Source organism: Cytobacillus sp. FSL R5-0569, assembly GCF_038007265.1.
Taxonomy (GTDB): domain Bacteria; phylum Bacillota; class Bacilli; order Bacillales; family Cytobacillaceae; genus Cytobacillus; species Cytobacillus kochii.
This window is the reverse complement of the sequence record NZ_JBBOWW010000001.1, coordinates 2,825,900-3,056,585: the sequence shown is the minus strand read 5'-3', so window position 1 is coordinate 3,056,585 and position 230,686 is coordinate 2,825,900. Positions and strand designations below refer to the sequence as shown.

Annotated in this window: 230 protein-coding genes, 1 other RNA gene, 1 pseudogene and 2 riboswitches (1 of these 234 only partly in view); of the genes and pseudogenes, 199 read left to right on the top strand and 33 right to left on the bottom strand. The window is 36.0% G+C overall.

Annotated features, from left to right (window positions below):
* The 13 genes from MKX78_RS15470 to MKX78_RS15410 all read left to right on the top strand — a co-directional run.
* Window positions 1–368 carry the 3' end of a D-alanyl-D-alanine carboxypeptidase family protein gene (locus tag MKX78_RS15470; protein ID WP_307313009.1) on the top strand. Its footprint begins 775 nt before the window's first position, so 368 of the gene's 1,143 nt are visible here — the last part of the coding sequence; its start codon lies beyond the left edge, outside the window; its stop codon occupies window positions 366–368.
* Entirely contained in the window at window positions 361–948 is a 588-nt protein-coding gene (locus MKX78_RS15465; protein ID WP_095372712.1) for a nucleoside recognition domain-containing protein, read from the top strand. The genes MKX78_RS15470 and MKX78_RS15465 overlap by 8 nt, the downstream gene beginning before the upstream one ends.
* 5 nt (window positions 949–953) lie before the next feature.
* Entirely contained in the window at window positions 954–1,484 is a 531-nt protein-coding gene (locus tag MKX78_RS15460) for a spore maturation protein (protein ID WP_095372713.1), read from the top strand.
* A gap of 266 nt (window positions 1,485–1,750) precedes the next feature.
* The gene (gene rluB / locus MKX78_RS15455; protein ID WP_095372714.1) at window positions 1,751–2,482 is read left to right on the top strand and encodes a 23S rRNA pseudouridine(2605) synthase RluB; all 732 of its coding nucleotides are present in this window, start codon (window positions 1,751–1,753) and stop codon (window positions 2,480–2,482) included.
* A 134-nt stretch (window positions 2,483–2,616) separates the two neighbouring features.
* Entirely contained in the window at window positions 2,617–3,141 is a 525-nt protein-coding gene (gene resA / locus MKX78_RS15450) for a thiol-disulfide oxidoreductase ResA (protein ID WP_307313012.1), read from the top strand.
* Between the two features lie 19 nt (window positions 3,142–3,160).
* Window positions 3,161–4,804: a cytochrome c biogenesis protein ResB gene (gene resB, locus MKX78_RS15445; RefSeq protein ID WP_095372715.1), complete on the top strand. Its 1,644-nt coding sequence runs from the start codon at window positions 3,161–3,163 to the stop codon at window positions 4,802–4,804.
* A gap of 2 nt (window positions 4,805–4,806) precedes the next feature.
* A complete protein-coding gene (gene ccsB / locus MKX78_RS15440; protein WP_095372716.1) occupies window positions 4,807–5,994 on the top strand; it encodes a c-type cytochrome biogenesis protein CcsB in 1,188 nt (395 codons plus the stop codon).
* 122 nt (window positions 5,995–6,116) lie between these two features.
* Entirely contained in the window at window positions 6,117–6,833 is a 717-nt protein-coding gene (locus MKX78_RS15435; RefSeq protein ID WP_095372717.1) for a response regulator transcription factor, read from the top strand.
* Window positions 6,830–8,605 carry an ATP-binding protein gene (locus tag MKX78_RS15430; protein ID WP_307313015.1) on the top strand — a complete coding sequence of 592 codons (1,776 nt, stop codon included), beginning with the start codon at window positions 6,830–6,832 and terminating at the stop codon, window positions 8,603–8,605. Before MKX78_RS15435 ends, MKX78_RS15430 begins: the two co-directional genes overlap by 4 nt.
* Window positions 8,606–9,011: 406 nt before the next feature.
* Complete coding sequence (gene sigX / locus MKX78_RS15425) at window positions 9,012–9,563, top strand: RNA polymerase sigma factor SigX (protein WP_095372719.1); 552 nt, start codon at window positions 9,012–9,014, stop codon at window positions 9,561–9,563.
* Window positions 9,538–10,836: a hypothetical protein gene (locus MKX78_RS15420; RefSeq protein ID WP_341051551.1), complete on the top strand. Its 1,299-nt coding sequence runs from the start codon at window positions 9,538–9,540 to the stop codon at window positions 10,834–10,836. Before sigX ends, MKX78_RS15420 begins: the two co-directional genes overlap by 26 nt.
* 297 nt (window positions 10,837–11,133) lie before the next feature.
* The gene (locus MKX78_RS15415; protein WP_370873268.1) at window positions 11,134–11,781 is read left to right on the top strand and encodes a peptidoglycan DD-metalloendopeptidase family protein; all 648 of its coding nucleotides are present in this window, start codon (window positions 11,134–11,136) and stop codon (window positions 11,779–11,781) included.
* A 205-nt stretch (window positions 11,782–11,986) separates the two neighbouring features.
* Window positions 11,987–12,799 (top strand): histidinol-phosphatase, encoded by an 813-nt coding sequence (locus MKX78_RS15410; protein ID WP_095372722.1) that lies wholly within the window; start codon window positions 11,987–11,989, stop codon window positions 12,797–12,799.
* Window positions 12,800–12,949: 150 nt separating this feature from the next.
* On the opposite strand, the gene serA is transcribed toward MKX78_RS15410, so the two are convergent.
* A complete protein-coding gene (gene serA / locus MKX78_RS15405) occupies window positions 12,950–14,524 on the bottom strand; it encodes a phosphoglycerate dehydrogenase (RefSeq protein WP_341051549.1) in 1,575 nt (524 codons plus the stop codon).
* A gap of 262 nt (window positions 14,525–14,786) precedes the next feature.
* Window positions 14,787–14,952, top strand: a riboswitch (FMN riboswitch).
* A gap of 158 nt (window positions 14,953–15,110) precedes the next feature.
* Here serA and MKX78_RS15400 point away from each other — a divergent pair.
* Entirely contained in the window at window positions 15,111–15,695 is a 585-nt protein-coding gene (locus MKX78_RS15400) for an ECF transporter S component (RefSeq protein ID WP_341051548.1), read from the top strand.
* Between the two features lie 302 nt (window positions 15,696–15,997).
* On the opposite strand, the gene MKX78_RS15395 is transcribed toward MKX78_RS15400, so the two are convergent.
* Entirely contained in the window at window positions 15,998–16,246 is a 249-nt protein-coding gene (locus tag MKX78_RS15395) for a ferredoxin (protein WP_095372725.1), read from the bottom strand.
* Window positions 16,247–16,558: 312 nt separating this feature from the next.
* Here MKX78_RS15395 and MKX78_RS15390 point away from each other — a divergent pair, with 312 nt between their 5' ends.
* The 9 genes from MKX78_RS15390 (at window position 16,559) to MKX78_RS15350 (ending at window position 25,417) form a co-directional block, all read left to right on the top strand.
* Window positions 16,559–17,614: a helix-turn-helix domain-containing protein gene (locus tag MKX78_RS15390; protein ID WP_322909562.1), complete on the top strand. Its 1,056-nt coding sequence runs from the start codon at window positions 16,559–16,561 to the stop codon at window positions 17,612–17,614.
* Window positions 17,614–19,116, top strand: coding sequence for a RecQ family ATP-dependent DNA helicase (locus tag MKX78_RS15385; protein ID WP_322909561.1), 1,503 nt, complete (start codon window positions 17,614–17,616; stop codon window positions 19,114–19,116). The genes MKX78_RS15390 and MKX78_RS15385 overlap by 1 nt, the downstream gene beginning before the upstream one ends.
* Complete coding sequence (locus MKX78_RS15380) at window positions 19,106–19,696, top strand: CPBP family intramembrane glutamic endopeptidase (RefSeq protein WP_095372727.1); 591 nt, start codon at window positions 19,106–19,108, stop codon at window positions 19,694–19,696. The genes MKX78_RS15385 and MKX78_RS15380 overlap by 11 nt, the downstream gene beginning before the upstream one ends.
* Window positions 19,693–20,418 (top strand): LysM peptidoglycan-binding domain-containing protein, encoded by a 726-nt coding sequence (locus MKX78_RS15375; RefSeq protein ID WP_095372728.1) that lies wholly within the window; start codon window positions 19,693–19,695, stop codon window positions 20,416–20,418. The genes MKX78_RS15380 and MKX78_RS15375 overlap by 4 nt, the downstream gene beginning before the upstream one ends.
* Window positions 20,419–20,480: 62 nt before the next feature.
* Window positions 20,481–20,939: a YpbF family protein gene (locus tag MKX78_RS15370; protein ID WP_095372729.1), complete on the top strand. Its 459-nt coding sequence runs from the start codon at window positions 20,481–20,483 to the stop codon at window positions 20,937–20,939.
* 312 nt (window positions 20,940–21,251) lie between these two features.
* Window positions 21,252–22,073, top strand: a complete 822-nt coding sequence (locus MKX78_RS15365) for a metallophosphoesterase (protein WP_307313028.1) — start codon at window positions 21,252–21,254, stop codon at window positions 22,071–22,073.
* A 35-nt stretch (window positions 22,074–22,108) separates the two neighbouring features.
* Window positions 22,109–22,687 carry an adaptor protein MecA gene (locus tag MKX78_RS15360; protein ID WP_095372731.1) on the top strand — a complete coding sequence of 193 codons (579 nt, stop codon included), beginning with the start codon at window positions 22,109–22,111 and terminating at the stop codon, window positions 22,685–22,687.
* Window positions 22,688–23,050: 363 nt separating this feature from the next.
* Window positions 23,051–24,328: a Glu/Leu/Phe/Val family dehydrogenase gene (locus MKX78_RS15355; protein ID WP_095373653.1), complete on the top strand. Its 1,278-nt coding sequence runs from the start codon at window positions 23,051–23,053 to the stop codon at window positions 24,326–24,328.
* Between the two features lie 120 nt (window positions 24,329–24,448).
* A complete protein-coding gene (locus MKX78_RS15350; protein ID WP_307313029.1) occupies window positions 24,449–25,417 on the top strand; it encodes a YpdA family putative bacillithiol disulfide reductase in 969 nt (322 codons plus the stop codon).
* A gap of 272 nt (window positions 25,418–25,689) precedes the next feature.
* Here the strand turns inward: MKX78_RS15350 and MKX78_RS15345 are convergent, their stop codons facing one another.
* Window positions 25,690–26,661 carry an asparaginase gene (locus tag MKX78_RS15345; protein WP_095372733.1) on the bottom strand — a complete coding sequence of 324 codons (972 nt, stop codon included), beginning with the start codon at window positions 26,659–26,661 and terminating at the stop codon, window positions 25,690–25,692.
* A gap of 102 nt (window positions 26,662–26,763) precedes the next feature.
* Here MKX78_RS15345 and prsW point away from each other — a divergent pair, with 102 nt between their 5' ends.
* The 9 genes from prsW (at window position 26,764) to fni (ending at window position 35,138) form a co-directional block, all read left to right on the top strand.
* A complete protein-coding gene (gene prsW, locus MKX78_RS15340) occupies window positions 26,764–27,450 on the top strand; it encodes a glutamic-type intramembrane protease PrsW (RefSeq protein ID WP_095372734.1) in 687 nt (228 codons plus the stop codon).
* A 523-nt stretch (window positions 27,451–27,973) separates the two neighbouring features.
* Window positions 27,974–28,750, top strand: a complete 777-nt coding sequence (sleB, locus tag MKX78_RS15335; RefSeq protein ID WP_370873269.1) for a spore cortex-lytic enzyme — start codon at window positions 27,974–27,976, stop codon at window positions 28,748–28,750.
* 13 nt (window positions 28,751–28,763) lie between these two features.
* Complete coding sequence (ypeB, locus tag MKX78_RS15330; RefSeq protein ID WP_322909560.1) at window positions 28,764–30,113, top strand: germination protein YpeB; 1,350 nt, start codon at window positions 28,764–28,766, stop codon at window positions 30,111–30,113.
* 230 nt (window positions 30,114–30,343) lie between these two features.
* Window positions 30,344–30,997 carry a flagellar brake protein gene (locus tag MKX78_RS15325; RefSeq protein ID WP_095372737.1) on the top strand — a complete coding sequence of 218 codons (654 nt, stop codon included), beginning with the start codon at window positions 30,344–30,346 and terminating at the stop codon, window positions 30,995–30,997.
* A gap of 56 nt (window positions 30,998–31,053) precedes the next feature.
* Window positions 31,054–31,239, top strand: a complete 186-nt coding sequence (locus tag MKX78_RS15320) for a DUF5359 family protein (RefSeq protein ID WP_095372738.1) — start codon at window positions 31,054–31,056, stop codon at window positions 31,237–31,239.
* 256 nt (window positions 31,240–31,495) lie between these two features.
* A complete protein-coding gene (cmk, locus tag MKX78_RS15315; RefSeq protein ID WP_095372739.1) occupies window positions 31,496–32,167 on the top strand; it encodes a (d)CMP kinase in 672 nt (223 codons plus the stop codon).
* A 1-nt stretch (window position 32,168) separates the two neighbouring features.
* Window positions 32,169–32,750: a lysophospholipid acyltransferase family protein gene (locus tag MKX78_RS15310; protein ID WP_095372740.1), complete on the top strand. Its 582-nt coding sequence runs from the start codon at window positions 32,169–32,171 to the stop codon at window positions 32,748–32,750.
* A 173-nt stretch (window positions 32,751–32,923) separates the two neighbouring features.
* Entirely contained in the window at window positions 32,924–34,060 is a 1,137-nt protein-coding gene (gene rpsA, locus MKX78_RS15305; RefSeq protein WP_341051541.1) for a 30S ribosomal protein S1, read from the top strand.
* 13 nt (window positions 34,061–34,073) lie between these two features.
* Window positions 34,074–35,138, top strand: a complete 1,065-nt coding sequence (fni, locus tag MKX78_RS15300) for a type 2 isopentenyl-diphosphate Delta-isomerase (RefSeq protein ID WP_307313035.1) — start codon at window positions 34,074–34,076, stop codon at window positions 35,136–35,138.
* Window positions 35,139–35,366: 228 nt separating this feature from the next.
* On the opposite strand, the gene MKX78_RS15295 is transcribed toward fni, so the two are convergent.
* Window positions 35,367–35,504, bottom strand: coding sequence for a YpzI family protein (locus tag MKX78_RS15295; RefSeq protein WP_095372743.1), 138 nt, complete (start codon window positions 35,502–35,504; stop codon window positions 35,367–35,369).
* A 106-nt stretch (window positions 35,505–35,610) separates the two neighbouring features.
* Here MKX78_RS15295 and MKX78_RS15290 point away from each other — a divergent pair, with 106 nt between their 5' ends.
* The 30 genes from MKX78_RS15290 (at window position 35,611) to MKX78_RS15145 (ending at window position 63,124) form a co-directional block, all read left to right on the top strand.
* Entirely contained in the window at window positions 35,611–36,222 is a 612-nt protein-coding gene (locus MKX78_RS15290) for a YphA family membrane protein (protein ID WP_095372744.1), read from the top strand.
* The gene (locus tag MKX78_RS15285; RefSeq protein ID WP_095372745.1) at window positions 36,215–37,093 is read left to right on the top strand and encodes a YIEGIA family protein; all 879 of its coding nucleotides are present in this window, start codon (window positions 36,215–36,217) and stop codon (window positions 37,091–37,093) included. The genes MKX78_RS15290 and MKX78_RS15285 overlap by 8 nt, the downstream gene beginning before the upstream one ends.
* Window positions 37,094–37,109: 16 nt before the next feature.
* Window positions 37,110–37,295: a capping complex subunit for YIEGIA gene (locus tag MKX78_RS15280; protein WP_095372746.1), complete on the top strand. Its 186-nt coding sequence runs from the start codon at window positions 37,110–37,112 to the stop codon at window positions 37,293–37,295.
* Window positions 37,296–37,450: 155 nt separating this feature from the next.
* A complete protein-coding gene (gene der, locus MKX78_RS15275) occupies window positions 37,451–38,761 on the top strand; it encodes a ribosome biogenesis GTPase Der (protein WP_095372747.1) in 1,311 nt (436 codons plus the stop codon).
* A gap of 244 nt (window positions 38,762–39,005) precedes the next feature.
* The gene (locus MKX78_RS15270) at window positions 39,006–40,055 is read left to right on the top strand and encodes an NAD(P)H-dependent glycerol-3-phosphate dehydrogenase (protein WP_307313038.1); all 1,050 of its coding nucleotides are present in this window, start codon (window positions 39,006–39,008) and stop codon (window positions 40,053–40,055) included.
* 370 nt (window positions 40,056–40,425) lie between these two features.
* Window positions 40,426–40,629, top strand: a complete 204-nt coding sequence (locus tag MKX78_RS15265; protein ID WP_095372749.1) for a DUF2768 domain-containing protein — start codon at window positions 40,426–40,428, stop codon at window positions 40,627–40,629.
* Between the two features lie 51 nt (window positions 40,630–40,680).
* Entirely contained in the window at window positions 40,681–41,391 is a 711-nt protein-coding gene (locus tag MKX78_RS15260) for a hypothetical protein (RefSeq protein ID WP_095372750.1), read from the top strand.
* Between the two features lie 223 nt (window positions 41,392–41,614).
* Window positions 41,615–43,093 carry a stage IV sporulation protein A gene (gene spoIVA / locus MKX78_RS15255; RefSeq protein WP_095372751.1) on the top strand — a complete coding sequence of 493 codons (1,479 nt, stop codon included), beginning with the start codon at window positions 41,615–41,617 and terminating at the stop codon, window positions 43,091–43,093.
* A gap of 630 nt (window positions 43,094–43,723) precedes the next feature.
* Window positions 43,724–43,996: a non-specific DNA-binding protein Hbs gene (gene hbs / locus MKX78_RS15250; protein WP_066200607.1), complete on the top strand. Its 273-nt coding sequence runs from the start codon at window positions 43,724–43,726 to the stop codon at window positions 43,994–43,996.
* Between the two features lie 503 nt (window positions 43,997–44,499).
* Window positions 44,500–45,066 carry a GTP cyclohydrolase I FolE gene (folE, locus tag MKX78_RS15245; protein ID WP_095372753.1) on the top strand — a complete coding sequence of 189 codons (567 nt, stop codon included), beginning with the start codon at window positions 44,500–44,502 and terminating at the stop codon, window positions 45,064–45,066.
* 19 nt (window positions 45,067–45,085) lie between these two features.
* On the top strand, window positions 45,086–45,319 hold the full coding sequence (gene mtrB / locus MKX78_RS15240) for a trp RNA-binding attenuation protein MtrB (RefSeq protein ID WP_095372754.1): 234 nt from the start codon (window positions 45,086–45,088) through the stop codon (window positions 45,317–45,319).
* Between the two features lie 311 nt (window positions 45,320–45,630).
* On the top strand, window positions 45,631–46,467 hold the full coding sequence (locus MKX78_RS15235) for a heptaprenyl diphosphate synthase component 1 (RefSeq protein ID WP_095372755.1): 837 nt from the start codon (window positions 45,631–45,633) through the stop codon (window positions 46,465–46,467).
* Window positions 46,468–46,471: 4 nt separating this feature from the next.
* Window positions 46,472–47,173, top strand: coding sequence for a demethylmenaquinone methyltransferase (locus tag MKX78_RS15230; RefSeq protein ID WP_095372756.1), 702 nt, complete (start codon window positions 46,472–46,474; stop codon window positions 47,171–47,173).
* A gap of 77 nt (window positions 47,174–47,250) precedes the next feature.
* On the top strand, window positions 47,251–48,213 hold the full coding sequence (hepT, locus tag MKX78_RS15225) for a heptaprenyl diphosphate synthase component II (protein ID WP_095372757.1): 963 nt from the start codon (window positions 47,251–47,253) through the stop codon (window positions 48,211–48,213).
* Between the two features lie 111 nt (window positions 48,214–48,324).
* The gene (gene ndk, locus MKX78_RS15220; protein WP_095372758.1) at window positions 48,325–48,771 is read left to right on the top strand and encodes a nucleoside-diphosphate kinase; all 447 of its coding nucleotides are present in this window, start codon (window positions 48,325–48,327) and stop codon (window positions 48,769–48,771) included.
* A 433-nt stretch (window positions 48,772–49,204) separates the two neighbouring features.
* Window positions 49,205–50,002: a CheR family methyltransferase gene (locus MKX78_RS15215; protein WP_095372759.1), complete on the top strand. Its 798-nt coding sequence runs from the start codon at window positions 49,205–49,207 to the stop codon at window positions 50,000–50,002.
* 135 nt (window positions 50,003–50,137) lie between these two features.
* Window positions 50,138–51,310 carry a chorismate synthase gene (gene aroC / locus MKX78_RS15210; RefSeq protein ID WP_095372760.1) on the top strand — a complete coding sequence of 391 codons (1,173 nt, stop codon included), beginning with the start codon at window positions 50,138–50,140 and terminating at the stop codon, window positions 51,308–51,310.
* Between the two features lie 2 nt (window positions 51,311–51,312).
* A complete protein-coding gene (gene aroB / locus MKX78_RS15205; RefSeq protein WP_095372761.1) occupies window positions 51,313–52,395 on the top strand; it encodes a 3-dehydroquinate synthase in 1,083 nt (360 codons plus the stop codon).
* Window positions 52,396–52,397: 2 nt separating this feature from the next.
* Entirely contained in the window at window positions 52,398–52,772 is a 375-nt protein-coding gene (gene aroH, locus MKX78_RS15200) for a chorismate mutase (protein ID WP_341051536.1), read from the top strand.
* Window positions 52,773–52,792: 20 nt separating this feature from the next.
* Complete coding sequence (hisC, locus tag MKX78_RS15195; protein WP_322909557.1) at window positions 52,793–53,893, top strand: histidinol-phosphate transaminase; 1,101 nt, start codon at window positions 52,793–52,795, stop codon at window positions 53,891–53,893.
* Window positions 53,894–54,043: 150 nt separating this feature from the next.
* Window positions 54,044–55,150 carry a prephenate dehydrogenase gene (locus tag MKX78_RS15190; RefSeq protein ID WP_095372764.1) on the top strand — a complete coding sequence of 369 codons (1,107 nt, stop codon included), beginning with the start codon at window positions 54,044–54,046 and terminating at the stop codon, window positions 55,148–55,150.
* 28 nt (window positions 55,151–55,178) lie between these two features.
* Complete coding sequence (gene aroA, locus MKX78_RS15185) at window positions 55,179–56,474, top strand: 3-phosphoshikimate 1-carboxyvinyltransferase (protein WP_307313051.1); 1,296 nt, start codon at window positions 55,179–55,181, stop codon at window positions 56,472–56,474.
* A 149-nt stretch (window positions 56,475–56,623) separates the two neighbouring features.
* On the top strand, window positions 56,624–57,523 hold the full coding sequence (locus MKX78_RS15180; protein ID WP_328197590.1) for a hypothetical protein: 900 nt from the start codon (window positions 56,624–56,626) through the stop codon (window positions 57,521–57,523).
* A 21-nt stretch (window positions 57,524–57,544) separates the two neighbouring features.
* Complete coding sequence (locus MKX78_RS15175; RefSeq protein ID WP_095372766.1) at window positions 57,545–58,807, top strand: tetratricopeptide repeat protein; 1,263 nt, start codon at window positions 57,545–57,547, stop codon at window positions 58,805–58,807.
* 75 nt (window positions 58,808–58,882) lie between these two features.
* Entirely contained in the window at window positions 58,883–59,425 is a 543-nt protein-coding gene (locus tag MKX78_RS15170; RefSeq protein ID WP_095372767.1) for a ReoY family proteolytic degradation factor, read from the top strand.
* A 414-nt stretch (window positions 59,426–59,839) separates the two neighbouring features.
* On the top strand, window positions 59,840–60,304 hold the full coding sequence (locus MKX78_RS15165) for a YpiF family protein (RefSeq protein WP_095372768.1): 465 nt from the start codon (window positions 59,840–59,842) through the stop codon (window positions 60,302–60,304).
* Between the two features lie 149 nt (window positions 60,305–60,453).
* The gene (locus MKX78_RS15160) at window positions 60,454–60,951 is read left to right on the top strand and encodes a ubiquinol-cytochrome c reductase iron-sulfur subunit (protein WP_095372769.1); all 498 of its coding nucleotides are present in this window, start codon (window positions 60,454–60,456) and stop codon (window positions 60,949–60,951) included.
* A 13-nt stretch (window positions 60,952–60,964) separates the two neighbouring features.
* The gene (qcrB, locus tag MKX78_RS15155) at window positions 60,965–61,639 is read left to right on the top strand and encodes a menaquinol-cytochrome c reductase cytochrome b subunit (protein WP_095372770.1); all 675 of its coding nucleotides are present in this window, start codon (window positions 60,965–60,967) and stop codon (window positions 61,637–61,639) included.
* A gap of 36 nt (window positions 61,640–61,675) precedes the next feature.
* Window positions 61,676–62,443: a menaquinol-cytochrome c reductase cytochrome b/c subunit gene (locus tag MKX78_RS15150; RefSeq protein WP_095372771.1), complete on the top strand. Its 768-nt coding sequence runs from the start codon at window positions 61,676–61,678 to the stop codon at window positions 62,441–62,443.
* Between the two features lie 75 nt (window positions 62,444–62,518).
* A complete protein-coding gene (locus MKX78_RS15145) occupies window positions 62,519–63,124 on the top strand; it encodes a DUF1405 domain-containing protein (RefSeq protein WP_095372772.1) in 606 nt (201 codons plus the stop codon).
* A gap of 519 nt (window positions 63,125–63,643) precedes the next feature.
* On the opposite strand, the pseudogene MKX78_RS15140 reads toward MKX78_RS15145, so the two are convergent.
* Window positions 63,644–64,154: pseudogene (locus tag MKX78_RS15140) on the bottom strand (IS1595 family transposase); the annotation flags it as partial.
* Window positions 64,155–64,502: 348 nt separating this feature from the next.
* Here MKX78_RS15140 and MKX78_RS15135 point away from each other — a divergent pair.
* The gene (locus MKX78_RS15135; protein ID WP_095372774.1) at window positions 64,503–65,294 is read left to right on the top strand and encodes a sporulation protein YpjB; all 792 of its coding nucleotides are present in this window, start codon (window positions 64,503–64,505) and stop codon (window positions 65,292–65,294) included.
* A 386-nt stretch (window positions 65,295–65,680) separates the two neighbouring features.
* Window positions 65,681–66,358, top strand: coding sequence for a zinc metallopeptidase (locus MKX78_RS15130; protein ID WP_095372775.1), 678 nt, complete (start codon window positions 65,681–65,683; stop codon window positions 66,356–66,358).
* Between the two features lie 66 nt (window positions 66,359–66,424).
* Here MKX78_RS15130 and MKX78_RS15125 read toward each other — a convergent pair whose 3' ends face one another.
* Complete coding sequence (locus MKX78_RS15125; protein WP_095372776.1) at window positions 66,425–67,294, bottom strand: YitT family protein; 870 nt, start codon at window positions 67,292–67,294, stop codon at window positions 66,425–66,427.
* 242 nt (window positions 67,295–67,536) lie between these two features.
* Here MKX78_RS15125 and MKX78_RS15120 point away from each other — a divergent pair, with 242 nt between their 5' ends.
* From MKX78_RS15120 to MKX78_RS15030, 19 genes are all read left to right on the top strand, one after another.
* A complete protein-coding gene (locus tag MKX78_RS15120; RefSeq protein WP_095372777.1) occupies window positions 67,537–67,887 on the top strand; it encodes a nucleotide pyrophosphohydrolase in 351 nt (116 codons plus the stop codon).
* Window positions 67,874–68,674: a 4-hydroxy-tetrahydrodipicolinate reductase gene (gene dapB, locus MKX78_RS15115; protein ID WP_095372778.1), complete on the top strand. Its 801-nt coding sequence runs from the start codon at window positions 67,874–67,876 to the stop codon at window positions 68,672–68,674. Before MKX78_RS15120 ends, dapB begins: the two co-directional genes overlap by 14 nt.
* A gap of 17 nt (window positions 68,675–68,691) precedes the next feature.
* Complete coding sequence (gene mgsA, locus MKX78_RS15110; RefSeq protein WP_224937444.1) at window positions 68,692–69,096, top strand: methylglyoxal synthase; 405 nt, start codon at window positions 68,692–68,694, stop codon at window positions 69,094–69,096.
* A 2-nt stretch (window positions 69,097–69,098) separates the two neighbouring features.
* Window positions 69,099–69,809, top strand: coding sequence for a bacillithiol biosynthesis deacetylase BshB1 (bshB1, locus tag MKX78_RS15105; RefSeq protein WP_095372780.1), 711 nt, complete (start codon window positions 69,099–69,101; stop codon window positions 69,807–69,809).
* Between the two features lie 2 nt (window positions 69,810–69,811).
* The gene (gene bshA, locus MKX78_RS15100) at window positions 69,812–70,951 is read left to right on the top strand and encodes an N-acetyl-alpha-D-glucosaminyl L-malate synthase BshA (RefSeq protein ID WP_095372781.1); all 1,140 of its coding nucleotides are present in this window, start codon (window positions 69,812–69,814) and stop codon (window positions 70,949–70,951) included.
* The gene (locus MKX78_RS15095; RefSeq protein ID WP_095372782.1) at window positions 70,951–72,147 is read left to right on the top strand and encodes a CCA tRNA nucleotidyltransferase; all 1,197 of its coding nucleotides are present in this window, start codon (window positions 70,951–70,953) and stop codon (window positions 72,145–72,147) included. Before bshA ends, MKX78_RS15095 begins: the two co-directional genes overlap by 1 nt.
* The gene (locus MKX78_RS15090; protein ID WP_095372783.1) at window positions 72,132–73,112 is read left to right on the top strand and encodes a biotin--[acetyl-CoA-carboxylase] ligase; all 981 of its coding nucleotides are present in this window, start codon (window positions 72,132–72,134) and stop codon (window positions 73,110–73,112) included. The genes MKX78_RS15095 and MKX78_RS15090 overlap by 16 nt, the downstream gene beginning before the upstream one ends.
* A gap of 253 nt (window positions 73,113–73,365) precedes the next feature.
* Window positions 73,366–74,202, top strand: coding sequence for a 3-methyl-2-oxobutanoate hydroxymethyltransferase (panB, locus tag MKX78_RS15085; RefSeq protein WP_307313060.1), 837 nt, complete (start codon window positions 73,366–73,368; stop codon window positions 74,200–74,202).
* Entirely contained in the window at window positions 74,199–75,044 is an 846-nt protein-coding gene (gene panC, locus MKX78_RS15080) for a pantoate--beta-alanine ligase (RefSeq protein WP_307313061.1), read from the top strand. The genes panB and panC overlap by 4 nt, the downstream gene beginning before the upstream one ends.
* A 21-nt stretch (window positions 75,045–75,065) precedes the next feature.
* Complete coding sequence (gene panD, locus MKX78_RS15075) at window positions 75,066–75,449, top strand: aspartate 1-decarboxylase (protein WP_095372786.1); 384 nt, start codon at window positions 75,066–75,068, stop codon at window positions 75,447–75,449.
* Between the two features lie 256 nt (window positions 75,450–75,705).
* A complete protein-coding gene (locus MKX78_RS15070; RefSeq protein WP_095372787.1) occupies window positions 75,706–77,076 on the top strand; it encodes a vWA domain-containing protein in 1,371 nt (456 codons plus the stop codon).
* A 224-nt stretch (window positions 77,077–77,300) separates the two neighbouring features.
* Window positions 77,301–80,102, top strand: a complete 2,802-nt coding sequence (gene dinG, locus MKX78_RS15065; RefSeq protein WP_341051532.1) for an ATP-dependent DNA helicase DinG — start codon at window positions 77,301–77,303, stop codon at window positions 80,100–80,102.
* A gap of 103 nt (window positions 80,103–80,205) precedes the next feature.
* Complete coding sequence (locus MKX78_RS15060) at window positions 80,206–80,376, top strand: YpmA family protein (RefSeq protein ID WP_095372789.1); 171 nt, start codon at window positions 80,206–80,208, stop codon at window positions 80,374–80,376.
* A 12-nt stretch (window positions 80,377–80,388) separates the two neighbouring features.
* Window positions 80,389–80,868 carry a cell wall elongation regulator TseB-like domain-containing protein gene (locus tag MKX78_RS15055; protein ID WP_341051530.1) on the top strand — a complete coding sequence of 160 codons (480 nt, stop codon included), beginning with the start codon at window positions 80,389–80,391 and terminating at the stop codon, window positions 80,866–80,868.
* 77 nt (window positions 80,869–80,945) lie between these two features.
* The gene (locus MKX78_RS15050; RefSeq protein WP_341051528.1) at window positions 80,946–82,136 is read left to right on the top strand and encodes a pyridoxal phosphate-dependent aminotransferase; all 1,191 of its coding nucleotides are present in this window, start codon (window positions 80,946–80,948) and stop codon (window positions 82,134–82,136) included.
* Between the two features lie 144 nt (window positions 82,137–82,280).
* Complete coding sequence (gene asnS, locus MKX78_RS15045) at window positions 82,281–83,573, top strand: asparagine--tRNA ligase (RefSeq protein ID WP_157734009.1); 1,293 nt, start codon at window positions 82,281–82,283, stop codon at window positions 83,571–83,573.
* A gap of 132 nt (window positions 83,574–83,705) precedes the next feature.
* A complete protein-coding gene (locus MKX78_RS15040; protein ID WP_307313069.1) occupies window positions 83,706–84,413 on the top strand; it encodes a DnaD domain-containing protein in 708 nt (235 codons plus the stop codon).
* A gap of 18 nt (window positions 84,414–84,431) precedes the next feature.
* On the top strand, window positions 84,432–85,085 hold the full coding sequence (gene nth, locus MKX78_RS15035) for an endonuclease III (protein ID WP_095372794.1): 654 nt from the start codon (window positions 84,432–84,434) through the stop codon (window positions 85,083–85,085).
* Between the two features lie 6 nt (window positions 85,086–85,091).
* On the top strand, window positions 85,092–85,571 hold the full coding sequence (locus MKX78_RS15030) for a YpoC family protein (RefSeq protein WP_095372795.1): 480 nt from the start codon (window positions 85,092–85,094) through the stop codon (window positions 85,569–85,571).
* A gap of 124 nt (window positions 85,572–85,695) precedes the next feature.
* Here the strand turns inward: MKX78_RS15030 and MKX78_RS15025 are convergent, their stop codons facing one another.
* Together MKX78_RS15025 and recU are read right to left on the bottom strand one after the other, a co-directional pair.
* On the bottom strand, window positions 85,696–88,332 hold the full coding sequence (locus MKX78_RS15025; RefSeq protein ID WP_341051522.1) for a transglycosylase domain-containing protein: 2,637 nt from the start codon (window positions 88,330–88,332) through the stop codon (window positions 85,696–85,698).
* A gap of 27 nt (window positions 88,333–88,359) precedes the next feature.
* The gene (gene recU, locus MKX78_RS15020) at window positions 88,360–88,980 is read right to left on the bottom strand and encodes a Holliday junction resolvase RecU (RefSeq protein ID WP_095372797.1); all 621 of its coding nucleotides are present in this window, start codon (window positions 88,978–88,980) and stop codon (window positions 88,360–88,362) included.
* 325 nt (window positions 88,981–89,305) lie between these two features.
* On the opposite strand from recU, the gene MKX78_RS15015 reads away from it, so the two are divergent.
* Window positions 89,306–89,560, top strand: coding sequence for a hypothetical protein (locus MKX78_RS15015; protein WP_341051519.1), 255 nt, complete (start codon window positions 89,306–89,308; stop codon window positions 89,558–89,560).
* 81 nt (window positions 89,561–89,641) lie between these two features.
* Complete coding sequence (locus MKX78_RS15010) at window positions 89,642–90,004, top strand: DUF1798 family protein (protein ID WP_322909551.1); 363 nt, start codon at window positions 89,642–89,644, stop codon at window positions 90,002–90,004.
* A gap of 178 nt (window positions 90,005–90,182) precedes the next feature.
* On the opposite strand, the gene MKX78_RS15005 is transcribed toward MKX78_RS15010, so the two are convergent.
* Window positions 90,183–90,395, bottom strand: coding sequence for a YppF family protein (locus MKX78_RS15005; protein ID WP_095372800.1), 213 nt, complete (start codon window positions 90,393–90,395; stop codon window positions 90,183–90,185).
* Window positions 90,396–90,693: 298 nt separating this feature from the next.
* On the opposite strand from MKX78_RS15005, the gene MKX78_RS15000 reads away from it, so the two are divergent.
* From MKX78_RS15000 to MKX78_RS14990, 3 genes are all read left to right on the top strand, one after another.
* Window positions 90,694–91,269, top strand: a complete 576-nt coding sequence (locus tag MKX78_RS15000) for a YppG family protein (RefSeq protein ID WP_233435226.1) — start codon at window positions 90,694–90,696, stop codon at window positions 91,267–91,269.
* Window positions 91,270–91,632: 363 nt separating this feature from the next.
* Window positions 91,633–92,499: an ABC transporter permease subunit gene (locus MKX78_RS14995; RefSeq protein ID WP_307313084.1), complete on the top strand. Its 867-nt coding sequence runs from the start codon at window positions 91,633–91,635 to the stop codon at window positions 92,497–92,499.
* Entirely contained in the window at window positions 92,492–94,810 is a 2,319-nt protein-coding gene (locus MKX78_RS14990; protein ID WP_341051514.1) for an ABC transporter permease, read from the top strand. The genes MKX78_RS14995 and MKX78_RS14990 overlap by 8 nt, the downstream gene beginning before the upstream one ends.
* A gap of 28 nt (window positions 94,811–94,838) precedes the next feature.
* On the opposite strand, the gene MKX78_RS14985 is transcribed toward MKX78_RS14990, so the two are convergent.
* Window positions 94,839–95,285: an Hsp20/alpha crystallin family protein gene (locus tag MKX78_RS14985; protein ID WP_095372803.1), complete on the bottom strand. Its 447-nt coding sequence runs from the start codon at window positions 95,283–95,285 to the stop codon at window positions 94,839–94,841.
* Window positions 95,286–95,458: 173 nt separating this feature from the next.
* On the opposite strand from MKX78_RS14985, the gene MKX78_RS14980 reads away from it, so the two are divergent.
* Together MKX78_RS14980 and MKX78_RS14975 are read left to right on the top strand one after the other, a co-directional pair.
* On the top strand, window positions 95,459–97,723 hold the full coding sequence (locus MKX78_RS14980; protein WP_307313087.1) for a DEAD/DEAH box helicase: 2,265 nt from the start codon (window positions 95,459–95,461) through the stop codon (window positions 97,721–97,723).
* A 16-nt stretch (window positions 97,724–97,739) separates the two neighbouring features.
* Window positions 97,740–98,996 (top strand): ribonuclease H-like domain-containing protein, encoded by a 1,257-nt coding sequence (locus tag MKX78_RS14975; RefSeq protein WP_307313089.1) that lies wholly within the window; start codon window positions 97,740–97,742, stop codon window positions 98,994–98,996.
* Between the two features lie 22 nt (window positions 98,997–99,018).
* Here MKX78_RS14975 and MKX78_RS14970 read toward each other — a convergent pair whose 3' ends face one another.
* Window positions 99,019–99,432 carry a VOC family protein gene (locus MKX78_RS14970; protein ID WP_095372806.1) on the bottom strand — a complete coding sequence of 138 codons (414 nt, stop codon included), beginning with the start codon at window positions 99,430–99,432 and terminating at the stop codon, window positions 99,019–99,021.
* A 443-nt stretch (window positions 99,433–99,875) separates the two neighbouring features.
* Between MKX78_RS14970 and MKX78_RS14965 the strand changes: the two genes are divergently transcribed.
* From MKX78_RS14965 to MKX78_RS14915, 11 genes are all read left to right on the top strand, one after another.
* Window positions 99,876–100,127 (top strand): CotD family spore coat protein, encoded by a 252-nt coding sequence (locus tag MKX78_RS14965; RefSeq protein WP_307313093.1) that lies wholly within the window; start codon window positions 99,876–99,878, stop codon window positions 100,125–100,127.
* A gap of 409 nt (window positions 100,128–100,536) precedes the next feature.
* Entirely contained in the window at window positions 100,537–101,100 is a 564-nt protein-coding gene (locus MKX78_RS14960; protein WP_340975371.1) for a DUF1273 domain-containing protein, read from the top strand.
* 86 nt (window positions 101,101–101,186) lie between these two features.
* On the top strand, window positions 101,187–101,495 hold the full coding sequence (gene gpsB, locus MKX78_RS14955; RefSeq protein ID WP_095372809.1) for a cell division regulator GpsB: 309 nt from the start codon (window positions 101,187–101,189) through the stop codon (window positions 101,493–101,495).
* Between the two features lie 77 nt (window positions 101,496–101,572).
* Window positions 101,573–101,960, top strand: an RNA gene (gene rnpB, locus MKX78_RS14950) — RNase P RNA component class B.
* A gap of 166 nt (window positions 101,961–102,126) precedes the next feature.
* Entirely contained in the window at window positions 102,127–103,275 is a 1,149-nt protein-coding gene (locus MKX78_RS14945; protein WP_285840841.1) for a THUMP domain-containing class I SAM-dependent RNA methyltransferase, read from the top strand.
* A gap of 108 nt (window positions 103,276–103,383) precedes the next feature.
* Window positions 103,384–103,551, top strand: coding sequence for a hypothetical protein (locus tag MKX78_RS14940; RefSeq protein ID WP_157733946.1), 168 nt, complete (start codon window positions 103,384–103,386; stop codon window positions 103,549–103,551).
* Window positions 103,552–103,649: 98 nt separating this feature from the next.
* Window positions 103,650–105,581 carry an ATP-dependent DNA helicase gene (locus MKX78_RS14935; RefSeq protein WP_307313104.1) on the top strand — a complete coding sequence of 644 codons (1,932 nt, stop codon included), beginning with the start codon at window positions 103,650–103,652 and terminating at the stop codon, window positions 105,579–105,581.
* A 218-nt stretch (window positions 105,582–105,799) separates the two neighbouring features.
* Window positions 105,800–107,320, top strand: a complete 1,521-nt coding sequence (locus MKX78_RS14930; RefSeq protein WP_095372811.1) for a carboxypeptidase M32 — start codon at window positions 105,800–105,802, stop codon at window positions 107,318–107,320.
* Window positions 107,321–107,346: 26 nt separating this feature from the next.
* The gene (locus MKX78_RS14925) at window positions 107,347–108,258 is read left to right on the top strand and encodes a DMT family transporter (protein ID WP_307313107.1); all 912 of its coding nucleotides are present in this window, start codon (window positions 107,347–107,349) and stop codon (window positions 108,256–108,258) included.
* A 274-nt stretch (window positions 108,259–108,532) separates the two neighbouring features.
* Window positions 108,533–108,634, top strand: a riboswitch (purine riboswitch).
* 118 nt (window positions 108,635–108,752) lie between these two features.
* Window positions 108,753–109,352: a xanthine phosphoribosyltransferase gene (locus MKX78_RS14920; RefSeq protein WP_095372813.1), complete on the top strand. Its 600-nt coding sequence runs from the start codon at window positions 108,753–108,755 to the stop codon at window positions 109,350–109,352.
* Window positions 109,349–110,659: a nucleobase:cation symporter-2 family protein gene (locus MKX78_RS14915; protein ID WP_307313109.1), complete on the top strand. Its 1,311-nt coding sequence runs from the start codon at window positions 109,349–109,351 to the stop codon at window positions 110,657–110,659. The genes MKX78_RS14920 and MKX78_RS14915 overlap by 4 nt, the downstream gene beginning before the upstream one ends.
* A 323-nt stretch (window positions 110,660–110,982) precedes the next feature.
* Here MKX78_RS14915 and MKX78_RS14910 read toward each other — a convergent pair whose 3' ends face one another.
* From MKX78_RS14910 to fdhF, 5 genes are all read right to left on the bottom strand, one after another.
* Entirely contained in the window at window positions 110,983–111,597 is a 615-nt protein-coding gene (locus MKX78_RS14910; protein ID WP_095372815.1) for a PH domain-containing protein, read from the bottom strand.
* A gap of 373 nt (window positions 111,598–111,970) precedes the next feature.
* Window positions 111,971–113,107, bottom strand: coding sequence for a stage II sporulation protein P (gene spoIIP, locus MKX78_RS14905; protein WP_157733948.1), 1,137 nt, complete (start codon window positions 113,105–113,107; stop codon window positions 111,971–111,973).
* 413 nt (window positions 113,108–113,520) lie between these two features.
* Complete coding sequence (locus MKX78_RS14900; RefSeq protein ID WP_307313114.1) at window positions 113,521–114,000, bottom strand: hypothetical protein; 480 nt, start codon at window positions 113,998–114,000, stop codon at window positions 113,521–113,523.
* Window positions 114,001–114,553: 553 nt separating this feature from the next.
* Window positions 114,554–115,036 carry a DUF1641 domain-containing protein gene (locus MKX78_RS14895; RefSeq protein ID WP_095372818.1) on the bottom strand — a complete coding sequence of 161 codons (483 nt, stop codon included), beginning with the start codon at window positions 115,034–115,036 and terminating at the stop codon, window positions 114,554–114,556.
* 21 nt (window positions 115,037–115,057) lie between these two features.
* Window positions 115,058–117,997: a formate dehydrogenase subunit alpha gene (fdhF, locus tag MKX78_RS14890; protein ID WP_095372819.1), complete on the bottom strand. Its 2,940-nt coding sequence runs from the start codon at window positions 117,995–117,997 to the stop codon at window positions 115,058–115,060.
* 445 nt (window positions 117,998–118,442) lie between these two features.
* Here fdhF and MKX78_RS14885 point away from each other — a divergent pair, with 445 nt between their 5' ends.
* The 13 genes from MKX78_RS14885 (at window position 118,443) to MKX78_RS14825 (ending at window position 130,647) form a co-directional block, all read left to right on the top strand.
* Window positions 118,443–118,793, top strand: coding sequence for a DUF2294 domain-containing protein (locus tag MKX78_RS14885; RefSeq protein ID WP_095372820.1), 351 nt, complete (start codon window positions 118,443–118,445; stop codon window positions 118,791–118,793).
* A gap of 14 nt (window positions 118,794–118,807) precedes the next feature.
* Window positions 118,808–119,599: a formate dehydrogenase accessory sulfurtransferase FdhD gene (gene fdhD, locus MKX78_RS14880; RefSeq protein WP_095372821.1), complete on the top strand. Its 792-nt coding sequence runs from the start codon at window positions 118,808–118,810 to the stop codon at window positions 119,597–119,599.
* 253 nt (window positions 119,600–119,852) lie between these two features.
* The gene (locus MKX78_RS14875) at window positions 119,853–120,653 is read left to right on the top strand and encodes a formate/nitrite transporter family protein (RefSeq protein WP_095372822.1); all 801 of its coding nucleotides are present in this window, start codon (window positions 119,853–119,855) and stop codon (window positions 120,651–120,653) included.
* Between the two features lie 408 nt (window positions 120,654–121,061).
* Window positions 121,062–122,147, top strand: coding sequence for a type III polyketide synthase (locus MKX78_RS14870; RefSeq protein WP_095372823.1), 1,086 nt, complete (start codon window positions 121,062–121,064; stop codon window positions 122,145–122,147).
* Between the two features lie 5 nt (window positions 122,148–122,152).
* Window positions 122,153–122,704, top strand: a complete 552-nt coding sequence (locus tag MKX78_RS14865) for an isoprenylcysteine carboxyl methyltransferase family protein (RefSeq protein ID WP_307313127.1) — start codon at window positions 122,153–122,155, stop codon at window positions 122,702–122,704.
* A gap of 18 nt (window positions 122,705–122,722) precedes the next feature.
* Window positions 122,723–122,896: a hypothetical protein gene (locus MKX78_RS14860; protein ID WP_157733949.1), complete on the top strand. Its 174-nt coding sequence runs from the start codon at window positions 122,723–122,725 to the stop codon at window positions 122,894–122,896.
* Between the two features lie 194 nt (window positions 122,897–123,090).
* Complete coding sequence (locus tag MKX78_RS14855; protein ID WP_307313129.1) at window positions 123,091–126,741, top strand: dynamin family protein; 3,651 nt, start codon at window positions 123,091–123,093, stop codon at window positions 126,739–126,741.
* A 19-nt stretch (window positions 126,742–126,760) separates the two neighbouring features.
* Complete coding sequence (locus tag MKX78_RS14850; protein WP_095372826.1) at window positions 126,761–126,964, top strand: hypothetical protein; 204 nt, start codon at window positions 126,761–126,763, stop codon at window positions 126,962–126,964.
* The gene (locus MKX78_RS14845; protein WP_307313133.1) at window positions 126,948–127,781 is read left to right on the top strand and encodes a sulfurtransferase; all 834 of its coding nucleotides are present in this window, start codon (window positions 126,948–126,950) and stop codon (window positions 127,779–127,781) included. Before MKX78_RS14850 ends, MKX78_RS14845 begins: the two co-directional genes overlap by 17 nt.
* 158 nt (window positions 127,782–127,939) lie before the next feature.
* Window positions 127,940–128,839 carry a 5'-3' exonuclease gene (locus tag MKX78_RS14840; protein ID WP_307313135.1) on the top strand — a complete coding sequence of 300 codons (900 nt, stop codon included), beginning with the start codon at window positions 127,940–127,942 and terminating at the stop codon, window positions 128,837–128,839.
* A 191-nt stretch (window positions 128,840–129,030) separates the two neighbouring features.
* Entirely contained in the window at window positions 129,031–129,279 is a 249-nt protein-coding gene (locus MKX78_RS14835) for a transcriptional regulator SplA domain-containing protein (protein ID WP_095372828.1), read from the top strand.
* A complete protein-coding gene (gene splB / locus MKX78_RS14830) occupies window positions 129,276–130,301 on the top strand; it encodes a spore photoproduct lyase (protein WP_095372829.1) in 1,026 nt (341 codons plus the stop codon). The genes MKX78_RS14835 and splB overlap by 4 nt, the downstream gene beginning before the upstream one ends.
* A gap of 76 nt (window positions 130,302–130,377) precedes the next feature.
* Complete coding sequence (locus MKX78_RS14825) at window positions 130,378–130,647, top strand: DUF6123 family protein (RefSeq protein ID WP_191811007.1); 270 nt, start codon at window positions 130,378–130,380, stop codon at window positions 130,645–130,647.
* Between the two features lie 106 nt (window positions 130,648–130,753).
* On the opposite strand, the gene MKX78_RS14820 is transcribed toward MKX78_RS14825, so the two are convergent.
* Together MKX78_RS14820 and MKX78_RS14815 are read right to left on the bottom strand one after the other, a co-directional pair.
* On the bottom strand, window positions 130,754–131,644 hold the full coding sequence (locus MKX78_RS14820; protein WP_095372831.1) for a DMT family transporter: 891 nt from the start codon (window positions 131,642–131,644) through the stop codon (window positions 130,754–130,756).
* On the bottom strand, window positions 131,644–132,036 hold the full coding sequence (locus MKX78_RS14815; protein ID WP_095372832.1) for a reverse transcriptase-like protein: 393 nt from the start codon (window positions 132,034–132,036) through the stop codon (window positions 131,644–131,646). Before MKX78_RS14815 ends, MKX78_RS14820 begins: the two co-directional genes overlap by 1 nt.
* A gap of 200 nt (window positions 132,037–132,236) precedes the next feature.
* On the opposite strand from MKX78_RS14815, the gene MKX78_RS14810 reads away from it, so the two are divergent.
* Window positions 132,237–132,893, top strand: coding sequence for a reverse transcriptase-like protein (locus MKX78_RS14810; RefSeq protein ID WP_095372833.1), 657 nt, complete (start codon window positions 132,237–132,239; stop codon window positions 132,891–132,893).
* Window positions 132,894–132,908: 15 nt separating this feature from the next.
* The gene (locus MKX78_RS14805; protein ID WP_095372834.1) at window positions 132,909–133,088 is read left to right on the top strand and encodes a zinc-finger domain-containing protein; all 180 of its coding nucleotides are present in this window, start codon (window positions 132,909–132,911) and stop codon (window positions 133,086–133,088) included.
* Between the two features lie 40 nt (window positions 133,089–133,128).
* Here MKX78_RS14805 and cspD read toward each other — a convergent pair whose 3' ends face one another.
* Window positions 133,129–133,329, bottom strand: coding sequence for a cold-shock protein CspD (gene cspD, locus MKX78_RS14800; protein ID WP_053476725.1), 201 nt, complete (start codon window positions 133,327–133,329; stop codon window positions 133,129–133,131).
* Between the two features lie 421 nt (window positions 133,330–133,750).
* On the opposite strand from cspD, the gene MKX78_RS14795 reads away from it, so the two are divergent.
* From MKX78_RS14795 to MKX78_RS14755, 9 genes are all read left to right on the top strand, one after another.
* Window positions 133,751–134,044 (top strand): hypothetical protein, encoded by a 294-nt coding sequence (locus tag MKX78_RS14795; RefSeq protein WP_341051502.1) that lies wholly within the window; start codon window positions 133,751–133,753, stop codon window positions 134,042–134,044.
* 264 nt (window positions 134,045–134,308) lie between these two features.
* Window positions 134,309–135,226 (top strand): metal ABC transporter solute-binding protein, Zn/Mn family, encoded by a 918-nt coding sequence (locus MKX78_RS14790; RefSeq protein ID WP_307313159.1) that lies wholly within the window; start codon window positions 134,309–134,311, stop codon window positions 135,224–135,226.
* 38 nt (window positions 135,227–135,264) lie between these two features.
* Window positions 135,265–136,020, top strand: a complete 756-nt coding sequence (locus MKX78_RS14785) for a metal ABC transporter ATP-binding protein (RefSeq protein WP_370873260.1) — start codon at window positions 135,265–135,267, stop codon at window positions 136,018–136,020.
* An 8-nt stretch (window positions 136,021–136,028) separates the two neighbouring features.
* Window positions 136,029–136,940, top strand: coding sequence for a metal ABC transporter permease (locus MKX78_RS14780; RefSeq protein ID WP_307313741.1), 912 nt, complete (start codon window positions 136,029–136,031; stop codon window positions 136,938–136,940).
* The gene (locus tag MKX78_RS14775) at window positions 136,941–137,831 is read left to right on the top strand and encodes a metal ABC transporter permease (protein WP_095372838.1); all 891 of its coding nucleotides are present in this window, start codon (window positions 136,941–136,943) and stop codon (window positions 137,829–137,831) included.
* A gap of 198 nt (window positions 137,832–138,029) precedes the next feature.
* Entirely contained in the window at window positions 138,030–140,180 is a 2,151-nt protein-coding gene (locus MKX78_RS14770; RefSeq protein ID WP_307313162.1) for a DNA topoisomerase III, read from the top strand.
* Window positions 140,181–140,376: 196 nt separating this feature from the next.
* The gene (gene mntR / locus MKX78_RS14765; RefSeq protein WP_095372840.1) at window positions 140,377–140,799 is read left to right on the top strand and encodes a transcriptional regulator MntR; all 423 of its coding nucleotides are present in this window, start codon (window positions 140,377–140,379) and stop codon (window positions 140,797–140,799) included.
* 118 nt (window positions 140,800–140,917) lie between these two features.
* Window positions 140,918–141,598 carry a class I SAM-dependent methyltransferase gene (locus MKX78_RS14760; protein WP_307313165.1) on the top strand — a complete coding sequence of 227 codons (681 nt, stop codon included), beginning with the start codon at window positions 140,918–140,920 and terminating at the stop codon, window positions 141,596–141,598.
* Between the two features lie 4 nt (window positions 141,599–141,602).
* The gene (locus MKX78_RS14755) at window positions 141,603–142,295 is read left to right on the top strand and encodes an AIM24 family protein (protein WP_095372842.1); all 693 of its coding nucleotides are present in this window, start codon (window positions 141,603–141,605) and stop codon (window positions 142,293–142,295) included.
* Window positions 142,296–142,692: 397 nt separating this feature from the next.
* On the opposite strand, the gene metA is transcribed toward MKX78_RS14755, so the two are convergent.
* Complete coding sequence (gene metA, locus MKX78_RS14750; RefSeq protein WP_307313168.1) at window positions 142,693–143,601, bottom strand: homoserine O-acetyltransferase MetA; 909 nt, start codon at window positions 143,599–143,601, stop codon at window positions 142,693–142,695.
* 188 nt (window positions 143,602–143,789) lie between these two features.
* On the opposite strand from metA, the gene MKX78_RS14745 reads away from it, so the two are divergent.
* The 21 genes from MKX78_RS14745 (at window position 143,790) to MKX78_RS14645 (ending at window position 166,078) form a co-directional block, all read left to right on the top strand.
* Entirely contained in the window at window positions 143,790–145,472 is a 1,683-nt protein-coding gene (locus MKX78_RS14745; protein WP_307313170.1) for a formate--tetrahydrofolate ligase, read from the top strand.
* A 24-nt stretch (window positions 145,473–145,496) separates the two neighbouring features.
* Window positions 145,497–146,003 carry a hypothetical protein gene (locus MKX78_RS14740; RefSeq protein WP_307313172.1) on the top strand — a complete coding sequence of 169 codons (507 nt, stop codon included), beginning with the start codon at window positions 145,497–145,499 and terminating at the stop codon, window positions 146,001–146,003.
* Between the two features lie 238 nt (window positions 146,004–146,241).
* Window positions 146,242–148,125: an ABC-F family ATP-binding cassette domain-containing protein gene (locus tag MKX78_RS14735; protein ID WP_341051496.1), complete on the top strand. Its 1,884-nt coding sequence runs from the start codon at window positions 146,242–146,244 to the stop codon at window positions 148,123–148,125.
* An 83-nt stretch (window positions 148,126–148,208) separates the two neighbouring features.
* The gene (locus MKX78_RS14730) at window positions 148,209–149,333 is read left to right on the top strand and encodes a conserved virulence factor C family protein (protein WP_341051494.1); all 1,125 of its coding nucleotides are present in this window, start codon (window positions 148,209–148,211) and stop codon (window positions 149,331–149,333) included.
* A 278-nt stretch (window positions 149,334–149,611) separates the two neighbouring features.
* Window positions 149,612–149,938: a hypothetical protein gene (locus tag MKX78_RS14725; protein ID WP_341051492.1), complete on the top strand. Its 327-nt coding sequence runs from the start codon at window positions 149,612–149,614 to the stop codon at window positions 149,936–149,938.
* A gap of 30 nt (window positions 149,939–149,968) precedes the next feature.
* A complete protein-coding gene (locus tag MKX78_RS14720) occupies window positions 149,969–150,349 on the top strand; it encodes a hypothetical protein (RefSeq protein ID WP_341051490.1) in 381 nt (126 codons plus the stop codon).
* 672 nt (window positions 150,350–151,021) lie between these two features.
* Window positions 151,022–151,456 (top strand): BrxA/BrxB family bacilliredoxin, encoded by a 435-nt coding sequence (locus tag MKX78_RS14715; RefSeq protein WP_095372850.1) that lies wholly within the window; start codon window positions 151,022–151,024, stop codon window positions 151,454–151,456.
* A gap of 98 nt (window positions 151,457–151,554) precedes the next feature.
* Complete coding sequence (locus MKX78_RS14710; protein ID WP_322909533.1) at window positions 151,555–152,331, top strand: class I SAM-dependent methyltransferase; 777 nt, start codon at window positions 151,555–151,557, stop codon at window positions 152,329–152,331.
* Between the two features lie 267 nt (window positions 152,332–152,598).
* Complete coding sequence (locus MKX78_RS14705; protein WP_341051487.1) at window positions 152,599–153,765, top strand: LL-diaminopimelate aminotransferase; 1,167 nt, start codon at window positions 152,599–152,601, stop codon at window positions 153,763–153,765.
* A gap of 31 nt (window positions 153,766–153,796) precedes the next feature.
* A complete protein-coding gene (locus MKX78_RS14700; RefSeq protein WP_307313193.1) occupies window positions 153,797–154,375 on the top strand; it encodes a YpjP family protein in 579 nt (192 codons plus the stop codon).
* A gap of 90 nt (window positions 154,376–154,465) precedes the next feature.
* Window positions 154,466–155,236 (top strand): TerC family protein, encoded by a 771-nt coding sequence (locus MKX78_RS14695; RefSeq protein ID WP_095372854.1) that lies wholly within the window; start codon window positions 154,466–154,468, stop codon window positions 155,234–155,236.
* Between the two features lie 130 nt (window positions 155,237–155,366).
* On the top strand, window positions 155,367–156,578 hold the full coding sequence (locus tag MKX78_RS14690) for an HpcH/HpaI aldolase/citrate lyase family protein (RefSeq protein ID WP_095372855.1): 1,212 nt from the start codon (window positions 155,367–155,369) through the stop codon (window positions 156,576–156,578).
* Entirely contained in the window at window positions 156,487–157,845 is a 1,359-nt protein-coding gene (locus MKX78_RS14685; protein WP_307313201.1) for a phosphoribosyltransferase family protein, read from the top strand. The genes MKX78_RS14690 and MKX78_RS14685 overlap by 92 nt, the downstream gene beginning before the upstream one ends.
* A 25-nt stretch (window positions 157,846–157,870) precedes the next feature.
* Window positions 157,871–158,956 (top strand): cysteine protease StiP family protein, encoded by a 1,086-nt coding sequence (locus MKX78_RS14680; RefSeq protein ID WP_307313743.1) that lies wholly within the window; start codon window positions 157,871–157,873, stop codon window positions 158,954–158,956.
* Window positions 158,953–159,798 carry an HAD family hydrolase gene (locus MKX78_RS14675; RefSeq protein WP_307313204.1) on the top strand — a complete coding sequence of 282 codons (846 nt, stop codon included), beginning with the start codon at window positions 158,953–158,955 and terminating at the stop codon, window positions 159,796–159,798. Before MKX78_RS14680 ends, MKX78_RS14675 begins: the two co-directional genes overlap by 4 nt.
* A 436-nt stretch (window positions 159,799–160,234) precedes the next feature.
* On the top strand, window positions 160,235–161,866 hold the full coding sequence (locus tag MKX78_RS14670; protein WP_095372859.1) for a YceG family protein: 1,632 nt from the start codon (window positions 160,235–160,237) through the stop codon (window positions 161,864–161,866).
* Window positions 161,867–161,894: 28 nt separating this feature from the next.
* The gene (locus MKX78_RS14665) at window positions 161,895–162,989 is read left to right on the top strand and encodes a toxic anion resistance protein (protein ID WP_370873270.1); all 1,095 of its coding nucleotides are present in this window, start codon (window positions 161,895–161,897) and stop codon (window positions 162,987–162,989) included.
* 22 nt (window positions 162,990–163,011) lie between these two features.
* Window positions 163,012–163,623, top strand: a complete 612-nt coding sequence (locus MKX78_RS14660) for a TerD family protein (protein WP_095372861.1) — start codon at window positions 163,012–163,014, stop codon at window positions 163,621–163,623.
* A 118-nt stretch (window positions 163,624–163,741) separates the two neighbouring features.
* Window positions 163,742–164,452, top strand: coding sequence for an anthrax toxin lethal factor-related metalloendopeptidase (locus MKX78_RS14655; protein ID WP_307313209.1), 711 nt, complete (start codon window positions 163,742–163,744; stop codon window positions 164,450–164,452).
* Window positions 164,453–164,478: 26 nt separating this feature from the next.
* Entirely contained in the window at window positions 164,479–165,459 is a 981-nt protein-coding gene (locus MKX78_RS14650; RefSeq protein WP_307313211.1) for a thymidylate synthase, read from the top strand.
* A gap of 133 nt (window positions 165,460–165,592) precedes the next feature.
* Window positions 165,593–166,078: a dihydrofolate reductase gene (locus tag MKX78_RS14645; protein ID WP_095372864.1), complete on the top strand. Its 486-nt coding sequence runs from the start codon at window positions 165,593–165,595 to the stop codon at window positions 166,076–166,078.
* 229 nt (window positions 166,079–166,307) lie between these two features.
* On the opposite strand, the gene MKX78_RS14640 is transcribed toward MKX78_RS14645, so the two are convergent.
* Window positions 166,308–166,454: a hypothetical protein gene (locus MKX78_RS14640; protein ID WP_341051481.1), complete on the bottom strand. Its 147-nt coding sequence runs from the start codon at window positions 166,452–166,454 to the stop codon at window positions 166,308–166,310.
* Between the two features lie 280 nt (window positions 166,455–166,734).
* Between MKX78_RS14640 and ilvA the strand changes: the two genes are divergently transcribed.
* From ilvA to MKX78_RS14600, 8 genes are all read left to right on the top strand, one after another.
* Complete coding sequence (gene ilvA, locus MKX78_RS14635; protein ID WP_095372865.1) at window positions 166,735–168,003, top strand: threonine ammonia-lyase IlvA; 1,269 nt, start codon at window positions 166,735–166,737, stop codon at window positions 168,001–168,003.
* 85 nt (window positions 168,004–168,088) lie between these two features.
* Entirely contained in the window at window positions 168,089–168,277 is a 189-nt protein-coding gene (locus MKX78_RS14630; RefSeq protein ID WP_095372866.1) for a twin-arginine translocase TatA/TatE family subunit, read from the top strand.
* 200 nt (window positions 168,278–168,477) lie between these two features.
* Complete coding sequence (gene tatC, locus MKX78_RS14625) at window positions 168,478–169,221, top strand: twin-arginine translocase subunit TatC (protein WP_307313215.1); 744 nt, start codon at window positions 168,478–168,480, stop codon at window positions 169,219–169,221.
* An 86-nt stretch (window positions 169,222–169,307) separates the two neighbouring features.
* Window positions 169,308–169,562 carry a DUF2535 family protein gene (locus MKX78_RS14620; protein ID WP_095372867.1) on the top strand — a complete coding sequence of 85 codons (255 nt, stop codon included), beginning with the start codon at window positions 169,308–169,310 and terminating at the stop codon, window positions 169,560–169,562.
* Window positions 169,563–169,871: 309 nt separating this feature from the next.
* The gene (locus MKX78_RS14615) at window positions 169,872–170,717 is read left to right on the top strand and encodes a DegV family protein (protein WP_307313220.1); all 846 of its coding nucleotides are present in this window, start codon (window positions 169,872–169,874) and stop codon (window positions 170,715–170,717) included.
* A 149-nt stretch (window positions 170,718–170,866) separates the two neighbouring features.
* The gene (locus MKX78_RS14610) at window positions 170,867–171,448 is read left to right on the top strand and encodes an SCO family protein (RefSeq protein ID WP_370873261.1); all 582 of its coding nucleotides are present in this window, start codon (window positions 170,867–170,869) and stop codon (window positions 171,446–171,448) included.
* Between the two features lie 309 nt (window positions 171,449–171,757).
* Window positions 171,758–172,573 carry an SGNH/GDSL hydrolase family protein gene (locus tag MKX78_RS14605; RefSeq protein WP_341051479.1) on the top strand — a complete coding sequence of 272 codons (816 nt, stop codon included), beginning with the start codon at window positions 171,758–171,760 and terminating at the stop codon, window positions 172,571–172,573.
* Between the two features lie 12 nt (window positions 172,574–172,585).
* Window positions 172,586–173,167 (top strand): YpmS family protein, encoded by a 582-nt coding sequence (locus tag MKX78_RS14600; protein ID WP_095372869.1) that lies wholly within the window; start codon window positions 172,586–172,588, stop codon window positions 173,165–173,167.
* Between the two features lie 83 nt (window positions 173,168–173,250).
* Here MKX78_RS14600 and MKX78_RS14595 read toward each other — a convergent pair whose 3' ends face one another.
* Window positions 173,251–173,910 (bottom strand): DUF4397 domain-containing protein, encoded by a 660-nt coding sequence (locus MKX78_RS14595; protein WP_307313227.1) that lies wholly within the window; start codon window positions 173,908–173,910, stop codon window positions 173,251–173,253.
* Window positions 173,911–174,118: 208 nt separating this feature from the next.
* Between MKX78_RS14595 and msrA the strand changes: the two genes are divergently transcribed.
* From msrA to MKX78_RS14580, 3 genes are all read left to right on the top strand, one after another.
* Window positions 174,119–174,664: a peptide-methionine (S)-S-oxide reductase MsrA gene (gene msrA, locus MKX78_RS14590; RefSeq protein ID WP_095372871.1), complete on the top strand. Its 546-nt coding sequence runs from the start codon at window positions 174,119–174,121 to the stop codon at window positions 174,662–174,664.
* On the top strand, window positions 174,657–175,094 hold the full coding sequence (gene msrB / locus MKX78_RS14585) for a peptide-methionine (R)-S-oxide reductase MsrB (RefSeq protein WP_341051477.1): 438 nt from the start codon (window positions 174,657–174,659) through the stop codon (window positions 175,092–175,094). The genes msrA and msrB overlap by 8 nt, the downstream gene beginning before the upstream one ends.
* Before the next feature lie 147 nt (window positions 175,095–175,241).
* Window positions 175,242–176,021 carry an IclR family transcriptional regulator gene (locus MKX78_RS14580; protein ID WP_180316955.1) on the top strand — a complete coding sequence of 260 codons (780 nt, stop codon included), beginning with the start codon at window positions 175,242–175,244 and terminating at the stop codon, window positions 176,019–176,021.
* A gap of 11 nt (window positions 176,022–176,032) precedes the next feature.
* Here MKX78_RS14580 and MKX78_RS14575 read toward each other — a convergent pair whose 3' ends face one another.
* Window positions 176,033–177,121, bottom strand: a complete 1,089-nt coding sequence (locus MKX78_RS14575; protein WP_341051476.1) for a DUF3500 domain-containing protein — start codon at window positions 177,119–177,121, stop codon at window positions 176,033–176,035.
* 78 nt (window positions 177,122–177,199) lie between these two features.
* A complete protein-coding gene (locus MKX78_RS14570; RefSeq protein WP_341051474.1) occupies window positions 177,200–178,288 on the bottom strand; it encodes a GDSL-type esterase/lipase family protein in 1,089 nt (362 codons plus the stop codon).
* A gap of 206 nt (window positions 178,289–178,494) precedes the next feature.
* Here MKX78_RS14570 and MKX78_RS14565 point away from each other — a divergent pair, with 206 nt between their 5' ends.
* From MKX78_RS14565 to MKX78_RS14465, 21 genes are all read left to right on the top strand, one after another.
* On the top strand, window positions 178,495–178,668 hold the full coding sequence (locus MKX78_RS14565; RefSeq protein WP_095372875.1) for a YjcZ family sporulation protein: 174 nt from the start codon (window positions 178,495–178,497) through the stop codon (window positions 178,666–178,668).
* 173 nt (window positions 178,669–178,841) lie between these two features.
* Entirely contained in the window at window positions 178,842–179,816 is a 975-nt protein-coding gene (locus MKX78_RS14560) for a S66 peptidase family protein (protein ID WP_341051472.1), read from the top strand.
* Between the two features lie 330 nt (window positions 179,817–180,146).
* The gene (locus tag MKX78_RS14555) at window positions 180,147–181,517 is read left to right on the top strand and encodes an aspartate aminotransferase family protein (protein WP_340975322.1); all 1,371 of its coding nucleotides are present in this window, start codon (window positions 180,147–180,149) and stop codon (window positions 181,515–181,517) included.
* On the top strand, window positions 181,514–182,206 hold the full coding sequence (locus MKX78_RS14550; RefSeq protein ID WP_095372878.1) for a CoA transferase subunit A: 693 nt from the start codon (window positions 181,514–181,516) through the stop codon (window positions 182,204–182,206). Before MKX78_RS14555 ends, MKX78_RS14550 begins: the two co-directional genes overlap by 4 nt.
* Window positions 182,191–182,853, top strand: coding sequence for a 3-oxoacid CoA-transferase subunit B (locus MKX78_RS14545; protein ID WP_095372879.1), 663 nt, complete (start codon window positions 182,191–182,193; stop codon window positions 182,851–182,853). The genes MKX78_RS14550 and MKX78_RS14545 overlap by 16 nt, the downstream gene beginning before the upstream one ends.
* Before the next feature lie 108 nt (window positions 182,854–182,961).
* Window positions 182,962–184,230 (top strand): peptidase, encoded by a 1,269-nt coding sequence (locus tag MKX78_RS14540; RefSeq protein WP_095372880.1) that lies wholly within the window; start codon window positions 182,962–182,964, stop codon window positions 184,228–184,230.
* Window positions 184,231–184,320: 90 nt separating this feature from the next.
* On the top strand, window positions 184,321–185,742 hold the full coding sequence (locus MKX78_RS14535) for an aldehyde dehydrogenase family protein (RefSeq protein ID WP_307313249.1): 1,422 nt from the start codon (window positions 184,321–184,323) through the stop codon (window positions 185,740–185,742).
* Window positions 185,743–185,812: 70 nt separating this feature from the next.
* Window positions 185,813–186,673: a putative beta-lysine N-acetyltransferase gene (ablB, locus tag MKX78_RS14530; protein WP_341051466.1), complete on the top strand. Its 861-nt coding sequence runs from the start codon at window positions 185,813–185,815 to the stop codon at window positions 186,671–186,673.
* A 75-nt stretch (window positions 186,674–186,748) separates the two neighbouring features.
* Complete coding sequence (locus tag MKX78_RS14525) at window positions 186,749–188,164, top strand: sigma-54 interaction domain-containing protein (protein WP_307313254.1); 1,416 nt, start codon at window positions 186,749–186,751, stop codon at window positions 188,162–188,164.
* Window positions 188,165–188,382: 218 nt separating this feature from the next.
* Entirely contained in the window at window positions 188,383–189,798 is a 1,416-nt protein-coding gene (ablA, locus tag MKX78_RS14520; RefSeq protein WP_095372884.1) for a lysine 2,3-aminomutase, read from the top strand.
* 10 nt (window positions 189,799–189,808) lie between these two features.
* Entirely contained in the window at window positions 189,809–190,099 is a 291-nt protein-coding gene (locus MKX78_RS14515) for a YokU family protein (protein ID WP_095372885.1), read from the top strand.
* A gap of 68 nt (window positions 190,100–190,167) precedes the next feature.
* The gene (locus MKX78_RS14510) at window positions 190,168–190,386 is read left to right on the top strand and encodes a YozE family protein (RefSeq protein WP_095372886.1); all 219 of its coding nucleotides are present in this window, start codon (window positions 190,168–190,170) and stop codon (window positions 190,384–190,386) included.
* Window positions 190,387–191,063: 677 nt separating this feature from the next.
* Entirely contained in the window at window positions 191,064–191,870 is an 807-nt protein-coding gene (locus MKX78_RS14505; protein ID WP_180316956.1) for a GntR family transcriptional regulator, read from the top strand.
* 38 nt (window positions 191,871–191,908) lie between these two features.
* Complete coding sequence (locus tag MKX78_RS14500) at window positions 191,909–192,928, top strand: tripartite tricarboxylate transporter substrate binding protein (protein ID WP_307313259.1); 1,020 nt, start codon at window positions 191,909–191,911, stop codon at window positions 192,926–192,928.
* A 45-nt stretch (window positions 192,929–192,973) separates the two neighbouring features.
* Entirely contained in the window at window positions 192,974–193,426 is a 453-nt protein-coding gene (locus MKX78_RS14495) for a tripartite tricarboxylate transporter TctB family protein (protein ID WP_307313261.1), read from the top strand.
* Between the two features lie 28 nt (window positions 193,427–193,454).
* On the top strand, window positions 193,455–194,960 hold the full coding sequence (locus MKX78_RS14490) for a tripartite tricarboxylate transporter permease (RefSeq protein ID WP_095372890.1): 1,506 nt from the start codon (window positions 193,455–193,457) through the stop codon (window positions 194,958–194,960).
* Window positions 194,961–195,038: 78 nt separating this feature from the next.
* Window positions 195,039–196,208, top strand: a complete 1,170-nt coding sequence (locus MKX78_RS14485; protein ID WP_322909521.1) for an acyl-CoA dehydrogenase family protein — start codon at window positions 195,039–195,041, stop codon at window positions 196,206–196,208.
* A 27-nt stretch (window positions 196,209–196,235) separates the two neighbouring features.
* A complete protein-coding gene (locus MKX78_RS14480) occupies window positions 196,236–197,825 on the top strand; it encodes a class I adenylate-forming enzyme family protein (RefSeq protein ID WP_341051462.1) in 1,590 nt (529 codons plus the stop codon).
* 48 nt (window positions 197,826–197,873) lie between these two features.
* On the top strand, window positions 197,874–199,754 hold the full coding sequence (locus MKX78_RS14475; RefSeq protein WP_341051460.1) for an alkyl/aryl-sulfatase: 1,881 nt from the start codon (window positions 197,874–197,876) through the stop codon (window positions 199,752–199,754).
* Window positions 199,755–199,846: 92 nt separating this feature from the next.
* Window positions 199,847–201,562: a SulP family inorganic anion transporter gene (locus MKX78_RS14470; RefSeq protein WP_341051458.1), complete on the top strand. Its 1,716-nt coding sequence runs from the start codon at window positions 199,847–199,849 to the stop codon at window positions 201,560–201,562.
* A gap of 354 nt (window positions 201,563–201,916) precedes the next feature.
* A complete protein-coding gene (locus MKX78_RS14465) occupies window positions 201,917–202,633 on the top strand; it encodes a hypothetical protein (protein WP_341051456.1) in 717 nt (238 codons plus the stop codon).
* Here the strand turns inward: MKX78_RS14465 and MKX78_RS14460 are convergent.
* Window positions 202,608–202,778, bottom strand: coding sequence for a hypothetical protein (locus MKX78_RS14460; RefSeq protein WP_157733954.1), 171 nt, complete (start codon window positions 202,776–202,778; stop codon window positions 202,608–202,610). The genes MKX78_RS14465 and MKX78_RS14460 overlap by 26 nt on opposite strands.
* Window positions 202,779–202,926: 148 nt before the next feature.
* On the opposite strand from MKX78_RS14460, the gene MKX78_RS14455 reads away from it, so the two are divergent.
* A complete protein-coding gene (locus MKX78_RS14455; RefSeq protein WP_095372896.1) occupies window positions 202,927–203,109 on the top strand; it encodes a YozD family protein in 183 nt (60 codons plus the stop codon).
* 74 nt (window positions 203,110–203,183) lie between these two features.
* Here MKX78_RS14455 and MKX78_RS14450 read toward each other — a convergent pair whose 3' ends face one another.
* Entirely contained in the window at window positions 203,184–204,062 is an 879-nt protein-coding gene (locus tag MKX78_RS14450; RefSeq protein WP_341051454.1) for a glycerophosphodiester phosphodiesterase, read from the bottom strand.
* 185 nt (window positions 204,063–204,247) lie between these two features.
* On the opposite strand from MKX78_RS14450, the gene MKX78_RS14445 reads away from it, so the two are divergent.
* From MKX78_RS14445 to MKX78_RS14400, 10 genes are all read left to right on the top strand, one after another.
* Complete coding sequence (locus tag MKX78_RS14445) at window positions 204,248–204,556, top strand: YodL domain-containing protein (protein WP_095372898.1); 309 nt, start codon at window positions 204,248–204,250, stop codon at window positions 204,554–204,556.
* Window positions 204,557–204,687: 131 nt separating this feature from the next.
* Window positions 204,688–205,389, top strand: coding sequence for a purine-nucleoside phosphorylase (gene deoD / locus MKX78_RS14440; RefSeq protein ID WP_095372899.1), 702 nt, complete (start codon window positions 204,688–204,690; stop codon window positions 205,387–205,389).
* Between the two features lie 309 nt (window positions 205,390–205,698).
* Entirely contained in the window at window positions 205,699–206,556 is an 858-nt protein-coding gene (locus tag MKX78_RS14435) for a M15 family metallopeptidase (protein ID WP_224937565.1), read from the top strand.
* 498 nt (window positions 206,557–207,054) lie between these two features.
* A complete protein-coding gene (locus MKX78_RS14430) occupies window positions 207,055–208,548 on the top strand; it encodes a lmo1851 family serine protease (protein WP_341051451.1) in 1,494 nt (497 codons plus the stop codon).
* Window positions 208,549–208,975: 427 nt separating this feature from the next.
* Entirely contained in the window at window positions 208,976–210,211 is a 1,236-nt protein-coding gene (locus tag MKX78_RS14425) for a multidrug effflux MFS transporter (protein ID WP_341051450.1), read from the top strand.
* 5 nt (window positions 210,212–210,216) lie between these two features.
* Complete coding sequence (locus tag MKX78_RS14420; RefSeq protein ID WP_281202380.1) at window positions 210,217–211,422, top strand: MDR family MFS transporter; 1,206 nt, start codon at window positions 210,217–210,219, stop codon at window positions 211,420–211,422.
* Between the two features lie 177 nt (window positions 211,423–211,599).
* Window positions 211,600–212,499, top strand: a complete 900-nt coding sequence (locus MKX78_RS14415) for an LCP family protein (protein ID WP_322909517.1) — start codon at window positions 211,600–211,602, stop codon at window positions 212,497–212,499.
* 56 nt (window positions 212,500–212,555) lie between these two features.
* A complete protein-coding gene (locus MKX78_RS14410; RefSeq protein ID WP_307313291.1) occupies window positions 212,556–212,918 on the top strand; it encodes a hypothetical protein in 363 nt (120 codons plus the stop codon).
* Between the two features lie 22 nt (window positions 212,919–212,940).
* Entirely contained in the window at window positions 212,941–213,861 is a 921-nt protein-coding gene (locus MKX78_RS14405) for a CobW family GTP-binding protein (RefSeq protein ID WP_341051447.1), read from the top strand.
* Window positions 213,862–214,081: 220 nt separating this feature from the next.
* Window positions 214,082–214,900, top strand: coding sequence for a hypothetical protein (locus tag MKX78_RS14400; protein ID WP_322909516.1), 819 nt, complete (start codon window positions 214,082–214,084; stop codon window positions 214,898–214,900).
* 91 nt (window positions 214,901–214,991) lie between these two features.
* Here the strand turns inward: MKX78_RS14400 and MKX78_RS14395 are convergent, their stop codons facing one another.
* Window positions 214,992–215,234 carry a DNA alkylation repair protein gene (locus MKX78_RS14395; protein ID WP_095372909.1) on the bottom strand — a complete coding sequence of 81 codons (243 nt, stop codon included), beginning with the start codon at window positions 215,232–215,234 and terminating at the stop codon, window positions 214,992–214,994.
* Between the two features lie 100 nt (window positions 215,235–215,334).
* On the opposite strand from MKX78_RS14395, the gene MKX78_RS14390 reads away from it, so the two are divergent.
* The 7 genes from MKX78_RS14390 (at window position 215,335) to MKX78_RS14360 (ending at window position 221,945) form a co-directional block, all read left to right on the top strand.
* The gene (locus MKX78_RS14390; RefSeq protein WP_307313298.1) at window positions 215,335–215,598 is read left to right on the top strand and encodes a hypothetical protein; all 264 of its coding nucleotides are present in this window, start codon (window positions 215,335–215,337) and stop codon (window positions 215,596–215,598) included.
* A gap of 75 nt (window positions 215,599–215,673) precedes the next feature.
* Window positions 215,674–216,648, top strand: coding sequence for a YncE family protein (locus MKX78_RS14385; protein ID WP_341051445.1), 975 nt, complete (start codon window positions 215,674–215,676; stop codon window positions 216,646–216,648).
* Window positions 216,645–217,325: a response regulator transcription factor gene (locus tag MKX78_RS14380; protein WP_341051443.1), complete on the top strand. Its 681-nt coding sequence runs from the start codon at window positions 216,645–216,647 to the stop codon at window positions 217,323–217,325. Before MKX78_RS14385 ends, MKX78_RS14380 begins: the two co-directional genes overlap by 4 nt.
* Window positions 217,322–218,725, top strand: coding sequence for a sensor histidine kinase (locus MKX78_RS14375; protein ID WP_095372913.1), 1,404 nt, complete (start codon window positions 217,322–217,324; stop codon window positions 218,723–218,725). The genes MKX78_RS14380 and MKX78_RS14375 overlap by 4 nt, the downstream gene beginning before the upstream one ends.
* A 479-nt stretch (window positions 218,726–219,204) precedes the next feature.
* Window positions 219,205–220,080 (top strand): CAP domain-containing protein, encoded by an 876-nt coding sequence (locus MKX78_RS14370; RefSeq protein ID WP_322909511.1) that lies wholly within the window; start codon window positions 219,205–219,207, stop codon window positions 220,078–220,080.
* 345 nt (window positions 220,081–220,425) lie between these two features.
* Window positions 220,426–221,070, top strand: a complete 645-nt coding sequence (locus MKX78_RS14365) for a GntR family transcriptional regulator (RefSeq protein WP_341051442.1) — start codon at window positions 220,426–220,428, stop codon at window positions 221,068–221,070.
* 104 nt (window positions 221,071–221,174) lie between these two features.
* Window positions 221,175–221,945 (top strand): SDR family NAD(P)-dependent oxidoreductase, encoded by a 771-nt coding sequence (locus tag MKX78_RS14360; protein WP_095372916.1) that lies wholly within the window; start codon window positions 221,175–221,177, stop codon window positions 221,943–221,945.
* 249 nt (window positions 221,946–222,194) lie between these two features.
* On the opposite strand, the gene MKX78_RS14355 is transcribed toward MKX78_RS14360, so the two are convergent.
* Window positions 222,195–223,649, bottom strand: coding sequence for a flavin monoamine oxidase family protein (locus MKX78_RS14355; RefSeq protein ID WP_095372917.1), 1,455 nt, complete (start codon window positions 223,647–223,649; stop codon window positions 222,195–222,197).
* Window positions 223,650–223,665: 16 nt separating this feature from the next.
* A complete protein-coding gene (locus tag MKX78_RS14350; protein WP_307313313.1) occupies window positions 223,666–224,130 on the bottom strand; it encodes an Hsp20/alpha crystallin family protein in 465 nt (154 codons plus the stop codon).
* 189 nt (window positions 224,131–224,319) lie between these two features.
* Here MKX78_RS14350 and MKX78_RS14345 point away from each other — a divergent pair, with 189 nt between their 5' ends.
* Window positions 224,320–225,093, top strand: a complete 774-nt coding sequence (locus MKX78_RS14345) for an SDR family oxidoreductase (protein ID WP_095372919.1) — start codon at window positions 224,320–224,322, stop codon at window positions 225,091–225,093.
* Between the two features lie 56 nt (window positions 225,094–225,149).
* On the top strand, window positions 225,150–225,305 hold the full coding sequence (locus MKX78_RS14340) for a DUF2639 domain-containing protein (RefSeq protein ID WP_095372920.1): 156 nt from the start codon (window positions 225,150–225,152) through the stop codon (window positions 225,303–225,305).
* A 20-nt stretch (window positions 225,306–225,325) separates the two neighbouring features.
* Here the strand turns inward: MKX78_RS14340 and MKX78_RS14335 are convergent, their stop codons facing one another.
* The 3 genes from MKX78_RS14335 to MKX78_RS14325 form a co-directional block, all read right to left on the bottom strand.
* Window positions 225,326–225,886, bottom strand: a complete 561-nt coding sequence (locus MKX78_RS14335) for a GNAT family N-acetyltransferase (RefSeq protein WP_095372921.1) — start codon at window positions 225,884–225,886, stop codon at window positions 225,326–225,328.
* Window positions 225,887–226,379: 493 nt separating this feature from the next.
* On the bottom strand, window positions 226,380–227,507 hold the full coding sequence (locus MKX78_RS14330; protein WP_095372922.1) for an amidohydrolase: 1,128 nt from the start codon (window positions 227,505–227,507) through the stop codon (window positions 226,380–226,382).
* A gap of 101 nt (window positions 227,508–227,608) precedes the next feature.
* Window positions 227,609–228,388: an undecaprenyl-diphosphate phosphatase gene (locus MKX78_RS14325; protein WP_095372923.1), complete on the bottom strand. Its 780-nt coding sequence runs from the start codon at window positions 228,386–228,388 to the stop codon at window positions 227,609–227,611.
* 213 nt (window positions 228,389–228,601) lie between these two features.
* On the opposite strand from MKX78_RS14325, the gene MKX78_RS14320 reads away from it, so the two are divergent.
* Complete coding sequence (locus MKX78_RS14320) at window positions 228,602–228,925, top strand: DUF4870 domain-containing protein (protein WP_095372924.1); 324 nt, start codon at window positions 228,602–228,604, stop codon at window positions 228,923–228,925.
* A 767-nt stretch (window positions 228,926–229,692) separates the two neighbouring features.
* On the opposite strand, the gene MKX78_RS14315 is transcribed toward MKX78_RS14320, so the two are convergent.
* Complete coding sequence (locus MKX78_RS14315; RefSeq protein ID WP_340975298.1) at window positions 229,693–230,403, bottom strand: DUF421 domain-containing protein; 711 nt, start codon at window positions 230,401–230,403, stop codon at window positions 229,693–229,695.
* Between the last annotated feature and the right edge of the window lie 283 nt (window positions 230,404–230,686).

The following is a 230,686-nucleotide window of genomic DNA, read 5'->3' as shown; positions in this document are numbered from 1 at the left end:
TGTATGAGGGTGCATTCGATCAATATGAACAAGTTGAAGTATTGAGTGAAGGGAGAATTAAGGGGGTAGAATATGCTTTCTACAAAGATAAGGTATCACTGCACTCCTCCTTTTCATACCCGGTAACAGAAAAAGAGAAAGAATCTTTTCGGATTAAATATAATTTCATTGAACCGAAAGAGAGTTGGAGAAAAGGTGAAAAATCACCTGAAATAGTAGGAAAAGCCGTTGTTTACTTAAATGATGAAGCAATTAAAACTTTGCCTATTCACTATAATCAGGCTGGAGTTAAAGAAGAAAAAGGAAAATTTTTTGATTACTTCAAACATCTGTTTATAAGGATATTAGGAGTACAACAACATGATTAATGTTATATGGGCAGGGTTAGCGATCATTGGTATCGTTTTTGCCATGATTAATGGAACTATAAGTGATGTAAATGAAGCGATATTTAAAGGGGCAAAAGAAGCAGTCACATTATGTATTGGTTTAATCAGCATATTAGTCTTTTGGCTAGGAATGATGAAAATAGCCGAACATGCAGGTCTATTAGACAAGCTGGCTAAACTATTTAAACCATTTATATCAAGACTTTTTCCGGATGTACCGAAAGATCATCCGGCAATGGGCTATATATTATCGAATATGATGGCCAATTTGTTCGGCTTAGGGAATGCTGCTACACCTCTAGGGATTAAAGCAATGGAACAATTAAAAGCATTAAATGGTGAAAGTACAGAAGCAAGTCGTTCTATGATCACATTTCTTGCCATCAATACATCAAGTATTACATTAATTCCAACAACAATTATCGCCATCCGCATGAATTACGGGTCAGCTAGTCCAACTGACATCGTTGGTCCTACCCTTATAGCGACAATTTGTTCGACCATTTCCGCTATTTTGATTGATAGATACTTTTATTACAGGAGATCACGAAAAGGATGAGATAGATGGAAATAGTATCTTTAATTTCTCTTTGGTTTATTCCCGTACTTATAGGTTTTATATTAGTCTACGCGACGTTTAAAAAAGTACCGACTTATGAGAGTTTTGTAGAAGGTGGGAAAGATGGCATTAAAATTGCTATCTCAATCATTCCTTTCTTAGTAGGTATGATGGTAGCTATTGCTATCTTTCGAGCATCAGGTGCATTAGAATACTTTCTTGATTTCATCAGACCATTATTTGTGGCTATCGGGATTCCAGCAGATGTTGTCCCGCTCGCTATTATTCGTCCAATATCAGGTAATGCTGCCTTAGGAATGACAACTGATTTAATAGCTGAACACGGACCAGATTCATTAATTGGAAGAATGGCATCTGTCATTCAAGGGAGTACAGATACAACCTTTTATGTATTGACTGTTTATTTTGGAGCAGTCGGTATTAAGAAGATGGGTGATGCGTTGAAAGTTGGCCTATTAGCAGACTTAGCAGGTTTTATCGCTGCCATCCTTATTGTATTACTTGTCTTTTCATAATGTAGTCTTTTATTTATAAAAGAGGAAGCTGAACAAATTTGGATCATTTGTTTGGCTTTTTTTTGTGCAGTGTGATAACAGCTTACTACAATGCTTCTTTTATGTTAGAATTGCCTACTAACTGTTCAAATTCAAAGAGAAGGGAATGACTATTGTATACTTAGTTTAAAAATGTACAATTTGGTTAAAAAATGCGCTCTTTGAAAAAACTTGAACTTATGGCATAATTCATATGGACAGTAATAGAGATTTTGAGGTGACTGATAATGGAAAGATTACAGAAAGTCATAGCCCATGCAGGGGTTGCATCTAGGAGAAAAGCGGAGCAACTTATTGTAGATGGCCGTGTAAAGGTTAATGGTAAAATTGTAAAAGAATTAGGGGTGAAAGTGACACCTTCTGATAAAGTCGAAGTTGATGGTATCCCGGTTGAGGGTGAAGAGCCGGTTTATTTTCTTCTATATAAGCCAAGAGGTGTATTATCAAGTGTTGCGGATGACAAAGGTAGAAAAGTGGTAACCGATTACTTTGAACATGTGAAACAAAGAATTTATCCAGTGGGTCGATTAGATTATGATACATCAGGATTATTATTATTGACGAATGATGGTGAATTCGCGAACTTGCTTATGCATCCAAGAAATGAAATTGAAAAAGTATATGTAGCGAAGGTAAAGGGCATTCCTTCTAAAGAAAGTTTAAATCATTTACAAAGAGGTGTCCGCTTGGAAGATGGAAAAACGGCTCCTGCACGAGTAAAAGTGCTTAGTAGTGATAAACAAAAACAAACAGCGATAATCGAATTAACGATTCACGAAGGCAGAAACCGTCAAGTGAGAAGAATGTTTGAGGCTGTTGGTCATCAAGTGCAAAAGCTTAAAAGAGAAAGATACGGATTCCTTCAATTGAACGGACTTTCAGCGGGCGGGGCAAGAGAACTTACAGCACATGAAGTAAAGCAATTTAGGGCATTAGCTAAAAAGAGTACAGGTAAATAAATGAAAAAGTCATAGAGTTGTCACATTTCCTTCACACCGTTTACAAGGACTGTTTTCATACTAGTGATATAATAAATACCAAATTGTTAAAATAATGCTAAAAATTTGTGTCTTAACTTTGGGAGGAATTTTTCATGAAAAAACGACGGCTCGTTATGAGGACAGCGATATTAGTGATTCTATTTGCAGCCGTTGCTTACACGCTATATGCAAACTTTAATAAGGATAATGTGCATAAAGTACAAATAGGTAAAGAAGCTCCTGATTTTGTATTAGTCGATATGGATGGAAAAGAGCATCAATTATCTGACTATAAAGGCCAAGGCGTTTTTTTGAACTTTTGGGGTACTTGGTGTAAGCCTTGCGAAAAAGAAATGCCATTTATCAACAATCAATATGAACAATTTAAAGATCAAGGGGTTCAAACAATCGCAGTAAACATAAGTGAATCGAATCTAGCAGTGAATAAGTTTATTGAAAGACATGGCATGACTTTTCCGGTAGTCATTGATAAAAATGAAGATGTAAAGGCAGCATATGGAATCGGTCCTTTGCCTGCGACTTTTCTCATTAATCCTGAAGGTGAAGTCGTGAAATATCATACGGGGACTTTGACAGAACCAATGGTAAAAGATTTTATGACGCAAATCAAACCGTAATTATTGGGGAGTTTTTATGATGAAACAAGTAAAGTGTGAATGTGGCCATGTAAACCCTCATGGTACAGTCCTATGTGAATCATGCGGTCGTGTGTTAGTAGAAGAAGAGAAAAGTAAAAAGCTCGTTGATATGCGTTATGAGGGCAGTGCGAGAAGGTCACAAACGTACAACAAAACAATTATTGATAAAATATGGAACTTCTTTTCTTCTGTTAAAGTAGGGGTAACTTTAATCATTATTACATTAGCCGCTTCAGCAATTGGTACCATTTTCCCGCAAGAAATGTATATACCGCCTACAGAAAATGCATCCGTTTATTATGAGGATCAATACGGGTTTGCTGGGGAAGTGTATTATACGTTAGGATTTCACAACCTGTATAGCTCATGGTGGTATTTATTGCTCATTGCTTCAATTGGCGTATCTCTGGTTATATGTAGTCTTGATCGTGTCGTACCTCTATACCGTGCCTTGAAAAAACAAAGAGTCGATCGGCATGAAGGGTTTTTAAAACGCCAAAGATTATATAGAGCTACAACCTTGGCTTCTGTAGAAGAGGATTCATTTGAGAAAATCAAGGCGAAACTAAAGGAAAAACGCTACAACATAAGAGAAGAGAATGGGAGTATACTTGCTGAGAAAAATCGATTTTCAAGATGGGGCCCTTATATAAACCATATTGGGTTGATCATTTTTTTAATTGGAGGCATGTTGCGTTTTGTGCCAGGAATGTATGTTGACGAATTGCTATGGATCCGTGAAGGTGAAACAGTCGTTATCCCAGAAACAAAAGGCGAGTATTATCTGGAAAATCACGAATTTATTCTAGAAACTTATGAAAAAGAAAAAGAAAATGAAGCGTTTTCAACAGCGATAGAAAACAATGGTACAGTCGCGAAGAACTTTCAAACAAATGTGAGTCTTTACAAAGAATCTGGAGAAACAATTGCAGGGCAAGACCCAGAACTAGAAAAGGTAGAAGACTATGAATTAAGGGTAAATGAACCTTTAAAGTTTGAACAGTTTGCTCTTTATCAACAAAGCTATAAACTAGGTGAGCTAAGCGAAATGTCGTTTGCTTTAACGAATAAAGAAACAAATGAAGAATTTGGTCAAATGACGATTGATTTACATAACCCACAAGATGAATATACATTTGAAAATGGATACAGTGTTGAGCTAATGAGCTATTTCCCTGATTTTGAATTTGATGAAAATTCAGAGCCAGTCACGAAATCACGCGTGCCGAACAACCCAGCGTTTATCTTTAAAATGTTCTCACCCGAACATCCTGATGGAGAAGTTAGCTTCGTTGCTATACAACAAACGATTGAACCATATGGTGATAATGACTTAAAGATGGCCTTTAAAGGAGTAGACACGCAAAATGTTAGTGCTTTGACCGTAAGAAAAGACTTAACACTTCCTATTCTAGCTATAGGTGGTCTCATCTTCATGATTGGTGTCGTGCAAGGTGCATACTGGAACCATCGCAGAATATGGGTTAGAAGGTTAGGAGATCAAGTTTTAGTTGCGGGTCATACAAATAAAAATTGGCACGGACTTAAGAGAGAGATCACCCATGTATTTGATGGTAGTGGTATTCAAGAACCGATTGACCAATCAGATGAAACAACAAATAAGAAGGGTAAGGAGGAGTAATAATGGTTGCATTAAGTGGAAATTTATTATTTATCGCCTTTTTGCTCTATTTAGTAGGCACGGCTTTTTTTGCCGGTTCGATTAAGGACAAGAAAGCAAGAGAAAAAGATCATGGACCAAATAAGTGGGCAAAAATAGGTGTTACGATAGCGATTGCCGGATTTATATGTCAAGTAGGTTATTTTATTACAAGATGGATAGCAGCTGGACATGCACCAGTAAGTAATTTATTTGAGTTTACAACATTCTTTGGCATGTGTTTAGTTGGGGCGTTTATTGTCATTTATTTTGTTTATAAGCTTCCTGCCCTTGGGTTATTTACATTACCAGTGGCACTTCTCCTTATTGGTTATGCTGCCATGTTCCCAAGGGACATTACACCATTGGTCCCATCTCTTCAAAGTAATTGGCTTCATATCCATGTAACAACAGCAGCGTTAGGACAAGCGATTTTAGCGATTAGCTTTGTTGCTGGCTTAATCTATTTAATCAAAGCAGTGGATCATACGAAAAAAACAAAAGAGGCAATCTGGTTAGAAGTTGTTCTCTTTGGAGTTGTCTGTACACTAGGTTTTATTATCATTTCTTCCGTATTTGGGGCAACAGGCTATAAGTCAGAGTTTCATTGGGTTGATAATAATAATGTAGAAGAAACGTTAGAATATCACTTACCTGCTCTCGTTGGGCCTCATGAAGGTGAACATTTAACGCCGGATAAATTTAGCCCATTGGTGGAGACTCCTGGTATCATTAATGCCAAAAAGTTAAATACTGTTTTATGGTCATTGTTTACAGGAGCAATTCTCTATTTGCTATTTAGGTTATTTGTTAGAAAACGAATGACGCTAGCCTTGCAACCACTAACGAAGAGAGTAAATTTAGATTTAGTCGATGAAGTAGGTTACCGATCTGTCCTAATTGGTTTTCCGGTGTTTACATTAGGAGCGTTAATTTTTGCCATGATATGGGCACAGATCGCTTGGTCGCGATTTTGGGGCTGGGATCCTAAAGAAGTGTGGGCATTAATTACTTGGTTATTCTATGCAGCATACCTCCACCTCAGATTATCAAAAGGTTGGCATGGTAAAAAATCTGCTTGGCTCGGTGTAATTGGGTTTATTATTATCATGTTTAACTTAATTGTTGTCAACTTAGTTATTGCCGGGTTGCATTCCTATGCAGGATCGTGAAAATTTTGCTAAAATAGAATTGAGCATTAAGGTAGTGCTAGATTTTATGCCTTCACTTCACATGTAGTGGAGTGAAGGCTTTTTTCTATGAAAATAATCTTCATTCTAAAGGAGTGCTATAAATGGATAATGAAGTAAAAGTTTTAGTTGTTGATGATGAAGAGAGAATTCGCCGATTATTAAAAATGTATTTAGAGAGAGAAGACTATGTTATTGAAGAAGCAGAAGATGGTGACGAGGCACTAGATAAAGCCCTAACAAATGAATATGATGTCATTCTTTTAGATCTAATGATGCCAGGTAAAGATGGGATAGAAGTTTGTAAAGAAATAAGAGAAAAGAAAACAACACCAATCATTATGCTTACGGCAAAAGGTGAGGAAGTAAATCGCGTCCAAGGATTTGAAGTAGGTACAGATGATTATATCGTCAAGCCCTTTAGTCCTAGAGAAGTGGTTTTAAGAGTGAAGGCATTGCTAAGAAGGTCGTCTAAATCTTCTTACGTCCCACCAGAAACAACTGCTAAAGATATCATTGTCTTTCCTTATTTAACAATAGACAATGATGCTCACCGTGTATTAGCAGATGGTAAAGAAGTCAGCTTGACTCCTAAAGAATATGAGCTGCTTTACTTTTTGGCTAAAGCACCAGATAAAGTATTTGATCGTGAACAGTTACTAAAAGAAGTATGGCATTATGAATTCTTTGGTGACTTGCGTACAGTAGACACACATGTAAAAAGGTTGCGAGAAAAATTAAACAAAGTATCAGAGCAAGCCGCTAGAATGATTGTTACTGTTTGGGGAGTGGGTTATAAGTTTGAGGTTGTAAATGAATGAGGTTATGGCATAGTGTTGTAGGGAAACTATGGGCAACTTTTCTTATACTGGTCTCCTTTGTCTTATTTATTTTAACGGTTATGTTGCTGCAATTCTTTGAGAATTATCATATTGATCAAACAGAAAAGGGATTGAAGGCAACTGCCAATAAAATAGCAATGATCTTGGAAAAACATGATCGTGAAATAGGACTGGAAATTGCTTGGGAGCTAGTGGATGAAGTGACAAAAGTAATTATTATTGCTGATGATCAAGTGTACTATTCTCCCAATGAAAGTCAAACATTCGAGTTGCCACTATCCTATTTACATGGTGACCCAGATTTAAAAGCTGTTTTTACAAAAAATGAATCAGTTACTAAGGTGTCTTCTTATTTAACAAATGGTGGAGAAGGAAATATAGATAATCCTGATATACTGATTAGCGGGGTCCCACTTCCGCCTTCAAATGAAAGTGATGGTGCAGTATTTATATATCAATCTTTGGAGGTTATGCAAGAAACAACAGAGTCAACAACTAAGTTTACTTTATTAGCCGCTGGGGTAGCGATTATTTTAACAACTATTTTTGCCTTCTTCTTGTCAACGAGGATTACTGCACCACTTAGAAAAATGAAAGAAGCCGTCACAGCAGCATCACGAGGGAATTTTGATACAAAAGTACCTTATCTTTCTAAAGATGAAATAGGTGATTTAGCGATTACCTTTAATCGGATGGGCCGGCAGTTGAAATATAATATTGATGCTTTAAGTCAAGAGAAAGAACAATTATCTAGTATTTTAAGCAGTATGGCAGATGGTGTATTCACCTTTAGTAAAGATGGTGAAATTGTGATAACAAATCCACCCGCAGACCGTTTTCTGCGTAATTGGTCCTATGAACGTGAAGATGGTCTCACTAATAGTGTACCTGCTTATGTAATGGAGTTGTTCCAAACAGCTGTAAATACAGAAAGTGAAAGTATAGGTGAAGTAAATATTCAAGGGCGAACGTGGGTAATGATTATTAGTCCTTTATATAATGAAACCTATATTCGGGGTGCTGTTGCAGTTATCCGTGATATGACAGAGGAACGACAACTTGATAAATTACGCAAAGATTTTATCGCCAACGTCTCTCATGAATTACGGACACCAATTGCTTTAATGCAAGGGTATAGTGAAGCAATTGTCGATGACATCGCTGGTACTGAGGATGAAAAGAAAGAAATGGCTAAAGTTATTTATGATGAATCGTTAAGAATGAGTAGACTTGTGAATGAACTACTAGATATCGCAAGGATGGAAGCTGGCCATATTCAGCTTATTCGTGAAGCTGTAGAAGTAAAATCATTTATTCTAAAAGTTACTAGAAAGTTTCAAAGACTGGCGGCTGAAAAGAAAATTATATTAGCTGAGTCATTGGAAGATAAAGGGGTTTGGGCAAGCTTTGATCCTGATCGGATGGAGCAAGTCTTGACCAATCTGATAGATAATGCTATTAGACATACTCCTGAAGGTGGACAAGTCACTGTCGTTCAACGTAGTAACGAAAAAGGGCTAATGATAGAGGTTGTTGATTCTGGATCTGGAATTCCAGAAGAAGATTTGCCATTTGTATTTGAAAGGTTTTATAAAGCAGATAAAGCACGAACAAGAGGAAGATCTGGAACAGGGCTTGGCCTCGCAATTGCCAAAAATATTGTCGATACCCATAAAGGTCAAATCACTGTTCAGAGTAAAATTGGACATGGTACGACATTTTCCATCTTTCTTCCGAAAAGTCATGAATAGTCAGCGCTATTCTTGACGAATTCTCTTGATTCATAAGGAACATTCCAATCATAAAAATGAAATATAGTAACTGCGATTCAAAAAAACCGGACATGAACTCCTAATTAAGAGTGCGTGTTCGGTTTTTTTATTCCTGTTTACGTATGAATGTCAATACCACATGGGATTAATATAAGGCCTTCTTTTGAATTTTATCTCTAACAAGTATAAAAGAGCTGGATATGTGATGATTCAGACAATCGATGTGCATTTGGCAAACCATTCATGTCAGAAAACAGAAGCGAAATAAGCAAAAAGAGATTTCCTAAAGAAACCCTTCCATTTTAATTTCATTAATACTATAGTTAGAGTGTAACTTTTTTAATTCTAATAACGACTATTATTTATGAACGGGGAGGGGAAGTTATTGGACTCCGTTTTCGATGAATTATATACAAAATACCATCAGGATGTATTTCAATTCTTATTCTATATGGTGAGAGATCGAGAGCTGGCAGAAGATCTTATGCAAGAAGTATATATAAGAGTTTTGAAGTCATATGATAAATTCGAAGGCAAGAGTAGTGAAAAAACATGGCTATTCTCAATTGCAAGGAATGTGGCCATTGATTCATTTAGAAAACAAAAAGGCTGGAAACAAAAAATAATTGAAAAATTTGATTGGTCAAAGCAACAGATTAAAGATGAACACCCTATGCCAGAGGAAGTAGTTATGCAGAGTCAGGAAATCCAAATGATATATCGGTGCATGGAGAAGTGTTCAGTGGACCAACGAACGGTTATTATAATGAGATATATTCAAGAACTATCCATTGCTGAGACGGCAGCAACTCTAGGCTGGACGGAAAGTAAAGTGAAAACTACGCAACACAGAGCATTAAAGGCTCTGAAGAAAAACATGTCTGACATGTGGGAAAAGGAGGGGTTAAATAGTGAAAAAACAAGATTGGAAAGATGATCACATCGAAGAACTATTGAAACAACTTCCTAAAATTACTAACCACATAAGTAAGCAAGATATGTATCAACAAATGATGATATTTAAAGAGCAGAAGAAAAGAAAAAGGTGGTTAACCCCATCTGTAGCTTCTGCAGTTGCTGTTTTATTGTTATGTATTCTCGTTCCGACCATGATCAATTTTCAAGATTCAGCCGGAAGTAATATAGATGATAGCGAGCAAGAGAATCAATTGGCATCGAATGCGACTCAACAAAAGGAAGTAAACGATGAGATAACAAATGACGAGAGTAATCATACGCAAGAAAATACGGAAGTCATAGTAAAGGATGAAGAAGTAACTCCGCAAGAAGATATAGATCAGACGGATGAAATTTATGCTCAAAATGACCAGTCAGAAGAGGCCAATGCCAATGATAATAATGAGCAACCAGTGACACAGCAAATTGAACCAACTGCAGTCTATGCGGAAGATATTAAAGATCAAGAGGAAGTTTTAACTTATTCTATACCGGATCATAATGTTCAAAATTTTATTCCCATTAGTGTGATGGTAAATAAAGAAGCAGATCTTTCTAAAATGGAATTATTCATTAATCATATGTCAGATTTAAAAGAAGCTGAATGGGGGTTAGGGGAGCTAAACCCATTTAATGCGGACTTTCATTATGATACTTCAAATCAAGTGCTTGCAGTTGATTTTCCTGCTGCAACAAATATTTCATCAAGCAGTCAATCAGAAGCAATAAAAGAAATATTAACGGATATGATGGCTGATTTTAATATAGAGAAAATCGATTTATTAACAGATGGTGAACAAGGGCTAGAGATGGGAAATGAAGGCTTTACAGAAGAAATAGATCAAGTTGATACGTCTAATAAATCTGCTTACTATTTTTACTATCCTAACGAAGAATGGACAACGCCTTTCCTTGTTCCGTTTAGAGAAAAAATAAACTCAGTGACAGATGCTTTTGCAGCAATGAAAAAAGGGATTGAAACTTATAACCTGAAAGCTTCTATACCTAATGACATAGACTTTGAAACGGAAGTCGTTTCCGATGAACAATTATTAATTACTTTTGAAGATGATGCCGATATAAAGAATGATGAGGAAACTTTATATACGATTGAAGCGATTCTATTAACAGCCAAGGAATTTGAATATAATGAGGTTAAGTTGGAAAATACCGAAATTGATCAAATTGGTCGGTTTGATTTAGAAAAAGAAATTCAAGTGCCGGTAGCACCTAATAAAAGGGATTTACCATAAGAAAGAATAAAGAGTTGGTAATTATGACTGTAAAAGTCTAATATTACCAACTTTTTTTCGTTTTTGACAAAGGTAATATTGAAAAAAGTAAAACACTCATAACTATAATTTTAAAATAAGGTGCTACATTAAAAAAAGAAAAATTTATTTTTATATACATATTTTTAAAAAACTCGTACATAGTAATGGATGTGTTTTTTGGCAGGATTTGTCGTAATCATAGAGTAATTAATTTGTCTATATAATATAACCGCTATAGGAGGCAAAGTTTTGAAGTATAAAGTAAGCCGTTTATTCATGTTCGGAAGTATATGTTTTCTTTTTTTAATATTCAGTAGTGAAAAAAATGCTTTAGCAGACTCTTGGCCAGAAAAAACAAAAAATTGGGTATGGCCAGTAGAAGGGGTCATCACAGATACATATGGAACTAGAGGAGGACATCATAAAGGGATTGATATTGCTGCAGAGATAGGTACACCTATTCACTCAGTGGATAGTGGAGTAGTTACAAGATCATATTACTCTGATACATATGGTAATGTTGTGTTTATACAGCATCATAACGATACAGAAACCATTTATGCTCATTTGAAAAAGCGTTTAGTATTTGAAGGTGAAGTGATTTCAGCAGGCGATACAATAGGAGAGATGGGGAATACCGGTGATTCCTCAGGGGTTCATTTGCATTTTGAAGTTCACGCAAACGAATGGACCTTTTCTAAGGAGAATGCGCTTGATCCTTTTTTAGTATTTAATCACGATGAGGATACGATACTTGTTTCAGGAAAAATGAACGGACCTCATATGGATACGTATGAAGTGAAAACAGGAGATACGTTATGGTCGATTAGTGAAAGGTATAATGTGACGGTAGCAGAATTGGTAAATAAGAATGGATTGCGGACAGAAAACATATATCCTAATCAAATATTACAGGTTCCCTAAATTGAAAGGAATACATACAAGGTACGTACATGTAATATGAAAATAAATGAAAAGGTTGTATTTTTTTAAAAAATCGCATCTTTTTTCAATCAAAATAATTTGACGCCATTTAAGTATTGATTATTCTAAAAAAATAGTTAAATCTCATTGTCCATGCCTCTTTTAAGGCGTATAATTGTTACATACAATTGAGGAGGCAGGCAAAATGTTAACGGATTATCATAATCATTTAGAGAACGGTACACTTACATTAGACTATTTAGAACAATTTACAAACGCGGCTAATAATAAAAATATTGGTTCATTTGGTATTTCTGAACATGCTTATCACTTTTACCAAACGGCAGATATTCTGCAAAATAAATGGGTAAATGAAAGACGATATTATGATATGAAGGATTATGTATCATTATTTCACCAAGCATGGAATAAAGAAATAGATGTAAAAATGTCCATTGAAATGGATTATACACCTGGAAAGCATAAGGAAATGGAGAAATTCATTCAATCATATGATTTTGATTATGTGATTGGCTCTGTCCATTGGGTAGGTGACTTTGGCATAGATTTAGCTGAGTACAAAAAGGAATGGGAACGACGCGATCTTTATGATGTATATCGTAAATATTATGATCAGATAGTTACTTTGGCTCAATCTAATCTATTTGATATTGTCGGCCATATTGACTTAGTGAAGATTTTTAAGTATGTTCCTCAGGATGAAGAGTTTCTATTAGAACAATATGAAAGAGCAACTGATGCTTTAGCACAATCAAAAACATGCGTGGAAATTAGTAGTGCTGGTTTAAGAAAACCTGTGGGTGAGCTATATCCAGATCCAAGATTATTACGAAAATGTTTTGAGAAGAATATACCAATCGTTCTATCGTCTGATGCTCATTTTCCCGAGCATGTTGGTGCAGACTTTGATCAATCGCTTGCATTAGCAAAAGAAATTGGATATTCATCCATCATGACTTTTTCAAAAGGTGAACGTAAAGAATACCCTTTAGGCTAGGAATAATGATGAATAGTGCTCAATTTAAAAAAGTCATTCATAAAATGAACAGGTTCTAATTGGAATCTGTTTGTGTTGTGAATGACTTTTACTTTTATCCTAAATATAAAAAAGAGTGGTCGACTGAGGGCCACTCTCTACAAAAAGGAATTATAAAATAATAGGATTAATAGAAACAATCTCATCTAAGTTGTTCAATAAGGAAAGCTCTTTGTCACTTAGTGGTTTGTCAAAAGCTAGCACCATAATCGCTTCTCCACCTGCTTGTTTACGACCTACTTGCATTGTGGCAATATTAATATGGTGATCGCCAAGGACTTGACCTACGTGGCCAATAACACCAGGTCTGTCCATATGTTGAATATAAAGAAGGTTACCTTCTGGTAAGAAGTCAATATTAAACCCGTTTAAATAGACAATTCTTGGCCCATAATGATCAATAAAGGTTCCTCTAACTGTAAATGCATTTTCTTCTCCTTTTGCTGTGACCGAAATGCAGTTGTCATAGCCAAATGCATCGGTGGAAATCTTTTCTCCAACAGTGATACCACGCTCTTTTGTAGTGAGTAATGCATTAACCTCATTCACGTTAACGTCAATTCTACCTTTGAAGAAACCGGACAGCATTGCTTTTGTTAAGTATGCAGTTTCTAAATCTGTCACTGAACCAGAGTAAGTAATAGAGAGTTCATGTACCCCTTCTTTAACACATTGAGTTAAAATATTTCCGATTTGTTTAGAGATTTGGTAAAAAGGTTGTATTTTTTCATAAATGTCTTTGGAGATAGCTGGTAAGTTAATTGAATTAGATACTGGATTTCCTTCAAAGTAAGTCCGAACTTCTTGAGCAACTTGTGTTGCTACATTTAATTGTGCTTCTTTTGTTGACGCACCTAAATGTGGCGTTACAATGACATTTTCATATTTCAAAAGTGGGTGTTCACCAGGTGGTTCAGTTTCAAATACGTCTAATGCAACTCCTCCAACATGTCCATTAGCCACATATTTAGCTAAATCTTGCTCATCAATGATACCACCACGGGCACAGTTAAGTAAGCGAACGCCTTTTTTTGTTTTTTTCAATGCCTCTTCATTGATAATCCCTCTTGTTTCAGGTGTAAGTGGAGTATGAACCGTAATAATATCAGATCTTTGCAGTATTTCATCTAATGTACTAGATTCTACACCGAGTTTTGCTGCACGTTCTTTCGTTAAAAAGGGATCGAATACTAACACACTCATACCAAATACTTTTGCTCGCTTGGCGATTTCACTCCCGATTCTTCCCATACCAACAATACCAAGACTTTTACCGAATAGTTCAGTACCTACATACTGATTTCTTTTCCATTCCAAATTCTTAACTGAGCTATGTGCTTGAGGAATATTTCTCATAAGGGAGGCCATCATAGCAAAAGTATGCTCTGCCGTAGAAATTGTGTTTCCGTCTGGTGCATTTATGACGATAATGCCTCTTTTAGTTGCTGCTGGAACATCAATATTATCGACACCCACACCTGCTCTTGCAATAATTTTTAACTTTGGCATCTCCGCCATTAATTCATCCGTTACTTTCGTGGCACTCCGTACTAACAAAGCCTCAATAGTTGATAAATCAACCTCGGGATCGTCGGTTTTCTTTTGAATAATTTCAGCATTTGTGTCGTTAAGTAAAGGGTATAAGCCTTCTTCACTAATGGCATCAGCCACTAATATTTGATACATGTATGAACCCTCCTAAGTTGGTTACTTAATTATCTGATTATTTTACAAGACGAATATTATTCTGTCAATTGGATTTATTGTTTGTGTTTAAAATGGAAACGCTTTAATGTAGTAAAATAAAACGATCTTCGTGGAAAGAAAATTTTATCTCCTGAAGACAAATGTGCATAATGAAAGGAATGTTTTTAATTCGAGATATTTACTATTTTAGGCTTCACAAATGAATTATTTTTCAGTATAATGAAGTTGTCAAATAAATATGGTCTATCTTCGGGGCAGGGTGAAATTCCCGACCGGCGGTGATAAGTATTTATACTTTAAGCCCGCGAGCCTAAAAGTGGAGTGCAATTAGCACGAAGCGTTTGTATTGGGCAGGATTTGGTGAGAATCCAAAGCCGACAGTAAAGTCTGGATGGGAGAAGATGGAGGTTCTGCTAACGTTCAAAGTATACACTACAAGAACGTTTATTAAGAATGTCTTTGTTCAATTCTCCCTCAAGTTTACTTGAGGGTTTTGTTATGCAAAGACGCTTATTTGCTGAACCTTTCTTCTATAGGAGAGATAGCCTAAAAGGAGAGAGGAAAATTGAAGAAGTTAAATGTCAAAGCTTTTGTTGCAATCGGTATGTTGAGTAGTATCGCGTATATTCTTATGTTGTTAAACTTTCCATTACCACCGTTTCCGAACTTTTTGATGATTGACTTTAGTGATATCCCTGCTTTAGTGGCTGCGTTAATATTTGGTCCGATTGCGGGAATACTGGTCGAATTGTTTAAAAATGTGTTGGATTATTTTATGACGGGAAGTGCTACTGGTGTACCTGTTGGTCATATTGCTAACTTTGTAGCAGGTTTATTATTTATTTTGCCAACCTATTATGTTTATACAAAGATGAAATCCAAAAAAGGTATGACAATAGGATTAATCATTGGCACAAGTGTAATGGCTGTATCCATGAGTTTGCTTAATTATTTCGTCTTTTTACCTGCCTATACAATGTTTTTAAATATGCCCGCTATGTCAGGAACAGAAATGCGTTCAACTGCAGTCATGTTTATTCTACCTTTTAACTTTATTAAAGGAATTTTAATGGCATCGGTATTTATGCTTGTATTTGCTAAGATGAGTAATTGGATTAATAAACAAAGATCGCTAAATACGATTGCTTAATTTATAAAGGAGGCATCTAACTTTGAAAAGTTAGATGCCTTTTAATATATAATTTTATGCCGCTTAAGTAGAATTGTCACTCTTATCCATCATATTACATCATTCGTAAAAGCACCAATGAACTCATATGCAATCCTCGATAACTACTATTTTAATTCCAACTGGATAATTGATGAAGGGAACGATTTTTATTCGAATGAGTATACGAGTATGTGATTCCCTGTAGCTCATAGAAAAAACGAGCAAATCCCTAAAATAGGATTTACTCGTTTTCTTTTTTTACAATTAGATTTCTTTTTGTTCTATTCGTATTTTAACGGATCACCATCAAAGGCATCGTCTGCGACTTTTATTGAGTCAGTTGGACAGCCTTCAAATGCATCCATCATATCTTCTATAAGAACATCGGGAATTTCAACAATTCCTTCATTATCATCTAGTGTTACAAATGCGATGCCCTCATCATCGTAATCATAAATGTCTGGAGCTGCCGCACCACATGCGCCACAAGCAATACATGTTTCTTTGTCAACAATTGTATACTTCGCCATGGAATAACCTCCTATTTAAAATCTTTTTCATGTTAAAGCACGAAAATATCTGCCGAAACACTTACCACATGTTCTATTGTAAATCTGTCTTGTAAACATTTCAATAAAAATCTACCATCTAGAATAGTCTATGGTGGGACTTTTCATCTTGTTCATGATGAAAAATTGACTGATATTATCACGTATATAACGGTTTCATGATACAATAAAATTCAACAAAAAAAATTAAAATAATGTCGAAAAAGTCTGCAAATTCACCACGGAAATGCTATTCTAAAAACTAATTAGTCAATGAATAAAGGGGAGAGAAATGTGAGCGTTATTCAGAAATTGGTCTTATTTTGTCTAAAATCAATTGAGAATCAGAGAACTGCATATGCCATTTTACATTTGCTTAATGGCAAAAAGTCATCTCAAACAATACAAGATGCTCATTTATTTCACTTGAAGCAATACTTTCATGTGTTACCCCATTTGGCAAGAGAGGAATTTAATCAAATATTAGATCATCTTTTAGAGGAGAAATATGTCACTTGTCTTGGTGAGGGGTCTTATCGAATGACGGAAAAAGGGGATATGTATCTCCAAGAGTTTGCTGAACCAATCATACCTAGCTATCTCAATGGCTGGTCATATAACCGGATGGACAAACTTTTTTGGGAGCGCCTTTCTCTTATGGTTCAAGTAATTTCTAACCTAGTCGCATATAACGGAAGGTATCTCCCTATTCAAAATAATAAACCTGATCTTGATTGGTTAAAGAACTTTATTCAAAGGAATAGAATCAATCGCCATGAGTTGGCAACACAACTGTTTAAGGAGTTACAACAAATTTTAACGAATAAAAAAATTGACCCTCTTATTCTCATTCTAAGGTTAACAGGAAGTAATCGAATTGGCTTAACACAGCAGCAGGCAGCCGAACAGTTGCAAATGTCAATGTTAACCTATCAGTTACATTTTACAAATGTGATTCACATGATATTAACTGAAGTAAAAGAAAATAACACCTCTTATCCGTTACTCGAGCAAATATTAGAGACAAAAGAGACAAATGAGTGGTTACAGCTAACACAATCAACAAGAAAAACAGCTATCTATTTAAATCAAGGATACGATATTGAGGATATTATTAAAATAAGAAAATTAAAACAAGGAACAATTGAAGATCATATTGTGGAATTGGCCATTGTTGATTCGTCTTTTAATATAGATGTATATGTTCCACCAGAAGTACAAAGAAACATTATAAAAACTTCAACGAACGGAATAAAGCAGCTAAAATATATCCGTCAATCAGTTCCTGAAGCAAGCTATTTTCAGATACGGCTTGTACTAGCTAAACATAAAAGTGCGGTGAGCGTATAATGAAACAATTACTGAGAGAAAAATTTGGTTATACGTCTTTTAGAGATGGACAAGAAGAAACAATAAAAGCGGTAGTGGCCGGTAAGCATACGTTAGCCATGCTCCCAACTGGTTCTGGGAAGTCTTTATGTTATCAACTTCCAACATTTATGCTCCCAGGCACAACTTTAATTATTTCTCCACTTCTTTCCTTAATGCAGGATCAGGTAGACCAATTACTATTGATTGGGGAAAAACGGGCTATCGCATTTAATTCTTTTTTAAATTACCAAAAAAAAATGTATGCACTTAAAAATTTGCACCAGTATAAGTTTATTTTTACTTCACCTGAAATGCTGCAATCAAAATTATTCATGGAGAGATTGAGTGAGCTTCATATTACATTACTTGTTGTCGATGAAGCTCATTGTATTTCTCAATGGGGACATGATTTCAGACCGGACTATTTAGCTATTGGCTCTGTAATGAAGGAGTTAGGACATCCGCCTATATTGGCGTTAACGGCTACGGCAACTGATAAGGTGAAACAGGATATTAAACAATCTTTAAACATGCAAAACAGTATTGATATTCTTTATTCAGTTGACCGACCAAATATCTCTTTACATGTTGAGAAAGTTGAAAGCTATCAAGAGAAAATCGATGTGTTAATTAAGAGGGTAAGAGCTTTACATGGTCCAGGTATTATTTATTTTTCTAGTAAAAAAACGGCAGAAGTTTGTGCACAATCATTAAAAGAGAATGGGATAAAAAGAGTGAGCATCTATCATGGCGGATTGAATCATGAAGAAAGAATACTTATTCAGCAACAATACATTCATAACCAACTCGATGTGATATGTGCAACAAGTGCATTTGGCATGGGGATTAATAAAGAAAATATTCGTTATGTTATTCATTTTCATATGCCAATGAATATGGAATCATATTTACAGGAAATTGGTAGAGCTGGGAGAGATGGCAAGCCTAGTCTTGCTTTACTGTTATATGCACCTTTTGATGAACAGCTGCCGATGCAGTTGGTAGAATCAGAACTAATTAATGATAGTCAAATGGAGAATTTAAAACGTTTTTTTTTAACAGATTCCCTAAGGTGGTGGGAGTTAGAAAAATACGAAGAGGATTTAACAGTAATTGCTAATCTTAGTGAAACATCTATGCGAATATTAAAGGATTTTCATCGTAATGCTATCCTTGATCATAAGGAGGCAAGTTCCTTAGATGAACTAAAGGTGATTATGAATAAACAATTCCAGCTTAAATTAGGAGCCATTCAAACTGTTTATCAATATATTCATAGTTCCACATGTAGGCGAGAAAAAATCTTACACTATTTTGGTGAAGAGCCGACATTAAATATAGGAGAATGCTGCGATCATTGTAATGGTAGCAACTACCCTGATCTGCAAACTGAAGAGCTAGGGATAATGCCTTTATATGAAAATTGGGAAGAGATCCTACAAGACATTTTATTAAGTGAGACATCCAAAAATGAAGAGTAAATATGAAGAAACCATTCGTTTGTTATCTGATAAAGAATTAAGATTTCATTTATATTTAACACAAGTGTTATTACTTTTCATTGCATTGGTTATTGGCCTATTTCTCTTTCATTCATGGGATTCTTTTTTTGCGCTATTTCAATGGGATGGACCATCTATTGCGATTGGTATATTATCAGGATTAGTCATTGTCATGCTTGATATAATAGGGATGCGGGTCCTACCTCCCTCCTATTATAATGATGGTGGGGTAAATATAAGGATATTCAGCTCACTATCACCAGCCCATATCGTAGTAATTACGTTAATTATTGCCTTTAGTGAGGAAGTGTTATTTAGAGGTGTGCTGCAAACTCACTTTGGGTTGATAGTGACTAGTTTAATCTTTGCTCTTGTCCATTATCGTTATTTATTTCAATGGTTCTTATTTTTAAATGTCGTTTTATTGAGTTTCTTCATTGGTTGGATATATGAATTAACTGGTAATTTGTTAGCGACAATTATTATGCACTTTATTATTGATTGTTTATTGGGGTTATATATATATAAAAGTCAAAGAGCAGGAAGGGAAGATAGATGAATAGAGAGGCATCATATCGGGAGAAGGCAAAGAGAGATCGCCAAAGATTACAAAAAGTAAATGTTAGTGAAGAGTTGTCAATGGCGGAGATCAGCAGTACTAAAGAAAAACAAACAGTGGATAAAAAGTTGGACTACCCACTCATTCGTTTACTTGCAGCATTTTTTATTATGGTACCAATAGTGGCTTTGTCTGTTTATTATCTTGTTCCTATGCTAGCTGATCAGTCTTCAACTTCAGCAGAAAAAGAAGATTTTGAAACTGTTGGTATATCAAATAGCAGTAATAATGGGTCATCACAAAATGTTGCAGCCGCCCCTGATGATAAGGAAGAAGATAAGGAAGAACAAGAAAAGGAGAAAGCAGCTGAAGAGGCAAAATTAAAAGAACAAGAAGAAGCTGAACGAAAAAAACAAGAGGAAGCAGAGAAGAAAGCAAAAGAAGAAGCAGCCAAAAAAGAAAAGGAAGAGGCTGAAAAGAAAGCACGAGAAGAAGCTGTACAAAAAGAGAAGGAATTAGCAGAACAAAAGGCGAAAGAAGAGGAAGCAAAAAAACAAGCAACAAAAGTTGTTCAGCATACGGTTCAATCACAAGAAACAATGTATAGAATCGCTATGAATTATTATAAGTCACCTGATGGGATTGCAAAAATTAAGGCTGCTAATAATTTGCCATCTGAGGAAATTTACGTTGGCCAAGTATTAAGGATTCCCCTCGACTAGTCATGAATCCACTCCTCCAATCATATAATGTGGGCAAGCATAGCTATGACTGGGGGGATTTTATGGAAACAGCAATTAATCAACTAGATGAAAGAACAGACCAAGCAACGAGACAAATGCTTCAAAAAGTAGTTGAAAGAAAAGCGAAATATGATCACTTGAAAGAGTGGCATTTGGTTATTATGTGGCTAGTTGTATTTCTATCATTTGCTTATGTGATTTTTGTGTATTATCAATTTTATTTACCTTATTCCTATTCATTTGCTTCTGTTTTTTCTGTTTATATTAATCATCCATTCAATTTATACAGTATGGTAACGTTGATTGGCTTTTATGGATATATGGTCCTGTTACAACAGAAGCGTGATAAAGCGGAAAAAGAATATCATGCACTTAGATGCGAGATCATCGATAAGAGTAAGGACTTGTGGAAAAAAGAGGATGAGTGGAAAAATAGACATCATGTCTTTAATATGATGAAAAAAAATTATGATATTAATCTGTTTCATGAGAACAAATAATCATAGTTCAAAGCCATAGGGAGTAAAGACATTTAAACCTATCTCATACGAATGAAGAAGCAGAGAAATGAAGAGGAACTGCTGACTAAAACCTACCCCAGTTTGCGATTGCATGACATGAATCATTTGAAAATCTAAGAACTTACAGAACAACTAACGGTGATTCAAGTCATCATAGCGACAATCGGGCAAGTTCACATGAAATATAAGGTTTGTAGAAGCGAAATAAATGATATTTAGGTTGTTCGTTTATAGAGCATCCTTTTTTTATTGACTAACTTAAATTTTAGTACATATAGATGAGGTGGAGTCATGTATATTATTTTAGCAGGTGCATTACTGTTTATTTCCGTTGGGGTCGTCGTTTATATGTATAAGGAAGCACATAAAGATACAATTGAAGTGAGAAAGGTTGCCATACAAGGTTTCCCAGAGAGTCTTGCAGGATTGAACATTTTTTTTATTTCTGATATCCATCGTAGAGAGCTATCAGGAAAGTTGATTCAAGCTGTTAAAGATAGAAAGGTGGATATCGTTTGCATAGGCGGTGATTTAACAGAAAAGGGAGTACCTTTGGCAAGGACGAAACGGAATATAGAAAACCTTGTTTCTATTGCTCCGACTTATTTTGTATGGGGGAATAATGATTATGAAGTGGATTTTCATGAGCTAGATGCATTGCTATTAGATCTCGGAGTGAAAATTCTTGATAATTCAGCAGTCAGTTTTGAAGGCTCAGATGGTAAACGTATCGTGTTACTTGGAACAGATGATTTTAGTAGGGAAAGAGACCAGATTGATCTTGCAATTGAGGATGCTGGGAATGGCTGTCGTATTCTCATGAGCCATGACCCTGGTATTGTTGACTATTTATTACCAGAATATCAAATTTCGTTTATGATGTCAGGACATACCCATGGTGGGCAAATCCGTATCTTAAACTGGGGACCTTATGAAAAAGGTGGGATGAAATATAAGAACGGTATACCTTATTTTGTAAGTAATGGTTATGGGACAACAGCCTTGCCTTTAAGGCTAGGCGCACCTGCACAAACACATATTCTTTCTTTATATCCAAGTTTAGAAGGAAATGTTAAGGACGACTCACCAACTAAAGTATATACCATACACTAATCACAAGAGTCGGTTCTGGGCAGGGGGCAGAAGAAATGCAATTGGAGCGTTTGAATGATAATAAAATTAAAATTTTGCTTACTTTAGATGATTTGTTTGAGAGAGGCTTGTCAAAGGAAGATATTTGGAAGGACTCTTTAAAATGGCATCAGCTTTTTCAAGATATGCTTGAGGAAGCAAGTGAAGAATTTGACCTTGATATATATGGCACAATCAGTATCGAGATTTTTTCAATGCAAATACAAGGAATGGTTATGATTGTAACGATACAAGAAGAAGTAGAAGAAGAATGGCTTAAGGATGGAATCATTGATTTTCAAGTAGATGTAGACAAACAAGATTATATTTTATATGAATTTCATGATTTTGAGAATATTATTTCATTAAGTCACCGGAAAATATGGAAAGAAGAAGTGGTAAATTCATTATATGTGTATAACGGACTTTATTATGTATTGATTGAAGGCAATAGAAAACAAGCGGAAGAAAAACTGATTTCAATTTTAGCTGAATATGGTACCGTTTCTTTTGTTAGTTTATATATTATTAAAGAATACGGAAAAGAATTAATTAGAGACCATGCATTAGAAAAGATCGAACACTATTTTAAATAATGGTACATTCAAGCAAATAGGATTTAAGTGATCCTATTTGTTTGAATATTCAGGTGCCTTGATGTTTATCGTATTAGTTCTTTGGGAATAGGATGTAATATGGAGCTTATCGATGAGATTAATTCAATTTAACTCGATAAATACATATGAGTATTTTATGAATGAAATCAGCTAATAAAGGCAAAATAAAATAGATGTAAATATTTTTGAAAATAAGGAAAATACGTAATATTATAGCTTTGGTAGCGTTTACATAAAAATAAGAAAAAATTGCTTTTTCTCCTTGCATAAATAGAGTAAAGGTGTATACTATGTCTTGAAAGCGGACAACTAAAGAATGTGAATTTTTCTAGGAGGTTTCAAATAGTGGCCGATAAAGGTACTGATCATACGAATCAAGAAGATAAAATGGATGTTTTGAAGTCAACTCAAATCGTAATCCACAAAGCGTTGGAGAAACTTGGATATCCAGAAGAGGTTTTTGAACTGTTGAAAGAACCAATGCGTTTATTAACAGTGAAAATTCCTGTTAGGATGGATGATGGGACGGTGAAAATTTTTACTGGTTACCGTGCTCAGCATAATGATTCAGTCGGTCCTACAAAAGGGGGAATTCGTTTTCACCCTAATGTAACAGAAAAAGAAGTGAAGGCACTATCTATATGGATGAGCTTAAAATGCGGTATAGTCGATCTACCATATGGCGGAGGTAAAGGCGGTATCGTTTGTGATCCAAGAGATATGTCTTTCCGTGAGCTTGAAAGATTAAGTAGAGGGTATGTTAGAGCGATTAGCCAAATTGTTGGTCCTACAAAAGATATTCCAGCTCCAGATGTATTTACAAATTCACAAATTATGGCCTGGATGATGGATGAATATAGCAGAATGGATGAATTTAATTCCCCGGGATTTATTACTGGTAAACCACTTGTACTTGGTGGTTCTCATGGTAGGGAATCAGCAACAGCTAAAGGGGTTACGATCTGTATTCATGAAGCAGTCAAGAAAAAGGGTATTAATTTAAAGGGTGCTCGCGTGGTTGTACAAGGTTTTGGTAATGCAGGTAGCTTCTTAGCAAAGTTTATGCATGATGAAGGCGCAAAAGTTGTGGGTATTTCTGATGCATACGGTGCCCTTCATGACCCTAATGGTTTAGATATTGATTATTTACTTGATCGCCGTGATAGTTTTGGAACTGTAACAAAGTTATTTAATGAGACGATTTCGAATAAAGAGCTACTCGAGCTCGAATGTGACGTATTGGTTCCTGCAGCAATTGAAAACCAAATTACTGAGGAAAACGCACATAATATTAAAGCAAGTATTGTAGTAGAGGCAGCGAATGGCCCAACAACATTAGAAGCGACACAAATATTAACAGAAAGAGATATTCTTCTTGTGCCTGATGTGCTTGCATCATCCGGTGGTGTAACAGTTTCTTATTTTGAATGGGTGCAGAATAACCAAGGCTACTACTGGTCTGAAGAAGAAGTAGAAGAAAAATTAGAAAAAATTCTAGTGAAATCATTCAATAATATTTATGAAACCGCTCAAACACGTAGAGTAGATATGCGCTTAGCTGCGTATATGGTTGGTGTACGTAAAATGGCTGAAGCATCAAGATTTAGAGGTTGGATTTAATTTTCGCAATTTCTTACATTTGAAAGAAGGTAAAAAATCTCCTATTATATACATTAGGAGATTTTTTTCAATTCTACATATATAAAATATCATACGGGTCAGTCCAAGAGGTGGATCATCATGAATAAAAAAGATGCGATTGTGGTTGGTGGTGGACCATGTGGATTAGCCGCAGCCATTTGTTTAAAAGAGTTAGGGAAAGATGTTTTAGTCATTGAGAAGGGAAACATTGTTAATGCCATTTATCGTTACCCGACTCATCAAACTTTCTTTAGTTCCAGTCAAAAATTAGAAATTGGTAATATACCGTTTGTAACGGTTGAACATAAACCCAATAGAAATCAAGCACTTACCTATTATAGAGAAGTGGTTAAACGGAAAGCAATCAATGTCAATGCATATGAAAAGGTTGAAAGCATCATAAAGAAAAAAGATAATGACTTCTCTGTGCAAACAGATAAAGCGGAATATCAATCCTCTTATGTTATTGTTGCAACTGGGTATTATGATCAACCAAATTATATGGGGGTCCCTGGTGAAGATTTAGATAAAGTCTTTCATTACTTTAAAGAAGCCCATCCGTTTTTTAATAAAGATGTTGTTGTTATTGGTGGGAAAAACTCCAGTGTTGATGCGGCCATTGAATTAGAAAAGGCTGGGGCAAATGTGACGGTTCTCTATCGGGGCGATGAATATTCAAAAAGCGTTAAGCCGTGGATTTTACCGCAGTTTGATTCACTTGTTCGCCATGAGAATATTCAAATGGAATTTAATGCGAATGTCCAGGAAATAAGAGCAACTTCTGTTGTCTATGAGAAAGAAGGGAAAATTAAGGAAATCGCGAATGATTTTGTCTTTGCCATGACTGGTTATCATCCAGATCATCCATTTTTACAATCAATAGGCATTAAAAAAGACGAAGAGACCGGAAAACCTGAACATCATCCTGAAACAATGGAGACCAATGTAGAAGGTATATATATTGCTGGCGTGATTGCTGCGGGTAATAATGCCAATGAAATATTTATCGAGAATGGTAGGCATCATGGAGAAATGATTGCCAAAGCGATTAAAGAGAAAGAACAATAATCAAACAAGTTCAGACGAGAATATGAGCTTAAGTAAACCCGAACTTTATGCAAAACACTCTTTAATGGTGCTTTGCTTTGTTCGGGTTTTCAAATGATGTTGCATCACTTTGTCAATATTTTTTGCCTTTTGTCTAGGATGATTTTTCCATATGTTGAAATTTTGTGGCGTACTATCATTATGATCTTCATAAACTGCCAAAGGAGTGAGCGATCAACTCAGTAGACTTCCCATCTAATAGATGGAATAAAGAAAGTCAGTAAATCAAACATTTATAGTTGAAACATTTCTTCAAGTTTTTCGAAGGGCATCCTGCTTTCCAAAGCGATTAATAGTTTAATACGAGCTTTTTGCCCATTTAATCCATTAGAAAAAATGAGGCCAAGCTCTTTTAATTCTTTGCCCCCTCCAGGATAACCATAAACATCTTGGGCAATGCCATTAAAGCATCTTGATACGATAATAATGGGAATCTTTCTAGCAAGTAAATCTTTTATACCAGGAAGCATGGCTGGAGGAAGGTTTCCTTGTCCAAGCGCTTCAATCACCAATCCATCGCATGTAGTTTGTGCAATTGCTCCTAATAGGGTAGAGTCCATGCCGGCATGAGCTTTAATAAGCATCACTTGTTTATCTGCTTGTTCGATTTCGAAATGTGCATGTTGAACAGGGAGGTGATGAAAAAGTACACCCCTTTTTGTGACTATACCTATGGGTCCATATTGAGGACTTTGAAAGGTCGAGACGTTGCTAGTATGTGTCTTTGTCACATTTTCAGCTGTGTGAATTTCATCATTCAGCACTACTAAAACGCCCTTTCCATCCGCTTCATCGCAAATGGCAACACGAATAGAAGAAATCAGATTATATAACCCATCTGAGCCAATTTCATTACTAGAGCGCATAGCCCCAGTCACAACGATCGGCAAAGAACCCTTTACTGTTAAGTCAAGAAAATAGGCAGTTTCTTCCAATGTATCAGTACCATGTGTAATGACAACACCAGATACCTTATCCTTGTAAGAATGAATTAAGTTTCGTAATATAAGCATTTCCTTTTGCGTAATATGGGGAGAGGGTAATTGAAATGGTTCTTCGACAATCAAGTGCGCAAGCTCATTTAACTCTTTTGTTTGTCTTGTTAATGGGTTTTCTTCATTTGTTAATACTGCACCTGTTTCAACATCCTCACTCATTGAAATGGTCCCACCTGTATGAATTAGGAGTATTTTCTTTTTATCCAACTTGGTACCTCCATTTAATATGTAATTATTTTGGTAAATTTATTTTCAATCTTACCTATACATGATACGATTAAAGAAAAGCTTTGAAAAGAGGAACAGCCCATGCTGGGATTAATATCTGCTGCCATTGCTCCTGGCTTGGCATTATTAAGTTACTTTTATTTAAAAGATCAATATGAGACTGAGCCCTTTTCGATGGTTTTTAGAACCTTTTTATTTGGGGCACTTCTTGTGTTTCCCATAATGTTTATCCAATATGTATTTGAAGTAGAACAAGTGTTTACTTCTCATTTTGTTTCTGCTTTTCTTTCTTCTAGTATGCTTGAGGAATTTTTTAAGTGGTTTATCCTCCTTATTATTATTTACCCCCATGTGCACTTTGATGAACCGTATGACGGCATTGTTTATGGCGCAGCAGTATCACTTGGGTTTGCTACATTGGAGAATATCTTTTATTTATTGACACTCGGAATAGAGCATGCGCTAGGTCGTGCATTATTCCCGGTTTCTAGTCATGCACTTTTTGGTGTAATTATGGGCTATTATTTAGGAAAAGGAAAGTTTTCGAAAAAATCTAGAGGGAAATGGCTATGCTTATCTCTAGCAACTCCTTTCCTTTTGCATGGAACATATGATTATATTTTGTTAACATTAGAAAATTGGCTGCTGTTTATTGTTCCATTTATGATCTTTCTTTGGTGGATGGGGCTAAAGAAAGCCAAACAAGCGAGAATACTAAGTGCTAAATATAATCAATCATTAGAAGATACAAGAACAAATTATGGTTAACATAGGTTAAAAGAGGCTATAAGTAATGAGTTTCAGTTCAGATAAAGTAAGAAGGCGGATTTGAGTAAACTCAAATCCGCCTTCTTTTCTTTTTGTCAAATCACCAAGCTTCCTCCGGCTAACGGATGCCTTCTAAAGGAAAAATAAGTAATCAGAACATCTAACATAGAAGTTGAATTTTTTATAAAAATCGTTAAATTTCAAGCGTACGAGCCTCTATTTGATGGCCACCCTGTAAATGCTATATTTATCCAAATGATTTTCTCATTGAATTTGTATAAAAAGCCAATTGGAACCAAAAAATAGATGTATTGTTAGCTTCCTCGCTGATTAGTAAACGTGAAAAAGAGAGATCGAGGAATAACTGTTACAGCCATCATTTTTTACCTGCAAAACGCCATATTAGGTTACCTGATTGTTTAACAGATGAAAAGATGTATTTTTGGAGGTTAGTACGATGAAACAACTATTGATGTTTACTAAAGTGATGCTAATACTACTGCTTATAGCGACCACTATTCCAATGGCTGAATTGGATAAGTCGGCAAATGCTTTTTCGAATCAAGTGATTAGACAAGGAGCGATAGGCGATGATGTCATTGAGCTACAAGCAAGATTGCAATATTTAGGATTCTATAATGGTAAAATCGATGGGGTCTTCGGTTGGGGCACATATTGGGCATTACGCAATTTTCAATATGAATTTGGCTTGGATATAGATGGGCTTGCTGGTTCTGGTACGAAGGAAAAGTTGGTGAGTGCGTCAAATTATGATGAGCAATATGTGAAGAATCAAATTAATCAAGGGAATTCATTTACACATTATGGCGGAACGGATTTAAGTCAACAAGCACCTGCTAATAATAGTGGATCAAATCAAAATGATGGTAATGCATCAAGTGGTAATTCCGGTGGTACAACTTCGGCAAATGTTCCTAGTGGATTCTCGGAAAACGACATACAAATGATGGCAAATGCGGTGTACGGTGAGGCGCGTGGCGAACCTTATATAGGGCAAGTAGCGGTAGCGGCAGTAATATTGAACCGAGTAGAAAGTGCGTCTTTTCCAGATACGGTTTATGGTGTGATCTTTGAACCAAGAGCATTTACGGCTGTTGCAGATGGGCAAATTTGGCTAACACCTAATGAAACAGCGAGGGAAGCAGTGATAGATGCAATTAATGGCTGGGATCCGAGTGGAGATGCCCTTTATTACTTTAATCCAGATACTGCAACAAGTCCTTGGATTTGGACAAGACCACAAATTAAAAAAATTGGACAACATATTTTCTGTAAATAAGGAGTGAAGTCACGTGTTAAAAGGAATACTCATAACTGTTCTTTCAGTTGGTGTTATCGGAACTGCTGTCTGGGGTTATCAAGAACATCGTGAGAAAAATGCGATATTAATTAACGCAGAAAACAATTATCAACGTGCATTTCATGAACTCACTTATGAAATCGATGTATTACATGATAAAATTGGATCTACTTTGGCAATGAATTCTAGAAGTTCACTGTCTCCTGCGCTTGCGGATGTTTGGAGAATTACCTCTCAAGCACATTCAGATGTAGGTCAGCTGCCACTATCACTTTTACCATTTAATAAGACGGAAGAATTTTTAGCACAAATTGGTGAGTTTAGTTATAAGACAGCGATTAGAGACTTGGATAAAGACCCATTGACTGATGAAGAATATCAGTCTCTACAAGGATTATACAAGCAGGCAGCAGATATTCAATCAGAATTACGGAATGTGCAGCATATGGTCGTCAAAAATGACTTAAGATGGATGGATGTAGAAACAGCGCTTGCTACAAATAATGAAGCAGCAGATAATACAATTATAGACGGCTTTCAAACCGTCGAAAAAACAGTTGAGGGATACGATGAAACGGATTTAGGTCCGGCATTTGTAAATATGCAAAAGAAAGATGAGAACTATCAATACTTAGAAGGAAAAGAAATATCTAAAAAGGAAGCTGTATCAGAAGCGAAGAAATATGCGCAATCCCCTGATGATGTTAAAGCAACCGTGGCAGAAAATGGCGAAGGATCGGATTATGGATTTTTTAGTGTATCACTAAGGTCTCCTAAAGAAAGTATAGAAACCAATTTAGATATTACTAAAAAGGGCGGTTATCCTATTTGGCTTATCACGGCAAGAGATGTAAAACAACAAAAAATTAGTCTGGAAGATGCTCATCAATCAGCAGTGAAATTTTTAAAAGATAATGAATTTGAAGATCTTGATCTATTTGAAAGTGTGCAATATGATCAAATGGGCGTGTTTACATTTGTGTCTAAACAGGACGATGTAAGAATTTACCCAGATTCAATTAAGATGAAAGTAGCATTAGATAATGGGCAAATTTTAGGATTTTCAGCAGAGGATTATTTGAAATCCCATCATAAGCGAGATATTCCTCAAGCTGTGTTAGCAAAAGAGGAAGCAAGAGAAAAAATCAATAGTCAACTAAAAATTATGGATGATCGGTTAGCGATTATATTGAATGATAGTAATGAAGAAGTACTTTGTTATGAATTTACTGGGACATTAGGTGAAGACACGTATCGCATCTATATTAATAGTGAAAATGGAAGAGAAGAAAAAGTAGAAAAATTGCAAAATGCAGAACCAATTTATGAAGATGTGGTATAAGGCAAATAAGGACCCGAAAAGGGTTCTTTTTGTTTTTTTTTATGGAAATCATTGGCTAAATAAAGACATGAAGATGAAATATAAATGTAGAAAAAAATTAGGACTAAATAGAGTAATGTGATTATACCATGATGTTAATAATTCTCATCTCATTCAAATAAAAATATAGTTCTTTTGTAACAGTTAAGTGATAAAATAAGGAAAAGTAGAAAAGATTAGGAGGGAATACATTGTCACCAGGTGATCAATTGTATATAGAACATTATCTATCAAGTGAGGGCAAGTACATATCTAGAATTGCTGAAATTAAAGAGGATATATTACATATTCATTATCCCGTTTGTTTACAAACGAATCGGAAAATGTACTTAGTAGATGGAAGAAGAATTAAGTGTGTTGCTTACAATGCAAATGGGAAAATGTTTTTCTTCTCTGGAAGAGTGGTCGGTCGAATGATGCAGTCCACACCATTATTGAAAATTGCTTATGCAAAAGAATTTACTCATGAGAAGGAACAAATGAGGGAGTATGTTAGAGTTGATTTCAATGAATCTGTTGAAATTCAACCCGTAGGTGAAGGGATGTCTCACTCTATTATAGGGATAAGTAGAAATATAAGTGCAGGGGGAATAGCTGTAGTTGTTAATAATTTTACCTATTTGTATAAACCATCGCCCTATTTATTGCGTTTTACACTTGTGATAGAAGGTAAAAAGCGTTCCTTTGTTTTAGCGTCAGAATATGTAAGGAAAGAGGCATTAGCAGATGGGCGTCTCGTTATATCATTTAGATTTCCACAAATAAATGCAGAAGATAGACAAGCAATGATGAGGTTTTGCTTCGAACAACAGTTACTTCATATGAAGAAAAGTAAACAATCTTAAGCAGAACAGCATAAAATCTCTTTTGTGTCTCCATAATGATTAATGGAGGTGGGAGGATGAAAGTATTCGAACGCACGCTCATACTATTAATCATTTTTCATCTTGGGTTGTTACTATTATTTCAAACCGTTTTTCATTATTTACACCTATTTCCGCATTTTAATGAAGTGACAAGATATGAAGGAGTGAATCATCATTTAGAAAACAATGATGAGGAGGTATTCTACATAAAGAGGCCTTAACTTGATTTTATGATGAAAATCAGGCCAATAGAAATAATAGCTTTACAGACCTTTTGGATTGTTCTTCCTGAGAACATCCTTTTTTAGTGTTTCTTCTTATTTTTTAAAAATTATCGTATTATTTTAACTAATAAAAAGACTCCCTATTAGGGGAGGGGATTATTAATAACACATAATCATTACAACTAATTAAGTGAATTTATGATAGAATATAAAACGTAAAGAATATATTTGTATAGGTATTTCAGGAGGGTTTATGAATAAAATATCAATTGCCATCGATGGACCTGCAGCAGCGGGGAAAAGTACAGTTGCTAAGATTATAGCTGAGAAGCTTCATTATATTTATATAGATACAGGGGCGATGTATCGCGCGTTAACATTTAAAGCGTTGCAGTCAGAAATAGATATAAATGATGAAGAATCATTAATTCCTTTGTTAAAAGAGACAGAGATTGTCTTAAATCCTGGAGAATCAGGCCAACGTATTCTTTTAGATGGGATAGATGTTTCTACGGAAATTAGAACAGCTGAAGTAACTAATTCAGTGTCTACGGTTTCTAAACATAAGCAGGTAAGAGAAGAAATGGTTGCCCGTCAACAACGCTTCGGTCAAGAAGGTGGTGTAGTGATGGATGGCCGTGATATTGGTACACATGTTTTACCTGATGCAGAGGTAAAAGTGTTTCTTTTAGCATCAGTGGATGAACGAGCAGCACGGCGCCATGCTGAAAACTTAGAAAAGGGTTTTCCTTCAGATTTAGCTCTTTTAAAAGAGGAAATTGCTAAAAGAGATAAGTTAGATTCGGAAAGGGAAGTTGCACCACTCAAAAAAGCTGAGGATGCAGTAGAATTGGATACAACATCACTAAGCATTCACGAAGTTGTTGATAGAATTATGAAGTTGGTTGAGGAAAGGATTCAATAATATGAGTGTATATACATTTGCACGCTCTTTAGTATACGGCTTATTAAAGCCCGTTTATCGCATGGATGTTAAAGGTAGGGAGAATGTCCCAGCAGAAGGTGGCGTCCTTTTATGTTGCAATCATATTGATAACCTGGATCCACCAATTGTAGGGATAACAGCGCCAAGAGACATTCACTTTATGGCAAAAGAAGAGTTGTTTAACGTGCCAATTTTAGGGAAGTTATTACCACATCTGAATGCTTTTTCTGTAAAAAGAGGAATGAGTGATCGTGAAGCATTGAGAAAAGGGTTGAAGGTTCTTAAAGAAGGGCATGTTTTAGGTTTATTTCCAGAAGGGACGAGGAGTAAAACCGGAGAAGTTGGTAAAGGTCTTGCCGGTGCAGGGTTCTTTGCTCTTCGTTCTAATGCTGCAGTCGTACCTTGTGCCATCATTGGCCCGTATAAGCCTTTTAAGAAATTAAAAGTCGTCTACGGAAAGCCTATCCCAATGGATGAAATCCGTGCAAACAAAGTCAATGCAGAAGAAACAACGGATATCATTATGAATGAAATCAAAAAATTAATCGAACAGAATCGCTAAACCTTCTTACTTGACAAAAGGTGCTATTTGTAAGAAGTTTATAAAAAGGCATTTTATATTTCAGGATCAAAGTGGTTTTACAACTCTAGTTTATTTAGTGCAATTTACACTTTGTAAGATTGCATTTTATAAGTGGAAAATGAAATTAGCCATTGGATTAAGGAGGAATACATATGTCAGAAGAAATGAATGAAATTGAAGTAGCAAATTTTGAAGTTGGCGATAAAGTAAATGGTAAAGTGACAAAAGTAGAAGAGAAGCAAGTGATTGTCGATATCGAAAATAGCAAATTAGATGGTATTATTCCAATTAGTGAACTATCAAGTCTTCATGTAGAAACAGCTAGCGATGCTGTTGCAGAAGGTGATGAACTACAATTAGAAGTGTTAAAAGTAGAAGAAGAAGCGCTTGTACTATCAAAGCGCAAAGTAGATGCTGAAAAGTCTTGGGAACAACTAGAGCAAAAATTTAATGACGGTGAAGTTTTTGATGCTGAAATCAAAGATGTTGTTAAAGGCGGATTAGTCGTTGACCTTGGAGTTCGCGGATTTGTACCAGCTTCTTTAGTTGAAGCACATTTTGTTGAAGATTTCTCAGATTATAAAGGTCAAACATTAGTTTTTAAAATTGTAGAGTTAGATAAAGATAAAAATCGTTTAATTCTTTCTCATCGTGTAGTTGTTGAAGAGGAGCAAGGAAAACAAAAGAAAGAGTTACTTGGATCGCTTGAAGCTGGAAGCGTGATTGATGGAACTGTACAACGTATTACAGATTTCGGTGCTTTTGTTGATATCGGTGGTGTTGATGGTTTAGTCCATATTTCACAACTTTCTTATGAGCATGTTGCTAAGCCTTCAGATGTTGTTACAGAAGGTCAATCTGTCAAAGTAAAAGTACTAAGTGTAGATAAGGATAATGAACGAATTTCACTATCTATTAAAGATACTTTGCCTGGTCCTTGGGATGGTATTGCTGAAAAAGCTCCTAAAGGTAGTGTGTTAGAAGGCACAGTGAAAAGACTTGTATCTTATGGTGCTTTCGTAGAAGTATTCCCTGGAGTGGAAGGGCTTGTTCATATTTCTCAAATTGCACATAAACATATTGCCACTCCGCACGAAGTATTAAAAGAAGGTCAAGCAGTACAAGTGAAAGTCCTTGATGTGAATGAAGGCGATGAAAGACTTTCTCTAAGTATTAAAGATCTTGTTGAAAAAGAAGAAGAACCAACTGATTATGAACTGCCTGAAGAGTCTAAGGGGTTCCAATTAGGTGAAATGATTGGTGAACAGTTAAAGAAATTAAATAAATAATGGTGGTAGTATAGTGACGAGAGCAAAGAGAAAATGGGATCATATTCAATATGCGCTAACAACTGGTCAAACGAATAACGCTGGATTTGATTGTGTTTCTTTTGTACATCAAAGCTTACCTAACACATCTCTCTCAAAGATTCATTTGGGAACGAAAATAGGCGAACTACAACTCAGTTCGCCTATTTTTATCAATGCAATGACCGGTGGCGGTGGTGCAAAGACACTTGAAATTAATCGCCTGCTCGCGCGGGTGGCTAAAGAGACAGGGGTAGGGATGGCAGTAGGCTCGCAGATGGCAGCAATAAAAAATTCAGAAGAACGCTTTTCGTATGAAATTGTAAGGAAAGAAAATCCAGATGGATTGATATTTGCCAATTTAGGTAGCGAAGCCACGGTAAACCAAGCAAAAGATGCTGTAGAGATGATACAAGCAGACGCATTACAAATTCATGTAAATGTCGTCCAAGAGTTAACGATGCCAGAGGGAGATCGTGATTTTTCGCATGCCCTCATGCGTATCGAAAAGATTGTAAATCACTTAGATGTGCCAATTATCGTTAAAGAAGTAGGATTCGGTATGAGTCGCGAAGCTGTAGAAAAGCTAAAAGGTGTTGGCGTTAATATCGTAGATGTCGGTGGTTATGGTGGCACTAATTTCTCTAAAATCGAAAACGAACGAAGAGAGAGGGTACTGTCATTCTTTGATGGATGGGGGATTCCAACTGCTACTTCAATTGTCGAAGCACAATCACATAATAGTGATATAACGATACTTGCATCTGGTGGAATTCAGACAAGTATGGATATTGCAAAGGCTATTGCGCTTGGTGCTAACGGTGTAGGAATGGCAGGGTACTTCTTGAAGATATTAGTGGATTCTGGTTATGAAGCAGTAGTAAAAGAAGTTACTTCCCTTCATGAAGAATTAAAAATAATTATGACAGCTATAGGTGCAAGCAATCTTAACGAATTACAACTTGCCCCCCTGATTTTTAAGGGAGAAGTACTTGAGTGGCTGCAACAGCGACAAATTAATACACATACATACAGTACAAGAATGATTCATGCAAAATAATCTTTAAAATAAGAGACTGCTTACAAAGGTAGTCTCTTTTATTACGTTAAAAACTATTGATTTTTAAACTATATAATTAATAAAAGTCATAAAAAGAAGAGCGCGACTTTGTTGACTGAATACGAAACAAAAGTCGCGCTAACACGCGAATAGGACAAAAATATTTAAAGTAAAACAGTTAAATAAAGAGTAATCCCGTTACTAAGAGGTTTACACAATTCTTTTAAGTTATTTATTATTATTTAATTTGCGTGCATTGTCTGGACTTTGCATTGTTGTTGCCCCGTCGTACTGAATACTTTGGTCACGATCTGATTCTACTCTCTTACTGCTTTTTAGTTTTTTTTCCTGACGATCTTTTCCCATATCTACACCTCCTAATTATTAAGATAAGAAATCAGACATTTTTTATTCAAATAGATTAAACTACATATTTTCTACCCATAATGGGGATAGTAGGAGGTGTATTTATTTGGAAGGTCTTTTCTTTTATTGGATTGGTTGGTCACTTTGGATTATTGTCACATTTTTCGTAAGTAAAGCAAATACATACCGTTATTTAGCGTCATTCGCACTATTATTGCTTATTATCATTACGCCTTATCATTTTTCAATTGGAACGACAGAAATTGGTGTGAGTTTCTTCCTTCTCTACATTGCCGCTAGTTTTCTCTTTGTAAAATCGCAATGTGGTCATCCTCTCTATTTGGTTACATGTATGCTCATTGTCTCATTTGCTTACTGTGCTTTTCTCTGCTTTGAGATGTTTGATCCAATCTGGGTTGTTTTTAACCGTGACTGGATGTTAGCCGGTATGTTAGCGTGTTTAGTCATACTTCTTCATAAGCAAGCGTTAAGCCGTATTTGTATATTAATATTTGCTGCATTAAACGGGGAGGTAATATTTGCCCTTATTATTCAAAAGTATGGATTTCCTTTCCAAATTGGATCTTTTCGTTTTCTTGATGTCCTAAGTATGGCATTTGTAGTTGTTTCTGGATGGAATATGATTGAATATTTGGCTGCTTACCTAGAAAGAAACTTAAATCCATTAGTAAAGGAGAAGCAAAATTATCATGAATGAATATATCTATCCAGTTGTTTTAGGTGTAATTGTTGGCACATTAACAAGGATTTATATGTTAAGAACAGATTATCGACAGTACCCAACCTATCTACATGGGAAGATTATTCATATTGCTTTAGGTTTTATTGCTGCTGGATTAGGCAGTGTGGCCATCCCGTCGATCATGGAGGAGGATTTTACTGCGATCACCTTCTTAACCGTGGCTGCTTCACAGTTCCGTGAGGTTAGGAATATGGAAAGAAATACGTTAACTGAGTTAGATAGTTATGAAATGGTTCCACGGGGTAGGACTTATATAGAAGGAATTGCTATTGCCTTTGAAAGCAGGAATTATTTAGTCATGTTTACATCTCTTATTACTACATTATTTTACCTCTTATTTAATCTTTGGGTAGCAATTATCGCTGCTGCTATTGCCGTCGTGTTATCAAAAGTAATGATGAGTGGTGGTAAGTTATCAGATATTGTGGAAATCAAATATGTGAAGCCGCATTTCGACGGAGCCGGATTATATGTTGACAACATTTATATTATGAACATTGGACTTCCGGAAAGACAAGAAGAAATTTTAAAGTATGGGATGGGTTTTATTCTGGTTCCGAAAAATTTTAATGTAAATACGACAATTGCAAATTTAGGGCAAAGACAAGCGATATTACATGATGTTTCAACGGCTCTAGGGGTCGTGACGGATTCTGGTGCCCCAGCACTTGTGCCATTAGCTAAACGGGATTTAGATGATGGGCGAGTAGGGGTATTCATCCTTCCACAGGAAAGAACAGTTGAAAAAGCAATTAAAGTAATTGGTGGTGTACCAACCCTGGAAAATGCAATAAAAATGCCAAAAGAAATGCATGTGCCAAAATAATAGGGAGGGATAAATGATGGAAATCAATAAATTTGTACTTGCAGTTATAACAACAAACCCAAAGAAAGTCCCTAGTGGTGCAGCAGTGTTTCATTGTGAGGATAAAAAAGAAATGGAAGTGATTGCTACAAATTTAGAAGCTATTTTAGACGGAATCGCTCATATGCTGACTGAAGAAATGTACGTGATTGTCCGCCATTAATCATGAATATGCAGCTTCTTCTTGTAAGGAAGGTGGCTGTTTGGTAATATATTATAGTTGAACCCTTCATTAGTTGAAGGGTTTCTTTTAAATCAAATTTGCTTACATTAAATTAATATAAGCAAGTATTTTAATGAAATTGAGGGGTGATGTTCGTGACAAAACCAGTACTGGCAATTGTCGGACGTCCAAACGTAGGAAAATCTACTATTTTTAACAGAATTGTTGGTGAACGAATTTCAATCGTTGAAGATATTCCTGGCGTTACAAGAGATCGCATTTATAGTTCTGCAGAATGGTTAACTCATGACTTTAATATTATTGATACAGGTGGCATAGATATTGGGGACGAGCCCTTTTTAGAACAAATTCGTCAACAAGCTGAAATCGCTATCGACGAGGCTGATGTGATCGTTTTCTTAGTAAACGGTCGTGAAGGTGTGACATCTGCGGATGAAGAAGTAGCGAAAATTTTGTATAAAGCAAAAAAGCCTGTTGTTCTTGGGGTCAATAAAATTGATAATCCAGAAATGAGACAAATGATTTATGACTTTTATTCCCTGGGCTTTGGTGAACCGTTTCCAATCTCAGGATCACATGGTTTAGGTTTGGGTGATTTATTAGATGAGGCAGCTAAAAGCTTCCCTAATCATGAGGAAAATCAATACGATGATGATGTCATAAAGTTCTCGCTTATAGGCCGACCAAATGTGGGGAAATCATCTTTAGTAAATGCTATTCTAGGAGAAGATCGCGTTATTGTTTCTAATGTAGCTGGAACGACAAGAGATGCGATTGACTCACAGCTTAAGTATAATGGTGATGAGTATGTCATTATAGATACAGCGGGTATGCGGAAAAAAGGTAAAGTGTACGAAACAACTGAGAAATATAGTGTGTTACGTGCTTTAAGGGCCATTGAACGTTCTGACGTGGTTCTCATTGTACTAGATGGAGAAGAAGGAATCATTGAACAAGATAAGCGAATTGCAGGCTATGCACATGAAGCTGGTAGGGCTGTCATTATTGTTGTGAATAAATGGGATGCTGTTGAAAAAGATGAGAAAACGATGAAGAAGTTCGAACAAAATATTAGGGATCATTTCCAATTCCTTGATTACGCACCGATTGTTTTTCTATCAGCATTGACAAAGAAAAGAATTCATACATTGATTCCAATGGTGAACATTGCTAGTGAAAATCATATGATGCGCGTGGAAACAAATGTTTTAAATGATGTTATAATGGATGCAGTAGCTATGAACCCAACACCAACAGATAAGGGAAGAAGGCTGCGAATATACTATGCTACCCAAGTAGCAATCAAACCGCCGACCTTCGTTGTGTTTGTTAATGATCCTGAGCTTCTACATTTCTCTTATGAAAGATTTCTTGAAAACAGAATTAGAGATGCTTTTGGATTTGAAGGGACGCCAATTAAAATTATTGCAAGAGAACGAAAATAAACTATTCACTATTAGCATAGTAAAAGCGGACAGCTGTATGATTTGATGACTCATCATTTCATAATAAGCTGTCTCTTACATAATTATGTTTCTAGCTTTATGGGACCACCGGTTCTTTAGTATATGCCAATTAGTAAAGGTAAAAAAATGACTATTCATCCGCTCGACTAATGTTTTTCTCAGATTGGCGGTTCCTTTCCTTCTTTTAAATAGGCGAAATGAATTGAAATGAGGTGAATGCAAGATGAGTCAAAAAGATAAAATAGCTGTTATTGGTGCCGGAAGTTGGGGTACAGCCCTTGCGATGGTGCTGGCAGATAATGACCATGAAGTGCGTTTATGGGGTCACAAGGAAAAACAAATCAAAGAAATTAATGAGAACCATACAAATGAAGCATATTTACCTGCGATTACTTTACCAAAAAATATTGTAGGTTATACAAAGCTTGATCAAGTATTAGAAGGTATCGAAACAATCATTTTAGCTGTACCTACGAAAGCGATTAGAGAAGTTTTACAGAGCATAGCTGAAGTGAGAAAAGAACCGTTGACCATCGTCCATGTGAGTAAAGGGATTGAACCAGATACTTCAAAAAGAATTTCCGAAATGATTGAAGAAGTGACACCTACAGCCCTTTTAAAAGATGTGGTTGTACTATCAGGGCCTAGTCATGCAGAAGAAGTTAGTTTGCGCCACCCGACAACTGTAGCTGTCTCCTCTAAAAATATGAAGGCAGCTGAAAAAGTCCAAGATTTATTTATTAATCAAAACTTTAGAGTATACACTAATCCAGATATTGTTGGCGTTGAAATTGGTGGCGCTTTAAAAAATATTATTGCATTAGCAGCTGGCATTTCAGATGGACTTGGTTATGGAGATAATGCTAAAGCTGCGCTAGTAACTAGAGGATTAGCAGAAATCACAAGACTAGGTGTAAAAATGGGCGCAAGTCCGCTAACTTTCTCAGGTCTAGCTGGCATAGGTGATTTAATTGTGACTTGTACAAGTACTCATTCGAGAAACTGGCGTGCAGGGAATCTTCTAGGCAAAGGCAAAAACTTAGACGAAGTATTAGAAAATATGGGTATGGTTGTTGAAGGCGTTCGAACAACAAGAGCAGCCTATCAATTAGCAGAGAAATACGATGTGCAAATGCCCATAACATCTGTTCTATATGACATTTTATTTAATGATATCGATGCTAAAGATGGAGTTGACCGTCTAATGGCACGTACAAAAACAAATGAAATGGAAGATATTGCGGATATTTTTATGGCTCAAAATCAGGATTAACTAATAATTTGGTGCTGTTTATAAAAATATAGGCATATGAGGAGACGGGCGGCTTATCCTCTGCATACAATGCCTTTGAAGCAAACTGGTAAAATGAACAGGGTGAATAGGGTATTTTAGTCATTTGCCGAGGATAAGGAAGCCCCTTCTTATTCCTCGGTTATTTTTTTGTACTTTACTTGCTATGTTACAATTCATTTAATATGGAGAATAAGAAGTCAATTAGGGGATTCCTAAAATGGATATTGAGAATATTAGAGTAGTCCAATAATTGCTTGCCTTTTACTGCAATACATAAAATTATCTGATAATGCTGTCAAAGCGAACGAACTGTATGGTATAATACAATTCGGAAAAAGGAGTGAATGAGATGTCACCTGGTTTAATGAAAATGTGGATTGCCCTTGCTTCAATGGGCTTTATGTTTATTGCTATCTTACTTATTTATTTAAGTCGTTTTAAGTTGAAAAATGGGGTATTGAAAGGGGTAACTGCTCTATTTGCCTATAGTTTTATGGTAGTAAGTGGTCTCATTATTTTTCTAGTCGTATTTAGCGGTCCCGTTTCAGAATAGAACATCGCAAGGGGTTTCTCCCTGAAAATACATAATTAAAGGTTGATGTATATGAAAAAAAAGAGCTATGTAACTAGCTTATTTATACTCATTACCCTTCTTTTATCTGGATGTATGTACCCAGAAGAAGAAAGAGCAAAAAATCAAATTCCTTACGAGGATGAAATTAATCGCGTACAAACAGCCATCAAGCAATATCAAGATGAGACAGGTGGTCTATTACCTATAAAAACGACCGAAGAAGATACACCGCTTTTTCAAAAATATCCAATTGATTTTAAGAAACTTGTACCAAAATACATGGCTGAGTATCCTAGCAATGCATTTGAATCTGGAGGCGTTTTTCAATATGTACTGATTGATGTTGAAGATGATCCGAAAGTGAAATTGTCTGATTTACGTATTGCTGATGAAATAAGAGATATTACTCTCCGAATTCGCATGGAAGGATATCCACCATATAAGGATAATATCGGTGAAAATGTATACTCATTAGATTTCTCTAAAATCGGTTATAATGATGAACCGAAAGCTGTTAGCCCGTTTAGTGGTAACGAACTATCGTATGTGGTGACAACCGACGGAGAAGTATTCGTTGATTATCGTACCGACTTAATGCAATTAATGGAGGCTGGGGATATTAAAGCTGAAAACAATGATATACGCTTCCATTTAGTCGAAGATTCACCTTTTGTACCATCTTATTCATTACCGTATACAATAGATGAAAAAAAGAATGAACCAATATTTTTAGTGAATTAGTCATAACCCTCTCTCTACAAAATATATTGTAGAGGGAGGGTTTTTTTTCTCTTTTAATACAATAATGAAAAGCAACTATTGATTGCATAAAGAAAAAGTGAGAAAGGGGATTTTTTTAAAAAGTTGGCATATTCATATCGGACAACATCATAGATATATAGTGTACAAATATAAATTATTGGATAATATTATCCCACTAACTCATGATTCAGGAGGGGATCACTTGGAAAAGGTAGATATTTTTAAAGATATTGCCGAACGAACAGGCGGTGATATCTATTTTGGAGTAGTAGGTGCAGTCCGTACTGGAAAATCGACATTTATTAAGAAATTCATGGAGCTAGCAGTCCTCCCAAATATGGACAATGAGGCTGATCGAGCACGTACCCAGGATGAGCTCCCTCAAAGTGCAGCAGGAAAAACAATTATGACTACAGAACCGAAGTTTGTGCCGAATCAAGCTGCTAATGTCCATGTGGATGAAGGATTGGAGGTTAATATCCGTCTTGTCGATTGTGTTGGATATACAGTCCCAGGAGCAAAAGGATATGAGGATGAAAATGGTCCAAGAATGATTAATACTCCTTGGTATGAGGAGCCGATTCCATTTCACGAAGCTGCTGAAATCGGTACAAGAAAAGTCATTCAAGAACACTCTACAATTGGTGTCGTCATTACGACCGATGGTACAATTGGAGAAATTCCTCGTGCAAACTACATCGAGGCTGAAGAAAGAGTAATTGAAGAGCTTAAAGAAGTAGGAAAACCATTTATTATGGTCATCAATAGTGTGCAACCACACCATCCGGCAACTGAGGACCTTCGTTTGAAGCTATCAGAGAAATATGATATCCCTGTACTTGCTATGAGTGTAGAAGGAATGAGGGAATCTGATGTATATAGCGTGATGCGAGAAGCGTTGTACGAATTCCCTGTTTTAGAAGTAAATGTAAACTTACCAAGTTGGGTAATGGTCCTTCACGAAGATCATTGGTTACGTGAGAGTTATCAAGAAGCCGTAAAAGAGACTGTCAAAGATATTAAGAGGTTAAGAGATGTTGATCGTGTTGTACATCAGTTTAGTGATTTCGAATTTATTGATCGTGCGGGCTTAGCCGGTATAGAAATGGGTCAAGGGATCGCTGAAATTGATTTATATGCGCCTGATGATTTATATGATGAGGTATTAAAAGAAATTGTCGGTGTTGAAATACGTGGTAAAGATCATCTTCTTGAACTGATGCAAGAATTTGCCCATGCAAAATCAGAATATGATCAAATCTCAGATGCGCTTAGAATGGTGAAACAGACAGGATATGGCATCGCAGCTCCATCACTGTCTGATATGAGTTTAGATGAGCCTGAAATAACAAGGCATGGCTCAAGGTTCGGTGTACGCTTGAAAGCTGTTGCACCGTCGATTCATATGATCAAAGTTGATGTTGAATCTGAATTTTCTCCGATTATCGGAACAGAGAAACAAAGTGAAGAATTAGTTCGTTACTTAATGCAAGACTTTGAAGATGATCCGCTTTCAATTTGGAATTCAGATATCTTTGGTCGATCGCTTAGCTCGATTGTTAGAGAAGGAATCCAAGCAAAGTTATCATTGATGCCTGAGAATGCTAGATATAAACTCAAAGAGACTTTAGAAAGAATTATAAACGAAGGCTCTGGGGGACTCATTGCCATTATTTTGTAGAAATAAAAGGCGACTTTCATTCTATTCGGATGAAAAGTTGTCTTTTTTTTATGGGTAATAAAAGTATAAAACGGATTAGTATACTTTTGTTGATAAATAAAGTATTATCTAAAATGACAGAAGCGTGGAATTTCGGTAGAAGTCTTATTTGAATTACCCTATAAAAAGACCAATCAACCTTTCGTAACATAGAAACGAATAAAAATACAGTATGGTTACTTTGGTTTGTTCTTTATAAAGAATTACACTATGAAAATGAAAGAGCTTACATTTTTTATCTCTACAAATTTGTCAAGCTTTAAGCCTAGATTGACGGGTTTTCTCTCCCCTTATTACAAATTTGTTTCAAATAAGAAAAGATTGCCATCAAATCATGAAATATCCTTGATATGCTCAATTGATTATGATAATCTTTTAAGCAGAATTAACGTTGTAACGGTAAGAACCCTTATGAAATAAGGCTTTTTGCATCAAAAAAGTTGAAATTCTTCTTTTTTTGAGATATGATAAGTTTCTGCTTCAACAAAAATGCGTTACAACGTATAGAATTCAGTAATTTTGTTTACAAATGAATGTAAGGAATCTTTATTTTACTGGGTTTACGATATTTTTTGGGAGGAGGTGAAAGTAATGAACAAAACTGAACTAATTAATGCAGTTGCAGAAGCTAGCGAGCTTTCTAAGAAAGATGCTACTAAAGCAGTTGATGCTGTTTTCGATACAGTGCTTGATGCACTTAAAAATGGTGATAAAGTACAACTAATTGGTTTTGGTAACTTTGAAGTTCGTGAACGTGCAGCACGTAAAGGCCGCAACCCACAAACTGGCGAAGAAATCGAAATCGCTGCAAGCAAAGTTCCTGCTTTCAAACCAGGAAAAGCGCTTAAAGATGCAGTAAAGTAATTAATTACATAATTAATTGCTTAAGGAAAAACCGCGAATTTTTTTCGCGGTTTTTCTTATAAATTTACGATTAATTTCAAACATTGCCTAGTCCCATACAACAGTAGTACAATCCACAAAGGTAAAGGGGCTAAAGACTACGGATTTTTTTCTCTTCGTTAAATGATTAAGAAGACCCCAATAACTGACTTACAACAAAATGAATGATTCTTGATCTTCATTCTCTTTACAAAATCAATGCACATTCCACCATATCAAGTGAATGACCATTTTATGAATGAGTTATAAAAAACTATGTTTTTTACTACTATTTGTACTTAACATATAGATTTCTTTCTCAAAACCATCATAGGAGTTTGACGGTACTTGTGTTCATTTATATAATAGTATCCTAAAAGGAAGAAAGTTTATCCTTTATTTTTCTATAACTTTTTGTCTGTTAGGAAATAATTATGCTAGCATGTAAGATAATAGTTTATAGTTCCGTAATAGGAGGTAGCTGAATGTCAGAAGTAAATCGCGCTCAAATTGAAGAAGCTGTAAGGCTTATATTAGACGCTATTGGAGAAGATCCGAACCGAGAGGGGTTATTAGATACACCAAAAAGAGTAGCAAAAATGTATGAAGAGGTGTTTTCGGGCATACACCAGGACCCTGAAGAATATTTTGAAACCGTTTTTGGTGAAGACCATGAAGAACTTGTCCTTGTAAAAGATATTCCATTCTTTTCAATGTGTGAACATCATCTTGTCCCATTCTTTGGGAAGGCGCATGTTGCTTATATTCCTAGAAATGGTAAGGTGACGGGATTAAGCAAGTTAGCAAGGGCTGTAGAAACTGTTGCAAGAAGACCGCAACTTCAAGAGCGCATTACAGCTACAGTAGCAGATGCAATATTACATAAATTAGATCCTCATGGTGTGATGGTAGTCGTAGAGGCAGAACATATGTGTATGACCATGCGTGGTGTGAAAAAACCTGGTAGTAAAACAGTCACCTCTGCGGTTAGAGGTGTTTTTGCGGAAGATGGAAATACAAGAGCAGAAGTGTTGTCATTTATAAAAGGGTAATAGGATAGAGGTGACTCAAATGGAGAGAACAAATCCTGGCAATGAATATGTCGTCATTAAAGCAAAAGAAGATGGCGTAAATGTGATTGGTTTAACAAGAGGCTCAGACACGAGGTTTCATCATTCGGAGAAATTAGATGAGGGAGAAGTCATGATTGCTCAATTTACAGAGCATACTTCTGCTATTAAAATACGGGGGCATGCGTCCATCGTAACAGCATATGGAGAAGTAGAAAGTGAAAAGAAAGCTTAAAGGTATGATCGATTGACATGAATTTATATGCCTTTCCTTTATATTCCCCTAACAAGTCACTTTGTTTTATGATATAATTGTCACTGGCTTATCATTGAAGTCAAGCGCTCTACCATTCAAGTTAAATAAGCTTTAAAAAAGGAATGGACGCAATGATTTTATAAAAGTGAGAGGCTTTTTTTATGTCTAAGGGAGAACAATTAAGTCACTTTTTGGGCAATGTAAAAGGGAAGTGCTACTATAAATAATCTTTAGTAAATGATTGGTTCATATGTCGATCATAAGGATTGCCCGTATCGGGGGAATATATAATGAATGCAAACAAGAACGCCAAACTACAAGATATGAATACACGATTAATGAACTTAAAGGAAGTTCTTCAGAAAAAAACGCGTCAACCTTATATGTCAAAGATCATTCAACAACCATATATTGACGAAGACAAGCTTCTTTTAATCATGTTTATTGTCGATAACCTGCAAATACCGAAATCTAAAGCAGATAAATATATCATAACGACCATGCTTGTGCAAATCGCCCTTGATACACACGAAAGCGTTCAAAATGAACCTCTTCCATTAGAGCGTCTAAAGGGAAGGCAGCTGACCATTTTAGCAGGAACTTATTATAGTGGATTATACTACCAAATTTTAGCTGAAATAGATGATATTTTTATGATACGTACTTTAGCTGAAGGAATTATGGAAGTAAATGAACATAAAGTTTCTGTTTATAGCCATGCCAGAGTTACTGTAGAATCGTTAATGGAGTCTTTAAAAAAGACGGAGTCCTCTTTATTTGATCGTATTACTCACTTTTACAATAGAGGTGAGCTTGGTGAATTAGCAGCAAATCTTGTTTTTATTAATAGAGTGTTACTCGAGAAAAAGCAATTTTTAGCTGGTAAACCGTCCATTTTATTTGACGCTTTATCTAAATTATTTGAGACAGAGCAAAGTGTACCATTTACTTTGCATAATAATAAACAAAGTCTTATTCATATTTGTGATAAATACGTCTCCTTATCCTTTAAAGAAATTGAGCAATCCATTGATAAATGCGAACATACAGAGCTATTTAGAGAAAAACTAAAATGGATGAAAAGCCAGCAACAAGAAGCTGTTCAATCATTTGTAGAGGAAGGTTAAATACATGGTACAATCGAAAGAAGAACGTGTGCATAAAGTATTTGAAAAAATATATGGTAATTACGATAAGATGAACTCAGTCATTAGTTTTCAACAGCACCTGCGCTGGCGGAAAGATACGATGAAACGAATGGATGTAAAGCCTGGGGCAAAAGCGCTCGATATTTGTTGTGGAACGGGCGATTGGACGATAGCATTATCAGAAGCTGTAGGTGAAAATGGGGAAGTCATTGGTTTAGATTTTAGCAAAAATATGCTTAAGATTGGTGAAGAGAAGGTGAGCAACCACCCAATCAAGAACATAGAATTAGTCCATGGAAACGCGATGGAATTACCATACCCTGATAATAGCTTTGACTATGTAACAATCGGATTCGGCTTACGGAATGTTCCTGATTATATGCAAGTCTTAAAGGAAATGTATCGTGTAGTGAAGCCTGGTGGGATAGCTGTTTGCTTAGAAACTTCTCAACCAACAATGATTGGCTTTAAACAAGGCTACCGTTTTTATTTCCGTTTTATTATGCCGGCATTTGGTAAAATCTTTGCAAAAAGCTATGAGGAATATTCATGGTTACAAGAGTCTGCTAAAGATTTTCCTGGTATAAAAGAATTAGCGGGAATGTTTAAAAAAGCAGGTTTTCGTGATGTTGAGTATAAGCCATATACTGGTGGCGTAGCGGCGGTCCATATTGGACATAAATAATAATTTGTTCTGAAATGTAATTCATCATTGACAAGTATGAATGTGCATGAAGGATTTAAAGCTGGGTGAGTATCGATATGAAATTAAAGATGATCTATTCTTTTTTGAATGCTGACATCAATATTATTGAAAAAGAATTAGAGGACACTATACAGGCTGAATCGCCTTTGCTTCATGAGGCATCCCTTTCATTATTACAGGCTGGTGGAAAAAGATTACGACCAGTATTTGTTTTACTTGGTGGTAAATTTGGCAACTATGATATTAATAACATAAAAAATGTAGCAGTTTCATTAGAACTCATCCATATGGCGTCACTTGTTCATGATGATGTAATTGATGATGCAGATTTGCGTCGCGGACAGCCGACAATTAAATCTAGGTGGGATAACCGGATTGCTATGTATACCGGTGATTATATTTTTGCGAGAGCCCTGGATGTTCTCTCTAACATTAATAAGCCGATTGCGCACCAAATTTTAGCTCATACGCTTGTGGAATTATGTTTAGGTGAAATTGAACAGATTGAGGATAAATTTCAATTTAATCAAAATTTGCGAAAATACTTACGTCGAATTAGAAGAAAAACCGCTATCCTCATTGCAGCGAGCTGTCAATTAGGAGCGATCGCAGCTGATGTAGAGGATGAGTTACATAAAAAGTTATATTTTATAGGTTATTATATTGGAATGAGTTATCAAATTATTGATGATGTGCTTGATTTTGTGGGGACAGAAAAAGAGCTAGGGAAACCTGCTGGTGGTGATTTGAAGCAAGGGAATATTACTTTACCTGTATTACTTGCTATGGAAACACCTGCTATTAAAGACAATTTAGTAAAAATAACTGACCATTCAACAGAAGCAGAAATTGAGCGAGCATTAGAATTGATAAAAAATTCCGATGCGATTGATCGTAGCCTAACATTAAGTGAATTATACCTTGAAAAAGCGCTAAAATTGATTGCTGAGCTTCCACAAAACCGCGCAAAAAATTTACTGCGAGATATTGCGAAAACAATTGGTAAAAGAAAGTTTTAATCGAAACTGTCATTTTATCAATTGGAAGTTGCTAAATTGTCAAAACAATGATAATATTTTTGATGGATTATGGATGATAAATAATACATAGAGCAAGAGGAGTGTTTGAAAATGGAACAAACTTTTTTAATGGTTAAACCAGATGGTGTACAACGTAATTTAATTGGAGAAATCGTTTCTCGTTTTGAAAAGAAAGGCTTCCAACTAAAAGGCGCAAAGTTAATGAGTATTCCTACTGAGCTTGCAGAAGAGCATTATGGAGAGCATAAAGAGCGTCCTTTCTTTGGTGAATTAGTAGACTTCATTACTTCTGGACCCGTTTTTGCAATGGTTTGGGAAGGTGAAAATGTGATTGCCACAGCTCGTCAAATGATGGGTGCAACTAACCCTAAAGATGCTGTACCAGGCTCTATCCGTGGCGATTTCGCAGTAACTGTTGGTAAGAATGTTATTCATGGTTCAGACTCAAAAGAAAGTGCAGAACGTGAAATCGGTCTGTTCTTTAAAGAAGAGCAGATTGTCGAATACAAAAAGTTAATTAACGATTGGTCTAACTAATCTATTCACTCTAAAAACGTCTGGCAATTGCCAGGCGTTTTTTTGCTTAAATAATGGCTCTAATAATTTTGGTGTTTATATACAGTTGAGGAGAAGGGATTAGCGCGTCCATCTGGAGTGAAAAAGAGAAAGATGGCGTAGCAAAATGGTATTACGCATCCGTCTGGATTAAAAAACGAAAAAGATAGCGTGCCAAAGGGAATAACGCATCCATGAAGAGAAAAAAGAAAGCTGAGCAAAGTCGTTAAGGACAATTCATTAAGCTGCTTTATCAAGAGTAGAGAGAAAATGATAAACTCTCCGTTGACCTTTTGTATACTTTTTATAAAGTAGATCGAATTATTTACGGCAATTCAAAAAAATTTCAACATTATTTGCACTTTTGTTTTATACTAGATAGAAAATGTAGCTTTATAAGGGAGGTGTACACCTCATGTACGAACATGAATATGAGCAATTTATTGAAAAGGTTAAACAATATACGGGTATTGATTTGGCTCAATATAAAGAAACACAAATGAAAAGGCGACTCCAAGCTTTCTATGATAAAAAGGGGTATACATCTTTTAACCAGTTATATCTTGCGATGGTTAAAGACAAAAAGCTGTTGGCTGAGTTTTTAGATCGTATGACGATTAATGTCTCTGAGTTTTACCGAAATCGAAAGAGGTGGGAAGTGTTAGAAAAAGAAATACTACCTCCATTGTTACAGAAGAAAGAGCCATTGAAGCTATGGAGTGCTGCCTGTTCAACAGGAGAGGAGCCATACACACTAGCGATGATCTTATCTAAATATTTACCTCTTTCAAAAATCCGAATTTTTGCTACTGATATTGATGAATCTGCACTACTGAGAGCGAAAACAGGCATTTACCATGAACGTTCTCTTCAGGAGATACCTGATGAAATGAAAAAGAAGTATTTTTTTCAAGAAGGAAAACAATATATTCTATCAGATGAGATTAAACAAACAGTAGTCTTCCAAAAGCAAAATTTACTTGCCGATTCTTTTTTAAAAGACTATGACTTAATTATTTGTCGAAATGTCCTTATTTATTTTACCGAAGAAGCAAAAGCAATGATTTATAGCAAATTTAGTAAAGCACTTAAAAATGGTGGTTACTTATTTGTCGGAAGTACGGAACAAATATTTAATCCCTCTCTATATGACTTGAAAAATCAGCAATCTTTTTTTTATAAAAAGACAAGCGGACTGCCGTTAATAAAATAAATAGGCTTTTCAACCTAACTAGTTACATAATTTTTATAGAAATAAAAGATTATTTTTAAATTTATACTATGTTTATAGATGTTCATATGTTATATTGATACATAATCCTTTAAAGCGTTGAAGGGGGAAAGAGTAATGAGATATTTAACTTCTGGGGAATCACATGGACCCCAATTAACAACAATTATTGAAGGCTTGCCTGCAGGGTTGCCATTACTAGAAACAGATATTAATGAGTCACTTGCAAGAAGGCAAAAAGGATATGGTCGTGGCCGTAGAATGCAAATTGAAAAAGATACTGTTCAGATTACATCCGGCGTTAGACATGGATATACATTAGGATCACCGGTTGGCCTTGTCGTTGAGAACGATGATTGGAAGCATTGGACTAAGATTATGGGGCAAGCACCAATTGAACCGGAGGAATTAGAAGAAGTAAAAAGAAAAATAACAAGACCGAGACCTGGTCATGCGGACTTAAATGGTGCTGTAAAATACGGTCATAGAGATATGAGAAATGTATTAGAGCGCTCATCAGCTCGAGAAACAACAGTGAGAGTTGCAGCGGGTGCTGTAGCGAAAAAGTTATTATCATCTTTAGGCATTGAAGTTGTGGGGCATGTTGTGGAGATCGGTGGAATCGTCTCAAATGTGAAAAGTTATTCTTCAATGGAAGAATTAAAAACAATAACTGAAGAGTCTCCAGTTCGTTGTTTAGACAGTGTAGCAGCAGAAGAGATGATGGTAGCGATTGACAATGCCAAGAAGAATGGTGATTCTATTGGTGGTGTCGTTGAAGTAGTTGTAGAAGGTATGCCTTCGGGAGTTGGTAGTTATGTTCATTATGATCGTAAACTAGATGCAAAACTTGCTTATGCGATGTTGAGTATAAATGCCTTTAAAGGTGTTGAATTTGGTATTGGCTTTGAAGCCGCTAGAAAGCCAGGTAGTCAAGTACATGATGAGATTGCTTGGAGTGAGGAGAAAGGTTATTATCGTAAAACGAATAATCTTGGTGGTTTTGAAGGAGGCATGACAACTGGTATGCCGATTGTTGTTAAAGGTGTAATGAAACCTATACCAACACTATATAAACCATTAGAAAGTGTAGATATTGATACGAAAGAGCCTTTTAATGCTAGTATTGAACGTTCAGATAGTTGTGCAGTACCAGCGGCGGCAGTAGTGGCAGAGCATGTAATTGCTTGGGAGTTAGCAAGCGCGATTGTTGAACAATTCTATGCAGATCGCTTTGAGACGTTAAAGGATATAATTGCCGATCAAAAACGGTATGCAAAGGAGTTTTAAAGATGGTGCAGCTGCAAATTTCAACTCAACATCACTCTTATCCAGTCGTTATTGGTAGCGGTGCTATTCATGGTGTACAAGCATTCATTCAAGAAAATATGAAGGAAGTCACCAATATTGGCATCATTATTGATGAAAAGGTAGCGGATATTTATTGGAACGACTTAAAGGCAGCTTTTAGTGAGCTGCCCTTCTCCGTTTACATTGCACCTAGCGGAGAAAATGCCAAGACTTTTGATGTCTATTATGACATTACCGGCTTTTTACTTGAGAAAAAGCTCGATAGAAAATCGCTTATTATTGCAATAGGTGGAGGGGCAATTGGTGACTTGGCAGGGTTTGTTGCTTCTACATTCATGAGAGGTATCCCTTTTATACAGATACCAACTACCATTCTTGCTCACGATAGTGCAGTAGGTGGTAAAGTAGCCATCAATCATCCTTTAGGAAAGAATATGATTGGTTCTTTTCATCAGCCGGAAGCAGTTTTTTATGATTTAGAATTTTTGCAATCACTATCCTTGCAAGAAAAACGCTCAGGGTTCGCTGAAGTAATTAAGCATGGACTCATTCATGATGAAGTGTTTTATGCACAGATGCGTAGTGAACTCCATACGCTAGAAGAACTTTCTCCTACGTTACTTTCATCCTTTTTAACAAGAGGCATAGAAATAAAAGGAGAGTTTGTCGCAGCGGATGAAAAAGAAAAAGGTGTGCGAGCATATTTAAACTTTGGTCATACATTAGGTCATGCGATTGAGGCTGAAATGGGCTACGGCGGTTGGACGCATGGTGAATCGGTCGCAGTTGGAATGATTTTTGCTCTTAAATTAAGTCAGAAAAAATTAAATCTTTCATTTAATGTAGAAGATTTCACACAATGGTTACAGATTTTAGGATATACAACCACGATTCCCGATCATATAAGTCATGAAAAACTATTAAAAAGAATGAAACAAGATAAAAAGAGTGTGGCAGGCCAAGTAAAGTTTGTGTTGTTAACCAGAATCGGGAAACCAGTTTTAGAGGATATTTCCGATGAAATCATACTAGAAGAATTGGCAAGCTTTCATAAGGGGGGATAAAGGTGATACGTGGGGTGAGAGGTGCGGTTACTGTTGAAAAGAATGAAGAAAAAGAAATAGTGGCAGCTACCGAGCAGTTGCTACGGGAAATGATTAAGGAGAATCATATAGACGCACATTCTGTCGTAAGTATATTTATTTCTGTAACAGATGACATCACAGAAGCCTTTCCAGCAAAGGCGCTCCGGGCAATTGAGGGATGGACATATGTGCCAGTCATGTGTATGAGAGAAATTCCTGTTCCAAAAGGTTTAACAAAATGTATTCGGGTAATGATGCATGTGAACACGGAGATTGCTCAAGAAAAAATTTCTCATATTTATTTAGGAAATGCAGTATCATTACGACCGGATTTACAACAAGAATTAAATAGATAAAGAAGAGGAGTATGAGGAAAATGAAGTGGAAGCAGCAAATATTAAATTTGACCCCTTACCAACCTGGAAAATCTATAGATGAAGTAAAAAAACAATATGGCCTAAGTGAAATAACAAAACTTGCTTCTAATGAAAATCCCTTCGGTTGTTCACCAAAAGCGTCAGAGGCAATTCAGCAACCTTCTGCATTTTTTGCTTTATATCCGGACGGCTATGCTACAAATTTGCGTGAAGCCCTAGCTAGTCATCTTGGTGTGAGTCAGGATCAATTAATCTTTGGAAATGGCTCGGATGAGACAATTATGATGCTTTCTCGTGCATTATTAAGTCCTGAAACAAATACTGTTATGGCTACACCAACCTTTCCTCAATATAAACATAATGCAATCATTGAAGGAGCGGAGGTACGTGAGGTACCGCTTAAAGAAGGGCAACATGATCTAGAGAATATGTTAGCGCAAATTGATGAGCAAACAGCAATCGTTTGGGTTTGTAGTCCGAACAACCCAACTGGCACCTATATTCCCAACGATGAACTAGTGGCGTTTATAAGTAAAGTTCCTGAAGATGTATTAGTTGTACTAGATGAAGCGTATTGTGAATATACGACAGCAGAAGATTATCATGATTCCATTAAAATTGTTGAGGCTTTTCCACATGTCATCGCTCTTCGTACTTTCTCTAAGATTTATGGACTTGCTAGCCTACGTATTGGTTACGGGATTGCTCAAGCACCACTCATTCGCGCGTTAGAGCCAGTCAGGGAACCATTCAATGCCAACCGCTTCGGTCAAGAGGTAGCTATACAAGCATTATCTGACGATGTGTTCATTGAAAAATGTAGACAAGAAAATCGAAGTGGATTAGCGCAATTTTATCAATTTTGTGAGGAAAACGGATTAGATTACTACCCATCCCAAGGAAATTTTATTTTGATCGACTTTGCTGTGGAGGGAAATCGCGTGTTTCAATCACTATTAGAAAAGGGCTATATTGTTAGATCGGGTCAAGCCTTAGGGTTTCCTACAGCTGTTCGTGTAACAGTTGGATCAAAGGAACAAAATGACGGTGTTATACAAGCGATGTCTCAATTTCTATCTGAAATCAAGACAGTATCTTAATTAGGAATTTTTTATTTCAGAGGCGAAATTCGTCTCTGAAATTGTTTTACACGGAAAAGTATTTGTAGGGTAGTGGTGTTTTTCTATTTAATAGTTTACCCTCATACCTTCGTCAATCAATGAGTTTTCTAACAAGAGGTGTGTTAAAACATGAATGGACAAGTATTTGTTATTGGTCTAGGATTAATCGGTGGTTCTATTGCACTTTCAATTAAGCATACTCATCTTGAAGCCAAATGTAGCGGTTATGATGTAAATAAAGAACAGTTAAAACTCGGTAAGATGCTGGGTGTAATTGATGAGTCAGTTTCAACTATTCGTGAAGGTGCTGAGAAGGCTGACCTGATTATTATTGCTACACCAGTAAATGAGACAAAAAGAATAGTAGAAGAACTCGCACACATGAATCTTAAAAGAGATGTAATTATAACCGATGCGGGAAGTACGAAGAAAGAAATTATATCATCTGCCAATTATTTAAAACAAAAAGGTTTTACATTCATTGGCGGTCATCCGATGGCCGGTTCACATAAGAGTGGTGTATCTGCAGCCAGACGACTTTTATTTGAGAATGCCTTCTATCTTTTAACACCTGAACCACATATTACGGAAGAGAAAATCGATCGTTTAAAAGAGTGGCTGACAAGTACAAAGGCTAAGTTTATTACAGTGACACCACATGAGCACGATTACTTAACAGGTGTGATTAGTCATTTCCCGCATATTATTGCTGCTTCTCTCGTTCGTCGAGCAGAAGAGAGTAGTCAAACACAAAAGCTCATTCCTCGTCTTGCTGCAGGTGGTTTTAGGGATATCACAAGAATTGCTTCTAGTAGCCCAGCGATGTGGCGTGATATACTCTTGCAAAATAATGAGGTGTTATTAGGTTTATTAGAAGACTGGAAAAAAGAAATGAACTATGTCTATGATATGCTTACTACTGCGGATAATGAAGAGATCTTTCAATATTTTCAATCTGCCAAAACCTTTCGTGATGAAATGCCACAAAAACAAAAAGGAGCCATTCCGGCCTTTTATGACCTATTTGTCGATGTCCCTGATTATCCAGGGGTCATTTCGGAAATTACTGGTTATTTAGCAAAAGAAGAGATTAGTATCACAAATATTAGTATTAGAGAAACGAGAGAAGAAATAACTGGCGTGCTTGTGATTAGCTTTCAAACAGAAGAGGATCGTGATCGTGCAATAGATTGCATAAATAGACAAACATCTTTTGAACATACAATTGGCATGTAACTATGTTAAAAAAAAAGGGTGATTAAGTGTGAGTGTAAAGAATTTGAATTTTACACATAATGGATTATCTGGTGAGATTCATATCCCTGGTGATAAATCGATTTCTCATCGGTCGATTATGTTCGGTTCAATTGCAAAAGGGAAAACAGTCGTTAAGAATTTTTTAGCTGGTGAAGATTGCCTTAGTACAATTGCTTGTTTTAGAAAACTTGGTGTTAAAATAGAGCATGAAGATCAAACAGTTATTATTCATGGTGAAGGTATTGACGCCCTAAAAGAACCAGAAGAAGTGCTTGATGTCGGTAATTCAGGAACAACCATTCGTCTCATTATGGGTATCCTTTCTGGGCGCCCTTTTCATAGTGTTTTAATCGGTGATTCGTCCATTGGTAAACGTCCTATGACAAGAGTGGTTGGACCCTTAAAGGAGATGGGTGCTAAAATAGAGGGACGTCAATCAGGTGAGTTCACTCCCTTATCTGTTACTGGTGGTGAGCTTGAATCAATCACCTACACTTTACCAGTAGCTAGTGCTCAAGTGAAATCTGCCATCATCCTTGCTGGATTACAAGCAAAAGGGACAACAAAGATTATTGAACCTGAAAAAACGAGAGATCATACAGAAAGAATGATTCATGCCTTCAGTGGAAATGTTTCAAATGATAATGGAACGATTTCAGTTGAAGGTGGTCAGTCATTTACAGCAACGAATCTTATTGTACCAGGAGATATTTCCTCAGCTGCCTTTTTCCTAGCAGCAGGAGCTATCGTACCTAATAGTAAAATCGTCCTTAAAAATGTGGGTTTAAATCCAACAAGAACAGGTATCATTGATGTACTAAAAGAAATGGGTGCAAAAATGACGATTGAGCCTTATGAGAGTAACGGTCACGAGGAGCCGGCGGGTGATATCTTTATTGAAACATCTGAACTTAAAGGTGTGACAATTGACGGAGATAAGATTCCGAGATTAATTGATGAAATACCAATTATTGCCCTACTTTCGACACAAGCTACCGGGAAAACGATTATTAAAGATGCGCAAGAATTAAAAGTAAAAGAAACGAATCGTATTGATACAGTTGTGAATGAGTTGAAAAAACTAGGTGCAAATATTGAAGCAACTGATGATGGGATGATTATTGAAGGTCAAACTTCTCTATCGGGAGGAACTGTCGAGAGCTATGGTGATCATCGTATTGGTATGATGCTGTCCATTGCTTCATTAATTTCAGACGGGGATATAGAACTCTATCAGCCAGATGCTATCGCTGTTTCATATCCAAGCTTCTTTGATCATATTGATCATTTATTAGTAAAATAATTCATATCTATTCGCTTGTGGTACATGCCAATGATGACATACGGTATGCACCACAAGTTTTTCTTTTTGTGAGCGAAATGTAAAAACTAATCATATATTCTTGTTTTCATCATAGCTTGTCTAAAAAGATGAGATAAGGATGATGATAAATGGTATATATGATTGAGAACGTTTATCGGCAGAATAAAAGCAAGGGCGCCTATGTTCCTACCTCTTACGTTATCGGTAATGAGAAAATCCTTGCCGTTAGAGAAGCACCCTTTAGGCAATATACGTATATGAAAATAGACGGAGATCCGTACGTGATTTCTCCTCCCCTTGTTAAGTATGTTGAGACAATACCTGACGATATGCCTAACTTCTTTCTTTCTGAGCTGATTTTAAAGGGATGTCTAGTGTTTATGACGAAGGTGGAAATAAGCTATAAACATCAATTAAAGTCAGCTATCCAACTGTTGGATGATAAGCTGAAAATTTCTCCAATTGATTATTTGTTAGGGGTGCAATTGCCATTGGCTTCACTGCAACCAGACATGATAAGATTATTAAGAAAAGAAAAAATTCCTGCTGTTTTTGTGGAAATAACGGGAATCAATGATTTAGACGATATGCCATGGGGATGGGTGAAAGAAGCGTTCTTTCCTTACTTTAGTACCTTAATCCCTATTTTTAAGCATGTTGATAATGAAAAAGACTACCGTTTACTGCAACAAAAGTGGGTGTATTATATGAAAAAGCATCGCCTGCCATATGTGGCTCATCCATTGAGAAATGGTGAATTAATCAATGAGCAAACGCAAGCAACAATCGGTATATACCCTTTTAAAACACAATTACAACCTGGATTAGAAGCGAATTATAATTTTTACAAACGAGGCAGGGAAATCACAAATATTGAAGAATTAGATGTATATCATTATCATAGAGAGAGGCTGGTCATCTCATGCTTACGTGGGAGAGTCTTACGGGCAGGTGATTGGCATCATCCGCTTGAAGGATTTGGTAAGAGAGTCATGATTAAGACACCATCATACTACCAGCTATCATAATAGTATTGAAAGGATATAGATATGGATAAAGTAAAAAAGATTATTGCCTTGTTAGAAAATGGGTTACATGATGAGGCATTAGAAAAATATAAAGAAATACTTTCTCACGGTACACATGAAGAAAGGTTTGTTTTAGCGGAAGAACTGATGCAATATGGGTTTCTAAAGGAGGCACACCAACTAATAGAGAGGCTGTTAGATGCCTACCCTGAGGAAGGCGAACTGCTTGTAATGAAAGCAGAAATCTTCATTGATCTAGGAAATGAAGAAGAAGCAGTGCTCGTATTAGAGCAAGTAAATCAACAAGATGCTAGTTATCCCCAAGCCTTATTATTGTTGGCAGACTTATATCAGATGGAAGGTTTATATGAGGTCAGTGAAAGGAAGTTATTAGATGCGAAAGCGATACTTCCCGATGAGCCAATTATCGATTTTGCCTTAGGTGAGTTGAGTGCAGAGCAAGGAAAATTTTTAGAAGCAGTTAAATTATATGAAAAAGTACTGACAAAAAAGGAGCTTATTGGCGGTGTTAACGTTAACCAAAGAATGGCTGAAAGTTTAAGTGCAGGTGGAGCTTTTGAGGAAGCATTGCCTTATTATGAAAAAGCGCTTGAAGAAAAGTTGGAAATACATACGCTATTTAGCTATGCATTCACAGCTTTACAAGCTGGTTATAATCAAGTAGCCATTGAGAAATTTAATGAACTCAAAGAAATAGATCCAGAATTTCACTCGCTGTATTTGCATCTGGCAAAGGCATATGAACGTGAAGAACAAGTTCAAGAAGCTTTAGCAACAGTAAAACTGGGAATTAAACAAGATGAATATAATAAAGAACTTTATTTTTATGGTGGTAAGCTAGCCTTGAAAATTCCAGATGAACAACTAGCAGTTGACCTCCTAAGAGAAGCGTTAGCGATTGATCCAGAATATATTGATGCTGCTATTGTGATAAATAAAGTTTTTATGAATAACGAGCGTTTCAATGATGTAATTGAAATTGCAGAATTAATGCAAAGCGCAGAAGTGATTGATCCACAACTATTATGGGATGCAGCAAAAAGTTATCAAGAAATAGAAGAATATTCACAGGCATTAAACAAATACAATGAAGCATATACTTATTTTAAACAGCAGCCGGATTTCTTGGCAGACTATGGATATTTTCTAATTGAAGAAGGAAAACGAAAGGAGGCTGCCGAACTTTTTAGTAAGCTTACTCGTTTGGAACCTCACAACGAAGAATATCAGGATATCCTGCAGCGGCTTTCAGATGAGTCGTAGAGGTTTGCATCATCAGAAAGTCTACCTGAAGCTTAAGTAAAAAAAATTAAAGCTGCAGCAGAGGAGGGAATCAAAATGACGGCCCCTGTATCTGTCAATGAAAAGAAAGACTTTATTCGTTGGTTTCTTAATCATTATCAGTTAAAAAGAAGAGAGTGTGTTTGGATTCTTAACTACTTAATGAGTCATGATCAATTAATGGAGAAGGTTCATTTTGTGGAACAGGCTCAGTATTGTCCGAGAGGATTAATTATGTCTACACATTGTGTCGATGAAGCGCCTTTTCGTTTTTACAAAGAGAATGTAATGACAACTGACGCAGAAAAGTCATTTCATGATATCCGCTTAAATAGAGAAGAAGATATATTTATTCAGTTGAACTTCCATGCTGCCAATAAAGCTCATCAATATGCAGCGGTGTTAGAAGAAAATCCTTTTATGCCAAAGACATTAAGAATAAGTGAAAAAGACCGTATGATAGCTGAAAGATTCTTAACAGAGAGCTTAGCGCGTTTTCAAAAGGAAAAATTACTCAAAGAAATTGATGAGGCATTAGATAAACAAGATAAAGAAAGATTTATTCAATTAACAACAAAATTGAATAAACTTCAAACATAGGTTTTTTCTTTATATTTATAGAAAAGTACAGATAAAAAAGATATGCTTCCTGTTTTTCAAGGGAGTCATATCTTTTTTTTTTGATTTCATTATATGTTAAGACGAATAGATGATGAAATGAAAACAGGGGGCATATTATTCTTGTGAAAAGCGAATGCGGAAAGTCCTAATAAAGCACCAAGCTTTTTGAGTTTAATTCTAGAGTTTTAAGGTTTTAATTAAAACAATGGGCATGTAAGAGGCTAATGAATCTTAGGAATATTTATAATCCCTTTTCCATCGTCGTCTAAGTATAAAAAGTATATTTAATTAATTCTGAAATGTTCAAAAAATAGACACTGTTGCCTTTTGATAGAAGGTCATTTCCGTGGTATGATAAATAAGGAATATTAAGGCGTAATTGGAGTGATTAGGATGAAGTGGCATACACAGGATATACAATTGTTTTTGAAAGAAAGAGATTATATTGATACAGTCATACTTCCTCTTTATCCGGTATCTTTTGCAGATGATATAAAGCAAACAGTAGCAATGACCGAATTTATTAACCTCTTATCTGGGCAACTTGAAAAGCAATTTAAAGGCAGAATTCTTATGTTACCAGGAATGAGCTATCTAAAGACAATTTCTGAGGAAAAACGGCTTGCGGATTTAATAGAATGGGAAAAAGAATTAATTTCTCAAGATTTTAAACATATTTTTTACATAACTTCTGATAGTGATTGGAAAACTGTAGAAGAACAGTTAGATGGAGGGTTAATTTGGATGCCTTCAATTCCGCTTGATAACATGGATGATCAGTACAAGCTTTCAATTTTAGAAGATCAGGTAAAACAATTACTGAATGTATTTGTGAAAAAATGGCAGAATAATGATTGAAGAGTCACATAAATCTCATAGTTGTGATGATTCAGTGAAGGATTATATTGACCTTCCATAAAGATTGATATATCATTGGTATGTCCTAGTTTTATATTGTGTTGAACTTTGTCCGTTGGACTTAACTTCATAATAGAGGGGGGAAAAGTATGAGCAAAAATCGTGTGACAAGACGTCAATTCCTTAATTACACACTCACAGGTGTAGGCGGATTCATGGCAGCAGGAATGTTGTTACCTATGGTGCGGTTTGCAGTAGATCCGGTCCTACAAAAGAAAGGTGAAAGCGATTTTATTGCAACAAATCAGAAGGTAGCTGACCTAACAACTGAGCCTACTAGGGTTGACTATTCGTTTGAACAACAAGATGGCTGGTATTCTTCGGAAGAAACTGGAACTGCATGGGTTTACAAAGATGAGAATGATAAAGTTGTCGCATTATCACCTGTATGTAAACATTTAGGTTGTACAGTTAACTGGAATGGAGATAAGGCAAATGAAAATCATTTCTATTGTCCTTGTCACGGAGGTCTTTATACAAAAGATGGTACAAATGTTCCAGGTACACCACCAATTGCAGCACTTGATGTTTTTCCAACAAAAGAAGTAGATGGGTTCTTACACTTAGGTAAGGCAGAACCGCGATAAGGAGGCGTAATCATTGTTCAATAAAATTTATGATTGGATTGATGAACGTTTGGATATTACGCCAATTTGGCGAGATATTGCTGACCACGAAGTACCTGAGCATGTAAACCCAGCGCATCACTTTTCGGCGTTTGTTTACTGCTTCGGAGGTCTAACGTTCTTTGTAACTGTCATTCAAATCTTATCTGGAATGTTCTTAACGATGTACTATGTTCCAGATATCAAAAATGCTTGGGAGTCTGTGTATTATTTACAAAACCATGTAGCATTCGGACAAATTGTTCGTGGCATGCATCACTGGGGAGCTAGCTTAGTTATTGTTATGATGTTTTTACATACTTTACGCGTATTCTTCCAAGGTGCTTACAAAAAACCACGTGAATTAAACTGGCTCGTTGGAGTAGGAATATTCTTTGTAATGTTAGCACTTGGATTAACAGGCTATCTATTACCATGGGATATGAAAGCTTTATTTGCAACAAAAGTTACCATTCAAATTGTCGAATCAACTCCATTTATTGGTGAAATGTTAAAAACACTTATTGCTGGGGATGCATCTATTGTCGGAGCTCAAACGATAACACGATTCTTCGCCATTCACGTTTTCTTCCTACCAGCAGTATTATTTGGCTTAATGGCTGCTCACTTTATTATGATTCGTAAACAAGGTATTTCTGGTCCATTGTAAAATGAAATCTTCTATTAAAAGGAGGGGAATTATTACATGCATCGCGGAAAAGGAATGAAATTCGTAGGTGATTCCCGTATATCTGCTGAACGTAAGACTTTCATTCCGAAAGATTATTCGGAATATCCAGGCAAAACAGAAGCTTTCTGGCCAAACTTCTTACTGAAAGAATGGATGGTAGGAGCCGTTTTCCTAGTAGGTTTCTTATGTTTAACAATTGCGCACGAACCACCGCTTGAAAAAATCGCGGATCCGAGTGATACAGCTTATATTCCGCTACCAGACTGGTATTTCTTATTCTTATATCAATTGCTAAAATACACATATGCATCAGGACCATATAATGTTATTGGTGCATTTATTATTCCAGGATTAGTATTTGGTGCACTTGCATTGGCGCCATTTATCGATCGCGGTCCTGAACGTAGACCTTCAAAACGTCCTTTTGCCACAGGTTTTATGTTACTTGCATTGGCGGGGGTTACCTTCCTTACATGGGAATCAGTTGCTCACCATGACTGGGAGGCTGCAGCAGAACAAGGGAAAATCGTTGCTGATGCTGAAGTCGATACCGAGGCAGAGGGGTATAAGCTCATGGAAGCGAATACTTGTTTAACTTGCCACGGTAATGAATTGCAAGGTGGTGCAGGTGCACCTGCTTTAATCGATGTTGAATTATCACCTGAAGAAATTAAAGATGTGATTCAAAACGGCCGTGGAGCTATGCCAGCAGGTATATTCACAGGTAGTGATGAAGAACTTGATAAAGTGGTCGAATTTATCGACAGTATAGAATCTGAATAAAGTGAAAAAGAAGCTGACCAGCAGTTGTCAGCTTCTTTTCGTATCGTACATAAAAAGTAGTAAGTGAGGTAGTCTATGAAACAAATATATACGATATTGGGTAATCGAAGCTTTTTAATTCTTCTATTAATCATCAATATTGCCGGGACTGTATATGGTTACGATTGGTATATGTGGCAATTAGTTGATACACCAGCAATATTCCTTCCATTTGTTCCTGATAGTCCAACTGCTAGTTTGTTTTTTGTTATTGTTCTTATTGCCTTTTTATTAGGTAGAAATTGGCCTATTTTTGAAGCACTCGCAATTGTTACACTCGTGAAATACGGTATCTGGGCAGTTGTGATGAATTTACTTGTGTTTCAAGTGACTGGTGAAGTGGAGATAACGGCGCTCATGCTTATTATTTCCCATGGTGCTATGGCTGTACAAGGTGTGCTCTATGCCCCTTTTTATCGCATAAAGGCTTGGCATCTTATAATTGCTGCTATCTGGACTTTGCATAATGATGTGATTGACTACGTTTTCTTTATGTTACCGAGATATTCTGTACTTAATGAATATATTCCTCAAATCGGTTATTTTACTTTCTGGCTTAGCATATTTTCTTTAGGCTTGACCTATCTATTATGTATTCGAAAAGGGCGATTTCAGCTGAAAATGCCTTCGATTCATCAATAACCTTTTATCAATAAGCTATGTTAAAAATTAATGTTTATATTTATAGAAAAAAGGAACTTCCGATTTATGGAAGTTCTTTTGCTTAATATTTGCTTCTTCTATTATCGCAATCTTTAATCAAACACTTGTTACCTTGTTAATTCTAAAAAAAATTCATAACGAAAGGGTATAAGTATAGTAAAGTGAGAATAAAAAAAGCAATCAAGCCTATTACGGATATTAAAAACACCCAAACTTTTTTTATCCTTAACTGTACATAAGCAGATACCAACACAAGAAAAATAAAAATACCAATCAATGAACCCCAACCCCAATTATAAATTGGGGCTCGGTGTGGGTCTGGTGCAGCAATGCTAAACATTGGACCTATAACAATAAGAGCTACTAATATGAATATTAATACGTGTACCAAATATACTGCTGACCTAAACAATTAAACCACCTTCACTCTCCAGTCTCGATTATTAGTACAAACAATCCTTTCTCCCTTAAAGGCCGTTTGCCGTATGAAAATAATTTCTATATCGTGAATTTTCTTAACTTTAATGTATCATATATATGCTTCTGTATTTTGTGTAAGGTTCCCTTGGATAATCAAGTCTTTTATAGTAACTACATTGTTCTGATACTGTATGCTTTCTAAGACTTGAAACCAAGAAGTAATTGTCTATCGTGATATCGTTGTATCCAACCTTTTTGCATTCCTTGATAATTGTTTACGTTCTGAATATGATAAAGACCTTTTGTGCGTACTTTTCCATCTGATTTGAGTTGATATATTTCCATTCCCTTTTCATTCGCGTAAACTTTAAAAGCTCTTCAGGCATCAGTACATTATATATTACCTTTTGAAAGCTTATGTCCAATTGCTTTATCTAATTTCCCTTTGGTTATTCTACCCATACCCAATGTACGTGAAATTTATTAATTTATCACGGCCTCTTGCGACTAGAACACATACTTGTTCTTTGCTTATGCCACGTTTCCTTGCAGCATCACACTTACGAGGCTTTCTTCCTTTTATCTCCTTAGATGATGCAGTTGGTTTTTCAATTAGATATTTTCTTAATCGGTGTTTCTCAGCTGGATTTAGTTTATGGATTGCTTTTAAAATATCAGTTACCTTCACATTCATCACCAACCTCGCTATTCATAGCTCGTTTGTTCGATAAAAACAAATATCAACAACAAAGATTAACATAGCCTATCAATAAAAAAATAAAGTTAGAACTTCCTTATAGAAGCCTTCTAGCTTTATTTCCTCATTATTGCCATATTGCTTCTAGTGTTTCGTAGATAAATCTATTGATTAATGGTCTAACCTTGTCCACATTGTCATACAATGCTATTAGCAATCCGATAAGGAGGACAGGTACGTATGAAATGGAGAGTTGTGGCTATTATTTTAGTTATTGCACTCATTTTCCCTTACATGATAGTAGCAGAGACAGAAAATGACGATGGTATGATGAATCAATTGGATCTATTATCAGATGAAGTTCTACACTTGGTTAAAGCGCAAAAATATGAAGATGCTAGTAGAATGTTGAATTATTTCACAGACCAATTTGTATTGGCTACAAGCACATCAACTGCGATGACGAGGGAAAGTTTGAGAACTGTCACATCTGTTCACCAAGAAGTAGTTGAAGAAATAAATAAAGAACAAAGCTCTTATGAGACGAAAGTACAAAAAGCAACAAAACTTCGGATATTAATGGACGCCCTATCTCCTGCGAAAGAACCGATGTGGCATGAAATGAAAGGTCCGATGTTAAGTACACTTGGGGAAGTAAGGGAGTCAATAGAAGCGGGTGATAGCGAGAGCTTTCATACACAGTATAATACCTTTCTCTCTCTTTATGATACGATTTATCCTTCATTAAAATTAGAAGTAGAGCCAGCAACTATTCAACAATTGCATACACGCATTCAATATATTGATCAATATCGTCGAGATGTAATGGTGAAAGAAGAAGGTAAAAGGGAACTAGAATTATTGAATAGTGAGCTAGAAGACATTTTTGATACAATTACGGATGATGAAGCTGATCCATCACTATGGTGGGTAATTATTTCAACTGGAAGTATAATTATCTTAACGCTTTCGTATGTCGGTTTTAAAAAATATAAGGGCGGAAAGAAAAAAGAAAAAAATCCAGAGAGCTAAGGCTAAACGCTTGAATTGTCTTATAAGAAAAAGGTAAAATAAAATCAAAGCATAAACATGATAAGCTTTTCCTTTAGATAAATTAAAGAAGGAAAAGGTAATGGGAGAATGAGATGGCAGGAAAAATGGACTTTCATCTTGAGGCATCTAGAGACGAAGCTACCCATTTTTTTTTGAATTGTTTGTAAGCAAGAATGGACCAATAATCAAGTTTTTTTAGAAACAAGTATCCATGTAAAGTCGTGTTTTCACTATTTACAAGGCCATTCTGTCATACTAAGAGACTAACTAAAAGCTTTAACTTAGTATGTGAATATTTCTTCCAGTGTTTGTCTACATGATGCACATGTAGATGATAAGCTTATACTTTATTAGGAGGTTCACCTATGTCGTTTTTGATTTACTTTATCATTATTATGATTGTCCCGATTGCTATTCAAATGTACTTGAAGAAGACGTATAAGAAACATTTACAAATATCTACTTCTTCAAATATGACTGGAGCAGAAGCGGCTAGAAAAGTTTTAGATGAAAATGGGCTTTATAATGTCTCTATCGAACCAGTAAAGGGGCAACTTTCAGACCATTATGATCCGAGAGATAAGACCGTGAGGTTATCTGAGGATAATTATTATGGATCTTCCATTGCTTCTGTATCAGTGGCGACACACGAAGTGGGTCATGCCATTCAAGATGCTGAAGACTATGCTTTCTTACGCTTTAGACATGCGCTTGTTCCAGTTGCGAACATTGGCTCTAACTTATCCTTCTTTTTCATCTTAGGAGGATTATTGTTTCAATTTACTGGTATGATGTTACTAGGTATCATTTTCTTTGCAGCAGCGGTATTATTCCAGGTAATTACATTACCGGTTGAGTTTAACGCCTCATCAAGAGCACTCAATGTTATGGTAAGCTCTGGTGTGATTAGAAATGATGAAGAGTCTGGCGCTAAAAAAGTATTAAATGCAGCAGCTCTAACTTATGTAGCGGCAACAGTTATCGCTGTTATGGAATTACTGCGTTTTGTTCTTGCTTTTATTGGCATGAACAATGATGATTAATATATTTTAAATGTAAAAGCAACTGCTCACTTGAGGTAGTTGCTTTTTGTTAGTTTTTTAGTAATCTCAGCGTTCTAAAGGTTTTTTGTTTTCATCCAATGTAAATCCTTCTCCTAAGACATCGTGCACTTGTGATACGGTGACAAATGCATTAGGATCAACTGAATGGATAAGGTTCTTCAATTTAGTTAGTTCATTTCGAGCCACTACGCAATATAATACTTCACGATCCAGCTTAGTAAATGACCCTCGACCTTTTAAAACTGTGACACCTCTCTCCATTTCATAGAGAATTTTCGCTGATATCTCTTCATTTTTCTCAGAGATAATCATTGCACCTCTTGCAGAATAAGCTCCTTCTTGGATAAAGTCGATTACTTTCGCGCCAACAAAAACGGCAACTAGAGTATACATTGCCTCATAATATTTGAGGTAAAAAATCAGTGATAATGCAATCACGCAAAAGTCAAATACAAACATCGTTTTACCCATAGAAGTACCGGTATACTTATTAACGAGTCGTGCAATTATATCAACGCCACCCGTTGTTCCACCATATCTGAAAATTATACCGAGACCAACACCGATAAAAACACCTGCGAACAGTGCAGCTAAAGTAAGATCATTCTTTAATGGCATATGTATTTGATATCTTTGGAATATTTCAAGGAAAAGAGAAACGCCTAGCGTACCAATAATCGTATAGATAAAGGCTTTTTTACCAAGTAGTTTCCATCCTATGAAAAATAAAGGAATATTCAAAATCAAATTCGTATAAGATGGATTCCAATCAAATAAGAAATACAATAAGAGCGTGATACCTGTAAAGCCACCTTCTGCTAAGTTGTTTTGCATATTAAAGTGAACAATACCGAAAGAGAATATACTAGCGCCAAACAGAATAAGGATAATATTCTTAATTTTCAATCCAAACATTCACTGTGCCCTCCGAAATAATGACATATATTACTTGCCATCTCATTATATAGATTCAATAGAGGATAAGCAATCACACATTAATAGGGGAGCATGGCAGCCGATTCTCGCATACATATACTATTTTTATGGGACAGAAATAAAGAATTAAACGATAGGAATTGTAAAAATGGTTATGTTTAGCTAACATGGAGAGTGTGAATAAAATGATTTGAAAAGGTATGTATATGAGGTGAGAAACAATGAGTAAGTCGATGGAAGAATTACAGAGGGAAGTAGATACCTATATTGGGCAATTTAAAGAGGGGTATTTTAGTCCACTTGCTATGGTGGCAAGATTAACAGAGGAATTAGGGGAGCTGGCAAGAGAAGTCAATCATACATATGGTGAAAAACCAAAAAAGAGTACAGAAAAAGAAAAAGCAATAGAAGAAGAAATGGGAGACATGCTTTTTGTTTTAATTTGTCTTGCTAATTCTCTAAATATAGATTTAGCAAAAGCGCATGACCAAGTGATGCATAAGTTTCAAACGCGCGATAAAGATAGATGGACACGTATTGAAGAAGGGGGAAAAAATAATGAAGACAATTAAGATCGTGATTGCAGGTCCAAGAGGTAGAATGGGGAGTGAGGCAGTTAAGTTAGTTCAGAAAAAAGATAAATATGAATTAGTAGCTGTTGTAGATCATAAAAATGATGGTGGTAATTTAAGTGATTTTAAAGGCTTTGAGGGAATCGATGTTCCTGTTTATTCTGATATAGAAAAATGTTTTAAAAATGAAGATTGTGATGTTCTTATTGATTTAACCACGCCTGAAGTTGGTATGTATCATACGAAAACAGCGCTTACTTATGGAGTGAGACCAGTTGTTGGTACAACTGGATTTACCAAAGAGAACTTACAAGAACTAGAGGATTTATGTCATGAAACTAATTTAGGTGCGATTATTGCGCCAAACTTTGCAGTTGGTGCTGTGCTTATGATGAAATTTTCACAAATGGCAGCTAAGTACTTTAATGATGTAGAGATTATTGAAATGCACCATGATCAAAAACTAGATGCACCATCTGGCACTGCTGTTAAAACAGCTGAGATGATTCGTGATGTAAGAGAGAGTAAGCAACAAGGACATCCTAATGAAAAGGAAACGCTAGCTGGAGCTCGTGGGGCTGATTTTGATGGAATGCATATCCACTCCGTTAGACTTCCTGGCTTAATTGCACATCAACAAGTAATGTTTGGTTCTAGTGGACAAACACTGCAAATTCGCCATGATTCATACAATCGCGAATCATTCATGAGTGGTGTTGCATTAGCTGTCGATACTGTAGTTAAAATTGATACGTTAGTTTACGGATTAGAAAATATTATCGAGTAAGTATGGAGGTGGTGCCGATGAACATTGCATTAATTGCTCATGACAAAAAGAAGAATGATATTGTGAATTTTTCTAAAGCGTATCAAGTTATTCTTTCACAGCACCAATTATTTGCAACTGGTACGACGGGTTTAAGGTTACAGCAGGAAGCTAATCTAACTGTGCATCGTTTTCAATCTGGACCACTTGGTGGGGATCAGCAAATTGGAAGTATGATTGCGCAAAATAAAATGGATCTCGTCTTGTTTTTTAGAGACCCGCTCACCGCACAACCACATGAACCAGATATTACGGCGTTAATCCGATTATGTGATGTTTACGCTGTACCATTAGCGACAAATATGGGCACAGCGGAAGTCCTAATTAAAGGACTTGAACGAGGAGATTTTTCCTGGAGAGAAATTATAAAAGAGAGTGAATAGAAATGAACGAAATAAAGCTTGATATCCTTGCTTTCGGAGCGCATGCCGATGATGTAGAAATCGGCATGTCAGGAACAATAGCGAAGTATGTGGAAAAAGGTTATAAAGTAGGGATTTGCGATTTAACAGAAGCCGAGCTGTCTTCTAACGGTAATCCTACTCTGAGGAAAACAGAAGCAATTGCAGCAGGGCGAATATTAAATGTGTCTGTAAGAGAAGGACTTCATTTAGGTGATAGACAGTTATTTTTAACAAGTGAGCGTATCAAACAGGTAGTAGAAATGATTAGGAAGTATCAGCCGACAATTGTCTTTGCACCATATGAAATAGATAGGCACCCGGATCATGCGAATGCAACGAAAATTGTTGAAGAAGCAGTCTTCTCTGCAGGTATTCGTAAATATCAAACAAATGAGTATCAAACGGATCATAAAGTGAAAAGCTTTTACTATTATATGATTAATGGTTTTCACCAACCTGATTTTATGATAGATATTACATCAACAATAGACAAAAAGATCGCCAGTTTAAATGCTTACCAAAGTCAATTCACGAAAACGGAGGGAGCTGTCGATACTCCGTTAACAAATGGCTATGTGGAAATGGTTGAAGCTAGAGAACGCCTATTTGGACAGCAAGTTGGTGTCAAATATGCAGAAGGTTTTAAGGTGAAAAAACCTTTGATGATCGAAAACGATTTATTTGGAGTGTAAGAATGAATAGAAAACTTAAAATAGGGATTACTTGCTATCCGACTGTTGGTGGGTCAGGGGTAATTGCCACAGAACTCGGGAAAATGCTGGCAGAAAGAGGACATGAAATTCACTTTATTTCTTCTAGCATTCCTTTTCGTTTAAATAAGATATATCATAATATTTTTTACCATCAAGTAGAGGTTAATCAATACTCTGTTTTTCAATATGCGCCTTATGACATCGCGTTAGCAAGCAAGATGGCAGAAGTCATTAAAAGAGAAAATCTTGACTTACTTCATGTACATTATGCAGTGCCACATGCGATCTGTGCCATATTAGGGAAGCAAATGAGCGGGCGAGATGTTAAAATCGTTACAACTTTGCATGGAACAGATATTACGGTTCTTGGTTATGACTCATCGTTAACTGATGCGATAAAGTTTGGAATTGAACAATCGGATCGTGTTACTGCTGTTTCCAATGCATTAATCGCACAAACTTACGACTTAATCAATCCACAGAAAAAAATTATTCCCGTATACAATTTTATTGATGAGCGTGAATATGTAAAAAAAGATGTAGATTACTTGAAAGAAGAATTTCAAATAGCTGAAGACGAGAAGGTTATTATTCATGTGTCTAACTTTCGTGGTGTAAAAAGAGTAGATGACGTCGTGCGTTCGTTTGCTAAAATTGCCGAACATATAAAAGCAAAGCTCCTACTTGTAGGTGATGGTCCACAGATGAGTGATATTTCAAAATTAGTAGACCAATTATCCTTAAAACACCAAGTTATATTTCTTGGCAAACAAGACAACTTAGCGGAACTTTATTCCATTAGTGACTTGATGCTTTTATTGTCCGAAAAGGAAAGCTTTGGCTTAGTCGCACTTGAAGCAATGGCATGCAATGTACCGTGTATAGGGACTAATGTTGGAGGTATTCCGGAAGTTATCCAAGATGGTGTAAATGGATATATTTGTGAACTGGGTGATATTGAAAGTATTGCAGCAGTCGCATTAGATATTTTACAAGATGAAAAATTACATACAAAATTATCATTACAAGCAAAAGAATCTGTACTGACAAGTTTCCATGCCGATAAGATTGTTTCACAATACGAGCAGCTTTATTTTGATCTATTAAGTGAGGCGAAATGATGAAACCAATATTTCAAAGAGCTATTCCGATTATTGAAAAGCTTGAGGAAGCAGGTTATGAAGCCTATTTTGTCGGTGGTGCAGTGAGGGATCTTCTAATTGGTCGTGAAATAGCAGATGTAGATATCGCTACATCTGCAACACCGATTGAAATGAAAGCGATTTTTTCTAAAACGGTTGATGTAGGTATTGAGCATGGTACCATACTTATTCTTCTAAAAGGTGAAGCATATGAAGTAACAACATATAGGGCAGAGTCAACGTATAGTGACTTTAGAAGACCGGATGAAGTCCGTTTTATCCGTCATTTAAAGGAGGATTTACAAAGAAGAGACTTTACTATGAATAGCATTGCTATGGATAAAAATGGTGAATTAATTGACCCCTTCGCTGGAAGGGAAGCAATCAAAAATAGAGAAATAAAGACCGTTGGTTCAAGTGAAGAACGCTTTAATGAGGATGCCTTAAGAATGATGCGAGCGCTGCGCTTTAAAAGTCAATTAGGTTTCCTGCTCGAAGAAGGAACATATGATGCATTAAAAAAGAAAGTGCATCTACTGCAACATGTGGCAGTTGAAAGGAAGCTCGTTGAATTTAATAAATTATTACAAGGAGACTATCGAGTAGATGCCTTGACGCTTCTGCAAGACTCAAACTTGCATCACTATTTACCAATGCTTTCGCAAAAGGAGAAGGGACTTAATCAGCTCGTCACTTATCCTCTTCAATCATTATCTTTGCTTGAAATATGGGTTCTGCTCTTAAAGGTTTTTCAATTAAATGAGCATGAAGCAAAGATAGGATTAAAAGAATGGAAGATGTCAAGTAAAGACATGAAAGAAATACTCAATCTATATCAATGGTTCCAAAAAAGACTATCAACACCTTTTCAAGCTACTACAATTTACCAAAGTGGTTTATCAGTAGCAGTGAGTGCTGAAAAACTTCATCAAGTTTACAATCATGAAAGAGTAGAATATCCTGATCATTTAGTAGAAATGTATAGCAAATTGGCGATTACTTCAAGAAAACAATTAGCAGTCAATGGCAATGATATTATCACTTGGAGTCAGCAATCAGCTGGTCCTTGGCTAAAGGAATTGTTAGCAAAAGTGGAGGAAGCAATTATACTTGGAGAATTACAAAATAATAAAGAAGATATCAGGGAGTGGCTGTTTCAATGGAATCAGAAATAAGGAAGAAGTTATTAAATGCCTTCACGACTCACCAAGATGATTATTTGTCAGGGCAAGCTATTGCAGATTTACTCGGTTGTTCACGCACAGCAGTGTGGAAACATATAGAGAATCTTCGTAAAGAAGGGTTTGAATTTGAAGCGGTGAGACGAAAAGGATATCGCATCGTTGCTACACCCAAAAAAGTGATTGCTGATGAAATACGTTATGGGTTGAAAACAAATATACTTGGTAGTCATATCCATTATGAAGAATCAGTGGACTCCACACAAAAAGTCGCCCATCAATTAGCAACAGATGGTGCATGTGAAGGTACGATTGTAGTAGCAGAAGAGCAAATTAGCGGTAGAGGGAGAATGGATCGAAAATGGATATCCCCTAAATATACAGGTGTTTGGATGAGTGTCATTCTTAGGCCGCAGCTTCCTCCTCATCGTGCACCGCAATTAACACTTATTGCAGCTGTTGCTGTTGTTCAGGCAATCGAGGAAGTGACCGGTTTAACAGCTGAAATTAAATGGCCTAATGATGTGTTGATTAATGGCAAAAAAGTAACAGGGATATTAACAGAGATGCAAGCAGATGCAGATCGAATCGTTTCTATTATTATGGGGATTGGTATTAATGTGAATCAGAAATTAGAAGACTATCCCGAGGAGATTCAACCTATTGCCACCTCCCTTGCAATTGAAAAGAAAGAAGAAATCTCGCGCGCACAGATTATTCAAACCCTTTTATTCAAGCTCGAAAAACTGTATCAACTGTATTTACAGAATGGTTTTCAACCGATAAGAATTTTATGGGAAAGTTATGCCATTAGTATAGGGAAGAATATAAAAGCGCGTACACTATCTGGTACCATAGTAGGCAAAGCGATAGGAATTACAGATGAAGGCATATTGCTTTTAGAAGATGAGGCTGGTGTGCGACATCAAATTTATTCTGCAGACATTGATTTAGAATAATAGATATTTTTTATAGAAAGTTAACACAATTATTGATATACTTTGTGTGGGCAGTATCGGTAAGAACTGCACCTGTTTGACCATCATTTATACGCGAAATCTGCCTAGATCCATTTAGGACCAGGACAGAGGGATGAGTTTAATAATGAGAACACCCACTATCCTTCTGCACTTTTTTGTAGAAGGTTATTTTTATGTCTTTCTCATTATCAGTAGATCATCACCTCTTCCTATTAAAAAAGGAGGAAGTAGGATGAAACAAACGACTGATTTTTTGAAAATGAAAAGTAAAGGTGAGAAAATAGCCATGCTCACGGCATATGATTTTCCACAGGCTAAATTATCAGAGCAAGCTAATGTCGATATGATTCTTGTCGGCGACTCACTAGGAATGGTTGTATTAGGTTATGATTCAACGATTCCGGTCACAATGGATGATATGATTCACCATGCTAAAGCTGTGAAGCGCGGGGCAAAAGACACTTTTATCGTGGTAGATATGCCGTTTATGAGCTACCATATTTCCATGGAAGACGCGCTCATAAATGCGAGAACCCTGATTCAAGAAACTGGTGCTCATGCAGTTAAGGTTGAGGGTGGAGATGAAGTAATAGATAAAATTACTGCAATGACAAATGCAGGTATACCAGTTGTCGCACATTTAGGTTTAACACCACAATCCGTTGGTGTGTTAGGTGGTTACAAAGTACAGGGTAAAGATGCAAAAGCAGCCCAAAAACTAATCAATGATGCAAGAAAATGTGAACAAGCGGGGGCTTTTGCTCTTGTTCTTGAATGTGTGCCGCAACAGCTATCTAAAGAAGTATCATTAATCTTAAATATCCCGACAATTGGGATTGGTGCGGGTGTGCATACAGATGGCCAAGTACTTGTGTACCATGACATTCTCACATATGGCGTGGAGCGCGTACCAAAGTTTGTTAAGCGCTATTTAAATAGTGGAGAAATGATGGAAGAAGCCATTTCTTCCTATGTAAAAGAGGTTAAGAGTGGACAATTTCCAGAGGATAGCCATTCTTTTAATATGAAAGAAGAAGAACTTTTAAGTCTCTACGGAGGAAAGAAATGAAAAAAGTGACAAGCATCAAAGAAATGCAGAAAATCATCAAAGGCTTCCAACGAGAAGGAAAATCAATTGGGCTTATCCCGACTATGGGTTATTTGCATGAAGGCCACTTAACATTAGCTAAAAAAGCACGTTCACAAAATGATATAGTCGTCATGAGTGTTTTTGTAAATCCGCTACAGTTCGGAGAAAATGAAGATTTAGCCACTTATCCGAGAAATTTAGAAAGAGATATGCAATTAGCAGCAGAAGTGAAGGTAGATTACCTGTTTCATCCAGCAGCAGAAGAAATGTATCCGCAGAAGCAAGCAATAACAATGCATGTTGAAGAAAGAACAGAAAGACTTTGTGGTGCTTCTAGACCTGGACATTTTGACGGTGTTGTCGTGGTTGTTTCTAAATTATTTAATATAATTCAGCCGGAAAGAGCTTACTTCGGTAAAAAAGACGCACAACAACTTGCTGTAATAGATTTGCTTGTGAAAAATTTAAATTTTCCGATTGAACTTATTGCAGTGGATACGGTGAGAGAAAGTGATGGATTGGCAAAGAGCTCAAGAAATGTATTTTTAACAGAAATAGAGCGCAAAGAGGCGGCTGTGCTTTTTGAAAGTTTACAGGCAGCGGAAGCAATCATCACAGAAGGAGAAAAAAATACAGCACGTATCATTGACGTGATGAAAACAATGCTCCATGAGAAGACAAGTGGTGAAGTCGATTATATTGAGGTTCTTTCTTATCCAGAATTACAACCAAGCGATGAAGTTAATGGTGTAATCATTATAGCGTTGGCCGTGAAATTTACCAAGGCCCGCTTAATCGATAATATCATCATCACAGCATGAGGTCATAGAGGAGGGTTTAATATGTACAGAACAATGATGAATGGCAAAATTCATAGAGCAACAGTAACAGAAGCGAACCTAAACTACGTCGGCAGTATTACGATTGATAGTGATATTTTAGATGCTGTTGATATGTTACCAAATGAGAAGGTACAAATCGTTAATAACAATAATGGAGCAAGATTCGAAACGTATATTATTCCTGGTGAAAGAGGGAGTGGTGTTATTTGTGTTAATGGCGCTGCAGCACGTCTCGTTCAACAAGGGGATATTGTGATTATCATTTCATATGCTCAAGTAGCGGAGGAAAAACTCAAAGGTCATCAACCAAAAGTAGCGATTATGGGAGCAGATAATCAAATCATTGATATGCTTCACCAGGAACCAGCTAGTACGATTTTGTAAAATTATAGAACTGTTTGAGAAAAATGCTTGAGTGAATAAGCACGAACAAATTCTGTTTTAAAAAAGGATTTGTTTGTGCTTTTTATTGTGTTTATCGATACAAATAGTTACTAAGCAGATAGGGTTCATTGCAGACTTGTTATATTCATAGTTTCTTTTTGCACAAAATGACAACAGTTTTAGTTAATAATGGTAAAATAATTCGTATGAGTATGAAGGTATAAAGAGAAATAAACCATTGAAGGAGACGGTCAAGGTGAAAAAAACAGCTTTATTATTAGCATTAGCAGTCTTGTCGATATTCATCATTGTTGCGTGTAGTAACGGAGAGACAAAAAAAGAAGAAGTTTTAGATGAGGATGAATCAATTGAGGCTGTAGCAGATAAAGCAAATGATATAAAAGATGAAGAAAATCCAGTTTCTCAAACTTCGTTACCTATTCCCCAATCGTTTAAGGAATCAGTTGACTATGGTTACACAGGGGAATGGGCGATGAAGGAATTTTCCAATGAAGTAAAGTCGGCACTTGATCAGCTACCCTCTATTACGATGGAGGCTACAGAAGAAGAGATTGATGCTTATGAACGTGACATCTTTTCCCTATTTAAAGAGAATTTAAGTATGCCAAATGTACCGATTGATCAATGGCAAGCAATGAAATTTGCAGATCCAACCGTTACAGATGAGGAAAGCCAATTAAAGAAAAATTATAATGTAGCTATATTACTTGATGCTAGTGGTAGTATGGGTGCCCTAGAAAATGGTAAAACAAGAATGGAACTTGCAAAAGAAGCGATTAATCAATTTGTTGATAGTTTGCCAGAAAAAGCGAAAGTTTCATTAACTGTATATGGACATAAAGGAACAGGAGATGAAGCAGATAAAGAAGTTTCATGCAGTACTGTAGAAGAAGTGTATTCTCTTTCAGCCTATGATAGTAAAGAGTTTACAAATGCTCTAGGTAAATTTAATCCAGCTGGATGGACACCAATGACAAAAGCAGTTGAACAAGCAATGGTTAATTTAGAATCACATGATGGTTCAGAGAATACGAATATTATTTATCTTGTGAGTGATGGAATCGAAACTTGTGGAGGAAATCCTGTACAGGCAATGGAAAAACTGAGTGATTCTAACTTAAGTCCAGTCGTTCAAATCATTGGCTATCAAGTTAATAACGATGGCTTAACGCAGTTGAAAGAAATGGCAAGGGCTGCAAATGGGCAGTTTATTAATGTCCAAAATCAAGAGGATTTAAAGGCAGAATTTAAACGAACCACGGAAATGGCTGAAGTATGGTCAGAATGGCATAGAAATAGCAATGATGCCATTAATAATCTTAATAAAACGGTGCAAAAACAATTAAATGACTGGCATCAAAAAGAGCAGGAAAAGATGAATAGAGAGCGTAAAAATCTACAATTGGCTATCAATTATTTAAATGAGGAAAACAAGATAGATACCGATGTTTTCTTACGCTTAGATGAAAACTATCGGGCATACTATTTACAAGTCGATAAAGAAGCACGTAATCTTTATCTTGAACTGGATCAACTGAACAGGGAATCATTTCTTGATAACTGGGAAGAGATTAGTGAGATATTCTTAAAAAACGTGAGTGAATAAGAAGATAGAATGTACAATTTGCAAAAGTGTTCAGAAGAGAAGAAAAGCTCATTTGGTTAGGTGTAAATTGATAGGGTTATGCAAATTTATTAGAATTATTTACTATAAACGAAGGGTATCTTTTTGATGATTAAACTCCTCATTTGCGAAATAAAGAAAGATAACTTTCTCTTTTATCCTTTTTATGATAACGTTTTGTGTGACAGAATGTTCGAGGTGTAACCATGAGTAATAAATATGTTGTCGTAGATTTAGAAACAACAGGAAATTCACCTAAAAAGGGTGATCAAATTATACAATTAGCAGCAGTAGTGATTGAAAATGGACAGATAACTGAACAGTACGCTTCACTTGTACAACCAAGTCACAGTATTCCTCCATTTATAGAAGAACTAACCGGACTAACAGACGAAATGGTGGCCACAGCACCTAAATTTTCAGAGATTGCCAAGAAAGTGGAGCAAATGCTTGAAGGTGCCTACTTCGTTGCACATAATGTCCTTTTTGATTTATCGTTTTTACAGGAAGAGTTTAAAATGGCTGGTTTAGCCGGTTTTTATGGGCCAATTATAGATACAGTTGAACTGGCAAGGATTTTTTTACCAAGTGAGGATAGCTATAAGCTATCTGATTTATCGCTAAACTTAAGTCTCTCTCATGTGAGACCACATCAAGCGGATAGCGATGCTTATGTAACAGCAGAATTACTTTTAATATTAGAACAGAAAATGAAAAGCTTACCATTGCTTACTTTGAAACAATTAAAAGATATTTCCTTTGGCTTAAAAAGTGACTTAGATTTATATTTAGATGATTGGATTCAATGGAAAGAGGAGAGCCATCAATCCCTTCCTAGCAATTTAGAAATTGATCATGGAATCGCTCTTCGTAAAAGTCAAAACAAGCAAGAAGGTAAATTAAACAAATCTGGTATCTTGTATCCTTATACAAAAGAAGAAAAAGAAGCTTATTTGCAAAAAGTGTTCAAACCTTTTGAATCACGAGAGGGACAATATCAGATGATGGATGCAGTTTATAAGGCATTTATTTCCGAACAACATTCACTTATTGAAGCGGGAACTGGTGTAGGTAAATCATTGGCTTATTTACTTCCTTCTATTATTTTTTCTTTGCAGGAAAACGAAAGAATTGTGATTAGTACCTTCACAACTCAACTTCAAGATCAATTGCTTCAGAAAGACTTACCTTTACTAACGCAAATGATACCAATGCCAATAAAGGCAAGTATTCTAAAGGGAAGAAATCATTATATTAGTTTAGCAAAGTTTATTCATACACTTAGAAGTCATGATGATAACTATGATACATGCTTAACGAAGATGCAAATTTTAGTATGGTTAACGGAAACAACAACAGGCGATGTCGACGAACTTAATTTATCTAGTGGCGGTCAATTGTATTGGAATCAAATTAAAAATAACCGCATGTTATTTATTAACGACAAGGACTTTAGAGAAAAAGACTTTTATAATCGTGCAAAGAAGCAAGCTGAGTCAGCACAATTGATTATTACGAATCACAGTATGTTACTTTCTGATACAATCAGTGATTATGATATCTTGCCATCATATCAATATGCAATTATTGATGAGGCTCATCATTTTGTAAAAGCTGCATCTCCTTATTTTGGACGCATGCTAGATTTTATGACTGTTCGGCTCACGATTAATAAATTAGGATTATTCGAACAAAAAGAGTGGATCTTTCAGCTTGAGCAATTGCTAGAAGAAGTCGGTGTTTCAAATGAGGTTATTCATTCATTTGAGGTAAATGAGATGATGGAGAGCTTACATACAGAAATGGATGAGTTCTTTTACTTAATTTCGAAGCTTGTGCAAAAATCTAGTCCTAAGAAGAGTAAATTAGTGCGAGTGAAAATGAATGTCCAAAACCTAATCGCTAAATATGGGCGTCAAATGGATATCCAAGTGGAGAGGTTTTCTTCTATTCTAAAAGAGGTTATTCAAATGTTGACAGCAAGGCTACATGCTATTCAAAATGGACCATCTCCTATTGCGGAAAAGTCACAGCCTCTATTAGAAGATGTCGCATCTGCTGTAAGGGAATTAGAAGGTTATGTCAATTCGTTGGACTTCTTTTTTAAAAACAGCCAAGATTCTCCCTTAGCATCATGGGTAGAAGTTGATTTACGTGCAATTCAGAATGTCACTTCTATTTATGCGGAACCATTAGATGTCTCTGAACGGCTAAGTCAGTCCTTTTTTACCAAGAAAAAAAGTGTTGTTTTAGCCTCTGCTACAATGACCGTAAACCAGTCGTTTCAATATATGGAGAAAGAATTAGGCCTAGAAGGTTTACCTTGTACTAGTCAGCAAATCCCTTCACCATTTCAATATGAAAGACAAGTGAAAATGATTATACCGAAAGACTTACCAGATATTAAAGCGGTGAAAATGGAAGAGTATATTGCCAGTATCGCAGAGCAAATTATTTCCGTTGCTGAAGTAACCAAGGGGCGCATGCTCATTTTATTCACTTCATTTGAAATGCTTAAAGAAACGTATCAACTCATAAAGGAATCGGACTTTCTTAGTGAGTACGCGATCTTTGCTCAAGGAATCTCAGGAGGTAGTCGCTCGCGATTGACGAGAAATTTCCAAAAGTTTGATAAAGCGATATTATTAGGCGCAAGTAGTTTTTGGGAGGGTGTAGATATTCCTGGAGAAGACTTATCATGCTTGATTATCGTTCGCCTACCATTTGCACCGCCTGATGACCCTGTAGCTAGTGCGAAAGCTGCAAAGATGAAAAGAGATGGGGGAAATCCTTTTAAAGAGCTCGCTATACCGGAAGCTGTGATTCGTTTTAAACAAGGGTTTGGCCGCTTAATTCGTTCGAATACCGACAGGGGTGTTGTGATTGTATTTGATAGAAGAATTAAAACTGCAAGTTATGGAAAAGCTTTTCTACAATCGATACCGTCTGTTGAAGCTAAAGAGTGTGATTTGAATGAAACGATTCATATCATTGAAGAATGGTTATAATTTTTAAAAACTAATCGTCTAATATTTATGCAAACCATTTTTACTGGTATACTATTAGACGTAACAGAGAAAATCGGCCTTACTTGTCAAGGAGGAAATACAGATGGAAAGCAAGATTGAGATCTTATCAACAGTAACGATTCAAAATAGTCCAGATTTATACAAAGTTGTTGATAGTTTAAACAGAACATTAAAAGAAAAAGATTTAATGTTCGGCTTAGCATTGGATAAGGATGATGATAGCAAAGCTGTTTTTACAATATATCGTACATAGGTAGTGAAAAGAATGAAAAAAATACTAATCATCGTACTAGCCATTATGGTTGTCATTATCGGTTTTTCGGCAAAAGTTTATATAAAAGCGATGGAGCCGATAAATCAAGCGGAAAAAGTGGCAAAAGAAAAAGCGGAAAATGAGGCGGATCTACAGACCGTAAAAAGAGTAACTCTATATAATGGTAATGAAACGTATTACATTATTGATGGCATTACACAAGAAGATGAAGAGGTGTATGTATGGGTTTCAGCCGATTCTGAGGATGAAGTGATTATAAAAAATAAAGAAGATGGGATTTCAAAAGAAGAAGCAATCGAAAAGGTAAAGAATAAAAAAAATCCCAATGATATTATTTCTGTCAACCTTGGAATGGAAAAATCTATCCCTCTGTGGGAGATTTCCTATAAAACTGGCGAAGGCCTTCTGAATTATTATGTAATAGATTATGAGACAGGTAACGAAGAATTAAAAATATTAGAAAATCTTTAAATAAGTGGTTTGGCTGACTATTCCATGGTCAGCTTATATATATAAAGATAGATTACACATTCTGGAGGATTAGGATAATGAACTTTGAACTAGCACAAAGAGTGCAATCACTGACACCATCTACAACTTTAGCAATTACAGCTAAGGCAAAAGAAATGAAGGCACAAGGAATTGATGTTATTGGTTTAGGTGCGGGTGAACCAGACTTTAATACACCCCAGCATATTATTGATGAAGCTGTTCAATCTATGAATGAAGGATATACGAAGTATACTGCAGCTGCAGGACTTCCTAAACTCAAAGAAGCCATTTCTAACAAGTTTAAACAAGATCAAGGGATTGATATTCCAGCGTCGGATATTATTGTTACAAGTGGTGCTAAGCATGCGTTATACACTTTATTCCAAGTCATCTTGAATAAAGGTGATGAGGTCATTATTCCAACTCCGTATTGGGTAAGTTATCCAGAGCAAGTTAAACTAGCAGGCGGAAAGCCGGTATTTATTGATGGTCTTGAAGAAAATGAATATAAGGTCACGCCTCAGCAGTTAGAGACAGTTATAACAGATCGCACAAAAGCCGTCATCATTAATTCACCTAGTAACCCAACAGGCATGCTTTATAGCAAACCGGAACTAGAAGCGATTGGTGAATTTTGTTTGAAACATAATATCTTAATTATTTCTGATGAAATCTATGAAAAGTTGACTTATGATGGACATCAGCATATTTCGATCGCACAAATCAGTCCAGAATTGAAAGAGCAGACGATTATCATCAATGGAGTTTCAAAGTCTCATTCAATGACAGGGTGGAGAATTGGTTATGCTGCCGGAAATACAGCCATTATAAAAGCAATGACAAACCTTGCAAGTCATAGTACATCTAATCCAACTACTCCTTCTCAATACGGAGCGATTGTAGCTTATAATGGTTCACAGCAACCTGTAGAAGAAATGAAAAATGCGTTTGAAGAACGTTTAAATATTATCTATCAACAATTAGTAGCTATTCCAGGTTTCACATGTATTAAACCACAAGGTGCTTTTTATCTATTCCCTAACGTAGAAGAAGCAGCAAAGCTTACAGGTTATGAAGATGTTGATGCGTTTGTAAAAGGATTATTAGAAGAAGCGAAGGTAGCTGTTATTCCTGGTTCTGGTTTTGGATCTCCGAAAAATATTCGTTTATCGTATGCGACATCACTTGACCTATTAGAAGCAGCTGTTCGTCGAATACATGAATTTGTGAATCAAAAACTGCAGTAATCGTTAAAGGAAGTGGAGCCCTTCACTTCCTTTTCTCATGCTAGAGTTATGTATGATGAAAAGTTGCCTCGAGAATCAGAGAAGGGTATAATAAAGGCGACTTGAATCTAATTGGTAAATGTTTTTGGAAGGGGTATTAAATTGATTAAAACGACAATTGCTGAAACGTATAAATATGTTGATCAAGAAGTAAAAATAGGTGCATGGATTGCAAATAAACGCTCCAGTGGGAAAATTGCCTTTCTACAGCTACGTGATGGGTCTGGCTTTATCCAAGGTGTGGTTGTAAAAGCAGATGTTTCTGAAGAAGTATTTAAAGCAGCAAAATCGGTTACACAAGAATCTAGTGTGTACGTAATAGGGAAAGTACAAAAAGAAGATCGTTCACCTTTAGGTTATGAATTACTCGTTACAGATGTAGAAGTGATTCATGAATCTACTGATTATCCAATTACGCCGAAAAATCATGGAACAGAGTTTTTGATGGATCACCGTCACCTATGGTTACGTTCACGAAAACAACATGCTGTGATGAAAATTCGTAATGAAATCATTCGTGCTACATATGAATTCTTTAATGAAAATGGTTTCTCAAAGGTTGATCCACCGATTCTAACAGGTAGTGCACCTGAAGGAACATCTGAATTATTTGCTACCAAGTATTTCGATGAAGATGCATACTTATCTCAGAGCGGTCAATTATATATGGAAGCTGCGGCGATGGCTTTAGGGAAAGTTTTCTCATTTGGGCCAACATTCCGAGCTGAGAAGTCAAAAACGAGACGCCATCTAATCGAATTTTGGATGATTGAACCGGAAATGGCTTTTTATGAGTTTGAAGACAATCTGAAAGTGCAAGAAGAATATGTCTCCTATATTGTCCAAGCTGTTGTGAAAAACTGCCAAGTTGAATTGAAGACATTAGACCGAGATGTGTCTAAATTGGAGAAAATTCAAGCACCATTCCCAAGAATTTCATATGATGAAGCCATTACATTTTTACAAGAAAAAGGGTTTGATGATATTACATGGGGAGAAGACTTTGGCGCGCCACACGAAACAGCGATTGCCGAGAGCTATGATAAACCCGTTTTTATTACACATTACCCAACAAAAATCAAGCCTTTCTACATGCAGCCAGATGCTGAAAGAGAAGATGTTGTCCTTTGTGCGGATTTAATAGCGCCAGAAGGATATGGAGAAATTATTGGCGGATCAGAGCGTATCCACGATTACGAGCTATTGAAACAAAGATTGGCAGAACATGAATTAGACATGGATGCATACAAATGGTATTTAGAATTAAGACAATACGGTTCAGTTCCTCATTCTGGTTTTGGATTAGGTCTAGAGCGAACAGTTGCTTGGATTAGTGGTGTGGAGCATGTGAGAGAGTCGATTCCATTCCCAAGACTTCTAAACCGTTTATATCCTTAAGCTTTTCACACAATAACAAACGAAAAAGAGTCATTTTGTGGCTCTTTTTCACTTTTTTACACCTTTTATTTGAATACATTTCTATACTTTTCTTAAAAGGGTTCATGATATACTTGTATGGAGGTGTGTATGATGCCAAAGAAGATATTATTAAAATGGTTACAGGAAAAAGACATTACAATTCCTGGAGCTTTATTAACGCAGTACAAAGCAATGAACCTAAAAGAAGAGGAAGTAGTCCTTATCCTCCATTTGATTTCAATTAGTGATAAGGGAAATGACTTCCCGACACCTTTTGAACTTGCAGAAGTAATGACCTATTCAGCAGAGGACTGTGCGGGGATGCTTCGCCGTTTAATACAAAAAGGGTTAATCACTATAAATGAGGGTTATAGTGAAGAGGGTATTCGCTTTGAAAAATACTGTTTAGATAATTTTTGGGAAAAATTAGCAGATGCTTTTTTAATTGCAGATAAAAGAAATGAAGCAAAAGAAAATCAGCAAGACGAAATTGATTTGTATTCAGTGTTTGAAAGTGAATTTGGCAGGCCGCTCTCTCCTTTTGAATGTGAAACTCTAGCGCTTTGGTTAGATGATGACCATCATGAGGTGAAAATCATTAAGGCAGCATTAAAAGAAGCGGTCATATCTGGTAAATTGAATTTCCGCTATATTGATCGTATCTTGTTTGAATGGAAAAAGAATGGTATAAAAACAGTAGAACAAGCAACGAATCAAGGGAAGAAATTTAGACAAAACCAAGTGAAGAGAATGAAAAGTGTAGAGAATAGTGATAAGAGAAATGAGTCGCTACCTTTTTATAATTGGTTAGAACAATAGTATGAATGGTGATGATATATGTTAAATAAGAAAGACATTAGATATTGTTTAGATAAGATGGGAGAAATGTTTCCCGATGCTCACTGCGAGCTCGTTCATAAGAATCCTTTTGAACTTGTAATTGCGGTGGCATTATCAGCGCAGTGTACCGATGTATTAGTGAACAAAGTGACGAGCAAGCTTTTTTTAAAGTACAAAACACCAGAGGATTATTTAAATGTATCCATTGAAGAATTACAACAGGATATCCGCTCGATTGGTTTATATAGAAATAAGGCAAAAAATATTCAAAAACTATGTCGGATGTTAATAGATGACTATGATGGTGTGGTTCCTGCTGATCGGGATGAATTAACAAAGTTACCAGGAGTCGGAAGGAAGACAGCGAATGTGGTTGTATCAGTGGCTTTTAATGTCCCTGCAATAGCTGTTGATACACATGTGGAGAGGGTAAGTAAACGTCTTGGCTTTTGTAGATGGAAGGATTCAGTTCTAGAGGTCGAAAAAGCACTTATGAAGAAAATACCAGAAGAAGAGTGGTCTGTGACCCACCACCGCTTAATTTTCTTTGGGCGCTACCATTGCAAAGCACAAAATCCAAAGTGTCAGGAATGTCCCGTTCTTGATATTTGTAGAGAAGGTAAAAAGAGAATGAAAAGTTTAGGTGCGTAAAATAATATGAATGAGCGGTTAAAAAGGTTACAACATCCTTTTTTTAATAATATACAGGATCAAGTAGGAGAGTTTGTCCCATTTTATTACGAAAGAAAGTTGTATCAAGGAATAGCTTCTGAAAAACCTTGGGAAGAGTCAGAGCGATTCATCGCAATGATTCTTAAAGAATGGGATCAATTAAAGATCAGGCTAAAATCAGCCCATCAACAAAGAAATAAGCAGGAAGCAGAGCAACTCATGGTTTTGGGAGTTGCCCTTTTAGTTCAATATGTTTATTGGTTAAATGAAAAACCAGTATCATTGGATGAACAACAAATAGGTGATGGCTTGGTACATCTCCCATTCAACTTTGCCGATCGATTACAATTTATTATGGGGCAACCTGCACTTCATTTAGCTTTTATTCAATTAATTGAACTCATAAATGAAGTGATTAAATTAGATGCTAAGAATAGGATAAGAAAAAAACACTCGAAGCAATAAAAATGCGAAGAGTGTTTTTTTCTTATGCAGAAACTTAAGTAAATGCCTGCTTGAATATTTTGAAGAAAATCACACAGGTAAGATAAAAGCAGAGAAGATAGCTTCTCTGCTTTTAAAATAACGATTATTCCTCAGGATTTTCATCTGGTGGTGATGGTTCTTCTTCAGGTGATTGATTTTCTTCTTCACTATTATCTTCATTACCATTACCATTACCATTCTCATTACCATTGTTGTTATCGTTGCCCTCACCATTGTTATTTCCATTACCATCGCCATTTTCGCTGTTATTTCCGTCACCATTGCCATTCTCGTTATCATTGCCACCTTCTTCGTCTCCAGGTGGTTGTTGTCCATCACCTGGCGTTTCTTCTTCAGGTGGTTCGACTTCTTCTGGCTCTTCTTCATTGGCCGGTATGTTAACAGATGTTTGGGCAGCATCACTTTCCTTACCATCTTGAACCGCTTTTACAGTGAAGGTATATGTGCTATCAGGTTCAGGATTTTCAATCGTAAGTGATGTTTCAGATGTTGTCGTGAGCTCTTGGGCTCCGCCATCATTAATAGCGCCGGTTACCACAAACTGAGTATTATCTTTGTCTTTATGTTTCCATACGAGTTCGATCGTATTGGCTTCTTTATTATATTTGGCATTGAAACCATTCGGTGCTTCAAGCTTATCGAACTTTTCAGAGACTGTTTTTGGTGCATTTCCTTTGACAGCGTACTCTGTAATAATTTGATCACTTGGTGTATATTCACTTGCTAGTTTTGCAGGGTTGCTACCTTTTTCAATCGCCACTTTTTCAACAGAGTTAGGCATTTTGAAATCAGCTGTTTCTTTCCCTTCTGAAGCATATTGCATAATGTTTTTAAAGAGCATTTGGGCAATCTTCTGATCGTAACCGTTTGATGGTAGGTAAGTCTTCCTACTTTCATATCCGGTCCAAATTGCTGCCGTATAATTCGTTGTATAACCAGCAAACCAGGCATCTGGTGTTGCACCGTTAGGGATATCATACTTTTGTTTTTCTTCTGCTGTATAATTTGTTGTTCCTGTTTTTCCAGCTACAGGTAATCCCTGGATATTTGCTGTTGTACCGGTACCGCTTGAGATAGCTGTCTTCAGCATATCTGTAATCATAAAGGCAGTGTAATCATTCATCACCGCTTCACTTTCAGGTGTGGTGTCAATCTTCGTACCATCACGCATTTCAATGGCTTTGACAGTATGAGGATCTGTATAGAAACCTTCATTGGCAAATGCGCTATAAGCACCTGCCATTTCCATTGGAGAAACGGCCTTTGTACCAAGTACAGATGACTCATAATACTCATCTTTAAAGTTAAAGCCTAGTCGATTAGCAAATTCCATTGATTGCTCAGTGCCCACTTCTTGAATAGCTTTAACAGCAGGTATATTCCGTGACTCTGCCAATGCTTGGCGCATAGTCATCGTCCCTTTAAACGAGTTATCCCAGTTATTTACTTCGGTTCCTTCACTGTATTTATATGGCTCATCAACAAGTGTATGATAAGTGCCCCATTGATTAAATTCAATGGCAGGTGCATATCCGGCGATCGGTTTAAATGTTGAACCTGCTTGACGTTTTTGGTCTGTGGCAAAGTTGAAGCCACGTTTTACTTCTTGATTCCGTCCGCCGCCAATCGCCCGAACTTCACCATTACTTGAATCTAATAAAGTAATCCCTGCTTGGAATTCTTCATCTGGATATTGTATGACATCTTCGCTATTTAAGATATTTGAAACATATTTTTGGATATCTTTGTCTGCTGTTGTATGAATTGTTAAACCATCGGAAAAGATATCGAGGTCAGGGTATTTTTCAGTTACTTCATCAATGACAACATCGACAAATGAATCATATGGTGTATCATCTTCTATTTCTCTTTCACCTTCAGGAACTAACCCTTCAGTGATAGGAATAGATTGTGCTTCAGTCTTTTGCTCTTCGGAAATGAATCCATGTTGGTTCATTAAAGATAAAACAATGTTACGTCGTTTTTCAGCATTTTCTGGATGAGTAAACGGGTTATAGTTGTTTGGACTTTGCGGCATCCCTGCAAGTAATGCGGCTTCATGTAACTCCAGTTCATCCAAATCTTTACCAAAATATAAACGTGATGCTGTTAAAACACCGTGACTATTTTCTGACATGTAAATTTTATTCACATACATTTCAAAGATTTCTTGCTTTGTATATTTTCGTTCCAATTGGAATGAAAGCCAAGCCTCTTGTGCTTTACGGCTAATTGTTTTTTCATTATTTAAGAATGAGTTCTTTACGACCTGTTGTGTAATCGTACTAGCGCCCTCAGAACCAAAACCTTTTGTTACGTTGGCGATAACTGCTCCACCTAATCGAATTAAATCCATGCCATTATGTTCATAAAAGCGAACATCTTCTGTTGCTAGAAAAGCATTTTCAACAAGGTCGGGTATATCTTCATATTCAACATAATCTAAATTTCCAGCACCGACTTCCGTAATTTTTTCTCCATTTATATCGAGAAGTACCGACGGAATAGGGTCCTTTAATAGTGCTGGATCTAGCTCGGGAGCATCCTTAACCATAAAGGCAAATGTAGCTGCGCCTGCAATCATCCCAACAATACCGAGTGCAATTAATGTGAGAAAAATCTTCTTGAATAGCGTTTTCCCTGATTTTTTCTTCTTCGGTTTAGGTGATTGCTGTTGTTGTTTTCGGCGCTCCTCCCTAGATTTATACTGTTCTGACATATAAGTCCTTCCTTTCTATCTCAAACCTTATGTTGAGCTATCAAGCTGATAAATGTTATCTAATATCTTAATATAATCAATTCTTGGTTGAAAGCCAAGTATTATGCGATGCCCTTTTTCTCTCACTTCATCCTTTGTCATCGATTTCCTTCCACCATTTTCCATACGTTCCCAAAAAACGAGTAATTCCTTAGCCTCTAGTAAAAATAACTCGTCAGTTGTCGAAAAGCGTAAAATGACAAAGCAAATGCCCCTTTGTTTAATGATGTTCCTCATATGTTCAATTTGATGTAAATGGAAGTTATTAAAAGGAAATGAAGTAGTGTTTTTAGTTTCCTTTGCTTCGAAATCAATATACTTACCCTTATAAATGCCGTTATAGTCAGTTGTGGATGCCTGTTTAAAGTATGCTTCTTTAATAACGGCTGCACTTCTTGCAGGATAATCCACTTGAACAATCTGTACTGGTGTTGGTTTCTTGTGTATGACCGCGATCCCTCTATCTAAGTAATATTGGTTGCTGTCGTTAATATCGTCCTCCAATGTCATACCTCTTTTACCATATGACGGATTCTTGCGTTTACTTTTTTCTAATGTGCTTTTTTCTGCAGGTACGTATTTCCTCCCGTTCGGGTAATGAAATGCCATAGACTTCACCTCACAAACTATACCTTATCATACCAGAAGCAAGATGTAATCGGGTGGTCAAAAAGCACTAATCCAACAAGGTGTACTTGTTTTGTAATATTTGACGTAATAGAAGGCAAAAATGTTTCATTTTCTTTTCAGTGTTGCCGTTTAGTCATATTTTCAAACGTTTATTCATATGCTGTCGAAAGAAGGTCATTATATAAAAAATCCTTCTTTCTTTGCCGAATCAGTTCTAGTTTTGTCAATCGCAAAGGAGAAAGAAATAGGAAAGCGAATGTACATTATATCAAAGACGCGACCTTAAAGGAGGCATGACTTGTCAATGAAACCCAATATGACAGAAAAACAAGAATTGTTACTCATGCTAGAGGATATCTATAATCAATTGGAGGCTTTAGAGACAGCTGTGCAAAAGAATCTACAACAATTAAAGTTCAATCAACAAGAAGAACAAATAGAAAAAGTAGAAGCGTGTCATGAAAAGTTAGAGGAATTAGAAAAGTTTCCGATGGACGAGCTTCATCAACAAGATACGACGGATTCACATTTTGTGAAATACAAACTTGGTTATCGCTAATCATTTACGAGTAGTATAGTCGTAAGCTACAATAAGGTTAGCTCATCTATGATTTTTACAGAATGACTGGAGATGAACATGATGAACAAGCTAGCCAAACACTCAAAAGAGATGTTAATGCATTTGGATTGGATAGAGAAGCGCTATATAGATGGTAGAAAAGAAAATAAAAAAGCGGATTTTTTCGGCGAAGTTAAGCCGTATGCAGACAAGGTGAAACAAGAGTTGGATGTATGGAAGGAAGAAGCACTTCATTTTTTACAGTCCAAAGCAACAAAGAAGCTGTGGCCGATGCAAATTAATTCCGCCTATGACCAAATTGAAACATGCTCCATTCAAGCCTTTTACCCTGAAACAAGTAAATCGAGATTTACAAATCAATTGCAGTCTGCAAAATATGTTGTTGAGACGTTGTTAAGAATCGTAGAAGAAAGTGAAGTGTGAACAAGCCTAAGACAGAGGATTTAAAGCTCCTAACTTCGGGCGAATGAAATAATTGAGCGACTTTTTCTTACACAGAATGAGTGGAAAGGGAGAGCAAGCTTCAGTATAAATTATAGAAGGAAAAAGGAGTCACTAAAAAAGTGACTCCTTTTTCCTTCTGAGTTATGAATGTTTTTTCCTATTTCATAGTAATTAGGGATCCGTCTTTAAAAAAACTTTCAGGAATGACAGCACCTAATGATTCTAATTCACGAACAAGATTTCGATAATCCAAAATGGAAATTTCATTGTGGATATAAGCTCGTTTAGAGAAATCTAGTAGTTGGTTCGCGTGATCTGGCTTAACTTCCTTCACTTGTTGAAACTTCTGCTTTAGCTCGTGAATATTCATTTGAATCTTCCTCCCCCAAATAATGAAATAATCTTAAAAGGATACTCATCCAATCATGCGATGAAATATGAAGTTTTAAAGAAATGTAGGAAAAAACAAATCTTTAAATTTATAGTAACACGAAATAAATAGATTGTTTATTTTTCAAAAATTTAAACTTCCGACAAAGTTCAACAATTAATGACAGATTGAAAAGTAAGGATATCTTTTCTAAAATGGAAATATTATTGAGGATAATCACCTAATTCGCCTATTCATCATACAGTATAATGATGATGAATAAGGAGGATGTTTGCCCATGTTTGGCCGTAAAAGAAATGAGAAAAGTAAACGAAATATGCCTGTTGCATGGAGCTTTAATCCATATTATGCACCTTACCAATCTAATATGTCCTACCCTGCTGAAATAAGACAACTGCCGGTAATGCAGTCCGTTCCACACCCAATAATGAATGGACAACAACAGCCATTATGGAATCAATCTCAAATGAATTATGCTTACACGAATAATTATCCCTATCAGACAATTCCATATGGGAATATGTATCCACCTCAACATGATGTAAATAATCACCAACCAAACTACCCTTTACAGGATAGTCCGAATTATTTTCACAATCCACTCGAGCCCAATGAACAGCCGGTAAATAAATCTTATAATATGCAAAGCCAATATAACACCATGAACCCTTATCCAAAACAATCTTTTGTTGCGAAACAACCTAGTAATGTTCAATCGATTATGAATAGCTTTAAGTCACAAGATGGTTCACTTGATTTTAATAAGATGATGGATACAGCGGGACAAATGATGAATGCTGTAAACCAAGTGTCATCAATGGTAAAAGGGGTCGGTGGTTTCTTTAAGGTGTAGGGTTTAAATGCTAATAAGATGATCATAAGGTTCATTGATGAATAAGTAAAAGGCAATGTTCTTTAAGGTGGCAATTATTAATTGGATTAATGCAGACATATACTTACTTTGGCCATGTGACCGCAAAAAATCACATGGCTTTTTATGATGACTTGTTTCAGACATGTCATCATAAAAAAGAGGTAATGCACAGTAATATTTGGCCGCCCTTTTTTCTTCCATTTGAAAGGCTATTTAATAAATATAAATCTGAATGAAAGGTCCTGTATTCGGAAATGGGGGAATTATCAAAAAAATATTGACAATAATGTAGGAAAGATGAAAAATAGTTAGCATGACGAAAGAAGCAGAAGGGGGAAAGAAATGGTTCGTTATATCCAGCAAATGATTATCGTCATCTTTCTTATTTTATTTCTAGCAACTTTACCATCAATCGTTTTAGTTAACCCTACTAATGGTACGGTTAGTTTGAATTTTGCTCAATTTCCATCAATGGTAGGAAATTTCTTTAAAGAGTTGAGCACCGGCAGCTTAGGTACATATTATGTAGGGATGGAGCAAAGGTCGATTGCTTCAGAAATTGGAGATAATTTTTTCACTTCCTTTTATATTGTTTTTGTGGGTGTATTACTTTCAATTCTATTAAGTTTATTATTCGGTATTTTCTTAAGTCGATTTTACTTAACAAAAATTTTCCGTGTCATGATGAATATTATCTCAACCATTCCAGATTTTATTTTTATTATTTTTGCTCTACTCTTTGCGGTGAATATTTATAAATGGACGGGCTTTAGAGTCGTCTCCTTTTTACCGAATGGAGGTGCATTGAATATTTGGTTCCCGATGGTTCTTGTTGCGATTGCTCCTTCTATTTATCTATTTAAATTGATTTCTGAGAGGTACTTTTTAATAGCTGGAGAAGATTATATTCGTACAGCTGTAGCAAAAGGCTTGAAAGTTGATCGTATTAATTTTCAGCATGTGTATAAAAATATTGAGCCGTTTCTCGTAGCTGATTTGGTGAAAGTTTTATCCCTTGCCATCGGTAATTTATTTATTGTGGAATATTTGCTCAACGTGTCAGGTCTAACCAAGTTTGTTTTTCAAAGTTTTGGTGATCCTCAGCCTATTGCCATCGGGCTATTTGGCATGCTATTCATTTCTCTACTTGTCTTTGTAGTTATTAGACTTTTACTTTATTTATTTAAACGAGGGTTTATTTATGAATAAGATATATAATCGAAATTACGCATTGTATTTAGGTATAGTTAGTGTAACGATTGTCTTATTTTTTACGGTATTTGGTCCGAAAATAGCACCACACTCCATCTTCATGGCCTTAGAGGTGAAGTATATTGATGGCGATGTCATTTCACCACCATTAAAACCATTTGAATCAATGGCTTACCCTTTAGGGACTGATCGGTGGGGGTACGATTTATTATCAATGATACTTTATGGTTTGCGATATACGGTGTGGATTGCCATTGCAGTTGCTACGATAAAGATGATAATCGGTACAGTACTGGGGATGTTTATTGGTACATGGAAAAAAACACCGTCTTTCATTATCGCTTTTGAAGGAGCTTGGAGTTATGTACCTGCATTTTTAATTTTATATTTCTGCTTGTTGCCTATTAATTTTGGTTCTATATTGGAAACGCCTATTCTTATAGCATATTTCATCGTTATTGCCTCACTTATTGGTACTCCTAGTATCGTATCTTCTGTTCGGCAAAAAACAGCTGAAATTTATAAAAGAGATTTTGTTTTGGCATCAATGACTCTTGGTGCAAAGAGGTGGAGGCTGTTATGGCGTAACGTGTTTCCCCAATTAAAAGAATCTTTACTTGTGATGTTCACAATGGAAATTGTTTATGTGATTACAATCATGGGACAGTTAGCTTTATTAAATATTTTTATCGGTGGAACGATTGTTAGAAATGATCCTGTTATCTATTTATCGGTTACAAAAGAATTATCTGGTCTTGTTGGACAAGCGAGAGAGAATTTGATGGGCAATCAATATATTTTAATGGTGCCACTTATCATTTTGTTAATAACCACGATATCTTTTAGCTTATTAACCGCGGGGTTAAAAAATAAATTCCAAACAGATTATGCTAGAATGCCTTGGATCAAAACTGGAATTAAACCAAAAGGGAGACCAACACGAAAAAGATTAGGAGTAAAGCGATTTTTAAACTTTAGTTTACATAAAGTAGGTTTTGCTATCCTTTTACTATTATTTGTTTTAGGTGGTATATTTGTTAATCAATATAGTGATTCGAAAATTGGTGTAACAAATGAAAATAAAGGAGACTATTCTTTAGAGCTTTCCATGGAAAGTGCAAATGAGTTTACAGTGAAAGAAGAAGTGTCAGTTAAGAACGAATCAGAAGATAAATGGAAAGAGCTCATTTTTTTTGCACCGAGAAATTTAGCTCAATTAGAACTGAATGAAATCATTGTAAACCAGGAAAATCTACCATATGAAATAAAGGATGACGTTTATTACATTACGTTACCTAAAAAATGGCAAGGCGAGAGTCAATTTGATGTGCAATTTAACTATAGAATGAGAGGAATAGAGGATGCTGATATTTTCCAAGACTGGTTTTTTACCTTAGCACCATATAAAAACGGAAGATGGGCAGAAGCGACAAAAGATAATCCATATATTCATCATCATCATGCATTATTGTCTTCATTTAAAGTGAGTTATGACCTTCAACCAGGATATGCATTTATATCTTCTGCTATTGAGAATGACAAGGAAGAGGTTTCCATCGATGATGTGAAGAATTTCTCCTTTTCTATTGTATCTGATAATTGGGAGAAAAGTGAAAGGATTACACAAAAGGATACGCAGGTTAGCTTTTTGCATCAATCTTCATCACGGAAGGACTTAGCTGAAGAAGAGATCATGGCAGTTTTTGATTATTTTGAAGAGGCGATAGCACCTCTACCATTTAAGCAAGCAGATATTTTTATTAGCGATTCCTTGGAAACTGAGAGTGTGCCTGGTATGGTCATGCTGAATCCAGAAGAAGCTCGGAATCCATATATATTAGCTAAAGAGGTGGCTGCTCTCTATTATGCATCGGCTATCAGTCAGGATCCTCAAAATGATAGCTGGATTGGATCGGGTCTATCGCATTTAGCTGCTTATCAATACGGCGTTGATCAAGGTGAGGAAAGTAAGCAACAGGCTTTGGCTTACTTACAAGAAGAATTAGGGACATTAGAAAAGCATGTGAATGGAAGCCAAGTATCCAATACCAATATCAATGAGGTTGAACATGAAGCCATATTAAATGCACAACCTGCTTGGGAAATAATCGAATTAATCGAAGAACATTACGCTTATAGAGGGATTAGTCCCGAAGAAGTAGGTGAGAAATATTTATCTTCCTTTTACGAACAGTTTGCCGGAAGAGAAGTAGATACTGAAATTTTCCTTCAGTTTACACGAGACTACTTCAGTGTACCTTCAGGAGCTTTTAATCAGTGGTTAAATACAGAAGCAAGTAGAAAATAGATTTACTACTTGCTTTACAGTCATTATATTATTGTAAGCTGATCCTTTTACCTTTTGGTTTAGGCACTTTTACGATGAGTAAGCCATTTGTGTGAGAAGCTTGAATGGTGCTTTCATCGATAATAAAAGGTAAAGGGATCGTCCTAGTTGATTGTTGGAATGCCTGTTTTTTTTGATATATTTGTTGTAAGTCATCTTCACTTGTCTCAATATCGAGTCGGTGAATCGTAATTTTAATATAATTATTAATGGCATTCAATTCAATTTGTTCACGGTTTATGCCTGGTAGTTCCGCTTTTATAATATAATCATCGGCGTTTTCATTTACTTCTACATGAAAAGAAGTAGCGAAAGGAAACGGATTTTTAAAAAAGTCGTCCATTGTCTGCATGAAGTTTTTTACAGGTTTATCATGAAAAAACTGATTCATGGATTTCATTAAATCTCCGAACGGCTCCTTTCTTTTTTCACTCATGTAACTCCCTCCCAAATAAATCAAACATTCCTTTTATTCTATGCACTCGATAAAGTTTGGGTGATTTTAAAACTCAAATAGGCTAGATGGAATAATATTCTAATAAATAAATCGTAAAAAAACCTTTTTCTGCGAACGTTTATTCGCTAGAATAAAGTGATGAGGTGAAGAACGTGAAGGTGAAAAAGAATTTACAAGAACTGATTAAAGAGCTCAAGCAATCCGATAAATTTGGAGAACAAATAACGTATTGGCATACATTGGAAGAGAAGGAAGCGCAAGTAGCGGATATGCCGATTGGACTAGATCCTCATTTAATGAGCGCCTTAGAAAAAAGAGGAATATCCCGTCTGTATACTCATCAGCGCTCAAGTTACGATGCCGTTATGGCTCATCAGTCCATTGTTGCTGTTACACCAACAGCGTCGGGAAAGACCTTATGTTACAATTTGCCAGTATTGCAGACTATCATAAATAATCCACAAGCAAGGGCCTTATATTTATTTCCTACAAAAGCACTTGCTCAGGATCAGAAAATGGAAATCAATGAATTGATTGAAGAGTCATCTCTTTCCGTTAATAGCTATACATATGATGGTGACACGCCTTCAAATATTAGACAAAAAGTGAGAAGAGCTGGCCATATTGTTATGACTAATCCGGACATGCTTCATTCAGCAATTCTTCCACATCATACGAAATGGGTATCATTATTTGAAAATCTTCGTTTTATTATTATTGATGAATTACATATTTATCGCGGTGTATTTGGTTCTCATGTAGCCAATGTTCTACGGAGGTTATTAAGAATCTGTGAGTTTTATGGAAGTAAACCCGTTTTTATATGCACTTCTGCGACTATTGCCAATCCCCTTGAACTTGCAGAGGAGCTAACAGAAACAAATATGAAATTAATTGACAATAATGGTGCGCCGAGCGGCCGTAAACATTTTGTGTTTTATAATCCACCGCTTGTCAATAAGCCATTAAATATAAGGAGAAGTGCGACACTCGAGGTAAGAAGGCTAGCAAGTGAAATGCTAATGAACAAAGTACAAACGATTATTTTTGCTAAAAGCCGTGTGAGAGTGGAAGTATTACTTAAGTATTTACAAGAGCTAGTCAAGCATAAGATTGGACCGAAAGCAATCAGAGGTTATCGTGGCGGTTACCTTCCATCTGAGAGAAGATCGATTGAAAAGGGTTTGCGTCATGGAGAGATATATGGAGTTGTCAGTACAAACGCACTCGAACTTGGCGTCGATATTGGTCAGCTGCAAGTTTGTATTATGACTGGTTATCCAGGGACAATTTCTAGTTCTTGGCAGCAAGCTGGTAGAGCTGGGCGTAGACATAGTGAATCACTCGTTATTATGGTTGCTAGCTCAAACCCATTAGATCAATATATCATTGATCATCCTGATTATTTCTTTAAACGAAATCCAGAAACAGCAAGAATCAATCCAGATAACTTAATCATTCTCATTGATCATATTAAATGTGCTGCCTATGAATTGCCTTTTAAGAAAGGAGAGTCATTTGGTCGCTTTGAAACTGAAGAAGTATTAGAATATTTATCTGAAGAACAGGTACTGCACGAAAATCTAGACAAGTATTATTGGATGAATGATTCTTTTCCAGCTCATAATGTCAGTTTACGGTCCGCATCGCAAGAGAATGTTGTCATAATCGATCAATCAGATGTGGCGGATGTGAAGGTGATTGGTGAGATGGACCGTTTTTCTGCGATGACATTGTTACATGATGAAGCCATCTATCTCCACCAAGGTACTCAATTTCAAGTTGAGTATTTAGATTGGGAAGAGAAAAAAGCTTTTGTACGAGAAGTGGCAGTCGATTATTATACAGACGCCAACTTAGCTGTCGAATTAAAAGTATTAGAGGAAGATAAAACAAAGCGAATTGGAAACGAACAGATTGGCTATGGTGATGTGAGTGTAACGGCAATGGCAACGATATTCAAAAAAATTAAATTTGATACGCATGATAACATCGGCTCTGGACCCATTTCTTTACCAGAAGAAGAATTGCATACAAGTGCTACGTGGGTGACCTTTTTTGCAGAAGGATTGATGTTCGGAAAAGAACGACTGGAGCAAGGTTTAATTGGAGCCGCTCATGCCCTTAAAGCAATCGTGCCATTATTCGTTATGTGTGATCAGACGGACGTTCATGTCGTTCCGCAAGTAAAAGCTATTCATAATGAAAAACCAACATTATTTTTCTACGATAAATACCCTGGCGGTGTAGGATTAAGTGAGAAAGTCTACGATGAAATTGATCAACTAATAAGAGAAGCCATCTCAATGATTGAGAGATGTCCTTGTGAAACGGGTTGTCCTTCTTGTATTGGAACAGATCTTTCTTCTGAGACGGCTAAAGGTGATGTGTTAAAGTTATTTCAAACATGGCTATAAGGAGTAGGTGAGAAGTGTGTCATTAAAAAATAAATTGAATCGTTTACAATCACATATGTCTCATACTACCGAAAAAAAAGTAGAAGTAGAGCAGAAGTCCCCATCCGTTTTCCCTTTCCAAGACGTATGGCAACAACACCATGTTTCGCCTTATCATGATATAGAAGGTAGTACTTGTCTCATTAGAGAAATTCATTATCCCCTAGATTATTTACATGGAAATTACCGCTTTCAAGAATTATACAAGGTCATTGAAAAATGGAACGAAACTACCGAGTGTCACCCGTTAACAGCGAGAGGCCATCAAGCAGAGGATTTGTTCTTTTTTGATACTGAAACGACAGGGCTTGGAGGTGGAGTAGGCAATACGATTTTCTTATTAGGGTATGCGAGCGTGAGTCGAAAAGGCGTCACTTTAAAACAACATATATTACCTGACCCTGGAGGAGAAATCGCTTTATATAAAAGCTTCTTAGAATCAATTGATTATACAACCATGGTGACCTATAACGGTAAAGCGTTTGATTGGCCCCAGTTACAAACACGGCATACATTAATTCGAGAACATTTACCCAAACTACCGCCATTCGGTCATTTTGATTTATATCATGCTTCAAGAAGGTTATGGAAACATAAACTTGAGCGGACGAAGTTATCTATTGTTGAAAGAGAAGTATTAGGAGTAAAAAGAGAGGATGATATCCCAGGTTATCTTGCGCCGATGATTTACTTTGATTATTTAGATACTAAAAACCCTGAAGGCATGCTAGGTATAATTAAACATAATGAAATAGACATCCTCTCACTGATCACATTATATATCCACTTGTCTAACCAATTACTAGGGTTAGATAAAGAGCAAACCACAAGAGAAGCCTATGAGACAGCAAGGTGGTTTAGCTCTATTGGTGAAATCAAAAAAGCGCAAGAGGGGTATGAAGAATTAGCACAAATGAATGATGTGGCAGGTATAAAAGCGAAACATCAGCTGGCTTGGCAGTTAAAAAAGAAAAAGCAATGGGGGAAAGCAGCAGAGTTATGGCAGATGGTTTCCTCTGATGGTGATGACCAAGAAAAATTTAGCGCATGTGTTGAGTTGGCAAAAATATATGAACACAGGCTGCCTGATCTCATGAGAGCGATACAATATACAGATAAGGCGTTAAAGCAAATTGAAACGAAAGAGAAATATAAAAAGCATAAAGAGAGTCTGTATAAACGGCGTGAAAGACTCTTAAGGAAATTACAGAAAAGAATCCACCAGGATGAGTAATTGTCCCGGTGGAAAGCTTTGTTTATATACCTGAAGTATTCATTAAAATGACTCCCCAGCCATCAGGGTCTGCAAATGTGAAACCCTTCTCCTCCCAGTACGGGTTCTCTGGTAAAACAGAGTGGTATCCCAAGCTATGCAACCTATTTTTTATTTCTAGGATTTCTGATAATTGAGGAATATAAAAAACTAATAGGTCTTCTTTTGTAGGTGAAGGAACAGGCTGTCCAGATTCGTGTTGGATTATTTCTAAGTGATAACTAGCATTTGGTAAACCAATCATTATACCTTGATATCCACTATGACCTTGGAAAGACCCTATCTTTTGTAACCCTAAACCGCTGCAATAAAACCGTTCTATTTCTGTTAGTTGATTTGTCGGACGTGCGACTCTTACTTGAGCAACAGCTGCGCCGTTTGACCATATCTTTGTCATTGGAAAACCTCCATTTCTTTCTTCAATCCTATTATAGAAAGAGGAAAGGTTCTTTGCCGACAGATTGCTGTCTGAAATTTTATAAGACTTTAGACTTACTTCGTTTGCGGCATTCGGATTTGTATTTGTAAAAAAACACCACTAAAAAGGACAACTTTCTTAGTTGTTTTATAAGATATTTCCTTGTACAATATTCCGTGTATGAAATGAATGCTAATTGCGAGGATGATATTTAAATGTACAGAGCTATTTTATATATTTTCTTTTTTGTCGTTATTATTACAGCCGTGTTTATGACCACGATGAAGGATAGTTTTTATAGTTTACTATTTATATAATGAAATAATTTGGGTGCGATTATAGGTGAATTTCTCAGGGCAGATTTCCTAACTTCTCATAGAATGAAAAAAAGGTTTTTTTATCGATTGAGAGGAGAGATTTTTATGCACCAATTTCCACCTAAACCAAATGACTTGCAACCGATTGTTCATCCAACTAATCATCATGTTAACCATGTTTATGAGACCATCATTATTCCACATTTTCATCCCAGTCATACGACAACAGTGAAACATATTAATTATCAGCATGTACATTTCAATCATCCTTCTTCAGAAGTACCGGCTTTACATGGGCAAGTACCGTATCGCCCTTTGCCAGTTCATCCTTTCAACAAAAGGTTTAGAAGATATTGAACATGAATCACTAAAGGGCTCATAATATTGTATGGGTCCTTTTTTAATTATTCACTAATAGCGTGAGAAAAAGAATATACAACATGTATTTGAAGGGCATATTATGATTGAATTTCGGTTTGCTATCCGAACTTTCTCAATAATGAGCAAAGTGAGGAAAGAAAGCTGAGAAACTTGCTCGTAAATATACGATTAATGTAGGAATAAAAATAAAGCTGGTTTAAAAAGTTCACTTATTAGAAAAGATTGGTTCGACATATAAGGGAAGAGAAACTCTATCATTTCCAGGTATCATCACGTTAAAACTAAAGATATCTTGTCCTCTCTTTATAATCTTTCGATTTAAATAAGGGAATATGTTAAAATTAGGCTAATAAGTATTTGAAATAGACGCAAGGAGAAGTTAAAATTGGTAAAAGTAACCACTGTATCAGGTTATAAGCCTTTCGAATTAGGAATTTTTAAAAAAGATGAACAAGCAGTGACGTATATTAAAAGAGCCATAAAAAAACAATTGCTTTCATTACTTGATGAAGGATTAGAGTGGGTGCTCATTAGTGGACAGCTTGGAACGGAGCTATGGGCTGCAGAGGTCGTGTACGAGTTGCAGGAGGAAGGATTTGAACACTTACAGTTAGGTGTGATTACGCCTTTTTTAAATGTAGAGGGGAATTGGAAAGAAGATAATAAGGAATGGTATGAATCAATTGTAGCAAGTGCTGATTATGTTGATGCAGTTTCGCGTAAGCCTTATGAAAATCCTAATCAATTTAAAATGAAAAACATTTTTCATCTATCGAAGAGTGATTGTCTTATCCTTTTTTATGATACGGAAAAAGAAGGGTCTCCCAAATATTTATTTGAAGAGGCACTTAATTATCAAAATAAAAAAAATTACTCCATACATCAAATCTCGTTTTATGATATACAATTAATAGTAGAAGAAGATCAAATGACCCAAGATGGATTTTAACGCGTGAAACCGATAAATTAAATTGACAAAAGTGTTGTTATTTGAAAAAATAAAGAATACTATTGGCGATACTAGAGGTGAGTATAATGCTATCTGATAAAGTAAAATTAACGAGTAAGGATATATTAGAAAAAGAATTTAAAACCGCCATGAGAGGCTACAAACCTGAAGATGTAGATAAGTTTTTAGATTTAATTATTAAAGATTATGAAACCTTCCACACTGAAATTGAAGAATTACAACATGAAAACTTGAAATTAAGAAAAGAACTTGAGGAGTCTAATAATAAAAGACCTCAAGCAGCTTCTCAACCAGCTGGTACAACAAATTTTGATATCCTTAAAAGGTTATCAAATTTAGAGAAGCATGTATTTGGGAGTAAATTGTACGATTAATTAAACATTAGTGACTTTCAAAAAAGCCCTTGCTATTCATAAGAATATTACATATAATATTCGTTGTATCATTAATAACGTTCGGGTAATCGCTGCAATTTTTTAAATTGTAGAGGAAAGTCCATGCTCACACAGGCTGAGATGCCAGTAGTGTTCGTGCCTGGCGAAGACATAAGCTAGGGCAACTTTAACAGTTGACGGCAGGGAAAATACCTAAGTCTTTTTAAAGATAGGGTATGAATACCTATAAAAGTGCCACAGTGACGAAGTCTTCTCAGAAATGAGAAGAGTGGAACGAGGTAAACCCCGCGAGTGAGAAACCCAAATTATGGTAGGGGCACTTTCCTAAAGGAAATGAACTGATAGGAAGGACAGGCGTATTCGTCTGTAGATAGATGATTACCACTATGTACGAGGCAATACATTGCCGTTTGTAGTACGTAGAACAAAACATGGCTTACAGAACGGAATTAATGTAAAAAAAGAAATTATAGGCTCTCCTATTATAAGGAGAGCTTTTCTTTCAATTAAAGAATAGAAATCAGTTAATTAGGTGTACTTTAATAAACGAAATTATATGCTTAGACTTAATAAACTTTCTGTTAAGCGAGACCGAATAAGAGATAAAAGGATGAACGTTGTGTCTAAATTTCAATTGATTGCCACCTCTGCAATGGGGCTAGAGGCACTTGTAGCCAAGGAAGTTCGTGCGCTTGGCTATGAATGTCAAGTTGATAATGGAAAAATCACTTTTGAAGGTGATGCGCATGCGATTGCACGAAGCAATATGTGGTTAAGAACTGCTGATCGTATCAAAATCAAAGTGGGAGAATTTAAAGCAAAAACTTTTGATGAATTATTTGAGAAAACAAAGGCTTTACCATGGGAAGCATTTCTTCCGGAAAATGCAGAGTTTCCTGTTTCGGGTAAATCCGTTAAGTCCAAACTATTCAGTGTTCCTGATTGTCAAGGAATTGTAAAAAAAGCGATTGTCGAACGATTGAGGCATCATTATAAAACAAATGGTTGGTTAGATGAGAATGGCCCATTGTACAAGATTGAAGTGGCTCTTCTTAAGGATGTAGCAACAATAACAATCGATACGAGTGGAAGTGGATTGCATAAAAGAGGTTATCGAACTGGACAAGGTGAAGCGCCAATTAAGGAAACTTTAGCAGCTTCACTGATCATGCTTACTAATTGGCATCCAGACAAACCATTTGTCGATCCTTTTTGCGGGTCAGGAACGATCCCTATTGAAGCTGCTTTAATAGGTCAGAATATCGCTCCTGGTTTTAACAGAGAATTTGTTTCAGAAGGTTGGGGCATTATCCCTACTAAAGTTTGGGATGAGGTAAGAATGGAAGCGGAAGATCTTGCTAATTATGATCAACCACTAGACATTACTGGAACGGATATCGATCATCGAATGGTGAAAATTGCTGAAGAGAATGCTTTTGAAGCGGGACTTGGCGATCTTGTGCAATTTAAACAGATGCAAGTACGTGATTTTACAACAACAAAGGACTACGGTGTCATTGTAGGAAATCCGCCATATGGTGAGCGGTTAGGTGATAAACCAGCAGTCCAAAGAATGTATAAAGAAATGGGTGAAGCTTTGTCTTTACTTGATACATGGTCTATTTATATCCTTACTTCTGATGAAGAATTTGAACAAGTGTTTGGAAAACCTGCAACAAAGAAAAGAAAACTTTTTAATGGGTTTATTAAAACAGACTACTATCAATATTGGGGCAAGCGACCTCCACGCAATAATTAATGGACTCTCCATGAGATTTATGATTGTATTTCTCTTTTTAAAGCAGGTATATGATGCCATAAAAGTGAATAGAATACATATATCGAATGGTTCATGGAGGTCATGATAATGAAAGATACGCAAATTGATTTTCACAAAATAATGCAAGCAATTGATGGATCTATACAAGCGATATCAACAGATCAAATGAAAGATAGTGATGCACTAAAAAAATTGCAATCTGCCCAACAAGAAATTAGGCATGCATTATCGTATTCATTATCAAAAATAAATTAAAGAGATAGTAATCGCTTATCGAAACCTTGTATGATTGAGGGGTTTCGACTTTTTTTTGCTACAATAGGGTTCATAAAAGAAGAAAACGGGGGAACGTCATGCAACAGAGTCAGATGCCGTTTACGGTTGAAAAAACAGAATCATTCTACGAGAAACTTGGGGATTGGATTGGTGATGTATTCTATGATCTACTTCCAGAGAGTGGATTTGATATACGCGATGAACAAATTTATATGGCCTTCCAATTAGAAAATGCGATGAAAGATCGAAAGGTCGTATTTGCTGAAGCAGGAGTGGGAACAGGAAAAACCATAGTCTATTTATTATATGCCCTTTGTTACGCGCGGTACCGCCACCAGCCTGCGATTATTGCTTGTGCTGATGAAACGTTAATTGAACAGTTAGTAAAGCCAGAAGGAGATATTGCCAAGTTAGAGAAAGCTTTAAATTTAAATATCGATGTTCGTTTAGCTAAATCAAGAGAGCAATATTTATGTTTGAATAAGCTGGATAAACAGCTAGCATCGATTGATAGTGATGATATCTTTATGGATGTACACGAAAGCCTCCCATCTTTTGTTGAGGAAAATGTCTCGATGAAAAAGTTTACTCCTTATGGTGATCGCAAAAGCTATCCGGAGCTGACTGATGATCAATGGGAGCAGATTGGTTGGGACTCTTTGCAAGATTGTTTCACTTGTGAAAAACGTCACCGTTGTGGACAAACACTCCATCGCGATTATTATCGTCAATCAACAGACATCATCATTTGTTCACATGACTTTTATATGGAACATATTTGGACGAAAGAATCAAGGAAGCGAGAAGGGCAGTTACCGCTATTGCCAGAAGCTTCAAGTGTTGTCTTTGATGAAGGACATTTGTTAGAATATGCTGCTCAAAAAGCTTTAACTTATCGACTAACTGAACAAATTTTAGAGTCTTTATTAACGAGATTAATGGCGAACGATGTACGTGAAAAAACATTGCATACAATTGAAGATACAATTTACCAAAGTGAAATGTTCTTTCGCATACTATCACAAACGACTGAGAAAATTACAGGCTCTGAAAAACAAATGATTAAACGAGAGAAAGCTTTAATAGACGAGGCGAAAAAACTATTTGCCCATATTAGTCAGCTAGAAGAAGAACTCGTGTTTGAGAGTGAAATGTATGTCATTAATGAATACGAACTAAAGGTTGTTGAAGAGTATCTTGAGCAGATATCCTATTCTTTATCACTATTTATTAAAGACCAAAGTGGTATCGCCTGGTTTGAAGAAGAAAAAGAAGAAAGAACATTGATCATTATGCCGAGATTGGTAGAAGAAATTATGAGAGAGGAAGTATTCTCTCAGAACATTCCTTTTATCTTTTCATCAGCAACTTTATCTGAAGACCAATCGTTTAACTATATTGCGAAAAGCTTAGGTGTGGATGATTTTCTTTCCTTCACAGTAGAATCACCATTTGATTACGAAAATAATATGACTGCCTTGGCACCATTCTTTGAGACAGGCGACCATCAACAAAAAATGGATTATATGATTGCGCAATTAAATAAAGTGCAAGGTGGTAGTTTACTTCTTTTTTCAAAGAAAGAAGAGTTAGCATTGTTTAAAGACTATGCAGAAGGAAAACTTACCTACCCGATTTATTTTGAAGGTGAAGCAGAAATCAGTACGCTCGTTTCAAAATTCCAAAATGAAGAGCAGTCCATTCTTGCGTCGGTTCATTTATGGGAAGGGCTGGATATTCCTGGTGCATCGCTTGAAAATGTCTTTATCTATTCATTACCTTTTCCACCTAATGACCCAGTGTTCCAATCAAAAAGAGAACAAACAAGTAAGGCTTTTGAAGAGGTGGACATGCCTTATATGTTGTTGCGCATGAGACAAGGAATTGGCCGTCTTATTCGTACAAATGAGGATCATGGTACAGTGCATATATTACTAGAAGATGATCAACCTGGAGATGTGAAAGATAAAGTGTTTAAAATACTTCCTGTGGAAGTGAATATACGGTAAAAATGAAAAAGGAGAGACTTGTCTAGTCTCTCTTTTTTTGATTCTACTGGTTGATTTTTATTATATATGAATAGTTTTTTTCTTAAAATTAAGCGAAAAAACAAATGGTTAATTGAGAATGAAGCGCTGTTAGGCCAATATAGTGATATTAAACAACAAGTTTTATAGAAAGGAATATGCTAAAATAAACCTAGAAATAAGAAGGGGGAAAGACGAAGATGAATGCGACGATGTTAAGCATTGAAAAAGAGTTTTTAGCGTTTGTTAAAAAAATGATGGCTTATAAAGAGGCTGTTTCACTCATGTACTGGGATTTAAGAACCGGTGCGCCGAGAAAAGGTGCCGAGCAACGATCTGAAACGATCAGTATGTTATCTTCTGAATTATTTGCAATGTCAACGAGCGAGGAGATGGCAGCATACATAGGAAAACTAAGTAATAAAGAGGCAAAGGAGAGTCTTTCAGAACGGACAAATAGATTGGTAGAAGAATGTAAGAAAGAGTATGACTTAAACAAGAAAATACCTGCAGATGAATATAAAGAATATGTTACAATTCAAGCACATGCAGAAACGATTTGGGAAGAAGCGCGAGAAAAGTCTGATTTCGCAATGTTTTTACCCTATTTAGAAAAACTTGTGTATTATAATAAACGTTTTATCGGTTACTGGGGATATAAAGAACATAAATACGATACATTATTAGATCAATATGAACCAGGGATGACAGTAAAAACCTTAGATGAAGTGTTTGGTAAGTTACGTCAATCGATTGTTCCATTAGTGAAAGACATCGCTGACTCACTGAATAAACCAAGTACAGATTTCCTTTATGATACTTTCCCGAAGGCAAAACAAAAGGAATTCACACTGCAAATTCTTGATCAAATGGGTTATGATTTTGATGCAGGTCGTCTAGATGATACGGTACATCCATTCGCCACTGGTATTAATCCTGGAGATGTCCGTATTACAACGAGATATGACGAGAATGATTTTCGCATGGCTGTATTTGGTACGATTCATGAAGGTGGACACGCCATATATGAGCAAAATATTTCTAAGGAGTTGGTAGATACACTTCTTTGTGATGGCGCATCAATGGGAATCCATGAATCGCAATCACTGTTTTACGAAAATTTTGTTAGTCGTCATCAAGGGTTCTGGGAACATAATTTTGAACTGCTCAATCAATATGCCCCAGACCAATTTGACCGCATTACCTTAGATGAATTTTATCGTGCAATTAATGAATCTAAGCCATCTTTGATTCGTATTGAGGCGGATGAATTAACCTACCCACTTCATATTATGATTCGCTATGAATTAGAAAAGGCAATATTTAATGATGAAATAGAAGTGAAGGATTTACCACAGCTATGGAATGAAAAATATGAAGAATATTTAGGGGTTACCCCTAAAACTGATGCTGAGGGTGTGTTGCAGGACGTTCATTGGGCAGGCGGAAGCTTTGGATATTTCCCATCTTACGCGTTAGGCTATATGTACGCAGCACAATTAAAACAAAGTATGTTGAAGAGTATACCTGAGTTTGATCAATTGTTAGAAGAGGGCAATCTTACCCCTATTAGAGAGTGGTTAACTGAGAATGTCCATCGCTACGGGCGTATGAAAGAGCCATTAGAAATCATTCAATCGGCAACTGGAGAAGGCTTAAATGTACAATATCTTATTGATTATTTAACAGATAAGTATCGTGCAATTTATCAACTAAACTAGATATCGCTAGAAACGGGGAGTGGAAGATGAAACGTATTCTGCCCTTTATAATGATTGCGGTTGGAGCAAGTTTATGGGGAATTATTGGCTTATTTGTGAAGGGATTAGCTTCTGCTGGTTTCACTTCAATGGAAATCGTAGCGATTCGCGCTATTTTTGCTGTTTTATTTTTATTGCTGATAGGTGTTATCCATTATCGCCAAGAGATGAAGTTACACGCTGTAGGTGATGTACGGTACTTCCTGGGTACAGGCATTTGTAGCATCGTGTTATTCAATTTTTGTTATTTCACGACAATGAGTGAGATGAGTATTTCCATGGCAGTTATATTTCTTTATACAGCACCTGCATTTGTAACGATTCTATCATTTATGTTTTTAAAAGAGAAAATGACAATAAATAAAATTATCGCCGTTATTATGACAATGGCAGGTTGTATATTAATTGCAGGCTTAGCTTTAGGAGAGAGTCAAATAACCATTTTAGGTATAATTACTGGTTTAGGCTCAGGTATTGGTTATGCGCTTTATACAATATTTGGTAAATTTGCGCTCAACCGCTATTCTCCGTTTGCCGTAACATTTTTTACTTTTATTATCGCAGCTGTTGTGCTTATACCAATAACAAGTTTGTGGGAGAAAAGTACACTCTTCATGCAAACTGATGTAATGCTTTTAAGTGTTGGCCTAGGGCTTATACCAACAGTACTTGCTTATATTCTTTATACAAAAGGGTTAGAGAAAACAGACGGAAGTACAGCCGCAGTCATTTCCACAGTTGAACCTGTGGTTGCTACAATAATGGGTGTATTATTATTTAATGAAAGCCTTGTTTGGTTACAAGTAGTGGGGGCCCTGTTTATTGTCAGTTCAGTTGTTGTTGTGAACTTACCGCAAAAGAAAAGGAAGCGCTATACAAGCGATGAAATCACCCAATAATGACGATTATTAAGATATTTAAACATCTGAACCTATTTATTGAAGTAGGCTTAGATGTTTTTTTTGTTAGAAATGATATTGTGTGCAGAAATATCAAGAGTAAAGATGATTTTAAGAGAAGGGAACATAGACGGAGTAACGGAAAATGAGATTTTAGAAAATTACCAATAATATACGAATGATAATTGCATGAAATTCTCTATTGTTCGTTTTTTCTATCATTATCCTATTGAATTTTTGAAGTCACATGATATAATGATAGTAATTCAAATTAAATAACTTAATAGTTGTCATTCATATAATAGCGGAAATATGGTCCGCGAGTTTCTACCGAATAACCGTAAATTATTTGACTATGGGTGAGCAAGTGGAGGAGTAGTCTTTATCTGCTCTTGTTTCCACACCTTTAAAACCTAAAGGTCCTTGCTGCACTCAAGTTGAAAGTGAAGCGGATGACTTTTAGGTTTTTTGTATTATAGCCAAGGGGGATAATTATGGAGCTGCTTAAAGAAAAAATCAAACAAGAAGGAAAAGTACTTTCAGATACTGTTTTGAAGGTAGATTCTTTTCTTAATCACCAAATTGATCCTGAGCTTATGTTAGAAATAGGCAAAGAATTTGCAGCTCGGTTTAAAGAAGAAGGCGTGACGAAGATACTTACATTAGAATCTTCAGGAATTGCTCCAGCTGTCATGACTGGATTATATTTGAATGTACCTGTTGTCTTTGCTAGGAAGAGAAAATCCTTGACATTGGTTAATGATTTGTTAACTGCAGAGGTGTATTCATTTACAAAACAAGAAACCAATGAGATTTCAGTATCGCAAAAATTTATAAGTGAAAATGACCGTCTGTTAATTATTGATGACTTCTTAGCAAATGGGCAGGCAGCTCTAGGCTTAGCGGATATCGTGGACCAAGCGAAAGCATCTATCGCTGGTATGGGCATTGTCATTGAAAAGGGATTCCAAGATGGAGGAAAACAATTACGCGAAAAAGGTTATAAAGTTGAATCTTTAGCAATTGTTCAATCACTTGCGAATAGCAAGGTTACTTTTACACAAGTTGAAGAGATGGAGGAATCCTCAAAATGAATCAAAATCCGTTGAAATTAGCTTCCCTAGGAATACAACATGTGCTGGCCATGTACGCTGGAGCAGTTATTGTCCCATTGATTGTTGGTGGTGCCCTAGGTTTAACAGCAGAGCAATTAACCTATCTTGTATCAATTGATATTATGATGTGTGGGATTGCGACATTATTGCAAGTTTGGAAGAATAAATTTTTTGGTATCGGTTTGCCTGTTGTCCTAGGTTGTACATTTACAGCAGTAGGGCCGATGATTACAATCGGCGGAAACTATGGTATTACATCCATTTATGGTGCCATTCTTGTTTCTGGATTGTTTGTAATATTGGTTGCTACTTTCTTTGGTAAATTGGTTAGATTTTTCCCTCCTGTTGTAACAGGATCAGTTGTGACAATTATCGGATTAACTTTAGTTCCTGTAGCTATGAATAATATGGCTGGCGGGGAAGGTAGCCCAGATTTTGGTTCAACGGAAAATGTTATCTTAGCTTTTACAACGCTTCTTGTTATCTTAGTTTTGTATAAGTTTACAAAAGGCTTTGTACGTGCTATTTCGATTTTAATTGGTATTATTGTCGGAACGATTATTGCTTCTATCATGGGGAAAGTGAATTTTTCAGCGGTTGGCGAGGCGTCATTCTTCCATATGCCACAGCCATTTTATTTCGGAATGCCTACATTTGATTTGATTCCGATTCTTACAATGATTCTCGTGGCAATGGTCAGCCTTGTCGAATCTACGGGTGTATATTTCGCATTAGGTGATATTACAAATAAAAAATTAAAAGATAAAGACTTAGCAAACGGTTATCGTGCAGAAGGATTAGCGATCGTCTTTGGTGGTATTTTTAACGCATTTCCATACACAACTTTTTCGCAAAATGTAGGTTTAATTCAATTATCAGGTGTAAAGACCAAAAATGTTATTTATGTTGCTGGTGCATTTTTAGTCATTTTAGGGTTAGTACCTAAAATCGGTGCCTTAACAACAGTTATCCCATCTTCTGTGCTGGGTGGAGCCATGCTTGCTATGTTTGGTATGGTTATAGCATCAGGAATTAAAATGTTAAGCAAAGTAGACTTTAACTCACAAGAAAACCTACTCATTATCGCTTGTTCTGTTGGGCTAGGTGTAGGGGTTACATTTGTTCCAACGATCTTTGCGAATCTACCAGAAAATATCCGTATAATTACTGAAAGCGGAATTGTGGTTGGGAGTTTAACGGCAATTATTTTAAATATCGTTTTTAATATGCTTGGCAAAAAGAGTGGAGTAAATGAAGAGGAAGTTGAGCAAGCGAAAGCTTCTTAATAGGTAATGGAAAGCAGCTGATATTCAAGTCAGCTGCTTTTCTTTTCTTCAAAAAAAGGCGGTTCAAATCCGATTAATTAAAAGTCGATTTGATTATTCGTCTTTGATATAAAAATGGATGATAGCAGAGGAAAAAAGGATTGCTCGTTCATCGAGAGAGAAATCGTCAAAAGGGATTTGCTCGTACATCTAAAGGAAATGCAAGATATTCGAGCAAAACTCGTTTTATTAGATATGTACTACGAACTGCTGATACATAAGAAAGTATAAACGACATGCCTTTGCCTTTTGTTTCATCTATAATCGGCAAGAATCTTTTCTGTTTAGTTATTAATATATTTTTCGAACACTGAACCGAAGTCTTTTTCATGTAGTTGATTTTTACTTGAGTCAAGCCAATTAAATGAAAATTCCGTGAGTGCTTGGAATTGTTTTGCTAGATCTTGTTCACCGATTCTCGAATTATGTAGAACTTGCACAGCTTTATCAAGGCTATCATTGGCCATTTTTAACATAATTTTGTTTTCATACACTTTTTCAGCAATATATAATAAGGCCTTATATAAATCTTTCAATTCATCTACTTGTTTTTTATCAACATCAATACTGAACGGGATACTACCAAGATTAAATTTAATCTCTACATCTAAATCAATCTTACCAGCTGTTTCTAACTTTACGTCACTGACGTCAAATTGGAAGTAAGGATAACGCTTCATGACTCTTTTTGAAGAGATTGCGTTTTGTCCATCAATATGAATTAAACCTAAGTTAGTAAAGCAATATTCATCACTTTTCGTCATGATAAGAAAATAGATTTTTTCATTATCTTCATGACGTACAAAATCATCTGATTGTGTTTTATCAAAATCCTCCGGTTTTATAATTTTTCCGATATCTGATAAGCCTAATGCATCTGAAGCAATTTTTTTAAACATTCAAATACGCCCCTCTGTAATATAATTAGTCGATTGTTTCCAACTATCATTATAAGGGATATTACATTAGATTTGCATCACAGATTTGTAAAATTTAAAATAAGTATGAAGTCAATTAAGAAGAAAGAATGAAAGAAACTAATTAATGCTTAATAACGATTTACTTAACCAACTTAATTAAAAATTCGAGTTCGTTCCACTTGCACCAATCGGGCCCTGAAACTGATAATCTCCCCAATAATTAAGTTTATATCAACCCTACTATAAATTCTTTGATCTCTTTATCTATATCAATTGTAAGTAGGGTGAAATGTGACAGTTAAATATATCCCCAGTAAAAAGCGACTACTCAAAATGAATAGTCGCTGTTTAATTACTGAGATTCTACTTCTTTTTGCTTCCAGTAATATTCACTAAAAATATCGGCAAAGGCATCTGTACTATTATCAAGTTCTTCACGGTTATTGTCGACACCGCCGACTTCTAGAAGGATGGCGCGATCAGATAAGTCTTGGTTGTAGACACCATTGCCTACTGAGTAATCTTTCTTTAAGACTCCTCTACTTAGACCAGGGTATTTTTCCTCTACAGCTTTATTAAGATCTTCTGCCAGTTTTAAATTCTTTTCGTAATTCTTACTCTCTGCACCGACAACAAAGAAGAGTCGAGCATAACTTTTACCATTAATGTCAATAGTAGTGACATCTTTTCTCTGTGAATCTCGATGAATATCAATAATGTAAGTTAAGTTTTTATTACTAGCCAATGCCTCAGAAACGAAATCTCTTGCCCTTGTATAAGCATCATTATGCTGTAATCCTTGACTATGCAATGCTTCTGTCATATTTGTTCTGTTATGTTCAACGCCGATACCCTCAGCATGTAAATCCTTTTGTAGTTTAGAACCAACTGAGATCACATTATACTTTTCATCATTACTTACAGCGTCGTCTGCTGTTTGTGCTTCTTTTATAAATGGAAGGTAAGATTCATAGCTATGTGAATGATAAATATACACATTTTTTTCTTTAGGTGAAGTTGTTCCTTCCTGCTCGTCATCGTTATTATCATCATCGTTTCCGATAGTCTCTTTGTCTTTTATTAATTTATCCATTGGTACGTTTGTTGACTCAATTGGTAAAGTTGTATAATCTGTTCCTTTTCCAGCGATGTGAATTTTGCCATCGAAAAAGGAGAATAAAGGAAGTTCTCTACCAAGGAATGTTCGTGGATCCTCAGGTGTAATACTTGTTGCAAACTTAAAAGCAAGGTCAGAGATAGCCACTTCTTCAATCGCATCCTCACTAATAAAACTTTGGTTAGCACTTTTTAATAAGTGTAGATAAATGGAATGCGATTGAGGTCCATTGATGACAGAACTAGCAATATCAGAAGACATCTTTATTGTGACGAGTGCGACGGTACTTGCTAAAAAAATGCAAGCAATAGTAATGGAGAGAGCAGTAGTGTTAATAAATAGAAATAACTGATAGCCTTGTGATTTTTGCATATCATCCATCCTTTCTATTAAAATGCTTATGAAGAAAAAGAGAGAGATATGCTAAATTTAAGACTATCAATTTTGCCTTTTATAAAAAAATAACTAATTGTGGATATAAAAATAGTAGAGATAATGGAAGGTTACAAAACTGCTCTTATATCCAAGTAGGGATAAAAAATGGGTGTATCTTTTAAAGTCACTCAAATTAGAAAATAGAGTTGAGCGCCTCGTAAATTGGATTTGGAAGCCAATAATTAGAATCAAGCTGAGCTACTTAAAATGTGAGGGTAAAGTGAGTAGCGTAAATCAATTTAAGCTACTAAAAAAAAGGGCACGAGACAAGATGAGTAGGGTAACTCCAAAATGCGCTACTAAAAAGAGGAGAAGCGACAAGATGAGTAGGGCAAAATCAATATGCGCGACTAAAAGGAGGAGAAGCGACAAGATGAGTAGGGTAAATCAAAATGCGCGACTAAAAAGAGAAGAATCAACAAGATGAGTAGGGTAACCTCAAAATGCGCGACTAAAAAGAGAAGAATCAACAAGATGAGTAGGGTAACCCCAATATGCGCGACTAAAAAGAGAAGAATCAACAAGATGAGTAGGGTAAAATCAAAATGCGCGACTAAAAAGAGAAGAATCAACAAGATAAGTAGGGCAAAATCAAAATGCGCGACTAAAAAGAGAAGAATCAACAAGATAAGTAGGGCAAAATCAAAATGCGCGACTAAAAAGAGAAGAAGCGACAAGATAAGTAGGGCAAAATCAAAATGCGCGACTAAAAAGAGAAGAATCAACAAGATGAGTAGGGTAACCCCAAAATGCGCGACTAAAAAGAGAAGAATCAACAAGATGAGTAGGGTAAAATCAAAATGCGCGACTAAAAAGAGAAGAACCAACAAGATAAGTAGGGCAACCCAATTCCCGCTATAAAAGAGAAGAACCCACAAGATAAATAGCGCAAACCCCGTTTCGTATAAAACCTCCTTTTAGAAGGCCACCATTGCTGTGACGGACCTTGACAAACATTTGAAGGGGATTGATTCCATATGAGAGAATCAGGCTTGAAAGCTTGATAGGGTTAGCCTTTTTTACGGGCTTGTTGAGGTTGCGTGTGGGGGATAACTAACGGTCGTATTTGATTAATGATAGATCATCAAAGCTGTATAAGGTAGATAATCTTAGCAGCATTTAGGAAAAAAACAGAAATGAAGATCGAGCACCAAAATAGACACTCATCTATGAGATTAAGTCATGGTATAAGAATAGCTTTAGGAAGTGAACGATTAACTAGAAAAGAAAGGAGGATGATGAAGTCCTCTATCTCGATAAGTTAGGTTTTATATGTAGCCAGAGGAAGAGGGGGGAGAATCTTTCTTTGTATAACTTTTATATTGCTCAGGGTGAATGATAATGAAAAACCTCCCACAACAATCGAGTGGGAGGTTTACTGCATTATTTATCTTCTTTTAATTCCCTACCCATGCCTTTAAGGAAATGAATACCGAATCCAATAGCGCGATTAATATCAGGGTCATTTAAAACTTTGGCCAATTGCATAATACCAATTTTCTTTTCTTCATGTAAGAAGTTTTTTCCTTCGTCCATGCCTGATACTGCACTTTTAATGAGTTTTGTTGTTTGTTCAGGGTCAGCTTGCATAAGTGCACCAGTTGCACCCATTAATGTGTTAATCAAGTTGGTTACAGGTTCTTTTGTTACTTGACCAAGTGCTACTTTAGCAATTTGTTCTTTCCCTTTTAACATGGAATTGGCTGCATCAAGCATACCTGCTTGTTGTAATTCGCCAATAAGAGCCATGATACTTTGTACTGCTTGATCATTTTCAGTGAGTAATGATTTTAATTCGTTAAGCTTTTGCTCTTGTTCAAGGGCTTCATTTCTCTCACGATGAATTTCAGTAATAGGCGCTGCCATAATGAATCACCTCTCCAATCTTTATTGATCTGTTAAATGAACATAGCCTTCGCGATTCCATTTACGTTGAACTTCCACACCGTTTTGTGGATTGCGTTTTTTATTACGCGGGTTCGTTTTTGGTAATGGTTTGTCGCCGGCTTTGTTATTTAAAATTTCCATACGAACTTTCGTTTGTTTATAAGCCGGTGTACGCGTTCGTTTATCATATAAAGGACCAGTTAAGAAATTGATAGCAGAATCCTTATCAACTGAATTCATTGGTAAGTACAGTTCGTTTTTCTTCACTCGGTCTGTAATTAGAACATTCAATTTAACTGCACCAAATGGAGAGACGAGTCTTACTGTCGAGCCATCTGAAAGTTTTCTTTCTTGTGCTAGTTCTTCTGATACTTCCACAAATACATCTGGTACTTTTGCAGTCAGGCCTCTTGACTTATTGGTCATATTTCCTTCATGGAAGTGTTCAAGCATACGCCCATTATTAATATGGAGGTCATATTCTTCAGGGAAATATGCAGGTTCTGCCCAATCAGATAAGGCGAAACGCGCTTTTTTGTCTGGGAAGTTAAAACCATCTTCATATAACAATGGTGTGCTTGCTCCATCAAGACTTCCCCATAAGAAGCTACCCCAACCTTCTAGTACATCATAGCTTGCTTGAGAGAATAGTGGTGCAAGACTCGCCATTTCAGCAAAGATTTCACTAGGGTGTGTATATGTCCAATTTGCCCCTAGGCGATTAGCTACTTCTTGAATAATCCACCAGTCAGGTTTAGAGTCTCCTAATGTTGGTAACGCTTGGTACAATCTTTGTACACGACGTTCAGTATTTGTAAATGTACCTGTTTTTTCTAGTGATGGTGCGGCAGGTAAAATAACGTCAGCGTATTGAGCTGTGCGAGAGAAGAATATATCCTGAACAACAAAGAAGTCAAGACTAGAAAGTACTTTATCTACATGGTTCGCGTCCGAATCAACAAGTGCCATGTCTTCACCAACAAGGTACATTGCTTTCATTTCATCTTTTTCAATCGCTTGTAACATTTGAATATTATCTAAACCTGGTGTACCTGAGATTTCAACTCCGTAAGCTTTCTCAAACTTCGCACGAGCGATATCATCGGTAATATGTTGATAGCCTGGTAACCAAGTAGGTAAGGTACCCATATCACATGCACCTTGTACATTGTTATGTCCACGCAATGGATAAGCTCCAGCACCTGGGCGACGATAGTTACCTGTTGCTAATAACAGGTTAGAAATAGCAGCTGAAGTATCAGAACCACCAGTATTTTGCGTAACGCCCATACCCCAAAGGACACAAGTACCGTCAGCATCACGAATCATTTCGGCAATTTCGATGATTTGTGATTGTGATAAACCAGTCGTTTCTTCAGCATATGCTAACGTATATTTCTCTAAAACTTCATTAAAATCATCGAAGTAATTGACATTTTCCTTAATAAATTCAGCATCATGCCAACCTTGATCGATCATGTATTTGGTTACAGCCATTAACCAAACTTGGTCTGTTCCTTGTTTCGGACTTATAAATATATCAGAACGTTCAGCCATCTCATTTTTACGCAAGTCTGCGACAATTAACTTTTGACCGTGGTATTTATGGGCTCTTTTTACACGTGTAGCAAGAACAGGGTGACCCTCTGCTGGGTTTGCACCAACAATAATGACAAGACCTGCTTCAGCAATATCTTTAATAGTTCCAGCGTCACCGCCCATACCTACAGTTCTGAATAAGCCATCAGTGGCTGGTGATTGGCAATAACGAGAGCAGTTATCGATATTATTCGTTTCAAATACTTGTCTAGCTAATTTTTGTAATGAATAGCTATCTTCATTTGTAATTTTTGAAGAAGAAATAAAGCCAATTGAATCTTTGCCGAATTCTTCTTTAATACTTCCTAGTTTACTAGCTACAAGGTCTAATGCCTCGTTCCAACTAGCTTCTACAAAGCGACCTTCTTTTCTAATCAATGGTTTTGTAATTCTCTCTTCAGAATTAACAAAATCCCAACCGAATTTACCTTTGACACAAGTGGAAATTGCATTTACTGGTGCATCGTGGCTTGGTTGCACTTTCAAAATTTCACGGTCTTTTGTCCATACTTCAAACGAACAACCTACACCACAGAAAGTACAAACGGTTTTTGTTTTTTCGATTCTTTCTTCACGCATCGCAGCTTCAACTTCTGATACAGCAAAAATCGTGCCATAGTTCGGTTCTACTTCTTTTACAAGGTCAATCATTGGTGTCATGATCTCATCATCAATCTTTGTCATGAAACCTGCATTACCGAGCATTGATTTTTCCATTAAGGCATTACATGGACAAACCGTTACACATTGTCCGCATGAAACACATGACGATTCATCAATGGATACACCTTGGTCCCAAATAACTCTTGGTCTTTCTCTTTCCCAATCAATTGAAAGTGTTTCATTTACTTGTAGACTTTGACAAATCTCAACACATTGTCCACAGGCAATACATTGATTTGGATCATAACGATAGAAAGGATGCGACATATCGACAGCCGATTTATCTTCTTTAGGCGTATAAGGATACTTTTGATGCTCAATCTCTAATAATTCAGCTGTATTATGGACTTTACAGTTGCCGTTATTATTATCACAAACTGTACAATACAGTAAATGGTTTTCTAAAATACGGTCCATTGCTTCTGTTTGTGCCTCTTTGGCACGGTTGGAGCTTAAGCTAACACTCATACCACTTTCTGCTACAGTCGAGCATGAGCGCATAAGTTGACCATTTACTTCTACAATACATGTGTCACATGTTTGTATTGGGTCAACCTCTGGTAAATAACAAATCTGTGGATGTTCAATTTGATTTTGATTAATGATTTGGAGAATGGTTTGCCCCTCATGCCCCTCATAATCCACACCATTAATTGTAATGTTTACATTGGAAGTCAATTTTGTTTCCCCCTTACACTTGATCAAACAATGGTTTAAAGAGAATAAAGTGAGTGTTTCTGCTTAAACCAATAAAAAAACCACCATGTACTATACCGCTTTCAAAAAGCGAGCATAATCCATGGTGGAATAGTTAAATAACAACGCTTGCTATTATACCAATCCATACCATTTTTAGTATGTAGAAAGTACCATTGATAGAGAGACAACATGAAAATATTACCCCTCCAACAATTCCACTAGTTATTATAGCGCTAAAAATTAAATTTAACAATAATGAATTTAATCTTATAACGATTACAGTCCAATAGGGTAATTTTGGTATTGTGAAACAGTGAAGCAATCATCGTGCAATTTTTTTCCTATTTGCAGCCCTTTCATTTTTTTTAAGCATGTACTATGATTATACAATTGAGACAGAATCTTATATAAAGGGGTAAAGAAGATGTCAAAAATGGTGCATGAGTTTAATGATATCATTCGTAAATTAAGAAAAGACTTATTTGGTAAGGGACCGGAGAAAATCCACACAGTGTTTGTAGAGAATATGGCCGTTTCGACTTTATACGGTAATCTCACACCGACAGAACAATTTATTTCTCGTACAGAAGATGGCAAAGAAATGGTGCATTCAGCAAGAACAAAAATGATTCAAGATGTATATGCAGAAGGTACGCCAGAAGGAATGGAAGAATTGGTCGGTGCGACGCTGTTACATTTGTTTTCTGATATTAAAGTGGAAGAGAATATGGCGATATCTGTATTTGTATTCGATAAAAATATCATAGATTCATAGAAAGAGGAGAAAAGATGAAGCAAGTGGAAACGAGTCGTAAAATCATACGAGTGACTGGAAATAAAGTTGAAAAAATGGAAGATACCATTGTTACCGAATATGCAGTAACGGTTAAGCTGAATGGAGAAGAGCTAGTCACAATGGTATGTACACCAGAATATATTGAGGACATGGTGATAGGTTATCTTGCATCAGAAGGTATCATAAGATCTTACAAGCATATTAAAGATATATGGGTACAAGAAAAGGAAGGGTTCGTTCATGTTACAACAGATCGTACAAATCCTTATATACAAAACTTCCAAAATAAAAGATATATTACTTCTTGTTGTGGTATGAGTAGACAAGGCTTTGTTTTTGTTAATGATGCATTAACAGCTAAGAAAATGGAAGATGTTAATATTCGATTAACTGTCAATGAATGTAATCAGTTAATGGAACAATTACAAGCGTCTGCGACTACATTTAAACAAACAGGTGGTGTACATAGCGCTGCGCTTTGTGACAAAAATGGGATATTATTAAGCAGAATGGATATTGGTAGGCATAATGCGCTTGATAAGATATATGGTTATAGTTTAAGAGAGGGCATCAGCATGAAAGGGAAGATTATTGTTTTCACAGGAAGAATCTCCTCAGAAATACTTTTAAAGGTAGCAAAAATTGGTTGTGAAATGATTCTCTCAAAATCTGCACCAACAGAGTTTGCTTTGCGCTCAGCAGAGGAATTAGGAATTACGACTGTTGGATTTATTCGTAATGGCAACATGAATATATATACTTATCCTGAACGAATCCTATTATAAAAAGAAATACTTCGCTACACGAAAAAAATAAAAAATAGTCTAGTAAAATTTTTTGTTTTTTGGTAGCATATAGTTTGCAATGGGTAAATGGAAGTAAGGCAAGCACTGTTTTATTTCTTTTTACAAACAATATAAATATGATGACTGATACTTCTGTAGGGGATTGCAGAAGGGTTAGGCAGCATTCTTTGAAATCCTTTACAAAAGTAAGGGATGTCTGAGTGCTGCCTTTTTTATTTAGGGGGTAGTTAGAATGGGATTTAGTAAACCGCAAGAAATTATGGAACAGACGATTGCAACAGGTGTTGCAAAAACGAAAATACCACTTTTGTCGCTGTTGGTTTTAGGCTTTTTAGGTGGGGCATTTATTGCACTAGGATTTTTATTAGACATTCGTGTTATTGGGAATTTACCGGCAGAGTGGGGAAGTTTCGGATCGTTTTTAGGTGCAGCAGTTTTCCCTTTAGGCCTTGTATTAGTAGTATTGGCTGGGGCTGAATTAATTACAGGTAACATGATGTCAGTTGCGAGTGCTTTGTTCTCAAAGAGAATTAGTCTTGGGCAATTATTGAATAATTGGTTTTGGGTGTTATTATCCAATTTTGTAGGGGCACTGTTTGTTGCTTATTTCTTTGGACATGTCGTTGGATTAACAGAGACAGGTCCATACCTTGATAAAACAGTAGCGATTGCTGGTGCAAAAATTGATGATACATTCTTACAAACATTTGTTTCAGCGATTGGTTGTAACTGGCTCGTATGCCTAGCTGTTTGGTTAGCTTATGGTGCTCATGATTTTGCAGGTAAAATTTTGGCTATTTGGTTCCCGGTTATGGCATTTGTTGCGATTGGATTCCAGCACGTTGTTGCCAACATGTTCGTTATTCCAGCTGCGATTTTTGCAGGTTCGTTTACTTGGGTAGATTTCATTGGCAATATCATACCTGCCTTTTTAGGTAATGTAGTTGGAGGGGCTGTGTTTGTTGGCCTAGCTTACTTTGTCTCTTATAAACCAAAAAATGAAACAAAATCTCAGTTGAAAAAAGCTTCATAATAGAAGCACATTCATCATAGCTTACATAAAATAATCTATTAGAGATATTGGATGTGAGCAAATGCAGCAATATTATTGTGATTATTGTAAAACGCTATATAAAGAACAAGGAGTTTGTCGTGTCTGTGGTCAAATCATTGATAAAACGATTATCATTGATGTGCATAAGCAAGGCAATAAATAAGCAATTATAATTGGTAAAGTTTGCGTAATGCCAAGAGAGCCACTTTAAGATATGATAAAAGGGCACAGCAACTCCTTCAAAACACATCTTTCTGAGCCGAATGAGATAACTCATTCGGCTTTTTTTTATGCAAAAAATGAACGAGAAAGATTAAAAACCAATCAATGCATAAATATCCTTATTAAGGAAAAAATACCCGTACATAGACAGAAAGGGAGTTCCTTATGCCAGCTATTTTATCTATCTCAGAAGTACCCCCATCAAATGAAATTACTCAAAATGAAGTGGTAGCATTTGCACGCCACTTATTTGGGCAATCTTTCAAAGATATCGATCGTTTATTAAAAGTATTCCAAAACGGACAAATTGAAAAACGTCATTTTGCCAAAGAACTAGATTGGTTTAAAGAGGACCATAGCTTTGCTGATAAAAATGATGCCTTCATTGAAACGGGAGTAAAACTTGGGTGTGAGGCGATTGAAAAGTGTTTAACAACGAGGGAGTTTCTAAATCAACCTATTAAGTATCAAGAGATAGATGCGATTTTTACGATTACTAGCTCAGGTTTAGCTACACCATCGCTTGAGGCAAGAATAATGAATCTATTACCCTTTTCTGAGCAAACAAAAAGGATCCCAATATGGGGCTTAGGCTGTGCAGGTGGTGCATCGGGTTTATCAAGGGCTTATGAATATTGCTTAGCTTATCCAAAAGCAAAGGTTTTAGTATTAACAATTGAATTATGCAGTTTAACTTTTCAAAGAAATGATCGCTCTAAGAGTAATCTTGTTGGTACTTCTTTATTTGCTGATGGTGTTGCCTGTGCATTAATCGCTGGTGATGAAAGTGGTTATCAAAAATATCAGAAATTGCCTGCCATCCCCCATATATACGGGACACAATCAACGACAAAAAAGGATTCGCTTGATGTAATGGGTTGGGACGTAAAGGATGATGGTTTATATGTCATATTCTCAAGAGATATTCCCACAATTATTGAAGGCTGGCTGAAGCCAAATGTACAGACATTCTTAAATCAATTCTCATTACAAATAACCGATTTGCAACATTTTATTGCTCATCCAGGTGGAAAAAAAGTGATTGATGCTTATCAAGCGTCTTTACAAATTCCTGCTGAGATGACCGCCACTTCACTTGACGTTCTAAGGGAGTTCGGCAATATGTCATCAAGCACAATATTATATGTTTTGCGAAGGTTTTTTCTCCTTGGAAAAAAGGATGATATAGGTTTGGCAACTGCCTTAGGGCCGGGTTTTAGCTCGGAATTACTTTTATTAAAATGGAGGTGAATTAAATGTTTTTTTATTTTCTTCTATTTGTTATTTCTCAACGGTGTATCGAGTTAATCGTCGCAAGATTCAATGAGGATTGGATGAAAAAAAGAGGTGGCATTGAATTTGGTCAAAGTCATTATCCACTAATCGTTATGGTACATAGTTTGTTTTTTATTGTTTTAACAGTTGAGGTAATTGTGTTCGGTAAAGGATTATCTCCTTATTGGTATTATTTACTGCCGTTATTTATACTCACACAAGTGATAAGAATATGGGCGTTATCTTCCTTAGGGAGGTTCTGGAATACAAAGATTATTGTTTTACCCAAAGCAAAAGTGGTAACTAAAGGACCATACCGTTGGCTAAAGCACCCAAACTATACAGTCGTTGCAATGGAGTTTCTTATTATGCCTCTATTGTTTCAAGCTTACTATACTGCCCTTGTTTTCACTCTGTTAAATTTCTTTATTTTAGCCATTCGTATTCCAGTTGAGGAAGAAGCATTAAAAGCATTAACGAAATATGAAGAAGCGTTTCCTATGAAGAGAGATGAAGAAATAGGAAAAAATTGAAAAAGGTTTATTTTAGTATTGAAAATCATTCTCGATTATGATAAATTATTAATTGAAGATGATACTTATTCTCAATTAATGAAAGGCGTGATACATTTGACAGCTCTTTTTGTGGTTGGCACTATCGCTGTTTATGGTGCAGTAATGAAATATGTGTTGAATGGTGTTACAAAGTCAGAAGCAAAATCTTAAATTAGCGTTTACCCCTTTATTACATATAGGAAGAAGCCTTAGTGAGTGAGGCTTCTTCTTTTTTTTGGTGAAAATACCAATTTTCATAACGAAAGGTTCACTTTACCCCATATTTATAATATATTAATACCTATATAGGAAAAAAGCTTGCGCAATTATAATAGTAGTAAATTGATGTGACAAGGGGATTAATTATGGTTCAAACAGTGGGTAAACAACTTAGTCAAAATGAATTAATTGAAAGAATAGCAGCATTATCATTGTTTTTTGAACAAAATGGAGATAATGTTTCTGCTTCACGAGCAAGAGACCTCGTCTATAAATTACGAGATTCACAATACGCGATTGCATTTTGTGGACATTTCTCTGCGGGTAAATCGAGCATGATCAATAAAATTGTGGGAGAAAACTTACTGCCATCCAGCCCTATCCCAACAAGTGCGAATTTAGTTAAAGTGAAATCTGGAGAGGATTATGCCAAGGTGTATCTTAAGGAAGGGATGCCAAAGCTCTATCCTGCACCTTATGATTATGAAAAAATTAAAAAATATAGTAAAGATGGAGACCTCATTCATACTGTAGAAATTAGCCATTCGGAAACAAATTTGCCAAAAGATACGGTTATTATGGATACACCAGGAATTGATTCAACAGATGATGCGCATAGAATTGCTACTGAGTCGGCTCTACATTTAGCTGATATGGTCTTTTATGTGATGGATTATAATCATGTGCAATCAGAACTCAACTTCTTATTCACTAAAGACTTAACTGCAGCGGGTAAACAAGTATACTTAATTATCAATCAAATAGATAAGCATCGAGAAGAAGAATTAAGTTTTCAACATTTTACTGAAAGTGTAAAGGATTCTTTCGCCTCGTGGGGCGTTCAACCTGAAAGAATCTTCTATACATCGTTGAAGAAACCAGAGTTACCACATAATGATTTTTCTTCTCTTCAGAAGTTCATCTACGAACAAATTGGCCAAAAAGATAGGCTCTTACCACAATCTGTTCTTCACTCATTACAGAAATTAACTGAAGAACATTTTATCTTCTTAGAAGAAAAAGACGCTCATGACATAGCAGCTAATGAGGAAATTTTAGCAGCTCTGCCTGAAGATGAACGAGCGCTCGTATTTGAAAAGATTGAACAATTACAGTCACATAAACAAGCATTGCAGCAAAAAAAATATCAGGCAGAAATTGATTTGAATCATGATATGGAAGATATCTTAAATAATGCTTATTTAATGCCGTTTCAAACGAGAGAATTAGCTGAGAATTATTTAGAATCAATGCAACCTGGCTTTAAAGTGGGCCTATTATTTGCGAAGGCTAAAACTGAACAAGAACGAAGTACAAGGCTAAGTCTTTTATATAACGATTTAAAGGAAAAAGTCCAATCGCAAATTGAATGGCATGTGAAAGAGTTATTCTTAAAAAAATTAAAAGATGATCACATACATCATAATGAGTTACAGTCACAAGCTCAAAACATTAATATCAATATACCAGAAAGCCTGTTAAAGACAGCTATTAAAGAAGGGGCAAGGCTCTCAGGTGATTATGTTTTGCAATATACACGGGATGTGTCTGATGCTGTAAAAAAAGAAACGAAGAAACAAATAATCAACTGGAAAGAGTTGTATTTGAAAGAGTTAGAAGAGTTAGCTAATGAAAAAATTCTCGCAATGAAAGATGAATGGGATGCTTATGCTCGTTTCGGTGAGGCACTTAGTATATTAAAGGAAATTAAAGCAAAACAATCAGAGCAAAAAGCAGAAATTAAGAAACTATTGGCAGGAGAGCTAGACCATAAAAAAGTTTCAGCTTCCGTCCAAGAGTTAATGAGACCAAAGGATGAAGATGTCCAAATTATTCGTGAAGGTGAAGAAGAGTTTGTTGATACTAAACAAGTAGTGAGTACTCATTCAATTGTTGAAAAAGAAATGAACCAAGAAAATAATCATGAAGCTGATATCGAGGCTCTAATTAGTAAGCTCGAGCATACCGCAAAAGAGTTACGAGATATCCCAGGTTTCCACAAAATATCAGCAGAGCTATTAGAGAAAGCTGACCGACTACAATCACGCAGTTTCACTGTTGCTTTGTTTGGTGCCTTTAGTGCTGGAAAATCTTCGTTTGCCAACGCATTAATTGGTGAAAAAATCTTGCCGGTATCGCCAAATCCAACAACTGCTGCCATTAATAAAATTATGCCTGTTACTGCAGAGTACCCTCATGGTACCGTTAAGGTATTTGTAAAAAGTGAAAAAGTCATGTTTGCAGATATTAATCGTTCGCTACAAGTCTTTAATCAACAAGCACAATCATTTACTGAAGCTATAGGGAAGATAGATGTGATTTTAAAAGAGCATCATGATTTTGATGCGCATGAAAAAACGCACTTTGCCTTTCTTGCGGCCTTTGCCAAAGGGTATAATAATTTTCAAGAAAAGCTTGGTAAAGAAGTGATTACAGACCTCACAGAACTAGCAGATTATGTTGCTAAAGAAGAAAAATCATGTTTTGTTGAGATGATTGAAGTATTTTATCAATGTGAATTGACTGACAGAGGCATTACACTCGTTGATACTCCAGGTGCGGATTCCATTAACGCACGTCATACAGGAGTAGCTTTTGACTATATTAAAAACTCAGATGCCATTCTTTTCGTGACGTACTATAATCATGCTTTCTCCAAAGCCGATCGTGAGTTCCTTATACAGTTGGGCCGGGTTAAAGATGCGTTTGAACTTGATAAAATGTTCTTTGTTGTCAACGCTATTGACCTTGCAAGTGATGAAGAAGAGAAAAACGATGTCTTGCAATATGTTCATGATCAGCTCATTCAATACGGCATTAGAAGACCAACCTTACATGGGTTATCGAGTTTACAGGCATTATTCGAAAAACAATCAAGTGAAGAACATTCTTCTGGAATGAAGGATTTTGAAGAAAGTTTCTATCGTTTCATTAATCACGATTTGATGTCACTTTCATTATCTGCTGCTGAACTTGAGTGGAATCGAGTAATGAACCAATTGCGTACATTTATTGAATCTTCTAAAGAAAGTAAAGAAGCAAAGTTAGCAAAAAGAGAACTTCTAACGAATGAACTAGCGATTATTAAAGAGAAGATTGCTAAAGATGATCTTGATTTATTAACTCAAGCATTAAATCAAGAAGCGGACGAACTAGTGTTTTATATCAAACAAAGAGTTTTCTTACGATTTAATGATTTCTTAAAAGAATCTTTTAATCCAGGACAATTAAAAGAGGATGGCCGTGATATGAAAAAAGCGCTCCAAGTAGCTTTAGAGGACTTTTTACAAAGTTTCGGTTTTGACTTTGCCCAAGAATTGCGAGCGACGACCATTCGTCTAGAAGTATTTATAGGAAAGTTATTACAACAAACATACGAGAAACGAAGTAACCAAGTAAACCAATTGAATCGCGATGTAACCTTTAGTCGTCCAGAAAATCCTTCTTTTGAAGGGGTGAATTTTGAGTCTGCTTTCAGTAACGTGGATCGCACTACATTTAAAAAAGCAATGAGTTATTTTAAAAACCCTAAGAACTTCTTTGAGAAGAATGAAAGAAAATTACTAGCAGAAAGTCTTGAGGAAAGCTTGCAAGAACCAACAGATGTATATTTACAAGAATCATCTAAACAACTCAAAGATTATTATGATGAGAAACTTTCAGCCGTTTATCAACAACTACTGTCTGATTTAATTGCTGAATCAGAAGAGTATTATAAAGGGTTGTTAGCAACATTATCTCAAGACTTCCCAATTGAACAGTTAGTTGCAACAGAAGAACGTCTGAGGGCCTATTAAGGCATTGGAGGTGACATGCTTGAAAGATGTAAATACCTTTCATGTATGTGCAACTTGTATAAACTTCTTAGCCGTTAAAAATGAAAATGGAATGAGATATTTTTGTGAACGTTTAGGTTATGAAACGAAGCCTAATTACAAGTTTAATTGCTGGGAGCCTAAGGATCATGTGAAAAGACTCATTGAAAAAAGAAAGGGTGACGGGGATGAACAGCTTAGTTAACGTAGAATGGCTCTTCCAACATCTAAATGATGTGAGAGTAATTGATTGTAGATTTAACCTCGCTAATCCTGAAGAAGGATTTGAGCAGTATCGCACCGGTCATATTCCCGGCGCTGTTTATTTTCACCTAGAACAAGATCTATCATCAAAAGTAGAAAAGCATGGGGGTAGACATCCACTGCCTTTAACAGAGCAATTTGTCGAAAAGGCAGAAGCGGTCGGTTTAACGAATGATACAAAAATTGTCGTTTATGACAACGGGAAAGGGTCATTTGCTGCTCGTTGTTGGTGGGTGTTTCACTATTTTGGTCATGAGAAAGTATATATTTTAGATGGCGGCTTTAAAGAATGGCTAGCTTCAGGTCATCCTACTGAAAGCAAGGTTCAGTCATTTGGACGCGGTGAATTCACAGCAACCATTCAAACGGACATGGTTGCCGATTACAAACAAGTAAAAGAAGCAATTGAGCATCCGAATAATGAAGTGGTGTTAATTGATTCAAGAGAAGAAAAGAGATATCTCGGTTTGATTGAACCGATTGATAAGAAAGCAGGTCATATACCTGGAGCAATGAATAAAGTTTGGATGGACACTCTAAGTGAAGGCAAGTTTAAATCAATTGATGAGCAAAAGCAACGGTTTTCAGAAATTGAGAAAGACAAGCATATTATAGTTTATTGTGGTTCAGGGATTACGGCCTCCCCCAATTATTTAGCATTAAAAGAAGCAGGTTACAAAAATGTAAAGCTCTATCCTGGTAGCTTTAGTGACTGGATTTCTTATGAGGAGCATTCGGTTGCAACGAAAGAGAAATAATTTTATAGGAAAACCGAACTCTTTGTCACCTTAACTGGTTGCGATGACAACGGATTTTCCTCTTTTTTTTGCAGCAATAAATCAGTTACAGAGCGAAAACCATACATTTTTTATATCTATGTTATAATAATGATACTTTAGATGGAGGAGGAACAACTTTGAACGAAAATCAACAACTACAAAACCCGCGATTCCTTCTTGTAGATGGGATGGCTTTATTATTTCGAGCTTATTTTGCAACAGCTGTAACTGGTCAATTTATGTATAACTCTAAAGGAACGCCAACGAATGGCATATATGGATTTATGAAGCATTTCTTAATGGGTGTGAACCATTTTAACCCTAGCCATGTTGCCGTTTGTTGGGATATGGGCAGTAAAACATTCAGAACAGATATGTATAACGGGTATAAATCAAATCGACCGGAAGCACCGATTGAATTGGTCCCACAATTTGAGCTGGCGAAAGATATGGTAGCGAGCTTTGATATTCCAAATATCGGTGTTACAGGTTATGAAGCAGATGATTGTATCGGCACGCTTTCACAGGTTTTAAAAGAAGAAGCAGAGGTTGTGATTCTTACAGGGGATCGTGATATTTTACAGGTATTAGATAAGAATGTATCGGTTGCCCTTTTGAAAAAGGGGATGGGTAATTATGAAGTCCACACACCAGATAGCTTTTATGAAGAGAAAGGGATACAACCAAGGCAGTTAATCGATTTAAAAGCATTTATGGGTGACCCAAGCGATAATTATCCTGGGGTAAAGGGGATTGGTGAGAAGACTGCACTAAAACTCTTACAAACATACGAGCACATAGAAGGCGTATTAGAGAACATTGAAGCACTAACAAAAGGGCAAAAAACTAAAATCGAGCAAGATTTGGACATGCTACATTTAAGCAGACAATTAGCAGAAATTAAATGTGATGTTCCTGTTGAATGTACTTTAGTAGAAGCTGAATGGAAATATAACGTAAATAAAGTTAATCAGAAGCTAGAAGAAATTGAACTAAGAGGTATTGCTAAATTACTGCGTCATCCTGCAGTGATATAACGTTTAAGTCATTGGGAATGGTCATTCCTGATGGCTTTTTTTTGTTATACTAAATTACGTTTTCCCCAACTACACCTTCCAGTTCATCGTATATTGCACTTCCTCTCAATAAATTTACCAAAATTATTATAGCAAGTATTTAGGGAACTAACACAAAATGTATGATAGATCATTCATTAAAAGGAGACGTTATGATGAATTATAATGCTGGAGATATTGTTTATGTATTTTATCGTAATCCGCATACACAAGATGTAGCTAATATTCAGGCTGCTGCTGTCGTCAATAACCCAGAGCGACCAGGTGAGTTAGCATTGTTTTTATATGAAAATTATTATCCATTAACAGAGGAAGTGGCTGTTTTCTCAAATGAAGCAGAAGCATATGAAACATATGGAAACTATTTTGATGATACCCTTCAAGGAGGGATAGACGATTGAAGCCATTCGAGCCAAAACTTGTTTATTTTGAACCGAACGCGCTGGATTATCCACTTGGCCAACAATTAAAGAAGCGGTTTGAAAATACTGATGTAGAAATTAGATATACAACATCCCATAATCAAGTCAGAAATTTACCAGGGGACAATGATTTTCAAAAATATCGTGTTGCTAAATCTACGTTAGTTGTCGGTATAAGGAAAACGTTAAAGTTTGATACATCAAAGCCCTCAGCAGAATATGCGATTCCATTCGCGACTGGATGTATGGGACATTGCCATTATTGTTATCTACAAACAACAATGGGAAGTAAACCTTATATTCGCACATATGTAAATGTAGACGAGATTCTAACTGCTGCTGATGAATATATGGCGGAAAGAGCACCAGAAATAACAAGATTTGAAGCATCTTGTACATCTGATATTGTTGGCATTGACCATATTACTCACACATTAAAAAGAGCGATTGAACATTTTGGGCAATCAGAATATGGTAAATTGCGGTTTGTGACAAAGTTTCATCATGTCGATCATTTATTAGATGCGAACCATAATGGTAAAACACGTTTTCGCTTTAGTGTGAATGCTGATTATGTAATTAAGTTTTTTGAACCTGGAACATCAAGATTGAAAGATCGTATAGCAGCTGCTGGCAAAGTGGCGAGAGCTGGTTATCCACTCGGGTTTATTGTGGCACCTATTTATTTACATGACGGTTGGCAACAAGGATATTATGAAATGTTTGAACGGTTAGAAGCCGAGTTGCCAATTGAAGCAAAAAAAGATTTAACTTTTGAATTTATTCAACATCGTTTTACTAAGCCGGCGAAACGAGTAATTGAAAAAAACTATCCAATGACAAAACTTGAACTAGATGAGGAAAAAAGACGATATAAATGGGGAAAGTATGGAATTGGAAAATATGTTTATAAAAAAGAAGAAGAGGAAGATATAAAGGAGACGCTCTATCAATATATGGTAAAATTCTTTCCTGAAGCAAAGTTAGAATACTTCACTTAATATTGTAGAAACTTGTCGGAAAATAAGCTAAAATATAGGTATTGAGTAGGAGAAAAAGAGGGGACTGGCGCGACCATTGAAATCGTTAGAAGAATATTTATGCCATTTGGAAGGTAAAGGATTTCAGCTTGAAGAAGATAGTATAGGCTTTATATACTTCGGTAAACATTACACAAATGCACCAGATGAATTAGTTAATACAGCAATAGAGATGACATTAAAGGCGCAAAAATCATTTGATGGCAGTTTTTATTTATCACTGTTAGAGCGTTTTATGGGAAATAATATACCGAACCGCAAGGAAGCAATTAACTATATGAAAACGAGTTTGCATATATCTATTTAAAAAATAAAAAATGAACAAGCATGATGTAGAGGCTGAACTGCGCCCCAAATTTTAGACATATGAGCTAACAATTGGAGGTACAGTTCATTTTTTTTCGATTGAATTCTCAGTAAAACGATTTTTTTTGCGGCCACTCAGCTAATATCATACCAAGTAGAATGAATAGGCAACCAAACATGGCGATGATCGATAAACGGTCTCCAGCAAAGATATAGCCTGTCAGTGCAGCGAAAACAGGCTCCATTGCAAATATAACAGCGACTCTTGTTGGAGAGGTGAATTGCTGGAAGTGTGTTTGTGCTAAAAAGGCCAGCCCTGTAGCAAAAATACTTGTAATGAGTAAGGCGAATATAACCTCTTGCCTGAATAATAATTCACTATCGTAAGACCATCCCTCATAGACAAAACCTGATAAAATAGAGAGTAAACCCACAGTTGTTACTTGTATAATAGTTAAAATAATAGCTGAATGAGCCTGTGCAAATAAATTTGTTAATATAATATGGAAAGCAAAGCCTAATGCACAAATGAATACAAAACCATCACCTTTATTAAATGCAGAGATATCTTGTGCTGTTAGTAAGTAAAGTCCTAAGGTAGCGACAAATACGCCAATAAAAGCATTACGAGTAATCTTTATGTTTAATATAAAAATTGATAATATAGGCACAAGAATCACACTCAAACCAGTAATAAAACCTGCTTTACTTGAAGAAGTATAATGAAGCCCAATTGTCTGAAATGTATAGGCGATAAAGAGACATAAACCTAACAAGATACCTGCCATTAGTGTACGTTTAGTTAGTCTTTCCCACTGCTTCCTATAAAAAATAATCGCCATTATTGTTAAGAAAAATGCAGCAATAAGAAAGCGGATACCATTAAATGAAAAGGCGCTAAGAGATTGGAGAGCATTTTGTACAAGAACAAAAGTAGTTCCCCAAATGAACGCGACAAGTAGAAGAGAGAAGTCTGCCGTTTTAGTTGACTGCCACATTATTTTTTATTTCTTCGAATAGCCGCTCTTGCCAATTCGTCCGCAGGTTTATTTTGTATACTTGGTATCCACTTCATAAAGAAAAGGTCGAACTGCTTACTTAATTCAAGTGCTTCATCAAGAAGTGGAGCAAACTTTTTATTACGGGCAAATTCCTTTTCAATACTCGCATTTACCACTTGTGAATCCGTGCGAAAGGAAACGGTTCGATAATTATTTTCTATGCAAATTCTTAATGCTAAAATCAATGCTTGAAACTCCGCTTCATGGTTCTCCATATTTCCAAGTGGAATACTATGCCTCTCTACAATTCCGTTCGCTTTTATAAATATTCCTGCACCACTCGGACCAGGATTACCAGCACTTGCACCGTCTATATATACTTCAATCAATGCAATTCCTCCTTTTGTGATAAAATAGTGGGAGTTCTTTGTAATGCGATGAAGGAGAAATGTTCATAATAATCGTATAACATTAAAGAGATATTTTGCTACAGAAAGACATATGATGAAAAATACAAACTACAAGTAAGTGTAGCATACAAGCACCTTATTTTTGAATCATCATTTTATTAAAAGGCGTGTTAAAATAAATGAAATATCAATTGATTGCAGCTTATAAACTAAAAAATAACGAAAGCTATTTATTTTCTTCCGAATGGTTAGATGGTGAGTCTGCTCTTGATATGGGAGAAGAGTTTTCTCATCATCCTAAATGGACAGAAATAAAGTGTTTGGATGAAAACGGTACATCTTGGACCATAAAAGAATTAAATAAGCTATTAGAAGAAGTAGAGGAAGAACCGCATGATTTAGTGATTTATTTTGATGGTGGCTTTCATGACGAAACGAAGACCTCAGGCTTAGGTGCTGTTATCTACTATCGACAAGGAAAGAAAAAGTATCGTATAAGAGCCAATGAATGTTTTCACGAGTTAGAATCAAATAATGAAGCGGAATATGCTGCCCTTTTCTTTGCTCTTTCACAATTAGAAGAATTAAATGTCAGTCGGCAGAGTTGTGAAATAAGAGGAGATGCAAAAGGACTATTAATGCAATTAGCTGGCGAATGGCCTTGTTATGAGAAAGTATTAAATGATTGGTTAGATCGGATTGAGGAAAAGCTGAGCCTATTATCATTAAATGTAACGTACACTCCTATTGTAAGAAAAGATAATCAGGAAGCACATAAGTTAGCGACACAAAGTTTAAACGGGAAAAGAATCTATAGTAAAATGCAGTTGTTATAGGAAGGAAGGTTTATTGTGGATGAGAAAAAGAAATTAGTAAAAGAGGTTGATCAAGTCATTGATTTTTATTGTGAGGATTGTTTCTTATACAAATATCATCGTAAAGAATATGGACGAAACTTTGCTCACCGATTTTGTATAACCAAATGTACTGTGGGAGAAAAAATCCAAAGTATTGGCAAAAATTTTACATAATAAAAGGCTGGCAATTTTGCCAGCCTTGATTATATACAGATTAAAGTTTTACAACGTTAGCAGCTTGAGGTCCGCGGTTACCTTCAACGATTTCGAAAGAAACTTCTTGACCTTCTTCTAAAGATTTGAAGCCTTCGCCAGTGATAGCTGTGAAATGTACGAATACATCGTCTCCACCTTCAACTTCGATGAAACCGAAACCTTTTTCATTGTTAAACCATTTTACTTTACCGTTTTGCATGTGAACTTTTCCTCCTAAAACTTTGAAGGCTCCAAGCCTTCAGAAAAAATTTTCATCCAACATAAACATACTGCAATATTATCATGGAATATAGGAAATATATTCTGTTAAATGATGTATTAAATATACAATACTAATCGAATTCCGTCAAGAAATCTGAAAGTTTTTTCTTTAAAATATTGTAAAAATTTCAGTTTTTTCTCCAGGGTGTGGAGTGGCGCTACTAAGTTGGGTTATCAAATGGATATTTTGGTGATAGAAGTAGCTTTATTTAGAAGAATATAACCATCCTAAATGATTGGTTCAAAGTAAGAATGACAAGCTTAGATACATGTTTTTCTATTATGGTTATTAGGAAGAAAGTGTCATAATTAATCGCGGCATTCATATGATAGGTAAATCAATCAAAGAAGGTGGCCATATGTATCGTTTTCGCATCAATGAGAGGGAGTGGATTTTGCGTTTTGCTATTAATGTGGATGCTGATGATATAGAAAAGAATATTATTTTTCAATCGATTGTTAAAATGGGACATGAGATTTTACACTATAATCATGGGGATTCCTTTATTTTATTTGACAAAGATATCGGTGCGATCATTTTTTCAATTGAGACGATCCCATCATATATCCTCACCGTTGCTAACATTATAAATGAAGTCGATTGGTTCCAAATAAAAAATAGCATCGTTTCGAGGAAAAAAGATCAGCATTAGTGATTCTTTAGTCTCTTATGAGAAAAAAATGGTTCCTGAAGTTGATAAACGAACCTTAGTTTGATGCAGTTTATAATAGAAATTGAGAAACCCGCTGTTTGCGGGTTTTTTCTGTTTTGTCATGTTTACTTATTGACGGTTTTTTCACCATGAGTTAAAATGTTGCACATAGGAAACTTTTATAGATTTAGTTAAAAAAAGTGTATCGATTAAAAAAGTATGCATATAATCAAATAAGGAATATAAAGGGAGAGAAGGGTAGAGATGAAAAGAATATTAGTTACTATGTTTAGTTTAATGGTGCTTGCCGCTTGTTCAAGTAATGAAGCAGGAAATACCGAAAATGATCAATTGAAAGTAACAACGACTATTGCTCAAATAGCTGATGTTATTGAGCATATCGGTGGTGAACATGTGGAAGTAAATAGTCTGATGGGACCAGGCACAGATCCACATCTATATAAAGCTACGCAAAGTGACATTAGTCTGCTTCAAGATGCGGATTTAATTATGTATAATGGCTTGCACTTAGAAGGCAAGATGCTTGAAGTGTTAGAGAAAATGAGCGAGAAAACTACTGTTGTGGCAGTAGGCGATTCATTAGAAGAATCCAACTTACTAGCTGATAAAGATAATCAAAATGCGGTAGACCCACATATTTGGTTCGATATTGATTTGTGGATAGAGGCATTGACTACAGCAAAGGATGCATTGATTGAAGTTGATCCTGAAAATAAAGATGATTATGAAGCGAATGCAGAAGCCTATTTTACAGAGCTGAGAGAATTAAAAGCATATGCCACAGAACAAATTCATTCAATTCCTGAAGAGAAACGTGTTCTAGTCACTGCTCATGACGCGTTTAATTACTTTGGTAATGCTTATGATATGGAAGTTATGGGTTTACAAGGGTTAAGTACAGACGCTGAATATGGTTTAGGTGATGTGCAACATTTAGTGAATACAATTGCTGATAGAGAAATCAATGCCGTTTTTGTAGAGTCAAGTATATCCGAACGATCAATTAATGCAGTGATTGAAGGAGCGAAGGAAAAGGGCCATACGGTAAGTATAGGTGGAGAATTATACTCTGATGCTATGGGAGAAGAGGGCACTGAACTAGGCACTTATGTTGGTATGTATAAACATAATGTAGATACGATTGTTCAATCATTAAAATAAAGATTGTTTTTATGTAAGTGTATATAGGAGTGATTATAGTGACAAATCCAATAGAAATAAAAAATTTAACTGTAGCCTATGATAAAACGGCAGTACTAAAGGATATTCAATTCTCAATACCAAAAGGCAGTTTAACCGGAATTGTTGGACCAAATGGTGCCGGAAAATCTACTTTGATTAAAGCGATATTGGGCCTAATTCCTAAAGTGTCAGGTGAGATTAAAATATACGGAAAACCTTACAAAGCAAAAGATCGTCTGGTGGGTTATGTGCCCCAACGAGGGTCAGTGGATTGGGATTTTCCAACAAGTGCATTAGATGTTGTCTTAATGGGAAGGTATGGCCATATCGGTTGGTTTAAACGACCAGGTAAAGAGGATACGGCACTCGCAAAAGAAAGTTTGAAGAAAGTGGGAATGGATTCCTACGCCAATAGGCAAATAAGTCAATTATCCGGGGGGCAACAGCAAAGGGTATTCTTAGCAAGAGCGCTCGTTCAAGATGCACAAGTTTACTTTATGGATGAACCCTTTGTCGGTGTGGATGCAGCAACAGAGAAAGCGATTATACAATTATTAACAGACCTTAAAGATCAAGGGAAAACAGTCATTGTTGTTCATCACGACCTACAAACAGTTGAAGAATACTTTGACCATTGTATTTTATTAAATAAAGAAGTCATTGCATCTGGTGTCACTGAAGAGGTTTTTACAGTAGAACAATTACACCAAACATACGGGGGCAAGCTAGCTTTTTTAGATAAAGGAAAAGTAATGGTGGAACAAAAGAGGTGACATGAGTGATGGAACAAATAGGGCAAATGCTACTAGCAGCAAATACGCAGTGGGTGTTAATTGGTACGCTTCTTCTAGGGTTAGCTAGCGGTATTTTAGGGAGTTTTGCCTTACTAAGAAAACAAAGCTTAATCGGAGATGCTGTTGCACATGCTGCATTACCAGGAATATGTATAGGGTTTATGTTAACAGGAGAGCGGTCGCTCATCATCCTTTTAATAGGAGCGACCCTTACAGGTTTACTAGCTGCTTATTGTATTCAATACATTGCCTCCGCGTCTATTTTAAAAGAAGATACGGCCATTTGTTTAATTCTATCCACGTTTTTCGGCGTAGGTATTGTCTTATTAACGAAAGTACAGCAAATGCCTTCTGGCAATAAGAGCGGTCTAGATTCTTTTATCTTTGGTCAGGCAGCAGGAATGGTTAGTAGTGATGTGAAATTAATGGCAGGGGCAGCGGCATTATTACTTATGGTGACCATTATTTTCTTTAAAGAATTTAAACTAATTACTTTTGATGTGGAATTCGCTAAAGGCTTAGGTTTACCGGTTAGCGCGTTAAACTTTTTGTTTATGACCCTTTTAGTAGCTGTTGTTGTAATCGGTATTCAGGCAGTCGGTGTCATTCTGATGGCGGCATTACTTATTACACCTGCGATATCTGCCCGTTATTGGACGAATTCACTTAGTAAAATGGTCATGATTTCTGGCATATTCGGAGCGATATCAGGTGTGATTGGTACTTTGATTAGTTCACTAGATAGAGGGATTCCAACTGGCCCCTTTATCGTAGTAACTGCTACGATTATCTTTTTTATATCCATTCTATTTGCACCTGCCCGTGGTATCATCACACTTAAAATCAAACGGAGAATGACCAATCAAAAGCTTCTTCGTGAACAAGGGCAGGTGAAGTAGATGAGTTATGAAATTTGGATTATTATTGTCGCATCATTAGTGGGCATTACTTGTGGTGTAATCGGCTGTTTCCTCATTTTACGGAAGTTGGCGATGCTTGCTGATGCAATTAGTCATACAGTCTTGTTGGGGATTGTGCTTGCTTTTCTAATCAGTCAATCAATGAATGGAATTTATATGCTCATCGGTGCTGCAATAGTTGGTTTATTTACGGCTATGCTTATCCAATTTCTTAATCATAAGGGCATTCAGGAAGACGCATCAATTGGCGTCGTGTTTACCTTCTTTTTTGCTATTGGCGTGATACTTATCACAGTGTTTGCTGATAGTGTTCATTTAGATGTCGACCATGCTTTAATGGGTGAAATTGCCTTTGTTCCATTCGATATGGTGGAAATCGGTTTTTTACCACCGCTTCCAAAAGCATTCATCATGTTAATGAGTATACTGATATTAAATATTATTTTGATGATGTTATTTTATAAAGAACTAAAAATTACATCTTTTGACCCTGCACTTGCTGCTTCTATCGGTATTCCAGTTATGTTTATTCATTACTTATTGATGGGCATGGTTTCAGTATCAACTGTCGCTTCATTTGATAGTGTCGGTGCCATACTTGTCGTAGCGATGTTAATAGCACCAGGTGCTTCTGCTTATTTATTAACCAATAAACTAAGTCATATGCTGTGTTTAAGTGCATTCTTCGGAGTAATAGCAGCGATTAGTGGTTATTATGTAGCTACCTGGATTGACAGTTCAATCTCTGGTTCAATGGCGATGATGAGTGGGGTTCTATTCGCGCTCGTGTTTATCTTTTCACCAACAAAAGGACTGTTAGGTAAAAAGCTGAATCATAAACGTTTTCGATCAGGAACTACTGCTCCTTAAATCGTGTTCATATGTAATAAAGGCTGTTATTTAAAATAGCAGCCTTTATTCTACTTTTGTTAAATAAAAGTTTACGAATGGGAATGTAGTAAATCATTTATAGTAATCCATCTTAAGATATCGACCTCTTACTTCTTGCTTTCTTCACATTTTTTAGTAAGATAGAAACATAATATTTTGATAGAAAAGAGAGTAAGAATGAAACTAATTATTGCAGAAAAACCAGATCAAGGAGCTACACTCGCTTCTGTTTTCCCCAAAAAGAAACACCAAGGCTATATCGAAATTCTTCCTAATCCTATTTTGACAGATGGTGGCTTTATCACATGGGCTATCGGGCATTTATGTCAACTCTCTCCTCCTGAAGTGTATAATACAACTTGGAAAAAATGGACATTAGATACACTCCCTCTTCTACCTAACCAGTTTCAGCACGAAGTCTCCAAAGATAAAATAAAGCAATTCCAGGTCATTAAAAAGCTCTTATCACATCCAGAGGTGAATGAAGTTATTCATGCGGGAGATGCAGGGAGAGAAGGGGAACTGATAATAAGAAATATATTGCGTCAAGCAAAATCAAATTTGCCAATGAAGAGATTATGGATTTCTTCATTAACGCCGAATGCCATTAAAAAAGGGTTTCAACAGCTATTAGATGAAGAAGATACGAGAAACCTTTTTTTCGAAGCTTATACAAGGTCATGTGCCGATTGGATTGTCGGAATGAATGCTTCTAGACTATATACGTTATTATTACAACAAAAAGGATTCTCAGATGTATTCTCGGTTGGTAGAGTACAAACACCTACATTAGCATTGATTGTAAAAAAGGAGCTTGAAATTGAATCTTTTGTTTCTGAACCTTTTTGGGAAGTAGAAGCAACCTTCAAGATCACCGGGAAAAAATATAAGGGGAAATGGGAAGATAAGGGTAATAGTCGTATTATGGACAGCGCATTAGCTGAGAAAATTGCTTTGTTTTGCCAAGGGAAGGAAGCAACAATAGCAGATATAAAAAAGGAAAAGAAAGAATTCCTACCGCCTCAATTGTATAATTTGTCAGCACTTCAAGCAGAAGCAAATCGGCGTTATAAATTCTCACCTAAGAAAACACTTGATATTGTTCAAAAGTTATACCAAAAAGGGTGGGTTTCTTATCCTCGTTCCGATTCAAGGCATATTACCACGGAGGAGGCCAACACATTGCCACAAATTTTGGCTCGTTATGAAAATATAAAGGATTATGAGGATTTCTTTCCTTTACCGTTTTCCTCCATCATTCAGAATAAGCGCTATGTGGATGAAAAGAAAGTGACTGACCATTATGCCATTATTCCGACTGAGCAAATTCCAGACTTCTCCAAACTTGCTTCTGAGGAGAAAAAACTTTATGACCTAATTGCGAAAAGTGTCATCGCTGCCCACCATAAGAAAGCAATAATCGAGTACTCAACAATTAGAACTCTGGTTGATGAGCGAGCGATGTTCATTTCTAAAGGGAAAGTAATTGTTGATCAAGGCTATCGCCAAGTGATTTCTCCAGTTGAGAAAGATAAAGATGTGAATCTCCCCTTATTAGATAAAGGAGATAAAGGAATAACAGAAAAAACAGAAGTAAAGGAGAGTAAAACACAGCCTCCTAAAAGATACACTGAAGGTCAATTAATAACGTTGATGAAAACAGCAGGAAAACATATCGATGATAAAGAACTTGAACAAGTATTAACACAGACAGAAGGACTTGGAACTGAAGCAACAAGAGCGGGCATTATTACGATGCTAAAAGATCGTGGTTATATTGATGTGAAAAAGAATATAGTCTATGCTACTTCAAAAGCTAAGGTTCTCATTATCGCGGTTGGTAAAGAGATATTAGCATCTCCTGAAATGACTGCGAAATGGGAGCAACGCTTAAAGCAAATCTCTAAAGGAGAGGCATCGCCTAAACAATTTATGGATCAAACAAGTCAAATGGTCCATCATTTAATTGCCGCTACGAAGGAAGTAACGAATGAATGGATATTCTCTGAAGAAGATAAACAACAATTTATCCCAAAAACATTTAAGAAAAAGCGACAATCCCCATTAGGTAATTGTCAATTATGTGATGGTCAAGTGGTAGACAAGGGTAAATTTTTTGGTTGCAGCAACTATCAGAAAAAGAATTGTACATTTACCTTATCTAAGAAAATTCTCGGTAAGTCAATGACACAAAAAATAGTGAAACAACTATTGAAAAGTGGTGAGACTGATGTGCTGGAGGGTTTCCAAGGGAAAGACAAATTGTTTGCAGCAGCATTGGTGTGGGATAAAAAGGAAAATAAAATTAAATTTAAGTTTCCAACCTAAGTCTTTCCGTCTATTCCCATATCTTCCTTGTTTCATGAGGATTCTTATAGTAATATTTTAAGTAGTGGTTTTTCATTTGCGTTATAACAGCTTATGAAACCACTATCATTATGCATTTTTTGATCAAGTAAGCGGCTATACTGTATGTAACAAATATCGTTTATCATAGATGTTAGCCTTTTTTGGGAGGATCCACATGCCAACACCTAGTATGGAAGATTATATAGAACAAATCTATTTATTAATTGAAGAAAAAGGCTATGCACGCGTTTCTGATATCGCAGAAGCACTATCTGTCCACCCTTCTTCAGTCACTAAAATGGTGCAGAAATTAGATAAAGATGAATATCTCGTATATGAAAAATACCGTGGTTTAGTATTAACGACAAAAGGAAAGAAAATAGGCAAACGCCTCGTTTACCGCCATGAGTTATTAGAGCAAATGCTTCGAATTATTGGTGTGAAAGAAGAACATATATATGAAGATGTTGAAGGAATTGAACATCATTTAAGTTGGGATGCTATTGACCGCATTGGTGATTTAGTACAGTTTTTCGAAGAGAATAAAGATAGAGTAGAGTCATTAAGAGTGGTACAACGAAAAAATGAAGAAGAATAAAAGCAGAGTTATGGAGGGTGGATAACTCTGCTTTTTTTACATTAATATAGACAGAAAATTAAATATTTTATATCACATAATGTAAAAATAGGTATAAAGAGGGTTAGGTGAATATTTGATGGCTGAATTTGATTGGAAAAAGGCATCTGCTACAGAATGGGATAAGCGGTCGGATAGTTGGCATGAAAGATCAGAAAGTATGTGGAATGAAGGGAGCCGCAAGGAAATTATCCCTTTCTTCCTTCAGTACCTAAAGGCGAATAATCAGGTATGTGACCTTGGTTGTGGTGATGGAATGGGAGCTTATAAGCTTTCAACACATGCCATCAATGTAGTTGGGGTCGACGTATCTGATGAAATGCTTATAAAAGCAAACCGGGTGAACCAAACGAATGATAACCAATTTATCAAAGGGGATTTATCAGAACTTCCATTTGCTGAGCATCATTTTGACGGGCTGTTGGCAATAAATTCTATGGAATGGACAGAAAATCCGTATAATGCAATGAAAGAGGCTGTGAGAATATTGAAGCCGGGTGGTTATGGGTGTTTTGGGATACTGGGACCAACTGCCGGACCTAGAAACAATAGTTTTCCTAGATTACTAGGAGAAAAGGTCATTTGCAACACGATGATGCCATGGGAGTTTGAACAGCTAATGCAAGGGCTCCCAATGAAAAAAGTGGCAGAGCAAGGTGTTTATAAAAAGGCTGCAGAGTCGTTACCTAAAGGAGGATTACCTCTTCCATTGCAACAAGCACTATCTTTTATGTGGATTTTTATTTTTCAAAAGGAGTGAGCTTATGAGTAGGTACTCATTATCAGAGTTTGTAGAGAAAACAGAGCAAGAAGATAGGGGTCAGGGCCTATTTGAGTTAGAAACGGATCGGTTATTAGAAGTGAACTTACAACAGCAGATTTGGGCAAAAGCTGGTTCCATGATTGCGTATGAAGGTCAAATCAAATTTGTTCGTGAAGGGATTTTAGAACATGGAATTGGGAAAATGTTCAAACGTGCTTTCTCTGGGGAGAGCACAGCTCTTATGAAGGCAACAGGTAGGGGGAAACTCTATTTAGCGGATCAAGGAAAGAAGATTTCCATCATCCGCTTTCATAATGATACATTATGCGTGAGTGCCAATGATTTATTAGCGTTTGAACCAAGTTTGAAGTGGGACGTCAAGCTTATGAGAAAAGTAGCTGGCATCGTTTCAGGTGGACTATTCAATATTCGCTTAGAAGGAGAGGGAATGGCGGCAATAACGACTCATTATGAACCATTAACACTAAAGGTAACTCCTGATAAACCGGTATTAACAGATCCGCATGCAACGGTCGCTTGGTCTGGCCATTTGCAACCGGAATTCGTTGCGGATGTCTCATTCAAAACATTTGTAGGCCGTGGTAGCGGTGACTCAGTGCAAATGAAATTTTCAGGCGAAGGTTTTGTCGTTGTCCAACCGTATGAAGAAGGTGGCTATGTGCAGCAGAATTAGTGTACATGTATTGGTTGTTTGTATAGCAGAATTTAAAAGGGCCTCGAAAGAGAGACGCTGCTCATGGGCGATGAAAGTGACTATAGGGAGTAGTGCAAAAAGGGGGAAAACACCGCTTTTGATTATGGAAACTGACCTGATCATAATGCAATAATGAAACTCAGTTTTTAAAATACTGTTTCCCAAGGAGAGGAATTAAGGAATCTCTCAATAATAGTTCTACTATTGCTCGAAACGGAGTAATCAAAATTATTGCCGAGATTGCTATTGTGACCATTGTTGTCCGAGTAGAATCCTCTTAATTGTCAACTGTCTAGTTCTTCAAAATCAATTCTTATTCACAATGTATGCAAAATAAAAAAATAGCCGATCCGTATATTCTACGGATCGGCTATTTTTAATCCCATTCATAGGGTGTTTGTTGATAAACATAGTAATTTAACCAGTTGGAGAATAAAAGATGGGCGTGCGAACGCCATTTGTTTTTGGGTGTCTTGGTTGGGTCATCATTGGGATAATAGTGATTCGGAATGGCTATGGGCAATCCTTTTGCCCGATCTCGCTCATATTCTTCAGCAAGAGTCGTTGCTTCATATTCAAGGTGACCGGTAATCATAATTTGTTTACCTTCATTGGCGCTCATAATAAAAGCACCCGCTTGAGGTGATGCAGCAAGAACCTTGACCTTACTATGATTCTTTAACTCTTCTAATGATATATCCGTATGCCTTGAATGGGGTGCGACAAAAGAGTCATCAAAACCGCGTAATAAGTTTTCTGACCAATTTTCTACATCATGGTCAAACACGCCGAAACATTTTTCCGGTAGCTCAAACTTATCAATATTGAAATGATGGTAAAGTGCTGCTTGTGCTCCCCAACAAATATGGAGTGTACTCGTGACATTGGTTTTTGTCCAGTCCATTATTTCTTTTAACTCTTCCCAATAATCGACTTCTTCAAAGGAGAGTAATTCAATCGGAGCACCCGTAATAATCATGCCATCAAACTTTTTTTGTTTGATTTCAGAAAATGTTGAATAAAACTGCTCAAGATGGATGTGGCTTGTATTTTTTGATTGATGTGTAACGGTTTTCAACAAGGTAATATTGACTTGAAGCGGTGTATTACCTAATAACCTTAATAAATGTGTTTCTGTTTTTTCTTTTTGCGGCATGAGGTTAAGTATAAGTATGTTTAATGGGCGAATATCTTGCCCCTTAGCGCGACCTTCATCCATAATGAATATTTGCTCTTCCTCGAGAATTTCCCGTGCTGGAAGTCCTTGTGGAATGGTGATTGGCAAGTGATCATCCCCTACTGTGTGAAATTTCAATAAACTTATTATAAAGACGTTTAACTTATTGAGCAACCTGAAAACCTTAAAATTATCATTAATTTGAAAATTTCTCGTCACATATCATTATTTAGATTTAGGAAGTGATACAATAGTAACGCTTGCAATGACAACTGGTATAGAGGAGAGGAAAAGCGATGGGGAAATATGTGAAGTCAGATATTGAAATTGCTCAAGAAACAACGATGAAACCAATTCACCAGATTGGGGAAAAGCTCGGACTTACGGCCGATGATTTAGAGCAATTTGGTAAATATAAAGCGAAACTTACAGCCGAAACACTTAAAAGAGTGGAGAGTAAGGAAAATGGGAAATTAATTCTTGTTACAGCCATTAATCCCACACCTGCAGGCGAAGGGAAATCAACTGTTACTGTAGGTTTAGGTGATGCATTAAATCTGTTAGGGAAAAAGTCGATGATTGCCATGAGAGAACCATCTCTAGGTCCAACAATGGGCATTAAAGGTGGAGCGACAGGAGGGGGATATTCACAAGTCGTACCGATGGAAGATATTAACCTTCATTTTACAGGTGATATTCATGCGATTACTACAGCAAATAATGCCTTATCTGCCTTAATCGATAATCATATCCAACAAGGAAATGATCTTAAAATTGACCAGAGAAGAATTATTTGGAAAAGAGTGATGGATTTAAATGATCGTGCGCTAAGAAATGTCATTGTTGGTCTGGGAGGTCCTGCTCAAGGTATTCCGCGAGAAGATGGTTTTGATATTACAGTGGCCTCTGAAGTAATGGCTGTACTATGTTTAGCGAAAGACCTACATGATTTGAAGAAAAGATTAGGCAAAATGATTATTGCTTATAATATTAACAAACAACCGGTTACGGTGGCTGATTTAGGTGCTGAAGGTGCTTTAACCCTTTTATTAAAAGAGGCAATCAAGCCTAATTTAGTACAAACTTTAGCACATACACCTGCACTTATACACGGTGGACCATTTGCGAATATTGCACATGGTTGTAATAGTGTGATCGCGACAAACACTGCTTTGAAGTTAGCTGATTATGTTGTAACAGAAGCTGGATTTGGCGCCGATTTAGGAGCAGAGAAATTTTTACATATAAAAGCGAGAAATATGGGTGTAAGTCCTGATGCAGTTGTCATTGTGGCGACGATTCGTGCACTTAAGATGCATGGGGGCGTCGCTAAGGAAAATCTCAGCTCAGAGAACACGGCTGCACTAGCAAAAGGATTTTCTAATTTGAAAAAGCATGTTGAAACAGTTCAAAGTTTCGGATTGCCGTTCGTTATTGCACTTAATCGCTTTAATGGTGATTCCGCAGATGAAATTGAGACTTTTAAAGAGTTGTGTGAAGAGCAAAATATACAATGGTCACTAACAGAAGTATGGGCAGAAGGAGGAACAGGTGGCTTACAGTTAGCAGAGAAAGTGTTAGAGCAAATTGCAAAAACAGACCAATCGTTTACGCCACTTTACAATTTACATGACAGCTTAGAAGAGAAAATTGAAACAATTGCTAAAAATGTGTATGGTGCAAGCGGAGTTGAGTTTACATCGAAAGCAAAGAAACAATTAGCCGATTTTGAACGCTTTGGCTGGTCTCAGCTCCCTATATGTATGGCTAAAACCCAATACTCATTATCCGATGATGCAGCAAAATTAGGTCTTCCTTCTGACTTCACAATAACTATAAGAGAATTAAAGCCCTCTGTAGGTGCCGGTTTTATTGTGGCATTAACAGGAGCTGTTATGACAATGCCTGGGTTACCTAAAGTACCCGCAGCGATGCAAATGGATGTGGATCAACAAGGACAAGCGAAAGGATTATTTTAATCAATATAAAGGGGAATTGATACATTGTTTGACCCAATAGCTTTTGATAATATGAAGGTTGTTTTAGAGGGGCATATTTATGATTTTGATTTAACGGGTGAAATGAAGATAATCGATCGAAATGATTGGATGAATCTAGCGAAATTTAGCCGACGCTATGACATCTCATGTACGGATACAACCGTTGCTAACACTTTATCAGCAAAAATTACCTTACAGGCCAATTTGCAACAAATTACGGCGGAATTGCAGCCTACGCACCCATTCACAAATGAAATCGGTGCTCATCTATCCATCTCTTTTATTCTGCAAAAACAGGAAAAAAATAAGTTAGAATCAGCTTACGAGCAAGTCATTAAACAATGGGGGAATCGCCGTACCATTCAACAACGATTAATAAAGGTAGAGAATGAATGGACGCAAGAGATAGTAGTCAATTTTGACAGACTGATAACAGAAGATCAATTAGAAGACTTACTTGATTTAATTGACTACACACAACAAACATTAATAGTATTAGATCAATATTAGAGGTTTGAGACAATAGGTGAGATGGTATTCTTACATGGCAACGCTAAAAAGCGGTGCTCAGTAGAACAATCCAGTTCCTATTGTCTCGACTTTTTTTATAAAAAATTGTATGAGTAAAGTTGATAAGCATGAATATATCACGGATCGCCATTTTTCATGTTACAATTAGCTATTAGAATAGTTAATAGACTAACCGCAATATAGCTGGTTTAGATAGATTAATGAATGGATGGTCGAAATGAAAAATATATCATTAGAAAATATAACAAAAACTTACGGTGAAAAAGAGCTATTTAAGCAAATTAATTTTACTATCGGAGAAAATGACCGCGTTGGCTTAATTGGTGTAAATGGAACAGGAAAGTCATCACTGTTAAAAATCGTCGCTGGTATTGATTTGCCTGATGCTGGAGAGATTATTGCGCCTAAGGATTATTCAGTCTCCTACGCTGAACAAGAACCTAAATTAGACGAACAATTGACTATACTTGAACAAGTATTTGCAGGCGATTCTCCTTTACTCGTGCTTTTAAGAGAGTATGAGCAAGCATTAATCGCTTTGAATGAACATCCAGATCATAGCGAAGTACAGGAGCATCTTTTCCAATTACAAAAAAAATTAGATGCTAATAATGGGTGGGAAGCAAGTACAAATGCCAAAACGATCCTAACAAAACTAGGTATTGTCGACTTTGAAAAAAAAGTTGGTGAATTGTCCGGTGGACAAAAAAAACGGGTAGCGTTAGCACAAACGTTGATACAAGATAGTGATTTATTAATTCTCGACGAGCCAACGAATCATCTTGATCATGAATCGGTTCAATGGCTAGAAGAGTATCTTACCCGATACCGGGGAGCAATTCTGCTTGTGACACATGATCGCTATTTCCTTGATCGTGTGACAAACCGGATGTTTGAACTTGATGCGGCACAATTATACAGTTATAAAGGTAACTATGGAGCATTCCTTGAGGCGAAAGCGGTCCGAGAGGAGAATGAAGCAGCTGTAATCGATAAACAACGGAATTTATATCGTAGAGAGTTAGAGTGGATGAGACGCGGTGCCAAGGCGCGAACAACCAAACAAAAAGCGCGCATAGATCGTTTTGATCAATTAGATGAAAAATTGACAAATGTTACTTCAAGTGAAAAATTAGACATGTCTTTAAGTGGTAGTCGGTTAGGAAAGCAAGTATTTGAGTTGAAATCAGCGACAAAATACTATGGTGATTTAGCCATCCTAAAAAACTATGACCTGCTAGTGAAACCAGGTGACCGACTAGGCATTATTGGTCAAAATGGGACAGGAAAAACCACTTTTCTAAATATTTTAGCCGGCAATTTACCGTTAGACCAAGGTGAGAGAATCATCGGTCAGACGGTTAAAATCGCTTATTACACACAGGAAAGTGAAGAAATGGATGAGAGCAAAAGAGTGATTGAATACTTAAAGGAAGCGGCCGAAGTAATCGAAACAACTGACGGAAAAACGATATCTGCTGCTCAAATGCTTGAGCGTTTTCTGTTTCCACCTTATATGCATGGTACATTAATTAGAAAACTTTCAGGTGGAGAAAAACGTAGATTATATTTATTGAAAATCTTAATGACTTCACCGAATGTTTTGCTTTTAGACGAGCCGACAAATAATCTTGATACACAGACGTTAACGGTGCTAGAGGATTATCTAGAAAGCTTTGCTGGTGTGGTTATAACGGTTTCACATGATCGTTATTTTCTCGATAAAGTCGCCACTCAATTACTTGTATTACAAGGAAATGGGGAAATAACAAGTTATTATGGGAATTATAGTGAATACCTTGAGAAATCAAAACAAGCATCAAGTAAAAAAGCGGAAGAGAAAAAGATAGTAGAAGTAAAGGAAGAAAGTAAACCAAAAAAGAAAAAGCTTTCCTATAATGAAGCAAGAGAATGGGAGCAAATCGATGACAAAATGGAAGCGATTGAAAGTCGTTTGAAAGAAATCGATGAGGATATGAACAATATTGGTAGTGATTTCGAAAAAGCTCAACAGCTCATGGATGAACAAAAAAAGCTAAATCATGATTTAGAATATCTCATTGAACGTTGGAGTTATCTGTCTGAATGGGCAGATGCTTAATCAATGTAGATAAATGAAAGTAGACGATGATTTATGTTAGAATAATTATCATGAGAGAACAATTAAAGTAAAGGGTGATTTCATTGATTATAAAAGCGATTGAACCTACACCAAGTCCGAATACGATGAAGGTGATCTTAGATAAAGAACTGCCTATGGGGACAAGCAATAATTACAAAGTAGGTCAGGCTGAAGGAGCGCCGGAAGTCATTGTTGATATCTTAAAAATAGATGGAATTAAAGGTGTCTATCATGTAGCCGATTTTCTTGCAGTCGAACGAAATGCGAAATTCGATTGGAAAGATTTACTTCCTCAAGTGAGAGCAGCCTTTGGTGAAGAAGCTGAGAGTGCTGGGGGAACGGAAGTAAATGAACATTTTGGTGAAGTACAAGCTTTTGTGCAAACGTATAAAGGCATACCGATGCAAGTGAAATTAACAGATGGTACAGAAGAAAAGCGCTTTGGCTTACCGGAACTTTATGTTAAAGCTGTAGGTGATGCACAAGCACCTGATGATAATGTAGTCATGGTGAGAAAGTGGAAAGAACTAGGAGTGCGTTATGGTGAATTCGAACAAGTAGGTAAAGAAGTAGTGGATGAGATTCTAGCTGCATACCCAGAGGAAAGAGTAAAAACACTCATCACTGCAGCCCAAAGTCCAGAATCAGAAGAAGCATTGGCACCTAGAGTCCGTCTTAAACTTACCCCAGATGATTTAAAAGTGGAAGACTGGCGTATACGCTATCAAAAGCTTGAGCAAATGGCTGATCCTTCTCTAGATGATTTAGATGTACTTGACTTTGCCCTTCAAGATGAAAAAGCGTCTGTGCGAAGATTAGCAACTGTTTACTTAGGGATGATTGAAGACGTTCAAGTACTACCTTATCTATATAAAGCGCTAACAGATAAATCAGTCACAGTGCGAAGAACAGCGGCGGATTGTTTATCAGATCTCGGCTTCCCTGAAGCTTCTGAAAAAATGATGGAAGCATTATCTGATAAAAGCAAGCTGGTTCGCTGGCGTGCAGCAATGTTCTTATACGAAGTAGGCGACGAAAAAGCGCTTCCTGCCTTAAAAGCAGCTGAAAATGATAATGAATTTGAAGTAAGTCTGCAAATTAAACTAGCAATTGAAAGAATTGAGCAAGGCGAAGAAGCAAAAGGGTCTGTATGGAAGCAAATGACAGAATCACGGAAAAATGGATGAGTTAGAAGGACACCTGCATGCGCAACATGCAGGTGTCCTTTTTCAATCATAACCAGTATACGACGAAGCCGTAGGTAATTTTTTTGTGTTAGAACTGAGGATAAGCAGGGTTCAGTCCAAAAGAAACTCGATCAAAAAGTAGAGATAGAAACATAGATATAGAAGGTTTTTACATTGGCAGGAATAGTGTTATGTCGAGATGTGTGCGTGCCTCCATGAGTTGAGTGAAAAAGAGTGGGCAAACCGGAATTGCACGTCGGCCAGGTTAGAAAAAGGGAATGAGAGCTATGCAAATTGGATTTGCGAAACACTCCGGTTTGGAAATGAGGTTGAGAGCAGAGCAAACAGTTTTTGCAGGTTACTCAGATTCACAAATGAGATTGAGAGCAGTGCAAACAGTTTTTGCAGGTCACTCAGGTTCGGAAATAAGATTGAGAGCAGTGCAAACAGTTTTTGCAAATCACTCAGATTCGAAAATGAGATTGAGAGCAATGCAAACAGGTTTTGCAGGTCACTCAGATTCGAAAATGAGATTGAGAGCAATGCAAACAGGTTTTGTGAGTCACTCAGATTCCCAAATGAAGTTGAGAGCAGAGCAAATATGATTTGCAAGTCGCTCAGGTCGAAAAAAAGTAATGAGAGCAGTGCAAATTGGATTTGCGAGTCATTCAGATTCGCAAATAAGATTGAGAGCAATGCAAACAGTTTTTGCAGGTCACTCAGATTCGAAAATGAGATTGAGAGCAATGCAAACAGTTTTTGCAGGTCACTCAGATTCGAAAATGAGGTTGAGAGCAGAGCAAATTGGATTTGCAAGTCACTCAGGTTCGCAAATGAGATTGAGAGCAATGCAAACAGTTTTTGCAAGTCACTCAGTTTCCCAAATGAGATTGAGAGCAGAGCAAACAGGTTTTGCAAGTCACTCAGATTCGCAAAAGAGATTGAGTTCCTATCTGGTTAAGCAATTTGCAGAAATCAAGGTTTTAACACAGGTATATTTTACGATGGTAGATTAGTTGGGATGAGTTCACTTCATTTTATCAATTGGAAGACAAAACATACGAGCATTGGATACTATTGAAGGTAAGGGGATAATTTCAATGTTGTGTAAAAGCACTGCTTGACTATATTCTCTGTGATTTAGGGCTTAATAAAGTCGAGATTCAGTGTGCAGAAGCAAATATTAAAAGTAGAAATATACCTAAACGTCTAGTGTTTAAACAAGAAGGTATAAACCGTGAAGCTGAGTTCATCAACGGATGTTATAACAATATTGTCACTTATAGTTTGCTTAGAAAAGAGTGGAAGGGCAATCAATAGTAACTTCAGCTAGTAGCAGTTTTTATGGCTAATTGACTAACCTTAGGCAAAAATTTATAGTAGGACTATTCAATTGTGGGCTCTTGTGTTTGTTAGCTTAATGTGTGTGGGGATGTCTCCCTTTGTGACGTGATCTAACATCGCACTTTTGGTATTATCCGAAAAAAACACATGCATCAACACCTCAAAAAAGGCGAAACCCTGCAATAGACTTAGAAGCATCCGTCCAGTCATAAATATTTTGGATTTCCAATTATTCAATCATCTAACATTGGCTATTCCTTTTATCCGAGAACGATAACTTTGCAATATAGGCTTGAAATATAGTATGCTTACTGTGCAATCATTAGTAAAGGAGGGGAATATTTATGTCTATGGCTTATGAAGAGTATATGAAACAAGTTGTGAAGCCGATGAGAGCTGAGCTTGTTCAGGCCGGTTTTAGCGAGTTAACAACTGAAGAAGAAGTAAACGATTATATGGAGCAAGCAGAAGGTACAACATTAGTTGTCGTGAATTCTGTTTGTGGCTGTGCAGCAGGATTAGCAAGACCTGCAGTGACTCAGGCTGTATTAAATGCAGAGAAGAAACCAGACAATTTAGTGACCGTTTTTGCTGGTCAAGATAAAGATGCAACAGCAAAAATGCGTGAATATTTCACAGGTATTGAGCCGTCTTCTCCATCTATGGCCCTTCTTAAAGGGAAAGAAGTGGTACATTTTATTCCACGTCATGATATTGAAGATCACTCTATGGAAGAAATTATGCACAATTTATTAGCAGCGTTTGATAATAAATTATAAAAAGGATCACACGATAAAAGGTGATTGAATGCAGCAGTTAGGAGCACTCTTATCCTGACTGTTGCTTTTTAATTTCAATAAAATAAGTAGGTGTTTTGATGTTTGTTACAACATCAGCGAGGACAAATCCTGACGAAACCAATAAGGCAAAGCAGGTAGCAATGACGCTGAACCTTCCCTTTATACATAGAAGAAAAAGAACAATAAAGAGTATGGTCAATCAATACGAAACGAACGGAATTGTCGTTGGAAAAGAGCGAATGGAACTATATAAAGTAGGTGAGGAAAGCCCTTTTTTCTTTCATCCTAGTTCAGCAATGTTCCGCATTAAGCGTCTGCAAAAAGGTGAACATGATCCTTTTATAGAAATTTGTCAACTAAAAGCGGGTTCTACTTTTCTTGATTGCACACTTGGGCTAGCTTCAGATAGCATTGTGGCAAGTTATGCTGTAGGTGAGACAGGGAAGGTAATTGGGTTAGAAGCAAGTAAGGTGATAGCGTATTTCGTTGGTCAAGGTTTGAAAGAATGGCCAAATGACAACGTAATCATGAAAGGCAGTATGGAAAGAATCGAAGTAGTTCATGATTTAGCCATCAATTACTTGAAATCTGTCCCTGATGCTTCCTTTGAATGTGTCTATATTGACCCCATGTTTGAAACAACGATAAAAGAATCGCCTAATATCAATGCATTACATTCGATTACATACAAAGGTGATTTGACTGAGGATATGATTATTGAGGCGAAGCGCGTGTCTAAAGAGAGAGTGGTATTGAAGGATCATTTCCGTAGTGAAAGATTCCAAGCCTTTGCATTTCAGCAAATCAAACGTAAATCAGCGAAATTCCACTACGGTGTGTGGGAAAAAAGATAAAAAGATTGCTGTTGCCTTACTAATGGCTACAGCAATCGAAACTAATGGCAAACGTTTTTTAATCAGTGATACACATATAAACAAAGTAAGCAAGTAGTACTAAACCACCAACAAGCGCAATCCAACTAGAATCCATTATGTACCTTCCCCCTTCTTATTTTCTTATTTGTATATATCCCCCAAAAAAGCAGCAATTAATCATGAACCAATGCCCAAAAAGTGATAAAATATGGTAGAATAAAAGAAAAATTTTGTGAGGCAATGAACATGAATATTCAAATGGCAGCGAGAATGGAGCAATTCCAAGAGAGTATTTTTTCGGAACTAGCTGAAATCAAGCAACGGAAACTAGAAGAAGGCATAAAAATGATCGATCTTAGTGTCGGTAGTCCCGATTTACCACCTCCTCCAATTATAACAAAGATAATGGGCGAAATGGCAAGTGATCCAAAGCTTTATGGTTACACATTAAAAGGGATTCCGGAGTTTCATGAGGCAGTGGCGAATTATTACAGTAGAAAATACGGCGTAACCCTCGATGCGAAGGAAGAAACCACGTTACTGATGGGCTCACAAGACGGTTTGGTCCATTTACCAATGGTGCTTTGTAATCCTGGTGATATAGTACTCGTTCCAGATCCTGGTTATACAGCGTACGAAGCAGGTGTGAATCTTGCAGGAGGGCAAATGTATCGTATGCCTTTAAAAGAAGAAAATGATTACTTACCTTCTTTCGCTGATATCCCAAAAGAAGTTAGTAAAAAAGCAAAGATAATGATTCTAAATTATCCTGGAAATCCGGTTCCTGCCCTGGCGACAAAAGAATTTTTTGGACAAGCAATCGAATATGCGAAAGAAAATGAGATTGTCATTCTCCACGATTTTGCTTACTCTGAATTATATTTTGAAGAGGTGCCAATTAGTTTTTTATCAGTTGATGGTGCGATGGATGTAGGGATTGAAATGAACTCGTTATCTAAAAGCTTTAATATGGCAGGGTGTCGTGTGGCTTATTCTGCAGGAAATCGTAAAGTTATTTCTCTTTTAAGTAATCTAAAGTCTAACCTTGACTATGGCGTTTTTTATCCTATTCAAATGGCTGCTGTACAGGCGTTAGCTGATGATTCCTCCTTTTTAGATGAATTGAGAGCGGTCTATAAAAAAAGAAGAGATTCTTTTGTTCTTGGATTACGAGAAGTAGGTTGGGATGTGGCTTTACCTAAAGGGTCGATGTTCGTATGGGGGAAATTACCGGTTGGAATGAAATCTAAGCCATTCGCACTTGAATTAATTGAAAAAGCGGGAGTCGTTGTAACACCTGGAAATGCCTTTGGTGAATGGGGCGAAGGTTATGTACGCATGGGTATTGTCCAATCAGAAGAAACATTATTAGAAGTTGTTTCCCGTATTGAGAAAAGTGGCATTTTTAAATAAATAATGAAAGTCATCTGAGGAGGAGATACACTTGCCGAGTTGGTTAAGAAAATCATTAGTGGTGATGGTGACAATCTTTACATTTGGATTGGTAACACCAACGAGTTTATTACCTATTCAGCATGAAGAAGATAAGTCACCAAGAAAAGCAGTTTTAGCTGAAAGCTTACCAGATGTAAGTGGAGAAGAAACTTCACAAGTTTCGAGGGAGGATTTTATAAAGGAAATGGTTACTTCCGCGGAAAAGCATTCTTTCGAAAAGTTTGGTGAAAAAATTAAACCGGTCATTGAATCAGAATTTCAAATCGTCATCCTACCTAATATAGAAAAGGCGATTTCAGAAGTTGCAGAGCAGTATACAGAGGAGAATCTGCATCATTTGAGTATCACTGAAACGGCCTCTGCGGGCGTTTCAGAACGAATTTTTCATATAGCAGATGAGGCCAAGCAGAAAGATGTCATTCGTTTTCATGTCAGAAGAGATCATCCACCACAGCAAGGTTATTGGTTTAATTTCCATTATCATACTGCCTATGATCAATTCCAAACTCACCATGAACTAGGATCTATCTACTGGGATAAAAATACCCCGCCAAAATGGATGAGTTAATTTCAAAAATTGAAACTTTTCTAGTACATATTCGTATATACTAGGTGAGGAACGATAGTATATAAAGTTGATCAGGGGGAAAAATTCACTATGGAAATTATCGATGGGATCCTACATACCTATTCTAGTTTCTTTGATTGGGATATGTGGGTTGAGGCATTATCTCGACCAGATGCATGGGTGCTAATTGGCACATTGGTCATTTTAGAAGGCTTGCTTTCAGCCGATAATGCGCTTGTCTTAGCAGTAATGGTTAAGCACCTACCACCAAAACAACGAAAGAAAGCACTTTTTTATGGGTTGCTTGGCGCTTATTTCTTCCGTTTTTTAGCGATAGGTGTAGGTGTATTTTTAATTAAATTTTGGTGGATAAAAGTACTAGGAGCCGCTTACTTAGGCTGGTTAGCTATTAAATATTTTATCGACAAAAAGAAAGCAGAAGAAGCAGAAGACGAAGAAGCGTTGGAAGGAATCAATCAACGAGGCTTATTGATTCGTCTGTTTGGGACATTTTGGGGAACAGTTATTGCCGTTGAATTAATGGATATTGCTTTTTCAATTGATAGCATTTTAGCAGCATTAGGTGTGAGTCAAGAAATATGGGTACTTCTTGTTGGTGGTATGCTAGGTATCATCATGATGAGGGGCGTTGCAGGGGTATTCTTAAAATTAATTGACCGTGTACCTGAACTTGAAACAAGCTCTTATATTCTTATTCTATTAATCTCTTTAAAGATGTTGTTAAGTGCAGCAGGTATTCACATAGATCATATGTATTTCTTTGGCGTACTTGTGATTGTTTTTGCAATTACTTTTATTGTACATGCGAAGAGAAAACGTACTGAAGCAGCAGGCTCATAAGAAAAGGGGATGAATTGCTTCATCCCTCTTTTTTCACTCCATCAATATCTTCCAATATCTGATAATAATTGCAATTATTTCTGGGTCCCCTCTATTAAATTTTTCTGAAATTAAAAAAAGGAGTTGGCGTATGAGGTTATTTACAGATTTATCTCAAGCTGCACTAGATGAGTACTTTTTTAAAGAACCGACGACATTTAATAAATATACACCGAAGAATGAGCTTGCATATGCATTAGCAGCCACCCTTTATATGCCTGCAACACGTCCTGCAATCCATCAAGATTTGATTAATAAAAAGCACGCTGGTCTAACATCAGTTGTCATTTGTTTAGAAGATAGTATTGGTGATCTAGAAGTGGAAATAGCGGAAAGGGAATTACAGCATTCATTACATAAACTTCAACAAGATATTTCTAGAGGCTTTATTACATTAGAAGAATTGCCATTACTTTTTATTCGTATAAGAAATAAAGAGCAGTTAGTTCGGCTAATAACTTTATTTAAAGATGAATGGCAGTTACTAACTGGTATTGTCATTCCAAAATTCTCTTCAATCGATGGTGAAGACATGCTGCAACTCGTAAGTGAAATACGAAATAGTGGCCATGAATTATATGCGATGCCAATTCTTGAAACGAAAGAAGTTCTATTTAAAGAAACAAGAATGGAAGAATTAAAAAAACTAAAAGGAATATTCGATAAGTACGCCCATTTTATTTTGAATATCCGGATAGGGGCGACAGATTTTTGTGGACTTTTAGGAATCAGAAGAAACACATCCACTTCATTATATGATATTGCTGTATTGAGAGATTGTCTAGCAGACATTATGAACTTTTTCCAAAGGGCACCTAATACTTACTTACTTTCTGGACCTGTTTGGGAGCATTTTGTTTCTAAAGAAAAAGTTAACGTACTAAGTAATCAAACGGAGCAAATCATGGATTCATCGTCATTTATGAACAAACTACCGAAAGAGATGAGAGGATTCATAGCAGAAATATTACTCGATATTAGTAATGGTATCATCGGTAAAACGATTATACATCCCACGCAAATTACGCCGGTACAAGCTTTAAACACTGTGACTTATGAAGAATACAATGATGCAATGGATATATTAAATCATTCAAATGGGGCCCGTGGTGTGATGAAAAGTGCGAGTCAGAACAAAATGAACGAAATGAAGCCCCATTATTATTGGGCAAAAAAAATCGAGTTAAAATCAAGAGTTTACGGGGTGCTAAATGAACAATACAACACAATTGATTTCTTCCAACAGTTATCACATGATAGACGTCATCGAGCCCATGCAGGTGAAGCTAAATATCAACTATAATCCTTACCATTTTAAATTCGATGAATTATTCCAGATGGCAGCAAGAAAGAATAAAAAAAGATCCTTTTTATTCGTTAGTAAAGTGTTAGGTAAACATCTGCCTATCTCGCCGGCAAAAGGGTTAGCAACGGGACTGTTATTAGCAGAAAGCTACCTTAAGGATGTGGAAGGGAAAAAGCTTTCGTCATCATCACCCTTTGTGGATGTACTGAAAAATAAGCAGTCTAAATTTAGTGATACAGCATTTATTGGCGATCAATATTCCCCCATCATTATTGGTTTTGCAGAAACTGCGACAGCGCTCGGTCAGGCATTTTTTCAAGCGTTTAAGAATGCAGATTATTTTCATACAACGAGAGAAGATCTTTTAAACGTTGAATCGATCATTTATTTTGAGGAAGAGCATTCACATGCTACTTCTCATCGTTGTTATATCGACGCCAATTTGTTGCAAAATAGTCGGGAAATTATATTAGTAGATGATGAGATGACGACTGGAAAGACAGCGCGAAATATTATCACTTCATTACATGATAAGTTTCCGAGGAAGCATTACACTGTTGTTTCTATTCTTGATTGGAGAAATGAGACCAACAAGAATGCATTTATTGAATTAGAGGAAGCGTTAGATATCACTATACGTCATATATCCCTTCTTGCTGGCGAAGTTGAAGTAGATGGGAACCCAGTTATTAAGGAGGAAGAAAGTGTAGACTTTTACCGTCCATCTACAGAAATGAATGAAATTTACATAGAAAAAGAATTACCTATGCTGTTTGCTTCTAAGTATTATCCTACGACAAATCAAAAGTCTCCCTTCAACACTGTTCCTTATATTGCTGAAAGTGGTCGATTCGGGTTGGATAGTAAAGTGAACGTTTTATTAAACTCAAAAGCAGAGAAGGTTGCAACATTTCTTGATCAAAAAAGAAAGGGTAAACATATTTTATGTATCGGCACAGGTGAGTTTATGTATTTGCCAATGAAAATAGCTAGCTTAATGGAGGGTAGTGTAAAGTATCAAAGTACAACCCGTAGCCCTATTCATGTCCATAATAAACCATCCTATGGCGCACGCTTTGGTATGACTTTTCCTAGCCCTGAAGTGGAAGAAGTGGTGAACTATATCTATAATATTCCACCGGAAACATATGATGAAGTATTTATCTTTTTTGAAAGATTAGTAGATGAACAGGTTTTAAGCAAGTTTTTACAACAGTTAAAAATACCAAGTATTCAAGTTGTCTTTTTGAAAGGAGTGAGGTGATTTGACTATTGTCGCCAGACAGCCTATGTTTGGGTCATATGACCGAAGAGAGGTCACCTTTCTTTTAAAGGATTTAAGTCATATCCATTTAGAAGATACAACAGAAAACAGAGAACATGCCATTCAATCAGGTGCTCATTATAGTGAAACCTTACCAATAGAATACCAGCCACCAAAAGCGTATATCGATCTTTTCTTTCGTTCTTTAGACGAATTTAAAGAGAAAGTGGCTTTAAGTATAGCTGTTGTAGCAGAACAGATTTATGCAGCTAAAGGCAAACAGACAGTTTTGGTTTCACTAGCGAGAGCAGGTACACCAATAGGCATTTTAATTAAAAGATATTTGTTTTTTAAATACCATGTAGATTTGCCGCATTATAGTATTTCTATTATTCGCGATAGAGGAATCGATGAAAATGCTCTTCACTATATTTTAGAAAAACATTCAACGGGAATGATTCAATTCGTAGACGGTTGGACAGGAAAAGGTGCCATTTCGATAGAATTAACAAATGCTTGCCACTTATTCTTTCAGAAATATGGAGTGAAAATTGATGAAACATTGGCTGTTTTAGCTGACCCTGGCCATTGTACAACCGTATTTGGAACGAGGGAAGACTTTTTAATTCCGAGTGCTTGCTTAAATTCGACTGTTTCTGGACTAGTCAGCAGGACGGTTTTAAATAATCAATGGATTGGTGAAAAGGATTTTCATGGGGCGAAATATTACCATCATATGATTGATGAAGATTTATCAAACATCTATTTAGACAAAATAACTCAGCAATTTCAAAAAGTTGTATCTATTGCAAAGCAGGAAGCAAGTAAAATAGTGGATGAAAATTACGGAGCGACCTTTTCAGGTATGAATGAAATACTAAGAATCCAAAAGGAGTTCGGTATCGAATCTTCTCATTTCGTTAAACCAGGTGTAGGTGAGACGACGAGAGTAGCTTTAAGAAGGGTACCTTGGAAAATACTGATTAAAGATAAAAATAGTCCTTATCTAAAACATTTGTTTGCACTTGCTGAGGAGAGAAAGATTGAATTGGTTCATTATCCACAAATGAGCTATACATGTTGTGGGCTAATTAAGAAGGTTATCCAATGAGAGGAGGAATTTTTGCCTCAGATTTAGATCGGACATTAATCTATTCAGAGACAGCGATATCGCAATTGGAAGCAATTCCAAGTAAATCTGCAACCGTTGTTGAATATAAAAATAATAAAGCTTTATCTGTGATGAGTGATCGTGCCATAAAATTATTACAACAAATTCGCAATACCCTTCTGTTCGTGCCAATTACTACACGAACACGGCAACAATTTGAGCGGATTGAATTTCCTTTTAGCCATCGTTATGCAGTTGTTGCCAATGGCGCACAAATTCTATATAACGGTCAGCCTTTGCTAAATTGGGAAGAAAGTATCAAGCGAGAAGTCTATGATAAGAGTGGAACGAAAGAGAAACTCTTGAATCATTTAATCCCATTTAAGATAGAGGGTAGATTGCGTGAAGCAGATGGGTGGTTTTTCTACTATGTGCTAATGGAAACATTGCCAGATTGCCAATTGGCTGAAATACGCCTAACGGCAGAAGGGCTTGGATGGCGTATTTCTTTGCAAGGTAGAAAATTATATTTTATACCAAATGCGATAAGCAAAGGTAGGGCACTACAGTATATCGCAGAAAATGAAGGGGCCCAGTATTTATTCGGAGCAGGCGATTCATTATTAGATTATGACTTTTTAAAAATTTGTGATGAATCATTTGTTCCTGCTCATGGAGAACTGGCTCAACATTTAAAAAAGGCTTCCCATTGGTTAACAAAGGAAAAAGGGATGCTGGCAACAGAAGAATTCCTTACTAAAATACTTCAGACAGTTACCAATCCTTTCGACCGGAGAGAAAGATCCGATTTACAACAGAAAATACAACCAATCCAGCTGTGATAAAGAAAATAAAGATCATGCTCGTGTAGAAAATGGACTGGTGAACTGTATAAGTGAATAATGAAAGAAAGGCAGCCAAAAAGAGTAAATCAAGCATTATAAATATTGAGGAGTTTAAAGTTCGTTCCAGTATTTTTAATTCTGAATCGATATTAGGTAACTTGGAACGCTTCGCTAACATTCTCATTTTTAATCCATCCTTTGATTACATTTATCCTTTCGTTTGAAGCAAATACAGGTATCCTTAGTAATGCAACTATATGCATAACCACAGTAAATGGTGAAAATGGCAGAAGCCCTTATTCAATAGCTTCAAATCGTAACTATTTATGTTAAGATGAAATGGATACGTGTTTATAATCATTGTTTCTAAAACAACAATATATATACAAAATGAACCTGTAAGACGAATGTATTAAAGGGAAGGGATCAGTCAATGAATGTCACTCATAGTCATGTGAAAAATATCCGAATGGCAGTTACATATGAAGGGTATAAAGAAGCATTAAAAACGCCACTAAATGAAAGGCCGATGTATGAGGTGGCCAATCGTACACTTACTTATAATCAAATCTTTCTCCGGTTATTAGGTGTACCATTAGACGAGGATGCCTATTATAATGAACTGTTTGACCTAGCTAATGATCCAACGATCGATATTTCAGTAATTGGTGAAGACTATTTAGACAAATCGATGAATAATGAACATTTTAAGTCCATCCAAAAGGTTATTAATATCCATAGAGATCAGCAGCTTTCAATTAATCGATTTGTCGCTTTTTTAGATGGGGAAGGATTACTACTTCGTTCAGAACTACCAGCTATTCAGCGTAAAATCCGCGAAGCATTAATGGAAACATTACAACTTTTCTCTGATAAAGAGGAAGGTGGGCTTAAGCATAATGATTTGCGTAGAATCTTAACAGATCTTATTAAATGGTCTCATAACCATTTGGGAGAAAGCTTAACCAACGCTGATTTAACAGTAAAGCTCCCGAAATTTATTTGGTATGGACCTTATAAAAAAACGCATGCTTACTTTATTTACTATTTACTTTCGCTCGGTTGTGATGTGATTTACATATCACCTAGTGGAGAAGATGCGTTTGCCTCGTTTCAATTAGATTGGGCAAATACTCCGGTACATCATTTTCAAAATAAGAATGAGGCTGAACCTTTTCCAACTGAAAAGCGACGAAGAAAATCGACCGTTGCCTATCGTGCATCAAAAGAAATAGAATCGATACTTAATCAAGATGGATCAGGTATTTTTAAGCCATGGCAATTACGAGAATATTTGCCCGCGTCGCTGACGTTGAAAACAACTTATGATGAACTTTTTCTACTTGTTAAAGAAAAGGCGATGATTCGCCCTAATTTTGATGTGGCAGACAAGGTTGTGAAAATTCCGCACGTATTTGCAAAAATTCAAGGTGTCAGTAGAGACCGCAAAGAATACTGGGAAAGGCTTCACACACTTGAAGAAAACGATCATAGTTATTTAATCCGCTCTTTTCCTTTTTCAAAAGGGGTGAGCAGCGATTATCGCTACCATTATCGTAATGCACTTGATCAAGACGGATTAGTTGATCCAGATAAAGTGATGAATGCTCATTTTTGGACTTACAAGCATTTACCTAATGGCTTACAGCAAGGGATAGCCTATGCGATAAGAAAAATTTGTGAAAAATCATTATTAAAAAAACAAGCAAATGAATCTGAAGAAGATTTAAAGGTTTATATTTTTGCTCAAAGTATGCAACTCCAAGGTAAGATGCTACAACTCATTCAACGTTTTGATTATTCACAAGATGTACCTAAGCTTATCTTATTTAATAATGAATTAAATGGCTTAATGAGTCGCCATGATGCCGTATTGCTACTTTTGATGAATCAGTTCGGTGTGGATATCACCGTTTATAATCCAGCAGGACATAATGATATTGAGAATTATATTGATGAGCGTTTATATGATGTTCATTGGTTGGAAGATGTCATTTTTGAATTAGAGTATAAAGAACCATCTTTCATAAAATCTGCACTAACTAAATTTTTCAAGAAGTTATAAAGGAGTGAAATAAATGAATTCATCTGATATGCAAACGAATTTGGATGTCATTTCAACAAACCCAGAAGACAAGTTAACAGAAGCATCTGCGAGTCAAATTAAACTAGCTTTAAGAGAAAATAAAGAGGTTCAACAACTCTCTGCCTCAATAGACGAGCGCGATCAAATCCAAATTTTGGAATTTGGTAAAGAACCAGCTGAGGAGATATCCAAGTTTTCTGATCAAATTCTCGGCAATATGAGAACAACAAAAGTAGAGGATTCCGGAGAATTATTGAAACAACTTGGAAAAATTATGGATCAGTTTGACCCGAAAGATTTTGAGAAAGAAAAGCCAGGTTTCTTTGATAAACTCTTCAAAAAGGGCGAAAAACTTATTGAAAAGTTGTTTGGAAAATACCAAACAATGGGCAAGGAAATCGATAAAATTTATGTTGAAATCTCTAAATATCAAAATGAAATGGTTGAAGCAACTACTACGTTAGATAGGATGTATGAGGAAAACTATCAATATTACCTTTCCCTTGAACAGTATGCTGTTGCTGGTCAGATGAAATCTGATGAACTCAAAGCCAATCAATTGCCACAATTAGAGCAAAAAGCAATTGCAGGTGATCAAATGGCCTCTATGCAATTAGATACTCTAAGAAATGCAGTCGAATTATTAGATCAACGAGTGTATGATTTAGAAATGGCGAAAATGGTTGCATTACAAACGGCACCACAAATCCGTATGCTTCAAAGAGGGAATACGAAGTTAATTGGGAAAATTAATTCAGCTTTTGTGACGACGATTCCAATCTTTAAAAATGGACTTATTCAAGCGATGGCAGCGAAAAGGCAAAAGCTCGTTGCTGATTCGATGAGTGAATTAGATCGCAGAACAAATGAAATGTTAGTTAGAAATGCGCAAAATATATCACAACAAAGTACAGACATTGCAAGACTTGCTGGTGGACCAAGTATTAAGATTGAAACAATTGAACAGTCTTGGGATATCATCATGAAGGGGATGCAAGAAACAAAGTCGATTGAGGAAGAGAATCGCAAATTAAGAGAAGAAGGAACGAAAAAATTAGAACAGCTGCAAGATAATTTTCGCAATATGAAAAACAAGAGATAAAAAAACAAAGGGGAGATAAACAATGGCGATTAGTTTACAAAAGGGACAAAGAGTAGATTTAACAAAAGGGAATCCAAGTCTTTCAAAAATACTTGTTGGTTTAGGATGGGATCCAGTAAAGCAAAAAAGTAGTGGTGGACTATTAGCTGGTCTCTTTGGAGGCGGTGGGGGTGTCGATATCGATTGTGACGCTTCGGTTATACTGCTTGGGGATAACGATAAATTACGTAACAATAAAGATGTCATTTATTTTGGAAATTTAAAAAGTGGTGATGGAAGCATTCAACATACCGGTGATAATTTAACGGGCGATGGAGATGGTGATGATGAACAAATCCTTATCGATTTGAGTCGTATTCCTAGTCATATCCATAAACTTGTATTTGTTGTTAATATTTATGATTGTGTAAAACGAAAACAACATTTTGGTATGATTCAGAATGCTTTTATTCGCATTGTCAATTCAAATAATCATCAAGAGTTAATTCATTTTAACTTAACGGAAAATTACGATGGGAAAACAAGTTTAGTTGCTGGTGAGATTTACCGCCATGGTCAAGACTGGAAATTTGCAGCGGTAGGGAATGGTACGCAAGCTGCTAGCTTAAGCGATATTGTTCGTTCTTATTCATAAGTGTGCTAGATTAAAAGGGCTGATCTTTGATTAGTCCTTTTTATATTTAATGAAAATCTATGATATAATTAATAGACTAGTAATGATACGATTAATGATAGAAAAGGGAGGAACAGCTATGAAAAAGTGGATATTTACAGGCTTATTTTTAGTTGTTTCCTTAACATTAATGGGAAGTTCACAAGCCGATATCGGTGCGATTCAGTTAAAGAACTATCCATATTCTTCAGAACTAAAGCAAGCAGTTGATCTTACATCAGCGGATTTGTTAGGAGAGATTGTCTTATTACCAACAGAATCTTTTGATGAAATAGAAGCAGCTGCCATCATATCCCGCTTGGACCAATTACCGTCTACCTTATTACAAAAAATAGACAATCAAAATATTAAGATTAAGCTTTTTTCAGGCAGGTTGACAGAGAATCCTAGCGTAAAACATCTAACTGGAATGATTCCACGTGGATATACTTCATCAACGACATGGGATCAAGTTCCAGGCATTGGTGGAGGGAAAACAGTGCTTGTAAAAATAGGCTATAGTGACCAAGGGATGGACCATGGCTCCGTTAATTTGGAATTACATGAGCTGGCACATTCCATTGATCGTTATATCTTTGAGGAAATCCGTTCGAATAGCCAATTTATTCGTATTTGGCAAGAAGAGCAACCACGATTATTTCCAAATGACTCCTATTTCTCTACGTTTTCCGAAGAATATTTTGCTGAGAGTTTTGCCCTTTATTTTTTGAATGTAGAAACGAGAAGTTACTTGTATGAAAATGCGCCAAAAACGTTTTCTTTTATTAGACAAATGGCCCATAATCATTAAGATATAAAGTTTAAGAGGTGAGTATCATGGAGAAACATCCAGAACAGGCATATTTAGACATGCTACAACATATTTTAACAAATGGACAAAAGAAACAAGATCGTACTGGTACTGGAACTTTAAGTGTTTTTGGCTATCAAATGCGTTTCGATTTAAGTCAAGGATTCCCATTATTTACAACAAAGCGTGTACCGTTCCGTTTAATTGCAAGTGAATTACTCTGGTTTATTAAAGGTGATACAAACATTCGCTATTTATTGCAGCATAATAACCATATTTGGGATGAATGGGCGTTTAAAAAATGGGTTGAATCAGATGAATATAACGGTCCTGATATGACAGACTTTGGTAGACGTTGTTTAATTGATAGCGAGTTTAATGAAATCTATCAAAAAGAATTACAACAGTTTTGTGAAAGAATCCTTACTAACGATGAGTTTGCAGAAAAATACGGAGATTTAGGAAATGTATATGGAAAGCAATGGAGAAATTGGACTGCTTCAACTGGGGAAGAGCTTGACCAGTTAAAAGATGCGATAGAACAGATAAAAAATAACCCTGACTCAAGACGAATCATTGTGAATGCATGGAACCCTGAAGATGTGATCAATGCAGGTGGAAAAGGAAGCAAAGCTGCATTACCTCCTTGTCATGCCATGTTCCAATTTTATGTCATAAATGGTAAGTTGAGTTGCCATCTATTACAACGCAGTGGCGACACCTTCTTAGGGATTCCATTTAATGTGGCTTCCTATTCGTTGCTCACTCATTTAATTGCTCATGAGTGTGGTTTAGAGGTTGGTGATTTTGTTCATACAATCAGTGATGCGCATATTTATTCGAATCATCTTGAGCAAGTACAGGAACAATTATCAAGAACACCAAAGGCATTGCCGCAACTACGAATTAATAACAATAAAACCTCGATTTTTGATATAGAAATGGAAGATTTAACAATTGAGGGCTATGATCCTCATCCAACAATTAAAGCCCCAGTTGCCGTTTAAGTAGACCAAGCACTCATCATGGGATGAGTGCTTTTCTTTTGCTGAGAAGCTTTATTATTGGATTTTCTTTTCAAGTGCAGAGAATTATATTAAACTTATAATTAATTGCTAGTGCCGATTGGAGGATATGAAAATGATTTCATTAATTTGGGCAATGAGTGAAAATAGAGTGATAGGAAAAGATAATCAGTTACCGTGGCATTTACCAGGGGACTTGCAGTTTTTTAAAGAGACGACGTTAGGTCACCCAGTTGCGATGGGGAGAAGAACATGGCTCTCACTTGGAAGGCCACTTCCAGGAAGAGAAAATATTGTCATTACTAGGAATACAGATTTTTCTCCAGAGCAAGCAACAGTTTTAAATTCGATTGAACAATTAATTACATACAGTCAAGAAAAACAGCAGGAAGTTTTTGTCATTGGTGGAGCGCAAATTTATCAATCTACTTTACCTTATGCAGATAAGCTCTATATTACCAAAATTCATGCTGAAATCGAGGGTGACACAAGCTTTCCATCATTCGACCTCACCGAATGGAAACAAGTGTCCGTCGAGAAACGAAGCAAAGACGAAAAAAATGCTTACGATTACGAATTTCAAGTATATGTTAGAAAATAAAATAGACGGCTTCTTTATGAGCCATTAAAAACACGAAGTGGCTTCGTGTTTTTTTTCATGGTCTCCTATGAAGTATTTGTTCTTTATCTATTTGCCTACCCTAAAACAGGCAAGGAGTAAGAAAATGCATTATGCGGCGTAACTATAAACGTTAAGCTATTAATCTCTTTTTTTGATTACTTAAGAATGTCCAAAAACAATTATATGTTATGGGTGGGTACACCTACATTTATCTTTTTTCTGGTGATTCTTGTAAAATAATATCATTTCTACCAGTTGTCATCTTTTTTCTTCTGACTCTTGCATGTAAACATGACATTGCCAATTTGCCCTCATACCATGAATAACGTAAAATCACATTTGAAAAAGCGTTCATCCCAGTTTTTACTTCTAAAAAATCGTGCAACCCATTATTGCTCGGGAACAATTATAAGTGTATGTACTCCAAGTCTTATGCCCGATTCACTATAATCTCCTCATCAATTTTTTTCTATGAAGTAAATGATTATTATTCCATATATAGGAAATTAAAAATCAGAAATAAAGTAACCGTTTTCATTTTTAAAAAAACATGAATTTTTAAAAAATTGTGCATCAATCTATTATTCTCATGTTATAATGTACAAATTACAAAAGGAAAAGGGATGAGTTGGCAAATGGAACAGAGAGCAGTGAAAGAGAAAATGGTGCAATTGGAGGATATCTTAATTGCGTACCAGCACTTAAAGGATATCGTTGCCCATACACCGCTGCAAAAAAATAATCGCTTGTCTGAAAGATATGAGTGCAATGTGTATATTAAACGGGAAGATTTGCAACATGTACGCTCTTTTAAACTAAGAGGTGCCTATTATTCAGTGATGTCATTACCAGAGGAACGGATAAAGAACGGCGTTGTTTGTGCAAGTGCAGGCAATCATGCACAAGGGGTTGCCTATGCTTGCCATCGATTAGGTATTAACGGGAAAATTTTTATGCCGGCAACTACACCTAAACAGAAAGTAAGCCAAGTTGAATTATTCGGCAAAGATTCAATTGAAATTATTCTTGTTGGCGATACATTTGATGATTCATTCGCTGAGGCTCAGGCTTGCTGTAATCAGGAAGGGCGCACATTTATTCATCCCTTTGAAGATGAGCATGTGATAGCTGGTCAAGGAACTATTGCTGTTGAAATGCTTCATGATTGCGATGAACCAATTGATTATGTTTTCGCAAGTATTGGCGGGGGCGGATTGATGTCTGGTTTGTCCACGTACATTAAAAGTGTGTCACCTTTAACAAAAATGATTGGTGTCGAGCCTGAAGGAGCTTCTTCGATGAAGGAATCCGTTCAACAAAATCAAGTCGTGGCCCTAGATGAAATTGATAAATTCATCGACGGTGCAGCAGTTAAAAGAGTGGGTGAGATGACATTTGATATTTGTAAACGATATGTAGATGACATTATTAGCGTCCCAGAAGGAAAAGTTTGTACAACAATATTAGAATTATACAATGAGCATGCAATTGTTGCCGAACCAGCAGGAGCATTATCAATTGCAGCTTTAGACTTTTATAAAGATGAGATTAAAGGAAAGTCAATTGTATGTGTTTTAAGCGGTGGAAATAATGATATTGAAAGAATGCAGGAAATTAAAGAACGATCCTTGTTGTATGAAGGGTTATTGTATTATTTTATTGTTAATTTCCCTCAAAGAGCAGGGGCATTACGAGAGTTTTTAGATGAGGTGCTTGGTCCTACGGATGATATTGTAAGATTTGAATATACAAAGAAGAACAATAAAGGTAGTGGTCCAGCTCTAGTCGGTATTGAGCTAAAGAATCGACGCGATAATCATAGTTTAATCGAGCGCATGAATAAAAAAGGATTCTCTTACCAAGAAATTAACAATGATGAAAATTTGTTTCATCTTTTAGTCTAATGATTGTTAGGAATTAATTGACTTTTCTTTTAAAATAACGCTATAATGGGGATGGCTTGAACAACAGTTTAAGGGGATGTTTTTCATGTTTTCAAACATAGGTTTTCCAGGACTTATTCTCATTCTTGTGCTGGCACTCATCATCTTCGGTCCAAAGAAATTACCCGAAATTGGTCGCGCGCTAGGTGATACATTAAGAGAGTTTAAGAAATCTACGAAAGAATTAGCCAATGACGATGATGCTGAGAGAGAGACAATGAATAAAAAGGCCTAATCGATAGGGCTACATATAGTTATGAAAATGAATAATTGTGAAAATTAGAAACATGTATTAGTCAAGGTAATCAACTACTTTTGACCTAACCACATGTTTCTCGTTTTTTGTGTAGGTTTTCCATTTTGTTCGTCTTTAAATAGTGGACAAAAGTGAAGCAAGATTCAACAGGTTAAATGAAAACGAAGCAGGAGTAGGTTATGAAACAAGAAGAATTGAATTATATTGAGCATCTAGAGGAATTAAGAAAGCGGTTAATTCTTTGTATAGTGGCATTTGTATTGTTTTTTATTGTCGGTTTTCTGTTCGTCGATCATATTTACCAATGGTTTGTCCGTGATTTGAAAGAGCAGTTAATTGTACTTGGACCAAGTGATATCATTTGGGTGTATTTTACGATTGCTTCTGTTATTGCCATAGCTGGGACAATACCAGTTGTGGCATTGCAATTATGGCAATTTGTTAAACCTGGACTTGTGCCTAAAGAGAGAAAAATTACATTAGCTTACATTCCAGCTCTTTTTGTATTGTTTTTAGTTGGGTTAAGCTTTGGTTATTTTGTCATTATGCCTACATTGTTTAACTTTTTGACGGGGTTAAGTGAAGGTATGATGGAAATGAGTTTTACGGTAGATAAGTATTTTCAGTTTATATTTCATATGACGTTGCCTTTTGGAATACTATTTGAATTGCCAGTTGTGGCGATGTTTTTAACATCCCTCGGGATGATTAACCCATACGTGTTAACAAAAATCAGGAAATACGCTTATTTTGTTCTTGTAGTGATTTCTGTTATTATTTCACCACCTGATTTAATGTCAGATATTATCGTCAGTATTCCGCTTCTTGTCCTATATGAAATCAGTATTACCTTATCAAAAATCGTTTATCGCAGAAAGTTAAAGAAAGAACAATTAGAAGCATTGGAAAGCTCCTCATCATAATTTTAATAAGCACAAAAAATCTAGAAGAATTATTAAACGAAATGATGTATAATACGATTAAACGGGTGAAAATGAGGATTGATATTTTGATATGTAAAAGCCTAGAGTTCAGAAATGTATTTGGACAGAAGGTGAAGATTACAGAGATTCCTTTAGTGGATAAGGATAGTCCTTGTTTTTTCTTAGTACACATTCGACTACAGCAGTTTGTAACGAAAATTTATCATACGGAACATTGTAAGACAACTGTGTACTCATTTAAAGAGTATTTAAAACGTGTGATGAAGTGGTCAGATGTTGAGATGGTATTTCAAACAAAAGAATTAAAAAGCAATGCATGATAGATCCCGTAAAGGGGTCTTTTTTTAGTGTAGTGAACAAGTTGAGAAAGTTATAAAAAGGGTCCACATAGTTATAAAAGCTAATATGCCTGTGAAATCATGTATTTTAGTTAACATTTATTTTGAAAGGTTTTTTGTTTTGTTTATTGATTATTTGTCCAGTTTACCTAACTAAAAAAACATTAAATAAATGTAATAATCTTTTTTATTGTAATTTTGACAGTATAAAGACGTTTCAACATAAATCTTTTAATCGCAGTGATATACATGTATAATGAAGGTTGAATTGCTATGATAGGACGTGAATGAATGACTAGAATAAAAATTGTAACGGATTCAACTGTTGACTTATCAGCTGAAATGATTACAAAGTTAGATATAGCTGTTGTACCATTATCAATTAATATTAATGGACAATCTTATGAGGACCGTGTCGATATTACGCCCCAAGAATTTCTGGATTTAATGCGACAGTCTGATGAGCTTCCTAAAAGTTCTCAACCTGCAACAGGGACATTTGTAGAATTGTATGATCAACTAACCAAAGATGGTTACGACGAAATTATTTCTATCCATATGACTGGAGGAATGAGTGGGACAGTTGATTCTGCTCGAACTGCTGCAGACATAACAGAGGCCAATGTGACTGTTATTGATTCTCGCTTCATTTCAAAAGCGTTGGCATTTCAAGTCATAGCTGCTGCTGAACTCGCAGATAAGGGAGAAGATTACAAGCGTATTATCCAGAGAATTCAAGAAATTCAAGAAAATACGAAACTTTATGTTGTTGTAGACACTTTGGAAAACCTGATTAAAGGTGGAAGAATAGGCAAAGGCAAAGGTTTAATTGGCTCTCTATTAAATATTAAACCGATTGCTTCGTTAGCAGATGGCGTGTATACACCAATAACAAAGGTACGAAGTCACTCTCAAGTGATAAAGTTTTTATCCAAACAATTAGTAGAAGATGCAAAAGGAAAGACGATTAAAAGTGTAGGAATTACCCATGCGGGTGGTTTAGAATTAGCAAGAAAACTGAAAGAAGTAATCAGTGAATTAACAGGCTTTAATCATGTAACAATAGAGGATACAACACCAATTATTAGTACCCATACTGGTGAAGGCGCAATTGGTTTTTGTTATCACATCGAATAACCTTTAAGCAGTAAATGCCTCTTCTATTCGATTATTAGAAGAGGTATTTGCATTATTTTCCTTTGTTCACATAGATGTCATACTTTTTTCTTCATTCAAACAATTTCGTTTGGTACATTAATGTTGAATTGATAAATACATAAAAGCAGGTGAAAGTGTTGAAAAAATTAGCCGCGGTTATTGGTCTTTTTACAATTATTCTAGCCGCTTGTGGCCAAAGTGGTATAGAAAATGCACTAAACTATGATGTGGGAGATTTTAATTATACTAATCAAGACAATCAGGCTGTAGGTTTAAGTGATTTAGAGGGGAAAGTATGGATAGCTGATTTTATTTTTACTAGCTGTGAAACGGTCTGTCCACCAATGACATATAATATGAGTCAATTGCAAGATAAGGTTAAAGAAGAAGGGATTGAAAATGTAGAGTTTGTTTCTTTTAGTGTTGATCCAACTGTGGACAGTCCTGAGGCATTAAAAGATTTTGCGAACAACTATGAAATAGACTTTTCAAACTGGCATTTTTTAACGGGCTATACCCAAGAAGAGATTGAAAGCTTTGCTGTTGATTCTTTCAAGTCATTAGTAAAAAAACCAAAGAATGATGATCAAGTCATTCATCAGACTTCAATTTATTTAGTCGATCAAAATGGTGTGGTTATGAAGGATTATGATGGTGTATCCGATGTTCCTTATGAAGAAATCATTGCCGATATAAAGAAAATTCAATAATTTCATTCAACAGATCTTAGAAGCAAGACCAAGCCTAAAGTGTAAACTCAAAGCTTGGTCTTGCTTCTTTTTTGTGCTAATATATTTACCTCTTTAAGTGTTGCTTTTAACTTCATTTCATAAGAGTATCAAGTGAAAAATTGTTTCTTCTGTACCCATAGATGGTATTTTATTTAAATTATTCTCTTCATTTAAGTTTAATAGTGGTTAAAAGAGTATAATTTAATATTATTAAGTAATCACACTTTTTTATGTGATTACCCCAACATGATATAATGAAACATACTTTAATAAAGAGGTGAGAAAGAATTGAAAAGAATATTCACCTTATTACTATCAATCATGGTTCTATTGGCGGGTTGTAATACCAATGCGATGACAAGCGATAATGAGGCCGCTGAAGCAAAACAAATGGAGGATTTAACTAAACAAGATATTCCTGCAGAATTTTTCCCCATTGATTTAAATGTCGTATCAATAGGTGATTCATTGACCCAAGGTGTAGGCGACACGACTGAAAGTGGTGGGTATATACCCTATTTAGAGAAGCTCTTAGAGGAACATCGGTCGATTAATTATACAAGTTTTATTAATTATGGTGTAAAAGGGAATCGGTCAAACCAATTATTAGAACGGCTTAATATGGACAAAGTAAAAAATGCGGTAACAGAATCGGATCTCGTTATTATTACTATTGGTGGCAATGATATTATGAAGGTAGTCAGAACTAATTTTACCAAATTAAATGTAGCTGCTTTTGAAAAAGAACAAGATGTTTTTGAAGATAATTTAAATACAATTCTACATACCATTCGCGAATATAATCCGAAGAGTACAGTATTATTAGTGGGATTATATAACCCTTTTTTAGAATGGTTTTCAAGCATTAAAGAGCTAAGTTTGATCATGCGTCAGTGGAATATAGCCAGCCAACAAGTACTAGGTGAGTATGAGAACATGTATTTTGTAAATGTAGATGATATTTTTGAAACGAGTGAAGAAAATCTACTATTCACAGATCATTTCCATCCTAATGATCGAGGATATGAATTAATGGCAGGGAGAATTTATCAAGTTTTAGATCAAATAGGAATTAAGTCTGTCATTGAAAATAAAGAGAATTAAGGGGGAGCTTCATTGAAGGGGAATAAATGGAAAGTGCTTTTCTTAGGGCTACTGGGTATAATCATTCTATTTGCGCTTATTTTATTTATTATGGTTAGTATTCCAGCGAAGGATGACCCTTATGAAAGTGTGCAATTAAATGAGGCGGATTACGCTCCATTTCATATATCAACAAATAAAAATGATTTAAACCTATTAATTAATCATTACTTAGAGGAAGAAATTTTAGACGGAGGACTGGACTATGAAGTAAGGTTGGATGATGAAGTGAATTTATACGGCACCTTACCGGTATTCAGTCAACAGTTGCGTTTAAGAATGTCTTTTGAACCCTCTGTATTACCAAACGGGGATGTTGTATTGGAACAAAAGGATTTATCTATTGGCCAAATGGATTTACCGATCTCCTTCTTACTCAAACTAATTAATAATCATTATAAAACACCAGATTGGGTAGTCATCCAACCAAATGAAGAGAAAATCTATGTAGCGTTAACAGAAATGGATTTAAAAAGTGATATAAAAGTAAAAGTGAATGAATTCAATTTAGAAGAAGATGATATTGACTTTACTTTATTAGTACCGGTAAAGTAAGCATTAACCTGTAGCGAGTACTCTTATTGAGTAATATACCAGCTACAGGTTTTTATATGAACGAATAAGAAAAGTTCTGGCAGTTATTGAATAAGTACCATTAGTTCTAATGGTGGATCTCCTGTCACAGAACCAAAGATATAGATAAGATGTTGCTTTTGAGGCTGTAGGGGAAAGCGAAACGATGTGAGATAATCTCTATAAGGGTAACCGTAAATACAGCCTTGAAGCATACTAGGCGAAAGATTCATCCATTTACTCGATTGCTTGTATTGTATGAGTGGCAATTCCTCACTTTTGGGTGCTAATATTACCGGTTTGAATGATGGACCATCAGCGACCAGATGAATAAATTTTGCATTGAGTGAATTTGGTATAGCGATACTAGTTGGTGTATCAGTATATTTCATGTCATTTGCTTCACCTGAGAGTGCGATATTATGCAATGTTTCGGGGAGGACTTCAATTTTTCTACTAAGTAAAGATGAGACCATGACGTCAGTTGGATAAATATCAATATGGTAACTAGAGGCAGGTAATGCAAGTTTATTAGTCAATTGTTTATAAGAAATTTGTTTGTATATCTTGACACCATTTATAAAGATATCTATCATTTTGCTACTTGAAGAGAGATGAAAGAATTGGATATAGCCTAATGCATCTAAGTTCTGATTCAGTAGTTGATTGGCAGGTGACGACATTTTTTGTAAGACCTTTTGCTCTGAAGATGATTGCTGCACCATTAGTTAAGCCAACCTCCTTACTTATGATTTTTCATTATTGTATTCATCGAAATGTTTAATGCGCTAAAAAATTATAGAGAAGAGGGTTTCGGAGACCATAAGTAGAAATTGAAGGTTGTTTATTTGCATCTACATCCACTTTTCTTTATCTTAGTGTTACAAGCTATTTCTTTAAGAGCTAAGGAAAATAAAAATGAGGTGTGACAAGATGGCGAATAATAATGAGGAAAAAGCGACATTTGCCGGTGGTTGTTTTTGGTGTATGGTTAAACCATTTGATGAGTTACCGGGCATTAAAGCGGTAATATCTGGTTATACCGGCGGTGATAAAGAAAATCCAACTTATGAAGAGGTTTGCTCGGAAACGACTGGTCATTATGAAGCGGTGCAAATCACGTTTGATCCAACGATTTTCCCGTATGAAAGATTACTTGAACTGTATTGGCAACAAATTGATCCAACCGATACTGGTGGTCAATTTTACGATCGGGGCCAATCTTATCAGACGGCTATTTTTTATTATAATGAACAGCAGAAACAATTGGCCGAAGCTTCAAAAGAAAAATTGGAGAAAGAGGGGCCCTTTAAAGATCCAATCGTGACAAAGATATTACCAGCAAAAGCTTTCTATCCTGCAGAGGAGTATCATCAACATTATTATAAGAAAAATCCAACTCATTACCAGGCTTACCATCAAGGCTCAGGTAGAGCAGGGTTTATTAAACAAAATTGGGGTGAGAAAAAAGATGAGTGAGAAAAAAGATTTGAAGAATAAATTAAATGAGATGCAATTTTATGTCACACAAAATAATGGTACGGAACCGCCATTTAGAAATGAATACTGGGATGAATTTAGAAAGGGAATTTATGTTGACATCGTCTCAGGTAAGGCGTTATTTAGTTCAACCGAAAAGTATGATGCAGGCTGTGGTTGGCCAAGTTTTACCAAACCAATAGAAGAGAAAGAAGTATTAGAAAAAGAAGACCACAGTCACAATATGGTTCGAACAGAGGTTCGTAGTAAGGAAGCTGATTCTCACTTAGGTCATGTGTTTAATGATGGGCCAGGTGAGAATGGATTAAGATATTGTATTAATTCAGCCTCTTTAAAATTCATACCATATGAAGATATGGAGAAAGAAGGCTATGGGCGTTATCTGAAATTATTTGCTGAAGAAACTTAATATAAGTGTATTTAGACCAAGGGGGATTCACTTTAGTTGATTCCTTCTTTTCATTTCCCAAGAAATCTTTTTCCGCTTGTGGAAAGGTTTTGAAAATGGTAAATTTATTGTAAAGTAAATATTATTTAAGAGGTGATGGATGCATCCATGAATGATCAAATGTTTAAAAAGAACTATTCGATGCAAACCTTACATAAAGCATTACAAATTCTACGATCTTTTTCTTATGAGCATAAAACTTTGTCATTAACAGAATTACATAAACGTACGGGTCTATCTAAACCTAGTTTGCAAAGATTGCTTTCTACCCTTGTTTATGAAGGCTTATTACATAAAAATGAAGAAACAAAAAGATATCAGTTAGGATTAGAGTTATTGTTTTTAGGTCATTTAGTAGAAAAAAACTCAAGTTTTTTAAACATAGCCGCCCCGGTAATGAAAGAAATGTGGGTGAAAATAGAAGAGTGCATTAGTTTAAATGTGATTGAAAACGAAAAAAGAAAGTGTATAGATTTTATCGCAAGCAGTCATCAACTACAAACAATGATTACGGTGGGACAAGAATCACCACTATATGCAGGCGCTTCAGCAAAAATATTATTGGCTTATTTCCCAGCAGACATCCAAAGAGAGTATTTAGCAAAAATCCAATTCGAACCTCTTTCAAGTACGACGATTATTGATAAAGATGTCTTATATGAGGAGCTACAATCTATTCAACAAAGAGGATATGCCAAAAGCAATGGTGAAAGAGTGAAAGGTGCGATTTCATATAGTGCACCGATATTTAATCCTCAAAATGAAATTTTAGCAAGTATATCTATTACCATCCCGTCTGTTCGTATTGATGATTATGAAGAAGAAGAGCTAGTTGAAACTGTCATTGAAGGAGCCAGGATTATAACAGGTAAGATACAGAAAAATTAGACTGATGTTATTTACTTCAATATCCCCCCATAATCATTTAATTTATCGCGCCATATAGAATGTACATGTGCTTGTTTTTTATTGGCAACGCCCTCTTTACTATAGATTTCTATCCAAATTTGCGGTCCATCAATACGAAAGTAGCTACCCGGTCGCTTGATTGAAGTTGAACCAGCCCAAGCAATCGTCGTTTTCTGAAGTTGTTCCTGAGATAAATACGTGTGTAGCAATGCCTTTCTTGCTTCATAAGGTGCATGAGCGACCCATTCCTCAATCATGTGTTTTACTTGTATTTGTTGCTCTGTATTTAGATTTTTTATAAGTAAACCTTCTTGAGTGGGAAACGATTGGTCATTTCCGGGGCCTAGTAAAATGTCGTTAAACTCATCATTAAGTTTACTTTGCTGTTTTTGCTCATTACATAAAGATAGTAAGAGTGCATGGACAGCATTTACTTTTGCATTCATTGGATGATACGTACGATTATTTATTTGAAAAATACGAGGTTGCGTCCCCGTAAACTCAGGGGTAATCGTCGTTTTTGAACGGTTAATGAAAATATTCTCTGCAAGATGATGCCCTGTTAGTTGAATCATCCAAGGTTTTGTATAGGAAGGGTTTCCATGTATAGAGATATAATATTCTTGTGCCCCCCATTTAAATGGAGGGTTCTTGATTGTTGTTGATAAAAAGTAATCAGCTTTAATGATTTCTGTCATATGCTCAAAGCCAATTGGACTGAGATTTGCTTGAAGTAATAACATGGCGAGTATAAAACTTTGTGTATTTAGTTCAGACAAGGGAACGCCATTTCTACTTGCTTGATTAATAGGTAGATTAGACCATTTATGTGCAATTGCCTTATTTAGTGGAAGGATCATCTCTTCTTTTTGTTCTTCATTTAAACTTTCGAAAAGTTGATGAGCAAGTTTAACTGATTCTTCCTTACTCGTAATATGGGGTTCATCTAAGATATGGTTGAGTTGTTCAAGAATGTAGTCTTGTTCTTGTAATTCTGCCGCTGTTGGAGCAAAAGAGGCAAGCACATGATTGGAATATATGAAGGCTATGAAAACGAGTAATACTAAACATCGATACATGAGAAAAACTCTCCCTGTCCTTTTTTTGTTAATGTGTGTAAAGGAAGGAGAGCTCATTCACTTATTTTGAAAAACGGTCTAGTTCGTACCCTCGGTAATGATCGTTGAAAGAAATATCTCCGCTTTACCTGACTCATTAAAGATGGATTTTTGCTTGGACACAGTAAATGTAACTTGATGAATACCTTTCTCTAAACCGCTTGATATATATAGATATCTTTCTTTTTCTAAAGGCCACCACGTTGATAATGTTCGTACAGGCTGACCGTCAATATAAATATCGAGCATGCCTCCTGCAGGGTGACTCTTCACTTTCATCCCGAGAAAAGTTCCAGAGAAGGAAAATTTGATTGTTTCTCCAGCATCTTCACTATACCAGTAAATACCTTTATATGGATGACTGGCATGTGTGTAGGCTGAAGATTGTTGTAAGGCGATATTTACGTCATCATGAAGAGGAGCAGCTAGTACAGCTATTTGCGTATCCTGATTCATCAAATTTTGTGTTTCTTGAAAAATCGCTTCGGCATAAAGTTGATAGCCTCTATCGTTTGGATGTACAAGGTCTGTCGTTAATTCAAAGGCAGAATAAGTTGATTCACTAAATACAGGTCGTAAATCAATATTTTTAGCTAAATAATGGGCTGAGATATCTGTGATCTTTTGAATGAATAATTCATTATCTAAAGGTGATTCTGTTAATGTATATATTTCTGTATCAGGATAATCTTTCTTTACTTGCCTTAGAAGTCCTTCATAAAATTGGGCAAACTGCTTTTCATTCATATATTTTCGGTCATTTTCCCCGAACACAATAAAAGTTAAATCGATGCTTCCTAGGTGCGGAGTGGCGTTCAGCTTATTTAACCCTTCAAAAGCAGTGCTTCCGCTTTGTACAACCATATGACGTTTAAAATCAACATCATATGTATCTTTCATTTTATTTTCCCATATTTGAAACCATCTTTTATTTGGCTCTGATGCCCCTGATCCTCTACCAATACTATCACCGATGATTAAATAGTTAATTGTTTTTTCGCTTCCTACTTTTTCATAAAAATTCTCTACTGATTGATCTCCCTCCACTTTAGGTTCTTGAAAGAATTGAAATAAAAATATAAATCCAATACATAACATGGAACATAGGAGGAGTGATTTTCTTTTCATTCTTTGTACTCCTTTAAATATGACAATTTTAGATTACCCAATTTATCTTGTAATTAAATTGTATGAGATGAAAACGCTTTACGTCTAGAGGAAAAAGAAAAAAACTGACATTCTAAAAAAATTGGGCAAAAACACATGCAGGACAAGAACCTATGTCATATGATGATTTTGAAAATGCCTAAAACAAAAAGAGGAGTGGAATGATTATGAATTACGGATATGGATGCGATCCTTGTGCTCAACAAGTTCAACCTTATTATAGCTATCCAGTAGGTGGATACGGTGGTTGTGGAAATGGAGCATTCGGTGGCTTTGCGTTAATTGTAGTATTATTTATCTTGTTAGTAATCATCGGTGCTAGCTGGTGTGGTAACTGGTAATAATAAAGAATAAGGAGGGGCTTTTAGGAGTCTCTCTTTTTTTCATCAACATATTTGTCAGTGAATAACAAGTGGAAAATCGTTGAGTGATTATAAACAAGATTTCATGTATCTTGTCGAAATTAGATGAAAATTACGGTAAAATAGAAAGAAAAAAGTGGATGTGTACATAGATGTTTCCAAAGAGATTACAATCAGGAGATGAAATCAGAATCATTGCTCCTTCAAGAAGTATGGCTGTCATAAAGGGTGAACAAAGAAGATTAGCAGAAGAACGGTTAGCTAATTTAGGATTTAAAATAACATATGGTCAATATGTCCTCGAACATGATGATTTTTTTAGTACAAGTATTGAGCAAAGAGTGGCAGATATACATGATGCGTTTCGTGACCCGAATGTTAAAGCGATTATAGCTGGTATAGGCGGTTATAATACCAATCAATTATTAAAATCAATTGATTATTCATTAATCAAGAACAACCCAAAGGTTTTTTGTGGGTATAGTGATATAACAGCATTGCTAGCTGCCATTCATCATAAAACGGGCTTAATTACATACTCCGGCCCTTTCTTTGCTGATTTTGGTATAAAATATGGGTTTGAATATACACTCAATAGCTTCCTTCAAGCAGTAACGACTGATGGCATGTATGAAATTGAACCTTCGGATAAATGGAGTGATGATCCATGGCATCTGGAGCAAGATGAAAAGCAGTATATAGCATCCGAAGGCTATCTTGTTCTTCAAGAAGGAGAGGCAAGCGGAAAATTAATAGGTGGAAATTTATCAACATTAACGTCATTACAAGGGACAGAATATATGCCTTCATTGAAAGGTGCGATTATCTTTATAGAGGATAATGAAGAATCACATCCCTTTCTTTTTGAACGGGGGCTGCAATCTTTGCTACAGCAAAAAGATGCGAATGAGATAAAAGCGATACTTATCGGGAGATTTCAAAAGGAATCACAGGTTACAGATTATTTCTTAAAGAAAATGATTGAATCGAAAAAGGAAATTAGCGGTGTTCCAATTATTTCCAATATTGACTTTGGACATACAAATCAAGCAGCGACTATTCCGTTTGGGTCGTATGCTACCATTAAAGCGGAAAAAGAAGATGTGGAGATTTTTGTAGGTGAATAGATAGGGAAACAGTGTACTCATGAAATTGGGTATACTGTTTTTTTATTCGTTAAGTCATTAATACACAAATCAAGCTGACTTCACACTTAGAGCCTCCGTCAAATCCCTCATTCAATTCATAACAATGGCAACTAAAATATTCTTTTAAATCTTTAAGAAAGTTTTACATTTCTCAAACATACAATTGAAATAAAAACATAAATCAATCTGATTCGCCCGCTCCAAAAAAATAATAATACTTCATTGCTCGTTTACCTCACATGTTATTGGTAGGTTTTAGCGGGTTTTCTTTATGTACGTTTAAATGCTCGATTAGTAAGGGGGATGGGGATGGACCGCACATATTTAATCAAACCTGTAATAGATGCAGAGTATCCAATGATTGATTATGGCAAGGGTGTATATTTGTACGATAGTGAGGGGAAGGAATATCTCGATGCTTCATCTGGAGCGATTACGGCAAATATCGGTCATGGAGTTCAGGAAATTATTGATGCAATGACAGAACAGGCTAAGCGAGTATCTTTTGTATATCGCTCACAGTTCACAAGTGAGCCAGCAGAAAAGTTAGCCAAGAAAATAGCAAGTTTATCCTTCCCAGAGTTGAATTGGTGTTTCTTTGTCAATAGCGGGTCGGAAGCAACAGAAACTGCCATGAAAATTAGTATTCAATATTGGCAAGAAAAAGGTGTGATGACCAAGACAAAGGTTTTATCTAGATGGATGAGTTATCACGGAATCACTTTAGGTGCACTTTCTATGTCAGGGCATACTGGGAGAAGAGCGCGGTTTATTCCCCTATTAGAAGATTTTCCAGTAATTCAACCTCCTTATTGTTACAGGTGTCCGTACAATAAAGAAGCTCCTGAGTGTGGTTACCTCTGTGCAAATGAGTTAGATAATATGATTAGAAGGATAGGGAGTGAGCATATTGCTGCTTTTATAGCGGAGCCGATCATTGGGGCATCGGGGGCAGCTATCACTCCACCGCAAGATTATTACAAGATTATTAAAGAGATTTGTGAGCGCCATCAAATCTTATTTATTGCGGATGAAGTAATGACGGGATTTGGACGCACAGGTACAATGCTCGCTTGTGAGCAGTGGGGTGTTGAACCAGATATCGTTACATTAGGTAAAGGGATGGGGGCGGGATACACGCCGATTGCTGCTACTTTAGTCGGTGATCATGTGATGGAACCGATTGTCTCAGGTTCTAAGACAATTATGGGAGGGCATACTTTGAGTGCTAACCCTCAAGCCTGTGCCGTTTCACTCGCTGTCATAGAATATTTAGAAAAGAATAAAATTATACCTGAAGTAAAGAAAAAAGGTGAATATTTAAAAGCAAAGTTATTACAGCTACAAAAAAGTTTTTCATTTATCGGGGATATAAGGGGAAGAGGTTTAATGCTTGGGATAGAGTTTGTCCAGAACTTTGTAGAAAAGAAGCCATTCCCTAGGGCGATGAAAGTAACCGAAAGTATGATTAGTATTGCTCAACATCATGGGTTACTTGTTTATCCTGCTGGAGCAGGTTCAGACGGTGTGAATGGAGATGCAGTTATGATTGCCCCCCCTTTGAATATTACTTTTAAAGAAATGGATGACTTAATTCAACGCTTGCAAGAAACCTTACAACAATTTACGAACTTTTATTTAAAAGAAGTCGAGTTAAAGTTAGAAGGTGATGAAGAGTGAAACAGGCACTCAATAAAGTTTCATCTATTGAAGAAGTGGATCACTTATTTTTTGACGGTATGACATTAATGTATGGTGGTTTTGGTGGGGTAGGATCACCGCCGACACTGATTGAAGCGATTAAGCAAAAAGGGGTCTCACAGTTAAAGCTTATTGGTAACGATACTGGGTTTCCTCATATTGGTATTGGAAAAATCGTTAGCCTCGGCCGTGTGTCCCATATAATTACTTCTCATATCGGCTCTAATCCGATTGCAGGCCAATTAATGACAGATGGGAGGATGGCGGTTGAATTTTCTCCACAAGGGATACTGGCAGAGCGTATCAGAGCTGGCGGTATGGGGTTACCAGGGATTTTATCAGATATTGCAATCGATAATGATATCGTACAAAAGGGCAAGGTTTTTTGTGAAATCGCTGAAAAGCGCTATATGGTTGAAACGGCGTTAACAGCGGATATTAGTATCGTTTATGCTAAGAAAGCAGATACATTTGGTAATCTCATTTTTGATAAAAGTGCAAGAAATACGAATCCCCTTTGTGCGATGGCAGGAGACATTACCATTGCTGAAGTAGAAGAAATTGTTCCAGTTGGAAGTTTACAGGCAGAAGAAATAATTACGCCTGGTGTATTTGTTGATTATATCATCCAATCTGAGGGGGTTGACTGGAAATGGGCTTGGCAATAGAAAAGCGTAATCGTATGGCCAAAAGAGCAGCTGCAGAAATCAAATCTGGAATGGTTGTGAATCTCGGCATAGGTATACCCTCATTAGTACCTAATCATCTCCCTAGAGATTTTGCCGTCATGTTTCATGCCGAGAATGGCATTATTGGGATGGGACCGAGCCCCATCCATGGCGAAGAAGATGAAAACTTATGCAATGCCGGTGGATTTCCTGTTTCTTTAGTTACAGGTGGTTCTTATTTTGATAGCGCGCTCGCTTTTGGCATGATTCGTAGGGGTAAGGTGGATTTAACCATTTTAGGATCATTACAAGTGAGTGAAACCGGTGATTTAGCTAATTGGATTGTCCCGGGTAAAAAGGTACCGGGGATGGGGGGTGCAATGGAGCTAGCCCAAAAAGCGAAAAAAGTGATCGTCGTCATGAATCAAACGGATAAACACGGTCAATCGAAAATTGTGCAAAAATGTAGTCTTCCTTTAACCTCAACTGCTTGTGTCAATATGGTTATTACAGATATGGCAGTTTTTTCGGTTGAGAAAAATCGTGGATTAGTTCTTCATGAGGTCTTTAAACCTCATACTATTGATGAAGTATTACAACTTACTGATGCAACTGTGTCACTCCATGACAAGATTATTTTTTCATAGGGCAAAGGAAAATACTTAGCATTAGCGAATAACTGAAAAGAAAGCACTTTTTCCACATGATTTAACCTTTTTCACCATCGACGATATCTTTAAAGGAGTGGGGCTTCGATGAATGAAGATTTAAAACTCAAAGACTGGTTAAATGAAAATCGAGCGAGGGGTACACGTTTTTTACAAAGGCTTGTTCAAGAAAAAAGTACGCGTGGAAACGAGAGTAGTGCACAAGCAATTATTATTGAAAAATGCCGTAAATTAGGGCTTGCCCTCGATATATGGGAAATTGGAGATGAAGAGCTGCTTAAACATCCTGCTTATTGTTCTGATAGAAAGGATTATAGTGGTAATCCAAATGTAGTGGCTGTTCTAAAGGGCAAAGGAGACGGCAAATCAATCATTTTAAATGGTCATATTGATGTTGTACCAGAAGGGGATATAAATGACTGGACAGATGATCCGTTTAGTGGGCATATCCAAGAAGGTAAAATGTACGGTAGAGGTACAACAGATATGAAAGGTGGAACAGCCGCATTACTACTCGCTTTAGAAGCGATTATTGCTTCAAATATTAAACTGAAAGGTGATGTTATCTTTCAAAGTGTGATAGAAGAAGAAAGTGGAGGAGCAGGAACATTAGCAGCTGTTTTAAGAGGTTACCAAGCGGACGGCGCAATCATACCAGAGCCTACTAATATGAAAGTATTTCCAAAGCAACAAGGGTCAATGTGGTTTCGTGTATCTGTGAAAGGTAAATCAGCACATGGTGGCACCAGATATGAAGGAATCAATGCCATTGAAAAATCGATGTTAGTCATAGAAGGACTTCAGCAGCTAGAGAGAGTGCGAAATGCGAGAATTGACGATCCTTTATATGAAAATATACCCATCCCTGTGCCAGTGAATATTGGCAAAATTAAGAGTGGAGATTGGCCATCTTCTGTACCGGATATAGCTATAATTGAGGGCAGGATCGGTGTAGCTCCTCATGAGAGAATGGAAGACGTAGAAAAAGAATTAGAAGCGGCCATTGATGAGGTGTGTGTGAAAGATGGATGGCTATCAGAAAATATACCAAGTATTGAATGGTTTGGAGGCAGGTGGCAACCGGGGAATCTAGAAAGTGATCATCCATTAATCACTACTGTCGGTAAAGCTTTTGAAAGGGTGACAAATAAAGAAGCAATCATTGAAGCCTCTCCGTGGGGAACGGACGGAGGCATCTTATCAAACGTTGGTCATACACCGGTTGTTGTCATTGGTCCAGGTGTCACAGCTTCTGCTCATGATGCTAATGAATATATTTTTTTAGATGATGTATTTGAGGCTGCTGAGGTAATTGCCCTCTCCATTGTTTCATGGTGTGGCATGGTTGAAGAGTAAATAGATAGTTGCTTAGGTTAGTTGTTGGTTGCAGTAGGGTAAATAATAGATAAACAAACAATATTAAAAGATTAGTAGGAGGCAATTTAGATGCAGCAATTATTATGGATTAACGGAAAACATAAAAATACGCAAACGTTAAAAGCACTAAAAAGTCCTTATAACCAAGAGGTAATAGCAGAAATCGCTCAAGCTTCATCAAATGAAGTAGAAGAGGCGATAGAAGCAGCAAATGAAGCGGCGAAAAAAATGAGAGAAATGCCTGCTTATCAAAGAGCAGAGATTTTAGAATCTGTTGTTGAACAATTAAAGGCGCAAAGACAAAATTGTGCTGAGATCATTGCAAAAGAAGCAGCAAAACCGATAAAAGCGGCATTAGCAGAAGTAGAGCGGACCATTATGACCTATCGATTTGCCGCTCAAGAAGCAAGGAATATCCAAGGTGAAACAATCCCTATGGATGCGGCTCCAGGAGGAGAGGGAAGGGTGGCTTACACTGTTCGCGAACCACTTGGAGTTATTGCTGCGATTACCCCTTTCAATTTCCCTATGAATCTTGTTGCTCATAAAGTTGGTCCTGCAATTGCAGCTGGAAATGCTGTTGTGCTTAAACCAGCAAGTCAAACTCCGCTATCAGCCTATAAGATCGCCGAAATGTTTCAAGAAGCAGGTCTTCCAGCAGGTGCGCTCAATGTTGTTACAGGGAGCGGGAGTATAATTGGCGATGTTTTCACCAGTGATGAACGAATTGCGATGATTACTTTTACGGGCTCGCCTGCAGTTGGAAAATCAATTAAAGAAAATGCTGGTTTAAAAAGGGTGACGCTTGAATTAGGATCCAATTCAGCTGTTGTTGTTGATGAACATACAAATATTGAAAGAATCGTACCTCGGATTGTTGCTGGAGCTTATAATTTTCAAGGTCAAGTGTGTATTTCCGTACAAAGAGTCTTCGTTCATCAAAATGTCTTTGCTTCTTTTGTGAAAGCCTTTGTTGCTGAAACCAAAAAGCTTAATTTAGGAAACCCCCTCGATGACCGAACAGATGTATCAGCTTTGATATCTGAAGACGATACAGTGAGGGCTTCAGCATGGATTGATGAAGCGATAAGGAATGGTGCTGAGTTAGCATATGGAGGAAGAGAAGAAGAGGGTGTACTGCAACCAACTATATTATTAAATACAAGGTTGGATGATAAAGTTTCTTGTGAGGAAGCCTTTGCCCCGGTCGTTCATATTAATGAGTTTGCTTCATTTGATACTGCACTTGATTGGGTGAATCAATCTAAATATGGGTTACAAGCAGGTGTGTTTACAAATGACTTGCAAAGAGCGTTTCAGGCTGCGAAAAAGCTGCATGTTGGTGGTGTGATGATTAATGATTTCCCAACATTTAGAGTAGATCATATGCCATATGGAGGCGTGAAGGAAAGTGGAACAGGTAGAGAAGGAATAAAATATGCGGTGGAAGAAATGACTGAAATGAAACTAGTAAGCTTTCGCTTAGCGTAACGAACCAAATGAGTGACAGAATATGAAGGCTCGGCGATAGCCGGGCTTTTTCTATAATGGAGGGCGAAAAATGGTTGAAATCATACAGGAAAAACTGTGTACAAATCATTATGTAATGGACGTTGTAAAGGATTTCTATAATAAACGAATAAGGATTGATGATTATCGTGGTGATATGTGCGCAATCATAAAAAAAATAACTGAAGTTTCCGATGAACATGAGATTGAAAAGGTAATAATTAAAGCAAGAAAGGAGGATTTTGAAACGCTGATACAGAATGGTTTTCTATGTGAAGCTACCATAAATCGCTATTTTCTTGGGTCTGATTTATTCTTTTTCTGTAAGTATTATCAAACAGAAAGAAGAAGAAGTGATGACTGGATAAAAGAAGATGAGATTGTTGAAAATGTTTCTAAATTGTCAAAGGGGTTTCAAATAAATATCCCACCCGCAGACTATCAATTAAGAAGAATGACAGAAAATGATGCCAAAGGGTTGGCTACACTTTATCGGGCTATATTTGAAGTATATCCAACGCCTCTTCATGACCCCGAGTATATTAAGAAAACAATGAATGATGGTACGATTTATTTTGGTTATGTTTATGCAGATGAAATTGTAAGCGCTGCTTCAGCAGAAGTAAATAATGAGTATAAAAACGCAGAGCTAACGGATTGTGCTACTTTAGTGGAACATCGTAAGCATGGACTAATGAAAGTGTTATTACAGAGATTAGAGAAGGAACTTGCAAATGATGGAATCTTTTGTGCTTATTCGATTGCTCGTTCTTTATCTTTTGGTATGAACGCAGCCCTACACCAATTAGACTACGTCTATCGTGGAAGGTTAGGAAAGAATTGTTATATTTTTAATAAACTCGAGGATATGAATGTTTGGGTAAAAGATTTATCAACAACGATTTTAAAATAATTTGCCCAAAAGTTGGCAGTGTATGACAAATTTTCGGCACCTCATCTGTATTTATGGAATAGAGGGGGAATGAGATTGACAAGCGAGTACGGTATTTCTAAAGAGGTCTTATCAGCAATTTTAAATAGCATAGACGAAGGGATTCATGTTGTTGATCAACATGGCTATACGATCTACTACAATGAGATAGCGGCCAAACATGATGGTTTAAAAATAGAAGAAGTGTTAGGAAGACCACTTTTAGACGTTTTTCCCTCGTTAAACAAAAATACGAGCACATTGTTTAATGTCATGCAAACTCAGCAACCAATGATCAATGAACAGCAAAGTTATGTGAACTTATATGGAAAACAGATTGAGACCGTCAATACTACTTTACCGATCGAGCTTGATGGGAAAGTTGCTGGTGCGGTTGAAATTGCGAAAGATTATTCGCGAATTAAAGAACTGAATGATAGTTTGATTGATTTAAGATCAAAAGTAAAAAGCAAAAGAAAAACAGCAACAAGTCATTCACATGCAACCAAATATACCCTTGATAGCTTATTAACAAAAGATGAGAAAATGATAGCGGTAAAAAACGAAGCAAAAAAACTAGCCCGTTCACAGTCACCGATGCTTGTAATTGGGGAAAGTGGAAGCGGAAAGGAATTATTTGTTCAAGGAATACATGATGCATCACTCTCGGCAAATGCTCCCTTTATTGCACAAAACTGTGCTGCTATTCCAGAATCTTTATTAGAAAGTGTCTTATTCGGGACAACGAAAGGAAGCTATACTGGTGCCATGGATCGGCCAGGATTATTCGAGTTGGCTGATGGGGGCACATTATTTTTAGATGAGATTCATGCGATGCCTATAGAGCTACAAGCGAAGCTATTACGTGTGTTAGAAGATGGTCAAGTGAGGAGACTAGGAAGCACAACAAACACATATGTGAACTTTCGCGTCATTGCGGCAATGAATATTCACCCTCAAATTGCCCTGGCAGAAGGGAAAATACGAGCAGACTTATTCTATCGTTTAAATGTACTCACGTTTGAATTATTACCTTTAAGAGAAAGGAAAAAAGACATTGTTTTCTTAACTGAACATTTCATTAAGCAATATAACGAGCAATTTTTAAAAAATATTACAGGTCTACACCCACAAGTACAGCAGTTTTTTTTCAAGTACAAATGGCCAGGAAATGTCAGGGAACTTAAGCATACGATTGAATATATGATGAATGTGTGTAATGGATCAACCCTGACTATTCAAGATCTCCCTCTAATGCTTAAACAATATGTAAAAGAAAAGAAGGACTCTACTAAACAAACTGACTTTGCCCTGCGTCCCGCTTTAGCCAAATTGGAGAACCAATTAATAGAGGAAGCCATCAACCAGACAGAGGGAAATATATTAAAAGCAGCTAAATTGTTACAAATTCCAAGGCAAACGCTTCAATATAAACTACAAAGGCTTGAAGTGATATCAGGTGCTAAAGAATGATAGGGGATGACTAAGCTTTGACATAATAAATGTTCTTCTTAAAGTGCCGAATAATCGGCATTTTTTTTATGACCACCATTTGTTAAGAGCCCTTCTATTAGCTGTTCCCTCCATTTGTATCCACTGTGTAGGTGTTCGCATATCTTATTCTTAGAATGAAATAGTTGGCATGGCTTTTGCATAATAAAATTGACGACTACTTTGAAGGGGGAAATCATGTGAAACAGTTTTTGTATAAGCCAAAAAGGCATTGGAAGGATATCGAACTTTGGAAAGACGTACCTGAGGAAAAATGGAACGATTGGTTATGGCAACTAACCAATACGATAAGAACGTTAGATGATTTAAAAAAGGTTATTGATTTAACGCCTGAAGAAGAAGAAGGGGTTAAAATATCAACGAAAACCATTCCATTGAATATTACACCTTATTATGCCTCACTTATGAGTCAAGATGATCCACGCTGTCCGATTCGCATGCAATCTGTACCCATTTCAGAAGAAATTCATAAAACCAAATATGATTTGGAAGATCCACTTCATGAGGACGAGGATTCGCCTGTTGCTGGATTGACTCATCGTTATCCAGATCGTGTCCTCTTCTTAGTAACTAATCAATGTTCTATGTATTGCCGTTATTGTACAAGGAGAAGGTTTTCCGGTCAAATTGGCATGGGTGTGCCGAAGAAACAATTAGATGATGCAATTGAGTATATTAGAAACACACCTGAAGTTCGTGATGTCCTCATATCTGGAGGAGATGGTCTATTAATCAACGATAAAATACTTGAGTATATTTTAAAAAGCTTGCGAGAAATTGATCACGTGGAAATTATTAGAATTGGTACAAGAGCACCTGTCGTATTCCCGCAAAGAATCACGGAGAATCTATGTAATATTTTGAAAAAGTATCATCCAGTCTGGTTAAATACCCATTTTAATACATCGATTGAAATTACTGAAGAATCGAAAAAGGCTTGTGAAATGTTAGCAAATGCTGGTGTGCCAGTAGGTAATCAATCAGTTATTTTGGCAGGAATCAATGATAGTGTAGCAATTATGAAGAAACTGATGCATGACTTAGTTAAGATTAGGGTAAGGCCGTATTATATTTATCAGTGTGACTTATCTGAAGGGATTGGCCATTTCCGTGCACCTGTTTCAAAAGGGTTAGAGATTATTGAAGGCTTGCGAGGTCATACTTCAGGATATGCTGTGCCAACCTTTGTGGTCGATGCGCCAGGAGGAGGAGGGAAAATTTCTCTTCAGCCGAATTACTTGATCTCACAAAGTGCTGATAAAGTAGTCTTAAGAAACTTTGAGGGAGTAATTACGACTTATCCAGAGCCTGAAAACTATGTCGCAGGTAAAGCTGATGATTATTTCCAAGGTGTATATGGAGATATGGAAGATATGAAATCAAAAGTAGGTATTGCGGGCCTATTGAATGATGAAGCATTTAATCTTGTCCCAGAAGGATTATCAAGATTAAATCGTCGTGATAATTATGACCATGATCCATCTCATAGTAATTTGAAGAATCGTAGGGAAAAACGTGACGAGTTAAAAGAAAAGAAATACCAAGCAGAACAAAAGAAAAGGTCAGAGTCGGAAACGGCAGCTTCTAATGAGTGAGGTGATAACAATGCATAGCCATTGTACATGGTGTGATAGTAAGCATATTGAAGAGACAAAAGCCAGTGTGTTTTGGGAGCTCCCAGATGGCACGAGAGCAATAGAAATTACCCAAACACCATCTATTTTGTGCCAAGACTGTGATATGGAATATCAACCTGATGAACAAGTTAAAGAAATTGAAGATCAACTTTTTTTAATTGATACGAAAACAATAGATAAGGAGATTTCTTTTGCTGAATTGATGGCTAGACCACGATTGCTTAAGAGAAATTATTTTGATTTCTCTCATTTAGATTAACCTAATGCTTGATTTGTTATTAACTTTCCTTCATGATGTAGAAAAACGGATTAAAGGAAGTTGGTACGATGGCAAAATCTTTTTATCATTTTTTAATGACCTACCGCCATCCTGAACCAAAGGATGAAATAAGTATTTTTGCAAACGATGCTTACCTTGATCATAGTTTTCCTAAAATGTCTAAGAACTATCAAGAAATCAGTTCTTACCTTGAGTTAAACGGATCTTATTTAGCAACGATGACTGTCTTTGATGAAGCGTGGGAACTATATAATCATAAGGGATAAATGCTTAGTGTTACTCAATTTCTTCGCCTATGATTCTATTAATATGGTGTAGACTTACGTTTTATATAAGAGAGTAGGAAGTAAATTTAAAAGTACCTTATAGAGTAGATACGTAAAAGATCTACCTAAAGGTGCTTTTTATTTATAATTGACTTGGGTATGACCGCCGTGTTTTATACTCCCTAGCTAGTAACATAATATCTTTGATAGGATCAAGGACCATAATCTTCATATGAAGTGAATGACATGTTTATTTAATGAATTGCCTATAATAATGGAAATATAATATTAAGAATAAATTGACAATTACAAATAGTTTTAATAAAATGTTAGTTAATAAGCTAGGCATACGCCCAAATCTTCGTTAGGAGGGGTAATAGAAAAGAGATATATTTAGAAAAAGCTGTAGGAATAGCTTGGTGTTTATACGCCCGTTTGCCATACCTTAATCATAAGGGCGAATATATCAGTATTTTTTTAACTTGTTATATAACGTCTACATACATGTATAAATGTATGGGGGAGTTTGAAGTTTCTAAACCAAAAGAAGTTGGGAATTTAAACTAAGGGTGAAATGAGACTTATTAAAGAGCTTATCCCAATAGTTTTCCTGAAAAAAATTTTTTTAAGTTTATATATAACATCTATATACATGTATATATGTGAGGAGAGTTATGATGACTATTAATCGTGAAAGTTATATACCTTTATATAAACAAATTGCTCAAGACCTTCAAAGGAAGATTGAGAATAACATCTTTGAGCCAGGACAGAGATTACCTAGTGAACATGAATTAACAGAAGAATATGGGGTAAGCAGATTAACGGTTCGAAAATCAATAAAACTTTTATTGGAAGAAGACCTAATTATCATTCAACAAGGAAAAGGTATGTATGTTAAATTTCCAATCATTCAAACGGACATTATGAACGATGTATTAGACGTGCAAAACTTTAGAGGATTTTATGAAACTTTAACAGGTCAAGGTCTAAACGTGAAAATAAAGTTAGTCAAATACGGCGAAGAAGAGATACCAAAAAATATTGCCGAAGCACTAGAATGCTCGATGGATACTAAAATACGTACAATATACCGAATATTTTATTTGAAAGATATGCCGATCGCTTTTAACATTACCTATTTATCCCCTGAATTAGTTTTTACAGAAAAGATGATCGATGAAGTGGAGCACCAACCATTAAGTACATTGTTAAAAACAAGCCAAGATAATTCTCTGCTGGGTCTTGAGGAAATAAGATGTTCAATAGGGGTACGTCCTGTTTCGAAGGAAATAGCAAATAGGCTAAACGTCCCTAATAACCAGCCTCTAATGACATTAAGCCGAGTATTTTACTATAAAGATGCTTCTCCTCTTGTAGCAGGGCTCATGTATCTAAATACAGACTGTTATCAATTCACTATTAGAAGTAACAGTAAAGATAATAATGATAAGCCGACTTTAGAGATGTTATCAATTTACTGATAAAAAATAAATTTAAAATTAGGGGGGAATATTTTAATATGAAAAAAATGAAAGCGCGTTCATTCGTTGTTGTTTTGCTAGTTACATTAGTAATGCTAGTTTTATCCGCGTGTAATTCATCAGATGTTGCATCTTCGTCTGAAAAAGCAAAAGAAGAAAATGAAGGCTTACCAGAGAATTATCCTAATAAATCTATTGATGCACTTGTTGGTTTTGCTCCTGGTGGTGGTCAAGACCTAATTATGCGTACAACGGCACAAATTTTAAATGATGCAGAGATAATAAAACAATCTTTTGTCGTCACTAATAAAACAGGTGCTGGAGGTCGTATTGCAAGTGAAGAATTAGCGAGGCAAAATAGTGATCCTTACAAGTTAATAGTGATTCCTGAATATGGTCCAGGTTGGGACCCAAGACTTAGTTTAAAGTTTTCTGATTTCCAACCTATTGCTTCCCTGGCTACTAGTGAACTATTTATCTATGTCCATAAAGACTCCCCATATGAAACGATAGAGGAGTTGTTAAGTTCATTAAAATCGGAGAAAGATGTAACTATTGGTACACTCGGTCCAATTGATGGGGGTGAAGCCTTTAAATGGGATCTAATCAAACAAGGTGCAGGTATTGATAAATTAAACTTCGTTCCAATGGAAGGGGCTTCTGAAGGCTTGACGGCTGTACTCGGTGGCCAAATTGATACAACCTTAGGTGTACTTCCATTAATTAATGACTATATCAAAACAGGTGAAGTGCGAGTGTTAGCTGTCCTTTCAGAAGAACGTTCTAAAGATTTACCAGATGTCCCGACTTTAAAGGAATCGGGAGTGGAAGTTGCTTTCCATCGATATACAGGAATTTGGACAGGTGGGGACGTTTCAGCTAAGGTTGTTAATTATTGGGCAGAAAACCTAGAGGAAATGACAGAAACAGATACCTGGAAAACATTTTTAAAGAACCGTGGTTTGTCTCCTTATTATCTAAATACGGAAGAATATACAAAATTAATTGAAGAAGAAGGAATAGAGTTTAAAAAATATTTGGAAGATTTAGAAAAATAATTTTCTTGTAATTATTAAATTTCATTTCTCGAAAGGAGGTTTCGTATGTTCGTTGAGCGCTATTTTGGATTGTTTTTACTGTTTATTAGTATTGTTTTTCTCATCATGTCGTTTGGTTTACAAGTATATTCGACTAATCTGGGTGCGGTTGGAGCAGGCTTTTTTCCACGAATCATTTCCATATTATTATTCCTGCTTCTTTGCTTCCACCTTATGCAGATAATGAGATTAAAGAAAAAAGAGTCAGAAGAAGAAGTCGATAAAAAAATCCGATTTCAACAAGTTTTCATTATCCTCTTTCTTGCAGTGACGATTGGATTATCACACTTCATTGGCATGCTAGCAAGTATAGGGGTGTTTATGTTCACCATTTTAGCATTTGTGCAGAAAATACCTTGGTTTAAAGCGTTTACCTTTACCATTGTTGTTTTGATTTTGATGTATTTGATTTTTGAATTGTGGTTAGATAGTCCGCTACCATTGGGTATTTTTGGATGAAAAATAATTCATTTCTGGGGGTGAGATTTTGTTATCGGAATTACTAACTGGATTTACAACGATGCTTTCAAGTCCAGAAGCAATGCTCTGGTGTGTAATTGGTGTAACTTTAGGCACAATCATCGGTGCATTACCTGGCTTGGGTCCTATTACCGGCATGGCCCTTCTGTTACCTTTAACGTTTAAGATGGACCAGTTAAGTTCTTTAATTTTATTAATGAGTATTTATTTAGGATCGATGTATGGGGGACGGATTAGTTCAATCTTAATCAACGTACCTGGAGATGGTGGCGCCATTGTGACAACATTCGATGGTTACCCATTGGCGAGAAAAGGAAAAGCCGGGTATGCCTTAACATTAAGTGCGATTGCTTCATTTGTTGGGGGCGTTTTTGGGTTTGCGGGTATGGTATTTTTAACCACCATCCTTGCTAGATATGCACTCATGTTTGGACCCACGGAATATTTCTCACTCATCTTATTTACGTTGATTGTAGCTTGTGGGTTAACGCAGAAAAATCCATTAAAACCAATTATCGCTACATTGTTAGGTCTGTTACTATCAACTATCGGAACAGATATGGTTACAGGTGAGGAACGTTTAACTTTTGGCTTTGTGGAATTATGGGATGGAATGAATATCGCTGTCATCGGTATTGGGCTTTTTGGTATTTCAGAAGTACTGTTTAGGCTTGAAGAGAAAGTAACTACAAGAGGGATGAAGACAGATATAAAATTCTCCTCTTTATTTCCAAAAGTAAGTGAGGTTGTTAGTAACACGGGTTCGATGATAAGAGGATCAATTATCGGATTTATCGTAGGGGTTTTGCCAGGACCCGGTGGTCTTCTATCCACGTTTTTGTCTTATACTGTCGAGAAAAAGTTGTCGAAGAAACCTGAGGAATTTGGAAAAGGTGCCCCTGCTGGATTGAGTGGTCCAGAAGCTTCCAATAATGCGTCAGTAGGTGGTGCACTTATTCCTACATTTGCTTTAGGTATCCCTGGTTCCGCTTCTGCAGCCATATTGATGGGGGGACTCCTTATGGTTGGCTTACAGCCTGGGCCGCTTTTATTTGAAAATTCTTCAACCATCGTGTGGGCATCATTTGCAGGCTTTTTCATTGCAAATGTATTGCTGTTAATATTAAACGTTGCTTTTGTGCCTGCCTTTGCCTTTTTAATCCAAAAAATTGAACTGTTCCTAGTTCCATTTATTGCTGCATTTTGTTTTATTGGTGTTTATATGATTAATTATAGTTTTTTTGATATCTGGCTTATGATCATTTTTGGACTGCTAGGTTATTTTTTTAGAAAAACGAATTTCCCGTTAGCACCGTTCTTTTTTGCATTTATATTAGGACCAATGCTTGAGGATAATCTTAGGAAAGCAATCTTGACTGCCACAGGTGATTTAACCGTATTCTTTAAAAGCCCGATCTCACTATTTTTCCTAATAGCAACAGCTATCGTTCTAGTACTTCCACATATAAGGAAAAATAAAACAGAAAAAGATTCTTCCACTAAAAACATGTAAATAGGATAAGGAATCGTCATCGTTTGGTTTTATATAAGATGTATATAGATGTCTACACATAATCAGGAGGGAGTATATATGGTGATAACGAGTGAATCACAAGAATTACTTACTAAAATGCGTGACTTTATTTATAATGAGCTACTACCATATGAAAAAGCAATGAATATTAAGACGGAAGAGGTCATTCCGAACGAAGCTATTCAATGGGTGAGAAATAGAGCCATTGAATTAGGTTTTTATGGGATTACTCTACCACACGAATATGGTGGTCAAAATGTAAGTTTAAAAGAGTTATGTTTGCTAAAAGAAGAACTAGCTCGGTCAGGGTCTGCTCTATGGGGATTTGTTTTAGGTGAAAAAGGCGGTGTCCTTAGAATCGGGCAGATGCTTGAATCATTCACAAAAGAACAGATTGAGAAGTATGTTAATCCATTAATTAGAGGGGAAACGAGTTGCTGTTTCGCTCTAACCGAGCCAGGAGCAGGTTCAGATGCAAGAGCAATCCAAACGACTGCCGTAAAAGATGGAGATGGATACATTTTAAATGGTATCAAGCACTTTATTAGTGCAGCACCATATTCAGATTTTGCTATTGTAATCTGCAAAGAAGTCGTTGAAGAAAAATTTGTTGGCATAACGGCCTTTTTAGTTGATAAAAAAACAAATGAAAAACCGGGTTATGAATTAGGTGAGACACAAATTCCCATTTCAGGAGAACGTGGAACAGGGGAACTGATTTTTAATAATTGTCGAGTACCTTCTGAAAATATTCTTGGAGCATCAGGGAAAGGATTTTTACTTGGAATAAAAAGGATCAGTCAAAATCGAGCCATTTGGGGGGTTACATATATTGGGGTGGCTCAAAGAGCATTAGATTTATCGATTGAAAGAGCAAATGAACGAAAGCAGTTCGGACAGTCAATCGGTGAGTTTCAAGCTATTCAACATATGCTAGCGGATATGGCGACAGAGATTTATGCTGCAAGGTGTATGGTGTACGATGCTATCGACAGAATCGAGAGTGGGGAAGATAATCGAGCAACTGCCTCAATGGTAAAACTGTTTACATCTGAAGTGGCTGGACGTGTGTTGGACAAAGCCGTGCAAATCTTCGGCGGCCAGGGGCTTTTGAAGGGCCATCCAATTGAACAAATGTATCGTACGGTAAGAATGTTTAGAATTTTAACTGGTACTTCTGAAATTCAGAGAAATACAATTGCGAAAGAATTGTTACAGACAAAGTAAAAATAAAATAAAGGATAGGTGATTCTGATGAGTATAGAGACTATTCAAGGTTATATGAATAAAGCATTAAAACGATTTGAAGAGCATCCTGCAGTAACATTCATGTCAACAAATGAAACCTTAACCTACCGTGAATTACGGAAAGAAATAGACAAAATTGCCAGTTTTTTAGTTCATTTAGGTGTAAAAAAAGGGTCGCACGTTGCTTATCTCATTCCAAATAGTATAGAATTCGTTCTATTTAGCCAAGCTGTTGCTCGCTGCGGTGCAACTTCAATTCCAATGGGGGTTAAGTTAGGCGTTCGTGAGGTTGACTTTATTTTAAATGATTCTGATACGGACTTTGTCATTATGGCAACGGAAATGCATATGAAAACAGTATTGAAATATGTCAATGATAAAAAAGAGCAGCAACAATCCGTAAAAGTAATAGGATTGGCGGGTTTTAATCTACAATACCCTGAAGAATTTACTACGGTAAGCAGACAAGAGATTCAAAAGGTCGAAAATGTGTCGTCATTCCCAGACATGTTACCGGAGGATATTTCTATGATTTCCTATACCGGGGGGACAACAGGCAGACCAAAAGGTGTTATGCACTCTCAAGGAGGGAAAGCAGCTGCACTTATTGCGAGCTTCATAGAGTTTCCAATGGATGATCGCGATAAAGTGTTATTGACGACCCCGCTTCAGCATTCAGCTGGAAGTTTAATGCTACGGGCTTTAGCTGGTGGAGCGCATATTTATATTGATACTTTTAAGCCGGACACATTTTTAAAGACGGTACAAGACAAAAAGATTACAGTCACATTCACGGTGCCAACTATCATTTACAGAATCATCGACAAAGTGAAAAAGGTGAAATTCGATGTTAGTTCTTTACGAAGCATTCACTACGGTTCTTCGCCAATTTCTTCCGAAAGATTAAAAGAAGCGATGGAGCTGTTTGGACCGGTATTTGTTCAGCAATATGGAGCAACTGAAGCGAACGTTCTTATCACAAGGATGCACAAATTCGATCACTTACGAGCATTAGAGACAGGGGCTAAGTTTCTCCAGAGTTGTGGAAAACCTTGTTTAATGACCGAGATTCGAATAATAGACGAGGAAGGTCAAGATGTTAAAGCATACGAAAAAGGAGAAGTGATTTTAAAATCTCCGTACTTAATGGAAGGCTATTATAAAAGGCCCGATTTAACATTAGAAGCAATCAAAGATGGCTGGTTTCATACAGGAGATATTGGACAATTCGATGAAGAAGGTTTTTTGTATATCGTTGATAGAAAGAAAGATATGATCATCTCAGGTGGAATGAACGTCTATTCTGTTGAAGTTGAAAAAGTTGTTAATCAACATCCTGCAGTTGTTATGAGTGCATGTATTGGCGTACCTGACCCAGATTGGGGCGAACTAGTAACAGTTTTTGTTGTTTTACGCGATGGGGAGAAGTGTTCCGAAGAAGAAATTATTGAGTTCTGTAAAGCAAGGACCTCTAGTTATATGGTTCCTAAAAGTATCTATTTTAATGAAAATTTACCATTAACTCAAATAGGAAAAATTGATAAAAAGGAATTGAAAAAGGACTTCTGGAAAGATAAAGAAAGACAAATAAATTAAAAAGTATGAGAAATCATATCTCATCCCTTAATCTAGGAGGTATATTAAATGTCAGGTACTGTTCAGACAAGTCATTTATCCAAGCTCCCAAAGAATGCTACTCCTGTAACAAAAAAAGCCAACAAGGATTTCTTTGAATCTCTAGATTTTGAAAACAAGCAAGATTATGAAGATGCAGATAGGGGTCTAATTGCTCCGTGTGAAAATAGGATAGAAAATTTAAATATCCAAAATCAGCCATCTCCTGATACTGTAAATCCAAGCTTGTGGAGAAATGTACAATTACAGGCAAAATCAGGTCTTTATAAAGTCGTTGAAGGTGTGTATCAAGTTCGCGGACTTTCGTTAGCTACAGTGATTTTTGTTGAAGGGAAAAGCGGAGTCATTGTCATTGATACTTCATCTAGTAACTCTGCTGCAGATGCGGCCATTGAATTATATTTTAGTCATCGACCTAAAAGGCCAGTTACTGCAATTATCATCAGCCAAAGCCATGCTGACCATTTTGGGGGTACACATTCAATTCTTCAATATGCTGAAACATCTACAATTCCAATTATTGTCCCTGAACATTTTACACAAGAGATGTTCAGTGAAAATGTCCTATTAGGTCCAATAATGTCTAGGCGTGCATCCTATCAGTTTGGTATAGGGTTACCAGTGGGAGAACAAGGGTTTTTATCCGCAGGCATCGGAACTGTTTTCCACTCAGGTAATGGTTTTGAAATGCCCAATAGAGAAATAAAAGAGGAGATTGAGCAATTAACTATAGATGGTATCAACTTCGAATTCCTGTTAACACCAAATACGGAAGCACCTGCAGAAATGCACTTTTATATTCAGGATTACAAAGTATTATTTGTATCAGAAAATGTTAATAAAACAATGCATCAAATTTATACGATTAGAGGGGCAAAAACTCGCGATACGCTAGAATGGGTGAAGGCAATCGATAAAACCATCGAACTTTCTATAAGTAAAGAGATTGATGCATTAGTCATGGCGCATGCCTGGCCAGTATGGGGAAAAGAGCAAGCTTTTGAACATTTAGTGTTACAACGTGACCTTTACAAATATATCCATGATCAAACCATTCGCCTAGCCAATCACGGGTATACAATGGAAGAAATAGCAGAAGAGCTCAAGCTTCCTGAGACGTTGGACCAATATTGGGGTAATCGAGGATACTATGGTACTTTAAAGCATAATTCTAAAGGGATTTATAATTTCTATCTAGGATATTATAGTGGCCATCCTTCTGATTTGGAGCCACTTCCGCAAGTTGAATCAGGTCAAAAATATGTCAGTTACATGGGTGGCTCTGCTCATGTGGTCAAACAAGCGAAAGCTGATTTTGAAAACGGGCAATATCGTTGGGTTGCTCAAGTATTAAAACATGTAGTGATGGCAGAACCGGATAATAAGGAAGCAAAAGAGTTATTAGCAGACACTTTTGAACAATTAGGATATCAGGCCGAATCAGCTAATTGGCGTAACTCTTATCTTATCGGTGCGTCAGAACTAAGAAATGGGACTAGGAAGAAGGGAGCAATAGCAAAAGGTCATTCGGGCATGATGCTTAAAATGCCGTTTGATGAATTCTTTAAATTACTTTCTGTAAGATTAAATGGTCCGAAAGCAGCAGATAAAAAAATAATCATGAATGTTTCTCTATCAGATGTAGAGGAGAAATACACCATTTATCTCGAAAATTGTGTATTAAATAAGAGAAATAAACTAGATGATAATCCAGATCTTTCCTTCATTAGTAATAAGGCAACATTTTATGCGATAGTAAGTGGAATCCTTGACCCAAGGGAAGCCGTTACTTCAAACAAACTAGAATTATTTGGAGACCAAACAAAATTGGATGAATTTTTAAACCTACTCGATCATTTTGATCAGTTTGTAAATATTGTAACTCCTTAATGGATAGGGCAGAAATGCCCTATTTCTTATCTTAGGCAGTACCAAGGTATCTCTCTAATCTCATTTATAGAAAGCAAAAAGGATAGGTTGATATGTTAGATAAAAAATATAATCCTTTCATTTCGATTAGATCATACAAATTACAAACACTAAAAAAAGATTTCATTTCAGCAATGACTCTTTTTGTCATGCTTGTCCCCCAAGGAATGGCCTATGCGATGTTAGCGGGCCTCCCATTAATAATGGGTCTATATGCATCAACCTTACCATTAATCATATATGCAATATTTGCTTCTTCTAGGCATTTATCCGTTGGACCAACTGCGATAACCTCATTACTGGTTTTTTCAGGCGTATCTTTACTTGAAAAACCGGGCACCTATGAATATATCACTCTTGTAATCTTTTTAGCTTTGATGGTTGGGGTTTTTCAGCTTCTCTTAGCTGTGTTGAAAATGGGGAGGATTGTTAACTATATTTCTCCGTCGGTTTTGGGAGGCTACACCTCTGCCGCTGCCATTATTATTGGATTAAGTCAATTAAAGCATTTATTGGGAATAACATTAGGAACTTACCTACAAATACACTTAATATTTATAGATTTAGTCAATGGGATTCCGAAGATACATTTTTTAACACTTTTGATTGGGGGATGCAGCATAGTATTTTTACTTGTACTAAAAAAAATAAATGCTAGAATTCCGAGTGCGTTACTATTGATTGTTTTTTCTATTATAAGTGTCTATGCCTTTGATTTACATGAACGAGGTGTTCAAATTGTGAGAGGCGTACCAAGTGGCTTGCCGATTCCGGTTTTTCCAACAATCACGCTAGATGCAGTTAGGCAATTAATCCTTCCTGCACTTACCATTGCGCTATTAGGGTTTATGGAGTCACTTTCTATAGGAAAAACAATTGCAGAAAAAGAAGGTTATAAAATAAATCCTAATCGAGAGCTAACCGCTTTAGGATTTGCCAATTTTTTAGGGTCCTTTTTTCAAATATTACCAATTAATGGTAGTTTTTCAAGGAGTGCAGTAAACTATCAAAGTGGTGGAGTTACACAAATGGTATCCATATTTACAAGCGTACTTGTTATAATTGCCCTCCAATTTTTTACTACTTATTTTTATTATCTGCCTAATGCAGTATTAGCTGCAGTTATCATCGTAGCGGTCTATAAACTAATAGATTTCAAGCAAATAAGGAAATGGTTTAATATAAAGGCAATTGATGGTTGGAGCTGGTTAGTTACTTTTACTGCGACATTAGTTATTGGCATTCAATGGGGAATAGTTATTGGGGTTGTTTTTAATTTCAGCCTTTTATTAATTAAGATATCTAGACCTAGGGTCATAGAAATGGGATATTTAGAAAAGGAGAAAGTATTTCGAGATATAAAACGATTTCCAAATGCAAAAACGCGAGATGATTTGATTATTGCACGAATAGACTCTTCTATACATTTTTCAAATATTTCATATTTAGAGCATAAATTAAATGAGCTTATATTGATAAAACCTAATGCTAAATTAGTCATTGTTGATTTTTCAGGAGTAAATGATATAGATGCACACTCTTTTAAATCCTTAGAAGAAATGATAGAACAATTAAAACATGAAAAGGGGATTTCTATATACTTTGTCGGTATGAAAGGACCCATCAGAGATACGGCAGCAAAAGCAGGATGGACAAAGAAGTTTGCAAAAGAGCTTAGCTATATCTCTATATTACAATTACTTGAAGATAAACAAATAAAGTTTTATGCTCAACGGGAAAGTGGTGATTCTTTTCTATATATGAGGTGAAAGACTGTTCATCACTTGTGAAGAGAGTAAATAGTTATGAAGGCTTTAATCAAAACAGTATAATCTTCTTTTGTTTCCCTAGACGATGAGAAAACAAAAGATAAGAAAAATATAAATGATGATAAGCTTATAAACTTGAAGTAGATAACAAATAGGTAGTAGTGCAATTCAAAATAGATAAAGAATAAAAAAGCTGAGTGAGGTAAAATCTTATTCAGTTTTTTTGCGTAAATAAACATATGATGAAGATGGCCCTAAAAAAATTTGGACGGCCCTGTATACGAGCGAAAATGCTTTTTCATGCATATACTATCTTAATTAAAAGTCACGACTATATTGGAAAGGATGAGGGCAATGGTTAATCGTAAAAAACCGAAATATGAAGTTGGTGATACAGTCGTGATTACAATTTATGGAACGGTAGGGAAAGTAACAGATGTAAAATGGCTTGATGGTATGTATGTTTATGAAGTGAATAAAAGTGATGGTCTCTATTTGGAGTCAAGTTTACAGCCTCTTTCAGAGTTTGAAGGAGATGTAAGTGATAAGGAGCATGTAGATATTGAGTACCAATACTTTTTTGGGGACCTTGTCCAAGTGAAAGGATATGGTACTGAGATTTTTAAAGTAGTCGGCTTCCGTACCGAGATTTGGCGTTATAAAGAAGATGCATGGGAAGACGTCATTTATGAGTTATCTCGAATATCTGACGGAGAGTGGCTTGAGGCTGGTGAAGAGGAACTTTCCTTATTATCTGATGCCGAACAGGCTGACGAATTTATAGAAAAATTAGGGATGTTGTTTCTTATTAACAAACAAGCATTGAACGAAATAAAGAATTCTGAGGATGTTTGTTATCAAGATGTTGATTCAAATCTAATGGATCGTACTAACGAAGAGAAACAAATCATAGATGGTTTGCTAGACATATATAATGACTATTCTTTTTTGTACAACTTTTTTCAAGATGAAGAATATAAAAAAGCAATGAAAATCATCTTGAAAAAGCTAGAAACCATCACAACAAAAGTAAAAAAAGTTAATCTTACAAAAGATGAAACAGTTGAATAATTGCCACTGACATGACAGGAATGCCTACTAGTAAAACAGCGATGAATAAAAAATGTAATAATCGATCAAATAGTTGTAGACATTTTCCTTCTTCATTATTTATATCTTCTACAAAACGATCGCAGACTGCTGTGAATTTTTCCATCTAATCAACCTTTCAAAACTAGTGATAGAAAATATTTATGTACTTTTACTAGATTTAATGACAAAAGAATAAAAAAATATTTTTCTATTGAAATGTTGCATGTTTCATTAATGTGTCACATACAATTTGTACAAAGGGGGAGTCGCATATGAAGGAAATTGAAGTTTTTATTGATACTGAAGAAATTGCTGAATTTTTCTTTCATGAGTTGACTAAAAGAGGGTTCGTTCCTGTAGAGCAAGAAGTAGATGAATTAGCTGATATTACATTTGAATACTTAATCAAAAAGTGTATTATCGATGAAGATGTAAGTTTTGATTCGGAAGAGTAAGAAACAAGATAAACAAAAACCCAACCAACTATTCATGTTCCTTTATGGAGCTATAGTTGATTGGGTTTTTATATTTATACAAAGAATCTTTCTAATAGTTTATGACCTTCTATAAATGATTGTAGAAATGCATAATATCTATTCTCTTCTCTCCGCTCCAAGCTATTCGAAATAATTCCATCTACACCTAATAATTGCATTTGCTTGAACTGTGATGGGGTAGCTATCGTCCAGGCATAGATCGTATATCCATAATGTTGTGCTTGTTGAATGAATGAATGTGTTAAATTCGTATAATGAATCGATAAAAAACTAATTTCTGTCTTATACGTATACATTTGAATAAGATTAATAGGCGCGGTTAAGACAAGGCCAATGGGAAAGTCAGGAGCGCGTTGTGTAAATTGCTGTAATGTATCAATATGAAAGGATTGGATTTGTAACATTTTTTCAGGGACACCAGCATTTACAGTTTGTTTTAGCAGAGTTGCCAATTGATCTACAATTTCTGGAGTTTCTGTGCCAGGTTTTATTTCTATTAACAGAACGATTTTTCCAGCAAACTCATCTAACACTTCTTGTAATAATGGAATTTTCTCTTCAGAAAAACGTTGACTGTACCAACCGCCCGCATTGAGTTTTTGTAACTCTGATACTGACATATTTCTCACTAAACCTTCACCATTTGTGGTCCGGTTAACAGATGAATCATGTATGACGACAATTTTTTTATCTTTACTTAAATGGATATCTAATTCGATAACATCAAAACCATTGTTTAGCGCAGAATGAAAGGCGGCCATTGTATTTTCAGGTGCTGAAGCAACGTCTCCACGATGTGCAATTTTTGTATAGTTTTTGTATGGGAATAGCCAATGTAATGAGCTGCATATGATGGAAATACAAACAAACAACAAAAAGAATTTATGGAAGTGAATCTTCTCTCGTTTCAAATTATCCCTCCCTTTTGTACCACCATTATGTTTAATACTAGTTTATGAAAGAAAAATAAAATTGTAAGCGTTTTCATAATAAAATTTCTCTTTAATCGACAAAAATAGGCGAATTTCTTTGAAGGAAATAAACGTAGAAAAAGCTAATATATTGTTTAAAATAATCATTTATTGGAGGGGTATATATGATCAAGACTTTTGTAAAACCAAGAACAAAAGAATATGATGTTACCATTTTTCAAACTCCAAAATATAGAGAGACTCGGGGCTATCGAGAAGTTTATCGAACACTTATTGAAGGTGCAAATCATGAAGAATGTTTATCAACTGTATTTAAGCAATTTAATGTCCTTGATCGCATGCCGTTTGATTTCCAAGGGAGGTTTTTATCAACGGGGGATATTTTATATATTGATGAAGGGAGAAGAGGGCAATATTATTATCAATTAAAGTCGGGTGGTTGGGCCTTAGTGAACCGAATAATGGTTAGGTAATAAAATGTTTGTTCATATTTATCTATATGAATGGTATGTAGTGAAAAACTTAGCTTCCCCTTTTCATTTCCATCATCACTCATCCTATGCTATATTTTAGATAATGAACGATTAATAGATGGAGGAATATGATGAGTGTACATATTGGAGCAAAAGAACATGAAATTGCAGAAACAGTTTTACTACCAGGTGATCCATTAAGGGCAAAATATATTGCAGAAAACTTTTTAGAAGATGTAAAGTGCTATAATGAAGTCCGCAATATGTTTGGTTATACAGGCACTTATAAAGGCAAAAGAATATCTGTTCAAGGTACTGGAATGGGCGTTCCTTCCCTTTCTATTTATGTGAACGAACTGATTAATAGTTATAATGTGAAAAACTTGATCCGTGTTGGTACATGCGGAGCCATCCAAAAAGATGTAAAAGTAAGAGATGTGATCCTTGCGATGACTGCTTCCACGGACTCACAAATGAATCGTTTAACTTTTGGTGGAGTTGATTATGCACCTGCAGCTGATTTCGATCTATTGCGCAAAGCTTATGATAGTGGGGTAAGTAAAGGGTTGGAATTGAAGGTTGGGAATGTTTTTACAGCTGATATGTTCTACAATGATAATGCTGAACATGAAAAATGGGCACAGTACCAAATTCTTGCTATCGAAATGGAAACAGCAGCACTTTATACGTTAGCAGCTAAGCATGCAAGAAAAGCTCTTTCTGTCCTTACAGTGAGTGATCATATTATTACTGGTGAAGAAACTACATCCGAAGAAAGACAAACGACTTTTAACGAAATGATTGAAGTAGCATTAGAAGCAGCAATTTCATAAATCGTACATGTTAGCGAGTGATTATTTTTTCATAGTCACTCGCTTTTCTTTTGCCTTAAGGTAAAAGTTAAAGCAGATGTACATCCGTATGAAGGGAAGTATTTTATGAAGACATCTTTTCTAAGAATTGTTATTTCCCTCGTTTCTCTAGTGGTTCTGTAGCTACTTAAAGTGGTCCTCTTCTCATTTGTTATTGGTAGAACCACTAATAGTAAGGTTCATAGACTATGCCTTTCTCTTCTTTCGCAATTTATTATATAAAGTGTTATGATAGACGTTGACATAAAGAAAGAGAATAGGGGAAAAGTAATGAAGAAAGTACTTGCAGGAACAGTTACAGTTGCTCTTTTTCTTGGAGGCTGCAGTCAATTAGATCCTTATTTAGAAAAAATACCTTTTCTATCTAATTCGGAACCAACTTCAGTAGATGAGCCTGTAGAAAAAGAAGAGGACAATCAGCAAGAAACAGAAAACAATCCAACTGAACAACCTCCCGAACAAGATGAACAAAATGAAGATGACCTAACATTAGCTTCTCAATTTTTTAATCAAATTGAAGATGTGGATGGAAAACCAACAATAGCAAACCCAACAAACTTGATGGTAATGGTGAATAAAGACTTTGCTTTACCGGCAGATTATGCTCCTGAAGACCTTGTTCGTGCAGATGTTGAATATTCTTTCGGAGATCAAGATATTGAGAAAAGTTACCTTAGAAAAGAAGCCGCAGATGCATTAGAAGAATTATTCTCTGCAGCTAAAAAAGAAAATATAGCGTTATTTGCTGTTTCTGGGTATCGTTCATATGATCGGCAGGAAGCAGTTTTCCAAGCAGAGGTAAATAGCGTAGGTGAGGAAAAAGCTTCAGAAGCAGTGGCTCTACCTGGAAGTAGTGAACATCAAACAGGATTAGCGATGGATATTTCAAGTCCTTCAGTCGATTACACGTTAACACAAGATTACGAAGATACAAAAGAAGGTAAATGGCTAAAAGAGAATGCACATAAGTACGGATTTATTTTACGTTATCCAAAAGGAAAAGAAGAAATAACAGGATACAAATTTGAACCTTGGCATTTTCGCTATGTTGGAAAAGAAGCAGCGAAGGTCATTTTTGAGAAAGATCTAACATTAGAAGAATACTTTGAGTCGGTAAAAGAAATTTAAGTACGCTTCTTCATAAAAATGTACCAAAAAGCGATTAATGGAATAATAGGGAAAAGAAAAAAGTATTGAAAAAAATGATCAATACGAAATAAATAACAACTCAATGGCAGGAATAAAACGAAACTTAATAATGCTTGACCATAAGAATGATTAAATATTCCTGAGATAAGAAAGATAATAGATAAAGCAAAACAGCACCATAGTAATATACCAGGAATCATGCATTCATTCTCCTTTCATCATTTATGTAATGATTATGTGGGGTTTGGGGAAATTAGAAGTGAACAAATGAGATTCACTTTGTAGAAGGAGACTTTCCCCATTTAATCGATACATAATAAAAGAAGCTTGAATTCTTAAGATGAAAGGAATACATAAGAAAATTCTTCCTCTTTTCCAAAGAAATAAGATATAATTTTCAGTACAGTAGTATAGTTATTGATACCGATAACGCCAATATAAAATCTTAAACTTGAGTAAGCATCACAGCTTACAGTGATGAAAGTGGTGAAAGGGTTGTCTAATGAAGTAAATAATGATGAAGAAAAACAGGAAGTAAAGGATAAGCCTAAGCTAATAAAAATGAAGTTATTCCCGTTTATTATGCTTGTATTCATCCTTGTTTTTGTTACAGCTGGAATCACCACATTAGCATTGTCTTTCGGTGATGAGAAGGCCGTAAATGTAGGAACGAATGAAAGAAGTGAATTTTCAAAGTTATATAAAGCCTATGATTCCTTGAACGAAAATTATTTCCAAGAAATTGATTCGGGTGAATTAATTAATGGAGCTATCAATGGGATGCTAGATTCTCTAGATGATCCATATTCTGATTATATGAATGAAGATGAAGCTGCTAATTTCCATCAAAGCATCTCCTCTTCTTTTGAAGGAATTGGCGCTGAAATTACAGAACAAGACGGACAAATTGTCATTGTTTCACCATTAAAAGGTTCACCTGCAGAAGATGCTGGTCTACAACCAAATGACCAAATTGTCTCTGTTGATGGCAAGAGCTTGCAAGGAATGAGTTCTTCAGAAGCAGTCCTATTAATAAGAGGCGAAAAAGGTTCCAAAGTAGAACTTGAAATTGCTCGTGGTGGTAACAGTGAACCGATGAATGTAACAATTACGAGAGATACAATTCCTCTTGAAACGGTATATGGCGAAATGTTAGAAGATGATATCGCCAAAGTTCAGATCACTTCTTTTTCTGAAAATACAGCGCAAGAACTCGTTGATGTATTAAATGATTTAGAGGAAAAAGGGATGAAGGGTCTAGTTTTAGATTTAAGACAAAACCCTGGCGGATTATTAGATCAAGCAATTGAAATTTCGAGCTTGTTTGTACCTGAAGGCGAAATTTTATTCCAAATTGAAGATCGTAATGGGAATAGGGAGGCCGTGCAAGCTCCTAATGGCAAGCAAATGGAGACGCCTCTAGTCGTAGTTATTGATGAAGGTAGTGCTAGTGCTTCTGAGATATTAGCAGCTGCCGTTCATGAATCAGCTGATGTAAGTCTAGTCGGTAAAAAGTCATTTGGTAAAGGAACTGTACAACGTGCTCAAGATTTTACTGACGGCTCAAATATGAAATTTACAACAGAAAAATGGTTAACGCCAGATGCAAATTGGATTCATGAAAAAGGTATTGAGCCTGATTATGAAGTTTCCTTGCCTGAATATGCTTCCTTGCCTTATATTAATCCTGAGAAACCATTAAAAAAATCGGAATCATCAAGTCAAATTAAGGCAGCACAGCAGATGTTAGAGGCACTGGAATATGAGCTTGTTAAAAATGATGGATTCTTTGATGAAGAGACAGAAGCTGCAGTGAAAGCATTCCAAAAGGATAATGAATTGGATGAAACTGGAGTCATTGAAGGTGAAACAACCGTGAAACTAATGGAAGCTTTACGTGAAAAGCTTCTAGAGAACGATACTCAAATCAAAAAAGCAATAGAAGTTTTAAAAGAAGAAATGAAAAAATAACTCATTCTAGCTTCTATACAACATGTGAAAATCGTTTAAGCGACCATAACCCTTTAATTTATAAGGGTTATGGTCGTTTCTTTTTTAATCAAAATCAACAATTGATATGCTTCTTTTTTTTGTGAGATGTTAGTTTTGACAGTTAATTTTAAGACTGAGAAAGAATATGATGAGTTTACGCTTAATTGAAAGACAAATTATGTGAAACGCCTCGCAAAAGAGGGTTTACTTGTCATTTAGATAACCCGAGATTAGCACTAAATAGAAAATAGCAAACGGAGGCTTTAGTTGTTGAGCTTTAGTGTAAATTTAAAATATTTATTTCGATTGACGAATTTATTTGAAAAAGACTGATGTTTTTTTAAAGGTTTTATGGTAAATTAGCAATATTCTAAAATTGTATTGAAGATGGAAAGAAGGATGTGTGATGTACGAAACGAGTGAATTAAGTAACGATAAGGAGGAAAGTAGAAGTAAGCGCCTCATGCTGGCCGTTATTCTCGGATTGTTATCTGCTTTTGGGCCACTATCCTTAGATATGTATCTTCCGGCATTACCTAATCTAGCAGATGATCTGCAAACAAGTGCATCCTATGCACAATTAAGCTTAACAGCATGTATGGTTGGTTTAGCTTTAGGACAAATTTTTGCCGGGCCAATTAGTGATATGGTTGGCCGTAAGCGCCCGTTAATATTTGGACTTATTTTATACTGTCTCATTTCAGTTGCCTGCATGGCCTCTCCAAACATTGAATTATTCATCATATTAAGGTTTATTCAGGGATTAGCCGGGGCTGTAGGAATTGTTATATCAAGAGCCGTAGTTCGAGATTTATACAGTGGTACACAATTAACTAAATTTTTTGCCACACTTAGTTTAATAAACGGGGCAGCCCCTATTTTAGCACCCGTTTTTGGTGGCCAACTATTAACGATTACCTCTTGGAGAGGAGTATTTTTTGTTTTAACATTAATCGGGTTTCTTAGCTTATTACTGGTTATCTTTTCATTACAAGAAAGCTTGTCTGTTGAGAAGAGGTTAAATGGAGGCGTTTTTGTTTCCTTTAGCCGTTTCGGAAAAATCGTAAAAGACCGTAAATTTATGGGATACGCTTTATCTCAAGGTTTTGTTGGTGCTGCAATGTTTGCTTATATTTCTGGATCTCCCTTTGTATTGCAAAACATTTATGGTCTTTCTCCGCAAATGTTTAGTGTTTGTTTTGCAATGAATGGAATTGGCATTATTTTAGGCAGTCAATTAACGGGAAAACTTTCAGAGCGAATACATGAGGGAACTTTATTACTCGGTGGATTGATGATTGCTTTAGTTGGAGGGGTTACATTACTTCTAAGTGAAATTTTTCATCTAGGTATTTGGGGTGTTCTTATTCCGTTATTTTTAGTTGTTTCTGCTGTTGGGGTTGTTAATACATCAACTTTTTCGTTGGCAATGGCTTCACAAGGCGAAAATGCTGGTAGTGCTTCAGCCTTAATTGGCTTAATGACGTTCTTGCTTGGTGGTATGGCTGCTCCGTTAGTTGGAATAGCTGGTGAATCTTCTTCATGGCCAATGGCATTTATTATTGCTAGTGCAGAAATCTTAGCTCTATTATCTTATTTGTTTCTAGTTAAAGGGCGGATTGTAAAAGAATCGAAAGGATAACCAACATGATTAAACGATTACAAGATTATTATAATCAGTTTCATCGCACGATATGGATTTTACTAGTTGGTACAATCTTATCTCGCGGGGCGGCATTTATGACGTTGCCTTTTTTATCTATATATTTAGTGAATCAGGACTATCCTTCGTTTTTAATTGGCCTCATTATCGGGATGGGTCCATTAATGTCGACAATAGGTGGTTTTATAGGGGGCCATTTATCTGACCAATTTGGAAGAAAGCCGATTATGCTTGTTGCATTAATTGGTACAGCAGCCGCTTATTTTGGCTTTGCTTTGTCCGCCTCAGCTCTTGCTTTTTTGCTACTCAATGCTTTACTTGGTTTGTGTAATTCCTTTTTTGAACCAACTGCACAAGCATTGATGGCCGATTTAACAAAAAAGGAACAAAGAATGAAAGTATTTTCCTTAAGATATGTCGCAATTAATATTGGGGCAGCTGTTGGCCCATTAATCGGGGCTGTATTAGCATTAACAAATGCGTCTCTCACTTTTTATATTACTGGTGGTATTTATTTAGCATATATGTTCATTTTATTGTTTACGATTCAGCGTGTTCCTCGTTTGGAGAATAAAGAAAATGTGACCTTACCTGTTGCCTTTCACATTGTAAGGAGGGATAGGTCGCTATTGTATTATATTCTAGGTGGTATTTTACTTGCGATAGGTTATTCGCAAATGGATTCAAACTTACCACAACACTTTGATAACCGATTGGAGAATGGAGTCGTCATTTATTCATTTCTTTTATCCATTAATGCCATCCTTGTAATTATATTACAATTACCTTTTGCAAAACTGATGGAAAAGGTTCGCCCTTTAAAATCTATGATTATTGGTTCGGCTCTTGTAGCTATTGGGTTATTCTTTTTTGCTATATCCACTCATTGGATAATGGCAGTTATCGGTGTAATCTTATTCACCTTTGGAGAGATATTATCGTTTCCAGCAAGTAGTATATTAATTGATCAATTAGCTTCAGAGGAATTACGTGGCACGTATTTTGGTGCTGCTCAGTTCAGGAATACAGGAAGTTTTATTGGTCCAATGATTGGTGGATACTTGATTGGTATCAGCGGGGGAACGATTGCCTTCTTTGTGATCGCCGTCATTTGTTTATGTAGTATTATTTTCTTTTCAGCAGGAATTAAAAAAGAAGTGATTGTGACAGTTGAAAAGAAATTAAGTTAAGCACCGAACAAACTAACAACACGCAATAATGGGTTGTTAGTTTGTTCTTTTTATATGAAAAAGCCCCCTTACGTTAGAAAGGAAAAAATGTAAAAAACTATTTCCTCTTTTTTAAAGTATAAAGTTGTTCATCTATCCCTACAATGAATGAATAAGGAAAAATAAGGAGGATGAACCGTGAGAAAATATGTCATCATTTTGTTAGCTTTACTATTAGCAGCATGTTCATCTGGCATATCTGAGAAAGATAACCGTCAAAAGGAGAAGGGAACAACATGGAACAATTCAGAACCAAAAACATTTTTACTTGTTGGTGTTGATTCTAGAGGAGAAACAGATTCAAGATCTGATACAATTATGTTAGCTCGGTATGAACCAAAAGAAGAAAGAGTTAAACTAGTCTCTATTATGCGTGATAGCTATGTAGAAATTCCGAATTATGAAAAAGGATACCATAAATTGAATCATGCCTATTTTTTAGGAGGAACGGAATTACTTTCACAAACAATCGAAGAAAATTTTCAAATAAATATTGATCATTCAGTTGTCATTGACTTTAAAGGATTTGCAAATATCCTAAATACTGTTGCTCCAAATGGACTGGAAGTTGATGTTCCTGCAGCAATGATTGAAGATATGAATATGAACATTGAGCCAGGTAAAAACTTTTTGAATGGTGAGCAACTATTAGATTACGTTCGATTTCGTCATGATGATGAATACGATTATGGAAGAGTAAAGCGACAACAGGAAGTGCTTGCTTTATTAAAGGAAGAACTAAAAAACCATATGACATCTATTGAAGGAATCGCCAAATCACCTGAAATGATGAAAATGATTATGGCAAATGTTGATACAGATTTACATATTGATCAGATGTTTGCGATGGCGACCTCTGTATTATTGAATCCAATAACAGATATAGAGACAATGCGGATTCCGGTAGACGATTCATTTGTTGACAAAAATTCTCCACATGCTGGCGCTGTGTTAGATATGGATTATGAAGAAAATATCTCCGCTCTCAGGCAGTTTTTCAAAGAGAAGAATGTCACGGAGGTCAATGGGCGACCGTAATATTTGTGCCATTCTCTTCTATCCTTTACAATGGTTCAATGAAAGAGGTGGTTTCCATGAGGCAGATTGTTCAAATGAATGATAATATGAAGAAGGAGGTCGTTCAGGTCGAACAAACTTGTGAAATGTTAATCGCTGAAATGCTAAGACATTACAAACAACATGAACACTTGGTGATTGAATTCATTCGCTGTAAAAAAGGAAAAGAAGCACAACATGATCAATGTTTAGAAAGCGACTACCAATCTTTTATTGAAGTAGGATTAGAAGAAGAGGATGAATATTTCCCACATGGTTATATTCCCGTATGGAAATGTAAGCAAGAAGAGTTCCAAAAAATAGGTTATATCACCGACGATACGTATGAAATAATAAAAAACAAACTCAGTAATATGATTGAAGAGACAATTGCAGAATAGACTTTAAGGGGAAAAAATAAACATGAGTACAGAGATCTATATATTAGCTGGATTTTTAGGGAGTGGAAAGACAACACTGTTAAAGCAGTTGCTACAGGATGAAAAAGAGAACGGTAGAAAAGTGGCTGTTTTAATGAATGAATTAGGAAAAGTATCAATTGATTCAGATGCAATAGATGAGGACATTCCATTAAAAGAATTATTGGATGGCTGCATTTGTTGTACCATTCAAGACAAATTAGAAGGACAGTTACAAGGTTTATTAACGCTTGAAAAACCAGATGTCATCTATATCGAAGCGACAGGAGCAGCACATCCAGTGGAAGTCTTAGATGCTGTGCTTTCACCACTTTTTGCTAACTCAATTGTCCCTAAAGGTATTATTTCAATCCTTGATAGTGCAAGATGGCTACACAGAAAAGAATTGACACCGCAAGTGCTACAGCTTTTAGTTGAACAAATTAGACATGCAGATTGCCTACTTGTTAATAAAATTGACTTGTTATCTGAAGATGAACAAGCAAATGTCATCCAAGAAGTTCAAAGTATTAATTCGACAGCTTTTACATTGTTAACAAAAAATGCAAAAGTACCAATTAAACGAATAAGAGAATTGTCCTTACTGCCGAAAGAAAAACAATCTAGCAGCAGGATTGGCACAGATTTACATTTGAGCACCTTTGTTTATCAATTTAAAGGAGCTGTAGATCGATCTGCTTTTGAGGATTTTTTGAGGGAATTACCTGACACGCTCTATCGAATGAAGGGATATATTAAGTTCTCATCTTTAGCCTATCCACAGCTTTTCCAATTTTCATACGGGATGCCTGTATATTTTCAAGAAGATATGAATATTCCTTTAAACATGGTATTCATCGGAGAAAATATTGATTGGGATAAAATCGAAAGCGGACTACAATCTCTAGAAAAACCAAAAGAATAAATTGATTAAAAATAAACTGAGTAGGATTTTGTTCTTACTCAGTTTTTTTGTGGAATACAGTCCAAGCCTTTAGCTGTTAACAAGTCGAGAGGTGTAATTCTAGAAGCTACTCTGTTATTGTTTTTCATATGGACAAATCCATCCAAAAGTTACTATACATATAAATGCTCATCTTTAGGCAAACTTTACGATGAAACCTAATAAAGAAGAGTGATAAAAGATGAAAAAGTTGAGCATTGTCTCCCTGTTTTTAATGCTTTATTTAGTGTCCCCTATAAAGATGTATAGTATGGTGGATGATGAAATTGGATTACCTATCCAGATGTTGCCTTGGAAAGAAGCGAAAGAACATTTACCGAAGTTTAAGAAGTTTACTGTGCTAGATGTCGATACTGGTAAGCGATTTGATGTCCAACGAAGAGCTGGTAGTGAGCATGCAGATGTTCAACCATTAACGAAAGAAGATACAAAGACAATGAAGGAAATTTATAATGGAAAATGGAGTTGGAAGCGAAGAGCAATTATCGTCATTAGTGATGGAGAATGGATTGCTGCTTCCATGCACGGGATGCCACACGGGGCAGGTGCTTTATCGAATAATTTTCCAGGTCATTTTTGTATTCATTTTTTTGGTAGTACGACACATCGTACCAATTCAATGGATTTATCTCATAAATTGATGATTCTCAAAGCTGCAGGTAAACTTGATGAGTATATGGCAATATCTGATCCGGAAAAAGTATCAGCTGCCTTTATAGCAGGCTTGAAACAACAAGATGCTTATCTCCTGTCTCTTGTCGCATTAAACAAGATAGATGACAAAGCGATTCGTTCGATTGAAAATGTAAAGTTAACTTCAATTGGTCACTTAGAGAAAGGAAATACTGCATTAGTAGTTAATCTTCCCATTCAAGTGGATTGGTATATAAAGAATAAAGGCAAGAAGAGCTATCGGGGTTCCATTCGTTTAGTAAGATTCTCTCCACTTGATCCATGGCAGGTCGATGCTAAGAATTTTTTGTTGAAAAATCGCATTTGATTTTAAATGAGATAGGGAAATAACAAGATAAAAAAAGCGTTCTTAATCGTATCGATTTTGAACGCTTTCTTCATTACTACACCCTTATTTTTTATTGGTTTTCTCCAAACTTAATAAAAGTTTTTTCATCTTCTATTAGGCCACATGCACCGCATTGAATTCTTACTGTTGGACCATTATATTTTAAATGGAAAGCAGTTAAATTTTCTGCTGCGTATTCTTCCAGTACAGAGCCTGATTGTGGATCAAGCTTAACTGAACGCGGATGTTGTTCAATAATATTAAAGCGTGAACGATTAGTTTTACATGATGGACAGCAATATGGTGTAGTCATAGACTAGCCCCTTCCTATTAATGAATTACTTTTATTTTTAACGTTCAATTGAAATTTATGTATGAATCAAGTAGATTCAATATGAGAGGAGTGAATTAAAATGAATAGTAAGGATCTTTTACAAAGCTACCGTTCATTATGGAAAAATAGAGCACTGGCAACAGATGAAGAAAATCCGGATATTGTGTTAATGATAGCAATAGAAAAAGAATTAAGAGATGAAAATGCTCACCCACGAGTAAGAAGAGATAAACAAAAAAAGTTAATTGCTGCGATTAAAAGAATTATTGACTCCTCACTTTCTTCTGATATGAAAGTCGCACTCATTGATATACATTTTGAAATTTTCGATACAATCGATTGAAGGTTTTCACACTTTTAACACAACCATCCGGTATCCTTGACTTATAAAAACATTAAAACTGGGGAGAAACTTTATATGCGTTATTACAAGGCGTTCATATTTTTCTTACTGATTTCTTCTTTCTTAACTGGTTGTAGACAAGAAGAATTCACTAATATACCAGCTGAGCGGGATATTGCGATAACAGTAAATATTAAGGAGATGAGCCTATCATTTATAGACATACAGGCGCAAAAAAACATTGGTTCATGGAAGGTCAATAAAGCATACACAGGAGGAAGTGTACTATCAGATGGCGACACTCTGTTACTGTATGGTGAAAAGTTAAACACCATTGATCTTTATTCATTATCTAAAGGGGAACTGATTCATCAGTGGACAATTGGTGAGGGTGTTGTAGATGTTGAGGAACTAAGACCTGATACAATAGTTGCTTTAGATGAAAGAAAAAATAGCGTCCGTTTTTTTAATAGTAATGGAGAAGAAACGAGTCATATTGATATTTTTGATCGACCACTCGAGATGAAACATGATGAAGCTCGGGATGAACTCATCATTATAGGGTTTGATGAAAATCTTCTTACAAGTATTGATTTGGAAAGAATGGAAATAAAAGAAAACTATGAAATACATACACATGCAACAGGTTTGTTCCCATTAGATAACGAAATATGGGTTGGTGGACATGGTGAAGGATTAGATATTGAAAAATATGTACATGTTTATGATAGAGAGACCGGAAAAGCATTAAGAAAAATTAGTGTTCCTTCGATGCCAGTCGATTTTACCAAAGCTGATGAGGCGATATTTGTTGTGAGCCATGGAACCAATTTGCTGTATAAGTTAAATGAGGCTGGTGAAGTAATAGGTGAAATGAGCGTAACAGCCAACCCTTTCACAATTGAAACCTTTAGCGATATAGTATTAGTCGCAGGGTATGATAGCTCTGAGTTACAATTTATCGATTCAGAAACAATAAAACTGAAAGGATCAGTAGAAGTAGGCGAAGGTCCGTTTCAAATTTTGCTTAGGGAGAACGAGGATTCATGAGAAAAGTAACTATATTAATTATTGATGATGAACCAGATATGAGAACATTGATTGAGATGTATTTGGAGAATTCGGGATTTAAATGCTATACAGCTGAGAGTGGTGAAGAGGGCTACATGAAATTGAAGGAAGCTGAAATTGATTTAGTCATTTTAGATATTATGATGCCAAATGAAGATGGATATGAAGTTTGTCAAAAAATACGTACTAATTCAGATATTCCAATCATTTTTCTTTCAGCAAAAGGAGAAGAATGGGATAAAGTGAAGGGGCTACAATTAGGCGGTGACGATTATATTGTTAAACCACTTAGTCCAGGAGAGCTTGTTGCTAGAATACATGCAGTCCTTCGGAGATCTGGAAAAGTGAAACAAGAATCAGAGCAAATAAAGATAGGAAAGTTATCTATAGATAAAAAAGCGCGGAGAGTCCTTGTCGAAGAGGAAAAAATATCTTTAACATTAAAAGAGTTTGAAATGCTTTCTTATTTAATTCAACATGTTAACCAGGCTCTTTCAAGGGAGCAGCTCCTTGAACATGTGTGGGGAATTGAATATGATGGTAGCCTACGAACGGTTGATACCCATATTAAAACATTAAGGATGAAATTAGGTATAGCAGATTACATTCAAACCGTATGGGGGGTAGGTTATAAACTAGAGGTACCAGACAAATGAAGTACCTTACCGACACATTAGCCAAAAAGTTATGGTTAACGGTGACGATAGCGATACTTATCACAATTGTTTATTCCTATATCTTATCTTATCTGTTTTATGAGAAATTATATGTCGAAAATGTAGAAGATACATTATTAGAAGAAGGATTAGCCTTAGCGTCTGATTACAAAGGTGGAGAAATAAGTACAGACTTAAAGGAAAAAGTAGCTTGGTACAATGATAAATCAGAAACCGATATTATCATGGTAGATAATCCTAGGGAATTGAGCGCATGCTTTCCATTTGAAATGAAATATGATTCGCTCATTAACGGAGAAGAACGAGAGCAATTATTAAAAGGAAATCCAATTTACAAAACGGGTTTTGAAGAAAGATTTGATACTCGTATTATGGGTGTCATTATCCCGTTATTAGATGATAATCGTCTCGCTGGTATTATATATGTTTATTTACCGTTAGAGAAAATTTCTGATATTACACAGGATTTCGCTTATCTTTGGATGCTCGCCGCGTTCATCTTTCTTCTATTCGCCATTATGACAGGTACTTTCCTCATTAAAAGAATGACTAGCCCGTTAATGGAAATGAAGTTAGCAGCTGAACAAGTGTCTAGAGGGAATTACAATGTGCAACTATCGACAAATCAACAAGATGAAATTGGTGAACTGGCTAGTGCTTTTAATTCAATGGCCACATCTATTCAAAAAGAAGATGATAGAAAGAGAGAATTTCTTGCTAATGTGTCTCATGAATTAAGAACACCGATTAGTTATGTCAAAGGATATAGTGATGCACTAAAGTCAGGTCTTGTAACAAATGAAGAAGATCACGAAAAATACCTTGCACTCATTTATCGGGAAGCAACTCGGATGGAGAGACTTGTCGGTGATTTATTAGATTTGTCAAAACTTGAAACTGATGACTATCGTTTGGTGAAGGCGCCAATACCCCTAGCCCAGCTTTTGGAAGATGTCGTGCAAAAGTATAGTCCGCGAATTAAAAGAAAAGGCTTATCTATAGAAGTAGATCTTGATCCTGATATCATTATTATTGCAGATGAAGGAAGAATCGAACAAATTATGCAAAATATTTTTGATAACGCGATTAGATATACTGATGAGGGCACATTACTACTTGATCTTTTCCAAACAGAAGATGGCTGTTGTATCCAATTGGAAGACTCTGGGATTGGGATACCTGAAGAAGACTTAGATAAAATCCGGCAAAGATTTTACCGAGTGAATAAAGCAAGGACAAGAGCTGATGGAGGTACAGGGCTTGGGTTAGCTATTGTGGAAAAACTCGTACATTTACATGAAGGGCGCTTGCTTATTCAAAGTGAATACAATATTGGGACAACGATACAAATTATACTTCCGATGGTAAATGATCATTAATTTTTAAAGGCTACTCTTTCTATAAGAAGAAGAGTGGCCTTCTATATAGAAGGATAGGGATGTATTTCCCTTCCTCTTCAATAGGCAAATGAAAATAGGTTTTTATGCTACAAACCGCCTTATATCAAGGTTTTTAGGCTTTGATATCATTTCATTATAGTTGCATAATAATTATCACGAATGTTACCTTCATGTAATAAACGTAAAAGAGAAAAAGGCTTTTTTAAGTTGTCAAGTATAGTATTCTAGTATATAAATGGAAACACGATAGTGTCATTACCAATTAATGATAAAAAAACCTATTCTCTAAAAATCAAACAAACCTACTAATCATAACGTTTTTTCTTTCTATTTTTAGATAGAACCATACAAGAATAATTCATTGCTATTTCCTCCCAAAAATATTACAAAAAAACCTATGATATGATTATGTCACAGCAAGAAACAACAAAAAACATCCATTAGGGAGGAAATAGATTATGAGTAAGAAAGTTATTTTTTCAGTAGCGGCAGCAGCTGCATTACTAGTATCAGCACCAGGTTTAAACAAGGCAGAAGCGGCAGAGCCAGCTCAAGTAAAAGTAGATACAAAGGCTTTTGTCTATCAAACTTCTAATATGTTAAACCAAGATTATATTAATAAAGTGATGCAAGATTGCATCGGTAAATATAATGTAAATTGGAATCAAGAGGATATTCAAAATATCTTAAGTCAAGCGAAAGAAAAAGCACAAGCAGCATTAGAACAAGGTAAAGCGCATGCAGCACAACCAGAGCAAGCGGAACAGCCAGCTGAAGAAGCAGCACAACCGGAAAAACAACCTGCTAAAGAAGCAGCACAACCGGAAAAACAACCAGCTGAAGAAGTAGCACAACCAGAAAAACAACCAGCTGAAGAAGCAGCACAACCAGAAAAACAACCAGAGCAAGAAGTAACTGAAGAAGAACAAGCACCATCAGAAGAAGCTTCATCTGAAGTTAGTGCATATGAACAACAAGTACTTGATTTAACAAATAAAGAGCGTGCAAATGCTGGTCTTCCTGCATTAAAACTTGATGTGGAGCTTAGTAAGGTAGCGCGTGAAAAATCTCGTGATATGCAAGCAAAAGGGTATTTCGATCATAACAGCCCAACATATGGTTCTCCATTTGATATGATGAAACAATTTGGTATTTCTTATACTTCAGCAGGTGAAAACATTGCCCAAGGTCAACAAACACCAGAAGAAGTAGTACAAGCTTGGATGAATAGCCAAGGTCACCGTGAAAACATTCTTAACTCTAGCTATACTCACCTTGGAGTAGGTTATGTTGAGAACGGTAATTACTGGACTCAAATGTTCATCGGTAAATAATCATCGGATAAATATGCTTAAATTATCCTTCAAGATGAGCAACACCTGTATCATATGATGCAGACGTTGCTCATCTTTTTCTTATTCCTCTATAAAACAAATGCATATTCAGACTTTATGATTTGACTTATTGTAGCAAAGTAAGGTTTATTCATGAATGTTTACCAATATAGTTTGTGTTTGTGTACATGAATTTGATGGATACCAAATTTAAATTTTACAACCATCTGATTACAACTATATACCTGACGGCTTACTCATCCAATTCTGATTAAATTTCCAAATCGTTCTAATTAAATGATATAATGGATAAATAAAGAGTAATTAAACAACGGAGTGAATGGTTTGAAGGATTTTTTATTTAATAATGAGCATCGATTTGGTGAATCGCTTCCCGAACAAATTGCCAAATACATATTAACGAAAATCATGGAAGGTTCTTATATTCCTGGAGATAAAATTGTGGAAGAGAAAATAGCAGAAGAGCTAAAAACGAGTAGAGCACCTGTGAGAGAAGCATTATATTTACTTCAAGTAGACAATATTGTCGAGCGTATTCATCGAAAAGGGACAGTTGTAAAATCCTTTACGACAGAAGATATTAAAGAATATACACATGTCATGGTTGGACTCATTCAAATGGCACTAGATATGACTTTGCATCAATGGCATGATGAAACGAAAGATACGTTAAAATTAAAACTCAATGCAGTGGAAGAAGCTTTCCTTGCAGGTGATCTCATTGGTTATCAAATGAAGTCCACGGGTTTAACTACGTTCTTTTTTGAAGTGGCGAATAATAAAGCACTATCTAAATTTTATTATGAATCTGTTTATATATTAACAGTGTTTGCCCAAGTGAAATGGACAACGAATACGATGAATCGTTTTCATCCAAAAATGAAATTAATCACCAAGAATCTAATGGAAAATAAAATTACTGAAGCGAAGGATATAGTTCCAGCTCTTTTATTAGAAACGTTAGAATAAGGATGCCACTTTTTGGGCATCCTATTATAGCAAACAAAATTGTCGACAATATACAATTTTAGTAGTATGATTATTTTGTATGAGACAAAAGGGAGGAATATGAGATGAATTTCACAAACAAAGTAGTTCTAATTACAGGTGCCGCAGGTGGTATTGGAATAGCAGCAGCTAAAGCTTTTGCTAAAGAAGGTGCCAAGCTCGCACTAGTAGATTTATCTAAAGAAGCATTAGAAAAGGCTGCTGCTTCTATTGATGCTGAGGAGATTTTATTGTTATCAGCTGATGTAACAAAAGAAGAAGATGTAAAGAAATATGTTGAAGATACACAACAAGCATTTGGTCGTATCGATACATTTATAAATAACGCTGGAATCAATGGCGATTTTGCCATCTTAGATGAGCAAACAAAGAAAAATTTTGATGCAGTATTTGGTGTAAATGTTTACGGTGCGTTTTTAGGATTAAAATATGTTTTACCTGTGATGAAAGCTCAAAAAGGTGGGGCAATCGTTAATACGGCTTCAAACGGCGGTTTATTAGGTGCACCAGGTATGGGACTTTATGTTGCATCTAAACATGCGGTAATAGGGTTAAATAAAACGGCTGCATTAGAAGCGGCAGATTATGGTGTTAGAGTCAATGCAGTAGCACCATCTGGTGTAGATACACAAATGATGAGATCCATTGAAGCAAACGCCATGCCTGAACAAACAGAGAATGCACGTACACAATTTGAAAGCTCTGTACCAATGAAAAGATATGCAACAGCTGAGGAAATTGCTGATCTAATGGTATTTTTATCATCAGAAAAAGCTTCATTTATTTCAGGTTCATATTATCGTATCGATGGTGGACAAGGTGCTACATCGGTTTAATTTGTAAATAAACTTACGCGAAAGCATATCATCACGAGTGGTGTTACAGTGATTGGCTATGTAGATGTCAAGGCATGCAGTGAAAAATGTGCAAACGTTGTCATTGCTGATATGAGCGTAAAGATGGGTAAAGCTTACTTACGGTTCAATCTGTAACAGTTGACGGTGGATATACTGTTACTTAAATAACATATACGGTGAAAAGGTCTTTGTATTATTTATGGCTTTTTCACCGTTTTTTTATTATGACTATTCCCTCATGTGAATTTCTGCCGCTGCACGAATACCTGACTCGATTGCTCCTTCAATCCAACCAGGGAATAAGGATGTATGCTCCCCAGCAAAATGAAGTTTGCCTGAGGGTTTACTTACCTCCTCACCGAAATGTTTTTGTTGACCTGGTGCATATAACGTGAAACAACCTGCAGAAAATGAATTTCTGCTCCAATTAAATGTAAAGGTTCTAAGGTATTCTTTATAGACAATATTGCCATATACTTCACTTAAGCATTTCAAGACTTCCCTCGTAATATCTGATTGTGACAAACTATTCCATAATAAAGCGTCACTGCCCCAACTATAGCTTGCAAGTAAAACCGCTGGTGCATCATTATTTACTCTACTTGGAATATAGCTAAAACGAATCGGTAAATCAGTTATGACATGACCAAAGTTGTACCTTTCCCAAAAAGGGCTACTAAACTCAATTCCAATTTTCATAGAAGAAATGTTTTGCAATTCTCTAATTGCCTGCCATTTTTTTTGACTAATGCTATTTTTGGGTAGTAAATCTATAAATTGAAGTGTAGTAAACGGTAAGGTAATAAGACAATAATCGCCTGTATACGTTTTAAATGTATGTTGATATGTATCATGTACGTATATATTTACTTTATTACTACTTTGTTTGATTCTTTCTATTTTTTGATTGTAAAATAGGTTCGATGCTAATTCCATTTGAAAGGAATAGGGAAGTTGATCATTCCCACCTCTTATTTCAAAATATTGGATATCAGGTTGAAAGAGTGGGGAGAGAACACTAGATAAAATCGACATAAATGATAATTCTTGAAACCCTTCAATACCTAAGAGAATACTAATTAATCTGATCGCATTTGAAGATAAAGGCGTTGCTAAAGGGTTAAACTTTAAAAAATCGACCATTGAATATTTGTCGTATTCTGAGATCATTTTTTTCTTTTCTTCTTCTGTACTATTATTATAGAGAGTGATAAATGGCTCTACGGCATCTTGTAATAGTGTAAAGGCTGTCTTTCCTTGCTCATTTTTATTTAAATGAAAATCAAGTAAGTTTGGATTTTCTTCGTATTGTTTTCTTGAAATCTTCCTATTATTAATATAAATAATATCGTTTGGATGACTATTAATAAAACGGGATAATGGCAATTGAAACTTTTCTATATATTGTAATACGAGTTTATGTGTATGAGGAATTCTCATCGCACCCATATCAAGATAATTTCCATTTGTAAAAGGGGACCTAAGCGTGTAGATTCTACCCCCTATACGGTTATTCCCTTCTAGAACAGTGACAGTATGACCCGCTTGTTTAAGGAGTGAGGCTGAAACTAATCCAGCCATGCCTGCACCTGCAATTAAGACTTTCTTCTTTCTTTTTTTTATATTTGGTAATCCATTTTTGATGATTGAAAGCATGTCGTTAGGGTATTCAGGTAGTAACATAATATTCCCCTCCTAACTAATGGTCATCGACATGTATTTCAGATAATTGCCGGTCAATCAACTTATAAAGTTGGATTTCTAAAATGGCATCTTGGTAGTCTGCTTTAGCGCCTTTTTTATTTACAAGAGTCGGTAATGTAATAAGTGTTTGGTCACTGTCTTTTGGAATATGTTCGAGAATGAGTTGATTGGTTGTATGATACATTTTTAATTGCTTTAACCATTCTCGTTTTTGGATTTCTATTCGCACAAAAACATATTTATGTGTCTCCAAGACACGAAATCTTAATTTACTTTGTGATGGACTATTTTCTGTTGTATGTTGAGTTTCTTCTTGTTTTTGCTCGTTTGAATATTGAAGGTCATTCGGAAAGACTTTTCCGAGCATCCCTTGTACATACTCATTGACTTCTTTTTGGTTTAATTTTTCGAATTTGGACTTCATTTCTTTATTAAATGGGAATTGATTCCAAGGGAACATACACTTTTCACCCTTCCAAAAAAAGAGATGATCTTTCCGATGATGATAATCGCCTATTCATTAATTTATGCAACATTTCTATTTTCGTTAAAAAAACATCAATTCAAAACACTTGCAACATTACTTTATAGTGATTAGTATTAAAATTAAATAATAATTTTAAAAATTCTAACTAAAAGGGGTTGTTTTGTGAATACAAAGACAGCGTTAATTACTGGTGGGTCAACCGGTATCGGTAGCAGTATTGCTTGGAAAGTAGCAGAGCAAAATGTAAATGTGATTATTAATTATAGACATAGTGAACAAAAAGCAATTGAACTTTGTGAGGCCCTTACTAACAAATATGGGACAAAAAATATTGCAATTAAAGCAGATATTACGAATGAAGATGAATGTAATCATCTCATACAGCAATCATTAGCGAAAACAGATTCAATTGATATCTTGATACATAACGCGGGCCCATATATTCATGAAAAAAAGAAAATGATTGAATACTCTTTAGATGAATGGTCTTATTTAATAAATGGAAATCTACAAGCTTTATTTATATTAGGAAAAGCCATCATTCCACTCATGAGAAAGGGGAAGTGGGGGAGAATCATAACAATAGGTTTTGATCGCGCTGAAACTGCCCCAGGATGGATGTATCGTTCGGCTTTTGCTGCAGCAAAATCAGGTGTAGTCTCATTAACAAAGACGCTTGCCTTAGAAGAAGCAGAAAATGGCATAACAGTAAATATGGTTTGTCCAGGGGATATTATTGGCAAGTGGAAAGAGAGTGATATAGACGATGCCTGTACAGTAAAAGATGATCGAACTCCTGTCGGGCGCCCTGGCACAGGGGAGGATGTGGCGAGGGTGATTGCTTTTCTTATTGAACCTGCATCTAGTTTTATCACGGGTAGTGTCATTCCCATAACTGGAGCAAAAGATGTGTTAGGAAAAAACCTTCATCAATAAGCATGTCTCCGATTCTTATCACATATATTGTTAAAAAGACTGTGGGAGAGATGAGGATGGCTTATCAAGGTTCAAAAGGCTGGTATATTGCAAAACTAAAAGAATTTGGTGTTAATAGACATCCAATAGAGTTACGGAAATTAGAACTTTACAAGACCTATGAAGTCAGAAAAATTTATCAACAGGTTTTAGCGAATAAAAAACAAGGGTAGCTATTAAGCTCCCTTGTTTTTTAAGCTTCTTTTAGATGAGTTGTATCTTCCACTGTAAGTCCTTCTCTAAGCATATGAAGAGAATAAAGATCTTTAGGAATTTCAAATAAATCATAAATCTGGCCAGTTTCATTTATTTTATCATACAAACTTTTACGTGATTCATTGGCATAAATGGCATAAGGTAGTTTCTGGGCAGCTTTTAATGAACGAATATTTTCTTTTTTTATGCGCATAAAAATAGTTTCAATATTTAAATCATAAAAAAGTTCATTAAAGAAAGCATCTTTGGCTAATTGATTATAACCTTTACCATGATAAGGTTTACCAATCCATGTGCCAAGAAAACCAGCTTGGTTTTCAATGTCATATAAGCTAATTGTGCCAATTGGATTATTCCATTCATCTGTAATGGTACGAGAGATGAGCTTTTCTTGTTCCTCAGCTTCGAGCGTTTGTTTCGTAATAAATAACAGTTCTTCATAAGATTGAGCTTTATGACGCACAAAAGGGAAGACATCGGGGTGCGTCATCAATTCGAATAAAACTTGACAATCATTTAGGTCACGTTTTTTCAGCATTGGTTATCCCTCCACGTGAGAGTAAACCTACTCCATGCCAAAAAGACAGAAAAGGCCCACCCTCGAAATTTTTTGTAATGTAACTAAAAAATTTCGGGGTGGGAATCGAACCCACTAGAACCAGTAAACTGGTGGCGCACCATTTGCCTTCCCAATATCCAAAAACAAAAGATATTATCGACTAAAAATATTATTTTATGAAAGTATAATACTAAAAAAATAGCAAAAAGGGAATAGATTTTTTACCTTATTTTTAAGATTATTTTTCGCCAAATTTCTCCATTTTTTGCATACAGGATTCTAATGGTAAAATTGCAAAAAGGAACCAGTAAATGAGAAGGTGAAAAAGGTACCATACATTGAGGTGAAGAGAGGTAGGGACATAGAAAACAGTTTATTGATTGGAGATAAATGGTGAAGAAACCTTATCATCATTTAGACAAAGATAGGAGACGGAAATTCTAATTTGAAGATAAATCGCCTCCTTATCATTTTATTTATCCACCGCATTTGTATATGCCCAATTGCCTGAGACCATTGTCCATTTTGGTTTTGCTAGAAAATGAAAAGGATGATGGCTCCAGAGTACAAGATCAGCTTCTTTCCCTTCTTCAATGCTTCCAACGATATGATCGATTTTTAAGTTTTTAGCGGCAGCGATCGTTATTCCCTCCAATGCTTTTTGTTCGGATAAACCTTCTCGAACAGCAATACTTGCGCAAATGTTTAAGTATTGAATAGGTGTATAAGGATGATCGGTAGTAATTGAAACGGAGACACCTGCTTGATCGAGGATTTTATAAGTGTCCCACGTCTTGTTTTTTAACTCTACTTTTGATCGTCTTGTTAATGTTGGTCCAACGCTCACTTGTAGATTCTTTCCTAAATAAGGAGTAATTAAATGACCCTCTGTACAATGTTCAATTCGAATATCTAAATGAAATTCTTTAGCAAATCGTAGTGCAGTTAAAATATCGTCTGCTCTATGGGCATGGATTCGTACAGGTATTTCTTGTGTAAGTGCTTTAATAATAGGGGATGTGCGCAGGTTTACTTCATTTGGATTAGCATGAACATTATAAAAAGCTTCTCTTAACATCCCCATAATGCCCATTCTAGTAATTGAATGTTCATTGCTATGACTATGAACCTTTTTAGGGTTTTCTCCAAGAGCAATTTTTAATCCAGCAGTTTCTTTAACAAGCATTTCTTCAACACTATTGCCGTACGTTTTCAAGATGGATGTGGTGCCACCAATAATATTCGCACTGCCTGGCATTACGTGAACAGTAGTTATCCCAGCTTTAAGTGCATCACGAAAAGCAGGATCAAAAGGGTGGATGCCATCGATTGCCCGAATATGAGGTGTTAATGGCTGTGTTGTCTCATTCGCATCATTACCAGCCCAACCAGTCCCCTCGTCATATAATCCAATATGTGTATGCACATCAATAAAACCAGGTAACAGAAAACCATGAGAACAATCAACGACTTGTGCATGCAAATCTTGAATATCTTTTCCGATCTTTTTCACTATACGATTTTTTATTAATACATCTCCGTGGAAAGGCTTTGAAGTAATGGGATAGACAATGGCATTTTTAAAAAGTATCGTCGACATCAGCATCCAGTCCTTTTTCTAATAAAATTCATCCTTAGCAAATACACTGTTAAAGTGACAAAAAAGTGAGTAGAAATCAAGAACCTACTCATGAGAATAAATTAAAAAATGCCTGCCATTTGCATAAATAGGATTGTTAATCCTAAAATCCAAACATAAACGGCAAATATCTTTAGTGATTTTCTTTTTAGAAAATTAATCATCCAAACAACGGCAATATAACCGAAAATGGCTGATGCAAGTGTGGCAATTAACATACTGCCAAAGCTAATAGCTTCAATATGACCAGCATATATTTCTCCAAATTGCAGTACAATGCCTCCTGCTATGGTCGGTATAGATAGTAAAAATGAAAAGTATGCAGCTGTTTCTCGATCAAGTTTACGGATGAGCCCTGCAGCGATTGTTAAACCTGATCTTGAAATAGCAGGGAATATCGCAATTGCTTGAAAACTACCAATAAATAATGCATCACTATAGCTAATATCTTTCATTTTTTTCGCACCATTTTTAATACTATCTGAGAACCAAAGAATGATTCCGGTAATAATAAATTCCCAGCCAATGGTGACGCCGGTTTTTGAGATCGACTCAAATAGATCATTAAATAATAAACCAACAAAAACAGCAGGAATCGTACCAATGACAAGCAGCATAGATAACTTTCCGAATGGATTTTTTATGATTTCTAGTAACTCATTTTTATAAACAACAAGGACAGCTAATAGTGTACCAATATGGAGCATAGTATCTAAAAATAATCCTGCTTCATCAAGACCAAATAAATGTCTTCCAAGATACAAATGCCCAGTGCTTGAAATAGGAAGAAATTCTGTTATACCTTGAATGATTCCAAGAATAAATGCTTCAATTTTTGACATCATATAAATCACCTATTTGTTTATTTTTTTCCTAGTAGTAAAATAAGGGGAACTCACGATCAACTTGTTTTCTCTCTCGTTTTTTATAAATGTATTCAAGTTGTCCAATAGAAGAACCGAAATTTGAAAATAAAAACTTTGAAACTTTTTATAATAATCTTCGTAAAATAGGTATATAGTACAAGAAGGAATAAGAGAAAGGGGAAAACAACAATGAAAGATTCACAAACAGACAGAATACTTGCTGCGGGCATTTATATTATTAGTTTCTTTACTGTATTTATAGGACCACTTGTTATTTGGCTCATAAAGAAAGATAGCTCAAAGCTTGTAGACTATCATGGTAGACAGTATTTTAACTTCCTCATTACTTACTTTGTTTATGGAATCATTAGTACGATCTTGATGTTAGTGCTTATTGGTTATTTATTAGGAGCCATATTTGGCATTGCATTTATCGTATTTACCATTATTGCAGCCGTTAAGGCGTTTGAAGGGGAAGAGTATCGCATCCCGTTTATCATCCGTATCCTCTAATAATTATGTAAGTATAAAAGACCAAAAAGAAAACGCGAATAATAATTCGTGTTTTCTTTTTGGTCTTTTTATTAAAAGCCGGATTATTGGCTCATAGAATAATATATTTACCAATAAGGAACAAAGTAAATGATTCCTTCATTCATAAAGGAATGCTTATTCGGGGATTCTTTGATTTAAGTAGGTTTGGGTATCAATGATAGGGTAGCTGATGTATAGAGATAATAAAGCCGTTTAATTTTGAAATAATAAACAAATGCCTTACTACGATTTATTGTAATAAGGATTTTTTAAAGTTGTTTAATTTTGTATCAATATAATTATTCTTATCTTCGAATTTGATATTGAAGTTATTTCCCTTTGGACAAAAAAAGCTTCTCTACATGATAGAAAGAAAAAAAGCGAAAACCTGAAGGAATCTGCAAAAGGGGATTAACGAGATTAGATACATTTCCACTCGTATCTTTTTATTGGTTTGTTAATAATTCGGGTTCTCATAATAATGTCCTAAATCTTCCAATTATAGTTATCCCAAACTCCAAAAATAAGGGTGGCATTTATTATAAAAAGGAGTAAGAAGATGAATATTAACATTAGAAATAACTGCATTAACTTATGGAGCATATCGTTCCATTATGCGTGTTCGTATAACAAGGTACAAAGGAAAAAATAACTTTATTGGACGGAACAGCAATAAATATGAATGATGTACTTCTTAAATCCACCTACTTAATGTAGAATTACTAAGGCAGATACCATGAGGGAGCTTAGGAATTATATAGGAATATACTTAGATTTTCCTTGCCATCTAAGGTACCAAGTAGAATATCTTTGATGGTTATATTTGGATAGGTATCTTGAAGTTTTTTAAGAATCCATTCTTCATCCCTGCCTAATTGATGCAATTGTTTACAATTAATCGTTCCCTCTTTTATAACGGTATTTGGAAAATAAAAAGGTTTGACTGGTTTGCTAAATGTGACGGCTGTTAAAGGCAAATGTTCCGTCTTCAGAAAGATGGAAACCTTGCCACCATGCTCCCATAAGGCAAGAGCGACTTTTTGGATTTCTTCAATATTCTTCATTCGCAATTCGGTCTGCAGTTCATCAAGTGAAATTCGGGCACGTTTCATATTACGGTTATTAATCATTCCATTTTCTATTAATGGAATCGGATCGGTGATAAACCACTTTCTAAAATGTCTAAAATGCAAACTTAGGTAGATTCCGATTATATACAAGATTAAAATAACACTCATTGTAATCATCGACCCTTCCAGACCTAACCCTTCATCTGACAGCGGATGGGCAATAATATTTCCAATAATCAGCACGATAACAAAATCGAGAAGTCCTACTTGGGAAAGGGAACGCTGACCCATTAATTTGACAAGTATGACGAAAAACACAAATCCAACAATTGCCCGGAGCATCCATTGGACAATAGTTAAGGATTCCTGCGAAGTAAAAAATTCCATAATCTTACACACCCTTTAAACAGAATTAAAAAAGAAGACTTATCTTGATCAGCCTGTATTCATAAGATAAGAAAATATATATTTTGGACAAAGTTAACTGGTTTTAGCAGTGCCGTGTACGGCACGAAAGCTGAAGTAAGACTTCTCAAACCTCATGACTCTATAAGGGGGTATCGACTCGAGCGAAGTTTCCCCTGTATTTCCTTTTCTCCCTCATTCTTTATACTATTATTTTCCAATTAATAAAATTTATTACTATAAATTGATTCCAACGGTTAGTTAT

Excerpts from the sequence above, each read along its gene's own strand:
- MKX78_RS15465 (WP_095372712.1), top strand. The coding sequence starts at position 361 with ATGATTAATGTTATATGGGCAGGGTTAGCGATCATTGGTATCGTTTTT.
- MKX78_RS15460 (WP_095372713.1), top strand. The coding sequence starts at position 954 with ATGGAAATAGTATCTTTAATTTCTCTTTGGTTTATTCCCGTACTTATA.
- rluB (WP_095372714.1), top strand. The coding sequence starts at position 1,751 with ATGGAAAGATTACAGAAAGTCATAGCCCATGCAGGGGTTGCATCTAGG.
- resA (WP_307313012.1), top strand. The coding sequence starts at position 2,617 with ATGAAAAAACGACGGCTCGTTATGAGGACAGCGATATTAGTGATTCTA.
- resB (WP_095372715.1), top strand. The coding sequence starts at position 3,161 with ATGAAACAAGTAAAGTGTGAATGTGGCCATGTAAACCCTCATGGTACA.
- ccsB (WP_095372716.1), top strand. The coding sequence starts at position 4,807 with ATGGTTGCATTAAGTGGAAATTTATTATTTATCGCCTTTTTGCTCTAT.
- MKX78_RS15435 (WP_095372717.1), top strand. The coding sequence starts at position 6,117 with ATGGATAATGAAGTAAAAGTTTTAGTTGTTGATGATGAAGAGAGAATT.
- MKX78_RS15430 (WP_307313015.1), top strand. The coding sequence starts at position 6,830 with ATGAGGTTATGGCATAGTGTTGTAGGGAAACTATGGGCAACTTTTCTT.
- MKX78_RS15415 (WP_370873268.1), top strand. The coding sequence starts at position 11,134 with ATGTTCGGAAGTATATGTTTTCTTTTTTTAATATTCAGTAGTGAAAAA.
- MKX78_RS15410 (WP_095372722.1), top strand. The coding sequence starts at position 11,987 with ATGTTAACGGATTATCATAATCATTTAGAGAACGGTACACTTACATTA.
- serA (WP_341051549.1), bottom strand. The coding sequence starts at position 14,524 with ATGTATCAAATATTAGTGGCTGATGCCATTAGTGAAGAAGGCTTATAC.
- MKX78_RS15395 (WP_095372725.1), bottom strand. The coding sequence starts at position 16,246 with ATGGCGAAGTATACAATTGTTGACAAAGAAACATGTATTGCTTGTGGC.
- MKX78_RS15385 (WP_322909561.1), top strand. The coding sequence starts at position 17,614 with ATGAAACAATTACTGAGAGAAAAATTTGGTTATACGTCTTTTAGAGAT.
- MKX78_RS15380 (WP_095372727.1), top strand. The coding sequence starts at position 19,106 with ATGAAGAGTAAATATGAAGAAACCATTCGTTTGTTATCTGATAAAGAA.
- MKX78_RS15375 (WP_095372728.1), top strand. The coding sequence starts at position 19,693 with ATGAATAGAGAGGCATCATATCGGGAGAAGGCAAAGAGAGATCGCCAA.
- MKX78_RS15370 (WP_095372729.1), top strand. The coding sequence starts at position 20,481 with ATGGAAACAGCAATTAATCAACTAGATGAAAGAACAGACCAAGCAACG.
- MKX78_RS15365 (WP_307313028.1), top strand. The coding sequence starts at position 21,252 with ATGTATATTATTTTAGCAGGTGCATTACTGTTTATTTCCGTTGGGGTC.
- MKX78_RS15360 (WP_095372731.1), top strand. The coding sequence starts at position 22,109 with ATGCAATTGGAGCGTTTGAATGATAATAAAATTAAAATTTTGCTTACT.
- MKX78_RS15350 (WP_307313029.1), top strand. The coding sequence starts at position 24,449 with ATGAATAAAAAAGATGCGATTGTGGTTGGTGGTGGACCATGTGGATTA.
- prsW (WP_095372734.1), top strand. The coding sequence starts at position 26,764 with ATGCTGGGATTAATATCTGCTGCCATTGCTCCTGGCTTGGCATTATTA.
- sleB (WP_370873269.1), top strand. The coding sequence starts at position 27,974 with ATGGCTGAATTGGATAAGTCGGCAAATGCTTTTTCGAATCAAGTGATT.
- MKX78_RS15320 (WP_095372738.1), top strand. The coding sequence starts at position 31,054 with ATGAAAGTATTCGAACGCACGCTCATACTATTAATCATTTTTCATCTT.
- cmk (WP_095372739.1), top strand. The coding sequence starts at position 31,496 with ATGAATAAAATATCAATTGCCATCGATGGACCTGCAGCAGCGGGGAAA.
- MKX78_RS15310 (WP_095372740.1), top strand. The coding sequence starts at position 32,169 with ATGAGTGTATATACATTTGCACGCTCTTTAGTATACGGCTTATTAAAG.
- rpsA (WP_341051541.1), top strand. The coding sequence starts at position 32,924 with ATGTCAGAAGAAATGAATGAAATTGAAGTAGCAAATTTTGAAGTTGGC.
- MKX78_RS15295 (WP_095372743.1), bottom strand. The coding sequence starts at position 35,504 with ATGGGAAAAGATCGTCAGGAAAAAAAACTAAAAAGCAGTAAGAGAGTA.
- MKX78_RS15285 (WP_095372745.1), top strand. The coding sequence starts at position 36,215 with ATGAATGAATATATCTATCCAGTTGTTTTAGGTGTAATTGTTGGCACA.
- MKX78_RS15280 (WP_095372746.1), top strand. The coding sequence starts at position 37,110 with ATGGAAATCAATAAATTTGTACTTGCAGTTATAACAACAAACCCAAAG.
- MKX78_RS15270 (WP_307313038.1), top strand. The coding sequence starts at position 39,006 with ATGAGTCAAAAAGATAAAATAGCTGTTATTGGTGCCGGAAGTTGGGGT.
- MKX78_RS15265 (WP_095372749.1), top strand. The coding sequence starts at position 40,426 with ATGTCACCTGGTTTAATGAAAATGTGGATTGCCCTTGCTTCAATGGGC.
- MKX78_RS15260 (WP_095372750.1), top strand. The coding sequence starts at position 40,681 with ATGAAAAAAAAGAGCTATGTAACTAGCTTATTTATACTCATTACCCTT.
- hbs (WP_066200607.1), top strand. The coding sequence starts at position 43,724 with ATGAACAAAACTGAACTAATTAATGCAGTTGCAGAAGCTAGCGAGCTT.
- folE (WP_095372753.1), top strand. The coding sequence starts at position 44,500 with ATGTCAGAAGTAAATCGCGCTCAAATTGAAGAAGCTGTAAGGCTTATA.
- mtrB (WP_095372754.1), top strand. The coding sequence starts at position 45,086 with ATGGAGAGAACAAATCCTGGCAATGAATATGTCGTCATTAAAGCAAAA.
- MKX78_RS15235 (WP_095372755.1), top strand. The coding sequence starts at position 45,631 with ATGAATGCAAACAAGAACGCCAAACTACAAGATATGAATACACGATTA.
- MKX78_RS15230 (WP_095372756.1), top strand. The coding sequence starts at position 46,472 with ATGGTACAATCGAAAGAAGAACGTGTGCATAAAGTATTTGAAAAAATA.
- hepT (WP_095372757.1), top strand. The coding sequence starts at position 47,251 with ATGAAATTAAAGATGATCTATTCTTTTTTGAATGCTGACATCAATATT.
- ndk (WP_095372758.1), top strand. The coding sequence starts at position 48,325 with ATGGAACAAACTTTTTTAATGGTTAAACCAGATGGTGTACAACGTAAT.
- MKX78_RS15215 (WP_095372759.1), top strand. The coding sequence starts at position 49,205 with ATGTACGAACATGAATATGAGCAATTTATTGAAAAGGTTAAACAATAT.
- aroC (WP_095372760.1), top strand. The coding sequence starts at position 50,138 with ATGAGATATTTAACTTCTGGGGAATCACATGGACCCCAATTAACAACA.
- aroB (WP_095372761.1), top strand. The coding sequence starts at position 51,313 with ATGGTGCAGCTGCAAATTTCAACTCAACATCACTCTTATCCAGTCGTT.
- hisC (WP_322909557.1), top strand. The coding sequence starts at position 52,793 with ATGAAGTGGAAGCAGCAAATATTAAATTTGACCCCTTACCAACCTGGA.
- MKX78_RS15190 (WP_095372764.1), top strand. The coding sequence starts at position 54,044 with ATGAATGGACAAGTATTTGTTATTGGTCTAGGATTAATCGGTGGTTCT.
- MKX78_RS15180 (WP_328197590.1), top strand. The coding sequence starts at position 56,624 with ATGGTATATATGATTGAGAACGTTTATCGGCAGAATAAAAGCAAGGGC.
- MKX78_RS15175 (WP_095372766.1), top strand. The coding sequence starts at position 57,545 with ATGGATAAAGTAAAAAAGATTATTGCCTTGTTAGAAAATGGGTTACAT.
- MKX78_RS15170 (WP_095372767.1), top strand. The coding sequence starts at position 58,883 with ATGACGGCCCCTGTATCTGTCAATGAAAAGAAAGACTTTATTCGTTGG.
- MKX78_RS15165 (WP_095372768.1), top strand. The coding sequence starts at position 59,840 with ATGAAGTGGCATACACAGGATATACAATTGTTTTTGAAAGAAAGAGAT.
- MKX78_RS15160 (WP_095372769.1), top strand. The coding sequence starts at position 60,454 with ATGAGCAAAAATCGTGTGACAAGACGTCAATTCCTTAATTACACACTC.
- MKX78_RS15150 (WP_095372771.1), top strand. The coding sequence starts at position 61,676 with ATGCATCGCGGAAAAGGAATGAAATTCGTAGGTGATTCCCGTATATCT.
- MKX78_RS15145 (WP_095372772.1), top strand. The coding sequence starts at position 62,519 with ATGAAACAAATATATACGATATTGGGTAATCGAAGCTTTTTAATTCTT.
- MKX78_RS15135 (WP_095372774.1), top strand. The coding sequence starts at position 64,503 with ATGAAATGGAGAGTTGTGGCTATTATTTTAGTTATTGCACTCATTTTC.
- MKX78_RS15130 (WP_095372775.1), top strand. The coding sequence starts at position 65,681 with ATGTCGTTTTTGATTTACTTTATCATTATTATGATTGTCCCGATTGCT.
- MKX78_RS15125 (WP_095372776.1), bottom strand. The coding sequence starts at position 67,294 with ATGTTTGGATTGAAAATTAAGAATATTATCCTTATTCTGTTTGGCGCT.
- MKX78_RS15120 (WP_095372777.1), top strand. The coding sequence starts at position 67,537 with ATGAGTAAGTCGATGGAAGAATTACAGAGGGAAGTAGATACCTATATT.
- dapB (WP_095372778.1), top strand. The coding sequence starts at position 67,874 with ATGAAGACAATTAAGATCGTGATTGCAGGTCCAAGAGGTAGAATGGGG.
- mgsA (WP_224937444.1), top strand. The coding sequence starts at position 68,692 with ATGAACATTGCATTAATTGCTCATGACAAAAAGAAGAATGATATTGTG.
- bshB1 (WP_095372780.1), top strand. The coding sequence starts at position 69,099 with ATGAACGAAATAAAGCTTGATATCCTTGCTTTCGGAGCGCATGCCGAT.
- bshA (WP_095372781.1), top strand. The coding sequence starts at position 69,812 with ATGAATAGAAAACTTAAAATAGGGATTACTTGCTATCCGACTGTTGGT.
- MKX78_RS15095 (WP_095372782.1), top strand. The coding sequence starts at position 70,951 with ATGAAACCAATATTTCAAAGAGCTATTCCGATTATTGAAAAGCTTGAG.
- MKX78_RS15090 (WP_095372783.1), top strand. The coding sequence starts at position 72,132 with ATGGAATCAGAAATAAGGAAGAAGTTATTAAATGCCTTCACGACTCAC.
- panB (WP_307313060.1), top strand. The coding sequence starts at position 73,366 with ATGAAACAAACGACTGATTTTTTGAAAATGAAAAGTAAAGGTGAGAAA.
- panC (WP_307313061.1), top strand. The coding sequence starts at position 74,199 with ATGAAAAAAGTGACAAGCATCAAAGAAATGCAGAAAATCATCAAAGGC.
- panD (WP_095372786.1), top strand. The coding sequence starts at position 75,066 with ATGTACAGAACAATGATGAATGGCAAAATTCATAGAGCAACAGTAACA.
- dinG (WP_341051532.1), top strand. The coding sequence starts at position 77,301 with ATGAGTAATAAATATGTTGTCGTAGATTTAGAAACAACAGGAAATTCA.
- MKX78_RS15060 (WP_095372789.1), top strand. The coding sequence starts at position 80,206 with ATGGAAAGCAAGATTGAGATCTTATCAACAGTAACGATTCAAAATAGT.
- MKX78_RS15055 (WP_341051530.1), top strand. The coding sequence starts at position 80,389 with ATGAAAAAAATACTAATCATCGTACTAGCCATTATGGTTGTCATTATC.
- MKX78_RS15050 (WP_341051528.1), top strand. The coding sequence starts at position 80,946 with ATGAACTTTGAACTAGCACAAAGAGTGCAATCACTGACACCATCTACA.
- MKX78_RS15040 (WP_307313069.1), top strand. The coding sequence starts at position 83,706 with ATGCCAAAGAAGATATTATTAAAATGGTTACAGGAAAAAGACATTACA.
- nth (WP_095372794.1), top strand. The coding sequence starts at position 84,432 with ATGTTAAATAAGAAAGACATTAGATATTGTTTAGATAAGATGGGAGAA.
- MKX78_RS15030 (WP_095372795.1), top strand. The coding sequence starts at position 85,092 with ATGAATGAGCGGTTAAAAAGGTTACAACATCCTTTTTTTAATAATATA.
- MKX78_RS15025 (WP_341051522.1), bottom strand. The coding sequence starts at position 88,332 with ATGTCAGAACAGTATAAATCTAGGGAGGAGCGCCGAAAACAACAACAG.
- recU (WP_095372797.1), bottom strand. The coding sequence starts at position 88,980 with ATGGCATTTCATTACCCGAACGGGAGGAAATACGTACCTGCAGAAAAA.
- MKX78_RS15015 (WP_341051519.1), top strand. The coding sequence starts at position 89,306 with ATGAAACCCAATATGACAGAAAAACAAGAATTGTTACTCATGCTAGAG.
- MKX78_RS15010 (WP_322909551.1), top strand. The coding sequence starts at position 89,642 with ATGAACAAGCTAGCCAAACACTCAAAAGAGATGTTAATGCATTTGGAT.
- MKX78_RS15005 (WP_095372800.1), bottom strand. The coding sequence starts at position 90,395 with ATGAATATTCACGAGCTAAAGCAGAAGTTTCAACAAGTGAAGGAAGTT.
- MKX78_RS15000 (WP_233435226.1), top strand. The coding sequence starts at position 90,694 with ATGTTTGGCCGTAAAAGAAATGAGAAAAGTAAACGAAATATGCCTGTT.
- MKX78_RS14995 (WP_307313084.1), top strand. The coding sequence starts at position 91,633 with ATGGTTCGTTATATCCAGCAAATGATTATCGTCATCTTTCTTATTTTA.
- MKX78_RS14990 (WP_341051514.1), top strand. The coding sequence starts at position 92,492 with ATGAATAAGATATATAATCGAAATTACGCATTGTATTTAGGTATAGTT.
- MKX78_RS14985 (WP_095372803.1), bottom strand. The coding sequence starts at position 95,285 with ATGAGTGAAAAAAGAAAGGAGCCGTTCGGAGATTTAATGAAATCCATG.
- MKX78_RS14970 (WP_095372806.1), bottom strand. The coding sequence starts at position 99,432 with ATGACAAAGATATGGTCAAACGGCGCAGCTGTTGCTCAAGTAAGAGTC.
- MKX78_RS14965 (WP_307313093.1), top strand. The coding sequence starts at position 99,876 with ATGCACCAATTTCCACCTAAACCAAATGACTTGCAACCGATTGTTCAT.
- gpsB (WP_095372809.1), top strand. The coding sequence starts at position 101,187 with ATGCTATCTGATAAAGTAAAATTAACGAGTAAGGATATATTAGAAAAA.
- MKX78_RS14945 (WP_285840841.1), top strand. The coding sequence starts at position 102,127 with ATGAACGTTGTGTCTAAATTTCAATTGATTGCCACCTCTGCAATGGGG.
- MKX78_RS14940 (WP_157733946.1), top strand. The coding sequence starts at position 103,384 with ATGAAAGATACGCAAATTGATTTTCACAAAATAATGCAAGCAATTGAT.
- MKX78_RS14935 (WP_307313104.1), top strand. The coding sequence starts at position 103,650 with ATGCAACAGAGTCAGATGCCGTTTACGGTTGAAAAAACAGAATCATTC.
- MKX78_RS14930 (WP_095372811.1), top strand. The coding sequence starts at position 105,800 with ATGAATGCGACGATGTTAAGCATTGAAAAAGAGTTTTTAGCGTTTGTT.
- MKX78_RS14925 (WP_307313107.1), top strand. The coding sequence starts at position 107,347 with ATGAAACGTATTCTGCCCTTTATAATGATTGCGGTTGGAGCAAGTTTA.
- MKX78_RS14920 (WP_095372813.1), top strand. The coding sequence starts at position 108,753 with ATGGAGCTGCTTAAAGAAAAAATCAAACAAGAAGGAAAAGTACTTTCA.
- MKX78_RS14915 (WP_307313109.1), top strand. The coding sequence starts at position 109,349 with ATGAATCAAAATCCGTTGAAATTAGCTTCCCTAGGAATACAACATGTG.
- MKX78_RS14910 (WP_095372815.1), bottom strand. The coding sequence starts at position 111,597 with ATGTTTAAAAAAATTGCTTCAGATGCATTAGGCTTATCAGATATCGGA.
- spoIIP (WP_157733948.1), bottom strand. The coding sequence starts at position 113,107 with ATGCAAAAATCACAAGGCTATCAGTTATTTCTATTTATTAACACTACT.
- MKX78_RS14895 (WP_095372818.1), bottom strand. The coding sequence starts at position 115,036 with ATGGCAGCGCCTATTACTGAAATTCATCGTGAGAGAAATGAAGCCCTT.
- MKX78_RS14885 (WP_095372820.1), top strand. The coding sequence starts at position 118,443 with ATGTCAAAAATGGTGCATGAGTTTAATGATATCATTCGTAAATTAAGA.
- fdhD (WP_095372821.1), top strand. The coding sequence starts at position 118,808 with ATGAAGCAAGTGGAAACGAGTCGTAAAATCATACGAGTGACTGGAAAT.
- MKX78_RS14875 (WP_095372822.1), top strand. The coding sequence starts at position 119,853 with ATGGGATTTAGTAAACCGCAAGAAATTATGGAACAGACGATTGCAACA.
- MKX78_RS14870 (WP_095372823.1), top strand. The coding sequence starts at position 121,062 with ATGCCAGCTATTTTATCTATCTCAGAAGTACCCCCATCAAATGAAATT.
- MKX78_RS14865 (WP_307313127.1), top strand. The coding sequence starts at position 122,153 with ATGTTTTTTTATTTTCTTCTATTTGTTATTTCTCAACGGTGTATCGAG.
- MKX78_RS14855 (WP_307313129.1), top strand. The coding sequence starts at position 123,091 with ATGGTTCAAACAGTGGGTAAACAACTTAGTCAAAATGAATTAATTGAA.
- MKX78_RS14845 (WP_307313133.1), top strand. The coding sequence starts at position 126,948 with ATGAACAGCTTAGTTAACGTAGAATGGCTCTTCCAACATCTAAATGAT.
- MKX78_RS14835 (WP_095372828.1), top strand. The coding sequence starts at position 129,031 with ATGATGAATTATAATGCTGGAGATATTGTTTATGTATTTTATCGTAAT.
- MKX78_RS14820 (WP_095372831.1), bottom strand. The coding sequence starts at position 131,644 with ATGTGGCAGTCAACTAAAACGGCAGACTTCTCTCTTCTACTTGTCGCG.
- MKX78_RS14810 (WP_095372833.1), top strand. The coding sequence starts at position 132,237 with ATGAAATATCAATTGATTGCAGCTTATAAACTAAAAAATAACGAAAGC.
- cspD (WP_053476725.1), bottom strand. The coding sequence starts at position 133,329 with ATGCAAAACGGTAAAGTAAAATGGTTTAACAATGAAAAAGGTTTCGGT.
- MKX78_RS14795 (WP_341051502.1), top strand. The coding sequence starts at position 133,751 with ATGTATCGTTTTCGCATCAATGAGAGGGAGTGGATTTTGCGTTTTGCT.
- MKX78_RS14790 (WP_307313159.1), top strand. The coding sequence starts at position 134,309 with ATGAAAAGAATATTAGTTACTATGTTTAGTTTAATGGTGCTTGCCGCT.
- MKX78_RS14780 (WP_307313741.1), top strand. The coding sequence starts at position 136,029 with ATGGAACAAATAGGGCAAATGCTACTAGCAGCAAATACGCAGTGGGTG.
- MKX78_RS14775 (WP_095372838.1), top strand. The coding sequence starts at position 136,941 with ATGAGTTATGAAATTTGGATTATTATTGTCGCATCATTAGTGGGCATT.
- MKX78_RS14770 (WP_307313162.1), top strand. The coding sequence starts at position 138,030 with ATGAAACTAATTATTGCAGAAAAACCAGATCAAGGAGCTACACTCGCT.
- mntR (WP_095372840.1), top strand. The coding sequence starts at position 140,377 with ATGCCAACACCTAGTATGGAAGATTATATAGAACAAATCTATTTATTA.
- MKX78_RS14760 (WP_307313165.1), top strand. The coding sequence starts at position 140,918 with ATGGCTGAATTTGATTGGAAAAAGGCATCTGCTACAGAATGGGATAAG.
- MKX78_RS14755 (WP_095372842.1), top strand. The coding sequence starts at position 141,603 with ATGAGTAGGTACTCATTATCAGAGTTTGTAGAGAAAACAGAGCAAGAA.
- MKX78_RS14745 (WP_307313170.1), top strand. The coding sequence starts at position 143,790 with ATGGGGAAATATGTGAAGTCAGATATTGAAATTGCTCAAGAAACAACG.
- MKX78_RS14735 (WP_341051496.1), top strand. The coding sequence starts at position 146,242 with ATGAAAAATATATCATTAGAAAATATAACAAAAACTTACGGTGAAAAA.
- MKX78_RS14725 (WP_341051492.1), top strand. The coding sequence starts at position 149,612 with ATGAGAGCTATGCAAATTGGATTTGCGAAACACTCCGGTTTGGAAATG.
- MKX78_RS14720 (WP_341051490.1), top strand. The coding sequence starts at position 149,969 with ATGAGAGCAGTGCAAATTGGATTTGCGAGTCATTCAGATTCGCAAATA.
- MKX78_RS14715 (WP_095372850.1), top strand. The coding sequence starts at position 151,022 with ATGTCTATGGCTTATGAAGAGTATATGAAACAAGTTGTGAAGCCGATG.
- MKX78_RS14710 (WP_322909533.1), top strand. The coding sequence starts at position 151,555 with ATGTTTGTTACAACATCAGCGAGGACAAATCCTGACGAAACCAATAAG.
- MKX78_RS14705 (WP_341051487.1), top strand. The coding sequence starts at position 152,599 with ATGAATATTCAAATGGCAGCGAGAATGGAGCAATTCCAAGAGAGTATT.
- MKX78_RS14695 (WP_095372854.1), top strand. The coding sequence starts at position 154,466 with ATGGAAATTATCGATGGGATCCTACATACCTATTCTAGTTTCTTTGAT.
- MKX78_RS14690 (WP_095372855.1), top strand. The coding sequence starts at position 155,367 with ATGAGGTTATTTACAGATTTATCTCAAGCTGCACTAGATGAGTACTTT.
- MKX78_RS14685 (WP_307313201.1), top strand. The coding sequence starts at position 156,487 with ATGAACAATACAACACAATTGATTTCTTCCAACAGTTATCACATGATA.
- MKX78_RS14680 (WP_307313743.1), top strand. The coding sequence starts at position 157,871 with ATGTTTGGGTCATATGACCGAAGAGAGGTCACCTTTCTTTTAAAGGAT.
- MKX78_RS14675 (WP_307313204.1), top strand. The coding sequence starts at position 158,953 with ATGAGAGGAGGAATTTTTGCCTCAGATTTAGATCGGACATTAATCTAT.
- MKX78_RS14670 (WP_095372859.1), top strand. The coding sequence starts at position 160,235 with ATGAATGTCACTCATAGTCATGTGAAAAATATCCGAATGGCAGTTACA.
- MKX78_RS14665 (WP_370873270.1), top strand. The coding sequence starts at position 161,895 with ATGCAAACGAATTTGGATGTCATTTCAACAAACCCAGAAGACAAGTTA.
- MKX78_RS14660 (WP_095372861.1), top strand. The coding sequence starts at position 163,012 with ATGGCGATTAGTTTACAAAAGGGACAAAGAGTAGATTTAACAAAAGGG.
- MKX78_RS14655 (WP_307313209.1), top strand. The coding sequence starts at position 163,742 with ATGAAAAAGTGGATATTTACAGGCTTATTTTTAGTTGTTTCCTTAACA.
- MKX78_RS14650 (WP_307313211.1), top strand. The coding sequence starts at position 164,479 with ATGGAGAAACATCCAGAACAGGCATATTTAGACATGCTACAACATATT.
- MKX78_RS14645 (WP_095372864.1), top strand. The coding sequence starts at position 165,593 with ATGATTTCATTAATTTGGGCAATGAGTGAAAATAGAGTGATAGGAAAA.
- MKX78_RS14640 (WP_341051481.1), bottom strand. The coding sequence starts at position 166,454 with ATGAACGCTTTTTCAAATGTGATTTTACGTTATTCATGGTATGAGGGC.
- ilvA (WP_095372865.1), top strand. The coding sequence starts at position 166,735 with ATGGAACAGAGAGCAGTGAAAGAGAAAATGGTGCAATTGGAGGATATC.
- MKX78_RS14630 (WP_095372866.1), top strand. The coding sequence starts at position 168,089 with ATGTTTTCAAACATAGGTTTTCCAGGACTTATTCTCATTCTTGTGCTG.
- tatC (WP_307313215.1), top strand. The coding sequence starts at position 168,478 with ATGAAACAAGAAGAATTGAATTATATTGAGCATCTAGAGGAATTAAGA.
- MKX78_RS14615 (WP_307313220.1), top strand. The coding sequence starts at position 169,872 with ATGACTAGAATAAAAATTGTAACGGATTCAACTGTTGACTTATCAGCT.
- MKX78_RS14595 (WP_307313227.1), bottom strand. The coding sequence starts at position 173,910 with ATGGTGCAGCAATCATCTTCAGAGCAAAAGGTCTTACAAAAAATGTCG.
- msrA (WP_095372871.1), top strand. The coding sequence starts at position 174,119 with ATGGCGAATAATAATGAGGAAAAAGCGACATTTGCCGGTGGTTGTTTT.
- msrB (WP_341051477.1), top strand. The coding sequence starts at position 174,657 with ATGAGTGAGAAAAAAGATTTGAAGAATAAATTAAATGAGATGCAATTT.
- MKX78_RS14580 (WP_180316955.1), top strand. The coding sequence starts at position 175,242 with ATGAATGATCAAATGTTTAAAAAGAACTATTCGATGCAAACCTTACAT.
- MKX78_RS14575 (WP_341051476.1), bottom strand. The coding sequence starts at position 177,121 with ATGTATCGATGTTTAGTATTACTCGTTTTCATAGCCTTCATATATTCC.
- MKX78_RS14570 (WP_341051474.1), bottom strand. The coding sequence starts at position 178,288 with ATGAAAAGAAAATCACTCCTCCTATGTTCCATGTTATGTATTGGATTT.
- MKX78_RS14565 (WP_095372875.1), top strand. The coding sequence starts at position 178,495 with ATGAATTACGGATATGGATGCGATCCTTGTGCTCAACAAGTTCAACCT.
- MKX78_RS14560 (WP_341051472.1), top strand. The coding sequence starts at position 178,842 with ATGTTTCCAAAGAGATTACAATCAGGAGATGAAATCAGAATCATTGCT.
- MKX78_RS14555 (WP_340975322.1), top strand. The coding sequence starts at position 180,147 with ATGGACCGCACATATTTAATCAAACCTGTAATAGATGCAGAGTATCCA.
- MKX78_RS14545 (WP_095372879.1), top strand. The coding sequence starts at position 182,191 with ATGGGCTTGGCAATAGAAAAGCGTAATCGTATGGCCAAAAGAGCAGCT.
- MKX78_RS14540 (WP_095372880.1), top strand. The coding sequence starts at position 182,962 with ATGAATGAAGATTTAAAACTCAAAGACTGGTTAAATGAAAATCGAGCG.
- MKX78_RS14535 (WP_307313249.1), top strand. The coding sequence starts at position 184,321 with ATGCAGCAATTATTATGGATTAACGGAAAACATAAAAATACGCAAACG.
- ablB (WP_341051466.1), top strand. The coding sequence starts at position 185,813 with ATGGTTGAAATCATACAGGAAAAACTGTGTACAAATCATTATGTAATG.
- MKX78_RS14515 (WP_095372885.1), top strand. The coding sequence starts at position 189,809 with ATGCATAGCCATTGTACATGGTGTGATAGTAAGCATATTGAAGAGACA.
- MKX78_RS14510 (WP_095372886.1), top strand. The coding sequence starts at position 190,168 with ATGGCAAAATCTTTTTATCATTTTTTAATGACCTACCGCCATCCTGAA.
- MKX78_RS14505 (WP_180316956.1), top strand. The coding sequence starts at position 191,064 with ATGACTATTAATCGTGAAAGTTATATACCTTTATATAAACAAATTGCT.
- MKX78_RS14500 (WP_307313259.1), top strand. The coding sequence starts at position 191,909 with ATGAAAAAAATGAAAGCGCGTTCATTCGTTGTTGTTTTGCTAGTTACA.
- MKX78_RS14495 (WP_307313261.1), top strand. The coding sequence starts at position 192,974 with ATGTTCGTTGAGCGCTATTTTGGATTGTTTTTACTGTTTATTAGTATT.
- MKX78_RS14485 (WP_322909521.1), top strand. The coding sequence starts at position 195,039 with ATGGTGATAACGAGTGAATCACAAGAATTACTTACTAAAATGCGTGAC.
- MKX78_RS14480 (WP_341051462.1), top strand. The coding sequence starts at position 196,236 with ATGAGTATAGAGACTATTCAAGGTTATATGAATAAAGCATTAAAACGA.
- MKX78_RS14475 (WP_341051460.1), top strand. The coding sequence starts at position 197,874 with ATGTCAGGTACTGTTCAGACAAGTCATTTATCCAAGCTCCCAAAGAAT.
- MKX78_RS14470 (WP_341051458.1), top strand. The coding sequence starts at position 199,847 with ATGTTAGATAAAAAATATAATCCTTTCATTTCGATTAGATCATACAAA.
- MKX78_RS14465 (WP_341051456.1), top strand. The coding sequence starts at position 201,917 with ATGGTTAATCGTAAAAAACCGAAATATGAAGTTGGTGATACAGTCGTG.
- MKX78_RS14460 (WP_157733954.1), bottom strand. The coding sequence starts at position 202,778 with ATGGAAAAATTCACAGCAGTCTGCGATCGTTTTGTAGAAGATATAAAT.
- MKX78_RS14455 (WP_095372896.1), top strand. The coding sequence starts at position 202,927 with ATGAAGGAAATTGAAGTTTTTATTGATACTGAAGAAATTGCTGAATTT.
- MKX78_RS14445 (WP_095372898.1), top strand. The coding sequence starts at position 204,248 with ATGATCAAGACTTTTGTAAAACCAAGAACAAAAGAATATGATGTTACC.
- deoD (WP_095372899.1), top strand. The coding sequence starts at position 204,688 with ATGAGTGTACATATTGGAGCAAAAGAACATGAAATTGCAGAAACAGTT.
- MKX78_RS14435 (WP_224937565.1), top strand. The coding sequence starts at position 205,699 with ATGAAGAAAGTACTTGCAGGAACAGTTACAGTTGCTCTTTTTCTTGGA.
- MKX78_RS14430 (WP_341051451.1), top strand. The coding sequence starts at position 207,055 with ATGAAAGTGGTGAAAGGGTTGTCTAATGAAGTAAATAATGATGAAGAA.
- MKX78_RS14425 (WP_341051450.1), top strand. The coding sequence starts at position 208,976 with ATGTACGAAACGAGTGAATTAAGTAACGATAAGGAGGAAAGTAGAAGT.
- MKX78_RS14420 (WP_281202380.1), top strand. The coding sequence starts at position 210,217 with ATGATTAAACGATTACAAGATTATTATAATCAGTTTCATCGCACGATA.
- MKX78_RS14410 (WP_307313291.1), top strand. The coding sequence starts at position 212,556 with ATGAGGCAGATTGTTCAAATGAATGATAATATGAAGAAGGAGGTCGTT.
- MKX78_RS14405 (WP_341051447.1), top strand. The coding sequence starts at position 212,941 with ATGAGTACAGAGATCTATATATTAGCTGGATTTTTAGGGAGTGGAAAG.
- MKX78_RS14400 (WP_322909516.1), top strand. The coding sequence starts at position 214,082 with ATGAAAAAGTTGAGCATTGTCTCCCTGTTTTTAATGCTTTATTTAGTG.
- MKX78_RS14395 (WP_095372909.1), bottom strand. The coding sequence starts at position 215,234 with ATGACTACACCATATTGCTGTCCATCATGTAAAACTAATCGTTCACGC.
- MKX78_RS14390 (WP_307313298.1), top strand. The coding sequence starts at position 215,335 with ATGAATAGTAAGGATCTTTTACAAAGCTACCGTTCATTATGGAAAAAT.
- MKX78_RS14385 (WP_341051445.1), top strand. The coding sequence starts at position 215,674 with ATGCGTTATTACAAGGCGTTCATATTTTTCTTACTGATTTCTTCTTTC.
- MKX78_RS14380 (WP_341051443.1), top strand. The coding sequence starts at position 216,645 with ATGAGAAAAGTAACTATATTAATTATTGATGATGAACCAGATATGAGA.
- MKX78_RS14375 (WP_095372913.1), top strand. The coding sequence starts at position 217,322 with ATGAAGTACCTTACCGACACATTAGCCAAAAAGTTATGGTTAACGGTG.
- MKX78_RS14370 (WP_322909511.1), top strand. The coding sequence starts at position 219,205 with ATGAGTAAGAAAGTTATTTTTTCAGTAGCGGCAGCAGCTGCATTACTA.
- MKX78_RS14360 (WP_095372916.1), top strand. The coding sequence starts at position 221,175 with ATGAATTTCACAAACAAAGTAGTTCTAATTACAGGTGCCGCAGGTGGT.
- MKX78_RS14355 (WP_095372917.1), bottom strand. The coding sequence starts at position 223,649 with ATGTTACTACCTGAATACCCTAACGACATGCTTTCAATCATCAAAAAT.
- MKX78_RS14350 (WP_307313313.1), bottom strand. The coding sequence starts at position 224,130 with ATGTTCCCTTGGAATCAATTCCCATTTAATAAAGAAATGAAGTCCAAA.
- MKX78_RS14340 (WP_095372920.1), top strand. The coding sequence starts at position 225,150 with ATGGCTTATCAAGGTTCAAAAGGCTGGTATATTGCAAAACTAAAAGAA.
- MKX78_RS14335 (WP_095372921.1), bottom strand. The coding sequence starts at position 225,886 with ATGCTGAAAAAACGTGACCTAAATGATTGTCAAGTTTTATTCGAATTG.
- MKX78_RS14330 (WP_095372922.1), bottom strand. The coding sequence starts at position 227,507 with ATGTCGACGATACTTTTTAAAAATGCCATTGTCTATCCCATTACTTCA.
- MKX78_RS14325 (WP_095372923.1), bottom strand. The coding sequence starts at position 228,388 with ATGTCAAAAATTGAAGCATTTATTCTTGGAATCATTCAAGGTATAACA.
- MKX78_RS14320 (WP_095372924.1), top strand. The coding sequence starts at position 228,602 with ATGAAAGATTCACAAACAGACAGAATACTTGCTGCGGGCATTTATATT.
- MKX78_RS14315 (WP_340975298.1), bottom strand. The coding sequence starts at position 230,403 with ATGGAATTTTTTACTTCGCAGGAATCCTTAACTATTGTCCAATGGATG.